We start from the raw sequence: 230,686 nt of genomic DNA on the forward strand, positions 1-230,686 counted from the left end.
GGAAGGCGGGCCCGTAGTCGTAGCCGAGGGCGGCCAGACGGTCGTAGGCGTCCTCGGCCGGTACGGGCTCGGCGCCCGGGGGCGGCCAGGCCGTGAGGTCGAAGGCGGGCACACCGGTCTGGGGGGCGAGCAGGCCGGTGGCGTGCCGGGTCCAGGCGTCGTCGTCGGCACCCTCGGGGCGGGAGTGGACGGTCAGCGCGCGGTGCCCGGTGTCGTCGGCGGCGGCCACGTGCAGCTGGAGCTGGACGGCGCCCCGCTCGGGCAGGGTCAGCGGTGCCTGGAGGGTGAGTTCGGCCAGGTGTGCGCAGCCGAGCCGGTGGCCCGCGCCGAGGGCGAGTTCGGCCAGGGCGGTACCGGGCAGCAGGGGGGTGCCGGAGACGGCGTGGTCGGCCAGCCAGGGCGTGGTCGCGGTGGCGAGCCGGCCGGTGAACACGGTGCCGCCCCCGGCGACCGGTACGGCGGCGCCCAGCAGGGGGTGGCCGGTGGCCTGGAGTCCGGCCGCGGTGACGTCGCCGCCGCCGGCGGACCGGCCGAGCCAGTACCGCTCGCGCTGGAAGGCGTAGGTCGGCAGGTCGGCGGGGCGGACCGGCAGGCCGTCGAAGACGGGCGTCCAGTCCACCGGGATTCCGGCGACGAAGGCCTCGCCGAGGGCGGTCAGCAGGCGCTCGGCGCCGCCGTCGTCGCGGTGCAGGGAGCCGAGGGCGGTGATGCGGGCGTCGGCGGTGTCGGCGGTCTCCTCGACGCTGTGCAGCAGCACGGGGTGCGGGCTGCACTCGACGAAGACCCCGTACCCGGCGTCGAGCAGGGTCCGGGTGGCGGGCTCGAACAGCACGGTCTGCCGCAGGTTGGTGTACCAGTAGCCGGCGTCCAGGCCGGTGGTGTCGAGGCGGGCGCCGGTGACGGTGGAGTAGAACGGCACCTCGGCGGGCCGGGGCCGGATGTCCGCGAGGTCGCTGAGCAGCCGCTGTCGGATCGATTCGACGTGCGCGGAGTGGGAGGCGTAGTCCACGGGGAGCCGTTTGGCGCGGTGGCCGTCGGCCACGATGGTCTCGCGGAGTGCGTCCAGGGCGTCGGCGTCGCCGGACAGCACCACGGAGGAGGCGCCGTTGACGGCGGCCACCGAGACCCGGCCGTCGTAGGGGGCGAGGAGGTCGCGCACCCGGGGCTCGGGCAGGGCCACCGACATCATGCCGCCGCGGCCGGAGAGTTCCCGGGCGATGGCCTGGCTGCGCAGGGCCACGACGCGGGCGCCGTCGGCGAGGGAGAGCGCGCCGGCCACACAGGCGGCGGCGATCTCGCCCTGGGAGTGGCCGACGACGGCGGCGGGCCGGACCCCGTGGGCGCGCCACACCTCGGCCAGGGACACCATGATCGCCCACAGCACGGGCTGGACGACGTCCACGCGGTCGAGGGGCTGCCGGGACCGTACGGTCTCGATGAGGTCCCAGTCGGTGACGGGGGCGAGGGCCGTGGCGCAGTCGGCCATGCGCGCGGCGAACACCGGTGAGGCGTCGAGGAGGTCGGCGGCCATGCCGGCCCACTGGGAGCCCTGGCCGGGGAAGACGAAGGCGATGCGGGACTCCGCCGCGGGCCGGCCGCGCACCACGTTCGGCGCGGTGTCGTCGCCCTCGGCGAGGGCGGTCAGCCCGGCGGCGAGGGCGGAGGGGCCGGCGGCGGTGACGACGGCCCGTTCGTCCAGCGCGGCGCGCCCGGTGGCGAGGGTGTGCGCGATGTCGGGGACGGGGTCGGTGGCGGTGGCGAGGTGGTCGAGGAGGCGGCGGGCCTGGGCGGCCAGGCCATGGGGGCCGTTGCCGGAGAGCACCAGCGGGAGCGGGCCGGTCCAGGCGGGGTCCGCGGCGCGGGGCTCGGTCTCGGGGGCGGCCTCGACGATGACGTGGGCGTTGGTGCCGCTGATGCCGAAGGAGGAGACGGCGGCGCGGCGGGGCTCGCCGTCGGCGGGCCAGTCCCGGGCCTCGCGGAGCAGTTCGACGGCGCCCGCCTCCCAGTCGACCTGGGTGGTGGGCCGGTCGGCGTGCAGGGTCCTGGGGAGCCGGCCGTGCCGCATGGCCATCACCATCTTGATGACGCCGGCGACCCCGGCGGCGGCCTGGGTGTGCCCGATGTTGGACTTGACGGAGCCCAGCCAGAGCGGCTCGGCGCGGTCCTGGCCGTAGGTGGCGAGCAGGGCCTGGGCCTCGATGGGGTCGCCGAGCGGGGTGCCGGTGCCGTGCGCCTCGACGGCGTGCACCTGGCGGGGTTCCAGGCGGGCGTTGGCGAGAGCCGCGCGGATGACACGCTGCTGGGAGGGGCCGTTGGGGGCGGTGAGGCCGTTGGAGGCGCCGTCCTGGTTGACGGCGGAGCCGCGCACGACGGCCAGGACGCGGTGGCCGTTGCGGCGGGCGTCGGAGAGCCGTTCCAGCAGGAGCAGTCCGGCGCCCTCGCCCCAGCCGGTGCCGTCGGCGCCGTCGGCGAAGGACTTGCAGCGGCCGTCGAGGGCGAGGCCGCGCTGGCGGGAGAAGTCGATGAAGGTGTCCGGGGTGGACATCACGGTGACGCCGCCGGCCAGGGCGAGGGTGCACTCGCCGGTGCGCAGGGCCTGTACGGCGAGGTGGAGGGCGACCAGGGAGGAGGAGCAGGCGGTGTCGACGGTGACGGCGGGCCCTTCCAGGCCGAGGAGGTAGGAGACGCGGCCGGAGGCGACGCTGCCGAGGTTGCCGTTGCCGAGGTAGCCCTCGACGCCCTCCGGGACCTCGGTGAGCCAGCTGCCGTAGTCGTGGTACATGACGCCCGCGTAGATGCCGGTGCGGCTGCCCTTGAGGGTGTGCGGGTCGATGCCGGCGCGTTCGAATGCCTCCCAGGCGGTCTCCAGCAGCAGCCGCTGCTGCGGGTCCATGGCGAGGGCCTCGCGGGGGCTGATGCCGAAGAAGCCGGGGTCGAACCGGGCCGCGTCGTACAGGAACCCGCCTTCGCGGACGTGGGTGCGGCCGGGGGCGTCCGGGTCGGGGTCGTAGATCGCCTCGGTGTCCCAGCCCCGGTCGTCGGGGAAGTCTCCGACGGCGTCCGTGCCCGTGTCGACCAGCTGCCACAGCTGCTCGGGGGTCTGGACGCCGCCGGGGTAGCGGCAGCTCATGGCGACGATCGCCACGGGCTCGTGCGCCGCTTCGGTGATCTGGTCGTTGTGCCGGCGCAGCCGCTCGTTCTCTAGCAACGACTCGCGCAGCGCCTCGACGATCTGCTCGACGGATGTGTCCACGGTCGGTGTCGCTCCCTGCTGGCTCGGCGGCGCTGGTGACGCGGTGAGGGTGCGCCGGTGCGGGTGGCCCGGTGCCGGACGCGGCGCGTCGTCCGGCACGGGGGTGGTCACTGGGGGGCGGTGCGGTCGAGTGCGGCGCGCACCAGGTCGGCCACGGCCATGGTCCTGATGTCCCCCACCGGTTCGGCGGGGGCGGGTTCCGCGGCGGGTTCGGACAGCTTCAGCAGGCTGTCGAGCAGACCGGCGGCGCGCAGACGGGCGACGGGGATGCGGGAGATCAGGGCGCGCACCTCGTCGTCGCCGCCGGGCGCGGCCGGCTCCGGCTGGGGCCGCAGCCGCTCGAGGAGGTGAGCGGCGAGGGCGGCCGGGGTGGGGTGGTCGAAGATGAGGGTGGAGGGCAGGCGCAGTCCGCCGGCCGTGTTCAGGCGGTTGCGCAGTTCCACGGCGGCGAGCGAGTCGAAGCCCAGTTCGGTGAAGGCGCGGCGGGGTTCGACGGCGGCGGGCCCGGGGTGGCCGAGGACGGCGGCCACCTCGGTGCGGACCGCTTCCAGCACGGTGTGTTCGTGGTCGGCGGCGGGCAGTTCGGCCAGGCGTTCGCTAAGGGTGCGGGCGTGCTCGGCGCGCTCCGGGCGGGCGGTGACGCCGGCCAGGGTGCGCAGCACGGCCGGGACGTCATCGGCGCGGCGGCGCAGGACGGCGGTGTCCAGCCGTACCGGGACCAGGGCGGGGGCGCCCGCGGCCACGGCGGCGTCGAACAGCTCCAGTGCCTCGTCCGGGTCGAGCGCGCCGATGCCGGTGCGTTCGATGCGCTGGACGTCGGCCCGGTCCAGGGCGGCGCCCATGCCGCCGCCGGACCACAGGCCCCAGGCGAGGGAGGTGGCGGGCAGGCCGAGGGCGGCGCGGTGGGCGGCGAGGGCGTCCAGGAACGCGTTGGCGGCGGCGTAGTTGCCCTGGCCGGAGCCGTCGAGGGTGCCGGCGGCCGAGGAGAACAGCACGAAGTGGGCGAGATCCCGCTCCCGGGTCAGTTCGTGCAGGTGCCAGGCGGCGTCCGCCTTGGGCCGCAGGACGGTGTCCAGCCGGGCCGGGGTCAGCGAGCCGATCAGGGCGTCGTCCAGGACGCCGGCGGTGTGCACGACGCTGTCGACGGGGTGCGCGGCGAGCAGGGCGGCGAGCGCGGTGCGGTCGGCCGCGTCGCAGGCGACGATGTCGGCTTCGGCGCCCAGGCCGGCGAGGTCGGCGCGCAGTGCGGCGGCGCCGGGCGCCCCGGGTCCGCGGCGGCTGGTCAGCACCAGGCGGGTGACGCCGTGCCGGGCGGCCAGGTGGCGGGCGACCAGGGCGCCGAGGCCGCCGGTGCCGCCGGTGACGAGGACGGTGCCCCACGGCCGGCCGGTGCCCTCGGTGTCGCCGGTGTCGTCGGCGCGGACCAGCCGGGGCGCGTGCGCCGTGCCGCCGCGCCAGTGGACCTCGGGTTCCCCGGAGTCGAGGAGGGCGGCGAGCGCGGCCCGGTCGGGTACGGGTGCGTCCGGCGCGGCCCGGGTGACGAGCAGGATCCGGCCGGGGTCCTCGGCCTGTGCGGCCCGCACCAGCCCGTGCACGGCCGCGTCGGCGAGCGAGCCGCCGGTGAGGACCACGAGCACCGAGCCGGCGTACCGGTCGTCACCCGTCCACGCCCGGAGGACTTCCAGGGTGCGGCCGAGCGCGCCGCGCACGGCGCCGGGCAGGTCGTCGGTGCCGGGTGCGGTGACGGGCAGGATCACCACGTCGGGGACGGTGGCGCCGAGTGCGTCCAGGCCGGGGTGGACCGGGGCGCCGAGGCCGAGGCCGTCGTCGCCGAGGACCGCCCAGCTACGGCGGTCGGGGCGTCCGGCGGCCTCGGGCAGGGGGGATGCGGTGACGGCGTAGAGGTGGCGGTGGCGCCGGGTGAGCCGGTCGGCGGCGTAGGGCCGGGTGACGTAGGAGGCGACGGTGGCCAGGGGCCGGCCGTCGGTGTCCGTCAGCTCGATGCGGGTGCCGTCGGGGCCGGGGGTGATCCGGACCCGGGCGGTGAGGGACGCCTGGGCGTGCGCGGTGACCGAGGTCCAGGCGAAGGGCAGGGCGATGCCGTCGGCCGGCCCGTCGGGTGCCGGCTCGCCGTCGAGCAGGGAGGTGACGTGCAGGGCGGAGTCCAGCAGCGCGGGGTGCAGGACGTGCCGGGCGGCGTCCTGGGCCGCCTGGGCGGGCAGTTCGAGGTCGGCGAGCAGGGTGTCCCCGTCCCGCCAGGCGGCCCTCACGCCCTGGAAGACGGGGCCGTAGTCGTAGCCCTCGGTGTGCAGGCGCGGGTAGAGGCCGTCGACGTCGAGCGGGGTGGCCCCGGGCGGCGGCCAGGCACCGGACGCGGGCGTGGGTGCGGGGGCGGTGCCGGAGCCGGTGAGGGTGCCGGTGGCGTGGTGGGTCCAGCCCTCGTCGGCGGGGGCCCGCTCGGCGCGGGAGTGGATGTCCACGGTGCCGTCGGGGCGGGCGGCGACCTGGAGGCGTACGGCGGTGTCCCCGGGCAGCGCCAGCGGGGCGTGCAGGGTGAGCTCCTCCAGGACGGGACGGCCGGTCAGGCGTCCGGCGTGCAGGGCGAGGTCGACCAGGGCGGCGCCGGGCACCAGGACCGTGCCCAGCACGGCGTGGTCGGCGAGGACCGGGTGGGTGGCGGTGGAGATCCGGCCGGTGAGCAGCACCCCTGCGTCGCCGGGCAGGTCCAGGCGGGCGCTGACCAGCGGGTGCCCGGCGGCGGCGAGCCCGTGCCCGGCGGCGTCGCCGGCGGTGACGGCGGGCGTGGGCAGCCAGTACGGGCGGTGCTCGAAGGCGTACGTGGGCAGGTCGGCCGGGCGGCCCGGGTAACCCTCGTACAGCACGCCCCAGTCGACGTCGAAGCCCCGGGTGTGGACGGCGGCCAGGGCGGCGAGCAGTCCGGGCAGGGGGGCGGTGTCCTTGCGGGCGGCGGGGACGAAGGCGGTGTCCTCGGCGTCCGGCAGGCAGTCGGGGCCCAGGGCGGTGAGCACGGGCGCGGCGCCGAGTTCGAGGAAGGTGCCGGTGCCCTGCGCGGCCAGGGTGGCGACCGCGTCGGCGAACCGTACGGTCTCCCGCACGTGCCGTGTCCAGTACTCGGCGGAGCCGAGGTCGGCGGCGGTGGCGGGGGCGCCGGTGAGGGTGGAGACGATCGGCAGGGCCGGTTCGGCGGCCCGCAGCCCGGCCATGACCTCCCGGAACTCCTCCAGCATGGGTGCCATGCGGGGCGAGTGGAAGGCGTGCGAGACGCGCAGCCGGCGGGCGCCGGGGAAGTGCGCGGCGACCTCGGCGACGGCGTCCTCGTCGCCGGAGACGACCACGGCCCGGGGGCCGTTGACGGCGGCGATCGCGCACCGCTCGCCGTCCACCAGCGCGGCCACCTCCTCCTCGGACGCCTGGACGGCGGCCATCGCGCCGCCCGCGGGCAGCGCCTGCATGAGCCGGCCGCGGGCGGCGACGGCGGTGACGGCGTCCGGCAGCGACCACACGCCCGCGACGTGCGCGGCGGCGAACTCGCCGACGGAGTGCCCGGCCAGCCGGTCGGGGCGCAGCCCGAAGGACTCCAGCAGCCGGTGGAGGGCGACTTGGGTGGTGAACAGGGCGGCCTGGGTGTAGGCGGTCTGTTCCAGGGTGCCGGCGTCGTCGCCGAGGACGACCTCGGCGAGGGGCCGTTCGAGGTGCTTGTCGAAGAGCGCGGCGATGCGGTCGAAGTGCTCGGCGTAGACGGGGAAGGCGTCGTACCAGTCGCGGCCCATGCCGGGGCGCTGGGCGCCCTGGCCGGAGAACAGGTAGGCCAGGCCGCCGTCGGTGGCGGAGCCGGTGACGAGCAGTCCGGGTGCCTCGGTGCCGTCGGCGAGGGCGCGCAGGGCGGTGGTGGCCTGGTCGTCGCCGGTGGCGAGGAGGACGGCGCGGTGGGGGTGGGTGGCGCGGGTGGTGGCCAGGGCCCGGCCGAGGTCGGCGGGGGCGGTGCCGGTCAGCTCCAGCAGCCGCCAGGCCTGGCCGCGCAGGGCCTCGGGTGAGCGGGCGGAGACCGGGAGGGCGAGCACCGGCGGGGCGGTGGCGGGGTCCGGCTCGGCGGGTTCGGGCTCGGTGGACTCCTCCAGGATCACATGGGCGTTGGTGCCGCTGATCCCGAAGGAGGAGACGCCCGCGCGGCGGGCCCGGCCGGTGGCGGGCCACGGGCGTGGCTCGGTGAGCAGTTCCACGGCGCCCGCGCTCCAGTCGACCTGGGTCGAGGGCTGGTCCACGTGCAGGGTCTTGGGCAGGACGCCGTGGCGCATCGCCATGACCATCTTGATGACTCCGGCGACGCCGGCGGCGGCCTGGGTGTGGCCCATGTTCGACTTGACGGAGCCCAGCCACAGCGGCTGTTCGCGGTCCTGGCCGTAGGTGGCGAGCAGGGCCTGTGCCTCGATCGGGTCGCCCAGGGTGGTCCCCGTGCCGTGGGCCTCCACGGCGTCCACGTCGGCCGGGGTGAGCCCGGCGGCGGTGAGCGCGGCCCGGATGACGCGTTGCTGGGAGGGGCCGTTGGGGGCGGTCAGGCCGTTGGAGGCGCCGTCGGAGTTGACGGCGGAGCCGCGCACCAGGGCGAGGACCCGGTGCCCGTGGCGGCGGGCGTCGGAGAGGCGTTCCACGACGAGGACGCCGGCGCCCTCGCCCCAGCCGGTGCCGTCGGCGCCGTCGGCGAAGGACTTGCAGCGGCCGTCGGCGGCCAGTCCGCGCTGCCGGGCGAAGTCCACGAAGGTGTCCGGTGTCGACATGACGGTGACGCCGCCGACCAGGGCGAGGTCGCATTCGCCCTGGCGCAGCGCCTGGGCCGCCAGGTGCAGGGTGACCAGCGAGGAGGAGCAGGCGGTGTCGACGGTGACGGCCGGGCCCTCCAGGCCGAGGGCGTAGGCGACCCGGCCGGAGACGACGCTGCCGAGGCTGCCGTTGCCCAGGTAGGCGGCGAGGTCCTCGGGGACCTCGGCGAGCCGGGTGCCGTAGTCGTGGTACATGACGCCGGCGAACACGCCGGTGCGGGAGCCGCGCAGCCGGTGCGGGTCGATGGCGGCGCGCTCCAGGGCCTCCCAGGACACCTCCAGCAGGAGCCGCTGCTGGGGGTCCATGGCGGTGGCCTCGCGCGGGCCGATGCCGAAGAAGGCGGCGTCGAACTCGGCCGCGTCGTACAGGAAGGCGCCCTCGCGGGTGTAGGTGCGGCCGGGGGTGCCGGGCTCGGGGTCGTAGAGCGCCTCGGTGTCCCAGCCGCGGTCCGTGGGGAAGCCGCCGACCGCGTCGGTGCCGTCGGCGACGAGCCGCCACAGGTCCTCCGGGGAGCGGACGTCGCCGGGGTAGCGGCAGCTCATGCCGACGATGACGATCGGGTCGTCGTCGGTCGCGGTGCGGACGGGGGCGCCGGGGTCCTCCTGCGGGCCGGTGCCGAAGAGGCGGTCGCCGATGTGGCCGGCCAGGGCGCGGGAGGTGGGGTGGTCGAAGACGAGGGTGGCGGGCAGTCGCAGCCCGGTGGCGGTGTTCAGCCGGTTGCGCAGTTCGACGGCGGCGAGCGAGTCGAAGCCGAGGTCGGTGAAGGCCCGGCCGGGGTCGACGGCGGCCGGCCCGTCGTGCCGCAGGACGGCCGCGACCTCGGTGCGCACCAGGTCGAGCAGGGCGCGGTCGCGGTCGGCGGCGGGCAGCGCGGCGAGCCGTCCGATCTCGTGGCCGGTGCGGGGGCGGTGCGCGCCGTGGCCCGGCGGGTGACCGGGCGGACGAGGCCGGTCAGCAGCGGCGGTACGCCGTCGGGGCGGCGGCGGACGGCGGCGGTGTCGATCTCCACGGGCACCAGGTGCGGGGCGCGGGAGCGCACGGCGGCGTCGAACAGTTCCAGGGAGCGGGCGGCGGTCAGTCCGGGCACGCCGTAGGCGGCGATGCGGTCCCGGGCGGCCTGGTCCAGGGCGGCGCCCATGCCTTGGTCGGTGGCCCACAGGCCCCAGCCGAGGGAGGTGGCGGGCAGGCCGAGCGCGGCGCGGTGGGCGGCGAGGGCGTCCAGGTAGGCGTTGGCGGCGGCGTAGTTGCCCTGGCCGGCTCCGTCGAGGACGGCGGCGAGGGAGGAGAACAGCACGAAGCGCGAGAGTGCGCGGTCGCGGGTCAGTTCGTGCAGGTGCCAGGCGCCCAGGGCCTTGGCGTGGAAGACCTCGTCCACCATCGCGTCGGTGAGGGTGTCCACGGTGCCGTCGTGGACGGTGCCCGCCGCGTGCACGACGGAGTCCACCGGGTGCCGCTCCAGCAGGCGGCGCAGGGCCTCGCGGTCGCCGGTGTCGCAGGCGGCCACGGTCACCTCGGCGCCCAGCTCGGTCAGTTCGGCGCGCAGGTCCGGGGCGGTGCCGCGGCGGCCGGCGAGGACCAGGCGGCGTACTCCGTGGGCGGTCACCAGGTGGCGGGCGAGGAGCGCGCCGAGGCCGCCGGTGCCGCCGGTGACGAGCACGGTGCCCCAGTCCGCGGCGGGGGCGTCGCCGACCGGCTGCGCGACCAGCCGGGGCACGCTGAACGTGCCGTCGGCGAGGGAGAGTTCGGGTTCGCCGGTGGCGAGGGCGCGGCGCAGGCCGGCCTCGTCGGGCAGCGCCTCGTGCTCGATCAGGACGTAGCGGCCGGGGTTCTCGGCCTGGGCGGAGCGGACCAGGCCGCGGACGGCCGCGTGGGCGGGGCTTCCGGGCGGGGTGACGACGACCAGCCGGGTGCCGGCGAGGCGCTCGTCCGTCTGCCAGGTGCGCAACAGCCCGAGGACGTCGCGGACATGGGCGCGGGCCCGGGTGGCGTCGGCGTCCGCCGGTCCGGGGACGCGGTGCACGACGGCGTCCGGGGCGGGCCCGTCCCCCAGCGGCTCGGTGACGTCCGTGAGGACGGCGGTCCGCAGCGGTTCGGTGGCCGTGGGCCGGGGGTACGGCTGCCATCGCACGGTGTACAGGAGGTCCTGGTCCGGTACGGGCCGGGAGGTCAGGGCCTCGACGGCGGCCACCGGGGCGCCGGTCGGGTCGGCGAGGTGTACGGCGATGGTGTCGCCGCCCCGGCGGGTGATCCGTATGCGCAGGGCGGTGGCGCCGGTGGCGTGCAGGGTGACGCCGGTCCAGGCGAACGGCACCAGCACCTCGGGCCGCGGCGGGGTGCCGAGGTCGGCGGCGTGCAGGGCGGCGTCGAGCAGCGCCGGGTGCAGGCCGAAGGCGCCGGCGTCGGCGGTGGCGTCCTCGGGCAGGGCGACCTCGGCGTAGACGTCGTCACCGTGCCGCCAGGCGGCGCGCAGCCCCTGGAAGGCGGGCCCGTAGTCGTAGCCCTGGCCGGCGAGTTCCGCGTAGACGCCGGTGGTGTCCAGCGGCCGGGCGTCCGGCGGCGGCCACTCGGCGGGGGCGGCCGGGGCGGGCGGGGCGGTGGTGGTGAGGACGCCGGTGGCGTGCTGGGTCCAGGGCGCGTCCCGGTCCGCGCGGCTGTGCACGGTGACGGTGCGCCGGCCGGTGGCGTCGGGTTCGCCGACGGCGACCTGTACGGCGACGTCCTCCTCGGCACGCAGCACCAGGGGGGCGCCGAGGGTCAGTTCCTCCAGGGTGCCGGCGCCGGCGTGGTCGCCCGCGCGCAGGGCGAGTTCGACGAAGGCGGTGCCGGGGAAGAGGATCCGGCCGGCGATGACGTGGTCGGCGAGCCAGGGCTGGGCGCGGGTGGAGACGCGGCCGGTGAGGACGACGCCCTCGGCGCCGACGGCGACCACGGCGGCCAGCAGCGGATGCCCGGCGGGGAGCTGGCCGAGGCCGGTGGCGTCGGTGCCGGTGCGCTGTTCCAGCCAGAAGCGGCGGCGCTGGAAGGGGTAGCCGGGCAGGTCGATCCGGCGCCCGCCGAGGCCGGCGAAGTGCCGCCGCCAGTCGACGGGGACGCCCCGGGCGTGGGCGGCGGCGAGCGCGGTGAGGGCCTCGCGCGGCTCGGGCCGCTCGCGCCGCAGCACCGGCAGGAACGCGGTGCCGGGTGCATCGGTGCAGTCCGGGCCCAGGGCGGACAGCACGGCGTCCGGGCCGACCTCGAGGAAGGTGCGGGTGCCGGCGTCGGCGTCGGCGAGGGAGCGGACGGCGTCGTGGAAGCGGACCTTGGCGCGGACGTGCTCCACCCAGTACTCGGGGTCGCGCAGTTCGGCGGTGACGGGTCCGCCGGTGACGGTGGAGACGACCGGCAGCCGCGGTTCGGCGTAGTCCAGGACGTGTGCGATCCGGCGGAACTCGGCCAGCATCGGTTCCATCAGCGGCGAGTGGAAGGCGTGGCCGACCCGCAGCCGCTTGCTGTCGTGGCCTCGCGCGGCGAGTTCGGCGGCGATCAGCTCCACGTCGGCCGCGTCCCCGGAGACGACGACGGCGCCGGGCCCGTTGACGGCGGCGATGCCGGTGCGCGCGGTGAGCAGGGGTGTCACCTGGTCCTCGGCGGCCCGTACGGCGAGCATGGCGCCGCCTTCGGGCAGGGCCTGCATGAGCCGGCCGCGGGCGGCGACCAGGATCGTGGCGTCCTGGAGGGTGAGGACGCCGGCGACATGGGCGGCGGCGATCTCGCCGACGGAGTGCCCGGCGAGCTGGTCGGGCGTGAGGCCCCAGCTCTCCAGCAGCCGGTACAGGGCGACTTCCAGGGCGAACAGGGCGGGCTGCGCGTACTCGGTGCGGTGCAGCAGTGCGGCCTCGGGGGTGCCGGGTGCGGCGAACAGGATCTCCTTCAGCGGCCGGGCGAGCTGGAGATCGAAGTGGGCGCAGATGTCGTCCAGGGCGTCCGCGAACAGCGGCTGGGCGGCGGCGAGTTCGCGGCCCATGCCGGGGCGCTGGCTGCCCTGCCCGGTGAACAGGAAGGCGAGTTCGCCGTCGGCGCGGGCGGTGGGCGGGGTGGTGCCGGCGGCCAGGTCGCGCAGGGCGGCGCGCAGTTCGGCGCGGTCGGCGGCGACGAGGACGGCCCGGTCGGGCAGTGCGGCCCGGGTGGTGGCCAGCGAGTGGGCGAGGTCCGGGAGAGGGGCCTCGTCCGCGAGGGGCAGCAGGTCGGCGGCGCGGGCCCGCAGGGCGGCCTCGCCCCGGGCGGACACGACGAACGGCAGCGGTGTCCCGGCGGGCGGGGCCGGGCGGACGTCCGGGGCGGTCGCCTCGGGCTCCGGCTCGGGCTCGGGGTGTTCGAGGATGACGTGCGCGTTGGTGCCGCTGACGCCGAACGAGGACACCCCGGCCCGCCGGGCCCGGCCGGTCTCGGGCCAGGGGCGCTCGGCGGTGACGAGTTCCACGGCCCCCGACGACCAGTCGACGTGCGGGGTGGGCGCGTCGACGTGGAGCGTGGCCGGTACCCGCCCGTGCCGCATGGCGAGGACGGTCTTGATCAGTCCGGCGGCGCCGGCGGCGGCCTGGGTGTGCCCGAGGTTGGATTTCACGGAGCCGAGCAGCAGGGGCGCGCCGGCGGGGCGGTCCTGGCCGTAGGTGGCGAGCAGCGCGGTGGCCTCGATGGGGTCGCCGAGCCGGGTGCCGGTGCCGTGGGCCTCGACCACGTCGACGTCGGCGGCGGTCAGGCCGGCGTCGGCGAGCGCCCGGCGGATCAGCCGCTGCTGGGCGGTGCCGCTGGGCGCGGTCAGGCCGTTGGAGGCACCGTCCTGGTTCACGGCCGAGCCGCGTATCAGGGCGAGCACCCGGTGCCCGTTGCGGCGGGCGTCGGACAGCCGTTCCAGGACGAGCACGCCGACGCCCTCGGCGAATCCGGTGCCGTCGGCGGCGGCGGAGAACGCCTTGCAGCGTCCGTCGGGGGCGAGGCCCCGCTGCCGGCTGAAGGCGGTGAACACCCCGGGGCCGCCCATCACGGCCACGCCTCCGGCGAGCGCGAGCGAGGACTCGCCCTGCCTGAGCGAGCGGCACGCCAGGTGCACGGCGACCAGGGCGGCGGAGCAGGCGGTGTCGACGGTGACCGCGGGGCCCTCGGTGCCCAGCACATAGGCGACGCGGCCGGAGATGACGCTGTTGGCGTTCCCGGCGAGCAGATAGGCGTCCAGGCCGTCCGGGGCGTCGTGCAGGCGCGGGCCGTACTCCTGGATCTCGGCGCCGAGGAACATCCCGGCCGGGGTGCCGCGCAGCGCCGTGGGGTCGATGCCGGCGTCCTCCAGGGCCTGCCAGGAGGTCTCCAGGACGAGCCGCTGCTGGGGGTCCATGCCGAGCGCCTCGCGCGGGCTGATGCCGAAGAAGTCGGCGTCGAACTCGGCGGCGGTGTCGAGGAATCCGCCGCTGCGCACGTAGGTGCTGCCGGGTACCTCGGGGTCCTCGTGGTAGAGGGCGTCCAGGTCCCAGCCGCGGTCCCGGGGGAAGCCGGTCAGTACCTCGCCGCCGTCGGTGAGCAGCCGCCACAGGTCGGCGGGCGAGGCGATGCCGCCGGGGAAGCGGCAGCCCATGCCGACGACGGCGACCGGTTCGCCGGGGTCCGGGTCACCGGCCGGCTCGTCGGGGGTGTCCGGGGTGCCGTGGACCTCGGCGAGCAGCCGGGCCGTGAGGTCCTGGACGGTCGGGCAGTCGTAGGCGAGGCCGACCGGCAGGTCCAGGCCGGTGCGTGCGGTCAGCCGCCGGTGCAGGTCGACCGCGGCGAGCGAATCGAGTCCCTGCGCGGCGAGGGGGGCGGCCACATCGAGGGGGGCCGCCGTGCCCGGCCGGGCCGCCTCGATCGCCTCGGCCACGGCCGTGCGCACCAGGTCGGTCACCAGCGCGCGGTGCCGGGACGGTACGGCCGTGGCGAGCCGTCGTGCCAGAGCTGAGTCGGATCCGGGCCCGTTCATCCACGCATCTCCACTTTCGGCCGACACCGGTTTTCCTCACCTTTTTCCACACCGTAGTGACGGCCCCGGAAAGGCCACACCCTTAACCACCCCTAGGGGCGGGCGGATTCGACGCCCCGGGTGTTCCGGGGGTCGGGTCCGTCGAACGAACGGCGTACGTAGGACAGGGAATCGAGCAGTTCCGCGGCGGTGACGGCGTGGGCCGGGCGTACGTCGGCGATGCCGTTCAGCGGCATCCTGCCGATGTCGGCCCAGGCCAGCCGGCCGTCCGCGGCGATATAACTCCGGCTGGATCCGGCGTTGTCCGGATGCAGACAGTAGGGCACGTCGAGGCGTCCCTCGGCGAACGCCGTCAGCAGGGCCTTACCGGGGTCGTCGTCCAGCTCCAGTACCGCGTCGACCAGGGCGGACGCCTCGGCGTAGGTCTGGGTGCCGGTGGCGTCCAGCGGGGCCCGCGGGGTGCGGGCGGCGACCTCGGCCGCGTATTCCAGGGCGGCGACGTTCTCGGCCACCGTGGGAATGCGGCGGGATTCCGCGACGGTTTTCACGATGAGCCTCTCCGAGCCGCTGGCGACGGCGAGTTCGGCCGCTTTCCCGAGCAGCCGGTAGGCTCCTTGTTCCGTTTCCGGGTACAGCCCCATGTAGGCGTAGACGACGACATGCCATTCGGCGTCCGGCAGATGGTGTGCGCACAGGCGGCGCAACGCGGCCACCGCTTCGGCGTCCTGGCCGGGATGGGTCTGCTGGGCGTAACTGACGGAAATGCTGCGGATGCCGTGCCGGTGGAAGAACAGCGCCTCCAGCACGCTGACGGCGACGAGCAGGCTCGGCGGGCACAACTGGCCGAGGACACAGCCCCCGAAGGTCTCCAGGTGCGGTTCGCCGCCCGACCCACGGCGGGCGGCGAGCAGTTCGCAGGCGTCGGCCCAGTGGGCGACGGACGCGCGCAGCGGGACCCGGCCGTAGGGCAGGCAGTAGGAGACCGGGCCGCCCTCGGAGGCGTCGAGCCCTACGGCGGTCAGCGCCCGGAAGATGTCCTGGGGCGCGGCGGAGCCGTGCCGGACCTGGACGGGGAAGCCGGGGCCGTGGATCCCGTCGAGGACGCCCGCGGTGGTGGCCGCGTCGTGGCTCACGATCGGGTAGCCGTTGAGGGGCACGTCCTCCAGGACGGCCAGGCGTGCCGACTCCAGGTCGCCGACCCGGGTGTAGCTGTCCAGGGTGATCGTGCCGACGGTGGTCGCCCCGGCGTCCCGGGTGGCGAGCAGCCCGGCCCGCATCCGCTCCGGGCTGCTCATCCCCATCCGGGGCTGTACCACCAGGCGGCCGGCGTCGTGAGCCCGGCGGACGAACGCGCCGAACCCGCCGCCGGTCACACCAGGGCCCGCTGCGGCAGCGCGCCGAGCATCCGCCGGAAGGCGGCGACGCCCTCGGCGCTGTCGTCGAACACCGCGTCGTACCCGGCGGCGCGCAGCGCGGCCGTCTCCTCGGCACCGCAGGCCCCGGCGATGCCGAGCTTGCCGCCGATGACGACGGGCACCGCGGCGAGGGCGGGGTGTTCGCGCAGCCGGGTGACGGTCCGCATGCCGTCGTGGTAGCCGTGGCCGTTGACGCTGCTGACCACGATGAGCGCGGGGTGGTGCGCGAGGGCCTCGGCGATGAGCAGGTCCTCGGGGACGCAGGGGCCGAGGTTGACCACGCGGTGGCCGTGCTCCTCCAGCAGGAGCTGGAGGTAGACGAGGTTCCAGGTGTGGGAGTCGGAGATGCCGCCGGCCACCAGCACGGGCCGGTCGCCGGGTCGGGGGGCGTTCGGGAAGGGGCTCATCACAGGGCCTGTCCGTGGTCGTAGATACGGGTGTGCTCGATGCGGGAGGCGGACACGAGGTCGTCGCCGCGGACGACGATCTCGGCGGGCGCGGGCCGGCCGAGGAACATCAGCAGGCTGGCGGTGGGGCCGTACGCGCCGGCGTTGGGGACGGTGAGCAGGTCGCCCGGGGCGAGCGCGGGCAGCGGGACGCCCCGGCCGAGCAGGTCGCCCGGGGTGCACAGCGGCCCGGCCAGGCTCGCCGGGGTGCCGTCGGCGCCCACGGACTCGTGGGGTTCGACGGACACGGGCAGGATGCGGCCGAGCCCGGACATGCCGCCGAAGGTGTTGATGCCGGCGTCGAGGACGAGGTAGCGGTGGTCGCGGCTGTCCTTGACGTTGACGACGGAGGTGAGCAGGGTGCCGCTGTCGGCGACCAGGTAGCGGCCCGACTCGCAGGCGACCTGGGGGGCGCCCGAGCGCCAGCCGGGGAAGTGCTCGTCCAGCGTCCGGGCGAGGGCGTCGCGCAGTTCCCGGTAGACGGGCCGGGTGCCCTGCACGGCGTAGGGCGCGGCGAATCCGCCGCCGATGTCGAGGAAGCGGAAGGTGACGCCGAGTTCCTCCTGGAGGGCGGCGGCGGTGGCGACGGTGTGCCGGAACTCCGCGATCAGGCTGGCCTCGTCCTTGGCGTTGCTCAACGGGAAGAAGTGCAGTCCGGCGACGCGGGTGCCCGGGATCTCGCGCAGTTCGGCGGCGAGGCCGGGCAGGGTCTCGCTGTCGAAGCCGAACTGCGAGGGCACGCCGGTCATGCGGATGCCGGTGGCCGCCGCGCCGGTGGCGTTGTTGACGCGGAGCAGGCAGTCGGCGGTGAGGCCGAGCCGCAGCGCGGTCTCGCCGACGCGGCGCAGGTCGCCGGGGGACTCGGTGGAGAACAGGCGGACGCCCCGGGTCAGCGCCTCGGCCAGTTCGGCGGTGGTCTTGCCGGGTCCGGTGTACAGGATCCGGTCGCCGGGGAAGCCGGCCCGCAAGGCGGCGTCGAGTTCGCCGACGGAGCTGATCTCGGCGCGGCAGCCGCCGGTGCGCAGCTCGCGCAGCAGCTCGGGGTGGGGGTTGGCCTTGGCGGCGTAGAACACCTCGACCTCGTCGGGCAGCGCGGCGAACAGGTCGTCGCGGGCCGCCGCGACCCGGTCCAGGTCGTAGACGTAGGCCGGGGTGCCGAAACGCCCGGCGAGCTCGGCGGCCCTTGCGTGACGGTCGCGGCCGGCCGGCTCGGTGGTCGTCCGGTGGTCGCGCCGGACCGGATCCGTGGCGGTCACGCGGTGGCTCCTTCCAGGAGGCGGGCGAGCGCCTTGCGGTCGTGCTTGCCGTGCGGGGTGAGCGGCAGTTCGTCCACGACCCGGCTCACGGTGGGCACCTTGGCGGGTTCCAGCCGCAGCGACAGCTCCTTGAGCAGGGTGTGCGGGTCGATGTCGCCCTCGGCGAACACCGCGAGGGGGCGGTCCTCGGCGGGCGGCAGGACGGCGGCGGCACGGACACCGGCGATGTCGGTGGCGGCGGCCTCGATCTCGGTGGTGCTCATGCGGACGCCCTTGTGTTTGAACATGTCGTCGCGGCGGCCCTCGTAGTAGAGGAAGCCGTCCTCGTCCACATGGCCGAAGTCACCGGTGTGCAGCCGCAGTCCGCCGCCGGGAGCGGGCCGGAAGGCGCGGGCGGTCTGCTCCGGGGCCCGCCAGTAGCCGGGCATGACGTGCGGTCCCTCGACCACGATCTCGCCGGTCTGCCAGGGCGGCAGCGGCCGGCCCTCGTCGTCCACGGCGAAGGCGCGGGTGCCGGGCAGCGGGCGGCCGACCGAGTGCGGCTTGGCGTCCTGGAAGGCGGGCGGCAGCACGGAGACGCGTTTGCACTCGGTCTGCCCGAACTGGACGACCACCTCGGCGCCGGGGAACGCGGTGCGCAGGGCGTCGGCGGTGGACTTCGGCAGCGCGGCACCGGTGTTGGTGAACAGGCGCACCCGGGACTCGCGGGCGGGTTCGCGGGCGGCGAGGGCGCAGATCATGGCGGCCAGGGAGGGCACGATCGGGACGACGGTGGCGCCGGTCTCCCGGATGCGGCGCAGCAGCACCAGGTCGGACTCGCCGTCGGCGAGGACGAGTTCGCTGCGGCCGGCGGCGGTGAGCAGCACCTTGTACAGGCCGTAGTCCCAGGAGATCGGGAAGCGGCAGAACACCACGTCGTCGGGGCGGTAGCCGAGTTCCAGGCCGATGGCCTCGGTGGCGAAGACCATCCGGCCGTGCGGGCAGATCACCGCCTTGGGCGCGGCGGTGGAGCCGGAGGTGTAGACGAGGACGGCGATGTCGTCGGCGCCGACCGGGGCCTCGGCCGGGCGGACCTCGCGCTCGCGCAGCGCGGTGATCTCCTCCCAGGCCGGGCCGAGTCCGCGCACCGGCACCTCGCCGGCCAGGGCGCCGATCCGGTCCACGGCCGGGTCGGTGACGACGATCAGCGCGGGCTCGGCGTTCTCCACGACCGCCCGCAGGTGGTAGTCCTTCATGCCGGTGTTGACGGGGACGAGGACCGCGCCCCGGCGCGCGGTGCCGTACAGCAGCGCCACCAGTTCCCGGGTGCTGGGCAGCTGGACCAGGACCCGGTCGCCGTGGCCGACACCGGCGGCCCGCAGCCAGGCGTCGACGGCGTGGCTGTGGGCGGCCAGTTCCCGGTACGTCCAGCGGCCTGTGGCGTCGGAGACCGCCCAGGCGTCGGGGTGCTCGGCGGTGGCCTCGTCGAGCAGGTCGTGCACCCGGGCGTCGGTGCGGGCCGGCACTGTCGGTTGACCGTTCACTGCGACTCCTGCCGCCTTTCGTGTGTGCCTCCGGCCGGCTGCCGCATGGCCGCGGCCCGGGAGGCGAGCTTCCTGCGGTCGGTCTTGCGGTTGGCGTTGAGCGGGAGGGTGTCCAGGTGGTGGTAGGCGCGCGGGACGACGGCGGCCGGCAGCAGCGCGCGCAGATGGCGGGCGAACCGGGCGGGCGGCACGGGCTCGCCGGTGTGGAAGACGGCGAGTTCCACGGTGCCGTCCACGGGTACGGCCACGGTCACGGCGTCCTCGACGCCGGGGCAGGTGCGGGCGGCGGCGTCCACCTCGGCCAGTTCCACCCGGATGCCGTGCACCTGGACCTGTGCGTCCTTGCGGCCCAGGTAGTGCCAGCCGCCGTCGTCGGCGCGCCGGACCCGGTCTCCGGTGCGGTAGTAGCGCCGGCCGTCGTGTTCCAGGAACCTCCCGGCGTCGTCGGCCGGGTCGAGGTAGCCGGGTGTCAACTGCGGTCCGGCGATGCACAGCTCGCCCTCGTCACCCGTGCCGGGCGCGCCGGAGGGGTCGAGCAGCAGGGTGTCGTGGCCGGGGTGGACGGCGCCGATGGGCACCATGTCGTTCGGCTGGCGTCCCGGTGTCCAGCGGTGCGCGGTGATGGTGATGGTCAGCTCGGTGGGGCCGTAGAGGTTCTCCAGCGCGGCGCCCGGCGCGGCGGCGGCCCAGTCCCCGGCGTCCTTGCAGCCGAGCGCCTCCCCGGCGAAGAAGCTCCAGCGCAGCGAGCCCAGCGCGCCGGGGGCGAGCCCGCCGGTGCGGCGTACGAGGGTGATCGCGCTGGGCGTGGAGAACCACACGGTCATGCCCCGTTCGGCCACGAACTCCGGCAGGCGCGCGTACGCCCGGGCGGGTACGGGGACGACGGCGGCCCCGGCGCCCCAGGCGCAGAACAGGTCGAACATCGCGCAGTCGAAGTTGAGGTCGAAGGTCTGCGAGAAGACGTCGTGCGGCCCGAAGTCGTAACGCTGGTCGAGCAGTTGGAAGTAGTGGGCGGTGTTCGCGTGGGTGACCGGGACGCCCTTGGGCCGGCCGGTGGAGCCGGAGGTGAACAGCACGTAGGCGATGTCCGAGGGCCGGGTGGGCTGGGGTGCCTTCAGGGCGCTGTCCGGGTCGAGGGCGAGCGCCGGCATGGGCTGCCCGCCGGGCGCGAACAGCGTCGGCAGCCGTACCCCGTCCTCGTGCAGCGCGGTCAGGGCGGGCAGGGCGTCGTCGTCGGCGAGCAGCGCGCCGACCCCGGCGGCCTCGATCATCCGCCGGGTGCGGGCGGCGGGGAAGGCCGGCTGGAGGGGGACGACGGTGACGCCGCTGTACAGGCCGGCCAGCAGGCTGGCGTACGCCGTGGGTCCCTTGCCGGCCAGCACCCCCACGGCGGGCGGGCGGCCGGGGAGCCCGGCGAGCAGTGAGCCGGCCCGGACGAGGGCGAGTTCGTGCAGTTCGCGGTAGGTGAGGTCGACGCCGTCGGCGTGCAGCGCGGGCCGGTCGGGGGCGAGGGCCAGGCCGCGCGCGAACCGGCCGGACAGCGTGCCGTCCACGGTGGGGTCCACGGTGACCGCCCCGTCAGCCCGCGGTGCTCTGCAGCATGCCCCGCAGGGTGTCCCACAGCACGCCGGCGGTGCGGAAGGTGTCCATGGTGAGCGCGCTGTCGCGGAAGCGGACCTGGTAGTCCTCCTCCAGGGTGCCGAGGAGCTGGACGGTGCCGAGCGAGTCCAGGCCGAGGTCCTTCAGGTCGGACTCCGGCGTCAGCTCCTCCTGCGGCGGCAGGAACGGCAGGAAGGGGCGGAGTATGTGTTCGAACCGGTCGTCCCACATGGGGGCCTCCAACGAGTCGGGCGGGGGTTCAGGCGGCGCGGGTACGGCGCCGGGGTCAGGCGGCGGCGCGGGTACGGCGCCGGGGGTCAGGCGGCGGCGCGGGTGCGGCGCCGGGGGGTCATCGCCAGCCGTGGCTGGGCCGCGACGACGTCGAACTGGCGGATGGTGCGGGGCACCCGGCCGAACAGGCTGTCGGGTCCGGCGACGCACAGCCGGCGGACGCCGGCGTCCTTCAGGGCCGTGGTGACGCTCGGCCAGTCCATCGGGTGGTCGAAGCCGTCGAGGAGCATGGTGCGCAGTTCCTCGCCGGTGCGCAGCACCCGGCCGTCCTGGTCGGCGACGACGGGGAGTGAGGGGTCGGCGAAGGTGTAGCGGGACACCACCTCGCGGGCGGCCTTCTCGCGCAGCGGCCGGAACGCCGAGGCGTGCATGGGGGGCCGCATGGTGTACAGGGGGAGGCTGCCGATGGCGCGCAGCCGCTCCTCCATCCAGCTCACCCGGTGTTCGGAGAGGGAGAGCATGAAGAAGCCGTCGTCGATGCGGCAGGAGATCTCGTGCCACTCCCCCTCCTCGTCCAGTTCGGCGAGGATCGCGTCGAGGCCGTCGTGCGGGGCGCGGACGAAGGACAGGGTGACGATGTCCCGGTGCTCGGTGGCGAAGTACTCCTCCAGGCAGCGGGCGATCTCGGCGGTGAGGCGGACGGCGTCGGGCAGGTCCAGCGCGCCGGTGTAGGCGAGGGCCGCCTTCTCGCCGAAGCTGGGGCCGGCGACGATGCCGGGTTTCACCCCGAGGTGTTCCCCGGCCCAGTGGGCGCAGGCCAGGCAGTTGACGAAGAACGCGACCTGGGCGGCCTCCGAGTAGTCGCCCGGGGAGGTGCGGAAGGCGTCCACGAGGGAGTAGCCGAGGGCGTCGTCGGCCACGGCGACCAGGTCCCGGGCGATGGGGTTGGCCACCATGAACCTGCCCACCTCGGCGAACGGTACGGGGCCCATGCCGGGGAAGACGAGGGCGGTGTCGGATGCCATGGCGATGTCCCCTTTCGGGCCCTTACGGGTCACAGGTTTCAGGCCCTTACTGGTCACAGGCTCTTGAGGAAGTCGGTCAGCACCGCGCGGAACCGTTCGGGCTCCTCCAGGTGCGGAAGGTGGCTGGACTCCTCGAAGATCTCCCAGCGGGCTCCGGGGATCCCGTCGTGGTACGGCTGGACGACGGCCGGGGTGGCCTCGTCGTGGCGTCCGCTGATCAGCAGGGTCGGGGTGCGGATGCGGTGCAGGTCGCCGACGATCGACCAGTCCTTCAGGGAGCCGATGACATGGAACTCGTTGGGGCCGTTCATCGCGTAGTAGACCGTGGGGTCGTTGTAGATCTCCATGAAGGAGGACAGGAAGTCCCGGGGCCAGGGAGTCACCCGGCACACATGGCGGTCGTAGAAGACCCGCATCGCGGCGAGGTACTCCTCGCTGTCGTAGGTGCCGGCCGCCTCGTGCCGCCGCAGGGTGGCGTCCACCTCCGGCGGGAGCGCGGCGCGCAGCCGGGCCATCTCCTCCAGCCACAGCGGGTACGAGGCGGGCGCGTTGGCGACGACCAGGCCGCGCAGGCCGGGCGGGGCGGTCATGGCGTGCCGGGCGCACAGCGGGCCGCCCCAGCTCTGCCCGAACAGCACGTAATCGTCGGCGACGCCCAACCGCTCGACCAGGTTGGCCAGTTCGTCCTCGAACAGCTCGACGGTCCAGAACTCCGGTTCCTTGTCCGGGAGATGGGTCGATCCGCCGTTGCCGAGCTGGTCGTAGTGGACGACGGGCCAGCCGTCCTCGGCGAGCCGGGCGAGCGGCAGCAGGTAGTCGTGGGTGCTGCCGGGTCCGCCGTGCACGACGACGACCGCCGGCCGTCCCGCGCCGAGTTCACCGGTCACCCGGTACCAGGTCCGGTACTCCCCGAAGGGGACGGTGCCCTTCGCGCTGGCTTCCGGGGACACGCTGATCACCTCTGCTCGCTGCGGGACGGAACGGCGGCCGGGCGCGGACACCGGCCGGGACCGGAAGAACCGGGGCGCGGTGCCTCCACCGTCTCCCCCGAGTTCCGCAGCCGACGCTAACGGCCCCCGCCCCGCCACCAGACCCCTAACCGCCCCTAGGCGGTGTGCGGGGGCAGGGGGGCATACGGGGGGTGGGGTACGGGGTGACCTGCGGGCGGGGTGACGCGGCGGGCGGGGGCGAGACCTTCGGCAGTCGTGACCGACGCGGCGGCGGGGCCTTTCAGCAGTCGTGCCCACACGGCAGTGAGGCGAGGTGAGTGAGCGAGGGCAAGCCCTGTCGACAGCCGCACCGCAGCGGCGGTGGGGTGACAGGGGCGGACGGGCGCGGCGCCGTTCCCCCCGAGCCGCAGCCCGACGCGGCGGCGGGGGCACGTGGACAAGCGGGGCCAGGCCGTGCCAGGCCGTTTCGGCACTCGCGCTCGGCACGGCGGCGGGACGACGTGGCGAGCGGGTGCGGGCCGTGCCGGCAGTCGCGTCCCACGCGGCGGCAAGGTCGCGCAGGCGGGAGGGGGCGGGCCCCTCGGCACTCGTGTCCGACACGGTGGCAAGGCCACCTGGGTGAACGAGGGCGGGGCCCTGCGGCACCCACACCCGGCGCAGCAGCAGGACGAGTTGACGGGCGGGCGCCGACCCCTCCGACACTCGCATCCAACGCGGCGGCAAGATGACGCAGACCAGCGGGGAGGGACCCTTCGGCAGCCGCGTCCGGCGCGGCAGCGAGGTCATCTGGGCGAGCCGCGTCCGATACGAGTACCGAAGGCAGGGGAACCACGTGGGCCGGCGTGGGTCCGCCGACACGCTGATGGCGCAGCCCGGCCGGCGGCCACGCTGTCGGCCGGGTCTGCTGTGAGGTGGCGGCCTCCCCCACCACCGGAGACGACCCGTGACCCGCGCCCGCTGTGTCCACCGGGCCTGCCCGCGACAGGCGGCGGATCAGGGTGTGCCGGTGCGGACGGCGGTGGTCGCCAGGGTGGTGTAGCGCATGGTGAAGCGGCCGCCGAGGGCGTCGATGGCGTCCCCGACCGCGCCCAGTATCCCGGCCAGACGACCGGAGTCGAGTCGGGTGAGGCCGCCGGTGGTGGGGAGCAGGGCGAGCCACTGGTCGCGGGTGTAGGACCGTTCCCAGTCGAAGCGCCACTGTTCCGGTTCACCGAACCACCCGGTCTCGCGGAGCGTGTCGGCGATCTTCGCGTACCCCGCTTGGTACGTCTCCAGCGGACGTCGCGCCGGCCCGCCGGCGAACGGGGAGTCGGGCGCCACCCGGCGGTAGGCGGCCGCGAACGGCTCGGCCACCTCGGCCGGCGGCTCGTAGACGTGCCCGAAGACCGCCAGACGCCCGCGCGGACGAAGCACCTCGGCCGCCTTCACGGCCCCGGCGACCGGGTCGACCCAGTGCCACGACTGGGCGGCGATCACCGCGTCGAACGTCCGGCCGGCCGGCTCCCAGGCTTCGAAGGCCGCCACCTCGACCTCCAGGCCGCGCGCCCGTGCGAAGCCGGCCATCCGCGCGTCCGGCTCGACGCCGAGCACGGCGCAGCCGGCGGCCTGGAACTGGCGGGCGGCGATGCCGGTGCCGCAGCCGACGTCGAGCACGTCGGGCCCCGGGCTGCCGGCGACGATCCGTGCCACCAGGTCTTCGGGATAGCCCGGGCGGGCCTGGTCGTAGCGTTGCGCGTCCGTGCCGAACGACTCGGCCACCTGCCGGACTTGGTGCGGCCGCACCGGCTCCGGCCGCTCACCCTCAGCTTGCTCTCGCGGTAAAGTGGGCATGCGTTCACTCTAGTGGGCAAGCGCCCACCCAGCAATGGACGCCCAGGACCGGGCCGACGAGAGGATCCGCGAGTGCCGACCGGGGTGCACCTTCGCGACGCGCGGCGGCAGCTGTTCGACGCCGCCGAACGGGTACTGCTGCGCACCGGCCCGAACGGGCTGACCAGCCGGTCCGTCACCGACGAGGCGGGCTGTGCCAAGGGTGTCCTGCACCGGCACTTCCCCGACTTCGACGCCTTCCTCGCCGAGCTGGTGCTCGACCGGGCCGCGCAGCTCGCACGGCAGGCGGAGGCGCTGCGCGCGGCCGTGGGCACCGGCACGGTGGCCGGCAACCTCACCGATGCGCTGACCACCCTCTTCGGACCGGTCCCGGTGGCGATCATCCCGCTCATCACCTTCCGGGACGAGCTGCGCGCCCGGCTGCGGCAGGCCAGGCCGGGAGGCGGCCTGGCGATCCTGACCGAGGTCACGACCGCGGTCTCCGCCTATCTGGCCGAGGAGCGCGACAGGGGCCGCATCGCGGCCGGCGCCGACATCGACTCGCTCACCCTCTCCCTGGTCGGCGGAGGGCATCTGCTGTTCGCGGACCGCGACCCGGGACCGCCGACGACGGCCACCGTGCACAAGCTGGTGACCACGGTGCTCGCCGGTGCCTTGCCAGGCAGGCCCGACGCGCACTGACACGACGTCAGCGCGGGATCTCGGCGAGCTGCGTCCCTACGACGGCGAGCAGCTCCAGCTTGCCGGCGCTGTCCGTGCCCGGCGCCGGAGTGAACCACAGCAGCCGCTGCCGGCCGTCCTCGCTGAGCAGGCTGAGGCAGTTCACCTCCAGCGTGCCGAGCGCCGGGTGATTGACGCGCTTGCGGTCGTCCCGGCGGACTCCGACCTCGTGCCGGGCCCACAGGGCGGCGAATTCGGGTGAGCGGGCGTTCAGGTCGGCGATCAGGGTGCGGGCCTCGCGGACGGCGGCTGGAGTCTCGGCGGAACCATCCTCACCGCCGAGATCCTCGGCCGCGGCTGAGCCGGCAAGGCCGCCAGCCCACGTCATCGGTACAGGTCGATGCCCCCGGAACAAGGTCACTGGTCGTCCTCCTCGTGGCAACGGGTCCGTACGACGCGCCCCGGGAACCAACGCCCCCGCCCCCTAGGGGCGGCTAGGGGTTGGGCCCCGCACCGGTGGGTGCCTAGCGTGCGAGGGACGGCCGACAGCGCCGCCGCGCCCGGAGCATCCGTCGCCGGCGCGTCCCGCTCCCTCCCGTGCGAAGAGGACCTGATGACTGCACCTGCCGAACCGGCCGACCAGGCCGCGCCGCCGGACTTCCCGATGCGGCGGGCCTGTCCCTTCAGCCCGCCGGCCGCCTACGCCGAGCTGCGCGAGACCGCTCCCGTCTCCCGGGCCCGGCTGAAGGTCAACGGCAAGCCCGCCTGGCTGGTCACCCGGCACGACCTGTACAAGAAGCTGCTGGGCGACGAGCGGGTCAGCGCGAACCTGAAGCTGCCCGGTTACCCCCTCCAGGTGCCCGTGCCGGAGGAGATCCTCCAGTCGGTGCCGCTGACCTTCCTGTCCATGGACCCGCCGGACCACACCGTGCAACGGCGCATGCTGGCCCCGGAGTTCAGTGTGCGGCGGATGCGCGAGCTGCGCGGCCGGGTGCGGCAGATCGTGAACCAGCAGATCGACCACATGCTGGAGAAGGGCGCGGACGGCCCGGTGGACCTGGTCACCGCCCTCGCCCTGCCGGTGCCCTCCCTGGTGATCTGCGAACTGCTCGGCGTCCCCTACGAGGACCACGGCCGGTTCGAGGAGTGGGCGTGGGCCATCATGAACCACGACATCAGCGAGGAGGACCGCGGCCGCGCCCACTACGAGCTGGACCGGTACGTGGACGGGCTGGTCACCGCCAAGGAGAGCGAGCCGGGCGACGACATGATCAGCCGGCTGATCGAGTTCAACCGGCAGACACCGGCCGTGGAACACTCCGACATCGTCAGCATGTCCAAGCTGATGCTGGTCACCGGGCACGAGACGACCGCCAACATGATCGCGCTCGGCGTGCTGGCCCTGCTGGAGCACCCGGACCAGCTGGCCGCGGTCCGTGCGGAGCCGGAGCTGATGCCGCGCGCGGTGGAGGAGCTGCTGCGCTTCTTCTCCATCTCCGACGCGGGCACCGCGCGGGTCGCCCTGGAGGACATCGAGCTGGGCGGGGTCACCATCCGGGCCGGCGAGGGGATCCTGCCGCTGAACAACGCGGCCAACCACGACGCCCGCGTCTTCCCCGACCCGGACCGCCTGGACGTGCGCCGCGAGGCCCGCAGCCAGCTGGCGTTCGGCTACGGCGTCCACCAGTGCATCGGCCAGAACCTGGCCCGCATGGAGCTGGAGGTCGTCTACTCGGCGCTGCTCGAACGGATCCCGACGCTGCGCCTGGCCACCCCGGTGGAGGAGCTGCGGTTCAAGGACGACGCGATCGTCTACGGCCTGTACGAGCTGCCCGTCACCTGGTGACGCTCCCCCGCCCCGCCCTCCTCCCGTCGTCACCGATGTCCGAAAGGCAGCCATGACCCAGTCCGCCGACGCCGTAGCCGGGACGGAAGCGCCGCCGGTGCAGTTCCCCCTGCGGCGCACCTGCCCGTTCGCCGAGCCGCCCGAGTACGCCGGGCTGCGCGCCGACGCCCCCGTCTCCCGTGCCGCCCTGAAAGTGAACGGCAAGCCGGCCTGGCTGGTCACCCGGCACGAGCACGTCCGGCAGGTGCTGGGCGACAGCCGGGTGAGCTCCAACCTCAAACTGCCCGGCTATCCGCACCAGTTCCACATCCCCGAGGAACTGCTGGCGCAGGTCCGGCTGATGATGCTGAACATGGACGCGCCGGAGCACACCGCCCACCGGCGCATGCTGATACCGGAGTTCACGGCCCGGCGGGTGCGGGAGCTGCGGCCGCGGATCCAGCAGATCGTGGACGAGCACGTGGACGCGATGCTGGCCGCGGGCGGCCCGGTGGACCTGGTCACCGCCCTCGCGCTGCCGGTGCCCTCGCTGGTGATCTGCGAACTGCTCGGCGTGCCCTACGAGGACCACGCCCGGTTCGAGGAGTGGTCGGCGGCGCTGATGAACCACGACCTGAGCCCGCAGGAGTACGGGGCGGCGGTGCAGGCCCTGGACACGTACCTCGACCAGCTCGTCACCCTGAAGGAGAACGAGCCGGGCGACGACCTCATCAGCCGCTTCCTGGAGAAGAACCGCACCGAGCGGGTCGCCGACCACACCGATGTGGTGACGATGGCCCGGCTGATGCTGGTCGGCGGCCACGAGACCACCGCCAACATGATCGCCCTCGGGGTGCTGGCGCTGCTGGAGCACCCGGAGCAGATGGCCGAGCTGCGGGCCGATCCGGCGCTGCTGCCGAACGCCGTGGAGGAGTTGCTGCGCGTCTTCTCCATCTCCGACTCCGGCACCGCCCGGGTCGCGGTGGCGGACATCGAGGTCGGTGACGTCACCATCCGCGCGGGCGAGGGCATCCTCGCCCTGAACAACGCGGCCGACCACGACGAGTCGGTGTTCCCGGACCCGGACACCCTCGACATCCGCCGCAAGGAGGCCCGTTCGCACCTGGCGTTCGGCTACGGCGTCCACCAGTGCATCGGCGCCAACCTCGCCCGGGCGGAACTGGAGGCGGTCTACGGCACGCTGCTGCGCCGCGTCCCCGGCCTGCGGCTGGCCGCTCCGGTGGAGGAGCTGCGGTTCAAGGACGACGCCATGGTCTACGGCGTCTACGAACTTCCCGTCACCTGGTGACGGCCGACGCGAACGGACTGTCCCTGATGCGTGTTTCCGCCGAACGCGACCGGTGCGTGGGCTCCGGCCAGTGCGCGCTGCTGAGCCCCGAGGTGTTCGACCAGGACGCCGACGGCCTAGTCACCCTGCTGAGCGAGGAGCCGGCCGAGGAGCTGCGCGAGCAGGTCGCCCAGGCCGTGGACCTGTGCCCGTCCCGCTCGATCCGCGTGCACGACTGAGGCCCCGCGCGTCGGCGGCGGGACCGGGTGGCCGGTCCCGCCGCCGACGTCGTTCTACCGGGGGCCGGCGGGCCGGGGGCCCGCCAGCGACCGGGCCTGCTCCAGGAAGCGGGGCAGCCACTGCTCGTAGGAGACCCCGTCGAGGAACTCCAGTGCCGCCCGCGCGTCGTCGCCGACCACGGTGTGCAGGGGGGTCGTGGGGTCGTCGGCGGCGGCGAGCACCGCGCGGGCCGCCTCGGCGCTGTCGGCGGCGCCCTCCGCGACCCGGGCGAGGAACCGGTCCAGCCAGGCGTGGTCCGCCGCGTACGGGCCGGACCCGGGCGGCTGCCCGTCGGCCGCGCCGGCCCGGGAGGCGCGCTGGATGGCGGTGGCGAAGCTGCCCGGTTCCAGGCACACCACGCGGATGCCGAACGGCTGGACCTCCGCGTACAGGGCTTCGCTGAGGGCGCCCAGGGCGGCCTTGCTCGCCGCGTAGAACCCGCCGTGCGGCACGGCGAAGGTGCGGGCGGCCAGCGAGGAGACGTTGACGATGACGCCGGAGCCCCGGGCGCGCATCCCGGGCAGCACGGCGCGGGCCACCCGCAGCGGACCCCAGAAGTTGGTCTCGAACACGGTGCGGGCGTGGTCCGGGGGCATGGTCTCGGCCGGTCCGGTGCGGTCGACACCGGCGTTGTTCACCAGGACGTCCAGGGGCCCGTACCGGTCCTGCACCGCGGTGACGGCGGCGGTCACGGAGGCGTCGTCGGTGACGTCCAGCCGCGGGACGTCCAGGGTGAGTTGCTCCGCGTCGGCGCGCCGCAGCAGTTCCCCGGCGGTGGCGGGATCGCGCACACAGGCGTGGACCCGGTCGCCGCGCCGGGCGAAGGCCAGCGCCGTCTCCAGCCCGATGCCGCTGCCGCATCCGGTGACGAGGACCGACCTCATGCCGCTGCCGCCTTCTCCGCCAGCAGGCCGAGCACCTGCTTCTGATGGGCCGTCAGATAGAAGTGGCCGCCGGGGAACACGCGGTGTTCGAAGGGCGCGTCGGTGTGCCGGGACCAGGCGCGCGCCTCCTCCACGGTGACCTTGGGGTCGTCGTCGCCGACCAGGGCGACGACGGGGCAGCGCAGGTTCGGTCCGGGCTCGTAGACGTAGGTCTCGGCGGCCCGGTAGTCGGCGCGGATGGCGGGCAGGGCCATGCGGATCAGTTCGACGTCGTCCAGGATGGCCGAGTCCGTGCCGCTGAGCAGCCGCATCTCCTCGATGAGCCCGTCGTCGTCGCGCAGGTGGACGGACTCGTCGCGCGGGCAGGAGGGGGCGCGGCGGGCGGAGACGACCAGCGCCCGCGCCACCACGCCGTGGTCGCGTTCCAGCCGGCGGGCGACCTCGAAGCCGAGGGTGGCGCCCATGCTGTGGCCGAACAGGACCAGGGGACGGTCGGCCCACGGCAGCAGCACGGGGGTGAGGCGGTCGGCCAGTTCCTGGATGCTGTCCGCGCAGGGCTCCTGGCGGCGGTCCTGGCGGCCGGGGTACTGCACGGCGAGCACGTCCACGGACTCCGGCATGCTCGCCGAAACGGGGTGGTAGAAGGTCGCCGAGCCGCCCGCGTGCGGCAGGCACACCAGCCTGGCCGCCGCGTCCGGGCGGGGATGGTAGCGGCGTATCCAGAGGCGGTCGTGCTCGGCGAGCGTGGTCATGGGGCGGGCGTTCCCTTCCTGGAGACGGCTGCGCCGCGCGGGGCGCGGACGGGCTCCAGCAGTCTCACGCGGGCGAGGGCCCCTGGCCACCCCTACCCGCCCCACCTCCCCCGGTTCCGCTCAGGCGTTGAGGTAGGCGAGCACCGCGAGGACCCGGCGGTTGCTGTCGCTGGACGGCGGGAGCATCAGCTTGGTGAAGATGTTGGAGATGTGTTTCGCCGCCGCGCCCTCGGTGACGGTGAGCCGCTGGGCGATCGCGGTGTTGGAGCAGCCCTCGGCCATGAGTTCCAGCACCTCGCGTTCGCGGGCGGTGAGGGCGGCCAGCGGTTCGTCCCGGGAGTGGCTGGTCATCAACTGGGCGACGACGGCGGGGTCCATGGCCGTGCCGCCGGCCGCGACCCGGCGTACGGCGTCGATGAACTGCTCGTCGTCGAGGACGCTGTCCTTGAGCAGATAGCCGATGCCGCCGGTGCCGTCGGCCAGCAGTTCGCGGGCGTACATCTGCTCCACGTGCTGGGACAGCACGAGGATCGGCAGGCCGGGGCGTTCGCGCCGGGCCCGCAGGGCGGCCTGGAGGCCCTCGGTGGTGAAGGTGGGCGGCAGGCGTACGTCCACGATGGCCACGTCGGGCCGGTGGTCGGCGATCGCGGCGGCGAGGTCCGTGCCGTTGTCGACGGCGGCGGCGACCTCGAAGCCGTACGCCTCCAGTAATTGGATGATTCCCTGCCTCAGGAGGAAGAGGTCTTCGGCGAGGACAACGCGCACGGCAGCTCCAGCTTGATCACGGTCGGTCCGCCCGGAGGGCTGTTGATCTCCAGGACGCCGTCAAAGGATGCCAGCCGTCTGCGGATGCCCTCCAGACCGCTCCCGGCCGAGGCGTCGGCGCCGCCGCGGCCGTCGTCGGTGATCCGGGCGTGCAGGGTGTCGTCCGCGCGCCAGGCGACGATCTCCACCCGCTGGGCGTCGGCGTGTTTGAGGGCGTTGGTGAGCAGTTCGGACACGGCGAAGTAGACGGCGGACTCGACCGGGTCGGGCAGCCGGCCGGGCAGGTCCACCACGACGGTCACCTCCAGCGGGCTGGCCAGGCCCAGGGCGCGCAGGGCGTCGGCCAGGCCGCGTTCGGCGAGGACCGGCGGGTGGATGCCGTGGACGAGGTCGCGCAGTTCGCGCAGGGCCTGCACGGAGGAGCTGCGGGCCTGCCGCAGCAGCCGGCGGGCCTCCTCCGGGTCCTGGCCCAGCTTCCGGTCGACGGCGCCGAGTTGGAGCCCGAGGCTGACGAGCCGGGCCTGGGCGCCGTCGTGCAGATCGCGTTCGATGCGGCGCAGTTCGGCGGCCTGGATGTCCAGCGCGCCCGACCGGGTCTCCGACAAGTGCTGAACGCGCGAGGCCAGTTGGGACCCACGGGTCGGACCGAGCAGGAACCGGACGAAGTAGGCGTGCCCCTTGAGCGCCAGCGGGGAGAGCAGCAACCAGCCGGTGAGCACGACGAGCGCGAGCAGTCCGGCGGCGAGCGCGGCCGGCCAGCTGCCGACGGTGACGCCGGCGTACCAGCGGCCCGCTCCCCCGTCCGCGACCGGCCGCCACAGCCCGCAGGCCAGGAACAGCCCCTCCCCCGCGTAGTACAGCAGGGCGGCCGGTACGAAACCGACGAGCCCGGCGACGGTGTTGAGCAGCAGCCACAGCAGGTCCCGCCAGGTCGCGGGGTCGGCGAGGATCCACTTGCAGCGGCGCGTCCAGCCGACGATGTCCCGCTCGATCTCCTGCGGTTCGGGCCGGTAGGGCCGCTCGACGGGGACGCCGGAGCGGGCGGCGGCACGCCGGTTGAGGTCGCACAGCCACCGCACGGCCCGGGTGAGGTAGGGCAGCGCGAGGAAGCCGATGCCGATCAGGCAGAGGATGACGAAGTAGGTGGTGGTGACGAAGAGGACGACCGACAGCAGGGCTCCGGTGGCGGTGGCCACGCCGACCAGGGTGTCCAGGGCGGCGCGCCTGAGTCGGCCGCGCCACTCGACCGGCACAGTCTTCATGCGCTCATGTTCCCATCCCCCGCCGCCCGTTGCGCCGGGGCCGCCCCCGCCCGGGGGAAGCGGGGACGGCCCGGCAGGGGCGACGCGGCTCACGCGGCCTTCACCGTGTCCACGGCGGGGCTGCGCATGCCGCGCCAGGAGGGCAGCAGCGTGGCGCCGAACACCAGCAGCAGGGACCCGCCGACGATGGCGAGGTAGATGCCGAGGGATCCGGAGGGCAGGTACGAACCGCTCTTGACGAGGCTGTAGGGGACGATGGTCGTCGCCGAGGCGAGGGTGCCGAGGACGGTGGCGACGACGCCGATCAGTGCGCCTTCCACGGTCAGCATGCCGATCACCTGGGCGCGGGTGGCGCCGGTGAGCCGCTGGAGACCGAACTCCGCGCGCCGTTTGCGGGTGACGGACACCAGGGTGTTGACGACGGTGATGGCCGCGTATCCGACGATCATGGCGACGATGGTGTAGTTCGCGGACACCAGGATCTGCTGGATCTGGTTGTTCCGGCCGGCCAGGGAGGAGCTGTCGTCCAGCTCGGTGCCGGGCACCCGGGCGGCCAGCGCGGCCAGCCGGTCGTGGACCTCGGTGCCGGTGCCGTGCGCGGCACGGACCAGGATCTGGTGCGGCAGGCCGTCGCCGGTGTGCGGGGCGAGGGTGGCCGCGGGCAGGGTGAGGTACTGCTGCTTGGGGTTGTCGGTGTAGAGGGCCACGACGGTGGGCCGTAGCGGAGTGCCGTCGCCGAGGTGCAGCGGCAGCCGGTCGCCGACCCGTACCCCGTACTCCCGGGCCTTCTTCTCGGACAGGGCCACGGTGTCGCCCCGCAAGTCCTCCAGGGAGCCGGCGACCACGGGCAGGTCGAGGCTCTGGCGCACCCCTTCCGCGGAGACTCCGCGCAGATCGGTGTCGGCCGGGCCGCCCGGGCGGTCCACGAAGCCCCGGCTGGTGACGAACTCGGAGGCCGCGGCCACCCCGGGCGTGGCCCGCACCGTGGCGACGACGCCGGGCGCGAATCCGCCCGTGGTGGAGTCGAGGACGTAGTCGGCGAGGATGTTCTCGTCGTAGGAGGTCCGCGAGACGTGGTTCTCGGTGGACTGCATGTACAGGGTGCCCGTGGCGATGCCGATGAGCAGGACGATCGGTGCGACGGCGCCCGCCATGCGGACGTGGGCGGTGGCGGCGTTGCGCAGCGCCAGCTGCCCGGAGAGCCCGGACAGGGCCCGTACGGGCGGTCGCAGCAGCGCCACCATGGCCTTGGTGAGGCCGGGCGCGAGCAGGGCGAGGCCGACGCAGAACAGCACGGAGGCGGGTCCGGCGGTGCTGGCGAGGGTGGGGCCGTCCTCCATCACGGTGGCGGTGGCGATGGCCAGGCCGATGCCGTTGGCGAGGAAGAACAGCGCGAGCAGCAGCCGGGGCAGGCTGAACCAGCGGCTGCCGGCGGTGGATTCGGCCAGCGCGGCGACCGGTTCGGTGCGTGCCGCGCGCCGTCCGGCGAACCGGGTGGCGCCGGCCGCGGCGAGCACGGTGACGGCGGCGCCGGTGGCCATCGGCAGCGGGCCGGCGTGGTATGTGATGGCGGGTGCCACCACGCCGCTGGAGGTCAGCACCTTGAACAGCAGCCGTCCGATGGCGTAGCCGGGCGCCAGGGCGAGCAGCACGGAGGCCACCGACAGCACGGCCGTCTCGGTGAGGATCATGCGGCGCAGTTGCTTCGGGGTGGAGCCGACGGCACGCAGCAGGGCCATCTCGCGGGCGCGCTGCTGGAGGGAGAGGCCGAGGGTGGAGGCGACGCCGAACATGACGATCAGGACGACCGAGGAGCCGAAGACCGCCGAGAGGATGACGACGGTGCGCCGGCTGGAGAGGGTGCCGGGCAGCTCGGCCAGTCCGCGGCGCTCGCCGGTGAGGACCTCGGCGCGGTCGCCGACCTCGGCGCGCACCGCGTCGGCGACGGCGGCGGCGCTCGTGCCGGGCTCGGGCAGCACGGCGACGGAGTCGATCCGGCCGCCGGCGAGGGCGCGGGCCCGGTCGTCCGTGAAGAACACGGCCGCGTCGGGGTTGTGGTCGCCGCGCTGTTCGGCGATGCCGCTGACCCGGAACCGGTGGGCGGTGCCCCGGACGACGATGTCGACCGAGGAACCGGGGCGGGCACCGGCCCGCCGGGCCAGCCCGGCGTCGAGCACGGCCTCGCCGCCGGTGACGGGGGTTTTCCCGGCGGCGAGGGTATAGGGGGTGAGCCGGGCGCTCGCCCAGCCGTGGCCGTACGACGCGGACTTCTCCGTCAGCGGCTTGCCGTCCTTGAGGACGGTGGCCGGGAACGACACGTCGGGCACGGCCGTGCGCACTCCCTCGGCCCGGGCCACCTCGCCGGCCAGGCCGGCGTCGATGCGGTGCCGTTCGGTCAGCGCGCTGGAGTCGTAGGTCTGTTCACCGGTGACGACGACCGGGGCCTCGCCCAGGCGCTGTGGTGCGGCGGCCATGCGGACTCCGGTCTCCATCAGGCCGCCGCAGCCGATGACGATCGCGGCGCCGAGGAACATGGCGAGGAAGGTCGCGACGAAGCTCGTCCGGCGGAACTTCAGGGTGCGCAGTGCCAGGCGCCACATCAGTACCGCCCTCCCGAGTGCTGCGGGGCGCTCTGCCGGCGGGTGTCGTCCTCCCAGGCGCCGAGCCTGGTCATCCGGGCGGCGACCGCGTCGGCCGTGGGCCGGTGCAGTTCGCCGGCGAAGGCGCCGTCGGCGAGGAAGACCACGCGGTCGGCGTAGGAGGCGGCGACCGGGTCGTGGGTGACCATGACCAGGGTCTGGCGGGCGGTGTCGACGGATTCGCGCAGCAGTCCGAGCACGGCCGCGGCGGTACGGGTGTCCAGGGCGCCGGTGGGCTCGTCGGCGAAGACGACGGCGGGGCGGGTCACCAGGGCGCGGGCGATGGCGACGCGCTGCTGCTGGCCGCCGGACAGCTCGGCCGGCAGGTGGCCGAGCCGCTCGGCGAGGCCGACGCGCTGGACGACGGTGCGGATCAGGGCCTTGTCGGGCCGCTGTCCGGCCAGTTGCAGCGGCAGCGTGATGTTCTGCATGACCGTCAGCGCGGGCAGCAGGTTGAAGGACTGGAAGATGAAGCCGATCCGGTCGCGGCGCAGCTTGGTCAGATGGGTGTCGTCCAGTCCGGCGAGGTCGGTGCCGCCGACGGTGACCGTGCCGGAGCTGGGCTGGACCAGTCCCGCGGCGCAGTGCAGGAAGGTGGACTTGCCGGATCCGGAGGGGCCCATCACGGCGGTGAAGGTGCCGTCGGCGAAGCTCATGGTGAGCTCGCGCAGCGCGGCCACCTGGCCGTCTCCCCGGCCGTAGATCTTCGACACGGCGTCCAGCCGTACCGCCTCCGTCCGGCGGAGGTCGTGTGAAGTGTGCACTGGGGCTCCCTCGGGGCTGACGCGTCTCTCACGCGATGTCTGGGGACCAGATTAGGAACGGCACGCCCGCGGCACATTGGCATTGTCCGCCCGGTTCGAGGTAGAGGTTTCTCTACCTTCCCGGTCCAGGTTTCGGCAGTATTCCGGTGACATGTGTACGGCGATGTCTCCATCTTTGTGCAGGGGTGACGCCATTTTTGTGCAGAGGTGTCACCACCTCGACCGCATATCTGGCTCCCCCCGGAAAGGGCCGATTGCCACCCGTGTCCCGGGGCGTGACTGCGGGTACGGTCGAAACCGACCGGATAAATCCACGATAGATGGGAAGTCCCATGGCCAGGAGGCCTGATCACGAGCTGACCGCGAGCGTCCGGCCCGATGGTTATCTGGAGCTGTTCTCCCGGCGCACCGGGAAGCGCCACCGGTGCGGTCCGCGCGGTACGACGATGTGGCTGGCGCTTCAGCGCGGCGACTGGCAGCCGGAATCGGCGGCGGACGAAATCGCCGCGCGATTAGGAGTCGACCCCGACAGTATCCGATGTGATATCGAGGCATGGGTGTCGCATTTCCGCGAGGTCGCCGAATAAGGGAGATATGCGGGCGCGGGCGGCCTTTCGGCCGCCCGCGCGGGACGATGTCCGCACCTCGTCCGCTGTCCGCCGCTTTTCCGGCGGCGCCGGCTCAGCACGGCCCGGCGGCCAGCCATGCCTCGACCGCCTCGGCGGTGGTCTCCGCGTGGTCCTCCAGCAGCGTGAAGTGGGTGCCGGGCACGTCGGCCGGCCGGTGCTCGGCGGGCCAGAGTGCCCGCCAGTCCCCGGTGCCGGGCCCGGTGGCGAAGGACTCGGTGGGCCGTACGAACAGCACCGGCGCCGTCAGCACGCCCGGCGGGCAGTGCTGGATGAGGTCGCTGTAGCGGCTCATCGCGGCGAGGCGGGCGGTGCCGAAACCGCCGAGGGCGGACTCGCGGGCCAGCATGCCGTCGAACATCTGCCGCCACAGCTCGTCCTTGCCGTCGTCCCCGGGCAGGTAGGTGTCCAGCAGCACCACGCCCGCGGCCGGCCGGCCGGCCTTCTCCATGATCTCGGCCGCCGCGTGGGCGAACTGGCCGCCGGAGGAGTAGCCGACGAGCACGTACGGCCGTTCGTCCGGGCAGGCCCGGCGGATGCCCTCGACGACCGCCTCCAGCACCGCGTCCACCGAGCGCGGCAGCGGTTCACCGGGGCCGAAGCCGGGCATCGTGGGCACCAGCAGGTCCCGGCGGCCCTCGAAGTGCCGGGCGAGGCGGGCGTACTGGTGGGCGCCGCCCAGGGCCATCGGCGAGGGCAGGCAGACCAGCCGGTGCTCGGCGGGGCCGGTGGCCAGCCGCACCGGGTCGGTGAGGTCGCCGAGTTCGGCCAGGCGGGAGAAGCCGGGGAGGATCCCGGCGACGGTGCGCAGCAGTTCGATGGCCTGGTCCATGTGTCCGTCGGCCGCCGCGCGCCGCACCAGGCCGCCGACCGATTCGAGGTCGCCGCTGCCGTCCGGGGCCGCCGGTCCGCCGGCCAGGTGGGCGCGCAGGGCGGCGGCGAGGGCGGCCGGGGTGCGGTGGTCGAAGACGGCACCGGCGGGCACGGTGGTGTCCAGGGCGGCGCCCAGGGCGGCGCGGAGTTCGGCGGCGGTGACGGAGTCCAGGCCGATCTCCAGGAAGACGGCGTCGGGCTCGACGGCCTCCGGTCCGGTGTGGCCGAGGACGGCGGCGGTCTGCAACCGGACCAGGTCCGTGAGCAGGGCCTCCTGTTCGGCCGGCCCGGCACCGGCCAGCCGTCGCCGCAACGGCCCGGTGTCCCCGGGGGCGGTGGGCCGGGCGGGCGGGACGGGCTCGGCCAGGGGGCCGGCGGTGAGGGGCACGTCGGCGTTCAGCCAGTAGCGCGTGTGCCGGAAGGCGTAGGTGGGCAGTTCGGCGCGGGCCGTGCCGGGGAACAGGGCGGCCCAGTCGGGGGCGAGGCCGTCGGTGTGCAGGCGGGCCAGGCCGGACGCCAGCGCGGCGGGTTCACCGCCGTGGCGGCGGCCGAGTGCGACGAGGACGGCGCCTGTCGGCCGCCGGGCAGGCGCGGGCGAGGCCGGTGAGGTGGGCGTCGGGGCCGAGTTCCACGAAGCGGCCGGCGCCGGCGTCGGCGAGGGCGGTGACGGCGTCGGCGAACCGGACGGTCTCCCGGGCGTGTCGCACCCAGTAGCCGGGGTCGCTCAGGAGCCCGTCCCCGGCGAGGCGGCCGGTGAGGGTGGACACCAGCGGGATGCGCGCGGGGCGGAAGGCCAGCTTCTCGGCCACGGCCCGGAACTCGTCGAGCATGCCGTCCATCAGGGGCGAGTGGAAGGCGTGCGAGACGGTGAGCCGCCTGGCCCTGGGGAAGCCCTCGGCGGCGGCGAGCACCGCCTCCTCCTCGCCGGAGAGGACCACGGAGTCCGGGCCGTTGACCGCGGCGAGGGCGACCCGGTCGTCCAGCAGGGGCCGCACCTCCTGCTCGGTGGCCTTCACGGCGACCATCGCCCCGCCCTCCGGCAGCGCCTGCATCAGCCGGCCGCGCGCGGCGACCAGGGCGCAGGCGTCGTCCAGGTCGAGGACGCCGGCCACATGGGCGGCGGCGATCTCCCCGACGGAGTGCCCGGCGAGCAGGTCGGGCCGCACGCCGAAGGACTCCAGCAGCCGGAACAGGGCGACCTCGAAGGCGAACAGCGCGGGCTGCGCGTACTCGGTGCGGTGGACGGCGTCGGGGTCGTCGCCCGCGAGCACCCCGGTCAGGTCCAGGCCGAGCCGGGTCTCGATCGCGTCGAAGGCGTCGGCGAACACCGGGTAGTGGGCGCGTAGTTCCAGGCCCATGCCGGGGCGCTGGGCGCCCTGCCCGGTGAACAGGAACGCGGTACGGATGCCGGAGCGCGCCCGGCCGGTGACGGCGCCGGACGCGGGCGTTCCGGTGGCGAGGGCGCGCAGCCCGGCCAGCAGTTCCTCCCGGCCGGTGCCGGTGACGGCCGCCCGGTGGCCGAAGGCGGTGCGCCGGGTGCCGAGGGCGCGGGCGACGGCCGCCGGGTGGAGTCCGGGCCGGCCGGCGAGGAAGGCGTGCAGCCGTTCGGCCTGGGCGGGCAGGTCGGGTGCGGAGCGGGCGGACAGCGGCCAGACGACGACGGGGGCGTCCGGTTCGCCGTCCGCCGGGTCCTCTGCGGGTGCCTCCTCGATGATGACGTGCGCGTTGGTGCCGCTGATGCCGAAGGAGGACACCCCGGCCCGGCGCGGCCGGTCGGTGGCCGGCCAGTCCCGTTCCTCCGTCAGCAGCCGTACGTTCCCCGCCTCCCAGTCGACCTTCGTGGACGGCTCGTCCACGTGCAGCGTCCTGGGCAGGACGCCGTGCCGCATCGCCATCACCATCTTGATGACACCGGCGACACCCGCGGCGGCCTGCGTGTGCCCGATGTTCGACTTCACCGAACCCAGCCACAACGGCTGTTCACGGTCCTGGCCGTAGGTGGCCAGCAGCGCCTGCGCCTCGATCGGGTCGCCCAGCGTCGTCCCCGTGCCGTGCGCCTCCACCACGTCCACGTCGGCGGTGGTCAGCCGGGCCGAGGCCAGCGCCTGCCGGATCACCCGCTGCTGCGACGGACCGTTCGGCGCGGTCAGCCCGTTGGAGGCACCGTCCTGGTTCACGGCCGAACCCCGCAGCACGGCCAGCACCTCGTGGCCGTTGCGCCGGGCGTCCGACAGCCGTTCCAGCACCAGGACGCCCAGCCCCTCGGAGAACCCGGTGCCGGCCGCGTCGTCGGCGAAGGAGCGGCACCGCCCGTCCGGGGAGAGCGCGCCCTGCCGGCTGAACTCCACATAGGTGCCCGGCGAGGCCATCACCGTCACTCCCCCGGCCAGCGCCAGCGCGCACTCCTCCTGCCGCAGCGCCTGCGCGGCCAGGTGCAGCGTGACCAGGGACGAGGAGCAGGCGGTGTCGACGCTGAGGGTGGGCCCCTCCAGGCCGAGGGTGTAGGCGACCCGGCCGGAGACGATGCTGCCGGAGCCGAAGCTGCCGAAGTAGTCGTGGTACATGACGCCCGCGAACACGCCGGTGCGGGAGCCGCGCAGGGTCGCGGGGTCGATCCCCGCGTTCTCCAGGGCCTCCCAGGAACCTTCGAGCAGCAGCCGCTGCTGGGGGTCCATCACGAGGGCCTCGTTCGGGGCGATGCCGAAGAAGGCGGCGTCGAAGTCTCCCGCGTCGTGCAGGAATCCGCCCTGCCGGGTGTACGAGCGGCCCGGTGTGCCCGGGGCCGGGTCGTACAGGCCGGGGTCCCAGCCCCGGTCGTCGGGGAAGGCGGTGATGCCCTCGCCGCCGTCCGCGACCAGCTTCCACAGGTCCTGCGGGGAGCGGACACCGCCGGGGTAGCGGCAGGCCATGCCGACGATCGCGACCGGTTCCCGGGCCGCCGCGGTCAGCGCGCGGTTGCGTTCCCGCAGCCGCTCGATCTCCTTCAGCGAGGCGCGCAGCGCCTCGACCATCCTGGTGTCCGGCATCTCGGACTCGGCCATGGTCCTCTTCCTTGTCGCGGGCGTCGTCACAGGGCGTCGTCGTCCCCGCCGAGGCCGTCGAGCGCCATGCTGATCAGGCTCTCGGCGTCCATCGCGTCGATCGGGGCGGGGCCGGCCTGGCCGTCGCCGGCCGGGTCCGGCGCGGGCCGCAGTCCGGCCAGTTCGAGCAGGCCGTCCAGCAGACCGGCCTCCCGCAGCCGGGCCACCGGGATCGCGGCGAGCGCGGCCCGTACCGTGTCCTCCTCGGCACGCGGGCCGTCCTGGACGGCCGGAGCCAGTTCGGCGCCCAGGTGGGTGGCGAGCGCGGCCGGGGTGGGGTGGTCGAAGACGAGGGTGGCGGTCAGCCTGAGGCCGGTGGCCTCGTTGAGCCGGTTGCGGAACTCCACGGCGGTCAGCGAGTCGAACCCCAGGTCCTTGAAGGGCAGTCCGTCCTCGAACTCCTCGGTGCCGAGGACCGTACGGGCCTCGTCCCGGACCAGCCGCAGCAGCCGTTCGGCGCGGTCCTCGGGCGCGAGGCCGGCCAGTTCGCGGCGCAGTGCCGTCGCGGCGGGCGGGGCGGCCGGGCCGGCCGGGCGCGGCGCCCGCACCAGGGTGCGCAGCAGCGGGGCGACGCGGGCCGGGTCGCGCGGGGCGAGGTCCAGGCGGGCCGGCAGCAGCACCGGTTCCGGGCGGCCGGTCGCCGTGTCGAACAGGGCGAGCCCGGCCTCCGCGTCCAGGGCGAGCACCCCGCCGGCGGCGACGCGCCGGGCGTCGGTGCCGGTGAGCCGGTCGGCCATGCCGCCGCTGCCCGCCCAGGCGCCCCAGGCGAGCGAGACGGCGGGCAGGCCGAGCGCCCTGCGGTGGGCGGCGAGGGCGTCGAGGAAGGCGTTGCCGGCGGCGTAACCGGACTGGCCGGGGCTGCCGAGCAGACCGGCCGCCGAGGAGAACAGCACGAACGCCGTCAGGGGCCGCTCGCGGGTCAGTTCGTGCAGGTGCCAGGCGGCGTCCAGCTTGGGCCGCAGCACCGTGTCCAGCCGTTCGGGGGTGAGCGAGGTCAGCACGGCGTCGGCGAGGACGCCCGCGGTGTGCACGACCGCGGTGACCGGGTGCTCGTCCAGGACCCGGGCGAGGGCGGCGCGGTCGGCGGCGTCGCAGGCGACGAGCGTCACCTCGGCGCCGAGCGCGGTCAGTTCCCGGTGCAGCCCGGCCGCGCCGGGTGCCTCGGGCCCGCTCCGGCTGAGCAGCACCAGCCGGTCGGCGCCGTGCGCGGTGACCAGGTGCCGGGCGACCAGCCCGCCCAAGGCGCCGGTGCCGCCGGTGACCAGGACGCCGCCGGAGAAGTCCGCCGGGGCGGGCTCGGGCAGGCGCGGGGCGCGCACCAGCCGGGGGACGTGCACCGCGCCGTCGCGCAGGGCGAGCTGGGGTTCGCCGGAGGCGACGGCGGCGGGCAGCAGCCGGCGGGATGCCTCGGTGCCGTCCAGGTCGGCGAGGACGAGGCGGCCGGGGTGCTCGGACTGGGCGGAGCGGATCAGGCCCCACGCGCCGCCGGCACCGGGATCGGTGACGTCCCCGGGGCCGGTCGCCCCGTGCGTCGCCACCACCAGGGTGGAGTCGGCGGACCGGGGGTCGGCCAGCCAGTCGCGCACCTGGGTGAGCAGGCTTCGCAGGCCGGCCCGGACCGCGTCCGGGTCCGCGCCGCCGGGGTGGACGACGACCAGGGTGTCGGGGCCGTGGGCGGCGGCCTCGGCCGGATCGGCGGCGACGGTGACCTCGGCGACCTCGCCCGCCAGGGCGGCGGCCAGGTCCCCGCGGCCGGGGCCGCAGACGGTCCACCGCCCGGCCTGCGGGGCCGCGGGCACGGCGACGGGCACCCAGTCCGGGGCGAACAGGTCGTCGTGGCCGCCCGCGGCGGCCGCCGCGATCCGCTCCGGGTCCACCGCCCGCAGCGCCAGCGACGCCACCCGCAGCACCGGCCGCCCGGCGGCGTCGGCGGCCTCGACGCGTACCGCGCCCGCGCCGGCCGGGGCGATCCGCACCCGCAGGGCGGTCGCACCCGGCGCGTACAGCTCCACGCCGCTCCAGGCGAACGGCAGTGTCATGCGCTCCTCGGTCCCGGCGCGCAGCGCGATGGCGTGCAGGGCGGCGTCGGACAGCGCCGGGTGCAGGGCGAACCCCTCGGTGCCGCCGGGGACGGCGACCTCGGCGCAGACCTCCTCGCCGTGCCGCCAGGCCGCCTTCAGGCCCTGGAAGCCGGGCCCGTACTCGGCGCCCAGCTCGGCCAGCCGCTCGTAGACGCCGTCCAGGGCGACCGGTTCGGCGCCGGGCGGCGGCCAGGCGGCCGTGCCGGGTGCGGACGGTTCCCCGGCGGGCCGCAGCACACCGGTGGCGTGGGTGGTCCAGGGGTCGCCGTCGCCGTGGGCGGCGTACACCCGGAAGGCGCGGGCGCCGGTGGCGTCGGGTGCGCCGACCGTGCACTGGAGGCGGACGGCGCCGTCCTCGGGCAGGAGCAGCGGTTCGGCGAGGGTCAGCTCCTCCACCGCGGGGCAGCCGGCGCGGGCCCCGGCGGCCAGGGCCATCTCCACGAAGGCGGTGCCCGGCAGCAGCGCCGCCCCGCCGACGCGGTGGCCGGCCAGCCACGGCTGTCCGGTCAGGGACAGGTGCCCGGTGTACAGGACGCCGTCGGTGCCGGCGAGTTCGACGGCGGTGCCGAGCAGCGGGTGCCCGTCGGCCGGGTGCGCCGGGGCCGGGTCGCCGGTCATCCAGTAGCGGGTGCGCTGGAAGGCGTAGGTGGGCAGGTCGAAGCCGTCGCGGTGGGGCAGCAGGCCCGTCCAGTCGATGTCCGTGCCGCGCACGTGCAGCGCGGCGAGCCCGGCGAGCAGCGCGTCGGTCTCCTCGCGGTCCTTGCGCAGCAGCGGTACGACGGCGGTCTGGTCGGGCAGGCACTCGCCGGCCGCGGCGGTCAGCGCGCCGCCGGGGCCGACCTCGGCGAAGTGCCGTACTCCGGCGTCGTGCAGGGCGGTGACGGCGTCGGCGAAGCGGACGGCCTCGCGGGCGTGCCGCACCCAGTACTCGGGGCGGGACAGCTCGTCGGGGGCGGCCGGGGCGCCGGTGAGGGTGGACACCAGCGGGATGCGCGCGGTCCCGTACGACACGGCGGCGGCGATCTCGCCGAACTCGGCCAGCATGGGCTCCATCAGGGCCGAGTGGAAGGCGTGGCTGACGGCGAGTTCCCTGGTGCGGTCGAAGCGGGCGGCCAGCGCGCGGGCCGGTCCGGCGGGGCCGGAGACGACGAGGGACGCGGGCCCGTTGACGGCGGCGATGCCGACGCCGTCGCCGAGCAGCGGCACGACCTCCTCCTCGGTGGCGCGTACGGCGATCATCGCGCCGCCTTCGGGCAGGGCCTGCATCAGGCGGCCCCGGGCGGCGACGAGCGCGCAGGCGTCCTTCAGGCCGAGCACGCCGGCGGCGTGGGCGGCGGCGAACTCGCCGACGGAGTGCCCGGCGAGCAGGTCGGGCCGTACGCCGAAGGACTCCAGCAGCCGGTACAGGGCCACTTCGACGGCGAACAGCGCGGGCTGGGTGTACTCGGTGCGCTCCAGCAGCTCGGCGGAGTCCAGCACCTCGGCGAGGGGGCGCTCCAGCAGCGGATCGAGGTGGGCGCGGACCTCGTCGAAGGCGGTGGCGAAGGCGGGGAAGGCCGCCGCGAGGCGGGTGCCCATGCCGGGCAGCTGCGAGCCCTGGCCGGAGAAGAGGAAGGCGAGCCGGCCGTCGGCGGCGGTGCCGAGGGCCCCGGCCGGGGGCGTGCGGCCCTCGGCCACGGCCCGCAGTCCGGCGGTCAGTTCGTCCCGGGTGCGGCCGAGGACGGCGGCCCGGTGGCCGAGCCGGGTCCGGGCGTGGGCGAGCGCTCCGGCGAGCCGGTGCGGGTCGGTGTCCGGGGCGGCGGACAGGTGGTCCAGCAGCCGGGCGGCCTGGGCGCGCAGGGCGTCGGGGGTGTGCCCGGACAGCAGCCACGGCACGGTGCCGCCGGCCGGTGCGGCGGGCTCTCCGGCGGGCTCTTCGGCCGGTGCCCCGGCGGGCGCTGCCTCGATGATGACGTGGGCGTTGGTGCCGGAGATGCCGAAGGAGGAGACGCCCGCGCGGCGCGGGCGGCCCGGGTCCGGCCAGGGGCGGTTCTCGGTCAGCAGCCGGACGTTGCTGCCCTCCCACTCCACGTGCCGGGTGGGCCGGTCCACGCCGAGGCTGGCGGGCAGCGTCTCGTGGCGCAGCGCCTCGATCATCTTGATGACGCCGGCGACTCCGGCGGCGGCCTGGGTGTGGCCCAGGTTGGACTTGACCGAGCCGAGCCACAGCGGGCGGTCGTCGGTGTGCTCGCTGCCGTAGGTGGCGATCAGCGCCTGGGCCTCGATGGGGTCGCCGAGGGTGGTGCCGGTGCCGTGCGCCTCGACCACGTCGACGTCGGCGGCGGCGACACCGGCCGCTTCGAGGGCGCGGCGGATGACGCGCTGCTGCGCGGGCCCGTTGGGTGCGCTGATGCCGTTGGAGGCGCCGTCCTGGTTGACGGCGGTGCCGCGCAGCACCGCGAGGACGCGGCGCCCGTTGCGGCGGGCGTCGGAGAGCCGCTCCAGCAGCAGCACGCCGGCGCCCTCGCCGAAGCCGGTGCCGTCGGCGGCGTCCGCGAACGGCTTGCAGCGGCCGTCCCGGGACAGGCCCCGGTGCCGGCTGAACTCCACGAAGGTGCCCGGGGTGGCCATGACGGTCACTCCCCCGGCCAGCGCCAGCGAGCAGTCGCCCTGCCGCAGCGCCTGCGCGGCCAGGTGCAGCGCGACCAGCGAGGAGGAGCAGGCGGTGTCGACGCTGAGGGTGGGCCCCTCCAGGCCGAGGGTGTAGGCGACCCGGCCGGAGACCACGCTGCCGGAGCCGTAGCTGCCGAAGTAGTCGTGGTACATGACGCCCGCGAACACGCCGGTGTCGGAGCCGCGCAGGGTCGCGGGGTCGATGGAGGCGCGCTCCAGCGCCTCCCAGGAGGTCTCCAGCAGCAGCCGCTGCTGGGGGTCGGTGACCAGGGCCTCCTCGTCGTCCATGGCGAAGAACGCGGGGTCGAAGCCGGCCGCGTCGTACAGGAAGGCGCCGTGCCGGGTGTAGCTGGTGCCGGGGCGGTCCAGGGTGGGGTCGTAGAGGCGGTCGAGGTCCCAGCCGCGGTCGGTGGGGAACTCGCCGATGGCGTCCCGGCCTTCGGCGACCAGCCGCCACAGGTCCTCCGGGGAGGCGATGCCGCCGGGGAAGCGGCAGGCCATGCCGACGACGGCGATCGGCTCGTCGTCGGCGGCGGCTCGCGGGGCGGTGCGGGCGGGTGCCGCGGCGAGGGTGCCGGTGAGCTCGCCCAGCAGGTGGCGGGCGAGGACGGCGGGTGTGGGGTGGTCGAAGACGAGGGTGGCGGGCAGCTTCAGGCCGGTCGCCGTGGTGAGCCGGTTGCGCAGTTCGACGGCGGCCAGGGAGTCGAAGCCGAGTTCCCGGAAGGCCAGGGTGCGGTCGACGTCCTGGCCGGAGCGGTAGCCGAGGATGGTGGCGACCTGGCCGCGCACGAGGTCGGTGAGGAACGGCTCGCGTTCGGCTGCCGGCAGTCCGGCGAGCCGCTCGCGCAGCGCGTCGGCGCCGCCGGCCGCGCCGCGCGCACCGGCCGCTCCGGCCCTGCGTACGGGCACCAGGGTACGGAACAGCGGGGCCGCGTCGGTGCCCTGGGCGCGCAGCGCGGCCAGGTCCAGCCGCACCGGCAGCACGGCGGGGTCGGCGCCGCGCACGGCGGCGTCGAACAGGGCGACGCCCTCCTCCGTCTCCAGCGGGGCGACGCCGCCGCGGGCGATCCGGCCGAGGTCGCTGTCGCCGAGGGCGCCGGTCATCCCGCCGGCCCGCGCCCACAGACCCCAGGCCAGGGAGTGCGCGGGCAGTCCGAGCGCCCTGCGGTGTACGGCGAGGGCGTCGAGGTAGGCGTTGGCGGCGGCGTAGTTGGCCTGGCCGGGCGAGCCGAGCGTGGCGGCGGAGGAGGAGAACAGCACGAACGCCGACAGGTCCAGGCCGGCGGTGAGTTCGTGCAGGTTCCAGGCGGCGTCGACCTTGGGCCGGAACACGGTGTCGAGCCGCTCCGGGGTGAGCGAGGAGAGCACCCCGTCGGCGAGGACACCGGCCGCGTGGATCACGGCGGTCAGCGGCCGGCCGGCGGGTACGGCGTCCAGTACGGCGGCGAGCGCGGCGCGGTCGGCGACATCGCAGGCGACGCTCGTCACCTCGGCGCCCAGCGCGGTGAGTTCACCGACCAGGTCGTCGGCGCCGCCGCTCCGGCTCACCAGCAGCAGACTCCGCACCCCCCGCTCGGCGACCAGGTGCCGGGCCACGATCCGCCCGAGGGCACCGGTGGCACCGGTGACCAGGACGGTACCGGTGCCGAAGCCGCCGCCCGGGACGGTGGTCTCTGCTTCGGGTGGGGTGGGGGTGGTGTCGGCGGTGTCGCCTTCGGCCGGCACGGGGGCGGTGACAGCGGGGTCACCGGCGTCCATCGCGGCGGCCTTGCCGGAGACCGGCACTGGTGCGGGGTCCGTCTCGGCCGGGCCGGCTGTTCCGGCGGCCGGAACGGGCCCGGCGGAAGCCGGGGAAAGAGCGTCGGCACCCTCGGCGGCCGAGGCGGACCCGGCGGCCGGAGCCGCGTGTGCCCCGTCAGCGACCGTGGCTCCGGCGGCAGCTCGTACGGACCCGGTGTCAGTCGCCGCCGAACCGTCGGCGGCCGGGGTTTCCGTGGTGACGCGGGTCAGACGCGGCAGTTTCCAGGTGTCCTCGTGGAACGCCACGTGGGGTTCGCCGAGGGACGCCGCCTCGGGGAGGCGTTCGGGGGCCGGGGGCGTGTCGGACTCGACGAGGACGATCCGGCCGGGGTTCTCCGACTGGGCCGAGCGGACCAGGCCGGCGGCGGCCGCGCCCGCCGGGTCGGTGCCGGTGACGACGACGAGGGGAGTGTCGGCGAGGCGGTCGTCGGCCAGCCCGGCGCGCAGCCCGTCCAGGACCGCGTCGACGGCCGCCCGGGTCTCGGCGGCGCTCACCCCGGCCGGGGCGCGCACCACGTCCACCGGACCGGCGGCCTCCGTGACCGGCGGGGCCGGGACCCACTCGACCCGGTACAGCGCGCCCGCGCGGGGCGTTCGGGCCGCGGCGGCCAGTGCCTCGGTGCGCAGGGGCCGCAGGGTGAGGGCGTCGACGGTGGCGACGGGGGCGCCCGTGGGGTCGGCGAGCGTGAGGGCGACGGTGCCCTCTCCGGTGGGCCGGACGCGGACGCGCAGCGCGGTCGCCCCGGTGGCGTGCAGCCGTACCCCGGACCAGGCGAACGGCAGCAGGGCCTCCTCGCCGGCCGCGTCGGTGAGGCCGACGGTGTGCAGCGCGGCGTCCGAGAGCGCCGGGTGCAGGGCGAACCCGTCGGGCGCGGCGTCGGTGGCGACCTCGGCGTACAGGCCGTCGGCGGTGCGCCAGGCTGCGCGCAGGCCCTGGAACAGCGGCCCGTAGCCGAGGCCGAGGCCGGCCAGGTCGTCGTACAGGCCGTCGAGCGGGACGGGTTCGGCGTCCCGGGGCGGCCAGTCGGTGAGCGGGTCGGCGGGGACGGGCAGGGTGCCGGTGGGGGCGAGCAGGCCGTCGGCGTGCCGGGTCCACGGCAGTTCCCCGTCCGGGCTCTCCGGGCGCGACCAGATGGCGACCGGTCGGGTGTCTCCCTCGGGCGCGCCGACGGTGACCTGGAGCTGGACGGCGCCGTGGTCGGGCAGGACGAGCGGCGCGTGCAGGGTGAGTTCGGCGAGGTCCCCGCAGCCGACCTGGTCGCCGGCGCGCAGCGCGAGTTCCAGGTGTCCGGTGCCGGGGAAGAGCAGCCGGCCGCCCACCCGGTGGTCCGCCAGCCAGGGCTGGGTGGCCGCGGACAGCCGGCCGGTGAGCACGGCGCCCTCGGTGTCGGCGCGGACCATGGCGGCGCCGAGCAGGGCGTGGTCGGTGGGGGCGAGGCCGGCGGAGGTGACGTCGGCGCCGCCGGCGGTGCTGTCGAGCCAGTACCGTTCGCGCTGGAAGGCGTAGCCGGGCAGCGGCACCCGGCGGGGCCGGCGGCCCTCGGCGACGGCGGCCCAGTCGACGGCGGCGCCGTGGGTGAACGCCTCGCCCAGCGCGGTCAGCAGCCGGTCCCGGCCGCCCTCGTCGCGGCGCAGGGAGCCGACGGCGGCCACGGCGTCGTCGGTCTCCTGGATGCCGACGGTGAGCACCGGGTGCGGGCTGGCCTCGATGAACAGCTGGTGTCCGGCGGCGACGGCGGCCCGTACCGCCTGTTCGAACAGCACGGTTCCGCGCAGGTTGGTGTACCAGTACTCGGCGCCGAGGGCGGTGGTGTCGAGGGGGCCGCCGGTGACGGTGGAGTAGAACGGTACCCGGGTGGCGCGCGGCTCGATGCCGTCGAGGACCTCGGCGAGGCGGACGCGCAGGGTCTCGACGTGGGCGCTGTGCGAGGCGTAGTCCACGGGCAGGCGCTTGGCGCGGACCTTCTCGGCGCGCAGCAGGGCGAGGAGTTCGTCGAGGGCTCCGGCGTCGCCGGAGACCACGGTGGAGGCGGCGCCGTTGACGGCGGCGACCGACAGCCGGCCGCCGAAGGCGGCGAGCCGGGCGCGGACCGCGTCGGCGCCCTCGCCGACCGACATCATGCCGCCGGTGCCGGACAGCAGCTCGGCGATGGCCTGGGAGCGCAGGGCGACGACGCGGGCGCCGTCGGCGAGGGAGAGCGCGCCGGTCGCGCAGGCGGCGGCGATCTCGCCCTGGGAGTGGCCGATGACGGCGGCCGGGGTGACGCCGTAGGCGCTCCAGGTGTGCGCGAGGGACACCATCACGGCCCACAGCAGCGGCTGGACGACGTCCACCCGGTCCAGGGTGCCGCGCAGCTCGGTGGCGAAGTCCCAGTCCGTGTAGGGGGCCAGGGCGGCGGCGCACTCGGCCATGCGGGCGGCGAACACCGGTGACTGTTCGAGGAGTTCGGTGGCCATGCCGGACCACTGGGAGCCCTGGCCGGGGAAGACGAACACGGGGCGGGCGCGGCCGGGGGTGGTGCCCTGGACGAGGGTGCGGGCGGTGGTGCCGTCGGCCAGCGCGGCCAGGGCGCCGCGCAGTGCGGCCGGGTCGGCGCCGGTGATCGAGGCGCGGTGCGGGAAGCGGGCGCGGGTGGTGGCGAGGGACCAGCCGACGTCGGACAGGTCGAGGCCGGGGTGGGTGTCGAGGTGGCCGAGGAGGGCGGCGGCCTGACCGGCGAGCGCGGCGGGTGTCCTGGCGGTGAGCAGCCACGGCACGGCGAGGCCCTCGGGTGCGGGGGCTGCGGGCTCGGCGGGGGCGGGCGGGGCCTGTTCGAGGATGACGTGGGCGTTGGTGCCGCTGATACCGAAGGAGGACACCCCGGCGCGGCGGGCGCGGCCGGTGGCGGGCCACTGCCGTTCCTCGGTGAGCAGCCGTACGTTCCCGGCGTCCCAGTCGACCTTCGTGGACGGCTTGTCCACGTGCAGGGTCCTGGGCAGGACGCCGTGCCGCATCGCCATGACCATCTTGATGACACCGGCGACACCGGCGGCGGCCTGGGTGTGCCCGATGTTCGACTTCACCGAGCCCAGCCACAACGGCTGTTCGCGGTCCTGGCCGTAGGTGGCCAGCAGCGCCTGCGCCTCGATCGGATCGCCCAGCGTCGTCCCCGTACCGTGCGCCTCGACCACGTCGACGTCGGCGGTGGTGAGGCGGGCGTTGTCCAGGGCCTCGCGGATGACGCGTTCCTGGGCGGGGCCGTTGGGGGCGGTGAGGCCGTTGGAGGCGCCGTCCTGGTTGACGGCGGTGCCGCGGACCAGGGCCAGTACCGGATGGCCGTTGCGGCGGGCGTCGGAGAGGCGTTCCACGACGAGGACGCCGACGCCCTCGCCCCACACCGTGCCGCCCGCCGCGTCGGCGAAGGCGCGGGTACGGGCGTCGGGGGCGAGCGCGCCCTGCCGGCTGAACTCGATGAACGTCTCCGGGGTGGCCATGACGGCGACACCGCCGACCAGCGCCAGGCTGGACTCCCCCTGCCGGAGCGACTGGGCGGCCAGGTGCAGCGCCACCAGGGACGAGGAGCACGCGGTGTCGACGGACAGGGAGGGGCCCTCCAGGCCCAGGGTGTACGCGACGCGGCCGGAGATGATGCTGCCGGAGCCGAAGCTGCCGAAGTAGTCGTGGTACTGGACGCCGGCGAACACGCCGGTGCGGCTGCCCTTGAGGGTGTGCGGGTCGATGCCGGCGCTCTCCAGCGCCTCCCAGGACGTCTCCAGCAGCAGCCGCTGCTGGGGGTCCATGACGAGGGCCTCCTTGGGGCTGATGCCGAAGAAGGAGGCGTCGAAGTCGCCCGCGTCGTGCAGGAAGCCGCCCTCGCCGACGTAGGAGGTGTCGGGGCGGCTGCGGGTGGGGTCGACGATCCGGTCCACGTCCCAGCCGCGGTCGGCGGGGAAGGCGGTGATGGCGTCGGTGCCGTCGGCGACGAGACGCCACAGGTCCTCAGGGGTGCGTACGTCGCCCGGGTAGCGGCAGGCGAGGCCGACGATCGCCAGCGGCTCGCCGGCGTGGGCGGCGCGGTTGCGCCGGGCGCCGCGGGCCGCGGCCGGGGCGTCGCCGACCAGGGTGCCGAGGTGGGCGGCGAGCGCGTCGGGCGAGGGGTGGTCGAAGACCAGGGTGGCGCTCAGCCGCCGGCCCAGTTCGGCGGAGAGGGAGTTGCGCAGTTCGATGGCGGCGAGCGAGTCGAAGCCGAGGTCCTTGAAGGCCCGGTCGGTCTCCACCCCGCCCGGGTCGGCGTGCCCGAGGACGGCGGCGACATGGGCGCGGACCGTGTGCAGCAGCGCCTCGGCGCGCTCCTCGGCGCCCAGGGCGGCCAGCCAGATCGGCGAGGCCGGCGCCGGTGCCCTCGGCGGCGGCTTCCCGGCGCACCGGGCGGCCCGCGAGGGCGCGGAAGACGGGCACGAGGCCGGGGCCCTGGGCGCGCAGCGCGGGCAGGGAGAGCCGTACCGGTGCCAGGGCGGGGCGGCCCGCGCGCAGGGCGCGGTCGAACAGCGCGGTGCCTTCCCCGGCGGACAGGGCGGTCATGCCGCCGCGGGTCATCCGGGCCCGGTCGGCCTCGTCGAGGGTGCCGGTCATGCCGCCGGCCGGTGCCCAGGGGCCCCAGGCCAGCGACAGGGCCGGGGCGCCGTGGGCGTGGCGGTGCGCGGCGAGGGCGTCCAGGAGGGCGTTGGCGGCGGCGTAGTTGCCCTGGCCGGGGGCGCCGACGGTGCCGGCGACGGAGGAGAACAGCACCAACTGGACGTTGTCGCCGGTCAGTTCGTGGAGGTGGAGGGCGCCGAGGGCCTTCGGTGCGAGGACGGTGTCGAGGCGTTCGGGGGTGAGGGCGGAGACCACGCCGTCGTCCAGGACGCCGGCGGCGTGCACGACCGCGGTGAGGGGGTGGTCGGCGGGCAGGCCGGCCAGGACGGCGGCGAGCCGGTCCCGGTCGGCGACGTCGCAGGCGTGGGCGGTCGCGGTGGCGCCGAGGGCGGCCAGTTCGGCGATCAGGTCGTCGGCGGTGCCGGAGCGGCTGAGCAGCGCGAGGTGCCGTACGCCGTGCGCGGTGACCAGATGGCGGGCGAGGACCCGGCCGAGGCCGCCGGTGGCGCCGGTCAGCAGGACGGTGCCCTCGGGGTCGAAGGTGAAGTCGGCTGCGCCGGCGGGGAGTTCGGCGCGGGTCAGACGGGCGGCGCGGGCGGTGTCCGCGCGCACGGCGAGCTGGGGTTCGCCGGTGGCGAGGGCGCCGGGCAGGACGGCGGCGGCGTCCGCGCCGGGTTCGAGGTCGAGCAGGGTGAACCGGTCGGGGTGCTCGGACTGCGCGGACCGCACCAGGCCCCATACGGCGGCGCCGGCCAGGTCGGGCACGTCCTCGCCGGCGACGCTCACCGCGCCCCGGGTGACCACGGCGAGCGGGCGGGCGTCGTCGTCCTGGAGGGCGGCGAGCGCGGTGCGCAGGGCCTGGCGGACGGCGTCGGGGGTGGACCCGGGGGCGCTGTGCAGCACCCGGTGGCCGGGGTCGGGGGCGTCGGTGTCCAGGGGCAGCGGCTGCCAGTCGAGGGTGAACAGGGCGTCGGCGGCGGGGTCGTGATCGGCGAGGTGGGTGAGCGGGCGGGAGGTCAGCGAGGCGACCGTGGCGACGGGGGCGCCGTCGGCGTCGGCCAGGTCGACGGCGAAGGCGTGGTCGCCGACGGGCGTGAGCCGGGCGCGCAGCACCGAGGCGCCGGTGGCGTGCAGGGTGACGCCCGCGAACGCGAACGGCAGCCGGGCGGTGTCGTCGGCGGTTCCGTCGCCGAGCAGGGCGAGGGAGTGCAGGGCGGCGTCGAACGCGGCCGGGTGCAGGCCGAAGCGGGGCGCGTCGGCGGCGGGCCGCTCGGGCAGCCGTACCTCGGCGAACACTTCCCCGTCGCGCCGCCAGGCGGCCGTCAGCGCCCGGAAGACGGGCCCGTACTCCAGTCCGGCGGCGGCGTGCCGCTCGTACAGGCCGCCGGTGTCGAGCGCTTCGGCGTCCTCGGGGGGCCAGTCGTCCAGGCGGGCGCCCGGGGCGGCGGGGCCGGCGGTGAGGAGGCCGGAGGCGTGCGCGGTCCACGGGGCGTCGGCGGGCAGGCTCTCGGCGCGGGCGTACACGTGCACCGTACGGGCGCCGGAGGCGTCGGGCGCGCCGACGGCGACCTGGACCCGTACCCCGTCGTCCGGGGGCAGCACCAGCGGGGTCTCCAGGGCGAGTTCGTCCAGGTGGGCGCAGCCGACCTGGTCGCCGGCGCGGACGGCGAGCTCGACCATGGCGGTGCCGGGGACGACGATCCGGCCGGCGACGACGTGGTCGGCGAGCCAGGAATGGGTGCGCGCCGACAGCCGGCCGGTGAGCACGGCGCCGTCGGTGTCGGCGAGGACGGTGGCGGCGCCGAGCAGCGGGTGGTCGGCGGAGTCGAGTCCGGCGGAGCCGACGTCGCCGGCGGTGGCGGTGGTCTCGGGCCAGAACCGTTCGCGCTGGAAGGCGGTGGTGGGCAGGTCGACGGTGCGGGCGCCGGTGAACAGCGCGGTCCAGTCCACGGCGGCGCCGCCGGTGTACAGCCGCGCGACGGCGGTGAGCAGGGTCTCGGTCTCGTCGCGGTCGCGGCGGGAAGCGGCGGCCAGGACGGCGTCGGCACCGGCGTCGGTACCGGTACCGGTCTCGTCGGCGGTCAGGCAGTCGCGGGCCATGGCGGTCAGCACGGCGTCCGGGCCGACTTCGAGGTAGCGGGTGACGCCCTCGGCGGCGAGGGCGCGGATGCCGTCGTGGAAGCGGACCGCCTCGCGCACGTGCCGTACCCAGTAGTCGGGGGAGGCGATGTCCTGGGTGGCGAGCGCGCCGGTGACGTTGGAGACGACGGGGAGGGTGGCCCGGTGGTAGGTCAGGGACTCGGCGACCGTCCGGAAGCCGTCCAGCATCGGTTCCATCAGGGGCGAGTGGAAGGCGTGCGAGACCGTCAGCCGGCGGCTCTTGCCGAAGCGGGCGGCCACCGCCTCGGCCTCGGCGGCGTCGCCGGAGATCACCACGGAGCGGGGGCCGTTGACGGCGGCGATGCCGACCCGGCCGGTGAGCAGCGGGCGGACCTCCTCCTCGGTGGCGCGTACGGCGATCATCGCGCCGCCCTCGGGCAGCGCCTGCATGAGCCGGCCGCGCGCGGCCACCAGCGTGGTCGCGTCCCTCAGGTCCAGGACGCCCGCCACGTGGGCGGCGGCGATCTCGCCGACGGAGTGCCCGGCCAGGTAGTCGGGGGTGATCCCCCAGGACTCCAGCAGCCGGTACAGGGCGACTTCGAAGGCGAACAGCGCGGTCTGGGTGCGGGCGGTACGGTGCAGCGGCCCGGGGTCGTCGCCGAGGACGAGGTCGCGCAGCTCGTCGTCGCCGGTGAGCGCGCAGATCTCGTCGAAGGCGCGGGCGAAGACCGGGAACCGCGCGTGCAGTTCGCGGCCCATGCCGGCGCGCTGGGCGCCCTGGCCGGTGAACAGGAAGGCGGTCTGCCCCTTGCGGACCCGGCCCGAGGCGGCGCCCCGGCCGCCCTCGGCCACGCCGGTCAGGGCGGCCAGCAACTCGTCGCGGCCGGCGCCGAGGACCACGGCCCGGTACGGGTGGGCGGTGCGGGTGGCGGCCAGGGAGTGCGCCACGTCCACCGGGTCCAGGTAGCCGACGGCGGCGGCGAGCCGGGCGGCCTGTTCGCGCAGGGCGCGTTCGGTGCGGCCGGAGACCACCCAGGGCACCAGCGGCGGCGCCGTACGCGCCTCCGCCTGCCCCGGTCCCCCAGCGGTCCCGGCTTCCCCGGCTTCCTCGGCGGGGGCCTCCTCCAGGATGGTGTGCGCGTTGGTGCCGCTGGCGCCGAAGGAGGACACGGCGGCCCGGCGGGGGCGGCCGGGGTCGGTCCAGGGCCGGTTGTCGGTCAGCAGCCGGATGTCGCCCTGTGCCCAGTCGACCTTGGTGGAGGGCTGCTCGGCGTGCAGCGTCCGGGGCAGGACCCGGTGCCGCATCGCCATGACCGCCTTGATGATGCCGGCGACGCCGGCCGCGGCCTGGGTGTGCCCGATGTTGGACTTCACCGAGCCCAGCCACAGCGGCTGTTCGCGGCCCTGTCCGTAGGTGGCGAGCAGTGCCTGGGCCTCGATGGGGTCGCCGAGGGTGGTGCCGGTGCCGTGCGCCTCCAGCAGGTCCACGTCGGCCGGGCCGAGGTCCGCGGAGGCCAGGGCGGCACGGATGACGCGCTGCTGGGACGGGCCGTTGGGGGCGGTCAGGCCGTTGGAGGCGCCGTCCTGGTTGACGGCGGAGCCGCGGACCACGGCCAGTACCTCGTGACCGTTGCGACGGGCGTCGGAGAGCCGCTCCAGCACCAGCATGCCGGCGCCCTCGCTCCAGCCGGTGCCGTCGGCGGTGTCCGCGAAGGACTTGCAGCGGCCGTCGGCGGCGAGGCCGCGCTGCCGGCTGAAGGCGATGAAGTTGCCCGGGGTGGACATCACGGTGGCGCCGCCCGCCAGGGCGAGGGTGCACTCCTTGTTGCGCAGCGCCTGCACGGCGAGGTGCACCGCGACGAGCGCCGAGGAGCAGGCGGTGTCGATGGTGACGGCCGGGCCCTCCAGGCCGAGGGTGTAGGAGATGCGGCCGGAGATGACGGCGGCCAGCACGCCGGTGCCGAGCGCGGCCTCGCTGTCGTCGGGCATCCGGGCCAGCAGGTCCTTGTAGTCCTGGCCGTTGGTGCCGGCGAACACCCCGACGCGGGCGCCGTGCACCGCGTCGGGGGCGATCCGGGCGCGTTCCAGGGCCTCCCAGGACACCTCCAGCAGCAGCCGCTGCTGGGGGTCCATGGCGAGCGCCTCGCGGGGGCTGATGCCGAAGAAGTCCGGCTCGAACCCGGCCGCGTCGGTGAGGAACCCGCCGCGGGTGACGTAGCTCTTGCCGGTGGCGTCCGGGTCGGGGTCGTACAGCGCGTCGAGGTCCCAGCCCCGGTCGTCGGGGAAGTCGCCGATGGCGTCGGTGCCGTCGTGGACGAGTCGCCAGAACTCCTCCGGGGTGGTCACGCCGCCGGGGAAGCGGCAGCTCATCCCGACGATGGCGATGGGTTCCCGGTCCTGGGTCTCCGCCTCGCGCAGCCGCCGGCGGGTCTGGGCCAGGTCGGCGGAGACCCGCTTGAGGTAGGAGAGCAGCTTTTCGTCGTTGGTCATCGGGTGTCGCCACTCCTGTGCGAAGAGGGGGACCGCGGTGCGGCCGGGGTGTCGTGGGAGGGTCGCCTCAGGCCGAGCCGAGTTCGTTGTCGATGAACGCGAAGACGTCGTCGGCGGTGGCGTCCTCGAGCCGTCCGGCGACGGCGACGGCCTCCTCCTGGCCGAGGGCCTGGTCCAGGTCGCCGAGCAGCGACCGCAGGCGGCCGGCGATCCGGCCCTGTTCGATGTCCTCGGCGCTCAGGCCGCCGAGCCGGGCGGCGATCCGGTCGAGGTCGGCGAGGACGGAGTCCACGGAGGAGGTGCCCGCGCCGGCGAGTTCGGTGCCCAGGTGCTGGGCGAGGGCGGCGGGCGTGGCGTAGTCGAAGATGAGCGTGGCGGGCAGCGGCACCCCGGCGGCGGCGCTGATCCGGTTGCGCAGGTCGACGGAGGTGAGGGAGTCGAAGCCGAGGTCGCGGAAGGCGGTGCTCGGCTCGACGGCGCCGGCGTCGCCGTAGCCGAGGACGGCGGCGGCCTGGCCGCAGACCAGCTCCCGCAGGGCGCGGTCGCGTTCGCCGCCGGTGAGGCCGGCGAGTTTCGCCGCGAAGTCGTCGGCGGCGCCCGCCTGTTCGGGTCCGCCGGTGGCGGGGCGGGCCCCGGGCAGCGTGGACAGCAGGGGGCTGGGCCGGGTCGCGGTGAAGGCGGGCGCGAACACCGCCCAGTCGACGTCGGCGACGGTGACGGTGGTGTCGCCGCCGGCCAGGGCGCGGTGCAGCGCGGTGAGCGCGCGGGCGGGGTCGAGGAGGGACATGCCCATGGCGCGGGCGGCGGAGCGGACGGTGCCGTGGGCGGCCATGCCGTCGCCGCCCCACGGTCCCCAGGCGATCGAGGTGGCGGGCAGTCCGGCGGCGCGGCGGTGTTCGGCGAGGGCGTCGAGGTAGGCGTTGGCGGCGGCGTAGTTGGCCTGGCCTGCGCCGCCGACGGTGGCGGTCAGGGAGGAGAACAGCACGAATGCCGACAGGTCCCGGTCCGCGGTGAGTTCGTGCAGGTGGCGGGCGGCGTCGGCCTTCGGGGCGAGGACCCTGTCGAAGCGCTCGGGGGTGAGGGCGTCCAGGACGCCGTCGTCGAGGACGCCGGCCAGGTGCAGCACGGCGGTGAGGGGGTGTTCGGCCGGTACGGAGTCCAGCAGGGCGGCCACGGCCCGGCGGTCGGTGAGGTCGCAGGCGGTGAGGGTGACCCGGGTGCCGGCGTCGGTGAGTTCGCGGACCAGGTCGGCGGCGCCGGGGGCGTCCATGCCGCGGCGGGAGGTCAGCAGCAGGTGGTCGGCGCCGTCGGCGGCGAGCCGGCGGGCGACGGCGCTGCCGACGGCGCCGGTGGCCCCGGTGACCAGCACGGTGCCGGACGGGGTCCAGGGGGCGCCCGTACGGGCGGGGGCGGGCTCCAGGCGCCGGCCGTAGGCGCCGGTCTCCCGCAGCACGACCTGGTCCTCGCCGCGGGGGTCGCCGAGCAGGGCGGCCAGCCGGGCGAGGGTGTCCGGGCCGGGTTCGGCGGGCAGGTCGGCCAGTCCGCCCCAGCGTTCGGGGTGTTCCAGGGCGGCGACCCGGCCGAGGCCCCACACCGGGGCCTGGTCGAGGCCGGTGACGGCGGCGGCCGGGCCGTGCGCGACGGCGTCGCGGGTGACGCACCACAGCGGGGCGGTGACGTCCGCGTCCCCGAGGGCCTGGACGAGGGCGGCGGTGGCGGCCGGCGCGGACGCGGGCGCCAGCAGGGACAGCACCCCGTCGGCGCCGTCCCGCCCGTGGAGCAGCGCGGCGAGTTCGGTGCGGCCGGCCGTGGCGGGCACGGTGAGGGTGTCGAGGGCGAGGCCCCGTTCGGTGAGCCCGGTCAGGACGGTGGTGGTCCACGGGTCGTCGGCGGCGGGCACGACGGCGAGCCAGCGGCCGCCGCGCGCCGGGGTGGCGGCGGGGGCCAGCGGCTCCCAGGCGACGCGGTACCGCCAGCCGTCGGCCGCGGCGTCGGTCTGCCGCCGCTCGTGCCAGGCGGCGAGGGCCGGTACGACGGCGGCGACGGAGGTCTCGTCGGCGACGCCGAGGGTGGCGGCCACGGCGGTGACGTCCTGGTCGCGGACCAGGTCCCAGAACGGGTCGGCGGCGTCGCCCGCGCGGGCCGCCGCCGAGCGTTCGGCCTGGAGGATGGGGGCGTCCTCCCAGTGCCGGTCGCGGCGGAAGGGGTAGGTGGGCAGGTCGACCTTGCGGCCCCCGGGGAACAGCGCCGTCCAGTCGGGGCCGGTGCCGGTCACGTGCAGCCGGCAGACGGCGTCGAGGAGGGCGGCGTCCTCGGCGCGGTCGCGGCGCTGGGCGGCGATGACGACGGGCGCGGTGTCCTGGGCCAGGTTGCTGAGGACCGCGTCGGGGCCGACCTCCAGGAAACGGGTGGCGCCCTCGGCGGCCAGGGTGGTGACCCCGTCGTGGAAGCGGACGGCCTCACGGACGTGCCGGACCCAGTACTCGGGCGAGGTCAGTCGGTCGGCGAGGCGGCCGGTGACGTTGGAGACGACCGGCAGGGCGGGCTCCCGGAAGGTCAGCTGCGCCAGGACCTCGCGGAACTCCTCCAGCATGGGGTCCATGCGGTGGGAGTGGAAGGCGTGCGACACCTTCAGCCGGGTGGACTTCTCCACCCGGGCGGCGACGGCGAGTACGGCGTCCTCGTCGCCGGAGACCACCACCGCGCGCGGGCCGTTGACGGCGGCGATGCCGACGCCGTCGGTGAGCAGCGCGGCGACCTCGGCCTCGGTGGCGAGCAGGGACACCATCGCGCCGCCGGCGGGCAGTTGCTGCATGAGCCGGCCGCGGGCGGCGACCAGGGCGACGGCGTCCTTCAGGTCCAGCACGCCGGCGACGTGCGCGGCGACGACCTCGCCGACGGAGTGCCCGGCGAGCAGGTCCGGGCGGATGCCCCAGTGCTCCAGCAGCCGGTACAGGGCGGTTTCGAAGGCGAACAGGGCGGCCTGGGTGTACACGGTCCGGTGCAGCGGCGCGGGGTCGGTGTCCTGGTCCCACATCACCTCGCGCAGCGGCCGGTCCAGGTGGGTGTCGAACGCGGCGCAGATCTCGTCGAGGGCGGCGGCGAACACCGGGAACCCGGCGTACAGGGTGCGGCCCATGCCGGGCCGCTGGGAGCCCTGCCCGGAGAACAGCACGGCGAGCCGGCCGGGTTCGGGGGCCGCCTCGGCGGGCCGGCTGCCGTCGGCGACGGCGCGCAGGCCGGCCAGCAGCTCGTCCCGGTCGCGGCCGGTGACGGCGGCCCGGTGGGTGAACACGGTGCGGGTGGTGGCCAGCGAGTGGCCGACGTCGTACGGGTCGAGGCCGCCGGCCGCGGCGAGCAGCCGCTCCGCCTGCCGGCGCACGGCGTCGGGGCCCTTGCCGGACAGCACCCAGGGGATCACGGGCAGCGCGGTCCGCTCGGGGGCGTCCTGTTCGGTGGCGGCGGGCGGCGCCTCCTCCAGGATGGTGTGGGCGTTGGTGCCGGAGATGCCGAAGGAGGACACGCCGGCCCGGCGCGGGCGGCCGTCGGGGGTGTCCCAGGGGCGGGCCTCGGTGAGCAGCCGGACGTCTCCGGCGCTCCAGTCGACGGCGGTGGAGGGCTTCTCGACGTGCAGGGTGCGGGGCAGGGTGCCGTGGCGCATCGCCATGACCATCTTGATGACGGCCCCGACCCCGGCCGCGGCCTGCGGGTGGCCCATGTTGGACTTCAGGGAGCCGAGCCACACCGGCCGGTTGTCCGGCCGGTCCTGCCCGTAGGCGGCGATGACGGCCTGAGCCTCGATGGGGTCGCCGAGGGTGGTGCCGGTGCCGTGCGCCTCGACCGCGTCGATGTGGTGCGGGGCGAGCCGGGCGTCGGCGAGGGCCTGCCGGATGACGCGGATCTGCGCCGGGCCGCTGGGCGCGGTCAGGCCGTTGGAGGCGCCGTCCTGGTTGACGGCCGAGCCGCGCACGACGGCGAGCACCTCGTGGCCGTTGCGCAGCGCGTCGGACAGCCGCTCCACCAGCAGCATGCCGGCGCCCTCGGCCCAGGCGGCGCCGGCGGCGTCGTCGGAGAAGGAGTGGCAGCGGCCGTCGGGGGAGAGCGCGCGGCGCTCGCTGAACTCGATGAACATCTCGGGGCTGGCCATGACGGCGGCGCCGCCCGCCAGCGCCAGGGAGCACTCGCCCTTGCGCAGCGACTGGATGGCCTGGTGCAGCGCCACCAGGGAGGAGGAGCAGGCGGTGTCCATGGTGACCGCCGGGCCCTCCAGGCCCAGGGTGTAGGCGATGCGGCCGGAGACGATGCTGCCGGAGATGGTGCCGCCGAGGTAGTCGTGGTGCATCAGGCCGACGAAGACGCCGGTCGGGGTGCCCTTGACGGTGGTGGGGTCGATGCCGGCCCGTTCGAACGCCTCCCAGGTGACCTCCAGCAGCAGCCGCTGCTGCGGGTCGGTGCCGGGCGCGTCCTTGGGGCTGATGCCGAAGAAGGCGGGGTCGCACTCGGCGGCGTCGTGCAGGAAGCCGCCGTGGCGGACGTAGGTCTTGCCGGGGGCGCCGGGTTCGGGGTCGTAGATCGCCTCGGTGTCCCAGCCCCGGTCGGTGGGGAAGTCGGTGACGACGTCGATGCCCTCGTCGACGATCCGCCACAGGTCCTCGGGGGTGCGCACACCGCCCGGGTAGCGGCAGCCCATGCCGATGATGGCGACGGGCTCGCGCTCGCGGTCCTCCAGCTCCCGTACGCGGCGGCGGCTGCGCTCCAGCTCGGTCGTGGCCCGCTTGAGGTAGTCGCGGAGCTTGCCGGCCGTGGCCGAGTCTTCCATCACAGGGCTCCCAGTTCGTTGTCGATCCTGGCGAAGAGTTCCTCGTCGCTGGCGTCGCCGACGTCGGCCGGCGTCCCGGGCGCGGCAGGCCGGCCGTGGGTGTCCTGCCAGTCGCGCAGCAGCGCTTCGAGGCGGGCGGTGACCCGGGCGTGGCTGCCGTCCTGGTCGGGCAGGGCGTGCAACGTGGCTTCCAGGCGGTCCAGTTCGGCCAGCGCGGACCGGGCCCGGTCGGCGGGGCCGGGCACCAGCGCGGTCTTGAGGTGGGCGGCGAGGGTGGTGGGTGTGGGCTGGTCGAAGACGAGCGTGGCGGGCAGGGTGAGCCCGGTGGCGCCCGCGAGGAGGTTGCGCAGTTCGACGGCGGCGAGCGAGTCGAAGCCCATCTCCTGGAAGGCGCGCCCCGGTTCCACCGACTCGGGCGAGGGGTGCCCGAGCACGGCGGCGACATGGGTGCGCACCAGCTCCAGCAGGGCGCGGTCGCGGTCGGGGTCGGCCAGCGGGGCCAGCCGGTCGCGCCAGGAGCCCGCCGGGGTGGCGCCTTCGGTGCCGCGTCGCCGGGCGGGCCGGACCAGGCCGCGCAGCAGCGCGGGCACGCCGTCGGTCCGGGCGCGCAGCGCGGCGGCGTCCAGGCGTACGGGCACCAGTACGGCGTCCTCGCCGCCGGGGCCCGTGTCGAGGGCGCGCAGGCCCTGGGCGGGGGTCAGGGGCGGCAGGCCGAGCCGGCGCAGCCGTTCCAGGTCGGCGGCGTCGATGCCGGAGCTCATGCCGTCGGTGCCGGACCACAGGCCGTAGGCGAGGGAGACGGCGGGCAGGCCGAGCGAGCGGCGGTGGGCGGCGAGACCGTCGAGGAAGGTGTTGGCGGCCGCGTAGTTGGCCTGGCCGCCGCCGACCAGCAGTCCGGCGGCGGAGGACAGCAGCACGAACGCGGACAGGTCCTTCTCGCGGGTCAGTTCGTGCAGGTTCCAGGCGGCGTCCACCTTGGGCCGCAGCACCCGGTCCACCTGGCGGTCGTCCAGGCCGGCCAGGACGCCGTTGTCGACGACGCCGGCGGCGTGCACCACGGCCCGTACGTCGTGCTCGGCGAGCAGCGCGGCCAGTTGGTCCCGGTCGGCGGCGTCGCACCGGACGACGGTCACCTCGGCGCCCGAGTCGTGCAGCGCCTCGGCGAGTCCGGCGGCCCCGGGGGCGTCCAGGCCGCGCCGCCCGGCCAGCAGCAGGTGCCGTACGCCGTGCGCGGTGACCAGGTGACGGGCGATCAGCGCGCCGAGGCCGCCGGTGCCTCCGGTGATCAGAACGGTGCCGTCGGGGTCCCAGGCGGGCGGGCCACCGGGCTTGGCGCGGGCCAGCCGGGGCAGCCGCACCTCGCCGTCCCGCACCGCGATCTCCGGTTCCCCGGCGGCGAGCGCGCCGGCGAGGGCCGGTGCGGGGTCGGCGCTGCCGTCGCTGTCGACCAGCAGGAACCGCCCGGGGTGCTCGGCCTGTGCGGCGCGGACCAGCCCGTACAGGGCGGCGTGACCGAGGTCGCCGGCGCGCAGCAGCACGGCGAGCCGGCGCCCGGCGTACCGCTCGTCGGCGGGCCAGGAGCGCAGTACGTCCAGGACCTCGTGCACCCGCGCGCGCACCAGGGCGGGCAGGTCGGGTACGGCGTCGGGGGCGGGCGGTACGGCCAGCAGGACCAGGTCGGGGACGGGACCGGCGGCGGTGAGGGCGGCCAGATCGGGGTGGTGGGGGACGTCGGCGCCGATCAGGGGAGCACTGCCCGGACCGGCGCTCCCAGGGCCGGTGTCGTTGTCGCCGAGGCCGCACACGGCCGTCGCGGGCAGGGCCGGGGCCGTCGCGGCGGGCGCCGGGACGAGGTCCACCCGGTACAGCGGGTCGTCGCCGTCCCCGGCGAGCTGGTCGGCGGTGACGGGGCGGGCCACGAGGCCGCGCACGGTGGCGACGGGCGCGCCGGCGGCGTCGGCCAGGGTGAGGGCGACGGAGTCGGGGCCGGACGGGGTCAGGCGCAGGCGCAGGGTGTCGGTGCCCGGCGCGTGGAGGGTGACACCGGCCCAGGCGAACGGCAGGACCGCCTGGCCGTCGGGCAGGTCCAGCAGGTTGACGTGCAGGACGGCGTCCAGCAGGGCCGGGTGGATCCCGTATCCGGCGGCGGTGGCGCGGGCGCTGTCGGGCAGGGCCGCCTCGGCGAACAGCTCGTCCCCGCGCCGCCACATGGCGCGCAGGCCCTGGAAGACCTCGCCGTAGCCGTAGCCGGTGCGGGCCAGCGCGGGGTAGAGGCCGGCCAGGTCGACGGGTTCGGCGTCCGGGGGCGGCCAGTCGGTGAGCCGGGCCGGGTCCGTGCCGTCGGCGGAGGTGAGGACTCCGGCGGCGTGGCGGGTCCAGGGGGCGTCGGGGGTGTCGGCACGGCGGGACCAGATGGTCAGCTCCCGCTGTCCGTCCCGGTCGGGGCCGACGGCGGCCTGGACGGCGAGGGCGCCCTGCTCGGGCAGGATCAGCGGGGCGTGCAGGGTGAGTACGCCGACGGTGTCGCAGCCGGTGCGCTCCGCGGCCTGGAGCGCCAGTTCCACGAAGGCGGTGCCGGGCAGCAGCACGGTGCCGTGCACGGCGTGGTCGGCGAGCCATGGGTGCGTGGCGCGGGAGAGCCGTCCGGTCAGGACCGCTCCCCCGCTGTCGGGCAGGTCGGTCGCGGCGGTCAGCAGGGGGTGGCCGGTGGCGCTCTGCCCGAGGCCGCCGGCGTCGCCGCTGCCGCCGGTGCCGGCGTCCAGCCAGAGGCGGCTGCGCTGGAAGGCGTAGGTGGGCAGGGTGGTGGGCCGGGCGTGGTGCGGGGCGAAGAAGGCCGCCCAGTCGACGTCGGTGCCGGCCGCGTGCAGCCGGGCCACGGCCGTGACCAGGTCGTGTTCCTCGTCGCCGGCCCGGCGCAGGGCGGCGATGGTCACGCTGTCCTCGGGGACGCAGTCGGCGGCGAGCGCGGTGAGGGCGGCGTCCGGGCCGACTTCGAGGAACGTCCGCACGCCCAGGTCGTGCAGGGTGGTCAGGGCGGGGGCGAAGCGGACGGTGCGGCGGACGTGGTCGACCCAGTAGCCGGGGGTGGCAAGGTGCGCGGGGTCGGCGAGGGCGCCGGTGAGCGTGGACACGAGGGGGATGCGGGGCTCGGCGTAGGAGCAGCGGGCGGCGGCCTCGGCGAAGCCGGCGAGCATCGGCTCCATCAGCGGCGAGTGGAAGGCGTGCGAGACGGTCAGCCGCTTTCCGCCGCCGAAGCGGGCGGCGAGGGCGGTCACGGCGTCCTCGGCGCCGGAGATCACCACCGAGCGCGGGCCGTTGACGGCGGCGAGGCCCACCGTCGCGTCCAGGTGGGGGGTGATCTCCTCCTCGGTGGCGCGCAGCGCGGCCATGGCGCCGCCCTCGGGCAGGGCCGCCATCAGGGTGCCGCGGGCGAGGACGAGCCGCACGGCGTCGGGCAGGGAGAGCACCCCGGCGGCGTGGGCGGCGGCGATCTCGCCGACGGAGTGCCCGGCCAGGTAGTCGGGGGTGACGCCCCAGGACTCCAGGAGGCGGTAGAGGGCCACTTCGGTGGCGAAGAGGGCGAGTTGGGCGTAGTCGGTGCGGTTCAGCGGGCCGGTGTCGTCGTCGAGCACGTCGGCGAGCGGCCGGTCCAGGTGCGGGTCGGCGAGGGCGCACACCGCGTCGAAGGTCTCGGCGTACACCGGGAAGGCGCGGTGCAGGGCGCGGCCCATGCCGGTGCGCTGGGCCCCCTGCCCGGTGAACAGGAACGCGGTCCGGCCGCCGGTCCGGGTGAGCGGTGTGGCGGCGGTGAGCGCGGCGAGCAGTTCGGCGGTGTCCCGGCCGACGGCGACGGCACCGTGTTCGTGGCGGGCGCGGGTGGTGGCGAGCGACAGTCCGAGGTCGGCCGGGCGGGCGCCGGGGTGGGTGCCGAGGTGGTCGCGCAGCCGGGCGATCTGCGCGGTGAGGGCCTGGGGGGTGCGGCCGGAGACGATCCAGGGCACGCAACCGCCCTCCCGGGCGGGCGAGTCGGGTGTGTCCTGGTCCGGTTCGGGGTCGGCGGGTGCCTCTTCCAGGACGACGTGGGCGTTGGTGCCGCTGATGCCGAAGGAGGAGACGGCGGCGCGGCGGGGCCGTCCGGTGGCGGGCCAGGGGCGCCGTCCCAGGGCCAGTTCGACGGCTCCGGCGCTCCAGTCCACCTGATCGGTGGGCGCGTCGACGTGGAGGGTGGGCGGGACCTCGCCGTACCGCATGGCCAGCACCATCTTGATGACGCCCGCGACGCCCGCGGCGGCCTGGGTGTGCCCGAGGTTGGACTTGACCGAGCCGAGCAGCAGCGGCCGGTCGCGGTCCTGGCCGTAGGTGGCGAGCAGCGCCTGGGCCTCGATGGGGTCGCCGAGGGCGGTGCCGGTCCCGTGTGCCTCGACCACGTCGACGTCGGCGGGGGTGAGCCCGGCGCCGGCCAGGGCCTGCCGGATGACCCGCTGCTGGGAGGGGCCGTTGGGCGCGGTCAGCCGGCTGCTGGCGCCGTCGGAGTTGACCGCGCTGCCCCGGATGACGGCGAGCACCGGGTGGCCGTTGCGGCGGGCGTCGGCGAGCCGTTCCAGCAGCAGCATGCCCGCGCCCTCGCCCCAGCCGGTGCCGTCGGCCGCGGCGGCGAACGCCTTGCAGCGGCCGTCGGGGGCGAGCCCGCGCTGCCGGCTGAAGTCGACGAAGGTCTCCGGGGTGGACATCACGGTGACCCCGCCGGCCAGGGCGAGGGAGCACTCGTCGGACTGCAGCGCCCGTACCGCCCAGTGCAGGGCGACCAGGGAGGAGGAGCAGGCGGTGTCGACGGTGACGACGGGCCCTTCGAGTCCGAAGGTGTAGGCGACGCGGCCGGAGGCGATGCTGGCGGCGCTGCCGTTGGCCAGGTAGCCGTCGAGGTCGTCGGGGACGGAATCGAGGCGGGTGGCGTAGTCGTTGTACATGACGCCGGCGAACACACCGGTGCGGCTGCCGCGCAGGGACGCGGGGACGATGCCGGCCCGTTCGAAGGCCTCGTGGGAGGTCTCCAGCAGCAGCCGCTGCTGCGGGTCCATGGCGAGGGCCTCGCGGGGGCTGATGCCGAAGAAGCCGGGGTCGAAGTCGGCGGCGTCGTGCAGGAATCCGCCGGTGCGGGCGTAGGTCTTGCCGGGCCGGGCCGGGTCGGGGTCGTACAGGGCGTCGACGTCCCAGCCGCGGTCGGTGGGGAAGCCGGTCACCGCGTCGGTGCCGGTCGCGACGAGGTCCCACAGTTCCTCGGGGGTGGTGACGCCGCCGGGGTAACGGCAGCCGATGCCGACGACGGCGACCGGGCCGTGTGCGCGTCGCTCGTTCTCGCGCAGCCGTCGCCGCGCCTCGCGCAGGTCCGCCGTCGTCCGCCTGAGGTAGTCGAGCAGTTGCTCTTCGTTGTTCACCAGCGCGCCATCCGATCGGGATCGAAGTGAGGGCCTGGGCCGTGCGGATCGCCTCCGGACGGTTGCCGGTCCGCTTCCCCTTTCGATTTCGGAGGCTAGGCAGGGGGTGGTGACGCACGACACCCCTAGGGCCCCCAGGGGCCCCTGCGACGGCTAAGGGGTCCCCCGGTGACGACGGCCGGCGAGGGGCCGTGACGGGGTCATCCGCCGGCCGTGGTCACGGTGGACAGCCGGTAGCTGCCGGCCAGTTCCCTGACCTCCACCGAGACGACCGCCTCGGGCACCCCGGCCGCGCGCAGGTGTCCGTCGGCCAGGTCCAGTACGCGCTCGGACAGGCGGGCCCGCTGGTGTGCGGGGCGGCCGGCCAGGAGGCCCACCTCGATGTGCAGGAAAGCGGTCTCCCCGCTCGACATGTCACCGATGTACGTGTCCACCGGCCGGACCAGCGTCTTGCACACACCCGTCGATCCGGATTCCTCCAGGACCAGCGGATGCAGCTCCTTCACGAGGACGCCCGCGTCGAGGACTCCGGCCAGACGGGAGGAGTAGTCGATGGTGAGGTGCGGCATGCGGGACCTTTCATCACACTTCCTAGTTTCTCAAGGCAACTATTTTCTCTCACGGTGTCCGGGCCCCCGCGCCCGCCCCGGCATCGCGGCCCCCTCCCCTGGCTCACATAGGTTGTGCGCATGATCGAGGACGCGAAGACGAGGCCACGGGGTGTGCCGGCACAGCGCCGGCCCCGGGGCAGGCACGCCGCCCCGGCGGGCCGGGCGGACCGCCGTACGCGAGGCCGTCGCCGGAAGAGACCGGCCCCTCCCGGGCCGGCCCGGGCCTCGATACTGATGGCGGCCGGCACCGTGGTGTCCCGGGCGACGGGACTCATCCGCACGGTGCTCCAGGCCGCCGCACTGGGCACGGGCCTGCTGGCGAGCACCTACAACACGGCCAACACGGTGCCGACCAGTCTGTACACGCTCCTGATCGGCGGCGCCCTCAACGCCGTCCTCGTACCGCAGCTGGTGCGCGCCCGCGCCACACACCCCGACCAGGGCCGGGCCTACGAGCAGCGGCTGGTGACCCTCGTGGTGTGCGTCCTCGGCGTCGGGACGGCGCTGGCGGTGTGGGCGGCACCCCAGATCGTCGGCGTCTACATGCGGGACACCGCCGACAACCACGAGGCGTACGAACTGACGGTCACCTTCGCCCGGTACCTGCTGCCGCAGATCTTCTTCTACGGACTGACCGGCATCTACGGCCAGGTCCTCAACGCCCGCGAGAAGTTCGGGGCGGCGATGTGGACGCCGGTGCTGAACAACGTCGTCCTGATCGCCATGTTCGCCGCCTACCTGGGCCTGATGACGGTCCCCGACCGGGTGGCGGACATCACGGCCGGCCAGGTCCGGCTGCTCGGCATCGGCACGACCGCCGGCATCGCCGTACAGGCCCTCGCCCTGATCCCGTTCGCCCGCGCCGCCGGCTTCCGGTTCCGGCCGCGCTTCGACTGGCGCGGCACGGGCCTCGGCTCCAGCGTCCACGCGGCCAAGTGGACCCTGCTGTTCGTGCTGGCCAACCAGGTGGCCCTGGCGGTGGTCACCAACTACGCCAACGCCGCCGACCAGGAACTCCCGGACGCGGGCGCGGGCTACTCGGCGTACACCTACGCGCAGACCATCTGGATGCTGCCCCAGTCCATCGTCACGGTCTCCCTGGTGACCGCGCTGCTGCCGCGCATGAGCCGGGCCGCCGCGGAAGGGCGGGTGGCCGACCTGCGGGCGGACCTGTCCCGCGCCCTGCGGGTCAGCGGCGCCGTCATCGTGCCCGCCGCGTTCTTCTTCCTCGCCCTGGGCCCGCTGCTGGCGGTGCTGCTGTTCGCCCACGGTGCCGCCGACGCGGCCACCGCCCGGCCGCTCGGCCACATGCTCCAGGCGTTCGGCCCCGGCCTCGTCCCGTTCTCCGCCCAGTACCTGCTGCTGCGCGGCTTCTACGCCTTCGAGGACACCCGTACGCCGTTCTTCATGGCCGCGTGGGTCGCCGTGGTCAACATCGCCCTCGTCACCGCCTGCCATGTGCTGCTGCCCGCGCGCTGGGCGGTGACGGCGATGGCCGGTGCGTACACGCTGTCGTACGCGATCGGGCTCCTGGTGACCGCGCGGCTGCTGCGGCGCCGGGTCGGCGGACGCCTCGACGACGGGGCCCTGCGCCGCACCTACGCCAAGCTGCTGGTCGCCGCCGGCCTGGGCGCGGCCCTGGGCTGGACGGTGGCACGGCTGTGCGGCACCAGCCTCGGCACGGGCACCGCACCCACGGCCCTCTCCCTGGCCGCGGGCACGCTGACACTGGCGGTGGTCTACCTGACGACGGCCCGCCTGCTACGCGTCCCGGAACTGAGCCGACTGCCTGGGCTGCGCTGACGCGGCCGGGGGGCCGCCGGAACCGTGCGCGTCAGGGGCTGCCGGAGTGGTCGGCCGCCGCCCGCTTCAGCAGGGAGTTCAGCAGGTGTATGTCGGGCCTGCGGGCGGTGCCCGAGCGGCTGACGGTGAAGACCGTCCGGCTGACCGGCCTGGTCAGCGGGTGCAGGCTGACCCCGGCGGCGTCGTCCGGGACGGCGAGCCGGGGGGCCAGCGCGACGCCCGCACCGGCGGCGACCAGGGAGGTCAGGACGGCGAAGTCGCTGCTGCGGACCCGGATGTCCGGGACGAACCCGGCGGCGCCGCAGGTCCGCTGGATCATCTCGTAGCAGGAGGTGTCCGGCGCGGGTGTCAGCCAGGGCGCCTGGGCGAGCGCGGAGAGGTCCGCGGGCGCCCCGGGGGCCAGCCCCAGCCGGTCCGCGTGGTCGAGGCGCAGCACGGCCACCACGGGGTCCTCCATGAGGGCCTCCTGCTCGCTGCCCGAGGGGAAGTCGCGGGGCAGTACGGTGTAGCCGTGGACGACGGCGACGTCGATCTCCCGCTTGTGCAGGGCCTGGAGCGCGTCACCGGGTTCCAGGACGGTGAGGTGCAGGGCGAGCCGGCGCGACCACGCGTCGTCCTCCTCGGCGAGCGCCCGGTACACGGCCGGGAACAGGGTGCGGGCGGCCGAGGCGAACGCGGCCACCCGGACCTGTCCGCGCCGGCCGCCGCGCAGCGCCGCGAGGTCGGACTCCGCGGCGGCGAGGTCGCCGAGGACCACCTCCGCGTGCGCGACCAGCAGCTCGCCGGCGGTGGTCAGCCGCAGCGTGCGTCCGTGTTTCTCCACGACGGGCAGGCCGGCCTCCCGTTCGAGGACGGCCAGCTGCTGGGAGACCGCCGGCGCGGTCAGATGCAGGGCCTCGGCCGCCGCCGCGACGGTGCCGTGGATGGCCAGGTGGTGCAGGATCCTGAGCCGGCGAACATCAAGCATCATCACTTCTTACGCTTTACATAAAGAAAGCTAACTGGACCTTCTTGTTTCCGTCTCGGCATCGTAGAGGAATGCGCACACGGTTCGCCTCCCCCCGCTTCCTCGCCCTGGCCGGCACCGTCGTGCTGTGGGCGTCCGCGTTCCCGGCGATCCGCGTGGGGGTCGGCGGACTCGGCCTGGCGGCGCTCTCGCTGCTGCGGCTGGCCATCGCCGCCGTCGTCCTGGCCGCCATCGCCCCGTTCGCCGGGGTCCGGGTGCCCCGGCGCAGGGACCTGCCGCAGATCGCGCTGTGCGGGCTCACCGGCATGACCGCCTACCAGGTGCTGCTGAACTGGGGCGAGATCCATGTCGAGGCGGGCACCGCGAGCCTGCTGATCGCCGTCGCCCCCGTGTTCAGCGTCCTGCTGGGCAGCGCCTTCCTGGCCGAACACATCAGCCGCAACGTGGCCCTCGGCAGCGTCATCGCCCTCGCGGGCACCGCCGTCGTCACGCTGAGCGACGGGGTGTCCGGGTTCACCGCCGCGTCCCTGGTGGTGCTGGCCGCGGCCGTCGTCCAGGGCGTCTACCACTTCGCCAGCAAACCGCTGCTGCGGCACTACACCGGGCTGGAGGTGGCCACGTACGCCATGATCGCCGGCACGGTGTTCGCGCTGCCGCTCGTCCCCGCGACGGCCCGGGCGATGACCCACGCCCCCCTGGACGCGCTGCTGGCCGTCGCCTTCCTCGGGCTGCTGCCGTCCGCCCTCGGCTTCGTGATCTGGGGCTACGCCGTCGCCCGTCTGCCGCTCGCCGCGTCCACGGCCGCGCTGTACCTGGTCCCGCCCGTCGCCCTGCTGGTGTCCTTCGTCTGGCTCGGCGAGATCCCGCACCCGGTGGAACTGCTCGGCGGCGCCGTCGTCGTGGCCGGCGTCGTCCTGATCAACCGCCGCTCCGGCCCGGCACCGCGCTCCCGGGCCGTCGCCGGACACACGGCCCGCACGAAGCACACGCACGAACACACCGACGAGCCCTCCATACACCGCTGACCCACCCGGCCCCGGCGGCGCGACACCGAGCCGAGGGCGTCACACCCTCACACCACGCGCGATTCGGTACAGCACGTTCGGACGCAGTGGCCCTTCGGGCACGGTGGGGTCGTCGAAATCGTCAGCCGGGTCGCGGGTCATGCCGATCCGGCGCATCACTGCCCGGGAACGGAGGTTGGCAGCAGTCGTCACCGCGAGGATCTCGGGGAGTTCGAGCGTCTCGAAGCCGAAGGCCAGACAGGCCCGGGCGGCCTCGGTGGCGTAACCCCGGCCCCAGGCCGAGCGAGCGAGCCGCCAACCGATCTCCACCCCCGTGAACGGCATGCCGTCATCCACCCGGTCCAGGCCCGCGAAGCCGATGAACTCGCCCGTGGCCTGCAACTGAACGGCCCACCATCCGTATCCCCGCCGATCGAACTCGGCTTGGTACCGCGCCACGGAGGCATCGCTCTGTTCGCGGGTGAGCAGGCCGCCCAAGTGCTGCCGAACCTCGGGATCAGCGTTCATCGCCGCCCATGGTTCAAGGTCGGAGTCCTGCCATCGACGGAGCAGGAGGCGTTCGGTACGCAGTTCAGCCATGCTGCCCAGCCAACGTGAGCGCCGCCCCCGAGGCAATCCGTTTCGGCCGGGCCCCCTGTCGCCTCGGCCATCGCCGGTTGGCTGTGACACGGCGCGGTGGGCGGGCCGGGCCGGTGTGCCGGGATGATCCGGCGGTTGATGCCCGGCAGCGCGTGGTGAAGTGTGGGCCTCTGACAACCTCGACTTCGACGGCAAGGAGCGTTTCCTCGCGATGACCGTACAGCCCGCACGCCCTGAGCGCGGTGGTCCCGGGACCGCCGCGGGCATGGATGTCCCGCCGTTCAAGCCTTCTCTCGTCAGAGCGGTGTTCAGGGACGTGACTCCGCTGCACGTCTCCCGGCCGGCCGCGTGGGCCGCCGCGTCGGTGACGCGGACGGTGCTGACGGAGATCATCGACGGCGCGAGGCGAGCGGCGGCGGCGGAGGCCCGGAAGAAGCTGGTCCCCGGGGACCTCCTGTCGGCGATCGACCGGAACGTCGAAGTCGAGGTGGGGACCAAGTGGTACGACCACAGCCCGACGTTCCGGGGTCTGACCGGTGTCCTGTACGACGCCGAGGGCGCCGTCGTGCCTTCTCGTCAGCGCCGCGGGCCGCGCAGACCGAGTGCTGTGGCCGGCGCCCACCGGTTCGAGGCCGGGGTGAGGAAGCTGCTGCGCAGCCGGGGGGCGAGGGCCGTTCCGGCGATGGTCCGCGACCTGGACGGAATCGCGAGCATGTTCCTGACGGACCTCGCACGGGACGCGGCCATGGTCGTCCGCGAGGGCGGGGTCAAGCGTTTCGGTTCGGTCCACCTGGTGACGCCGGGCGAACCGGCCCCTCCCCCGCTCCTCAAGGATCCCCTCCTGGCCCTGTCCACCCGCAGGGGGGACGGGCGGACCATCGGCAGGGACGACGTCCTGGCCGCCACCACGATCCAGTTGTTCGGCGGCAGCCTCAGGCAGCGGGCCCTCACCGAAGCACGCGAGGCGACACGGAACGCTTCGGCCGGCTGAGCGGGTGCGGGCGACATCGCCGCCCGCGCCCCCCTCCTCGATCCAGGACCGCTAGGACGGCTGTGACAGGTCGATCGCGCGGTCCACGTCCGCGGGGCGGAGCACCCGCAGGATGCCTTCGAGGAGGTAGTAGTCGGCGTAGGGCAGCGAGATCTCGATGCCGTCCTCGCCGGGACGGTTGCGGGTGCAGCGGGCCACGACCGCCTCCGCGCGGGCCGAGTTCCTGGTCAGGCACGTCTCCGCGAGGGCGGTGAGGATCCGCAGCGCCACGTCCCGGTAGGCCCGCCGGCCGGTCGCCGCGTGCAGGTCCAGCAGTCCGCACGCCATGATCGCCCCGGCGGAGGCGTCCTTGATGTCGTACGGCTGCTGCGGCGCCCGGTAGTCCCAGACGGGCACGTGGTCCGGGGTCAGCGCCTCGATGGCGTAGTCGGCGAGTCTGCGCGCGGTGTCCCGGAACCCGGTGTCGCCGGTCCTGCGGTACATGGTGGTGAACCCGTAGATGCCCCACGCCTGCCCGCGCGACCAGCAGGAGGAGGCATCGTAACCCTGCACCGTGGCGGGGCCGAGGGGTGCGCCGGTGTCCGGGTCGAAGTCGAACACGTGCGGGGTCGAACCGTCCGGTCGGGGGAAGACGCGCTGGGCGGTCCTCGCGTGCGCCACCGCGATGTCCAGGTAGGCGGGGTCACCGGTCTGCCGGCTCGCGAACGCCAGCAGGTCCAGGTTCATCATCGTGTCGATGATGACGCGGCCGGCGTTGGCGGTGTCGTTCAGCGCGCCCCATGCCCGGATGAACCCGCCGCCCGGGTTGTACCGCCGTATCAGGGAGTCGGCCGCGCGTATCGCGCCGGTGCGCCACTCGTCGTCGCCGGTCAGGCGCCAGGCGGTGACCCAGGAGGGGTAGAAGAGGAAACCCAGGTCGTGGGTGGTGGTGTCGGTCTGGCGGGGGGCCAGGTTCCGGGCCGACTCGACCGCCCGGGCACGGAAGGTGTCGTCCCCGCTGTAGAGGTACGTCATCCACAGCGTCCCGGGCCAGAAGCCGCCCACCCAGTCCCCGCCGCGCGAGTACGTCCACTTCTCGAACCTGGTGCCGACCGGGAAGCCGGTCACGCGGGGCGCCACGGCGCGGACCTTCGCCACGGCGTAGTCCGCCGCCGCGCTCAGCGTCCGCAGGGTCGCGCCCGTCTCCACCCGTCCACCCGTCTCCGCCCGTCCGGCCGCCGCCACGGGTGCCGCCGACGCCTCCGTGACCGGCCCCACGGCCGCCGCACCCGCCGCCGTGACCAGCAGCGCACGCCGGGAAACGCTCATGCTCGCCCTCCCACTCCGCCGTGTTCGAAGGAAGTCGGCTGAGCTTGGCACACCCCCATATGACATGTACACCCACGTGTGTGAAGTTCATGCACGTGAACGCCCCTTGCCTATGCCCGTCCCGGTGCCAGGATGAGGCGAGCATCGCGCCGACGGGGGAGGGACAGCATGGCCGGCCACTGGGTGAAGCTCGAACCGGACGTCGCCGCGTTCGACGGGCCCCGCTTCCAGCCGTACGTGGAGCGCTGCCGTGCGGCGGCCATCCGCTTCGCCACCCTCGCCGAGCTGGGCGACACACCGGAACACCGGCGCGATCGCCGTGAACCGCGAACCGGGTTTCGAGGACGCGATGTTCTGAGCCGGACACCGCCGCGCTGCGTGCCCGCGCGACCGGCGGGCGTGGGAGCACGGCCGCCGGGCATTCGACGGGCGGCAGGCTCCCCGGGATGCGGGGCGGCCGCCCCGCGCGCAGCTCGCCGTGCCGGTTACGCGGTATCGGTCTTTCGGTGATCGGTCATGACCGCCGGCATGCCTGATCCGACGGGGCCCCGCGTCGTCAACGGGCCGACCGATGCCGAGGGGACCCACGTCGGCAGTCGACCGGCCGGTGCCGAGGGAGGCCCGGGTAAATGGGTCGAAGCGCCCCACCGCGCGCTGCTAGCTTGCGGGGGTGGACCTCTTCCCGCACTCCTGGACCGCCTTGCGCACCGCCGTGGCCCGGCTCGCCGACGAGGACTTCGCGCGGCCGTCCGGCTGCGCCGGCTGGCTCGTCCGGGACCTGGTGTGTCATCTCGTCATCGACGCCCAGGACGTACTGATCACCCTCGTGACACCCGCGGCGGGCGAACCGACGCACGACGCGGTGACCTACTGGCACGTCACGGACACACCGCCGGCCGGCGACGACCCGCTGGACGCGCTGACGGTCCGGCTGGCCGCCGCCTACGAGGATCCCGGACTGCTCAAGTTCCATCTGGACGATGTCGGTTCGGCCGCCGGACGCGCAGCGGAGCTGGCCGATCCCGGACTGCGGGTGAGCACCCAGGACATGGTCCTCACCGCCGGCGACTACCTCTCGGCGTACGTCCTGGAGTGGACCCTGCACCACCTGGACCTGATCGCGCACCTCCCCGACGCCGAACGACCGCCCGCCGAGAGCCTCGCCCGGGCGCGCGGGATGCTGGAGGAGATCGCCGGGGCGCCCTTCCCCGCGTCCTGGTCCGACGAGGACGCGCTGCGGATCGGTACGGGCCGCCGGGCCCCGACCGACGCCGAACGGACCGAACTCGGCGACCGGCCGGCCGCGAGACTCCCGCTCGTCCTCGGGTGAGTTCCCGCTGAGTTCCCGGTGGTTCCAGGCAGGTCACCTCGCCCCGCACCCCGGGTAGAACGGCGTGAGGCCGGCGTGCGGGAGGCGGGCCGGCGGGCGGTGGCCGGTGGCCCCCGCGTCCGTGGTGTACGCGCGGGTGCCGGCCCTCAGTCCGGTGCGCGGGTCGCCGAGCCTGGCCTCGAACACATACACCCCGTCGCCCGCGTAGGTGTAGGCCGCCAGGTCGGGATACCGGTCGTGGTCGTGGTCGGCCACCGCGATGTCCTGCGTGGCACCCAGGTCGAGCCGTACGGTGCGCCGGCTGCGGCCGGTGCCGGAGAAGGGTCCCAGCCGCAGTTCGGCCACGCGGGGCGGGACCGGGTCGTCGCCGCCCTGGGCCTGCCCGGCGACCACGACCAGGTCGCTCCAGCCGTCCTGGTCGAAGTCCGCCACGGCGGCGCGGACATACTGCTGCCGGTTCCCCGGGCGGTCGGCCAGTCCCCGCGCCGGTACGGTCCGTTCGCGGCGCGAGCCGGTGCCGAAGGTGATGGTCAGGCGGGCGCCGTGGTGGGAGGGGTCGGTGATCCGGTCCGGGCGGCCGTCGTTGTCGACGTCGGCGATCAGGCCCCCGGAGCCGGTCAGGCACGCGGCGACGGCGGATGGCCCGGCCGGTCGCGGCGGGGGCTGCCCCAGGGAGTCCTCGCACCCGGAACACATCAGCAGGCCGACCAGGACCAGAGCCGCGCGGGTACGGCGCCCCAGCCGGGGGGTACCGGTGTGTCCGCGCGTCGCCATGAGCAGGAATCCTAGCCACGGAGCGTACGGGACACGGAAGTTGGGGGCGCGATCTGCCGTCCCGGCGCCATTGGCATCACGTCCTGCTCGCCGGAACACGGGTGTCAAGTGCACGACTTCCGGGTCCACGGCCGGACACTCACCCCCGCCGAGGTCGCGGCCCTGGCCCAGGGTCGACCGCCGTGTCTGTGTGTCACGAAAGGTGAGAACGGGTTAACTCACCCGTATCATCCAGGTGTCGCACCACAAGCGGAGGTAGATATGCCGGAAACCGCTGGGCCCGTCACCGAATTGGCCTCTCAGTACGTCAGCCAGGTGACCAAGGACCTAGAACAGAACGTCAAGGAACAGGAGCGCGTCACCGCGGAAATCGCCGCGTTGCAAGAGCGGTTGGCCGCACTCCAGCACGACCACGCCATTCTGCTGAACATGCAGCAGGCTCTCGGCATCGCGGCCCCGGCCCCGGTCGTGCCCGCTCCGCGCGGGAAGAGCGGCGGCGCCCGACGCCCCGACACCAAGAAGCCGGGGCCGAAGAAGCCGGCCGCCAAGAAGCCCACGGCCCGGAAGCCGGCGGCCAAGAAGGCCCCCGCGAAGCCCGCACAGCCCGAGCCTGCGCAGCCCGCACAGCAACAGCCCGCGCAGCCGTCGCAGCCCGCGCAGCCGACGCTCGTCGAGCTGGTCCGCCGGTATCTGACCGAGCAGAACGAGCCGCGCTCGGCCGCGGAGGTCGCCGAGGCGCTGGGCCGGACGTACCCCGAGCGGGCGGTGCAGACGAAGGTCGTGCGGACCACTCTGGAGAACCTCGTGGCCCGCAACGGCGCGCACCGCAGCAAGCAGGGCTCGTCCGTCTTCTACACCGTGGCCGCCGAACCGGCGCCGGAGACGGCCGAGAAGGCGGAAGGCGCCGACACCGCCGAGTGAAGCCGGCCGCCTCGCGCAGGGCCCCGCACTCAGGCGGACGGCGCCCCGGCTTCGCCGAAGCTGGCGAAGTAGGCGGCGGCCATGTCCTCGTCGGCGTGGCCCTGCGCGGCGGCGCGCTCCAGGCGTGCGGCGCTCGCGGCGGCCACGTCCAGACGCACACCGTGTTCCTCGCCCGCCCGGACGATGAGCCGGGCGTCCTTGACGGCGGTGGCCACCGCGAACTGAGCGGGCGTCAGTTCGTCGTCCAGGATGAGCCGGGCCTTGGCTCGCAGATAGCCCATGTCGAGCGGGCCGCCGGCGATGGCGTCGAAGAAGTGCCGCGGGTCCACGCCGAGCGCCTTGGCCAGGGCCAGCGTCTCGCCGGTGGCGGCGGTGGCCGCGACGACCCAGCTGTTGGCGACCAGCTTCAGCCGGGTCGCGGTGCCGGCGGTGCCGTCCTCGCCGGTCCACACCGTACGACTGCCGATCGCGTCGAACACCGGGGCGACCACGGGCCGGTGACCGGCCGGGCCCGCGGCGAGGACGAGGAGTTGTCCGGCCTCGGCCGGCTGACGGGTGCCCAGCACCGGCGCGTCGAAGAACACCAGTCCGTGTTCACCGGCGAAGGCCGCCAGGTCGCCGAGGGACTCGGTACCGGCGGTGCTGCACTGCGCCCAGGCGGTGCCGGGGCGCAGTGCGGGGGCGGCCTCCCGCATGGCGTCCAGGGCGGCCGGGCCGTCGTAGAGCATGGTCAGCACCACGTCGGCGCCCTCGACGGCCTCGGCGGGCGTGCCGGCGACCAGCACCCCGTCGGCGGTGAGCGGTTCGGCCTTGGCGCGGGTCCGGTTCCAGGCGCGCACGGTGTGTCCGGCGCGCGCCAGGTTGCGGGCCATCGCGGCTCCCATGATGCCGGTGCCCAGGACGGCCACGGCGCGGGTGTCGGTCATGACGTCAACTTCCTTTGCATGTAGGGCTTTTACGGGTCGACGGACGTACCTTCCGGGAGAGGACACGGCTCCGCCCACGGAACCGATCTTCCACCAGCCGACCGCACACCCTCGCACACCACCGCACCGCTCGGCGTCATGTCTGCCGACGGGCCGCGCACGGTGGCCCCGTGCTCCATCGGCGCCGAGTCCCCGAAGTGCGGGCCGTCACCGCCTCCCAGGGCCGTCGCCGCCTCCGTGGGCTCATGTGCGGACCCGCCGGTGCGCCGCTCACCCGGTGCCCGGGGTGTCCTCCCCGGTGCCCCCCGGCCCGGCCGGACGGTCCGTGCCCGGCCAGGGCGCGGCAGCCCCCGGGTGGGCGGTCCCGGACGGTGACACGGGGGCACCGGTCGACGGGTGACCGGGCCACTGTCCGGGCACCACACCCTGTCCGGGCACCACACCCTGTCCGGGCACCACACCCTGTCCGGGCACCACACCCTGTCCGGGCATCACACCCTGCCCGGGCATCACACCTTGTCCGGGCATCACACCGTACGGGTGAACCGGCCACTGCCCGGGCACCGAACCGTACGGGTGCACCGGCCATTGTCCGGGCAGCGGCGCGGGGGCGGTGCGGTCCAGTCGGCGGCGGCGCAGCCACCACGTCACGGCCGCCGTGTACAGCACGATGCCCGCGACGTCGAGCACGACCGTCTGCCAGCCCGCGTCGGCCGCGGTCTCGTCACTGGCGAGCCCGTCCACCACGGCGGCCGACACACCGAAGGCGAGGAGGTTGTTGACGGTGTGCAGGGCGATGGACGCCTCCAGTCCCCCCGTCCGCCAGGTCAGCCACCCCGCGCACATCCCGAACACCAGCAGGTCGGCGAAGCCCCACACCGTGCCCCAGCCGTGGGCGGCGGCGAACAGCACGGCCTGGGGCACCAGCGCGGCCCACGGCGAACGCAGGAACGCCCCCGCCGTCTGTGTCAGCCAGCCACGGAAGACGTACTCCTCCGCCGCCGCCTGCAACGGCACCAGCACGACCAGCATGGCCAGGGCCCGCCCGAAGGCCGGCCAGCCCACCCACTGGCTCTCCGCCTCGCCGCCGTCCGAGGGCAGCAGGAACATGGCGCCCATCGCCAGGGCGAGGACCGGCACGGCCGTCAGCACGCACAGCCCGAGCCAGCGCCACCGCAGCCGCCCGGTGACCGAGGAGACCGTGCCGGCCGGGCGCCGGCCGATCCAGCGCACGGTCAGCAGCAGCACGGGTATGCCCACCGCGATCGACAGCAGGTCCAGCGCGGTGCCCGAGACGGGGCCGAACTCCGGCCAGCCGTCGGCGTCCTCGGGGTACCCGAGGGCCACGCCCAGGACCAGGAAGCAGAGCATGAGGACGAGCACGGCGAGGACATAGCCCACGGCCACGACCAGGGTTCCGAGCAGCGGGCGCCACCACCGGTGGCGCGGCGCGAGACGGGCCAGACGGTGGTACGGGAGCTGCTCGGCGAGCGGTGGCTGTGTCATGCCGTCAGCCTGCCAAAGTTCCGGAGCCGTGCCATCGGCCCACGGCAGGAGCGGTGTCTCTACCCGTGGTTGGGGACGCACCTCCACCCCGGGGCCGGTGCCCGCCGCACGGAGCGGCCCTTACGCTCGTCGGCGACATGGAGACGATACGCAACTGGCTGCTGCCCCTGCTGCTGGCGGCCGGGCAGGGCGTCCTGCTGTGGCCCGGGGTGTACCCGGACGGCACCCCCGGTCCGCTCGCCCTGGCCGCCGTGGTGGCCGCGCTGGCCGTGGAGACCGCCGCGCTGGGGTGGCGCCGTACCGCACCGGTGCGGTCGCTGGCCGGCACCCTGGCCGCCGGGGTGCTCGGCGGGCTCGCCTGGCCGGACGGCTATGTGGGCCCCGGCTCGCTGATCGCCCTGTACTCCGTCGCCGTGCGCTGCCCGGTGCCGGTCCTGGTGCGCGCGCTGGCCGCCGTGGTGGGCGTCGACTGGGTGGGGGCCGCGGTGACGGAGGGCCTGCGGGCCCCGCTGCTGTCCACGATGGCCATCTCGCTGGGCACCTGTGTGCTGTGCGCGGGGCTCGGCGAGGCCCGGCACCGGTGGCTGGCCGGCCGGCTGTCCGCCGCCCGGCGGCTGGCCGGGGCGGAGCAGGCCCGCCGCCTCGCGGGCGACCAGGAGCGCCGGCGACTGGCCAGGGAACTGCACGATGTGAGCGCCCATCACCTCACCTCCGTCGTGGTGACCGTGGACGCGGCACTGCGGCTGCGCGACGACCGGCCCGAGCTGTCCGCCGAGGCGCTGGCGTTCGCCGAGCGCACCGGCACGGAGACCCTCACCGCGCTGCAACGGCTCGTGGGGCTGCTGCGGGACTCCGGCCGGCCGGACCACCGGCCGATGAGCGGGCGGATCGAGGAACTCGTCGCCGGTTTCGGCCGGCTGGGCCGTCCGGTCACCGCGCGGGTCCCGGACGACCTCGCGGGCCCGGCGGCCGAGGCGGTGCACGGCATCGTCCGCGAGGCCCTGACCAACGCGCTGCGGTACGCGCCCGGCGCCGCCGCCCGGGTGGACGTCCGGCGGGTGGACGGGCTGCTGGAGCTGACGGTGGAGAACGCGCCGCCGCGCGTCACCGCGCAGGGTGCCGGAGGGCTCGGCGCGGGGCGCGGCGTGGCCGGGATGCGCGAGCGGGCCGCCTCAGATCGGCGGCGAGCTGACCGCCGGGCCCACACCGGAGGGCGGCTGGCGGGTGCGCGCGACGCTGCCCGACGCCGCCGCCGCGCGGCGGCCGGAGGAGACCGGCTGGCGGCGTGACGTCCTGCGGGAGCAGCGGTTCGCCGATCCCGCGCTGGTGCTGGCCGCGGTGCTGCTGCCGGTGGCGGGCGTGCTGGCGGTCACGGAGGACTGGCCGGGCGCCGCGCGCCGGGCCGTGCTGCCGGAGCTGCTGCTGGTGTGCGGGCTGCTGGTGGTGCGCGCGTTGCCGCTGCTGTGGCGCAGGCGGGCCCCGTGGGCGGTGTTCGGCGCGGTGCTGGCGACGGCCTGGCCGGGACCGTTGGCCGTCGTCGCGGTGCCCCTGCCGTCCCACGTCGCGCAGCTCCTGGTCGCCGGCACGTTCGCGGAGACGCTGGCCGTGTACGCGGTCGCCGCCTACGGTCCGGGAGCCGGGCACACCTGGCCCGCGCCGGCCGTGACCACGCTCGGGGCGGCCGGTGCCGTGACGGCGCTCGCGTGCGCCGACGGCATGGTGGCGGGCGAGCCGGCGGGCCCGGCCGACGCCGTGCTGCTGTCGTTCCTCCTGTCCGTGATGCTGGCACCGGTGTTCACCGCCGTGTGGGGTGCCGGTCTGCTGGTGCGCCGCCGCCGGGTACGGGCGATGGCGTACGACGACTTCGCGTTCGCCGGCTCGATGTGGCAGGCGGACCGGGCGGCCGAGGCCGAACGGCAGCGGCTGGCGGCCACATTGCGGGAGGCGGTGCTGTCGCACACCCGGGCGCTGGTGGGCGCGGCCCGCCGGGGCGAGTTGACGGAGGTCGCGGACACGGCCCGGGCGGCCCTGGCCGCGATGCGGGAGATGCTGCGCGGTCTGGCGGACGACGGCGACGGCGGTCCCGGCGGGCCGCTGGCCCCGTCGCCGTCCGCCGCCGACCTCGACGCGCTGGGCCGGGCCTGCGCTCGGCCGGCCGCGAGGTACGGCTGCGGGGGCTGCCCGAGGCCGCCCGGGGGCTGCCGCCGTCCACGCAGGTGTCGGTGTACCGGATCGTCGAGGCCGCGCTCGGCGCGGGCGACCCGGGCCCGGCGCGGGTGACCCTGCGACGCCGCCGCGGCACGCTGCGGATCACGGTGACCGGGGTCCGGCTGGCCGTCGCGGGCCCGGTCGCCGAACGCCTGCGGGTGCGGGTCGCCGCCGGTGAGGGACGAATGGTGTGCGAACCGGCCGGTACGCTACGGGTGTCGTTGCCGGCCGGGGCTCCTGGGGCCCCCGTCCAGGAGGTGTCCCCGTCGCCATACGCGTGATCGTCGTCGACGACCAGGCCGTGGTCCGCGCCGGATTCGCGGCCATCGTGGACGCCGAACCCGATCTGACCGTGGTGGCCGAGGCCGGTGACGGGGCGACGGCCGTGTCGCTCGCCGCGGCGCGGGAGGCCGATGTCGTCCTGATGGACATCCGGATGCCGGGCATGGACGGGCTCACCGCCACCCGGCTGATCACCACGCAGCCCGGCGGGCCGCGGGTGCTGGTGCTCACCACGTTCGACCTGGACGAGTACGTGTACGAGGCGCTGCGGGCCGGGGCGTCCGGGTTCCTGCTGAAGGACGCCCGGCCCGACGAGCTGCTGTCCGCGATCCGGGTGGTCGCGGCCGGCGACGGCATCCTGGCGCCCGCCGTGACCGGCCGGCTCATCCGCACCTTCGCCCGCGGTGCCCCTCCCCCGCCCGTGGCCGGCGGGCCGCTGGGCAAGCTCACCCAGCGGGAGCGCGAGGTCCTGCTGAAGATCGCGTCCGGGCTGACCAACGCCGAGATCGGCGCGGAACTCGGCGTCACCACCGGCACGGTCAAGAGCCATGTGAACGCGCTGCTGTCCAAGCTCGGGCTGCGCGACCGGGTCCAGGTCACCATCCTCGCCTACGAGACCGGCCTGATCAGCCCGCGCGGCCCCCTGACGGGCTGACCGCGCCCATCGCCGGGCAGGTCGGTCTCCGACCCCGTCAGACCGACGTGCGGCCACCCCCGGTCGGGTCGACGTGCGGCCCCCCGCCGGGCAGGCCGATGTCCGGCCCACCCCGGTCAGGTCGACGTCCGTTCCCCGCCGGTGCTCCCGCGCCCGGGGCGGTGGGATGGGCACATGACTTCACGAGAGCTTCTGAACGGCAGGACGGCCCTGGTCACCGGCGGCAGCCGGGGCATCGGCGCGGCGACGGCCCGGCGGCTGGCCCGGGAGGGCGCGGACGTGGCCCTGACGTATGTGCACGACAAGGACGCGGCCGACGCGGTCGTACGGGACATCGAGGCACTGGGGCGGCGGGCGGTGGCCCTGCGCGCCGACGCGGCGGACACGGTGGAGGCGGCGGACGCGGTACGGCGGGCCGCCGGGGAACTGGGCGGGCTGGACGTCCTGGTGGGCAACGCGGCCGTCGGGGTGATGGAACCGCTGGAGAACCTGTCCCTCGCCCACATCGACCGGGTCCTCGCGGTGAACGTGCGCGGTGTGTTCCTCGCGGCCCGGTCCGCCGCCGCGCTGATGGGATCCGGTGGACGGATCATCACCGTCGGCAGCTGTGTCACCGCGCGCGTGCCGGGGCCCGGGGCCACGCTGTACGCGATGAGCAAGTCCGCGGTGGTCGGGCTGACGAGGGCGCTGGCGCGGGAGCTGGCCGGGCGCGGCATCACCGCGAACGTGGTGCATCCGGGCCCGACCGACACCGACATGAACCCGGCGGACGGCCCCTACGCCTCCGGTCAGGCGGCCATGACCGCCCTGGGCCGGTTCGGCACGGCCGAGGAGGTGGCGTCCATGGTGACGTTCCTCGCCGGGCCGGAGGCGGCCTATGTGACGGGCGCGGAGTTCTCGGTGGACGGCGGCTACGCGGCCTGAGCCGGCCGGGCCGGGGAGGACGTACGCGTCATGGCCGGTCCAGGCGGCGTACGTCCTCCTCGTCCCACTTCCGGGTGTCGCGGGGCCGCACATAGGGCTCGGCGTGGGGCGGGTGGCCGCCGGCGATGGCCCGCTGCCGCAGGGTCTCCGCGTCGAACTCCAGGCCCAGCAGGATGGCCAGGTTGGTGATCCACAGCCAGACCAGGAAGACGATGACGCCGGCCATCGCGCCGTAGGTCTTGTTGTACGAGGCGAAACCGGCGACGTAGAACGCGAAGCCGGCGGACGCCACCAGCCAGATCAGCAGGGCGAGGACACTGCCCGGGGTGATCCACCTGAAGCCCCTGACCTTGGCGTTGGGGGCCGCCCAGTACAGGATCGCGATCATGAGGGTGACCAGCAGGACGAGTACCGGCCACTTCGCGATCGACCAGGCCGTCAGGGCCGTGTCGCCGAGGCCGAGCGCCTGTCCGGCGCGCTTGGCCAGGCCGCCGGTGAAGACCACGATGAGCGCGCCGGCCACGGAGAGCACCATCAGGACGACCGTGACGCCCACCCGCACCGGGAGGATCTTCCACACCGGACGGCCCTCGGGCATGTCGTAGACGGCGTTGGCGGCGCGGATGAAGGCGGCCACGTAGCCGGACGCCGACCACACGGCCAGCACGATGCCGACCAGCGCCATCACCGAGCCGATACCGGCCTTGTCCTGTAGTTGTCCCACGGTCCGCTCGAGGATGTCCCGGGCGGGGCCGGGGGCGAGACCACGGACGTTGGCCAGCACCCGGTCCGTGACCGACCGGCCGACGACGGACAGCAGGGAGACCAGCACCAGCAGGGCGGGGAACACGGACAGGACGCCGTAGTAGGTGAGCGCCGCGGCCCGGTCGGTCAGCTGGTCGTCCCGGAACTCGCGCAGCGCGCCCCGGAACACCGCGCCCCAGGCCCGCCGGGGCAGCCGCACCGGACTGTCCGGCGCGGCCCGTTCCGTCTCGGGCGCGGGCCCGGCCTCCTGCGGGGTGGGCGGCCGGTCATGGTCCGACTGCCGCTGTTCGTCACGGTCCGGCACGCGCTCCGGCTCCGCCGCGGGTGTCCGGGACTCCCGCTCTTCGTAACGGTCCGGCACGTGCCCCGGCTCCGGCGCGGCCCCGGCCTCCTGCCGCGTCGGTGTCCGGGGCTCCGGGTTGTCGTCGGCGGCCCGCCGGTGCAGCCGCCGTGGAACGTGCAGCTTGGTCATGGGTGCCGGGTAACCAGTCGGGCCGCCCTCACGCGCGCGGGGCCGGGGCCTGTACCCGGGACCGGATCGTCGCCCTCACGCGCGCGGGGCCGGGCCGGGCGACGGGTGTCCGTACCCGCCCCCGGGTCAGCCGACGCCACCGCTGAGGTTCCCCCACCGGGGTCCGATCTGCTTCCACTCCTCGTCCCACTCGGCCATGCGCCGCCGGATGAGCGAGCCGCGGATCAGCCGTACGCCGCCCCAGACCAGCGCGCCGGCCGCCGGGGCGACGAGGGCGCCGGTGAGGGCCGCCTGGACGTCGGCGGCCGTGCCGGTGACGGGCGCGGGCACGACCCGGCCGGCCTGGTCCGTCCACACCGTGACCCGGCTTCCGGCGGGGGCGCCGGGGGCGACCTTGACCTGGTCGGTGCGCACCGATCCGGCCGCGTCCGTCCAGCGCACGGTCGCCCACACCCGCCCGTCGTCGTAGCCGCCGCCCGCGGCCGGGGTGCGGGCCGCGCCGTCGGTGAGCACGGCGGAGACGGGGTGCAGCCGGGCCAGCCGTTCCGTGAACGCGGACTCGGAGGTCTGGGCCGCCGCCACGCCCGCGACGATCCCGACGAGTACGGCCAGCAGCCAGCCGGCGAGCACGATCCACGCCTCGACGACGTCGCTGTGCCGCTTGAGCGGGTTGCGCCGCCAGCGCCACAGCCGCACCCGGGTGACCGCCGTGGGGGGTGTCCGTGTCATCGTCACCGCCTCCTTCCGCGCAGCGGCGGCCCGCGACCGGGGCGGTCCTGACGCGGTGACCGGGTTCCGGCCGCGGAGCGAGCGTCACGACACCATCCTGCACCCGTCCCGGCCGGTCGTAGGCCCTGCTTCCGGAACCCGTCTCAGGAGGACGGGGTCAGCGGGAGGTCGTCGGTGTAGGCGTTCACCGGCGGGGCGATGGGCCGGGCGTCCCGGACGTCGAGTGCGGCCTGGGCGGTGGGCGTGCCCAGGGTGCCGTGCGGGTGCCAGGTACCGGTCACCGCCAGCCAGGTGTCGGCGGGCGGCGCCGGTCTGCCGTACACGCGCACCCGGACCGTCTGGGAGTCCGCGGCGCAGCAGGAGAAGACGATCCGGGTCAGGTACCAGCCGCCGTCCCGCCCGGCCGGGGTGACGAAGCCGGTCAGCCGGACGGTGCGGCCCTCGATGGCCAGGCTGCGGTCCTGCCGCACCCGCTCGGTGAACTCCGTGAGGGTCAGCGGCAGGGGCGAGGTCGCGGGCAGCGGGGCGAATCCGCGCTGTACGGTCACCGGTTTGTCGTTGGCGCGGGCCGCGGTGTACGCGCCGAGCGCGGGCGGGGCGAAGCAGAGCATGCTGAGCGCGGGCAGGAGCAGCAGCCAGGCGACGCGGGGGGTGCCGGTGTGGTCGTGACCGTGGTGGTCGTCGGCGTGCCCGTGGCCGTGGTCGTCGGCGTGCCCGGCGGGGCGTCGGCCGGCGGGGGTGACGGCCGTCGTCAGGGCGAGCAGCAGCAGGATCGCCCCGGACCCGATCAGCAGGGGGCGCAGTCCGGCCTTGACGTAGCGCAGGTAGAGGTCGGTGAAGAGGGCCGTGTGCAGCAGGCCGGCCCCAATCAAGGCCGGCAGCAGGTTCTGGACCGCTCGTTTCACCACAGTGCTCCCCCGATCAGGACGCTGGCGGCGACCGCCACGACGGTGGTCGCCGTGCAGAACCGCCAGGCGAAGGCGCGGCCGAAGGTGCCGGCTTGCAGCGCGATGAGCTTCAGGTCGACCATCGGCCCGACCACCAGGAACGCGAGCCGGGCGGTCGGCGGGAACCCGGTGAGGGAGGCGGCGACGAACGCGTCCGCCTCCGAGCAGACGGCCAGCAGCACGGCGAGGCCCGCCAGGAACAGCACCGACAGCCACGGCGAGCCGGAGAAGGCGTCGAGGACGGCGCCCGGCACGGTGACGTTGAAGGTGGCGGCGGCCATCGCGCCCAGCACCAGGAAGCCGCCGGCGTGCAGGAAGTCGTGCCGGAAGCCGAGCCGGAACTCGGTCCAGCGGCTGTGTCCGGGCCGGTGCCCGGTGTGCCGGTGGCGCAGCAGGGGGCGCAGCCATTCCTCCTTGCCGAGCCAGAGCCACAGCCAACCCATCACGGCCGCCGTGGTGAGGGAGGCGAGCAGCCGGGCGGCGACCATCGCGGGGTTGCCGGGGAAGGCGACGGCAGTGGCCGTGAGCACCACGGGGTTGACGGCCGGCGCGGAGAGCAGGAAGGCGAAGGCGGCGGCCGGTGGCACGCCCCGGCGGATCAGGCTGCTCGCGACGGGCACGGAGGCGCACTCACAGCCGGGCAGCACGGCACCGGCGGCCCCGGCGACCGGTACCGCGAGGGCGGGCCGCTTGGGCAGCACCCTGGCGAACAGACCGGCCGGCACGAAAGCGTTGATGGCGCCGGACAGCGCGGTGCCGAGGAGCAGGAACGGCAGCGCCTGCACGGTGATGGCCAGGCAGACGGTCCGCCATGCCTGGACGGCCGGATGCCCCAGCCACGAGGTGCCGGCCGGCCCGAGCACGACCGCGGCAGCGGCAGCGGCCAAGAGAGCGGCACCGAGCCACCCCGACCGGACGCGTGACGGCCACAGCCGGACGCCAAACGGCCGGGACCGGCCGTTTGGCGTCACGGTCGGACCGGCGGGTACGACGGTCACGCCCCGCGCCACACCCGCCGAATCATCCGTTTTACCCATATTCACTCCGGATGTCGGTGTCGGGGCGACCATAAGACGAGGAGTCCGGCCCGGCCGCGTGTACACGCCGCCGGGGAGGCGAGCCGGGCGGCACGATGCGTCCCATCGGTGGCTCTTGTCACAATCCGCGGGAACAGGGCCCGAACGTGACGGCGGCCATGCCGCCGGACGCGCCGGTTGTCTACGTTCGTGACCCATGCCGATCCGCCCCTCCCGCACCGCACGGACCACCGCCGGCGCCCTCGTGACCGCGGCCGTCGCCCTGTCCGCCGCCGCCCTTCCGCACCCGGCGGCGGCCGCGGCCCCGCCCGCCCCGTCCGGGAAAGCCCGGGCGCACGCCACGGCGGCGGTGCTCGACCTGGACGGCACCGGCCGCACCGCCGTACTGCGCGGCGCGGACCGGGCGTACGACACCGCCAGCATCGTCAAGGTCGACATCCTCGCGGCGCTGCTGCTCCGGGCGCAGGACGCGGGCCGCCCGCTGAGCGAAGCCGAACGGGACCTCGCCGAGCCGATGATCCGGCGCAGCGACAACGCGGCGGCGAACGCCCTGTGGCGGCGGATCGGCCGCGCCTCCGGACTGGCGGCGGCCAACGAGCGGCTGGGGCTGACCTCGACCACGGGCGGGCCCGGCGGCAAGTGGGGGCTGACCCGGACCACGGCGAGCGACCAGATACGGCTGCTGCGGGCCGTGTTCGACTCCAACGGCACGGTGCGCCGGGGCTCCGGCGGGCTCGACGCCGGTTCCCGGGCCTACGTCCGTACGCTGATGAGCCGGGTGGAGTCCGGGCAGTCCTGGGGCGTCTCGGCGGCCGGGAGCCCTGGGGCCCGGCCGGCGCTGAAGAACGGCTGGCTCCAGCGGAGCACCACGGGCCGCTGGGACGTCAACAGCGTCGGCGAGATCGCCGTGCGGGGGCACCGGTACCTGGTGGCGGTGCTGTCCGACGGCAACGCGTCCATGGGCGACGGCGTGTCCTTGGTGGAGCGGACGGCACGCGCGGCGGTCTGAGCCCTTCGGTTTCCCACGTTCGGCGGCCGGGGCTTTTCGGCGGCCGTGGAAGGGGCACGCGGTCGGGGTACGACTTCCGACCGGAAGGGGCGCTCCCACGATGTCCGAGTACGAACGTTCCCGCACGATGCCCGCGCAGCCCGAGCACGTCTTCGACCAGGCGGCCAACGTCGCCCAGCTCGACGCCTGGCTCCCGGACGCCCTGCACGTGCGCGTCGAGGACCCGCCCGCCGTGACCGTGCACGAGGACCTGTCCGGCCAGGACATGCCCGCCCTGCTGCGGGCCGCGCCGGACCAGATGCGCCTGGAGTGGGGCACCCGCGAGCAGGGCGCCTACACCGGCTGGCTCCAGGTGGCGGGCATCGGCAGCGGCGCCAGCGAGGTGACCGTGCACCTGTCGTTCTTCGACGAGAGCCACGACCCGGGCGAGCGGGCGGTGGGCGAGGCCCTGGACGGCAGCCTGCGGCGGCTGGAGGAGCAGGTGCGCATGCGGGTCGACAACGCGGCCGGCTGACCCGCGCACCGGGACCTCGGGGGCGTTTGCCGCCGGAAGGCGCGGGGGGATCCGGGTGCCGGAGGTGATCGTCGTGCCCGAACCCGGCAGGAAGAAGTACGACACCCGCAGGGCCCGGCTGCGCAAGGAGGCCGAGCGCTCGGGAATCTCCGACCAGGACGCCGACGCCGCCGCCAAGCCGACCCTGCGGCAGGAACCGGCAGGGCGGCGCGGCGGCCCGAAGACGGAACACGGACGCGGCCCGAAGGGCGAACGCCCGGAGAACGACTGACCGAACCCCGCGTCCCGCCGCGCCGAACACATTCCTGGTGAAACCGTGACCGAGGCGCCGGTCCTGCCGGACGGCGAAGTCGTCGCGCAAGCTGTGGTAACCGTCAAGGTACGCCTATCTGATGGAACCGCTCAGCAAGCGGCCGATTACGCTGAACGGACGCGGCCCTGCGCGAGCCGGACCTCACCCACGAGGAGTGGTGCGCGCTGCGGGTCGATCGACGGCCAGTGCGGATATCGAGATACTCGTCGACGTCTGGCAGCGCCTCCTTCTCACCGAGCCACGGAAGGACGGCGGCACGGCGAGTTCTGTGTCAGACCCGTGATGAAACCGCAGATCGGTTGTGAATATCCGGGCCCTTTTCCGTGCCCTTCTCCACAGCATTGCCGCAAAGCAACGAATCGAGCTGTGGCGATATGGTCGGCCGATGTACCGATATGCGGCCTCGCACCCGCCCCAAGCAGGTTGAGCAGCTCCGACACCGGCTCGAGTGACCTGCTGGCGGAGCGCTTTATGATCGTCGGCGAACTACTGGCTTTGCGTCCGTCCTCCCGTCGTCGACGTTTCTCGGCGACCGGGAATGCAAGAACTCCGAACGAGTCGCGTGACCGAGGCGCAGGGGAAGAAGGGTGAACTCCATGGCTCTCGGGCTGCTCCGTCGTCGGCGTTCCCGTGGTGCCTCCGGTGCCGCGTCGAGCATCTCGGTCCCGCTGCCGCCCGGCGCCGGGGCGTGCGGCTTCGAGGTGCTCGACCCCATGGGGCAGCCCATGGGCGGAGCCGAGGTCACCGTGACCGCGCTGGACAGCCACCGGATCGCGACGCGTGGCGCCACGGACCCCCACGGCTACTTCATAGCCACGCTGCCGCCCGGCTCCTACAGCGTGATGATCGTGGCCGAGGGCCTGTCACCCGCCCGCGAGAACCTCGACATCGTGGCCGGGGTGGCTCGGCCCACCGCACAAGTCACGCTCCAGCCCGCCCGCCAGCTGGAACTTCCGACAGCCGGTACCTGGCTGTTCGACCCTCCGCACACCGCGATCCGGTTCATCGCCAAGCACGTCGGCATGGCCCATGTCCACGGCCGGTTCACCCGCTTCCAGGGCAGCATCCGCATCGCTCCGAACATGGCCGACTCACAGGTGGCGGTGCGCATCGACGCCTCCAGTATCACCACGGGCAACAACACCCGCGACAACCACCTGCGTTCGGCCGACTTCCTGGACGTCGAACGCTACCCGTACATCGACTTCACCAGCACCCGGTTCGCCCACCTCGGCGGCTCCAAGTGGACCCTGCACGGCACCCTCAGCATGCACGGCACCAGCCGCTCCGTCGGCCTCGACACCACCTACCTCGGGTCGATCAACGGGGGCTACGAACAGGAACTGCGCTGCGCGGCCCTCGCGAAGGCCGAACTCCATCGGGAGGACTTCACCCTCAACTGGCGCTCCATGCTCGCCCGCGGCATCGCCGTCGTCGGGCCGACCGTCCAATTGGAGTTGGACGTACAGGCGATGTACCGCACCCACGACACGCCCACGCCACCGCAGTAACGCCGCGTAGCGGGTTCACCGTCGACCGCCTCCCTCTCGGGCGGGATCGCCGATCGGGGCAGCGCCCCGGCGACACCTTGGCAGCACAGAGCACTCAGATGGGAAAGGGCTCACGATCATGGGTATCTTCGGCCGGCGCCAGACCGCCGTCAGCGAGCCGGCCCCGGCTCTCGCGGGGGCCACGTCCCGGGGTGTCGCACTCGACCCGGCACTTCAGGCCCTGACCGGACGATGGACGATCGACCGCCCGCACAGCCACATCGGATTCTCCGTACGGCACGCCATGGTCACGACGGTCCGGGGGGCTTTCACCGATTACGACAGCACGTTGTACTTCGACGGAGCCCAGCCCTCCGAGTCGCGGGCCGACCTCGTCATCCGGGTCGCCAGCGTCGACACGGGCGTGGAGCAAAGAGACGCGCACATCATCGGCGCCGACTTCTTCGACGCGCGCCAGTACCCGGAAATGACCTTCCACAGCACCTCCACCGTCCACGAAGGCGGAGAGACCTTCCGCATGACCGGGGACCTGACCATCCGCGACGTCACCCGGCCCGTCGACCTGCAACTCGACTACCTCGGCTCGGTAGTGGACCCATTCGGCTTCGAGCGGGCCGGCTTCGACGGCACCACCACCATCGACCGCACCGAGTGGGGCCTGGTCTACAACCAGCGCCTCAAGGCAGGGGGCACCATGGTGAGCGAGAAGGTCCGGCTGCAGTTCGACATCTCCGCGATCCGGTCGACGTCGTAGGCGGCGTCGGGAGCGCCCGGAGCCGACCGATGTGAATGAAGAACGGCTCCCCCGGCCAGCATCGTCACGCTCGCGCCGCCGCGCGGACCTGGGTGCACCGCGGGCGCAGGATAGCCCCGTCCGGGAGACCGCGTTTCGAACAGGGCGCAGACCGGTGCGGTGGCCCGCTGGCACGGGTCAGGCCGCGAGCGGGTGGTTCGGGGTGAGGCGGGCCAGGAGCTGGTCGTGGTGCAGTGCGGCCACGGGGGCCAGCAGGTCGGGGTGGCGGAGCAGGGCGGCGGCGCGGCGGTCGCGGTCGTCGGGGGCGAGCAGCCGGCGGTACTCGGCCGGCGCGTGGGCGGTGTGCCCGCCGTCGGCGAGCGCGGTGACGGCGAGGGCGGCCAGCTCAGGGTCGGTGAGCAGCGCGGCGGCCCAGCTGGCGACGACCTCGTCCACCCAGGTGCGCCAGGCCCACTCCTCGGCGGGATGCTCGCCGGCCGCTTCGGCGCCGGTGACCCAGTCGAGGCGGGCTGTGCCGCCGGGGCCGGCCAGGGTGACCAGGCCCGCGTCGATCTCGGTGGGGTAGCGCAGCCGGGCGGCGACCGTCGCCGCCTGCCGGGCCTGCGCCTCGCACAGCGCGGCGGCGAGCGCGCCGCCGCTGGGCGGATAGGCGACCGTGAGCCAGCGCGCCGTGGCGGCGATCAGGGGGGACAGGTCAGTGAGCACAGCCGGGCCGTCCGAGGTGAGGGGTACAGGGGCTCCACGCCACGGTAGCCGGGCGCCCGGTACGCCCGGGAGGGGGTGCGAACCAGGTCATATGTGAGGTGACGCACGCCCCGCGCCGGGCCGCGGTGTCAGGGGGTGCTGCTCGGGATGACGCAGTTCCTCGGCTGGGGAGTGCCGGTGGGCCAGCCCAGGCCGACGTACTTGAGCGTGCCCTCGCCCTCGCGGCCCGGGTCCAGTTCGACCACCGCCACCGGCTTGTCGTACGGGTTGCCGCCACCGGTCAGGCAGATCAGGCCGCTGGTGCCCGGCACCCGGTGCTGGGCCTTCAGCTGGCGCCACTCCCCGCCGACGTCCTCCAGGCTGGGCACCTTGTCGGCGGGGCCGCTCTGCACCAGGTGCAGCGCGGTGTCGATGGTGACCATGCCGTCGTACACGAGCATCGTGCGGGAGTCGTCCAGGCTGGGCGGGGCTCCGAGGTCGGTCCCGCGGCGCCGGACGGTTTCGATCAGGTCCGTCAGGGTGTCCAGGGCCTCCTTGGGCTCCTCGAGGTACTGGGGCAGGTCGTCCTTGGTGGGCTCCCGGCCGTGGCTCTTGCGCCATTGCTTCCGCCAGGCGCTCAGCTCGGTCTCCCATGCCTTGGGGTGCGCGGGGGCCGCGTACTGCACCGTCACCTTGGCCTCGCCGTCCGTGCCGCGCAGCTTGTCCCAGTCGTCCGGGCTCATGTACTGCCGCAGCGAGGCGGCGTCGGAGCCGCTGATGATGGTGTAGTGCCGTTTCTCGCAGCCGACCTCGGCGAGTTTGAGCGCGAAGAGCCGCAGGTGCAGGGTGCGCCCCGCGAAGTAGACGGTGTCGGCCTCGGAGCTGCAGATGTTGTTGGCGATCTGGGTGAACTGGTTGCCGGTGGAGCCCGCCTCGTCGATCGCCGGGGAGGTGAAGGACATCTCGGCGGGGCCGGCCGGGCCCTTCTCCTCGATGCTGTCGAACGCCTTGGCCAGCGACTCGTTGTAACTGTCCTGGCGGGTGTCGTGGACCAGCACCGTCCTGCGGTCCTCCCGGTCCTGTCCCCCGGTGAAGGCGGCCAGCGCCCGGGCCACCTCGAGGTTGGTGGGGATGATCCGGGCCAGGCCGGGGAACTTCGGCTTCGCCACCGCGTCCAGGCCCTCCTCGTTCGCGATCCCGTCGCCGGTGATCCGGGAGGCGAGCACGGGGACCTTGTGTGCGGTCAGGCGTCGGACGGCCTGGGTCGTGGCGTCGAGGCTGAGGTTGAAGCCGGTGACGGCGCGCAGCCGGTCCTCGGGCGAGCGGGCCATGCGCAGCAGGGTGTCCACGACCGCCGCCTGGTGCGCGTACTCGCGGCCGGGATTGGCCAGCACCAGCCGTATCCTCGGCGGCTCGCCCTCGCCCTCGTTGGCCTGGAGCTGTCCCACGTACGCCCCCTGGAGGTCGCTGCGTATCTGCCGGCGCAGCGCCTCGCTGCCGGACTGGAGGGGCAGCATCATCGCCACCGTCACATGGGGGTCCTTCTCGATCCTCTTGTTCTCCTGTGCGATGGCCCGGGCGACGCCGCCGATCTCCGGGGTGCCGAAGTCGTAGCCCTCGCCGTTGACGCCGACGCATTCGTCGCCGATGCGTTCGACGCCGTCCGCGCAGGTGTCCGGCCGGTGGAGGAAGGTCCAGCCGAACAGGCCCCCCGCCACCAGGACGGCCGTGCCCAGCAGGGCGTAGAGGATCTTCTTCCACCTGGGCATCCGCGTTATCTCCTTCGCCCCAGCTGATCGGTGCAGGTGCAGCGGAGCAACGGCTGGTCGTTCTCCGCCAGCCCGCTCCACTCGGTGGCGGTCCGGCCCAGCTGTCCGGCGCCCTCGAACTCCATGATCGACAGGAGGTCCAGCAGTTGGGCCAGTGTGCGGGCGGTCTCCCGACCGGTGGGCCTGGTCCGCTCCTCGCACAGCCACACCGCGTGCAGCAGTTGGTCGACCTTGCGGCGCAACGCCGGTCCGTCCACCGCGACCAGTCCCCGGGCGCGCTCCCGGCGGGTGTCCGCGCCCGACGGGTACGGCGCCTGGGCGATCTCCAGCAGCTCCGCGCACCATTCCCGGGGCCGGCCGGGCAGTGTGCCGGCCAGGTGGCGGACCACGTCGTCGACTCCGCCGGAGACCAGGTGGTGGTTCATCCGGTGGGCCGTGACCGAGTGGAAGGCGGCCCCGCTCGGCGCCGCCTCGTCCGCCGCGCGTCCGGTGTAGTGGTCGCGCAGCAGGTGGTGGTCGGCGTACCAGGCGGCGCCGTCGGGCTGTAACGCGTACAGCCGGTGCACCAGCAGCTGGCGCAGACCGAAGTCCCCGATGAAGTGCCGTTCGCAGGCGGGCCATCCGGTGTCGGTGAGCAGCTGCTCCACGTGATGGGCCGTCAGCCGGTGGACGCGGCCCCGCTGATGGTGACGGAGCAGGACGTCCGCGCACTCCGTGTCGTGCGCCACCGACAGATGGGTGAGCAGGTCGAGCCAGTGGTCGTGGTGCTCGGCCGGCAGCCGCACCGGGAGCTGGTCCAGCACGAGTTCGCGCAGCAGCACCTCGGCCACGGGCCGCTCGGCGGTGCCGTCGCCGGGGGCGTTCAGCGGGGCGTCCAGGATGGCCCGGTCGTTGGCGTCCGCCGGCATGCGGAAGGCGGCGGCGGCCTCGGCCAGCCGGATCACCGTGTGCGGGCGTCCGCCGCTCAGCCGTGCCACGGCGGCGTCGATACGGCGGCGGTTGGTGCCGCCCTCCGGCTCGGCGCGCCGCTGTCTGCGCTCGGTCTCCCGGCGCAGCTGGTCGCCGGTGAGCAGGGGCATCCGCAGCAGCAGGACCCCGTCGGCCAGTGGTGCCCGGCCCGCCGTGGCGTCGGTGCGCCGGGACCATGCGGGCGGGGCGCCGTCGGCCGGCCGGAACTCCACCGGGGCCGGTACCCCCTGGGGCGGCAGGCCCTCGTACAGGAAGGCGCCGCCGTCCGCACGGCGCGCGGTGCCGACGATCACCACCCGGTCGCGCTGCCCGTCGCGGCGGTCGATCAGCACGGCGCGCAGCAGTTGCTCACCCAGCGGCGACTCGGCGCGGTCCAGCAGCACGGCGGGGCGGCCGACCCTGCGCAGCCAGCCGACCGCGCCCGTGTAGGCGGCCTCGAGGTCCTCGCGCAGCGCCTGGAAAAGGAAGCGCTCGGCCACCTCCCGCCCCTCGCCGCCGGCCTTGAAGTCGGCGGCGAGGTCGCGCAGGCCGTGCTCGGGCTGGCCGGCCGCGCCGGGGTAGGCGCCGTAGACGCGGGCCATCTCGGCCTTGCCGCGGGGTGCCAGACCGGAGACGAGGGCGTCCACGAGCGCGGTGCTCACCGCGGCGGAGTACGGGTCGAGGGCCTGTCCGGACAGGGTGGCCAGCAGGTTACGGATGGCGCCGAGGAGGGCGCCGCGCCAGAAGTCGCCGGCGCCGAGGCCGCGGAAGCGCTGCCGCTGGGGTAACTCCGCGTACCGTTCGACCTCCGCGGCGACCGCCTCGGGGGTGCCGTCCGTGACACCGGTGGCGATCATCGCGAGGCCCGCGAAGAGCCGGGGGAAGGTGAAGGAGCCGCCCGTGCCCTGCCAGGTGGACAGCCGGCGGGCGGCCTCGACCAGGACCTCGGTGGCGGCCGAGCGGGCGCCGGGCTCCGGCTCGGCCCGGTCGGCGTAGACCGGTGAGCCGCAGTCCAGATAGATCACCGGCAGCTTGGTGGCGAAACGGTCCCGTACGGCGCGCAGCAGCCGCCCCTTGCCCATGCCGGGGCCGCCGGTGAGCAGCACGACCGGGATATCGGGACCGTACAGCGGTTCACGGCCGGCACCCGAGGGTGACCGCCCGAGCATGCGCGCGAAGAAGCCTTCCTCGCCGAGGAGCCTCTCGAACCCCAGGTCATCACACACGGATCCCTCTGGATGGCTCTCCCGCCCGGGAGCGGGTGATCGTTGTGACGGAAGGAGATTAGTGGAACACGGAGCCTTCTGTTCCGACAACGGTGCTTACACGAAAGAAAGATGGTGATGTTCCGGGCCGAACCGGCGGGCGCCGGCGGGCGGGTGGGCCGGGGTGGGCGGGGTGTGGCCGCTTGATGCTGATGAGGCGTCAGGCACCTGGCCGGGCAGACCGTCCTGGTGACCGTAGGGTGGGCTACTAGGGGCTGGCGGGGTGGTCGGCGGCCGGCGGCCGGCGGCGGGTCGCCGGGGCCGGCGGGCGTTCGCAGCGGGCGCCGTAGGCGAGGAAGTACGCGGGGAGGCGGCGCAGCCAGGGTGCCGCGGTGACCAGGGCCGCGACGCGCCGGGCACGCTCCGGGCCGCCCAGGGGCGGGGCGCCCCGCAGGACCGGTGCGATGAAGCGGGCGTGGGCAGCGCGTTGGAGCGCCTGCGTGGCGACCGTGGTGGGGCGGCGACGGCGCTGCACGGCGCGTACGTCGCGCAGCCGCACGCTCCCCTGCCGCAGCGGCCCGGCCAGGTGGCGGGCGGCGGCGACGGCGTCCTGCACGGCGAGGTTGATGCCGATGCCGAACACCGGGGACATGGCGTGCGCCGCGTCGCCGATGCACAGCAGGCCGGGCCGGTGCCAGCGGCGCAGGCGGTCCAGGTGGACGTCGAGCAGCTTGACGTCGTCCCACGACCCGAGGGCCTGCATGCGGTCGGCGAGCCAGGGGACGGCGGCGGTGTAGTCGGCCCGGAAGCGGTCGAGGCCGGCGGCGCGGCGCTCGGCGTCGCTGCCTTTGGGGATGAGCGCCGCGCACTGCCAGTAGTCGCCGCGGTCGATCATCGCGGACAGCAGGCCGTCGCCGGCGCTGCCGACGAGCCCGGACGGGTCGCCGTCGCGTCGCGGCAGCCGGAACCACCAGGCGTCCATCGGGCAGGCGAAGCGGCGCAGCCGCAGTTCCGGCCGGGCGCGCGCCAGCGATCCGCGGCCGTCGCAGGCCACGGTGAGGACGGCGCGCAAGCTGCCGGTGCGGCCGTCGGCGGTGCGGTAGCGCACCCCGGTGACCCGCCCGGACTCGACGAGGAACCCGGTCGCCTCGGTGTTCATCCGCAGTTCGAAGGACGGTTCGCGCCGGGCCTCCTCGGCCAGCAGGTCCAGCAGGTCCCACTGGGGCACCATCGCCACGTAGTCGTAGGGGCCGCGCAGGACCGAGAGGTCGGCGACCGTGACCGGTGCGCGGCCGGCCCCCACCGGCAGCTGGACGGTGCGGACCCTGCGCTGCGGCAGCCGGGCGAAGCGCTCGGCCAGGCCCAGCTCGTCCAGCAGGGCCAGGGTCGACGGGTGGACCGTGTCGCCGCGGAAGTCGCGCAGGAAGTCGGCGTGTTTCTCCAGCACCGTCACCCGGACCCCGGCGCGGGCCAGCAGCAGCCCGAGGACCATGCCCGCCGGGCCGCCGCCCACGACACAGCACGTGGTCTTGTCGTCCATCACCGCGCCGCCCTTCTCAGAAGCAGTTATTCATCACGTGATGAATAATATGCCCTTCCGGTCGCCTGCACAAGGCGGAGTGTCGCCATCGGCCAGGGGGGCACTCGTTCCGCACCCGGCACGGGGACGCAGGACACCGGTGGGATCTGGGAGGTCTCATGACGACGGACGCCGAACCATACGACGACGAGGACGGCCTGCCGCTCGGCGGCTACGCCACCCTTGCCTCCGTGTTCGCGGCGGGCATCGGCTCCTTCGCCCTGCTGGCCCGGCGCCGGGGTGTACGGCTGCCACCGGACGTGCCGCCCTGGGACGTGCTGCTCATGGGCACGGCGGCTTACAAGGCGTCCCGGGTGGTGACCAAGGACAAGATCACCAGCTTCCTCCGGGTGCCGTTCACCCGCCGCGCCGACGAGGGCAAGGCCAGCGAGATCATGGACGAGCCCAAGGGCTCCGGGCTCCGGCGGGCCGTCGGCGACCTGGTCTCCTGCCCGTTCTGCACCGCGGCCTGGGCCGCCGGCGCCCTGGCGTGCTCCTACGCCGCGTCACCCCGGCTCACCCGGCTGGTGTGCGCCGGTTTCGGCGCGCTGACCGTGTCGGACTGGCTCCAGTACGCCTGGACCGCGACCCAGCAGACGGTCGAGGACTGAGTCGAGGGGGCCCGGCCCGGGTCGAGGGCGTCAAGGGCCGGCCGAGGGCCGAGCGGCGGAGCCTCCACGGTCCACGACGGGCGCGTATCCCGCCGTGTCCACTACGGGTGCGCGTTCCGCGGGGGCCTGTCCGGCCGGCGCGGGGTCACTCTTCCTCGGCCGCGGCGGACAGTTCCACGTCCAGCACGCCGTCGTCCCGGAACAGCTCCGACGCCAGCCCGGAGGGCTCCGCGGTGCCCTCCAGTTGCAGCAGCACCCGTGCGGCGTCGTCGGTGCGGCCGGGCAGCCGCTCCACCTTGACCTGCACGATGCGGAAACCGCGCCGGGTGCATATCTGCAACAGGCGGGGCAGCAGCGCCGTCCCGGTCCGGTAGGTCAGGCGCGCCTCGAACGCGGTGACGGCCCGGCCGGGGACCAGCCGCGACGACAGCAGCGGGAAGCCCCGGACCACCAGGAAGTGCAGGGCCGTCACCGCCAGCGCGAGCACGGGCAGCCCGCCACCGCAGGCCATGCCGACCGCGCAGGTCAGCCAGATGGTGGCGGCCGTGGTCAGACCCCGTACGGCATCCCGTCGTACGAAGATCAGGCCGCCGCCGATGAAGCCGATCCCGGAGACGATCTGCGCCGCGACCCGTGAGGGGTCGAAGGACACGTTGGGCAGGCCGAGCACCGCGTTGAAGCCGTGCTGGGAGACCTCCATCATCAGGGCGCTCGCGATGCCGACCAGGGTGTGGGTGCGCAGCCCCGCGCTCTTCTGCTGGGCCTCGCGCTCCCAGCCGATCAGGCTCGACAGCAGCAGCGCGAGCCCCAGTTCGGCCAGTTGCCGCGGCCCCTGCCCGCTGTGGAGGTCCCACAACGGTGCCGCCAGTCCCGCAGCCGTCACACGCACCTCCTGTCTCCGCTGTCACCGATGCCCCGCTGCCGACGCGTACCCCGCGACGGGCGGCCGACGCAACCGGGACGGCGGCCCGGTCGCCGGTGACCCGGGGCGGGCGCGGGGTACCCGGGCGCATGGGCGCCACGCCCGCGGGACGGGCGTACGGGGCGCATCGTGCGGAAGGGACCGGTCTCATGCGGCACGACGAGATGATCGGAAAGGTGCAGGCACTGGCCCAGCTGCCGGACCGGGGTACGGCCGAGCGGGCCACGCACGCGGTCGTCAGCACCCTGGCGGAACGGCTGCCGTCCGGGCTCGCCCGGCATGTGGCCGCCCAGCTGCCGCCGGACATGGCGGCGGCCATGCGGGAGGCGGCCGACGCCTCCGCCGGGCGGGACTCCGGGGCCGCGGGCGAGCGGTTCGGGCTGACCACCTTCACCGGACGGGTCGCGGTCCGGGCGGGCACCGACGAGGACAGGGCGCTGCGGGACGCCGCCGCGGTGCTGGAGGTGCTGGACGCCGCGCTCGCCCCGGAGCTGACCGAGCGGATGGCACACGCGCTGCCCGCGGACATCCGGGAGCTGCTGCCGGTGGGCCGCGCGACCCAGGACATGGGGCGGTACGGCTGACACCGACGGCCGTGCGGGGAAGCGGACGGTGACGGCCGCCCCGGGACGCGGACGATCACGGGGACGCTGAGGCGGACGCACGTGGATCACGGGGACGCTGACGCGGACGCACGTGGACGCGGACGCGCACGCGCTGCCGCCGACGGGCGCCCGGCACGGGCGCGCGCTCCCGCCGCAGCTCACGCCGTGCTCCCGACGTACTGCCTCCGCGCCTCGCGGACCGCCGTCACCCGGTGCGCCGCACTCCGTGGCCCGCTCCCACGTGACGGCGGTCCGCGAGGCTGATTCAATTCGTGTGCAGGCGCCCGCTGGGGGCAGGCGTAGGCCGTGACGCCCCCCACCCCGAAAAGGTGCTCCATGGCCTTCTTCGCCCTCTCCCGGATCCAGCCCCTGGCCCTGCTCTCGGCGACCGACCTGGCGGCGGGGTACGACCGGCTGCTGGAGGAGAACCGGCACCTGCGGCGCGCCGTGACCTCGCACGCGGTGATCGACCAGGCCATCGGCGCCGTCGTGGCCCTGGGGCAGATCGCCCCGGAGGAGGCCTGGCGGGCGCTGCGGGATGTCTCCCAGCGCACGAACGTCAAGCTGCGCACGGTCGCCGAGCACGTCCTCGGCTACATCCAGGGCGGCACCCTTCCCGAGCCCGAGCGGATCGAGCTGGCGAAGGCCATCGTCCGCTACCGCCGGTGCGGCGGTCGGCCCGCGCCGCTCGGTGACGGCGTGCCCGCGCCCGCCACCAGGGGCGGAGCCACCGCGGGCGACGATGCGGAAAACGGTACGGGAGGCGACGCCGGGGAACGCGGCGGTGCCGGGAGCACCGCGCCCCGGAGGGCCACGGCCCCCGCCGGCCCCCGCCCCGGTCCGGCCCGGCCGGCATCGGACGGAGAACGGGGACCAGCGGAACCGAAGCGGTGACCGGCGAAGGCTCTCCGGCCCCACCGGGTGTCCCGGTCCCCGTACGCCCCCCTGTACGACCCACCCCCGTACAGCCCGCCCCCGGGCGGTAACAGCCTCCCCCGGCGGGGGGTACGGCCACCTGCGCGCCCGGCGCGCCGCCCGGCGCCCGGTGTGCTTACGGTGCTGTGGAGGTGACCGGCCGTCAGGCGGAGAGGAGGCGGCAGCGGTGGTGGGCGACGCGCGCCGGCCCAGGGGCGGGCGACCGGGCCGGGCCCGGGACACGGTCCTGGGCAGCCGGCCGGCGTACTCCGTGCGGCTGCCGGTCCCGCCCCGCGCGGAGCCCGGGGCGGCCCCGGTAGGGGCGGCGGAGCGGACGGTGCCCTGGCTGCGGGTGGCCGCGGCGTACGCCTGGCGGCTGATCCTGGTCGGAGTCGCCGTCTATGGCGTCTTCAGCGTCCTCGGCAGCTTCCAGCTGGTCGCCGTGGCGATGTTCGTCGCGCTGGTGGTGACGTCCGTGCTGCGCCCGCCGACCGATCTGCTCGCCCGGTTCCTGCCCCGGCCGCTGTGCGTGGCCGTGACGCTGGTGGGCAGTGTGGTGCTGCTGCTGGGCCTGTTCGCGCTGGTGGGCAGCGCGGTGGCGGACGAGTCGGGGCGGCTGGCGAGCGAGTTCCGCGGTGGAGTGAACCGCATCGAGGAGTGGCTGCGCCGGCCGCCGTTCCGGCTGGGCCCGGGCGCGCTGTCCCGGCTGCAGCAGCAGGTGACGCACTACGTGGCCACGCACCGGTCGGCGCTGATCAGCAGCGCGGTCGGCGAGCTGGGCCGGGTGGTGGAGCTGGTCACCGGCGCCGCGCTGGCGCTGTTCGCGTCGGTGTTCTTCCTGCACTCCGGGGAGCGCCTGTGGGCCTGGGCGCGGGACCGGCTGCTGCCGAGCGGGGCCCGTCCGGTGTGGGACCGGGCGGGCGGGGCGGCCTGGCGGACCTTCGCGGGGTACACGCGCGGCATCATCATCGTGGCCGCCACCAACGCCGTGCTGGTGGGTGTGGTGCTGCTGGTGCTGGAGGTGCCGCTGGCGCTGCCGCTGACGCTGCTGGAGTTCTTCGCCGCGTTCGTGCCGCTGGTGGGATCCCCGGTGGCGCTCGGGGTGGCCACGGTGGTCGCCCTGGCCGGGCGGGGGCCGCTGACGGCGGCGGGGGTGCTGGTGCTGATCGTGGTGATCGGCCAGTTGGAGGGGCATGTGCTGCACCCGCTGGTGATGAGCTGGGCGGTGCGGCTGCATCCGCTGGTCGTGGCCGTGTCGGTGATCGCGGGCAGCATCGTCGCGGGGGTGATCGGCGCGGTGGTGGCGGTGCCGCTGGTGTCGGTGGTGTGGGCGGTGCTGAACGCGCTGCGGTCGGTGCCGCCCTGAGCCCCAGGCGAGCCGTCGGCCGATCCGAACAAGGGATCAGTTGTTCCCTGGAACAGGTGATCGTCGCTCGTGTGACCACCGTGACCGGTGTGCCGGGACGACACTCGTGATGTGCGAACGGACGGGCTGCAGACCGCAGTTCACACATGTCCCACTAGGAAACACCGCAAGGAGCAGCACGACATGAACCTTCTCACCGACATCCTCGCCGGCCTCGCCCACTTCCTCGGGTGGCTGATCTGACGCCGCGAGGCGTGTGAGGAAGGCGGCGCCGTCTCCCCGTCCCAGGGAGGCGGCGCCGCCGTCGTGTGCGCATGGAAGGGCGCGGGAGGTGGCACCCGAGGCCGCGTGCGTGGAATACGTGGGATACGACTGACCTGGCAGGCACTGCGGCGCGATCTGTCGGCCGCGGCGGGCGCGGCACGGCGGGCCTGGGCGGGGCCCGGACGGGAGCGGGACCTGGCCGTGCAGGCCATGAAGGCGGCGCTGGCCGCGTGGGTGGCCTGGGCGGTGGCGGGCTGGTGGCTGAAGGCACCGGTGGCGTTCGTCGCGCCGTGGGTCGCGGTGGTGCTGGTCGAGTCGACCGTGTACCGGTCGATCGCGCACGGGCTGCAACAGCTCGCGGCGATCGCGGCCGGCACGATCGCGGCCACGGCGGTCGGGCTGCTGCTGTCCAGCCCGGTGGCCGCGATGGCGGTGGTCCTGCCGCTGGCGATGCTGCTGGGCCAGTGGCGGCGCCTGGGCAGCCAGGGGGTGTACGCGGCCACCGGTGCCCTGTTCGTGCTGACAGGCGGACCGGTGTCCGTGTCCACCTCCGCGGCCCGGCTCGCCGAGGCCCTGTTCGGGGCGGTGGTCGGCATCGCGGTCAACGCGCTGGTCCGGCCGCCGCTGTATCTGCGGAACACCCGGGCGGCACTGCGGGACGCGGTGGCGGAGGCGCACGGCATCCTGCGGGACGTGGCGGACGGGCTGGCCGCGGGCCGCTGGGACGCCGCGGAGGCCGGCGCCTGGCACGACCGCGCCCTGCGGCTGCCCCGGCTGGTGGAGCAGGCCCGCTCGTCGGTGGAGTGGGGCCGGGAGAGCCTGCGCGTCAACCCGCGCCGCCGCACGGGGGCCGCACCGCCGCCCGGCAAGGGGTACGAGGACGCGCTGATGGTCCTGGACTACGCGGCCGTGCACACCGCCGAGGTGACCCGCACGGTGCTGGAGGCCGCCGCCGAGGACCGCTCGGCGCCCCGGCCGGACCCCGCGCTCGCCCGGCGGTACGGGCAGTTCCTGTGCCGCACCGCCGACGCGCTGCGGCTCTACAGCCACAGCCGGTTCGGCGACGACCACGAGGGCGAGCTGCGCGAGGCCGTGGCGGACCTGCGCGAGGCCCTCACCGTGCTCCGCCGGGACCTGGCCCGCGCCACGACGGACGATCCCGACGAGGTCGCCACCTACGGCGTGCTGCTGGCCCAGGCCCACCGACTGGCCGACCAGCTGCTCGCCTCGGGCACCTAGGGCCCGTCCGGTGACGGATGGCCCACGAGGGCAACTCCTCCCCGCAGCTGCCCGATCGGGTGATTGACTGTGTCCAGACGAGTCCGGCTGAGTCCGTGTCACGAGGATCACCATGAGCATGCGCGATTTCCCTGAGGTCACGACCACGGCGGGCGCGGTCCGCGGCCGGCGCGAGGCAGGACTCGCGGTCTTCCGCGGCATCCCTTACGCCCAGCCGCCGGTCGGGGCCGCGCGGTTCGGCGCACCACGCCCGGTGGACCGCTGGGACGGCGTCCGGGATGCCCTGGCGTTCGGGCCGCCCCCTCCGCAGGAGCCGATCGGCCCCGAGGCGGCTCCTGCCGGGAACACACCGGCCGGCGACGACTGGCTGACCGTCAACGTATGGACACCGGACCCGGATCCGGCCGCGCGGCGCCCGGTCATGGTGTGGATATACGGCGGCGCCTACAAGCTCGGTTCCGCCGACGATCCCGCCTATGACGGGAGCCGCCTCGCCCGGGAGAACGAGGTGGTCCTGGTCACCTTCAACTACCGTGTCGGGGTCGAGGGTTTCCTGCGGATCGAGGGCGCGCCCGCCAACCGCGGTCTGCTCGACCAGGTTGCCGCCCTGGAGTGGGTGCGGGAGAACATCACCGCCTTCGGGGGCGATCCGCACCAGGTCACCGTCTTCGGCGAGTCGGCCGGCGCCGGATCCGTCACCGCTCTCCTGGCCATGCCCCGGGCCCGGTCGCTGTTCCGCCGGGCCATCGCCCAGAGCGTGCCGGGACCACTCTTCTCGGACGCGCTGGCCGGGGACATCGCCGAGGCCCTCGTCGGCGGGATCGGGCTGCGCCCGACGACGGCCGACCTGTCGGATGTGGATCCGGGCGAACTGGCCGAGGCGGGGGCCGCACTCTGCTCCCGGATGCGCGAGTACGCCCACCGCTGGGGCCCGGTCGCCCACACACCGACCGCCTTCGCCCCCGTCGTCGACGGTGACGTGCTGGCGGCGACACCCTGGGAGGCGCTGGCGCGGGGTGCCGCGCGGGACGTGGAACTCGTCGTCGGCCACACCCGGGACGAATACCGTTTCTTCCTCCACCTGGACGGAACGCTGGGCCGCCGCGTGGACGAGGACCTCGCCTCGCTGCTCCTCGGCCTGTTCGGTCCGGCGCCGGACGCCGAGCGGGCCTACCGCGCGGCGTTCCCGGACGCCTCCGCGGAGTACCTGTGCGAACTCGTCCGGTCCGACTGGCTGTTCCGCATGCCCTCCCTGCACCTGGCCGAGGCCCACACGTCCGGCGGCGGCCGGGCGTACCTGTACGAACTCACCTTCCCCGCCCCGGCCGACGGCGGTGCGCTCGGCGCCTGCCACGCCCTGGACGTGCCGCTCACGTTCGGGGTCTACGGCGGCATCGGGGAGATGCTGATCGGTCCGGAGCCCTCCCCTCGGACCGAGGCGTTGTCCGCCCGTTTCCGCTCCGCCTGGACCGCCTTCGCCGCCACGGGAGACCCGGGCTGGCCCGCTTACGACACCGGCCGGCGCCTCGTCCGGCTCTTCGACGCCGCTCCGGCGGTCGCCGCCTATCCGGAGGAGGCCTCGCGTCGGCTGTGGCAGCGGCACGTCTTCGCCCCGCTTCCCTTGGTGACCCCCTGACGGCCCTCGGGCGAGGGCCGGCGGGCGCGGTTGCCCGCCACCGGACCGTGATCGCCGGTCCCTGCCGCGTCTAACCGATGAGGCCGGCTCCCGGCAGCGGGCCGCTCGGCTGCCACTCGAACATCAGGATCGTGGCGTCGTCGCGGAGCCGGCTGTCCTGGGAGTCCAGCAGCGAGTGGATGAGGCGGCGGAGCGTCTCGGGCGCGATCTCGCCGGTGGCGCTGGCCCGGATGACGTAGTCCGCGAACCGTTCCAGGCCGAGCAGTCTGCCGTCGGCCGTCCGCGCCTCGGTGACGCCGTCGGTGTAGAGCAGCACACGGTCCCCGGGCTGGAGCCGGGACTCGTGCACCTGCCGGTCCCGCGCGCGCAGCAGGGACCGCAGGCCCATGGGCGGGTCGGCTTCGCGGGAGAGCGCGTCGACGATCAGCCGGTGGTCGCGGATCAGCAGCGGCGCGGGGTGGCCGCAGTTGACCCATTGCAGGACGCCGCCGCGGAAGTCGAGGCGGGCGAGGATCCCGGTGCAGAACTGGTCCGGCAGCCACTGGCTGAGCGCCTCGTCGACGCCGTCCACCAAGGAGAGCAGATCGGCGTCGACGCGCCGGGCGTTGCGGCAGGCGGCCAGGGCGACGGCGCTGGTCAGTCCGGAGAGCAGGTTGTGCCCCATGGCGTCCAGCACGACGGCGTGCAGGGTGTCGGTGGTCAGGGCGTGGTCGAAGGCGTCGCCGCCGAGATCGTAGGCGGGTTCCAGGACGGCCGTGGAGACGACGTGCGGGTTGCCGATGGTGCGCGGGGGCAGGAAGGCGCGCAGCATCTCGGCGGGCAGGTGCATCGCCCGGGTGCGGGTCCGGCGTACGAAGGTCTCCTTGTACGCCCGCTTGGAGGTGGTCATCATGGCGAGCAGCGCGGCCATCGCGCGGCCCTGGCGCAGGGACTCGGCGGTGAGCGTGTGGGTGTGGACGGCGAGGACGCCGAGCCGTTCGGCGCCGTCGAGCAGCGGGAACCACACGGTCATGCCGTCCCGCTCGGACTCCTCCACCCGCAGCGACTGGGTGCGGTAGCACCAGCCGGCGAGCGTTTCGTCGATGGGCAGGGACGCGGTGACGTCGGTGAGCGGCACGAGGTGCCGCTGCTGGATGTCGGCGAGGTAGACCACGGCGTGCCGCAGGCCCAGCGCCTTGGCGCAGCGGGTGACGACGCTGGCCATGTCCAGGGTGCAGCTGGCGGGGTCGGCGAGGAAGTCCTCCAGCGGGGACCCGCCCGGTTCTGCGGTCACCTCTGCATCACCACCCAGGCACGGTCGTCTTCCCAGCAGTCTCCCCTCGGGGCACGCGCCCCGCAGCGCCGGTACGCCCGCCCGGGTCGGGCCGCTCCACCCCCGGGTACCCCACCGGAGCGGGCCGGGCACGTCCGCCCGGGTACGGCCGCCTCGGGTGACCGGCCCGCACCCCCGTGGCAGGCCGGCTCCCCCGCGGGGGGCTTACGGCAGCCGTTCCAGGAAGGCGGAGAGTTCGGCGTTGTAGGCGTCCGGGTTCTCCATGTTCGGGTAGTGGGCGGCGCCCGGGACGGTGACGCCGCGGCCGTCCGGGACGAGGTGCGCGAGCCGGGCGGCCATGGCGAGGTGGTCCGGGGACTCCAGGGCGCCGTTGATGGTGATCAGCGGCACCCGGATGTCCGGCACGCGCTCCCAGGTCCGGGTGACCGGGACGCGGTGGTCGGGTTCGCCGGGCGTGTGCTTGCGCAGCGTGGCCAGCCCCATCTCCCGTATCAGGCGCACCACTTCGGGGTCGACCTCGGACAGGTCCCGGTCCGGGCCCGCGGCCCACAGCGCGAACGCGTCCGCCCAGCCCTCCAGGTCGCCCGCGGCCAGGCTCGCCTGCTGGTCGGCGATGACCTCGAGCACCCAGGGGTGCTCGAAGACGGGCTCGCTGGTGCCGGCCCCGCTGACGACGAGCGCGCGGACCAGCTCCGGGTGCTCCAGCGCGCAGTCGGTCGCGATGCCGCCGCCCATGGACAGCCCGACGAGCACGGCGGGGGCGGCGTCGAGTCCGCGGAGCAGCGCGGCGAGGTCGTCGGCCTGCCGGAACGGGCGGGTGGCGTTGTCGGAGGCGCCGTGGCCGCGGGCGTCCCAGGCGATGACCCGGTGGGTCGGTGCGAAGGCCCTCAGCTGCGCCTCCCACATGCGGTGGTCGGTGAAGCCGCCGTGCAGCAGGACGAGGGGCGTACCGGAGCCGGTCTCGCGGTAGGCGAGGCGGCCGTCGGAGGTCGTCAGGTGGCGGACGGGAAGGGATGCCGTATCGACAGTCATGACAACCAAGGTGTCATTTTTCCGGCTGGTTGGCAACCAAGGTGTCATCCTGTACGCATGAACGACGACCGCACCGCCCCCGCCCGGTCCCCCCGCACCGCCCAGGACGAACTGGCCGAGCGCCTCACCGAGGTCTTCGACCTGGTCGGCCCGCTCTACCGGCGGGTGCACCGCAAGGTGGAGCAGGCGGCACCGGTCGAAGGGCTCTCCGTCGGCGTCCGCGCCGTCCTCGATCTGCTGCGCGCCCGGGGGCCGATGACGGTCCCGCAGATGGGCCGGGCGCAGGCGCTCAGCCGCCAGTTCGTGCAGCGCATGGTGAACGACGCGACACGGCAGGAGCTGGTGGAGAGCGTGCCCAACCCCGCGCACCGCCGGTCCTCGCTGATCCGGCTCACCGAGCGCGGCCGGGCGGCGATCGGCGCCGTACGGGCCCGCGAGCACGAGCTGCTGCGCCGGGTCGACGGCGACCTGACCACCGCCGACGTCGACGCCTGTCTGCGGGTGCTGGGCGCGATGCACGCCCTGTTCGACGACGTGGACGTGGACTGAACGCCGTACCGGGGGCTCAGCCGGTGGCGAACTCCCGCAGCTTGTCCTCGGAGCCGTTGAAGCGGTCGTGGTCGCCGACCGACGGGCCCGAGGAGGTGTACTGCCACATGGTGTACGCCGACCAGCCGGCCGGCAGCGTCCCCACCGTGGAGGCGTAGCGCGCGATCCACAGCGGGTTGACCGGTCCGAAACCGGCGTAGTTCCCGGTGCACTCGGACCACCAGCTGGTGGCCGTGTAGAGGACCGCCGCCCGGCCGGTGCGGGACTTGTAGCGGTCGAGGAAGTCGCGGATCCAGTCGACCATGGCGCTCGCCGACTTGCCGTAGCAGGCGTCGCCGTATGGGTTCCACTCGATGTCGAGGACGCCGGGGAGGGTCTTGCCGTCGGCCGACCAGCCGCCGCCGTGCGCCAGGAAGTAGTCGGCCTGCGCGGCACCGCCGGCCGTGTCCGGGGTGGCGAAGTGGTAGGCGCCGCGGACCATTCCGGCGTCGAAGGAGCCGTCGTACTGCTGGGTGAAGTAGGGGTTGGTGTAGTACGTCCCCTCGGTGGCCTTGGTGTACGCCCACCGGACGCCGCTGCCCCACAGGGACCGCCAGTCGACCTCGCCCTGGTGGCTGGAGACGTCCACGCCCTCGGTCTGGGTGGCGCGGGCGTCCGGGGGCGGGGCGTCCGAGGCGCCGTCGTGGGCGAGGACGCCGATGCCCATGTAGGCGTTGCCGCGGGTGATCGGGTCCCCGGTCGGGTCGGGTGTGGCCGGGGCGGCCGGGGTGCTGGACAGGAACAGGACGAGGACGGTCAGGGCGCCGGTGAGGCAGAGCCGGGACCGGCCGCGGAGAGGGTGTATGGGGGTTCGCACGATTCCATCTGACCCGGCGCGGGCACCCGCCGCACGCCGGGCTGGGCCGGGCGAAGCCGTCCACGGCCGGGGGTTGGGCCGTGCGGGTGGCCGGCCTCCCCCGGCCCGGTGCCGTCCGGACGGAGCCGGCGGAGCGCCGTGGACGCGGGGTTCAGGCCCGGCTCAGCGTCATGAAGACGGCCCACAGCCGGTTGTCGTCCGGGCCCGGCCAGCCGGCGGCGACGTGGCCGAGCGCGTCCTGGGGCGCCGGCGGGCGCTGTCCGGCGACGGGTTCGAGGACGCGGTGCACCCGGAGCACGGTGCCGTTCGGCGCGGGCAGCCGCGTGCCGTCGGCGTCGTCGGCCGGCTCGGGTGTGAACCCGTCCAGCGGCAGCGGGGCAGCGGTGCAGGAGCGGATCACCTCGCGGTCGGGGGTGTCGCTGACGCTCTGGGCCATCGCCTGGGCCCGGCCCTCGATCAGCGCCAGCGTCTCGGTGACCAGCACCGGGTCGTGGCAGCCGTCGTAGACCCAGCGCGTGCCCAGCACCCCGTGCTCCATGGTGCCGACCAGGGCGTGCTCGGCGCCCTCCAGCGGCGCCCCGCGGTAGGTGAGCGGCGCCAGGTACGCGGTCCGCTCGGGGCTCGCGGTGTCGGTGGCGACGATGAACTCGATGCCGACCTCGCCCTCGGGGTCGTCCAGCCGGAAGCCGCCGGACCTCTCCAGCACCGGGGCGGGGCCGCCGCGGTACCACGGGCGGCCGGGCAGCCAGCCGGCGAGCAGTTCGGTCTTGGTCGGCTTGAGGGTGGTGTGGTGGATGACGGCCATGCCGTTCGCTGCCTCCCGGGTGCGGATGCTGGTCCGCTCAGCCTTGCACACCGCTGCCGCCGGTCAGCGCCGGGGTCAACGCCGCCCAGGGGTTCGGGGGTTCGCCGGTCACCGGCCCGCACACCCCCGCGCCCCGCTCGTGCGCGGTGCGGACCGCGAGCGGGACCAGGACCTCGGGGACGCCGTAGACCAGGTGGCACAGCCGCTCGGGCGGCTGCCGGGCGGTCCACGCCGGGCGGCTGAACGACGACACATAGGTGCTCCAGTGCCCCTCGAAGGTGACCGTGAGGTCGGCGAGGCGGACATAGCCGGGCGCCGGATGGACGCCCGGATTGAGGACGACGGTCCCGGCGCCCGACCGCCTGAGGTCGCGCACCAGCCGGCGGCAGGCGGGCAGGCCGTCCGGGCCGGCCGTCACCCGGTCCAGGAAGCAGCCGTCGGTCGCGTACCACTCCCGGTGCCGACGCACCTCCTCGGTGATCCGGGCCCGCTCCCGCACGCCGTAGTCGGTGTCGACGTAGCCGAGCAGACGGGCCCCGGCGGCGCGCAGCGCCCGGGCCGCCGCCGTGAACGCGGGGTCGGGGGCGGCGCCGGGCCCGCTCGCCGGGTTGAGGACGACCGCGTAGGTACGGTCGGCCGCCCCGACCAGCCGGTGCCAGGCGCCCGGATCGTCGGCCGGATGCACGTACAGCGGCACCAGCAGGCTCACGGCACCCGCTCCCCGGTGGCCGCCCACAGCGTGGCGAGGGCGTCGTCCAGGCTGTGCGCGGGCCGCCAGTCGAGGGCCCGGGCGGCGGCGGAGATGTCCGAGCACTGCCAGGACACCCGCGCCGAGCGCGCCGAGCCGCCCGCGCTCTCCTCCAGCCGGCCCCGGAACCCGGCGTGCCGGGCCAGGCCGTGAGCCAGCTCCCGGACCGGTACCGCCGTGCCGCCGCCGATGTTGAGCACCCTCGGCAGCGGGGCGGGGGCCGTGACGGCGCGCTCCACCGCCCGGGCCACATCGCGTACGTCGACGAAGTCCCGGTGGGCGGAGAGGTCCCCGAGGCGCAGTACGGCCTCCGGGTCCCGGCCGGCCGGGCGGAGCAGGGCGGCGAGCCGGCCGGGCAGGCTCGCCGCGGGTGCTCCCGGGCCGACCGGGTTGCCGATGCGCAGCACCACCGCGTCCAGGGGGGCGGAGGTCACCGCGAGGGTGCCCGCCAGCTTGGTGGCGCCGTACGGCGCGACCGGGCAGGCGGGTGCCGACTCGGTGACCTTCACCCCCGGGGTGCCCGGCCCGTACTCGGCGGCCGAGCCCAGGTGCACCAGGCGGGCCGTGGGGGCCGCCGCGCACAGGGCCGCGCAGAGGGCGGCGGGGCCGCGGGCGTTGACCTCGGCCAGGGTCACGGGGTCGCCGCCGGTGGCGCCCGCGCAGTTGACCACGGCGTCGGGGGCGGCCGCCGCCAGGGTCTCGGCGAGGCGTTCGGGACGGTCGCGGGCGAGGTCGGCGCCGAGTCCGGCACCGGCCGGGCGGCCGGCGGCGAGGACCTGCGCGCCCGGCAGGGCGCGCAGCCGCTCGGCCACGTGGCGGCCCAGATATCCGGTGCCGCCGAGGACGAGAATGCGCATGTGGTACTCAGGCTCCCTTGAGCAGCAGGGACTTGCGGGTGGTGAACTCGGCGTTGGCGCGGTCGTAGTCGTCGGGGCGGCCGATGTCCAGCCAGTATCCGTCGAACTCGTAGGCGTGCGGCGGGTTTCCGGCCTTCAGCAGGTCGAGGACGAGTTCGTCGAAGCCGAGCGGCAGGCCGGGCGTGTAGCCGTCCAGGGTGGCGCGGCTGAGGCCGTAGACGCCCATGGAGACCCGGTAGTCCATGCTGGGCTTCTCGGTGAACGCGACGACCTTGCTGGCGTCGGTGGTGAGCACGCCGAAGTCGATGTGCACCTTGCGGGCGTAGGTGGCGATGGTGAGCGGCGCGCCGGAGTCCCGGTGGCGGCGCAGCACGTCGGCGTAGTCGAGGTCGGTGAGGACGTCGCCGTTCATCACCAGGAAGGTCTCGGGCAGCCGGTCTCTGAGGCCCAGCAGCGGGCCCATGGTGCCGAGCGGGCTGTCCTCGGTGGCGTAGTCGACGGTCATGCCCCACTGGGAGCCGTCGCCGACGTAGGCGCGGATGATCTCGCCGAGGTGGCCGATCGCGAGGGTGCAGCGGGTGAAGCCCGCGGCCGACAGCTGGCGCAGCACGATCTCCAGGATGGCGTGCTGGTCGCCGATCGGGACGAGCGGCTTGGGCAGCGCGGTGGTGTAGGGCCGTAGCCGGACGCCCTTGCCTCCGGCCAGGATCACTGCGTGCATGGGGCTCCTCCTTGGTGGGGCGATGCGTGCCGGACGGGGTCAGATGTTGTAGATGCCGGTCTTGTAGCGGGCCAGGTTGGCCGGGTCGCGGAAGAACTCCACGGTGTGGGCGAGCCCTTGCTCCAGGGTGTGCGCGGGCTGCCAGCCGGTGGCCCGGGTGAGCCGGGTGGCGTCGCAGACCAGCCGCATCACCTCGGAGCCGGCGGGCCGGATGCGGGCGGGGTCGGCGCGGACGTCGAGGGCGGTGTCCATCACCTTGCCGATCAGCGCGACCAGGTCGCCGACGGAGATCTCGCCGCCGGTGCCGGCGTTGAAGGTGCGGCCGACGACCTGTTCGGCGGGGGCGGTGCCGACGGCGAGGAACGCCCGGGCGGTGTCCTTGACGAAGGTGAAGTCCCGGGTGGGCCTGAGGTCGCCGAGGGTGATGGTGCGTTCGCCGGCCGCGACCTGGCCGATGACGGTGGGGATGACCGCGCGCATGGACTGCCGGGGCCCGAAGGTGTTGAACGGCCGCAGGGTGACGACGGGGGTGGCGAAGCTGGCGTGGTAGCTGTCGGCGAGCCGGTCCCCGCCGGCCTTCGAAGCGGCGTACGGGGACTGGGTGTTGATGGGGTGGTCCTCGGTGATGGGCACGGTCTGCGCGGTGCCGTAGGTCTCGCTGGTGGAGGTGTGCACCAGCCGGGGGGTGCCGAGGGCGCGGACGGCCTCCAGCACGTTGAGGGTGCCGGTGACGTTGGTGTCCACGTAACTGTGCGGTGCCCGGTAGGAGTACGGGATCGCGATGAGCGCGGCCAGGTGGTAGGCGACGTCGGCGCCGTCGAGCAGGGCACGCACCGAGCCGGGGTCGCGGACGTCGCCGAGGACGATCTCCACCTGGTCCAGCACATCGGGCGCGAGGGTCTCCAGCCAGCCGTAGGAGGAGAAGGAGTTGTACTGGGCCATGGCTCTGACCCGGTGTCCGGAGGCGACCAGGGCCTCGGTGAGGTGGGAGCCGATGAAGCCCTCGGCTCCGGTGACGGCGGCGAGCGGTGCGGAGGTCAACTGAGGTGTCCTTCCGGTGGGTTGGCAGGGCGGGGACGGGGTCAGACGTGCCGGGCGGGCCGGCCGAGCAGCAGCAGCGCGTAGGTCACCAGGGCCAGGACGGCAGCGGCGCAGCACAGCGGCAGGAGGGCGGGGCCGGACGGTGGGCGGAGCGTCGGGGCGAGCCCGGCCACCGCGGCGGCGGCCAGGCAGATGACGGCCGGCGGCCAGGCGGTGCCGAACGCCTGGAGGAGCAGCGCGGTCCACAGGGTGGCCGCGAGGAGCAGCAGGGGGGCCGGTGCGGCTCCGGTCAGCCAGGCGGCGGGCAGCAGCGGCAGCAGGTAGGCGCCCAGACAGCCGGCCAGGACGGCGGCGGAGCGCAGCAGGAAGCCTGCCGGGGTGGCGGTGGCGCGCAGCGCGGCCACGGACAGGCCCCGGTAGCGGTACAGCAGCCATTCGGCGGGGCCCATGCTGACCGTCAGCACGATCACCGCGTACGGCTCGTGCCTCCCCTCCAGCAGCACCAGCACCCCGGCGGCCAGGCCGAACAACCCGTACGGCAGGGACCACAGCGGCCGGGGCCGGGTGCCGCCCGCGGTGGCGGCCGGGGTGGCGAGGGCGCCGCGCAGGACGTGGCCGGTGGCGGCCAGGGTGGCGACGAGGGCCAGCAGCGGCAGTCCGGCACGCACGGCGGTGCCGGGTTCCCACCAGGGCAGGACGGCAGCGCCCGCGATCAGCGGGGTCAGCGCGGCGAGCAGCAGCCGCTCGCGGGCCAGGACGAGCAGTACGCCGGCCGCCGCGAGGTACAGCGACTGGGCCGCCGCCGCGAGCAGCACGGGGCCGGGACCGGCGAGCGGGGCCGCGGCGGCGGTGGCGAGGGCCGCGCCGAGCGGGGCGCCGGTCAGCAGGGTGCGGGCGGCTTCCCGGCGGCCGGTGGCCAGCCGCAGATGGGCGCGGTGGCCGAGGGCCTGGCCCCAGGCCCAGGAGACCAGGCCGGCGACGATCGGCGCGGTGGCGTGCCGGCCGGGGTGCCACAGCGGCGCGGTGAGCAGGTAGGCGAGTCCGGGCAGGGCGAACAGTACTCCGCGCAGCAGGCAGCGCACGGTGTCCGGGCGCCAGGGGTCGGCGGCGGGCGGGGGCTCCGGGTAGCTGCGGGGCACCTGTTCGTAGAGGGCGGTGGCGAGGGAGAAGAGGTTCGGGTGGCCGTAGCGCTGCTTGATCTGTTCGGCGGTCAGGCCCTCGGCCTCCAGCAGGGCGGCGACCTCGTAGGGGTGGACGGCGGGGCCGATGCGGTCGGCGAGGGCGGCGGCCAGCCGGCTCACCGCCTCCGGGTCGGGGACGTGGCCGGGCAGTCGCAGGGCAAGGGTGCGGTCGTCGCCGCGTGCGGGTGCCTGGGCGAGCCGCAGGGCGAGGGTGTCCTGTTCGGTGCCGCCCGGTTCGAGCGCCATGGGCCCGCTCATCCGGCCAGGCTCCCCGCGGCGGCCCGCAGGCGCTGCCCGCGTGCGACGGGTTCGGGCAACGACCGGGCGTGGTGGGGCAGTTCCAGGTAGATGGAGCGGAAGGTGTCGATGGTCTGGCGCAGCGTGAACTGTTCGATCACGCGCAGCCGGGCGGCCTCGCCCATCGCCCGGCGGCGCCCGGCGTCGCCGAGCAGCTGAAGTGCCGCCGCCGCCATGCGGTCCGGGTCGCGCGGCGGGACGACGAGGCCGGTGTCGCCGACGGCCTCGCGGACCCCGCCGACGTCGGTGGAGACGGTGGCCCGGCCGCAGGACATGGCCTCGATCAGGGTGAACGGGAAGCCCTCGCTGATGCTGGAGAGCATCACCACGTTCCCGGCCGCGTAGGCGTCCTTGATGTCCTCGACCCGGCCCTCGAAGGTGACGGCGTCGGCGTGGCCGAGGTCGGCGGCGAGCGCCTCGCAGCGTATCCGATACGCCTCCCCGCCGCGGGGGGTGCCGCCGAAGAGGCGCAGCCGCGCCTCGGGTATCTCCTTGCGGACCAGGGCGAAGGCGCGGATGAGGGTCTCCAGGTCCTTGATGGGGTCGACCCGGCCGGCCCAGCTGAGGGTGGGTGTCTCCGGTTCGGGGCCGGCGGGCGGGAAGGCGGCCGGGTCCACGCCGTTGTAGACGGTGCGGATGGACCGGGGGTCGGCGCCGCCCTGTTCCTCCCACAGCCGGTTGTAGCGGTTGCCGGGGGTGATCAGCGCGGCGCGCCGGTAGCTCTCCTCGGCCAGCAGCCGGAAGAAGCCGAGGACGACGGCCTTCACCGGCCAGCGGTAGGGGGCGGTGCGGTAGCCGAGGTAACGTTCCCGCAGGTAGACGCCGTGCTCGGTGAGCAGCAGCGGCACCTGGTGGCGCTCCAGGCCGGCCAGGCCGGGCAGGACGGCCACCCCGCCGCTGACCGCGTGGGCCACACCGTGCCGGGGCGGGGGCGCGGCGAGCGGGCGCAGGGCGTGTTCCAGCAGGGTGGTGGCGGTGACCGCGTCGTGCAGGGTGGGCCGGGCCTCCCGCACGGGGAGGCCGGGGCGGTTCCACACCCCGGCGAGCAGGGAGACGGCCCGGTCGCCGCGCAGGAAGGCGCTCAGGGTGCCCTCGGCCGCGGCCTGCGCCAGGGCGTACAGCGCGGCCGGGAACCGGTCCTCGGCCCCCGGGTCGAGCAGCGCGGTCAGGAAGCGTTCGTAGGCGTCGGTGAGCCTGGCCAGGGCCCGTCCCCGGGGCGGGCGGCCCTCGGGCGGGGCGCCCCACATGGGCACGGACAGCACGCCATGGACATGGCCGGGCAGTTCCCATACGACGGGTTCGCGTCCGGTGCCGGTGACGGCGATGACGTCGAAGTCGAGGTCGGGCATGCCCTGGACGAGCTGGTCGCACCAGACGCTGACGCCGCCGTGGCTGTGCGGATAGGTGCCTTCGGTGAGCAGGGTGACGTGCGCCGCGCCGGGGCGGCGCGCGCCGTGCTGAACGTGCATCGATGGGGCTCCACGGCCGAGGTGTGGGGTGGTCGTGCGGTTCCGGCCCGCCGGTGGGCGGGGGCGGAGCGGGGCCCGTCCGCCCCGTGCGGGAGCGGACGGGCCCTGGGGTCCGGTGCGCGTTCAGCTGTCCGGGGTGGCGGAGACCCGCTCGGTGACGCCCGCCGGGACCTCGGTGCGCGGGGCCGGGGAGGCGGTGGCGCCGGTGCCGTCCGGGTGCGCGGCGGGAGCGGCGGCGGTGGACGGCAGGGTGAAGGTCAGCGGGGTGCCCGAGGAGGCGGTCCAGCCGGAGACCGCGCCCGCGTACGCGGTGCCGTAGGCGGAGTTGCCGAGGGTGGTGCCGGTGGGGAGGGTCGCCGGGACGGCGGTGCCGGCCGGCCCCTGCACGGTGACGGTGGTGCCGATGCGGTAGGCGGTGACCCGGCCGGCCTGTACGGCGCTCTTCCAGGCGGCCCGGCGCTGGAGTTCGGCGCCGATGGCCTTCATCCGCAGGTTGACGACCGGGGTGTTGTCGGCGAACAGGGCGTCGTAGCCGTCGAGCACACCGTTCAGGACCGGGTAGGCGATGCGGTCCTCGGCGAGATTGGACTGGTGGATGAAGTGCGGCTTGGGGTCGTTGGACAGCACATGGCCGAGAGCGATCCGGGTCTCCAGCGGCACGATGTGGTCGGTGTAGCCGGTGGCGGGGTCCAGCGGGGCCGGCAGGCAGGTGGTGGTGGCCGGGTTGTCCTCGCAGATGCCGCTGCCGCCCTGGGCCCGGCTGGTGTAGAGCCAGTTGTACTCGTCGACCTGCTCGGCCGCCCGGCCCGCGTTGTAGAAGACGTTCATCGGGTAGCGGGAGACGGTGGTGGCCGGGCCGACCTTGCGCTGTTCGGGGTCGCGGGAGTTGTCGGAGGCGAGCCACTTGACGCCCTCGACGGTGAGCGCGAGGCCCAGGTTGGGGTTGTCCTGCGGTTGCTGCGGCAGGATCTTCAGGCCGGAGTGCTCGCCGGTGACCAGCTCCTCGGTGTCCAGCGGGAGCCCGGCGACCTGGCCCCAGGCGCGGTTGGTGGCGATCTCGTAGTCGATCGTGGCGAGGCCGACCCACTTGGTGCTGCCGTCGAAGTCGGTGGCGCAGGTCCAGGGCACGACGGTGACGTTCTGCTCGCAGCCGAGGAAGGCGTGCGTGTAGGTGTGGTTGATCCAGCGGAACTTGTCCCGGTCGGCGATCAGCTTGTCGGCGAGCTGGTCGACGCCGTTGTTGTCCTCGCGCTGGTCGACGCTGCCGGCGCCGTTGTAGGCCAGGTCGAGGGTGAAGCGGTGGCTGTTCTGCCAGGCGATGGCCTGGTCGACGTCCGCCGGGGTCATCCGGATCGGGTTGGGGGTGCCCCCGCCGTTGGCGCAGTCGACGTCGCCGGGCGTGCAGTTCAGCTGGGTGTCCCAGCGGTCGTCGGCGGCGAACACGTCGTCCACGTGGACGGCGAAGTAGTTGCGGGAGGCGCCGAGGTGCACCCCGCCGGTCATCCACTCCACGATCCCGCGGGCCAGCAGCCGGAACTGCTGCTGGTACCGGTTGTAGACGAAGGTGACGACCAGTTCGCGCCGGCCGTCGTGCCGGTACTCGCCGACCAGCGAGCCCTGTTTCGTGCTGCCCGGCACGGGTGCCTGCACGTACGGGGTGAAGTCGGCGCCGGCGGCGGGGGTCGACAGGTAGGCGTAACTCTCGCCCACCGTGGGCGAGTTGTCCTCGAACGGGACCGCACCGTCGAGGTAGCCGAAGGGGCCGGCCTGTCCGGCGGGGGTGACCTGGGCGCGGACGCCGTCGACGCTGCCCGAGTAACCGCCGAAGGTGGGTACCTGGAGGCCGACCTGGGGGCGGGCGTAGGTGTAGGCGTCGACCTGGGGGATCGCGTACGTCTGTTCGTAGGCGGCGAGGGCGCTCATCTCGGCACTGCCGGCCGCGAACGGGTTGTCGTTGGGCAGGACGACGGCCTGGTACTTGGCGCGCGGGCGGCCGTCGACGGTGTCGGCGAGGAAGGCCGCGTCGATGGTGGGCCGGTCGGCGCGGGTGAGATCGACCTTGGTGTACGGCGTCCCGGCGGTGTCGAGTTCGGCGGCTATGGCGTCGGTGGCCGGGCCCCCGTCGCTCACCACCAGGACTCTGAGGTCGATGCGGGCTGTGGTGGTGTCGGCCTGGGCCCAACCGGCCGGCAGGGCGAGCGCGCCGACGAGCGCGCCCACCGTCAGGGCGGTGGTGCGTATGGTCCGCTTCATTGCGGTGAAGTCCCCTCCCCGGACAGGGGTGAGCACGGCTCCCATGGAGCGGACGCACCCCCTCGCGCGACGCCGGCGTCCCCCTCAGAAGCCGGTCGTCGGCGCATCCGTCGCGTCACATGGTGATGTCTCTGTGGAGCTTTTGTGGTCGAGTTAAGAAAGATGACGGAAAAGCAACACATGTTGGTCGCCGACCGGGGCAACCGAGGGGGGCTTTTTCCCGCCAAGGCCGTGCGGTGGTACAGGACGCGGGGCGGGTCCGGCTGGCTGGTCCGGCCGCCGTACGACGCACCGGCGGACCATGCGGTCCGCCGGGCGATGTGTCGCGGCGCGCCCCGTGACGGGCTCGCGGCCGGGGCTGTTTCCGGTCACCGGCCCGCGGCCGCCACCGTGCCCGTCAGGCGCAGAGCACCCGGGTCTCGGGGGTGTAGACGGGTCCGCCGTTGGTGTTGCTGCTGTCGCTGAACTCGGCGTAGTAGTACGAGTAGAAGCCGATGTTGCCGTTGCAGCCGGAGTCGGCGGCGACCTGGAGGGTCAGCGTGACGGTCCGGCTCTGGCCGGGCGGGATGGTGGAGCCGTAGTTCGCGCCGAGGTTGTTCGGGCCGGTGCCGGAGCACGGGGTGCTGCCGGCCGCGGTGGCCAGGCTGCAGCCGGTGAAGCTGTACTTCAGGTCCGGGCGCTGGGTGGTCAGCCAGGTCGGGTCGATGGTCTGGTACACGAACCAGACGTCGTAGGTCTTGTTGTTGGTGAGCGTCATCGACAGCTTCACCGTGCCGCCGGGGGTGGTGGTGGCGGAGTCGGTGGCGAAGGTCAGGGTGGTCGGCGCGGGGTCGGCGGCGCTCGCGCTGGGGGCCAGGCCGAAGACGGCGAGGAGGAAGGCGAGGACGGCGGTGAGTCCGAGGCGTCTCGGCAGAGGTGATCGCATGGCCCGGGAGGCTAGGCACGGGCCGGGCGCGGCGTCTGCACCCGTGCACGGATCCGGAGTCGGATCGGCCGAAAGTGATCGCCGTGTGAAGAAGTTGCGATGACGCCGTGCCGACGTGTCCCCTTTCGCATCCGCGCACGCCGGGGGTGGTGCACACGGAAGGAGAGCGGGCCGTGGCGGTGCGGTGACACACCGTACGCCGTTGGCGCGTACGCGCCGCCCGGCCGGCGACGGAACGGCGGCCGCCGCTTGTAAAGCGGACCCTTTCCGGCCACAGGGCGGTTTCCGGCCGTCGTACGCGGCGCCGGGCGGGGCATGTACGCGTGCCGTGGGGGTATCCGGCCTGCGAATTCGATCGTCCGGCGGATCATCAGGAGGCGAAACGCATGCTCATGGCACACCCCGCGGTACTGAAGGACCTCATCGCCCAGTACGAGACCCTGTCCCTGCTCGGGGCCGAGGAGAGCACCCCCGAGGCCCGGCAGCGGCTCGCGGACATCTCCTACACGCTGTGCGTGGCCACCGGCACCCGGGATGTCGACATGGCTCTGATCGCCGCCCGCCACCGCCTGTCCGGGGCCCGCCCGGAGGACGACTCCCTGCTCCAGGCGTCCGGGGCCTGATCCGCCCCTCCCCCGAACCCGCCGCCTCCCGCTTCTGGTCGGCGGGACGCACCGGACGGTATACAGATCCGGTCGGACCGCGAGGGTGAGCACAGGGGGAGGGCGCATGGCGCGCGAGAGGCGACCGGCGGGGCGGCGCGCCGCCGTCGTGGCGGCGGTACTGGGCGCATCCGTCCTGGCCACGGCCGGCACGGCACCACCGGCCGGCGCGCACCCCGGCGGGCACGGCCGCGCGGCCGCCTACGTGGCGCTCGGCGACTCCTACACCTCCGGCCCCGGGATCCCGGCGCAGGTGGACGCCGGCTGCGCCCGCTCGGACCACAACTACCCCTCGATCGTGGCCGCCGAGCGGCGCACGCGCGCGTTCACGGACGTCAGCTGCGGCGGGGCCACGACCGCCGAGATGTGGCGGGCGCAGGGCGGCAACCCGCCCCAGCTCGACGCGCTGGACCGGCACACCGGCCTGGTGACCGTGCAGATCGGCGGCAACGACGTCGGTTTCGGCTCCATCATCGGCACCTGCGCCCGGCTCGCCGCGCAGGACCCGGCGGGCAACCCCTGCGAGCGTGCCTACCGGGCGTCCGGGCACGACGAACTCGCCCTCGCCGTGCTGCGCACCGCGCCGAAGGTCGACCGGGTGCTGCGCGCCGTGCGCGCCCGCGCCCCGCACGCCCGGGTGCTCGTCGTCGGCTATCCCGCCCTGCTGCCCGACGACGGCAGCGGCTGCTTCCCCCAGGTCCCGTTCGCGGCCAAGGACTTCCCCTACCTGCGGGACACCGAGAAGCGGCTGAACCGGATGCTCCGGCTGGTGGCCGGGGTGAACCGGGCCGAGTACGTGGACACCTACGGCCCCACGGCCGGCCACGACATGTGCCGGGCGCCCGCGGACCGGTGGATCGAGCCGCTCCAGCCGGCCGCGCCCGCGGCGCCCGCGCACCCCAACGCCCAGGGTGAGGCGGCCATGGCGCAGGCCGTCCTCGGCCGGCTGGAGCGGGGACGCGGGCACGGCTGAGCCGGGGCGGCCCCCGCCGGAACCGCCCCTGGCCCCGGTCGGCCGCCCTGGATCCGGTCGGCCGCCCCGTGGGCCCGGTCAGCCGCCGAGCGCGCCCAGCACCACGGCCTGGGCCTCCTCCTGCACCCGGGCGAGGTGGTCCGGGCCGAGGAAGGACTCGGCGTACACCTTGTAGACGTCCTCGGTGCCCGAGGGCCGGGCGGCGAACCAGGCGTTCTCGGTGGTGACCTTGATGCCGCCGATCGCGGCGCCGTTGCCGGGCGCCTCGGTGAGCACGGCCGTGACCGGCTCCCCGGCCAGCGTGTCCGCGGTGACCTGGGCCGGTGACAACTTGCCGAGCAGCGCCTTCTGTTCGCGGGTGGCGGGCGCGTCGATGCGGGCGTAGGCGGGGGCGCCGAAGCGGTCGGTCAGGCCGGCGTAGTGCTCCGACGGCGTCTTGTCGGTGACCGCCGTGATCTCGGCGGCGAGCAGCGCCAGGATGATGCCGTCCTTGTCGGTGGTCCACACCGAGCCGTCCCGGCGCAGGAAGGAGGCGCCGGCCGACTCCTCGCCGCCGAACCCGAGGTCGCCGCCGACGAGTCCGTCCACGAACCACTTGAACCCGACCGGCACCTCCACCAGGCGGCGGCCGAGGTCGGCGGCGACCCGGTCGATCATGGTGGAGGAGACCAGGGTCTTGCCGATGCCCGCGGCGGCCGGCCACTGCTCGCGGTGCCGGTAGAGGTAGGAGATGGCGACCGCGAGGTAGTGGTTGGGGTTCATCAGTCCCGCGTCCGGCGTGACGATGCCGTGCCGGTCGGCGTCGGCGTCGTTGCCGGTGGCGATGCGGAAGCGGTCGCGCTGCTCGATGAGGGAGGCCATCGCGTACGGCGAGGAACAGTCCATGCGGATCTGGCCGTCCCAGTCCAGGGTCATGAACCGCCAGGTGGGGTCGGTGTGCGGGTTGACCACCGTCAGGTCGATGCCGTGCTGTTCGGCGATCCGGCCCCAGTAGGCGACGGAGGCGCCGCCGAGCGGGTCGGCGCCGATGCGCACCCCGGCCGCGCGGACGGCGTCCAGGTCCAGCACGCTGGGCAGATCGCCGACGTAGGTGCCGAGGAAGTCGTAGCGGCCGGTGGTGTCCGCGGCGAGGGCGCGGGCGTACGGCAGCCGGCGTACGTCCTTCAGGCCGCCCGCGATGATCTGGTTGGCGCGGTCCTGGATCCAGGAGGTGGCGTCGGAGGCGGCCGGGCCGCCGCTCGGCGGGTTGTACTTGAAGCCGCCGTCGGCGGGCGGATTGTGCGAGGGGGTGACCACCACGCCGTCGGCCAGGCCCGAGGTGCGGCCCCGGTTGTACGTCAGGATCGCGTGCGAGACGGCGGGGGTGGGCGTGTAGCCGTCCGCGTCGTCGATGAGCACGCTCACCTCGTTGGCGGCGAAGACCTCCAGCGCGGTGGTCTTGGCCGGCTCGGACAGGGCGTGCGTGTCGGCGCCCAGGAAGAGCGGGCCGTCCGTGCCCTGGGCGGCACGGTATTCGCAGATGGCCTGGCTGGTGGCGGCGATGTGGTCCTCGTTGAAGGCGCTCGCCAGGGACGAGCCTCGGTGCCCCGAGGTGCCGAACGCCACCCGCTGTGCCGGGTCTGCCGGGTCGGGGTGCAGCGTGTAGTACGCCGTGACCAGACGGGCCACGTCGACAAGGTCCTCGGGACGGGCCGGCCGGCCGGCTCGTTCGTGCGGCATGAGTACCGTTCCTCCGCATCGGTGGGTCGTTCGCTCACCGCACATCTTTCCTCGTGGGGGGCGCGCCGGGCGAGTGCGCCCCACCAGGAGGGATGCCGTGCCGGGCGGGCGGCCCGGCCCCGACGGCCTCAGGCCCCGGCGCGGACGCGGGCCGCGGCACGTTCGGCCTCCCGCACCACCTCGGCCGTGTCGACGTCCACCAGTTTCCCGCGCACCTTCCGTGCCCGCCCGTCGACGTACACATGACTCACGTTGCCGGGCTGGCCGTTGAGCACGATCTGACCGAGCCGGTCGAAGCGGGGCGCGAAGTTGAGGGTGCCCGGGTCGAGCACGAGCACGTCGGCGCGCTTGCCGGGGGTGAGCGAGCCCACCTGGTCGGCCATGTGGAGGCATTCGGCCCCGCCCAGCGTCGCCATCCGCAGCACGGCCGGGATCGTCGGGTGCGTCTCGACACTCTGGTGCAGGGCGCGCTGCAGTCCGACGGCCGCCTTCATCACGCCGAACATGTCCGAGGTGTCGTTGGTGCCGCCGTCGTGGCCGAGTCCGGTCCGCACCCCGCGCCGCCCGAGCTCGGGGAGCCGGATGATGCCGGAGCCCAGCCGCATGTTGCTCAGCGGGCAGTGCGCCACCCGCACATCGGCCTCGGCCGTCTGTGCGATCTCGTCGTCGGTGAGGTGGATCGCGTGGTTCATCAGCAGGTCCGGTCCGAACGCGTCCGCGGCGCGCAGGGAGCGGATCGGCTCCTGCGCGCGGTCGCCGCGGTGCTCCAGCACATGCGAGTTGATCATCAGTCCCAGATCGCGGGCGACCTCGCGGGATCGGCGCAGCGGGTCGAGCCGGTCCATGCCGGCGTGCACGGCGACCTGGGCGGAGGCCAGCGGCAGCGGGTCGAGGAGTTCCTGCTTCACCCGCGGTACGAGGTCGAGGTCCGCGGTGTTGTGCGCCATCGCGTACACGAAACGCAGTCCCGTGTGGTCCAGCGCGCGGATGTACTGCTCGCTGGTGTCGAACGGGATGGGGTGCACCCAGTCGACGACGGTGGTCACCCCGGCCTGGAGGGCGTCGAGCGCGGCGAGCCGTACGAACCGGTACATGTCCTGCGGGCCGATCTTCGGCAGGGTGGCGCGGTTGCAGTCGGCCAGCCAGCCGTACAGGTCCTGGGTGTGACAGCCGCCGCGGATGCTGGACTGCCACAGGTGGTTGTGGAGGTCCACGAAGCCCGGCAGCACCAGCATGCCCGAGACGTCCACCACGCGGGCGCCGGCCGGTGCGGGCAGCCGCCGCCCCACCCCGGCGATCCGTCCGTCGCGCATCAGGACATCGGCGCGCTCCAGCGTGCCGAGGTCGCCCGCGCCGAGGGCGGGGTCCATGGTGAGGACGAGTTCGGCCCCCTGGAGCAGGGTGGTGGGCGCGGGCCCGGCGGCCGGGTCGGGGCGGGGGGCCGCGGTGGTCACGGGGGTCGCGCCCGCCGCCAGGGGGACGGCGCCGATGCCGGCCAGGACCGTCCGGCGGCGCGGTGGCCGGGGAGTCGTGGGGGAGCTCGTGGTGGGGGTCATTGCGGTGTTGTACCGCGGGTAACAGGGACACCGCACGACCAATTCCAGTCAACGGAACCACTTTTCCGTATAGCGGATATACGAGCCCGCGCGGGCCCGTCAGCTCCGGCGCGCCTTCTCCTGTTCCCGCGCGAAGGCGTACAGCTCCTTGGAGGTGGCGATGAGTTCGCGCCGCTCCTCCCGCGAACCGACCATCGGCTGCGAGCCCTTGAGCGGTACCTGGGCGCTCTCCGGCAGGAACCGCACGGTGAGCAGGCCGATGGCGCCGGCCAGCATCAGGTAGTAGGCGGGCATGAGGTCGTCGCCGCTCAGCTCGACCAGCGCGGCGGTGACCAGCGGGGTGGTGCCGCCGAACGCGGCGACCGCGAAGTTGAAGCCGATACCCATGGCCGCGTAGCGCACGGCGGTCGGGAACAGCGCGGGCAGGGTGGCGGCGCTGGGCGCGGCGAAGCAGGCCAGCAGCGTGGCCAGGATCAGCACCCCGGCGATCGGCGGCCAGGTGCCGTCCGCCTTGATCAGCAGGAAGGACGGCACGGCGAGCACGATCATCGCGGCGGCGCCGACGGCGTAGAGCGGCCGCCGGCCCACCCGGTCGCTGAGCCGGCCGAGGAAGGTGATCAGGATGACGATCCACACCATACCGACGAGCACCAGCAGGTCGGCGGAGCCGCTGGAACGGTGCAGGGTCTCGGTCTGATAGGTCGGCAGATAGCCGGTGACCATGTAGTTGGTGACGTTGTAGAGCAGCACCAGGCCCATGCAGACGAGCAGGGCCCGCCAGTGATTGCGGACGATGTCCTTGAACTCGCTGCCGGCCGACTCCTGCGCCAGGGCCTTCTCGTGTTCGTCCAGCTGCTGCTGGAAGGCCGGGGACTCCTCCAGTTTCATCCGCATGTAGAGACCGATCACCCCGAGCGGTCCGGCGACGAGGAACGGCACGCGCCAGCCCCAGGACAGCATCTGGTCGTCGGTCAGGGCCAGGTTCAGCGCGGTGACCAGGGCCGAGCCGAGGGCGTACCCGGCGAAGGTGCCGAAGTCGAGCCAGCTGGAGAGGAAGCCGCGCCGGCGGTCAGGGGAGTACTCGGCGACGAAGGTGGTGGCCCCGCCGTACTCGCCGCCGGTGGAGAAGCCCTGGACCATGCGGGCCAGCAGGAGCAGCACGGGCGCGGCGATGCCGAGGGTGGCGTAACCGGGGATGAGGCCGATGGCGAAGGTGCCCGCGGCCATCATGATCATGGTGGTGGCGAGCACCTTCTGGCGGCCGATCCGGTCACCGAGCGGCCCGAAGACCAGTCCGCCGAGGGGGCGTACGACGAAGGCGGCGGCGAAGGTCGCGAACGAGGAGATGACCTGCGCGGCCGGGGAGGCGCCAGGGAAGAACACCTTGCCGATGGTGGCGGCGAGGTAGCTGTAGACGCCGAAGTCGAACCACTCCATGCAGTTGCCGAGCGCGGAGGCGCCGACCGCGCGCCGCAGCAGCGGCGGCTCGACCACCTGGACGTCGTCGGCGCGGAAGGCCCGCCGGTTGCGGCGCAGCCTGCGGCTCAGCTCCTCGCGGACCTGGTGCGGCAGCCGGGCCACGGCCCTCGGCACCCGCGCCCCGCTCCGCGCGCTCCCCTCCCCGCCAAGCGTGGACTCCCCGCCGGACCTCTCACCGCTCATCAGCGCCTCCTTCCGCTCGCCGTCTTGATCACCGCCTGCCCCTCTCGCCGGGCCGGAAACGGAAGCGTTCCCCCCGGTCCCGGCGGCGGGGAATATGAGGCACGCCACAGACGTAAGGAAAAAGTAGGACATAATGGAGGTCACCGGACGACGTTGTCAGCCCGACCTTCGCGCGACCCGCGACCCCAAGGAGCCGTTCACCGCATGGCGCACGGAGCCCACCGCACCCCCCTTCTGCCGCCCCGCCCCGACCTGGCCCTCGCCCGTGACTGCGAGCAGTGCCTCGGCTGGGGCACCGTCGTCACCCGCGACGGACACCACGAGCTGTGCCACACCTGCCAGCCGGGCCCCGCCGAGGGAGCGGCCCGCACCCCCTGCTCCTAGCCTCGCCCCAGCCCCCCTCGCCCTGCCCGGAAGGATCACCTTCCGGATAGGCTCGGGTAACGGTTTCCCCAAGAAACATTCAAGGCCGAGGCAGGGGGGCTGCCATGAGCACCGCACGCACCAGCAGGACACCGTTGCCGGGCATCGGCGTCCGGTACGACCTGACGACCCGCGACCACCGCCATCTGTCGGTGGTCGCCCACCGGGACGGTTCGCGCACCCTGAGCGCCTACCGGAACGACGACCCCGACGCCTGCGCGCTGTCGGTCCGGCTCACCGGGCAGGAGGCGGAGGCTCTGGTGGACGTCCTGAAGCCGACCCACCACAGCCCCACCCTGCTGTCCACCACGGAACTGGGCCTGGTGGCCGAACGGATCGAGCTGTCCGGGACCTCCCACTGGAACGGACGGCTGCTCGGCGACACCCGGATGCGCACGGAGACCGGCGTGTCGATCGTGGCAGTCCTGCGCCGCGCCGAGGCGATCCCCTCCCCCGGCCCCGGCTTCCGGCTGGCCGGCGGAGACACGCTGATCGTCATCGGCACCCGCGAGGGCGTGGACGCCGCCGCCGCGATACTCGGCCGGGAGTGAGCGCCGATGCATTCCTCCGCGGTCTTCCTGATCGAGTTCGGCGCGATCATCCTCGGCCTCGGGCTGCTCGGCCGGCTCGCCGCCCGCCTGCGGTTCTCGCCCATCCCGCTGTATCTGCTGGCCGGGCTGGCCTTCGGCGAGGGCGGGCTGCTGCCGCTCGGCACCAGCGAGGAGTTCGTGGCCATCGGCGCCGAGATCGGTGTCGTCCTGCTGCTGCTGATGCTCGGCCTCGAATACACGGCAGGCGACCTGGTCTCCAACCTGAAGACCCAGTACCCGGCCGGAATCGTCGACGCCACCCTCAACGCCCTGCCCGGCGCCGCCATGGCCCTGCTGCTGGGCTGGGGCCCGATCGCCGCCGTCGTCCTGGCCGGCATCACCTGGATCTCCTCCTCCGGCGTCATCGCCAAGGTCCTCGGCGACCTGGGCCGGATCGGCAACCGGGAGACCCCGGTGATCCTCAGCATCCTGGTGCTGGAGGACCTGTCCATGGCGGTCTATCTGCCCGTCGTCACCGCCCTGCTGGCCGGGACCGGCATCGCCGCGGGCAGCGTCACGCTGGCCATCGCGCTCGGTGTGGCGAGCGTGGTGCTGCTGGTGGCCGTGCGCTACGGCCGGCACATCTCCCGCTTCGTCTCCACCGACGACCCCGAGAAGCTGCTGCTGGTGGTGCTCGGCCTGACCCTGGTGGTGGCCGGGGTCGCCCAGCAGCTCCAGGTCTCGGCGGCGGTCGGCGCGTTCCTGGTGGGCATCGCCCTGTCCGGCGAGGTCGCCGAGGGCGCGCACAACCTGCTGGCACCGCTGCGGGACCTGTTCGCGGCGGTGTTCTTCGTCTTCTTCGGCCTGCACACCGATCCGGCGAGCATTCCGCCGGTGCTGCTGCCCGCGCTCGCCCTGGCCGCCGTCACCACCCTCACCAAGATCGCCACCGGCTGGTGGGCGGCCCGCCGCGCGGGCATCTCCGGGCGGGGCCGCTGGCGGGCCGGCGGCACCCTGGTGGCCCGCGGCGAGTTCTCCATCGTCATCGCGGGACTCGCCGTCACCTCCGGCATCGACTCCGACCTCGGCCCGCTGGCCACCGCCTATGTGCTGATCCTGGTCGTCCTCGGCCCGCTCACCGCCCGGTACACCGAGCCGCTCGCCCTCCGGCTGACCGGCAGCCGGGGCCGCACGCACCCGGCACGGGAGCCGGAGGCCGGGCCCGGAGCCCAGCCCGGGGCCGAGGCAGGGGCCGGGACAGGGTCCGAGGACAAGGCCGAGCCCGGGACGGACGCCCAGGCCGGGGGCGGCCCGGAGCCCGTCGCCCCGGACCAGGAGACACCGGTGAGCCGGCCCTGAGCACCACCGGTCAGCCGGTCCTGAGCGCCGTCGCGGCGCCGACGTACGGTGGAAAGCATGTCGTCACCTCCCCTCCCGGGACCGCTGGCCCACCTCGAACCGCTGCTCGGCCACTACGGCTACTGGGCCGTCGGGGCCGTGGTCTTCGTGGAGGACTTCGGGGTCCCCGCGCCCGGCGAGACGATCCTCCTCGCGGCGGGCGTGTACGCGGGCGCGGGGCGGCTGAACGTGGTGGCCGTGGCACTCATCGCGTTCGCCGCGGCCGTCGCCGGGGACAACGTCGGCTACCTGATCGGCCGGGCCGGCGGACGGGCCTTCGTACACCGGTGGGGCCGGTACGTCTTCCTCACCCCGAAGCGGTTCGAGGCCGCCGAGGGATTCTTCACCCGGCACGGCGGCAAGATCGTGACCGTGGCCCGGTTCGTGGAGGGTCTGCGCCAGGCCAACGGCATCATCGCGGGCACGACCGGCATGCACTGGCGCCGCTTCCTCGCCTTCAACGCCCTCGGCGCCGCCCTGTGGGTCGGCCTGTGGACCACCCTGGCGTATCTGGCCGGCGGCCACATCACCGCGATCTACGACGAGATCCGGCGCTACCAGCTGTACGTCGTCCTCGCCGTCGCCGTCGTGATCGCGGGGTTCGTCGTACGCCACCTCGTGCGGCGGCGCCGCGCCCGCTGATCCGCCGGCGGGTTTGGACGTCCGCGCAGCGGCAATCCGGAGGGGGACCACAGACCGCGTCCGACGTTGGGAAGTGACACACGATGGCCGGCAACCAGAAGGCGAAGGCCAAGGCGGAGCAGGCCAAGGGCAAGGCCAAGGAGGCCCTGGGCCGCGCCGTGGGCAACGAGCGCATGGAGGCCGAGGGCCGCGCACAGGGCGCCAAGGGAGACGCCCGGCAGACCAAGGAGAAGGCGAAGGACGTCTTCAAGCACTGAGAAGACGGCTCCGACCAGCGAGGTGTGTGCCGGTCCGGCACCGAACGGGCCCGGGAGTTCCAGCGCGAGCGGAAATCCCGGGCCCGTTCACGCGCACCGGACCGGAGCGTTCCTGTCCATCCGGGGGATTCCTCGCAAACGTCCCCTTGACCCGCCGCCCAGCGGGTAGCCGAGCAGGGACGGCACGGCACCCCTGTGCACAGGAAGAGCCCCTGACCCCAGAGGAAAAGGGCAACGAGGTATGGACATCCCGCTCAGGACCCACGCGACGACCACGCGGGACCGCCCGGCGGTCCTGCGGTACAGCCGCACCTGGGACGCCGGCGTCTCCAGCATCGCCGAGGCCAGAGACGCCGTCGCCGACCTGCTCGCGCAGGCGCGGCCGGCCCTCGAACGGCGTTCGGTGCAGGATGCCCAGCTGGTCGTCAGCGAACTCGTCACCAACGCGGCCAAGCACGCGCCCGGCCCCTGCGCGCTGGGCCTGGAGCTGCTGCCGGGCGCGCGGGCGCTGCGCGTCATCGTCACGGACACCTCCCGGGAGCCGCCACGCAGGCGTCCCCCCGACCCTCGCCGGGTCGGCGGCCACGGCCTCCACTTGGTGGCCATGCTCGCCGGCGACCTGGAGGTGACCTGGCCGGCCCACGGCAAGCGGGTCACGGTGACCGTACCGCTGATACCGCGAGCGACCGGCTGACCGACGGCGCCCGGCGACCGCGGTCACCGCCCCCACGCGCGGCAGCCGCCCCGGCCCGCGGAGGACCCGGCGTACACGGTCGTCCCGCGGCGGGAACGCCTGTGGAGACGCTCGCGTCGCACCCTTGACGGGGCTGAGCCGGTGCTGGCGGAATTCCGTGACTGTCTGTCACTTTCGCCGCTGTCGGCCCGGACCGGCCGTTCCTAGGCTCACGGTGACCAGTCGCCCGTGAGAGGAACGCGCAGATGACCGAGGCACACACCGACGAACGTGACGTCACCCGGCGCACGCTGCTCCAGCGGGGGGCCGGTGCCGCCGCGGCCGGCGCGGCGCTCGCGTTCGCCGGTCCGCCCGCCGCCGCCCACGCCCGGCCGGGCCCGGCCGCGGACCCGCTGCCCGCGACGGTGGCCGGGGTCCGCATCCCCGACAGCGCGGTGGCCCGGCACACGGTGGCCTTCGCACGCGAGGTCAGCTCCCCGTCGCTCTTCAACCACGTGCTGCGCAGCTATGTCTTCGGTGCGCTGGTGCTCGACCGGCAGGGGGCGCGGTACGACCGGGAGCTGGCGTTCGTCGCCGCCGTGCTGCACGACCTCGGGCTGGTGGAGGCGTTCCAGACCCCGGCCGAGCGCTTCGAGGTCGACGGCGCCGACGCCGCGCGCCGCTTCCTGCACCGGCTGCGCGTGCCCGCCGGGCGGCTGGACGTGGTCTGGGACGCGATCGCCCTGCACACCAGCGCGGGCATCGCCGCCCGCAAGAGGCCGGAGATCGCCCTGGTCTCCGTGGGCTCCGCGCTCGACTTCACCGGGAACGGACTGGAGAACATCCCGTCCGACGCGCTGACGGAGGTGCTCGGCGCTTTCCCCCGGCTGGAATTCAAGAAGGTCGCGCTGGAGACGATCCTGTCGCTGTGCCGCACCAAGCCCATGGGCGAGCTGATGCACCCCTTCGCCGAGGTCGGCCGCCGTCACCTCCCCGGTTTCGCGGTGCCCACCGTGGAGGACCTGCTGGTGAACGCGCCGTTCGCGCAATGAGCGTCCCCGGGGCCCGGCTCCGCGGCCAGGGCCTCGCGTTCCTCCCGGTTGACCCACGCCCAGGTGACCGCCGCCGCGGTGACGCCGACCGGCAGCATGCCGGTGATCATGGCGAGGCCCGCCGCCGGCCGCCCCGCGGCGACCACGCCGACGGCGGGCAGGTCCGGCAGCGGTGCCGCGAGGAACAGGTACAGGCACCGGCCGGCGTCGTCCAGCCGGTGCCGGGTGCGGGCCAGCACCGGCAGCCAGAACGGCACGGCCGCCGCGAGCAGCGGGGGCTGGGTGACCAGGGCCCCGCCCGGCGGCCGCAGGGTGCCGAGGTCGCCGAGGACCGCCCAGGCGTGCGTGAGCACCAGCAGGGTCGTTGGCCGCCTGGCCGGTGGCGAACATGTGGGCGAACGGCGTCATGACCAGGTAGGTCGTCCCGGAGCCGTGGAGGGTGAAGACCTGGTCGCACAGGTGCGGGCCGAGGAAGGCCTCCTCGGGCGGGCGAGCCGGCCGCGCATCAGCAGCGCGAGGAGCCGTTCGGAACGCTCGGCGGCGGCCGGGGGCGGGTGCCCCGGTGGCGCGGGAGCGTTCAGGCGAGCAGGCCGAGGACGGCGAGGAACACGGCGCCGGCGATGGCCGCCTCCACCGTGAACACCGTTCCGAAGATATGACGCTGCCTCACGGCGCCACCCTCTTCGCCCCGCCGCCCCTGACCGTCATCCGATCGCTCCCGTCACTCACCCGGGACCGTGACCAACCGGACATTACGGGCAGCTCGTCCGGTCCGGGTGCCGACACACCGGGAGCGGCCCGGCCCCCGCGACCGGGATGCCGTACGCGCGGGGCGGCGGGACAATCGAGGCATCCGAGCGGGAGGAGCAGCCGTGGGCGTACGCGCCCAGATCGCCTCCTGGCCGGTCTACCGCCGGCTCACCGGCACCGATCCGCTGGGCCGGGGGCCGGGGCCGAAAGCGCGGCGAGCGCCCGGCTGACGTCCCGGTGGCCACGGCCGACCGGGTGGTGAAGTCCGTCCGCCCGTACCGCTCGGTGGGCTGCGGCCAGAACGTGTACGTCGAGGACGGCCGGGTCACCCAGATCGAGGGCGACCCCGACTCCCCCGGCCGGCTGTGCCCCACGGGCGCGGCCAGCCTCCAGCTGACCACCGGGGACGCCCGCGAGCGGCACGTCCGCTACCGGACATGGCGCCCTGTCCCTCCCGGTCCGGCCCGGTGCCCGTGCGGGTCCGGCCCATCGTCCCCCGCCGCCCGCGCGGCACCGTCCGGCACCCCGGGACGCACGTTGGCGGTGGCCGCCGCCCGGGTACTCGGCGCCGCATGAACGCACGCGAACACGAGCACGAGCACCAGAACGACCGCGACCGGCGGAGCGAGGACGCGACGGCGGCCGCGCGGCGGCGGCGCGAGGAGGAACGGGAGCGGGCCGGTGCCGAGCCGTTCGACTACCCGTACCCGGAGCGCCGGGCCGGGGTCCGGGCGCGGCGCCACATCAGCGAGGCGCAGGCCGCCGCGGACACCCCGCCGGGCATCCCCGGGGGCTACGGCACGACGGGCGGCGGTCAGGCAGGCGCGACCGGCGCCGCCCATCCGCCGGTCCCCGAGCGCCGTACCGCCTCGGACCGGACCCCGGCCGCCGAGCCCGGCAGCGACGACGAGGGACCGACGAACCGCTCGGAGCGCTGAGTCCTCGGCGCGGGCGGACCGGCCCGGGGGTCAGCCGTCGTCGTGGCCGGGCCCGGACGGGCCGGTCATGGGATGCGCTGGAGCGGTCGCCGGTGTCATGGGATGCCGGACGCACCGGAGCGGTCGCCAGGGTCGTCGGGGGCGCCGGGGTGCGGGCGGGGCCGGGGTGGCGGGGCCTCGCCCGCGGTGAGATGTTCGAGGACCTCGACCAGCTCCTGGCATGCCTTCTCCACCGAGTCGCGAGTGTTGCGCTGCTCGATGATCACGGCGGACAGCAGCAGCGCGGTCAGGGCGGTGGCGCCGTTGAACGCCTGGAGTTTCAGCATCACCTCGATCCGGTCGAGCCCGGCGAACGCGCCGACGCCGTCGGTCGCGGCGGCGGTGGCCACCACGGAGGTCAGCAGCGCGCAGAGCACGCTTCCCACCAGCTGGAAGCGCAGCGCGGCCCAGATGACGACCGGGTAGACGAGGAAGAGCGTGCTGATGGGGCTGTAGGCGGCCAGCGGCACCAGCAGGCAGGCGACGACGGCCAGCGCGGTCGCCTCCCGCCAGCGGTCAAGGGGCAGTGGCAGGCGCGCGCGGTGCAGCGCCAGCAGCAGCGGGGTGACGATGAGGACGCCCATCGCGTCACCCACCCACCAGGCGAGCCAGACGGGCCAGAAGCTGTGGCCGGGCAGGCCGTCCGTGAGGACGAGGAAGCCGGCTCCGACGGTCGCGCTGATCAGCATGGCCGCCAGCGCGGCCAGGAACACCAGGGCGAGGCCGTCGCGCAACCGGCTGAGGTCGGTGCGGAAGCCGGCCCGGCGCAGCAGGAGCGCCGCGCACAGGGGCGCCGCGGTGTTGCCGGACAGGACCCCGAGGACCTCGACGCCGGGCGTGGTCAGGGACAGCACGGCGAGGAAGGCACCGAGCGTGATGCCGGGCCAGCAGCGCAGGCCGAAGATCAGCAGGGCGGCGACGGCGACGCCGGTGGGCGGCCAGATGGGGGTGACGACGGCACCCTCGACGGTCAGCTCGCGCAGCAGGCCGAGCCGGGCCGCGGCGTAGTAGCAGACGGCGACGGCGACCACCCGGACGACAAGGCCGCCCGGACGGCGCAGCTCCTCGATACCCACCACAGCAGCCATCTCACACCGGCGGACGCGGGTCGGCGAGGCGAGCCACGCTCTCGTCCGGCCCTATGGCTGAACACCGGCCACCACGGTCCCCGGCCGACCGGACGCCGGGCCGCCGAGCGGACGGGCCACTGCACACACCGGCCACACCGGAGCCCGCCGCCGCGAAACCCGGCCGTCCCGACGTCCGGCCGCCGAAGAAGCCGGCCACCGGACACCGGCCACGCCGGGCACCCCGCTGCTGGACACCGGCCGCGACCGACGTCCCGCCGCCGCGAAGCCGGTCGGCTGACGCCCGGCCGCCAAGGGACCCGGCCACCTGGACACCGGCCACGCCGAAATCCCGTCGTCCGGTCGCCCCACCACCACCGGCACCCGCCCGGCTCTTCCGGCCGCCACGGGAGCGGGCCGGGGGCGGTCAGGCCAGGGTGGAGGGGCCGTCGAGGCCCACGACCAGGACGGCGGCGTCGTCCTCGTGTCCGACGCTCTCCGCGCCCTTGATCACGGCCGCCGCGAGCGCGTGGGCCTCCAGACCGGCGACGGCGGCGATGCCCGCGAGCCGGACCACCTGGTCCAGGCCGTCCTCGATGTTCAGCGAGGGCCCCTCCACGACACCGTCGGTGAGCAGCACGAACACTCCGCCGGTGGTGAGCCGGTGCCGGGTGACCGGGAACTCGACGCCCCGCTCGATGCCGAGCGGTGGTCCGCCCTCGTCGTCGACCACCCCGGACTTCCCGTCGGCCGTGGCCCACACGAACGGGATGTGTCCGGCCCGTGCGCTCTCCAGCACCCCGGTGGCCGGGTCGAGCCGCATGAAGGTGCAGGTCGCGAACAGTTCGCTGCCGAGGGAGAGCAGCAGGTCGTTGGTGCGGGCCAGCAGCTCGCCCGGCTCCCCGGTGACCGACGCGAGCGCCCGCAGTCCGGCCCTGACCTGGCCCATGAAGGCCGCGGCCTCGATGTTGTGCCCCTGTACGTCGCCGATGGACAGCCCTATCCGGCCGTCGGGCATGGTGAAGGCGTCGTACCAGTCGCCGCCCACGTTGAGGCCCAGGTTGGCGGGGGTGTACCGCACCGCGACATGGACGCCGGGGGCGTCGGGCAGGTCCCGGGGGAGCATGCCCCGCTGGAGGGCGACGGCCAGCTCGACCTGGGTCCGCTGGAGCTGAGCGCGGCGGCGCGCCTGGGCGGTGAGCGAACCGAGTCGGGCGAGCAACTCGTCGCCTTCGTCCGTGGAGCGCTTGCGGGGCATCGATCACTTCCGGCGGGGCGGTGACTCTCGACGGGCCGGTAACCCGAATTTTCAGCAAACGCCTAGATTTTACCTATTTAGGATGATCAGCGGATCTCCGAGTCGATGCCGGTGACCACGGCGGGGCCGAGCGGTGCGCTGCGCTCGTCGAGTCCCGCGTCCCGCAGCGCGTCGCCGGCGAGCCTGCGGGCCGCCTCCTCGGCGTGCGGGCGGGTGTCCGCGTCGACGGTCAGGCGCAGGGTGAAGGTGTTGTCGTCGTTGACGCTGAGCACGTCCAGGTCCTCCGCGCTGCCCATGCGGGTGCCGTGCGGATCGGCGGGCCGGAGCGCCCTGGCCAGCCGGGTACGGGTGTCGGCCTCGATCCCGGCGGTGAAGGTGCCGGGGACGCTGATCACGTAGGTCGTCATGAGACGGTCCTTTCCTCGGGCGTCCCCCCGTCTACCCCGTTTCCGGGGCTTCGCACGGCCCCGGCGGGGCAACGCACCCGACCGGTCTGCGGGCCGTTGTCCCCGCGGGCCGCCCGCCGTCACTCGAACGGTGGACCTGCCCGTGTCGGCTCCGGGGGCGGCCCGGGCCGGGGTGGGAGATTACGGAGGCGGCCCGGTCCGCGCTCCCCGCCTCCCGGTCGCGCTCGCCGTCTTCCGTTGTCGTCTGCCGTCTTCCCGTCGTCTTCCGTCGTCTTCAGCCGTCTCCCGATTTCAGCCGTCTCCCGATCCCGAAGTACCCGAAGGACATCCCATGCGTCTGTATCGTCGTCCGCTCGCCGCCGTGCTCGGCGGTCTCGTCCTCGCCCTGACCGCCACGGGCTCCGCGCTCGCCGTCGGCGGCACGTTCGCCTGGACCGGTCCCGAGGGCAAGACGTACAGCATCCAGAACCCGCCGGACAACAAGTGCTTCGACATGGCCCAGGAGGCGCGCGGGGCCCGCAACGCGACGAAGAAGACGCTCGTCGTCTACACCCAGAAGCGGTGCAAGGGAACGGCGACGCGGCTCGCCGCCGGCAAGTCGGCACCCAGCGGCGCCCGCTTCGCCAGCGTCATCTTCAATCCGCGCTGACCCGCACCACCCCGCACCGGGGTCGTACGTAGCTCCGCACACCCAGGCGCGCCGCCGTGGAAAACCCGGTGGCGCGCGCCCGGGTCCGCGCGTTAGCCTGCGGGACATGTCCAGCCCCGAGGCATCCAGACACTAGCCACCGGCCGTCCGGTGGCTTTTCGTCGTTCGCAGGCCACCACCGGGCTGCCGTCCTTTGGGTTCCGGACCGGCACGCACCTCTTTTTTCTTCTTGTGCCTCCTCACTCGTCCGTGTGACGCGTCGCCCCCGCGCGGGCGGCGGTGCCGGCCGGGACCGCACGCGATGCCCCGCGCGCTCGGCCTTTCCCCCGCTGTCCGTTCCAGGACCGCACCGACCGGTCGTGACCGTCGCGGGTCCGCGTGCTCGCTTCCCGTACGCGACACGGTGTGTGGAGTCCTGATGCCTTTCGCTCTCTATCTGCTCGGACTGGCGGTCTTCGCCCAGGGCACGTCCGAGTTCATGCTGGCCGGCCTGGTGCCGGACATCGCCCGCGACCTCGGGGTCTCGGTGCCCACGGCGGGCACGCTCACGTCCGCCTTCGCCGTCGGCATGGTCGTGGGCGCGCCGGCCGCGGCGCTGCTCGGCCGGCGCCGGCCGAGCCGGCAGTCGCTGCTGGTGTTCCTCGGGGTTTTCCTGGCCGCCCATGTCGTAGGGGCGCTCACCTCCGACTTCTCCGTCCTGCTCGCGACCCGGGTGGTCGCGGCCCTGGCCAACGCCGGTTTCCTCGCCGTCGGTCTGACGGCGGCGACCGGCATGGTCGCGCCGGACGCCAAGGGCCGGGCCACCGCCGTCCTGCTCGGCGGCACCACGCTCGCCTGTGTGGCGGGGGTGCCCGCCGGCGCCGCCCTGGGCCAACTTCTGGGCTGGCGCTCGGCGTTCTGGGCCGTTGCCCTGGTGTCCGCCCCGGCGCTGGTGGCGATCGCCCGGTCGGTGCCGCGCGGCCCGGCGGCCGGCGGACCCGTCCCGGGCGCGGGGACGGAGCTGCGGGCGCTGCGCCGTCCCCGGCTGCTGTGGGTGCTCGGCCTCGCCGCGCTCGTCAACGGCGCCACGTTCTGCACGTTCACCTACCTGGCGCCGCTGGTGACGGAGGTGTGCGGACTCGGGGCCGGCTGGGTGCCGGGGGTGCTGGCGCTGTTCGGCGCGGGGGCGTTCGCCGGGGTGACGGCGGCGGGCCGGCTGGCGGACCGGGGCGTCCGGCCGGTACTGCCCCTCGCCGGCGTCGCCCTGCTCGCCGGGTGGGCCGCGCTCGCGCTGGCCGCCGGGCGGCCCGGCGTGGCCGTCGCCCTGGTGCCGGTCCTCGGCCTGCTGGCCTTCGGGGTCGGCTCCACGCTGGTCACACGGGTGCTGTACGAGGCGGCCGACGCGCCTTTTCTGGGTGGCGCGTTCGCGACGTCGGCGCTGAACGTGGGCGCCGCGCTCGGCCCGGTCCTCGGCGGTTTCGCGCTCGACGGCGGGCTCGGTCACCGCTCCCCGGTGTGGGTCAGCGCGCTGCTGGTCTCCGTCGCGGGCCTGGTCGCCCGCTGCCGGCCTCGGCGGCCGGAACAGCGCGTCTGACGCCGGGTGCCGGCGCCCGGCGTCAGACGGGCCGCGACGCGGGCGCCGGCACCCGGCGCGGTGACCTGCGGGGGGCTATAAACCCGCCACAGCCATGTGGTTATCATATGAGCGCTGCCTAGCTCGAAAGATGGATCTGTGACTGTCAACGACGACTCGTTCACCAACTGGAAGATCCGCGAAGAGATCGCGGAGTCGATGATCCCGCTCATCGGGAAGCTGCACCGCGAGCGGGACGTGACCGTCCTGCTGCACAGCCGCTCCCTGGTGAACAAGTCGGTGGTCAGCATCCTGAAGACCCACCGCTTCGCCCGGCAGATCGCCGGCGCCGAGCTGTCGGTCACCGAGACCATGCCGTTCCTGCAGGCCCTCACCGCCCTCGACCTCGGGCCGTCCCAGATCGACCTCGGCATGCTGGCCACCATGTACAAGGCCGACGAACGCGGCCTGAGCGTCGAGGAGTTCACCGCCGAGGCGGTGGCCGGCGCCACCGGCGCCAACAAGATCGAGCGCCGCGAGCCGCGCGATGTCGTCCTCTACGGCTTCGGCCGCATCGGCCGCCTCGTCGCCCGGCTGCTGATCGAGAAGGCCGGCTCGGGCAACGGCCTCAGGCTGCGCGCCATCGTCGTGCGCGGCGGCGGCGCCCAGGACATCGTCAAGCGCGCCTCGCTGCTGCGCCGCGACTCCATCCACGGCCAGTTCCAGGGCACGATCACCGTGGACGAGGAGAACGGCACGATCGTCGCCAACGGCAACGCCATCAAGGTGATCTACGCCGACGACCCGACGTCCGTGGACTACACCGAGTACGGCATCCGGGACGCCATCCTCATCGACAACACCGGCAAGTGGCGCGACCGCGAGGGCCTGTCCCGGCATCTGCGCCCCGGCATCGAGAAGGTCGTGCTGACCGCCCCGGGCAAGGGCGATGTGCCGAACATCGTGCACGGCGTCAACCACGACACGGTCAAGCCGGAGGAGCGGATCCTGTCCTGCGCCTCCTGCACCACCAACGCCATCGTGCCGCCACTGAAGGCCATGGACGACGAGTACGGGGTGCTGCGCGGCCATGTGGAGACCGTCCACTCGTTCACCAACGACCAGAACCTGCTGGACAATTACCACAAGTCCGACCGCCGTGGCCGCTCCGCGGCGCTGAACATGGTCATCACCGAGACCGGTGCCGCCTCCGCCGTCGCCAAGGCCCTGCCCGACCTGAAGGCGAAGATCAGCGGCAGCTCGATCCGTGTCCCGGTGCCGGACGTCTCGATCGCGATCCTCAACCTCCAGCTGGCCCGCGAGACCACCCGCGAGGAGGTCCACGACTACCTGCGCGAGGTGTCGCTGACCTCGCCACTCAAGCGCCAGATCGACTTCATCACGGCTCCCGACGCGGTCTCCAGCGACTTCATCGGCTCCCGCCACGCCTCCATCGTGGACGCCGGTGCCCTCAAGGTCGACGGTGACAACGCGATCCTCTACCTGTGGTACGACAACGAGTTCGGCTACTCCTGCCAGGTCGTCCGTGTCGTCCAGCACGTCTCGGGCGTGGAGTACCCGACGTACCCGGCGACGGCGGTCTGATCCGCCCGGCCTTGCACAGGTGTGCGGCCGCCGACCGGGCTCTGCGGTCGGCGGCCGTTCCTTGTGGGCGGGTGTGCGGTCAGGCCGGGGCCGGCTTGCCGCACGCGCCCGCGGCGCACGCCGTCAGCCACCGGTCGAAGTCGGCGTCGTATCGGGTGCCGATGCCGTCGTGGTAGACGGCGTACCCGCCGGCGTAGTCACCGGTGCGGAAGCGGGCGAGCATGCGCCGGACGTCGTCGGGGTGCCGCTCGACCATGTAGCGCGCGGCGAGGTGGCCCCACGCGTAGGTGCGGGTCACATCGCTGTTGTCGTAGGTGCTTTCGAACAGCGTGCTCAGCCGGTACGTGTGCCGGCCGGCCTCCTGGACCGCCTGGTCGTCGGTGCGGCCGCGGTAGCCGTAGGAGACGTACTCGGCGATGCCCTCGATCCACCACACGTCCGGCACCGACACCTGCCGGGCGAAGTCGCCCTTCATGTCGTCGCGGGCGTCCAGGAAGTGCGTGTACTCGTGGTTCAGGTTCCAGATCCGGGCCGGGAAACCGTCGTCGGAGGCCTTCTGGTACATGATCGACACGGGCTGATTGGCGGGGTCCGACGGATCGCCGCCCAGGGTCATGCCGCCGTTGTCGGTGCTGATGCCGTACATGGCGCCGGCGTAGGTCTGGTAGTCGGACCGGCCGGCGAACACCACCAGGCGCAGGGTGGAGGCGTACTGGCCGGGGATCGGCCCGTCGGACCCCACGGCCGAGCGGAAGTAGGCGTCCTGGCCGAGCACGCTCGCGCAGGCGGCGTCGAGGTCGGCGGCCGTCATCGCCTGGGCGCGGACGGTGATGTTCGCGTCGCAGTGGTGGGTGACCGGCAGGACGGCCTTGTCGAGCTTCCCCGGCAGGTCGCAGACGCCGTAGTACCCGCAGTGCGCGCCGTCGTAGGCGGCGGCCTGGGTGGCGACGGCCACCCACAGCGCGGCCGTCGGCCCGGTCATCGCGGTCCGGTTCAGCAGGTCGCCGGCCAAGGGCTGTACGACACCGCGCAGTTCGGGGTGTTCGACGTAACGGGCCAGGTTCATCCCGGCGTTGGAGTCCAGGAAGGCCAGGGCGGTGCCGAGCCGGTCGGTGTGGGCCAGCGCGAAGTCGTAGAGGGTGTCGACGATGCGCGGGTCGGCCTGCACCGCCCGCACATAGGCCGGGTTCCAGTTGCCGCGCCACAGCGGGGTGTGGACGTCGTTGACGGCCCTGACCATGCTGTCGACGGCGTCGTAGGAGCTGTCGTAGTCGGTCAGCAGCCGCCGGTAGACATACAGATAGCGGTCCTGCTGGTCGGCGCTGTCGGTGAGGGTCACGGCCTCGCCCAGGATGCCGCCGTTGGCCTCCGTGACGTCCCGCGAGTGGGGTCGGGCGAAGAAGGCGTCCAGGCCACCGGTGACGGCGGCGGTGAGCCGGGAGGTGTACGTGCCCACGTCCTGTGCGTGGTTGAACTGCACGTAGTAACCGGCGCGCAGGAAGAGGACCAGTTGCAGCAGGCCGCCGGAGTTGTCGCCCTGGTACTGCCCGGCCGTGCCGGTGAACGCGTTCGCCACGGTCAGCATCTGGGCCTGCCGGAAGACGGCGCGCGCGTCGCCGCCGGAGAGGGCGAAGAGGCTGTTGACGCAGTCCGGGGTCGCGGCCTTCACCTGCGCGACGAGGGCGGAACCGGTACGGCTCCCGAAGTCGGCCGGGGCGCAGGAGCCGGCCTTCGCCGTGCGCGGGGCCGACCGGGTGGACGTCGGCTGCCGCGGCGGGAGTTGGGCCGGGTCGAGCCGGCTGGGCCGGACCGCGGGCCGTTCGGTGGCGGCGGTGGACGCGGCGGCCGGCGACGGCGCGGGAAGGTGCGTGCGGGGGGCGGCGACCGGCCGGTGTGCCGCCTGCGCGGGCGCGGCCGGCACACCGGCGAGGGCGACGCAGACGGCGACGGCACCGGCGATGCGGCCCGCGGCGCCTCTGGGCACGCGGGCGGGCAGCGCGAAGCGATGGCGCATCGGGGTTTCCTCCACGAAGTGGCGTGCCTCTGTGGGGTGTCGAGGCGTGTGAGGCACTGTCTCAGCGCGCACCGGGACCAACAATGGCGTGTGACATAGCACATGACACCGTCTGCCCATAACACCGCTGTAGGCGCGGCGAGTCGAGGGGGGCGTGTGTCCCGCGTGCCGGACCGGGGGTGTGCGCCCTCCGCCCGGCCCGGCACGATCGGGCCCTCAGCCGCCCGTTCTCACCACGGGCCGGTCACGGCGAACGTGGTGCCGGGGGTGTAGCAGTTGACGTACATCGTCGCTCCGTCGGGGGCGAAGGTGACCCCGGCGAACTCGCCCCACTCCGGCTGCCGGTCCGTCCCGATGTTCTGCCGGCCCCGGGCCAGCGCGTACACCTCGCCCCGGCGGGTCAGCCCGAAGACGTGCTGGGCGCCGTTGCCGTCCTCGCAGACCATCAGGCCGCCGCCGGGCGCGAGGCAGATGTTGTCCGGGGACTCGCCGGGCAGCCGTATGTCGGTGTCCGGGCCGAACACGACGGCCAGGGTCAGCCGGCGGTGCGCCGGGTCGTAGCGCCAGACCTGGCCGTAGTGGTCGGCCGCGGAACCGTCGGCGCCGCGCGCGAAGGACGACACGAAGTACACGCTGCCGCCGCCCCAGTAGCAGCCCTCCAGCTTCTGCGCGTGGGTGATGCCGCCGGGGCCGTAGTCCTGGAACCTGGTCGGCGTGGCGGCGGCCAGCGGGTCGGGTACGTCCACCCACTCGATGCCGTCGAAGCGCGCCCCGGTCTCCCGGATCTCCGACAGGTCCGCCACGCCGGGCACCCGCATCGCCTGGAGCCGGCCGCCGGCGCGCAGTGAACCGACGCCGCCCAGCGGCCGGTTCGGCAGGAAGCGGTAGAACAGGCCGAACGGCTTCTGGAAGGCGTCCTCCGTCTCGTAGAGGACGCCGTCGCGCGGGTCGATCGCCACCGCCTCGTGCTGGAAACGGCCGAGCGCGGTCAGCGGCACGGCGCCGGTGCGGTGCGGGTCGGTGGGGTGCACCTCGAAGACGAAGCCGTGGTCCTTGGTGTAGCCGTTGGTGCCGGCTTTGTCCTCGGTTTCCTCGCAGGTCAGCCAGGTGCCCCAGGGGGTCCGGCCGCCCGCGCAGTTGACGGCGGTACCGGCGATGGCGACCCGCTCGGAGAGCACCCGCCGGTGCCGGTCGAGCGTCAGGGCCGTACAGCCGCCCTTGCCCGCCGGGTCGTAGGTGAGGCCGCCGACGGTCGGTACCGGGATCTGCGCGGTCGCCCGGTTCTCGTGGTTGCGGACGAGGTGCGTACGGCCCGCTCTGCCGGCGAAGGCGGCCATGCCGTCGTGGTGGGAGGGCACCGGGCCCTCTCCGGAGCGGAGCGGGTCGCCCTCGCGGGACAGCACGGTGTAGCGGAAACCTTTCGGCAGATCGAGCAGGCCGTTCGGATCGGGGATGAGCGGGCCATAGCCGGTGTGGCCCAGGCCCTGCGCGGCGGCCGTACCCGCGAAGACCTCGGACAGGGCCCCGGTGAAGGCGATGCCCGCTCCCAGGGCGCTCGCTGCGGACAGGACCTGACGGCGTGTTGCAGACATACGGCGGTGACCTTCCTGCTGGCGGACAGGAACCGTGACCCCGCCGTGTCTACCACCTGGTGCGGGCCACGTGAACCACGCGCGGCGCATGGGTCCCGCCGTTCGGGGGACCGCCGGTTCTCCCGCGGCCGGGACAAAAGCGCGTCCGGGATTCCGGTGGCCGGGCGCGGCAGGGTGACCGGTGCGGGGTTCCGGTGGCCGGGTGCGCCGGCGTGGGGTGCCTACGTCCCGGCGGCGCTCCAGGTGCGGGAGGCCCAGGTGCGCAGGTGCGGGGCCTGGGCGACGAGATCGCGGTAGGCGTCCGTGGCGGAGCCGACCATGGTCTCCACTACGTCGTCGAGGACGGTGTCCGGCCGCCAGGCCAGCACATAGCGGCACCACAGCGGCGAGCCCACCAGCGGCTTGACCACGACGTGCGGGATCGGCCGCAGCGTCGGCTGCACCATGGACACCCCGAGACCGTCGGCGATCATGCTCTGCAGCTGCGTCTGGTCGCCGAGCCACTCGTGCACGGTCCGCGGGGTGAACCCGGCCGCCGCGCAGGCGTCGTAGAACACCCCCGGCCACCCGGCGCCGTCGTCCGGGGTCACGAACCAGGCGTCCTCGGCGAGGTCGGCGAGCTGCACCTGGGGGCTCTGCCGCAGCCGGTGCCGGGCGGGCAGGGCGACGAAGGTGGGCTCGGTGACGATCCCGCGGTGCCGTACGGCGGCCGAGTGCCGTAGCTCCATGCCCGGGTAGTCGGCGGCGATGGCGGCGTCCACCGCGCCGTCCTCCAGCAGCTCCACGATCCGCGAGGACGCGTAGACGCTGGTGACGGCCAGGGTCAGTTCGGGCAGCCGGGCGCGGACCCGGGAGACCGTACCGGACAGCATCGGCGAGTTGGTCGCGGCCACCCGCAGGGTGCGGCGGGGGCGGGCGGCGGCCGGGCGGTGCCCGATCGCGGCGGCCCGCGCGAGCACGTCCCGGGCCTGCTCGACGACCTCGGCGCCGTACCGGGTCGGCCGGACCCCGCCCGGCCCGCGCTCGAACAGCGGCTCGCCCAGGTGCCGTTCGATGCGCCGGAGCTGGGTGCTCACGGCGGGCTGCGAGTAGCCCAGCTGGGCGGCGGCCCGGCCCACGCTGCCCGCGTCGGCGATCGCGCACAGCACCCGCAGGTGCCGCAGCTCCAGCTCCATCGGTCCACTCCCCCGTTCGTCCCTGCGGCCGGCCCGGCGGTGGGGTCCCGTGCGCGCCCGGCGCCGAGACCGGCGTACCGCCCGGTGGCCCGGCCCGCGCGTCCCTGGGCCCGTGCCCGCTCCCGGCCGCGCGCACGGCCCGTTCCGCACCGCCGGGACCGGCTCCCGCGACGACCCACGACGACCCGCGGCGACCGGCGGACCGAAGCGTTCCACGCTCTCCCGCGCGGCACAAGTCGCGCGTCCGCCGAGGTGGGGACGGTATCGAGCGGGCACCGCCCTGCCGGTGGGGCGGAGGCCGGACGGGGCGCCGAATCCCGGCGGACGGAGGTATCGGCGGCCGTGGTCCCGGACTTCGGCCGGACCCGGCCGGGGCGGGTGCGCAGGGGCCCCGGCCGGGGACCGGCCCCCGGACCACGACCGGCGGCGTGCCTGCCGTCCGCCTCGCGCGAAGCGTCACCCGCGCGGACCGAGCGGTCACGGGCGCGGCCTGTTCGTCACCGCTCTCCGCCGTCCCCCGGCACGCGTGCGCACGGTGCGACCGCGCGGCCGGCCGGCGGACCATCCGTCCACGGCAGGAAGCAACCGCCGGTGCCCTCGGGGCCGCCCGCCGGGGCGGGGTGGGCCGCCCGGCCCGGTCACCGGGCGAGGTGGGCCAGACTGCGCCACTGGTCCAGCGGGAGCGCGGCCGGGTCCACGGGCAGTGCCTGGAGGCACACATGGTCGGCACCCGCGGCCAGGTGGGCGTGCACCCGCTGGATGATCTCCTGCTCGCCGATCGCGACCAGCGCGTCGACCAGGCGGTCGCTGCCGCCGCCGGCGAAGTCCGCGTCCTCGAACCCCAGCCGCCGCCAGGAGGCCCGGTACGGTGCCGCGGGCAGATAGCCGGCGATGTGGGCGCGCGCCCTGTCCCGTGCCTCGTCGGTGCGCAGCCCCGTGACCACGGCTTGTTCGACGATCAGCACCCGGTCCGGGCCGAGTACCGCGCGGGCGTCGGCCGTGTGTTCCGGCGTGACGAGGTAGGAGAACGCGCCTGCCGACCGGTCCCGGGCGAGCGCGAGGGCGCGCGGGCCCAGTGCGGCGAGCACCCTGGGCGCCCGGGGTGCCGGGCCGTCCGGGATTCCCGCCAGTCGCAGGACGGGGTCGGGTTCGTCGAGGCGGTCGAGGTGTTCGCGCAGCGCGGCGAGGGGCCGTTCATAGCGAAGGCCCAGCACGCCCTCGACCATCCGCGCGTGGGAGGTCCCCAGACCGAGCACGAACCGGCCCGGATGGGCATCGAGCAGCGCCCGGGCCTGCGACCTGATCACGCGCGGGTGACGCCCCCAGATCACCGCGATGCCCGTGCCCACGACCAGGGAACGGGTCGCGCCGAGCAGTGTGGCCGCCTCCATGAACGGGTCGCGGACCAGCCCCTCGCTGAGCCACAGCGCGCCGTATCCGAGCGCCTCGGCCTCGGCGGCCGCCCGGGCGGACTCGGCCGGCGGCCGCAGATCCATGCCGGGTACCCACAGTCCTACCGTGCCGATGGACGGCAGAGCCGACTCCATGCGCCACCTCCCCCTTAGAATCCGGAGTGCCACTCCGGATAGTACCGGAGTGGCACTCCGGTACAAGCAGAGGAGGACGACCCGATGACGGCCCAGCCCAGGCGCAGCGACGCCCGCCGCAACCGGGCCCGCCTGGTCGAGGCGGCGACCGCGCTCTTCGACGAGGTGGGAACCGACGCGGCGTCGATGAACGACATCGCCCGGCGGGCGGGAGTGGGCCCGGGGACCCTGTGGCGCCACTTCCCCGACAAAGACGCGCTGACGGCCGAGGTCGTCGGCCGGAGTCTGGACGGGCTCGCGGCCCTGGCCGCCGAGCTGCCCGGGAGCCCGGACGACCCGGACTTCCTGCGGCAGTGGGTGTCCGCGCTCGTACGTCACATCACCCGGTACCGCGGACTCGCCGTCCGTTACGCCGAGGCCGCGCGGAGCGCCGACGGCCCCCTGGGCGCGCGCTGCCGGGCCGTCGAGGAAGCCGCCGCCGGACTGCTGGAACGGGCGCGGGAACGCGGACAGGTGCGGGCCGACCTGACCGCGCCCGAGCTGATCCGGCTGGCCACGGCCGTCGCCTGGGTCAGTGAGACGGCCGCCCCTTCGGACACCACCGCACGCCTGCTCGACCTCGTCTTCGAGGGTGTGCGGCCGCACTGAGCCGGGACGCGGCCGTGCCGGGGGCCCGGCCCCCCGGGCATCCCCCGCTCCGGCCGGGCCCGCCCGCCCTGGATCAGTGCCGTCCCAGCATCTCCGCCACCCGCATGAACCCGTCCCCGCCGTGGCCCAGCCCGATGACGCGGCGGGCCAGTCCCTCCACGGAGCGCATCACGCCCGCGTCGATGCCGTGGGACTCGGAGACGGCGACGACGTGGGACATGGTCGAGGCCGCCGAGGTGATGGGGTTGATCTCACCGGAGTAGGTGCCGTCGTCGGCGTCCCGCGCGAACTCCTCGAACAGAGGCGGCAGGATCGTGGCGATGCCCTGGGCGAACGGGGCCAGTTCCCCGGCGGTGACGCCCTCCGCCCGGGCGATCGCCACGGCGTGTGCGTAACCCGCCATCGCGGTCCAGAAGATGTCGAGCAGCGCGATGTCGAAGGTGGCCGCGCGCCCGGTCTCCTCCCCCAGGTGGGTGTGCGTCCCGCCGAGCGCCTCCAGCGCCGGCAGGTACCGCGCGTACAGGTCGCGCGGTCCGCTGTGCAGGAAGACGGCCTCCGGGGTGCCGATGCTGGGGGCCGGCGTCATGATCGCGCCGTCCAGGTAGCCGATGCCATGGGCCGCCGCCCACTCGGCGGTGTCCCGGGCCCGGGCCGGGGTGTCGGCGGTCAGGCTGACCACGGTACGGCCCTTCAGCGCGCGGGTGACCTCCTCGCGGCGCAGGATCCCGTCCGAGGCGTCATAGTTGACCACACAGATGACGATCAACTCCGAGGCGGCCACCGCCTCTTCGGCCGTCGCCGCGACGACGGCGCCCCGCTCGGCCAGGTCCCCCTCCCTGCCGGGCGTGCGGTTCCAGACCGTGGTCCGCAGGCCGGCCTTGACGAACGCGCCCGCCAGCGAGCGGCCCATCGGGCCGAGGCCGAGCACGGTGACGGCAGGAAGATTCACGGCTGTTGACATGTTGCGACTCCCGTATGTGCTGATCGTGAACAGTGGAGAAGAGCGGCCGGAGGGCCGCGGGGAAGACGAAGAGGACGACGATGACGCGCAGCCGTGCCCAGGACCCGAACGTCTGCGGAGTGACCGCCGCGATCGCCGTGATCGACGGCAAGTGGAAGACGTCGCTGCTGTGGCTGCTGGAGTCCGGCCCGCACCGGCCCGCCGAACTGCGCCGCCGGCTGGCCGGGTTGAGTGAGAAGGTGCTGACCCAGGCGCTGCGCGAGATGGAACAGGACGGCCTGGTGCACCGGGAGGTGCACGATGTGCTGCCGCCGAAGACCGTGTACTCGCTGACCGCGTTCGGCCGCGACCTCGCCAAGGCACTGGACCCGCTGGCCGAGTGGGGCCACCGTCGTCTGGACCTGCTCCGCGCGAGCGAGGCGGCGTCCTGACGGGCCGCCGGCTGTCACCTCCTTGTCCGTCTTCCGGCAGCCCCTGACCTCGGGAAACAGCTTCTCCCGGGCGGCCGGGTCTGCCAAGTACCCACAAAAAAGTGGGTGTCAGGCACCTCCACCGCGCTCCTTCGTCACCGTCCGGACCCCCTTGGGCGGCCGGACCGAGAGGACACCACCGTGGACCGACCCCTCCCCGCACGCCGGCTGCGGCCGCCGATGGGCTGGAACAGCTGGGACTGCTACGGACCCACCGTCACCGAGCAGGAGGTGCTGGCCAACGCGGAGTTCATGGCCCGCCGGCTGCTGCCGTACGGCTGGGACACCGTGGTCGTGGACATCCAGTGGTACGAGCCGACGGCCCGCGCACACGGCTACAACCCGGACGCCCCGCTGGTCCTGGACGCGTACGGCCGGCAGCTCCCGGCGCCGAACCGGTTCCCGTCCGCCGCCGGCGGGGCGGGTTTCGCACCGCTGGCCCGCCGGGTGCACGAGCTGGGGCTGCGCTTCGGCCTGCACGTCATGCGGGGCATCCCGCGCCGCGCCGTGGCCGCCCGCCTGCCCGTGTACGGCACGGAGTTCACCGCCGACGAGATCGCCGACACCGCCTCCGTGTGCCCGTGGAACACCGACAACTACGGCCTGGACCACAACCATCCGGGCGCCCAGGCGTACTACGACTCCCAGGTGGCGCAGTTCGCCGCGTGGGGCGTGGACTTCGTCAAGGCCGACGACATGCTGTTCCCGTACCACGAACGGGAGATCGCCGCGTACGCGCGGGCCGTCGAGCGCTGCGGACGGCCGGTCGAGCTGAGCCTCTCCCCCGGCACCGACGTCTCCCTCGCCCGTCTGGAGCACCTGCGGGAGCACGCCACCATGTGGCGCGTCTGCGACGACCTGTGGGACCGCTGGGCGGACGTGGAGGCCCAGTTCGCCCGGATGGCCCGATGGGCCCCCTGGCAGGGCGAGGCGGGCTGGGCGGACGCCGACATGCTGCCCCTCGGCCGGATCGGGATCCGCGCCGAACGCGGCACGGACCGGCTGTGTTCCCTGACCCGCCCCGAGCAGATCAGCCTGCTCACCCTGTGGCTGATCGCCCGGTCGCCGCTGATGATGGGCGGCGACCTGCCCACCAGCCCGCCCGAGACCATCGAACTGCTCACCAACGACGAGGCGTTGGCCGTGCTGTGGCACAGCACCGGCAACCGCGAGGTGCTCCGCGAGAACGGCCTGGTGCTGTGGACCGCCCGGGACACCGACGGCCGCACCCGGTACGCCGCCGTCTTCTCCCTGGCCGGCGAACCCCGCCGGTACGAGGTGCCGCTCGGCTCGGCCGGGGCCCGCCCCGCCGACCGGATCCGCCAGCTGTGGACCCACGCCGACGTCCCGCACGACGGCCGGCACCTCACCGTGGACCTGCCCGCCCACGGCGCCGCCCTCTTTCGCCTCGCCCCCTAAACGTTGATCGCGTTTGCCTAAACCCTTTAGGAAGTTCCATACTCCTCTCCGACAGACGGGAGAGAAGATGATGGCGCGTGCGGGCCTGACCACGCAGCGGCTGGTCCGGGCCGGGGCGGAACTCGCCGACGAGGTCGGCTTCGACCAGGTGACGGTCTCGGCGCTGGCCCGGCGGTTCGACGTGAAGGTCGCGAGCCTGTACTCGCACCTGCGCAACTCCCAGGACCTGAAGACGCGGATCGCGCTGCTCGCCCTGGAGGAGATGGCCGACCGCGCCGCCGAGGCACTGGCCGGCCGGTCCGGCAAGGACGCCCTCGCCGCCTTCGCGAACGTCTGCCGGGACTACGCCCGCGCCCACCCCGGCCGCTACACGGCGGCCCGCCACCCGCTGGACGACGCGACGGCGGCCGGCAGCGCGGGTGTCCGCATCGCCCAGCTGAACCGCGCCGTCCTGCGCGGCTACGACCTCGCCGAACCGGACCAGACGCACGCCGTACGCCTCCTCGGCAGCGTCTTCCACGGCTACGTCAGCCTGGAGACGGCCGGCGGCTTCGCCCACAGCGCGCCCGACTCCGAGGAGTCCTGGGCCCGGATCCTGGACGCCCTCGACTCCCTGCTGCGCAACTGGCCCGCCCGCCCCTGAAGACCCCTTGGCAGACACGATGCACACCATCTCCCTCACCGCCGGCCTGATCCGCGGCGCCCTCGAACTGGAGCGCACCGCACGCGGGCTGCTGCCGCACCGGCTGCCCGCCCGGGCCCGCGCCCAGTGCGCCGACCCGCAGCTGGCCCTGGCCGAGTCCCAGCCCTCCGGCGTACGGCTGGTCTTCCGCACCCGCGCCACCGCCGTCGAGCTGGACACCCTGCCGACCAAACGGGTCTACACCGGCGCTCCGCCCCGCCCGGACGGCGTCTACGAGCTGCTGGTGGACGGCCGCCCGGCCGGCCGCGCCTCCCTCACCGAGGGCGACACCCTCACCGTCGACCTGGCCACCGGCTCCGCCGAGCACCGGCCCGGCCCCGTGGGCACCGTGCGCTTCGCCGGTCTGCCGGACACCGTCAAGGACGTGGAGATCTGGCTGCCGCACAACGAGACCACCGAACTCGTCGCGCTGCGCGCCGACGCCCCCGTGGAACCCGTACCGGACCGCGGCCGCCGGGTGTGGCTGCACCACGGCAGCTCGATCAGCCACGGTTCCGACGCGGCGAGCCCCACCACCACCTGGCCGGCGCTCGCCGCGTCCCTGGGCGGAGTCGAGCTGGTCAACCTCGGGCTGGGCGGCAGCGCGCTGCTCGACCCGTTCACGGCCCGCGCCCTGCGCGACACGCCCGCCGACCTGATCAGCGTCAAGCTCGGCATCAACGTGGTCAACGCCGACGTGATGCGGCTGCGCGCCTTCGGCCCCGCCGTACACGGTTTCCTCGACACCGTCCGCGAGGGCCACCCGGACACGCCGCTGCTCGTGGTCTCGCCGGTCCTGTGCCCGATGCACGAGGACACGCCCGGCCCCACCGCCATGGACCTGGCGGCCCTGGGCGCGGGACGGCTGCGGTACCGGGCCACCGGGGATCCCGCCGAGCGGGCGGCCGGGAAGCTCACCCTGGGGGTCGTCCGGGAGGAGCTGGCCCGGATCGTGCGCGAACGGGCCGCCGAGGACACCCGGCTGCACTACCTGGACGGCCGGGAGCTGTACGGCGAGGCCGACTTCGCCGAGCTGCCGCTGCCCGACGGCCTCCACCCGGACACCGCCGGCCACCGCCGGATCGGCGAACGGTTCGCGGCGCTGGCGTTCGCCCCGGACGGGCCGTTCGCGGCCGGGCCGGCCGCCTGACCGTGGCCCGGCCACCCGTGACCGCGGCGGCTCAGACCAGGTGCGCGAAGACGACCAGGTTGTCGGTGTAGTCGCGCACCGTACGGTCGTAGTCCCCGGCGCAGGTGATGAGGCGGGCCTCGGGGCGGTCGGCGTCGGCGTACACCCGCTCGCTGGGGAAGTCGTCCTTGGCGAAGGTCTCGGCGCTGTCGACGACGAACTCCGCCGTACGCCCGTCGGCCCGCTCCACGGAGAACCGGTCCCCGGCCTCGAGCCGGTCCAGGTTGGCGAAGACGGCCGCCGAGGTCACCGTGTCGACGTGCCCGGCGATGATCGCGGTGCCCCGCTCACCGGGCGAGACACCGTCGGCGTACCAGCCGACGAGGTTGGTGTCGCCCGCGGGCGGCGGCTCCAGCTGGCCCGAGGAACCGAGGGCCAGGGTCGTGAAGGGGGCATCCACGGAGATCGCCGGGATGCGCAGCCGGGTCGGCGTGGACCGGGGCAGTGCCTCGCCCGCCTGCCGGGGGCCGGCCGAGGCGGCGGCGCCGGAACCGGCACCGGCGCTCGACGCCCGGGGCGGCCCGGGCTCACCGGCCGGCTGGTGACCGCCGAACAGGCTGAAGGCGAGGAGGACCGCCGCCACCCCCCACAGTGTCAGCCGCCCACCGGAGCCGGAGCGCCGGTCGTCCGCCGACGCCGGGGAGGTCGCGGAAGGATCTGCTGCCATCGGACACCACCTCACTCGGGCACGGCAGCACGGGGATCGGAGCAGGAAGCACACCGGCAGAGCACCGTCGCACACCTGGGCGGTGCGGGCGCGGTGCGCGGGCCGCCGATGGGGCACCGTCCCGGGCGGGGGCGGGGCGATGGCGGTCCCGGCACGCTGCGGGGGCGCGAGCCTCCGACGGGAGCCCAGCGAGCGCCAGGGCGAACGGTGGCGGCGCGGGCAAGGCTGCCGACGGAGCACCGACGCGCGGAGGGGGCGACGGCCGTCCCGGCACCGCACGGAGCGTGGGCCGCCGGCGGAGCACCAACGCGCGCGGAGCCGAACGATGGCGGTCCGGCGCCCTGCGGGCAGCACAGGCCACCAACGGGACACCCCGCGCGGAGACGGGCAGTGGCCATCCCAGCGCACGGGCCACCGGCGGGGTACCGCCGCACGTGGCGACGGGGTGGTGGCGGTCCCGGCGCGGTGTGGAGGCGCGGGCCGTCGGCGCGGTCGGCGTGGCGACGGTGTCCGCACCCCCTGACGCACGGCGGTGTCCGCGGCCCTTGACGCACCGCTGACCGCGCCCCTGGCACACGGCGGGCCCGCAACCCTGGCGCACGGCGGCGGCCCGTCAGGACGCCGGGCCGGTGGCCTTCTTGCGGCGCAGCGTGTACGCGCCGGTGGCGGCCACGGCCAGCACCGCCAGACCGCCCGCGGTGACCCCGGGCGTGGCGAGCGCGCCGCCGCCGGTGTGCATGCCGCCGCGCGGCTTCTCGCGCTCGTCGTCCTCGCCCCACTCGCTCTTGCCGCTCCGGCCGCCCTTGCCCTTGCCGCCGCCCTTTTCCTCCTTGTCGCCCTTCTCCTCGCCGTCGTCCTCCTCGCCCTTGTCGCGGTAGCTCTCGGGGTCGAACCTGCTGTCGTCGTCCTCCGACCCCCAGCTGCCGCTGCGCACCGCGGCGAGCGCTCCGCCACCCGTGTGCATTCCGCCGCGTGGTCCGTCGTGTTCCCCTCCGCTGTCGCGCTTGTTGCCGTAGTCGTTGTCGTCGTCGCTGTCGGATCCCTTGTCACGGCCGGAGTCGCTGTCGTGCTCCCTGCTGTACGAGGAGTCGTCACGACCGCTGTCGTGTTCGCTGGGAACGGCGAACGCGGCTCCGGGCGTCGCGAAGGCGAGGGCGGCCGTGGTGGCCGCCGTCGCCAGGAGCATGCGGGCAGAGCGCATAGTGATGTCCTTCCGCCGTGACCGGGCAGCGGATACCTCATCAGCTGGATGGACCCGGTCCTGACATGAACCACCGTCAGTGAGGCCCCCGGCGCCCACCATCCGAGCCGCCCAGCCGGGTCACCATGCCACCCGTCTGCCCCAGCGCGCCCGCTTGGCGACCCCTCGTCCGGGTCAATGGCCGACGCGTCCGTACGCCTGCCGGAGTGAGCGCACAAGGCCCGCCCGTGAACGCCGGCGCCCGCGTCCGGACCGGCTCCGGATGACGGCGGGCCCCTTGTTATGACCGGCGTCATAAAGCAGGCTGGTGCCGACAGCACGGCAGGCCGACGCGGCGGGAGGAACCGGTGGCGGACGGAAGGGCGCGCGCCCTGTGGGAGCGGTACGAGCCGGTGCACGACCTCGTGTACTTCGCGCCGGAGGCGCACCGGGCGGCGGACGCCCTCGGGCTGCGCGGGTTCTGGATGGGGTATTTCGCGCTGCGCGCCGCCCCGCTCGGCGCGGTGTCCCCGTCGGTGGTGACGAGCTGTTTCTACGTCTTCCACCCCTCGCGGGTGACCCGGGCGCTGCCGGACGCCTGGGCGTACGCGGCTCCCGAGGAGGTGCTGGCGGCCCGCCTGGACGCGATGGACGCGGCGATGTCCCGTCTGTTCGGCGCGGACGTGGTCGGCGGTGCCGCCTTCGCGGAGGCCGCGGACCTCGCGTGGGAGGCGGCCGCGGCGGCGGACACCACGGGCAGGGTGCTGGGCGCCGCCAACCAGGCCCTCGAGCGTCCGGAGCGGCCCGCCGCCCGGCTGTGGCAGGCCCTGACGACCCTGCGCGAGCACCGGGGCGACTCCCATGTGGCGGTGCTGGTCGGCCTGGGGCTCGGACCCGTGGAGGCCATGGTGCTCAAGGCGGCGGCCGGCGAGTCCGACGGGGACTTGCTGCGCGAGACGCGGAAGTGGCCGCGGGAGGAGTGGGCGGCGGCCGAGGCGCGGCTGCGCGCGGACGGCCGGCTCGCGGCGGACGGCTCGCTCACCCCCTCGGGCGCGGCCCTGCGCGCGGAGACCGAGGCGCTGACCGACGCGGCGGCCGAGCGGCCGTGGACCGTGCTGGGTGCCGAGCGGACCGAGCGGCTGGCCGCGCTGCTGGAGCCGATGGCCGGCGCGGTGGCGGAGTCGGGGCTGTTGCCGGCCGGGAATCCGACGGGGGTGACCCGGGGGACGCGGCCCCTCGGCCGCTGAGGTCCGGCGGTCTTCGGCAGCGGCTCGGATCCTTCGCCGCCGACCTCATCCGTTTGTCCGACACCAGTCGTATCAATGGTTGAACTGCCTGCCGAGGCACCCTTGTTGGGGGCCGTACCCTGGGGCCGTGGTCAACCGTGAAGAGGATCCAGGACAGGTGGCGTCCCGGCTCACCGGGCGCACCGCCACCGGGACCCGGCCGCCGTCCGGCACGCCCGCCGAGGTGCTGCTGGACGACGGGACACCGGTGATGGTCAAGCGGGGCGACGGCCCCGGGGCGGTGCGCGCCGAGGTGGCGGGGCTGCGCTGGCTGGGCGCCGCGGGCGCGGTCCGGGTGCCGGCGGTACTGGGGCACGACGAACACTGGATGGTGACCGAGCGGGTGCCGACCGGCTCCCCCGGCCCCGGCGCGGCGCTGCGTTTCGGTCAGGACCTCGCCGCCCTGCACAAGGCGGGCGCGCCGCACTTCGGGGCGGCGCCGCCCGGCGGGCCCGAGGACGCCTGGATCGGCCTGGCCCCCATGCGCAACGCGCCGGGCACCGAATGGCCGTCCTGGTACGCCGAGCACCGTGTGCTGCCCTATGTGCGCGAAGCGGTCGACCGCGGCACGCTCCGCCCGGCCGAGGCGGGCGTGTTCGAGCGGGTCTGCGCGCGGCTGCCGGAGGTGGCGGGTCCGGCCGAGCCGCCCGCCCGGCTGCACGGCGACCTGTGGAACGGCAATGTGCTGTGGGGCGCCGACGGCGAGGTCCGGCTCATCGACCCGGCCGCGCACGGCGGACACCGGGAGACGGACCTGGCGATGCTCCACTTGTTCGGCTGCCCGCACCTGGACCGGGTGCTGGCCGGCTACCAGGAGGCGGCCCCCCTGGCCGACGGCTGGCGGGACCGGGTACCCCTGCACCAGCTGTTCCCGCTGCTGGTGCACGCGGTGCTGTTCGGGCGCGGGTACGCCGAACAGGCCCTGACGGCGGCGCGGGAGACACTCGCGCGGTAGGAGTCCACGGCGCTCCGCGCCGTGGTCACGGAGAGTGAGGAAACCAATCACTCGTTCGATTCGTATAAGGACGTGAAAGCCTAATCAGGGAGAGACCATGCAACCGTTCACGCTCAACTACGCGCGCCCCGCTGTGCAGTTGGACGTCACCACGCCGTACGCGTACGACTCCGGACTGCAACTGAACGTCCTCCCGGACGGGCGGATCGCCGCGACCGACCACGCGACGTTGCGAGCACTGGGGACCACGACCTCGACCGCCGGTTCCAAGACACACTTCGACGACTGAGCCGCGGATCCCCACAGATGACCGTACTCATCCTGACCAGTGAGGAAGACGTGACGGCGGACATGGTGGTCCTCCGGCTGGGCGAGGCCGGCGTGCCCGTCGTCCGGCTCGACCCCGCCGATCTGACCAACGGGGTGGCGCTGTCGGGCGAGTACGTACGGGGCGCTTGCCGGGGGCATCTGTCCGTCGGCGGGCGCCTGGTGAGCATGGACGGTCTGCGCTCCGTCTGGGTGCGCAGACCGGGCACCCCGGCCGCCCGGGCCGCCCAGCCCTCCGCCTGGCTGACGGAGGAGTCGTCGCAGGCGCTGTACGGCATGCTGCGGTGCGGCGACGCCCGCTGGATGAACCATCCGGACGCCGCCCGCCGTGCCCGGCACAAGCCCTGGCAGCTGGGTCTGGCCCAGCGCAGCGGCCTCGCGGTGCCGGCCACCCTCATCACGACGTTCCCGCAGGCGGCGCGGGAGTTCGCGGAACGCTTCCCGGATCTGGTGGTCAAGCCGGTCTCCGGGGCGCATCCGCAGGAGCCGCCCCGGTCCGTGCCGACCAGCCGGGTCGCGCCGGACACCGACTTCACCGCGGTGGCCTACGGCCCGACCCTGCTGCAACGGCGGATCGCCAAACGGGCCGACATCCGGCTCACCGTCGTCGGCGACACGCTGCTGGCCGCCCGCAAACCCGCCGACCCGGACGCCCACCCGGACGACGTGGACGTCCGGTTCGCCCCTTCGGTCTCTCCCTGGCAGCCCGCGGAGGTGCCACCGCGCGTCGCCGAGGGCGTGCTGCGGTACATGGCGGGCGCGGAACTGGCGTACGGCGCCTTCGACTTCGCGGAGGACGCGGACGGCGTCTGGTGGTTCCTGGAGTGCAACCAGTCCGGCCAGTTCGGCTTCGTGGAGATGGACACCGGCCAGCCGATCGCCGCCACCATCGCCAAGTGGCTCGCGGGGGAAGGGCCTACGGGTGACGGGTGTGCGCGGGGCGAGCGCGGCGCACCCTCCTGAAGAGGCGGGAAACGGCTGTGAGAGGGGAACGCGAGATGCGCATCGGACTGCTGGGGACGGGCCCGTGGGCGCGGGCGACGTACGCTCCCGCCCTCGCCGGACATCCCGGGCTCCGGTTCGCCGGGGTCTGGGGCCGCCGGCCGGAGGCGGCCACGGAGCTGGCGGAGCGGTACGGGGTCACCGCGTACGCCGACGTGGACGCGCTGCTGGCCGACGTGGACGCGGTGGCGGTGGCCCTGCCGCCGTCCGTGCAGGCGGAGTTGGCGGTGCGGGCGGCCCGCGCGGGCCGTCATCTGCTGCTGGACAAGCCGCTGGCGGTGTCGGCCGCCGGGGCACGGGCCGTGGTGGAGGCGGTGGAGCGGGCCGGGGTGGCGTCGGTGGTGTTCTTCACCGTGCGCTTCCAGAAGGAGCCGGATGCCTGGGTCGAGGAACAGGCCGCCGTCGCGGGCTGGTTCACCGCGCGGGCGCACTGGCTGGGCGCGGTCTTCACGAGCGACAGCCCGTTCGCCGCCTCGCCGTGGCGGCGGGAGAAGGGCGCACTGTGGGACGTCGGCCCGCACGCCCTGTCGGTGCTGCTGCCGGTCCTCGGTGACGTACGGCAGGTCGTGGCGGCGGCGCACGGTCCCGGGGACACCGTCCACCTGGTGCTCGACCACGCCACCGGCGCGTCCAGCTCCCTCACGCTGAGCCTGACGGCCCCGGCGGCGGCGGCCGGGGCCGAGGTGGAGCTGCGGGGCGAGGCGGGCGTGTCGGTCATGCCCGGCAGCTCGGAAGGAGCGGTCGCCGCGCTCTCCCGTGCCGCCGACGCGCTGGTGCGGGCCGCCGGCACGGGCCGCCCGCACCCCTGCGACGCCGCGTTCGGTCTCCGGGTCACCGAGATCCTGGCCACGGCCGAGGCCCGGCTCACGGCCGGAGAGTAGGCGGCCGCTCTCTACCGGGCGCCGGGCGTGGTCCAGTAGTTCACGCGTTCACGTACGACGGGGTAGCCGGCCGTGGTGAAGTGCGCGGCCATCGGGAGGTTGCCCTGGTCGGTGGCGGCGGCGATGAACCGGGCGCCCTGTCCGGCCAGGAAGTGGGTGCAGTCGGCGAGCAGGTCGTAGGCGTAGCCGTGGCCGCGCTGTTCCGGCACCACCCCGATGAAGCCGACGCAGGGTCCGGAGGGGTTGCGGGCCGGGATGTGGATGCCGACCGGCTCGCCCGCCGGGGTGCGGGCGAGCCGCCACCAGTCGCGGGGCGAGGGGAACCAGTGGAAGACGTCCAGGTCCTCCTGGGCCGCCCGGTCCACGCCGTCCCGCTCGACGGCCCGGCGGGCGTGGGCGTCGAGGGTGCCGCGGTGGATGCGGCGCAACAGGTCGTAGAAGACGGTGTCGTCCGGTTCGGCGGTGAACACGAGCCGTCCGGGCCGTTCGGGCAGGCCCCGGTCGGGGGTCCAGCGGTAGACGAAGCGCTCCACCAGGGGGGCGTAGCCGGCCTGGTGCGCGGCGGCGGCGCGGGTGTCGGCCGCCGCCCGCATGCTGGGGTCGTCCCGCCAGCCGGCGGGCAGGTCGAGTTCGAGTTCGGGGGTCCGCCAGGGCGCCGACCGCAGCAGTGCGGCGCCCGCCTCCTGCTCGCCCTCGGCGACGTCGAACCAGTTGATCACCAGGGGCTCGGGGTCCTCCGGCCGGGCCCACCAGGCGGCGCGGGCCACGGTGCGGCCGTCGCGCAGGGCGACGCGCTGCCAGTCGGGGCGGTAGCGGGTGCGGCGGTGCCGGTCGCCCAGGGCGAGCGGGTCGGGCATGGTGTGGAACAGGTGCGCGCTGCTGTCGTCGAGCGCGCGGATGACCAGGCCGGTCATGGATTCCTCCGGGATGCGTGGGATGGGCGACGCTCCCGGTCGGATCAGCGGATCCTCGTCATTCAGACGTGACACGCCCGGGGCACGGGGAGGGGGGAGCGCCGACTGCTGCTGTCCTGCATGACACTCGCCTCCTTCTTCCGTCCGGTTCGGGCGTGGCGGGCCCAGGCTAGGCGGTCGGCCGGGCGGCCGTCCACCGGTTTTCCGCGCGGGCGCCCGGAGCCCGCGGCGGCGTAGCTTGGGGATGTGGAGTCGGTGCGCGGCCGGTGGCCGCGCGGGAACCGGGAGGAGCGCGGCTGGCTGCGCGGCGCGCCACCGCCGTGGTGGGTCCGTGTGCTGCCCGTCCTGCTGCTCGCCGCCGTCGGCTCGGCCACGCTGATCACGCCCCACGCGCGCGACCTCGGCTTCCTGCTGGGCGCGATCCCGCCGCTGGCGGTCCTGTCGTACGGCCCGCTGACCACCGGGGTCCTCGGCGTGGGCGTGGTCACGGTGCTCACCCTGCCGGTCACCCATCTGAACCGCCCCGGCGACACCGATCTGCTGACCGTCGTGTTCGTGGCCGCGCTGAGCGTGTTCGTCTCCTACGTGCGCAGCCGCCGGGACGCCCAGCTGGACACCGAGCGGGCGATCGGCGAGGCGGTGCAGCGGGCCGTGCTGCCGCCGCTGCCGGACCGGGTCGGGCGGGTCGGGTGCGCGTCCCACTACCGGGCGGCGCAGGACGGGACGCTGGTGGGCGGGGACTTCTTCGACGTACGCGCGGGGCCGTACGGGGTGCGGGCGGTGCTGGGCGACGTACAAGGGCACGGGCTGACGGCGGTGGCCACGGTGGTGTCGCTGCTGGGGGCGTTCCGGGAGGCCGCGCTGGACCAGCCCGACCTGGAATCGGTGGCGGCGCGGCTGGACCGCCGGCTGGCGGTGGACTCGGCGGACGAGGGGCACGCGGAGCTGTTCGCGACGGCCCTGCTGCTGGAGTTCACCGACGGCGCGGCCGTACGGGTGATCGCCTGCGGGCATCCGCCGCCGGTGCTGGTGCGCCCGGGAGCGGCGCGGGAGGTGGGCGTCGTGCCCGCACCGCCGCTGGGCATCGGGCTGGTCGGCGTCGACCCGCCGAAGGAGGTCACCGTGCCGCTCCGTGCGGGTGACCGGCTGTTCCTGGCCTCCGACGGCGTGTGGGAGGCCCGGGACGCCGCCGGTGCCTTCTATCCGCTGCCCGAGCGGCTGACCGCCCTGGCCGGCACCCCGTCCGCCGAGCTGCCCGGCGCGGTGTGGGCGGACCTGGTACGACGCCACTACCGCGTCCGCGACGACGCGACCATGCTGGTGCTGACGCCGGGGGCCACCGGGGCGCGGGGGGCCGGTGGGGAGCCGAACTCGGCCTGATTCCTGGCCTGATGACACCGAAGCGGTGTGCACACGGCCGGTGACGCGATGTACTGGACCGGAACCGCCCCAGGCAAGGCCGACCAGTCTGGAGACCGTCGTGACCGTCACCGACCGTATCGCCCTCGACCCCTTCGGCTCCGACATCGCCGCGGAGAGCGCCCGGCTGCGCGCCCTCGGGCCCGTCGTACCCGTGGAGCTGCCCGGCGGCATCCCCGCCTGGGCACCCACCGGCTACGACACCCTCAAAACCCTCATCCTCGATCCCCGGGTCAGCAAGGACGCCCGCCGGCACTGGCGGCTGTGGCCGGAGCTGGACCGGCACCCGTCCTGGGGCTGGATGGCCAACTGGGTGGGCGTGGTCAACATGCTGACCACCTACGGCACCGACCACACCCGGCTGCGCAGGCTGGTGGCACCGAGCTTCACCCACCGGCGCACCGAGGCGATGCGGCCCCGGGTGGCCGCGCTGACGGCCGAGCTGCTGGACGCGCTCGAGGCCGCGGGCGCCGACGGCGGCGTGGTCGACCTGCGCGACGCGCTCGCGCAGCCCCTGCCGATGCGGATGATCTCCGACCTCCTCGGCGTGCCCGAGGAGTTGCGGCCGGAGGCGGCGCGTCTCATCGCCGACTTCATGGACACCTCCGACCCGAGCCCCGAGTTCGCGGCCTCCGTACACGAACGGGTCGGCTCGGTGCTCGGCGCGCTGATCGCGCACCGGCGGGCCCGCCCGGGCGACGACATCACCACCGAGCTGATCCGGGTACGGGACGAGGACGGCGACCGGCTCTCGGACGAGGAGCTGCTGCACACGCTGCTGCTGGTGGTCGGCGCCGGATTCGAGACCACCGTCAATCTCCTCGGCAACGCGGTGGTCGCCCTGCTGACCGATCCGCGGCAGCTGGCCGCGGTGCGCGCCGGGGAGATCGGCTGGGGCGCGGTGGTCGACGAGACGCTGCGGGTGCATCCGTCCGTCTCCGCGCTGCCGTTGCGGTTCGCGGTGGAGGAGCTGACGGTCGCGGGCGTGACGATTTCGGCCGGGGACGCGATCATCACGACGTACGCCGCCTCGGGCCTGGATCCGGCGCACTACGGCCCGGACGCGGCCGTCTTCGACGCGGCGCGGGGGGCCGAGGACCATCTGGCGTTCGGCATCGGCGTGCACCGGTGCGTCGGGGCGCCGCTGGCCCGGCTGGAGGCGCTCACCGCGCTGCCCGCCCTGTTCTCCCGCTTCCCCGCCCTGCGCCTGGCCTGCCCGGTGGACGACCTGCGCCGCGTGCCGTCGTGCATCTCCCACGGCTGGCAGGAGATCCCGGTGCGGCTGGGAGGTTGAGGCGCGGCGGAGCCGTCGGCTCCCTCGGACGGGGACCCGCGAGTCGGGCGGTTTCTTCCACTCCGCTCGTCCAGGTCCGCCTGTGCGTACGGCGGGTGGCGCCGGACACGGCTCCGCCGGCGGCCCGGGGGGACGGGAGCCGCCGGCGGAGACGCCGCGCCCGGGGTGGGGGGGGATCCCCGGGCGACCTAGGGCTCGGATGCCCAGGATCGCGGGATGTACGCAGTCGAATTCCGGCCGATCCGAGAAACTTCCGGCGCCCTTCTCACCCCTCCTCGGCCTCGGCCCGCGCCCCGCCCCGCATCCCCGCCGCCGCGAGGGCCGCGCCCAGCAGGCAGAGGACGCCGGTGACCACCGCGGAGGCGTGCACGCCGTTCATGAACGCCCGGCCGCTGCCCTCGACGACCGCCGCGCGGAGGGTGTCCGGCATGTCCGGGGAGACGGGGGCGACCCCCATGGCCACCGCGTCCTTCGCCTCGGCCAGCTTCCCGGCCAGGCCGCCCGGCACGCCGGCGCCGGTCAGTTCGGTGCGCAGGGTTGAGCCGACGCGGGCGCTGATGACGGAGACCAGCACGGATGTGCCGAGGGCGCCGCCGATCTGCAGCGTGGTGGCCTGGAGGCCGCCGGCCACGCCGCCGTCCCGCACGGGCGCGTTGCCCACGATCGCGTCCGACGAGGCGGACAGCACCATGCCGACGCCGAGCCCGAGCGCGACGAACGGCGGCCACATGGTGGCGTACGGGGAGTCACCGGACCAGGTGAGCAGGGTGAAGCAGGCCGCGGCCTGGAGCAGCATGCCGAGCGGCATGCAGAAGCGGGCGCCGAACCGCGCGGTCAGGGCGGCGCCGAGCGGGGAGGCGACGAGCGAGGCCAGGCTCAACGGGAGGGTGCGCACGCCCGCCTGAACGGGCGTCAGCCCCCGTACGTTCTGCAGATAGAGCATGACGAAGAAGATCACGCCCAGCATGACGAAGAAGTTGAGCGCGGTGATGACCGCGCCGACGGTCAGGGCGCGGCTGCGGAAGAGCCGCATCGGCAGCAGCGGGTGCTGGACGCGGGTCTCGTGCCGGCCGAAGAGGAGGAGCAGGAGCAGGCCGGCGCCGATCGCGGCCCAGGTGCCGGCGGACGTCCAGCCCCAGGTCTCGCCCTTGACGACGCCGAAGACGACGCTCAGCAGGCCGAGCGCGAGCAGCACGACACCGGTGACGTCGAAGCGGTCGTGCCCGGTGGCGTTCTTCGACTGCGGCAGCACGAACGCGCTGAAGGCGCAGGCGAGTACGCCGATGGGCAGGTTGATGTAGAAGACGGACTCCCAGCTGACGTGCTCCACCAGCAGACCGCCGACGATGGGGCCGAGGGCGGTGGACACGGCCGAGACCATCGCCCAGATGCCGACGGCCATGCCGAACTTGCGGGGCGGGAACACGGCCCGCAGCAGGCCGAGGGTGTTGGGCATCAGCAGCCCGCCGAAGACTCCCTGGAGGGCGCGGAAGGCGACGACGCCCGTGATGGAGCCGGACAGGCCGATGGCGACGGAGGACAGCGTGAATCCGGCGACGCCGGCGAGGTAGAAGGTGCGCCGGCCGAACCGGTCGCCGAGCTTGCCGCCGAGGATCAGGGTGGCGGCCAGGGCCAGCAGATAGGCGTTGGTGACCCACTGCAACTGGGCGGTGGACGCGTGCAGTTTGCGGCCGATCTCGGGGTTGGCGATCGCGACCACGGATCCGTCGAGCTGGACCATGAACAGGCCGAACGCGACGGCGCACAGGGTGAGCCAGGGGTTGGCACGCCGCCGGGCGGCGGCGGTGGCCGGTGCCGCGGGAGCGGCGGGCACGGCGGAGTGATCCACGGGAGTGGACGGCATGGCTGAGCCTCGTCTGATACGGGGTGGAAAAGGGGTACGGAAGGGGTGGAGCCGACGCCGGAGCACGCACACGCCCACCGGCGTCCCGGGCGGCGAGGCGCGGGGGACGCGGGGCGCACTGGAGCGCGCACGCACGGGTGTGCGTACGGACGTAAGGGCGTGCGGACGTACCGGTCAGTGCGCGGCGGAGCGCAGTCCGTGCGTCAGGGATTCGAGCGCGCCGAGGGCGGAACCGAGCGCGTCGAGCTCGCCGTCGGTCATGGCGCGCAGGGCTCCGGTGAGATGACCGACCTGGAGTGCGTGCGCCTCGGCCACGCGCCGCCGGGCGACCGGCGTGAGGCGCAGCCGTACGACCCGCTTGTCCGCGCTGTCCTGCCCGCGCTCCAGCAGGCCCTGCTCGGTGAGCTGGGAGACCAGCGCGCTGACGTTGTTGGGCTTCATCAGCAGGGCCTCGGCGGCCTCACGTACCGTGGCGCCCTCGTGCTCGGCGACGTGCCGCAGCAGGTTGAGGTGTCCCTCGGGCGGCTTGGGGTGGGGGAAGTCGCGGGCGACGCGCCGGTCCAGGGCCCGGTACAGCGCGGGCAGGGCGTCGGCGAGCGCCGAGGCGACGCTGGCGACGTCCCGCTGGGGAGCGCTGGATCCGGACATGCCTCCGAGAATAGGTATGGGCACATACCCATGTCAAACAGGTATGTGCCCATAGGTATCTCCGTAGGCGTCATCGCGGGCGCCCCGCGTCCGGCGTGAGGGACGCCGGGGCGGATGGCCGCCCCTGAGGCGCGTGCGGTGTCCGGGACGGCATAAGCTCGACGGGTGGCGAAGTACTTCGACGTGCACCCCGACAACCCGCAGCCGCGCAGCATCGCCCAGATCGCCGACGCGGTCCGCTCGGAAGCGCTCATCGCGTATCCGACCGACTCCTGTTACGCGCTCGGCTGCCGGCTGGGCAGCCGGGACGGCATGGACCGGATCCGTGCCATCCGCCGGCTGGACGACCGGCACCACTTCACGCTGATGTGCCGGGACTTCGCGCAGCTCGGCCAGTTCGTCCGGGTGGACAACGACGTCTTCCGGGCGGTGAAGGCGTCCACCCCCGGCAGCTACACCTTCATCCTCCCGGCCACCCGCGAGGTGCCGCGCAAGCTGCTGCACCCGCGGAAGAAGACCGTGGGCGTGCGCATCCCGGACCACGTGGTCACCCAGGCGCTGCTGGCGGAGCTGGGCGAGCCGCTGCTGTCCAGCACGCTGCTGCTGCCCGACGAGGCGGAGCCGCTGACCCAGGGCTGGGAGATCAAGGACCGGCTGGACCACGCGGTGGACGCGGTGGTCGACTCGGGCGAGTGCGGCACCGAGCCGACGACGGTGGTCGACTTCTCCGGCGGCGAGGCGGAGATCGTCCGGCGGGGCGCGGGCGACCCCAGCCGCTTCGAGTGAGCGCCGGGCACGGACCCCGCACGCCGTTCACCACACCCGGCGCCGGTCGACGCGTCGACGATCTTGCGTGACAGCATGGTCGTAGCCATGGCGCCGGGAGCGACCGCCGCCCGCCGCCCGTTGTCCCGAGGGAGGGCCTGTCCACCATGACCGATGTCCAGCGAGACGATGTCGACATCCCGACCGAGGACGGCGTCGCCGACGCCTACCTCGTCCGCCCCGCCGACGACCGCCCCCATCCGGGCGTGCTGTTCTACCAGGACGCCTACGGCCCGCGACCGCACCTGAAGTCGATGGCCGACCGGCTGGCCGCGGCCGGCTACACCGTGCTGCTGCCGAACGTGTTCTACCGGCTCGGCCGGGCGCCGGTCGTGGACCTGCCCGAGTTCATCGACCCGGGTGCCGACCCGAGCATCTGGGAGCGGCTCGGCCCGATGCTGGCCGACCTGACGTCCGACCTGGTCAAGCGGGACGCGGGCGCCTATCTGCGCTGGCTGGCCGACAGCCCGCTGGTGGCGGACGGCCCGGTCGCGCTGACCGGCTACTGCATGGGGTCCCGGCTCGCGCTGTGGACGGCGGGCGCCCACCCGGACCGGGTCGCGGCGGCGGCCGGTTTCCACGGCGGGGGCCTGGCCACCGACGATCCGGACAGCCCGCACCTGGAGGCCCCGCGGATCACCGCCGAGCTGTACTTCGGGCACGCCGACGAGGACGCGTCACTGCCCCCGGCGCAGATCGCGCGCTTCGAGGAGGCGCTGACCGCCGCCGGTGTGCGCCACACCTGCGAGGTCTACACCGGCGCCCACCACGGATTCACCCAGGCGGACACCCCCGCCTACCACCAGGAGGCCGACGAGCGGCACTGGGCGGCCCTGCTGGACCTGCTCAAGCGCACGTTCTGACGGAGTGGCCCGGCGCCCGCTGGCGAGTGGGCGCCGGGCCGAATCCGGTCCCGGACATTGACATGAACTCGTCGTGGCTGGAATCTGAGAGCGCTCTCAGAACTGGTACGGACCATATCCGTACGACCCCGACCCCACACGGAGGTGGAGAGTGCCGCACACACTCACCCGGGGCGCGCTGCCCCTGGCCGCCGCGACGGCGCTGCTCGGCGGACTGCTGACGCTCGGCTCCCCCGGCCGCGCCGACGCGGCCGTCCCCGACACCATCCCCCTGAAGATCACCAACAACTCGGGCCGTTCCGAACCGGTCTACGTCTACGACCTCGGCACCCAGCTGTCCTCGGGACGGCAGGGCTGGGCCGACGCGGACGGCGTCTTCCACGCCTGGCCGGCCGGCGGCAACCCGCCGACTCCCGCGCCGGACGCGGCGATACCCGGACCGGCCGCCGGCCAGTCCAAGACCATCCGCATCCCGAAGTTCTCCGGCCGGATCTACTTCTCCTACGGCCGCAAGCTGGACTTCCGGCTGACCACCGGCGGTCTGGTCCAGCCGGCCGTGCAGAACCCGTCCGACCCCAACCGCGACATCCTCTTCAACTGGTCGGAGTACACGCTCAACGACGCCGGGCTGTGGCTCAACAGCACCCAGGTGGACATGTTCTCGGCGCCGTACGCCGTCGGGGTGCAGCGCGCCGACGGCGGAGTGTCCACCACCGGGCACCTCAAGTCCGGTGGTTACAGCGGCTTCTTCGCCGCACTGCGCGCCCAGCCGGGCGGCTGGGGGAACCTCATCCAGACCCGTTCCGACGGCACGGTGCTGCGCGCGTTGTCCCCGCTGTACGGGGTGGAGACCGGGGCGCTGCCGGCGAACGTGATGGACGACTACGTGAACCGGGTCTGGCAGAAGTACACGACGTCGACGCTGACCGTCACACCGTTCGCGGACCAGCCGAACACCAAGTACTACGGCCGGGTCTCGGGCAACGTCATGAACTTCACCAACTCCGCCGGCACGGTCGTCACCAGTTTCCAGAAGCCCGACGCGTCCAGCGTCTTCGGCTGCCACAAGCTGCTGGACGCGCCGAACGACAATGTGCGCGGGCCCATCTCCCGTACGCTGTGCGCCGGTTTCAACCGGTCCACCCTGCTGGTCAACCCCAGTCAGCCGGATGCCACGACGGCCGACTTCTACCGGGACGCGGTGACCAACCAGTACGCGCGCGCGATCCACGCGCAGATGGCCGACGGCAAGGCCTACGCGTTCGCCTTCGACGACGTCGGCCACCAGGAGTCGCTGGTGCACGACGGCAGCCCGCAGCAGGCGTATCTCACGCTGGACCCGCTCACCTGACACGGCGCGGTCCCGCACCCGGTGCGCCGGGTGCGGGACCGCGAGCGGTGTCACATGTTCAGCCGGTCGTCAGGGCGGTGTCGTCCACGACGAAGCTGGTCTGGAGGCCGGAGTCCTCCACGCCGTTGAACTTCAGCGTGACCGTGGAGCCCGCCAGCGAGGACAGGTCGAAGGTCTTCTGGCTGTAGCCGGAGGCCGCGTTGAGGTTCGAGTAGGTGGCCAGAGTCTTCGAACCGGCGGTCACCGTCAGCTTGTCGTACTGGGTGCTGGTGGTGGTCTCGTCGGTGTCGATGTGCAGGTAGAAGGTCAGGGTCGCCTTGCAGCCCGCCGGGATGGCCACCGACTGCGACAGCGTGTCGGTGTGCGTGGAGCCGTAGCCGTTCAGCCACGCCTTGTAGGAGCCGCCGTGGGCCGGCTGGCCGCTGTCGGTGGTGATGACGCCGCTGGTCGAGGACCAGCCGGTGCTGCCGGACTCGAAGCCGGGGTTGCCCAGCAACTGCTTGGCGGAGCAGCCGCCGCCGGTCGCGCTGACCGTCCAGGCGAAGGTGGCGGTGCCGGTCGCGCCGGTGGAGTCGGTCACCGTCACGGTGGTGTTGTAGCTGCCCGCCGTGGTGGGCGTGCCGGAGATCAGGCCGGTGGAGGCGTTGACCGACAGGCCGGCGGGCAGACCGGAGGCGCTGTAGGTCAGCGCGCCCGCGTTGGTGCTGCTCGCCTGGATCTGGAGGTTCACGGCGGTGCCGACGGTGGCGGACTGGCTGCCGGGGTTGGTCACCGTCACCCCGCTGGTGGGCGGGTTGATGTGGCTGCCGACGTTGATGCCGGCGAAGGCGTTGCCCACCGCGGCGTACTGGGCGGAGTTGGTGCCGTACAGCGCGGCGGCGGCGTTGAGCGCGGCGGTGCGGGCGCCGGCGTAGTTGGTGCTGGACGTCATGTACGTCGTCAGCGCCTTGTACCAGATCTTCAGCGCGGCGTCGCGGCCGATGCCGGTGACGGCGACGCCGTCGGACGTCGGGCTGTTGTAGGTCACGCCGTTGATGACCTTGGTGCCGCTGCCCTCGGACAGCAGGTAGAACATGTGGTTCGCCGGGCCGGAGGAGTAGTGGACGTCCAGGCCGCCGAGCCCGGAGTACCAACTGTCCTTGGAACCGCCGTCCTTGCTCGGCTTGTCCATGTAACGCAGCGGCGAGCCGTCGCCGTTGATGTCGATCTTCTCGCCGATGAGGTAGTCGCCGACATCCTTGGAGTTGTTCGCGTAGAACTCCACGCCGGTGCCGAAGATGTCGGAGGTGGCCTCGTTCAGGCCGCCCGACTCCCCGCTGTACTCCAGGCCGGCGGTGTTGGAGGTGACGCCGTGGGTCATCTCGTGACCGGCCACGTCCAGCGAGGTCAGGGCGTGGGTGTTGCCGGAACCGTCGCCGTAGGTCATGCAGAAGCAGCTGTCGTCCCAGAAGGCGTTGACGTAGCCGCTGCTGTAGTGGACGCGGCTGTAGGCGGCGACGCCGTCGTTGCGGATGCCGCTGCGGCCGAAGGTGTTCTTGTAGAAGTCCCAGGTCTCCTGGGCGCCGTAGGCGGCGTCGGCGCCCGCGGTCTGGGTGTGGGAGCCGGTGCCGTCGCCCCAGACGTCGTCGGCGTCGGTCATCAGGGTGCCGGTGCCGGAGGTGCCCCGGTTGAGGCTGTAGGTCTTGTGACCGCCGCGCGTGGTGTCGTACAGCTGGTACGTCGAGCCCGACAGCGTGGTGTTCAGGGTGACGGTGCCGCTGTACTGGGTGTTGCCGGTACCGTTCTTGACCGCCTGGTAGCGGTACAGCTCCTTGCCGGTGGTGGCGTCGGTGATGACGTGCAGCCGGCTCGGGGTGCCGTCGTCCTGGAGGCCGCCGATCACCGTCTCCCAGGCGAGCGTCGGGGTGCCGGCGCCGGCCCAGATCACCTTGCGGGCGCTGTCCGTGGTGGGCTTGTCCGCGGCCAGCGCCTTCGCGGCCTTCAGCGCCTTGGTCTCGGCGGTGGCCTTGGTGACGGTGGCGGTGGTGGAGGGCACCTTGATCGTGCGCTTGGTGTTGAAGGTGGTGCTCACGGTCCCCTTGGCCAGCGAGGCGGGCGGGGTGTGCACGACGAGGTCGCCGCCGAGGACGGGCAGTCCGTCGTAGGTGCGCTCGTAACGGGTGTGCAGGGTGCCGTCGTTGTCCTTGACGACGTCCTTGACGACCAGCTTCTCCCGCGTGCCGAGGCCGAGGGTGCGGGCGGTGTCGGCGGTCTTCGCCTGGGCGCTCCTGACGAGGGCCTGGTGCTGGGCCGGGCTGAGTTCGGCCACCAGTCCGCCGGTGCGCAGCGGGCTGGGGTGGGGGGTGGCCGGGGCCGCGGTCGCCGGGAGGGCCTGGAGGCCGACGGCGAGGAACGCCGCGGTGGACAGCAGGGCGGCGGCCGCCGTGGCGCGCTTGTGGGGAAGGGGTCTGTGGGGTCTCACTCGTACTCCTCCTGCTGCGGTCGCCGGTCGGCGGCCGGTGAGGTGATCGACGGGCAGCGGGTTCTGCCGCCCGGGTGAGCTGAGCCGTGCGGTGCCGTGATCCGTTGAACCGGTGGGGTGGATCGGCGTGCGCAGGGAGAATGACAGCATTGACCGAGCCATGTCACCTCTGGCCGGATCAATCGAGGGTTTTCCCTATCGGCCGGCGACGGCGAACCGGGAGGTGAGCGGCCGGTGCCGGGGCGTAAATTGGGCACGGGCCAGTCAAGGCCCCTGGGGGAACGCCGTGGCCGGAACCAGGCCCCGGAGGAGAGAAGGACACCGCTGATGACCCGTCCCGCGTCGCACCCGGCGATCGACACCTCGGTGCCGCACTCGGCCCGCATCTGGAACTACTGGCTCGGCGGGAAGGACAACTACCCGGTCGACGAGGCGGCCGGCGACGCGTACACCGCCGTCTTCCCCGGCATCGTCACCATCGCCCGCGGCAGCCGTGCCTTCCTGCGCCGCGCCATCACCCATCTCGTCACCGAGGCGGGCATCCGGCAGTTCCTGGACATCGGCACCGGCCTGCCGACCGCCGAGAACACCCACGAGGTCGCCCAGCGGCTCGCCCCCGAGGCGCGGATCGTCTACGTCGACAACGACCCGATGGTGCTCGCTCACGCCCGGGCGCTGCTGTACTCCTCCCCCGAGGGCGCGACCGCCTACATCGACGCCGATGTGACGGACCCGGACCGCATCCTCGCGATCGCCGCCGAGACGCTGGACCTCACCCGGCCCACCGGTCTCATCCTCAGCAACATCCTGGGTCACGTCGCCGACGACGACCAGGCCCGCTCCATCGTGGACCGGCTGATGGGCGCGCTGCCGTCGGGCAGTCACCTCTGTGTCAACGACGGGTCACTCGGCATCGACCCGGTCTTCGAGCAGGCCCAGGACGCCTACAACAACAGCGGCGCGGTCCCGTACAACCTGCGTACCGTCGAGGCGATCACCTCGTTCTTCGACGGCTTGGAGCTGGTCGAGCCCGGCGTCGTGCCGGTCACCCGGTGGCGCCCCGAGCCCGGCGCGCCCGCCCCGGAGACCGTCGCCGAACACGGCGGCCTCGCCCGCAAGCCGTGACCGCCGCGCGGGCGGCGACGCACTCCCCCGAGCTCTTCGAGCAGGGCCTCACTCGCCGCCCGACTGGAGCGCCGCGCCGCCGGTGTTGCGGATCATCTGCTGGAGGACCTTCACGGTGGTGACGTAGTCGGCGTCGGAGATGCCCCGGTGGATGCGGTCGCGGATCGCGGGGGCGTGCCGTTTGAGGGTGGCGCGGGCCTCGTCCCCGGCCGGGGTGATCCACAGCCGCCCGTCGCCGTCGCGGGTGAGCCGGCCGCGCTCCAGCAGGGTCTCGGCCTCGGCCGCCAGGTCGTCCTCGGGCCTGAGGTAGGCGCTCATGGCCTGCCGGAGTTCGGCGAGGGTCATCCCGTGGCCGTCGGGCGAGAGGTCGTGCTCCGACAGGTTGCGCAGCAGCCAGTACGCGGGCTGGGTGAAGCCCAGTTCGGCCTGCCGGGCACGGGTGAAGGCGATGAGGGCCTCGTGGGCGACCCCGGTCCAGTACGCGGCCGGCTCGGCGGCGAGTCCGGCGTCGGTGCGGGGCGGCTGAGCGGTCATGGCGGTACCTCCTGCGTATGTTCGCCGACCCCGGCACCGTAGAACCTCGACCACGCTTGAGATCAAGGCCGAACGGCGACAAGCCGAACGGGGCGCGGTCGTGCGGGTGTTGGGCGGGACCCCGGCATCCATGCCTTGACCGGCGCGTTGTTACCGTGCACCGCGTGTCTGACTCCTCACGCGATACCGCACAGGGCGCCGGCTGGGGCGCGGCCCGGCCCGGCACCTACCGGCGGCTGATGCCGGACCACGTCGAGCAGCTGTCGTGGCTGAACCCCAGGATCCTGTGGGCGGCCCGCAACGGCGTGCTCGCGTCCTGGTTCGGCGACCCGACCGGCCGTACCCGCAGCCGCTGGGTGGCCCGGCGGGCGGAGGCCGGGGCGCCGGCCGACAAGGTGATCCGGCGGGACGTGCCGGAGTCGTTCTCCTTCATGGTCATCGGGGACACCGGCGAGGGAGGCGAATCCCAGTACGCCGTCGTGCCGGGCTTCCTGACGGTAAGTCAGGGCACCGACTTCGCGGTGATCGCCAGCGATGTCATCTACCCCGTCGGCAGCGCCGACGACTACGGCGACAAGTTCTTCCGGCCCTACCAGGACTACCCGGGGCCGATCTACGCGATACCCGGCAACCACGACTGGTACGAGGATCTCGGCGCCTTCATGCGGGTCTTCTGCGCCGACACCCCGCCGCCGGCCCCCGAGCCCCGGCCCCGCCCGCTGACCCGCGCCTGGCTGCGCTCCCTGCTGTGGCACCGGGCGCGCCCCGCCGACGGGCAACGGCTCGCCGCCGCACGGGCGTTGCGGTCGGCGCCGGGCCAGCGGGCCGAACAGCCGGGCCCGTACTGGGCGATCGACGCGGGGCCGGTACGGATCGTCGGCATCGACACCGGCCTGCTGGGCACGGTCGACGCCGAACAGGGCGCCTGGCTGCGGGAGATGTCCCGGGGCCCCAGGCCGAAGATCCTCGTCACCGGCTCGCCGCTGTACGTCGACGGCGAGCACCACCCGTGCCCCATCGAGGGCGGCGGCACGGTGGACGACATCGTCCGGGACCCGGAGCACCACTATGTGGCCGCGATCGGCGGCGACATCCACAACTACCAGCGCTACCCGGTGACGGTGGGCGACCGCACCGTCCAGTACGTCGTGGCGGGCGGCGGCGGGGCGTTCACGCACGCCACGCACACCATCCCCCGGGTGTCGGTCGGCGGCGTCACCGAACGCGACTTCCGCTGCTACCCGCTGCGCGGCGACTCGCTCGCCTTCTACAGCCGCCTGTACGGCCACCGGCTGCGGCTGCGCCGCTTCTTCCGGCTGACCGAGGCGGAGGCGGCGGCCGTCGTCGCCGAACGGCTCGGCATCGAACCGGCCCGCGCCCCGGGCCCCGGCGTCCGGGTCACCCGCCGCACCCGGCTGGTCGCGAGCCTGCTCGGCACCGGCCGCCGCCCCGACCGTCCCGCCCGGTTCCGGCTGCCCGTGCGCAAGATCTACACCCAGTTGTTCTCGCCGTCCTCCGTCACCTACAGCCCGCCGTTCTTCAAGTGCTTCCTGCGGCTGGACGTCACGGCGGACGCCGTGCGGCTGCGCTGCTTCGCCGCGACGGGCAACCTCGCGCAGGAACTCGATCCGCCCGTCGAGGACGAGGTCGTGATCCCGCTGCCGATGGCCCGGGCGGATTGATCACACGGTTGTCACACTCGCCTGCCAGAATCGGGTCGGAGCCGACACACGACCGCTGGAGGAGCCGTGCCGCCCACCTCTCGCCCGCTGCGCAAGCTGGGCTTCCTGACCATCGGCCTGTTCGACGCGGCGGACCCCGGGCGGGGCCACGAGTCCACGCTGCGCATCATCGAGCTGGGCGAACAGCTGGGCTTCGACAGCGCCTGGGTCCGCCACCGGCATCTGCAGTACGGCATCTCGTCCCCGGTCGCGGTCCTGGCCGCCGCCTCGCAGCGCACCCGGCGGATCCAGCTGGGCACCGCGGTGACACCGCTCGGCTGGGAGAACCCGCTGCGGCTCGCCGAGGACCTGGCGACGGTCGACGTGCTGTCCGGCGGCCGGCTCAACCCGGGCGTCAGCGTGGGCCCGCCGACGCACTACGACCAGGTCAAGGGCGCCCTCTACCCGGACACCGCCGACGCGGAGGACTTCGGTTACGAGCGGGTGCGGCGGCTGCTGGACCTGGTGCGCGGCAAGCCCGTCACCGACTTCAGCGGGACGGAGGGGTTCGAGGTCTTCTCCGACATCGTCCAGCCCCACTCCCCCGGGCTGGGGCGGCGGATGTGGTACGGCGGCGGCAGCCTGCGCTCGGCGCGCTGGGCGGCCGAGCACGGCATGAACTTCCTGACCAGCAGCGTGGTGAAGGTGGAGGACACCGAGGGCCCCGGAGGCACGGACGGGCCGCCCGACTTCGCCGCGATCCAGGCGTCCCTCATCCGGGAGTTCCGGGCCCACCACCCCGACGGCGAGGCGGCCCGGGTCTCCCACGGGCTGGTGGTGATCCCGACCGACTCCGCGAGCCCCGCGCAGCGCGCCAAGTACGCGGAGTACGCGGCCCGGCGGCTGCCCCGCACGGCCTCCCCGCAGGGCCCGGCACGGCACCTGTTCGCGCCGGACCTGGTCGGCACCTCGGCGGAGCTGGCCGAGCGGCTGTACGCGCACGCCGCCTTCCGCGAGGCCGACGAGGTGGCGTTCGCCCTGCCGTTCACCTTCGAGTACGAGGACTACGTACAGATCCTGACGGACATGGCGACGAAGCTCGGACCGGCCCTGGGGTGGCGGCCCGCCGACTGACCCTGGCATCGGCGGCGGCCGCCGGGGGTACCCGGGCGCCTGGGCCGGACGCGGGGAAGGAGCCATGGGTGGCGGAGGACCGGCTGCGGACGTACCGCGGCAAGCGCGACTTCGGGCGGACCGGCGAGCCGTCGGGGCGGGCGACGGCGGACGGGGGCGGCAGACCCCGTTTCGTGGTGCAGATCCACGACGCGCGCCGGATGCACTTCGACTTCCGGCTCCAGGTCGGCGACGTCCTGAAGTCCTGGTCCGTCCCCAAGGGCCCGTCCGCCGACCCGGCCGACAAGCGGCTGGCGGTGCCCACCGAGGACCATCCGCTGGAGTACGAGGACTTCGAGGGCGTCATCCCGAAGGGCGAGTACGGCGGCGGCACGGTGATCGTGTGGGACCACGGGACGTACGAACCGCTCAGCCACGACCGCCGGGGGCGCCCGGTGGACTTCGCGGACTCCCTGGAACGCGGGCACGCCACCTTCCGGCTGCACGGCGCCAAGCTGCACGGCGAGTACGCCCTCACCCGGTTCCGCGAGGGCGGCGCGGACGGGGAGGAGGCCTGGCTGCTGGTGCGCAAGGGCCCGGCCCGGCCGGGGCACGGCACGCCCGATCCCCGGCGGGCGCGCTCGGTGCGCACCGGCCGCACGCTGGCCCAGGTGGCCGCCGGCACCGGCGGGGACGGAGCCCCGTAGCACGGCAGGGGTCCCGGTGGCGACCATCCGGACGCGAGGATTCCGCCCGAGATGCCGGTTTGAGGTACGTTTGCGGCGGTATCCGCCCGTGCCCCGGAGGCTCGCATGCGCACCGCACTCCGTACCGCCGTGACCGGCGTCGTCACCGTGGCCGCCCTCATGACCTGCGGCTTCGCCGGGGCCACCCCGCCGGGGCCGGGCATCACGTCCCGGCTCCTCGCCCAGACCACCATCGACGGCACCGACTACATCCTGCGGGAGGCCACGATCCCGCCCGGTCAGACCACCGGCTGGCACTACCACGACGGCCCGGTGTACGGCGTGGTGCGGCAGGGCACCCTCAGCCACTTCGATGCCACGTGCCGGTCGGACGGCGTGTACGGCCCCGGCGGGACGTTCCGGGAACAGGCCGGCCCCGGCTACGTCCACATCGGCCGCAACCTGGGCGACACCCCGGTGGTCCTGGAGCTGCTGTACGTGCTGCCGCACGGCTCCCCGCTCTTCGAGGACGCCCCGAACCCGGGCTGCCCGTTCCAGTGACCCCCGCTCAGCCCTGACGGGCGCGGAGGACGGCGAGGGCCCGGTCGGCGTGGGTGCTCATGCGCAGCTCGCTGCGGACCACCTCCAGTACGGTACGGTCCTCGGCGATCACGAAGGTGACGCGCTTGGTCGGGGCCAGGGAGAAGCCGCGCCGGACGCCGAACCGCTCGCGGACCGTGCCGTCGGCGTCGGAGAGCAGCGGCATGCCGAGCCGGTGCCGGTCGGTGAACTCCCGCTGCCTGTCGACGGCGTCCCCGCTGATGCCGACGGGCCGGGCGCCGACGGCCGCGAACTCGGCGGCCAGGTCCCGGAAGTGGCACGCCTCGGCGGTGCAGCCGGGGGTGAGGGCGGCGGGATAGAAGAAGAGCACGACGGGCCCGTCGGCCAGCAGTCCGGTGAGCCGGCGGGTGGTCCCGGTCTCGTCGGGCAGAGCGAAGTCCTCCGCCGTGTCCCCGACCGCGAGGGGCCTGGTCACGACCGCCCCTTTCCGTCGCGGGCGACGCCGCGCGCCCACAGCACCAGGGGCACCTGGAGGGGCAGCCGGGCCAGGGCAGCCGCCCGCAGCGGGGCCGGGCGGTGGCGCCAGTCCACGGCCATCCGCACGTTGGCGGGGAACACGCCGACGAAGAAGGCGGCCGCCGCCTTCGCGGCCGTCGCACGGGTGCGGGGCGCGGCAATCCCGGCCGCGAGGGCCAGTTCGACGGCCCCGCTGCCGTAGGTCCAGGCCCGGGGCGGACCCGGCAGCGACCGCGGGATGATCGCGTCGAACTGCCGGGGTACGGCGAAGTGGGCGGCTCCCGCGGCGGCCAGCAGGCCGGCGAGCAGCAGGGGTGAGCGTTCGGACCGGGGCACGGTTCCTCCTGTGGTGGCCTGCCGCCGGATATTACTGGAGCGTAGGCCGGCTCGGGGTCCCGGTGCCGGACGGACCGGCGGGGACCAGGCGGACCGGGGCTCGCCGGGCCGGGTCGGCGGGCGGTGCGCAGCCCTCGCGGCCGATCAGGCACGGGCGGGAGGGCGTGCACTGTCCGCCGGCCGGCGGCGTCGGCCGCCCCGGGCGCGGGGAACCGGCGCGGACGCTCGATGCGCACCGTAAGGAGCCGCCGGCGCGCGCGGGCGGCCGGCGAGTGCGGGCGACCGGCGCGTGGGGGGCGGCCGACACGTACGGACGACCGGCGCGTGGGAGGCAGCCGACACGTACGGGCGACCAGCCGCCCCGGTCGGGCGCCGCGTGCCGCCGCTCCGCCGGAGGCCGTCCGGCCGTCGTGGCGGCCGTGCCCGGCGCCCGACCGGAGCCGTACCCCAGACCGAAACCGGAGCCCGACCGGAGCCGTACCCCAGACCGAAACCGGAGCCCGACCGGAGCCGTGCCTCAGGACGCGACGAGCTCGGCCCAGCGGGTGACCCGCCCGGGGCTGACCCGTATGCCGTGGCGGGTCGCCAGGGCGTGGACGATCGCCTCGCCCCGGCCGTGCTCGTCCGGGTCGATCCCGGCGCGGGTCGCGCCCACGGCGGGGTCGGGTCCGGCGTCGGTGACCTCGACGCGCAGGGTGGCGGGGTGATCGCCGCGCACCCAGGACAGCCGGAGTTCGGCCGGCGGCCGGGCGTGCACGATGGCGTTGGTGACCAGCTCCGACACCACGAGCAGCGAGTCCTCGACGATCTCCGGACACACGTTCCACTCGGCGAGGAGCGCCGCTGCCCGCCGGCGTACGGCGGATACGGCACCGGCGACGGGCGGCACCGGGCACACGTGTTCATGTGCCGCCCGAAGCAGGGTATTGAGCTGGGCCACCATGTTCTCTCCCGATGTGCTGCCGGTCTCACGCGCTGTCTCGGCGTATTCCGGGCCTCAGAGCACCGTAGGGAGACAAATCGGGCGGGTCAATGAATGGAGGTCGGCATTACCGAACGCCCCTCGTCCCGCCCTTGCCGGGCCGCTCACCGCAGGACGGTGGGCCCGGTGTGACGGCGGTGCCAGAAGGGCTGGTCGGGCCACCACTGTTCACAGCGGTAGAAGGTGTGGCGGTTGCGCAGGTAGGCGGCGCGGACGGCGTCGACGGCGCTGGTGTAGCGGGTCATCGCCGCCGGGTCTCCGACCAGGTGGGCGTGGACGGCTTCGCCGGCGCGCATGCCGGTGTACAGGGCCGTGAGGATGTCCCTGCGAGGACAGGGGGTCGAAGGCTGCGGCGACGTCGCCGGCGGCGATCCAGCCGTCGCCGTGGACGGTGTCGAGGTGGGTGGTGTGCGCGGGGGCCCGCGGGGGACGGCCGGGGCCGGGAACGTGTGGGCGGCCGTACGGGCCGGGAGCCCGGCGGGTTGGGCGGGGCCACGACCACCCAGGCGGGCTCGACGGGGACGGCGCGGCCCTCGAGGGTGAGGGTGGCGGTGACCGGGCCGTCGGAGATGTCGTCGCACCAGCCGTCGTTGTTGCCGAAGGAGAGCGGTGGTTCACCGAACGGCGCGGCGGAGTGGCCCTTGCCGCCGAGGACGACCAGGCGGCCCTCGTCGTCGGTGTGCATGGAGCCGAGGGGCACGTCGAGCGTGTCGAGGAAGCGGCCGCCGGTGAAGGGGACGGTGCCGCTGGTGGCGGCGTCCAGCACCTTGCGGCCCGGGTCGATGACCAGCCGGCCGCGGTCGGTGACGCCCTTGTTGCGCCGGGGCACGCTCTTTCCGGCCATGTCGGGGATGTCCAGCGCGAGGCGGAACTCGTACCACGCGGCCTTCTTGTCGGCCACGTGCACCGCCCACTCGATGCTCACCCGCGGGTCGGCCACGGTCAGTTCCCGTACGACCGTCCCGTCCGCGGTGTAGCCGTAGAGGCGGAACCGGGCCGCCTGCCGCTTGACGGCCCCGGTGTCGTCCTTGCGGGAGCCCACCGGGGCGGGTTCCGGCGCGGGGGTCTCGGGGCCGAGGAACCAGCCGTCCCGCTGTTCGCTGTTGCCCGGCAAGGGCGCCGGAGCCGCGCACGATGTGCCCGCGCATACGCCCCCGCGGTTCCCAAGGTCACCGCCCGGGTCCCGCGCTGCCACCCGGAAACGCCGTACGAGGGATGGCGCGGGGCCGGGTCCCGCCGTCCCGCGGGGCGAAGCCTCCCCGGCGGTAATAGGCTCGCCTCATGGCCGGACCGGTCCAGTCGATCGAGCGGGCGGCGGCGATTCTGCGGCTGCTCGCCGGAGGGCCCCGCCGACTCGGGCTCGGCGAGGTCGCGGCCTCGCTCGGGCTGGCGAAGGGCACCGCCCACGGCATCCTGCGCACGCTCCAGCACGTGGACTTCGTGGAGCAGGACACGACGACCGGGAAGTACCAGCTGGGGGCCGCCCTGCTGCACCTGGGCACCAGCTACCTGGACGTCAACGAACTGCGCTCACGCTCGCTGAACTGGGCCGACGCCCTGGCCGCCCGCAGCGGGGAGGCGGTGCGTCTGGGCACCCCGCTGGAGGGCAGGGTCCTCGTCGTCCACCATGTGTTCCGGCCGGACGACAGTTTCCAGACCCTGGACGTGGGCACGCTGCTGCCGCTGCACGCCTCCTCGCTCGGCAAGGTGCTGCTGGCCTTCGGCACGGCGACGGCCGAACCGGACCGGGAGCCGGGGCTGGAGGCGTACACCCGGCACACCCTGGTCGATCCCGAGCGGCTAGCCCGGGCGCTCACCGCGGTCCGGGAGGCCGGCTGGGCGGCCGAGATCCAGGAGATGAGCATGGGTGACGCGGGGATCGCCGCGCCGATCCGGGGGCACGGCGGGCTGGTCGTGGGCGCCATCGGGCTGTCCGGGCCGGTGGAGCGGATCTGCGACGGCCAGGGCCGGCCCCGCCCCGCGCTGGTCAGCCTGCTCCGCGAGGCCGCCCGGGCGATCTCCAGAGACCTGGGAGCCGCCCGCTGGTAGGCCGGGACGGCCGCCCGCGGATCCGTCGGAAGGCAGACCCGATCATGGGTGAACGGTATGTGATGTCGGTCGATCAGGGCACCAACTCGACCCGCTGCATCCTCTTCGACCACCGGGGGCGGCTGGTGTCGGTCGCGCAGCGGGAGCACCGGCAGCACTTCCCGCGGCCCGGCTGGGTGGAACACGACGCCGTCGAGATCTGGCAGAACCTGCGCCGGGTGGTGCCCGAGGCCCTGTCCGCCGCCGGCATCGACCAGGCGCGGGTCGCCGCGATCGGACTGGCCAACCAGCGGGAGACGACGGTGCTCTGGGACCGGCGGACCGGCGCCCCGCTGGGCCGGGCGATCGTCTGGCAGGACACCCGTACCGCGCCGCTGGTCGAGGACCTGCTGCGCGACCCCGGCGAGACGTTCTTCCTCGAGCGGTGCGCCCTGCCGCCCTCCACCTATTTCTCGGCGCTGCGGATCCGCTGGCTGTTCGACCACGTCAAGGGCGTCGAGCAGCGCGCCCGGGACGGCGAAGTGCTGTTCGGGACGATGGAGAGCTGGCTGCTGTGGAACCTCACCGGGGGCGCCGACGGCGGCCTGCACCTCACCGACGTCACCAACGCCGGCCGCACGATGCTGATGAACATCCGCACGCTCGCCTGGGACGACGAACTGCTGGACTTCTTCGGCGTGCCCCGTGCGATGCTGCCCGAGATCCGCCCCTGCGCCGAGCGGTACGGCGAGACGCGCGCGCTGCTGCCCGGCATCCCCCTCACCGCCGCCCTCGGCGACCAGCAGGCCGCGTTGTTCGGCCAGACCTGCTTCTCCCCCGGCGAGGCCAAGTGCACCTACGGCACCGGCGGCTTCCTGCTGCTCAACACCGGCGACGAGGTCGTACGGTCCCGGCACGGGCTGCTCACGACCGTCGCCTACAAGATCGGGGACCAGCCCCCGGCCTACGCCCTGGAGGGGTCGATCGCGGTCACCGGCGCGCTCGTCCAGTGGTTCCGCGACCGCCTCGGCCTGATCGGCAGCGCCCCCGAGATCGAGACCCTCGCGCGCACGGTCGAGGACAACGGCGGCTGCTACATCGTCCCCGCCTTCTCGGGCCTGTTCGCACCGCACTGGCGCAGCGACGCGCGCGGGGTCATCGTCGGCCTCACCTCGTACATCACCAAGGGGCATCTGGCGCGGGCGGTGCTGGAGGCCACGGGGTGGCAGACCCGGGAGGTCGTGGACGCGATGAACGCCGACTTCCCGGTCCCCCTGCCGCAGCTCAGGGTGGACGGCGGCATGACCTCGGACAACCTGCTCATGCAGTTCGTGGCCGATGTGCTCGGCGTGCCCGTGGTACGGCCCATGGTCGCCGAGACGGTCTCCCTCGGCGCCGCCTACGCGGCCGGCCTCGCCGCGGGCTACTGGCCCGGCCTGGAGGTGCTGCGCCGCAACTGGCACCGGGCCGCGCAGTGGCTGCCCGGCATGGACCCCGGGCGGCGGGAGGCGGAGTACGACAACTGGAAACGGGCCGTCGAACGGTCCCTGGGCTGGGCCGGACCACCGCGCACCCGCTGACCCCCGGCGTCACGCGTCACTCCGGGCGGAACGCGAGCCGGTCGGCCGGCGCCCCGAGCCATGGCGGGAGCCGGACCGCCCGCACCCGGAAGCCGTGGCGCGAGTCGGACCGTCGGCGCCCGGAGCCTCGGCGTCAGCCGGTCGGTGATGCCCGGATGGCTCGGCGTGTGCCGGTTCGTCGGTGGCCGGGGCGCGGTGCGGGCCCGTTCAGGGGAACCGTGGGGGAAAGGGGCGTGAGCGCGCCGGGGGCGGTCGAGATGTTCTGCCGTGACCGCCGTGCCGCTGCCGTTCATCGCGCCGATGCTCGCCACCCCCGGCAGCCTGCCGCCCGCCGCCCAGGACCGGCGGTGGGCGTACGAGACGAAGCAGGACGGCCAGCGGGTGATGGTCTACCTGCCCGGCGACGGCAGCGTGCAGCTGCGCGCCCGCTCCGGCGAGGACATCACCGCGGCCTACCCCGAGCTCCGGCCGCTGGGAGCCGCCCTGGGCCCCACGCCCGCCGTGCTGGACGGCGAGGTGCTGGCCCTGGACGAGCGGGGGCGGGCCGACTTCCAGCTGCTGCAGAGCCGGATGGGCCTCGCGCACGCCCCCGCGCGGGCGGCGCGCCGGGCCGCGCAGGTGCCGGTGCACCTGGTGCTGTTCGACGTGCCGTATCTGACCGAGCCGCTGCTCCGGCTGCCGTACGCGCGGCGGCGGGCCCGGCTGGAGGAGCTGGAGCTGGCCGGGCCGTACTGGTCGACCCCGGGCGCGGTGACGGGGCACGGCGCCGAGGCGCTGCGCGCCACCCGGGAGCACGGGCTGGAGGGCCTGGTCTGCAAGCGGCTGGACTCGGTGTACGAGCCCGGCGTCCGCTCCCGTGCCTGGATCAAGATCCGGAACATGCGCGCCGAGGACGTGATCATCGGCGGCTGGCTGCCCGGGAAGGGCCGGCTGACCGGACTGCCCGGGGCGGTGCTGGCCGGGCAGCGCGACGCGGAGGGCCGGCTGCGCTACGTCGGCGGGGTGGGCACCGGCTGGAGCGAGGCGGAACGCGTCCGGCTGGCGGAGCTGCTGCGGGAGGCGGCGAGCGACCGGTGCCCGTTCGACCCGGTGCCGAGGATCCCCCAAGCGCGCTGGGTGGTGCCCAGACTGGTGGGCGAGGTCAGTTACAGCACCCGTACCCGGCACGGCATGCTCCGCCAGCCGTCCTGGCTGCGCTCGCGCCCGGACCTCACTCCGGAGGAGTCGGCGGCGGACCTGCCGCAGGCGCCGGGGTAGAGGGGCCGTGGGGCGCGGCCGGCGGGCCGACCTCCGTGGTGCGGGGGGCCGTACGGGCGACCGCGACCGGAGCCGGACCGGCCCCAGGGTCTATCGTGTCCTCATGTCTGCACCGGAATTGATCCGTATCGTCTCCCGCGACTCCCCCATGGCGCTGGCCCAGGTGGAGCGGGTCCGTGCCGAGCTGGCCGTGCTGCACCCGGGGGTGCGGACGGAGGTCGTCCCGGTGAAGACGACCGGCGACAAGTGGCTGGGCGATCTCTCCCAGGTCGAGGGCAAGGGGGCGTTCACCAAGGAGGTGGACGCGGCCCTCCTCGCCGGGGAGGCGGACCTCGCGGTGCACTGCGTGAAGGACGTGCCCGCCGACCGGCCGCTGCCCGCCGGCACGGTGTTCGCCGCGTTCCTGAAGCGGGACGACATCCGCGACGCGCTGGTGCACCCGGGCGGGCTGACCCTGGACGAGCTGCCGGCCGGCACCCGGATCGGTACCTCCTCGGTCCGCCGGATCGCCCAACTGGCCGCGACCCACCCGCATCTGGAGTGCGTGCCGTTCCGCGGCAACGCCAACCGCCGGCTGGAGAAGCTGGCCGCGGGCGAGGCGGACGCGCTGCTGCTCGCGGTGTCCGGGCTGGAGCGGATCGGCCGGACCGACGTGATCAGCGAGGTGCTGTCGACGGAGACGATGATGCCGCCGATCGGCGCGGGCATCCTGGCCCTGCAGTGCCGGGAGGACGACACCGCGCTGATCGACGCGGTCAGCGGGCTCGGCGACCCGGACACCCACCGGGAGGCCACGGCCGAGCGGATGTTCCTGCATGTGCTGCAAGGGCACTGCAACAGCCCGATCGCCGGGTACGCGCGCGTGGACCGCGGCGGCGAACTCTCGCTGCGCGCCTGCGTGTTCACCGCCGACGGCAAGACGCGGCTGAACGCCCACGAGTGGGCGGGGCGGCTGGATCCGGCGACCCTCGGCACCTCGGTCGCGGTCGCGCTGCTTAGGCAGGGCGCGCGGGAGATCATCGACGGCATCCCGCACTGAACCGCGTACGGACGTCCCGGCACCGAACCGCGCGGGACGTCCCACGCTGAACCGCGCACGACGTCCCGCGCGGGTGCCCGTCAGGCGGAGCCCGGCTCCGCCTGGTCCCGCAGGAAGGCGGAGACCTGGTGGGCCAGGCCGCCCTGCCCGGCGGCCGAGGGGGTGGCCGTCGGGGCCGGCTCCAGGACGCCGATGCCGCCCGCCCACAGCCGGCGGCCGGTCCACTCGTCGTCCACCCGCAGCTGCACCTGTACGTCCACGTGGCTGAGGGCGGCCTCGGGCGCGGCGGCGTAGATCACGGCGGTGGCCCGGCGCAGCGGGTAGACGTCGAAGCCCTCGACGAACTGGGAGTTGCGCCAGTCGATGAAGGCGCCCTCGCCGTCCGGGCCCACGCGCACGTCGATCTGGCCGTCCTCCAGGTGGATGCCGTAGGGCCGGGCGCCGCGGTTCTCCACGGTGACCCGGACACTGAAATACGTCAGCCCGGCGGCGGCGTCGTCCCGGCCGCGGGGCGGCTCGGCCGCCTCCAGGCGGTGGACGCGGACCCGCAGACCGGCATGCTCGTCGTACTCCTGCCAGTCACCGACCACGTTCGGCTCGTACACAGTGCCCCTCTCGACCCTCGAGAGCTGCTGTCTATCTGTGCGCCGAGCGCACTGTCAAATGCCGGGAACGCAGCGTGGTCAGGGGAATTGACCTCTGCCGACCGGTGATCAAGCGCTGCCCAGGAAGAACTCGTCCGCGGCGGGTTCCGGCCGCCGGGCCGGGCGTGCCGCACATCACGTCCACGGCAAGATCGGCGATCTCCGGCTCCCCTCAGCCCGTTTCGCCACATTTATTATTATTTGTTTGGAGGTGTCCCTCGGCGGGAAAAGGGCTCAGGAGTGCTTCGGACAGGAGGCACGTCCGTGGGAGACGGCATGGCCCGCCCCCGGTGTCCCACTCCATGTCCGAGCGCACCTCCCACGGTGTCTGTCCCATCAGCACCTGCCGAGAGAGGTGCGCGCGATGCGTGTCACTGGCAGCACGAAATCCCATCCCCACGACGACGCCCCGGACACGGGCGCCGCTTTCGAGCAGCTCGCCCTGCTGCCCGACGGCCCCGAGCGCCAGGCGCTCCGGGACGAGCTGGTCCGGTTGTGGCTGCCCATGGCCGAGCGGATCGCGGTGCGGTTCCGCGGCCGGGGCGAGGCCCTGGAGGATCTGTACCAGGTGGCCGCGCTGGGCCTGGTCAAGTCCGTCGACCACTACGATCCGGCCCGTGGCCGCGCCTTCGAGGCGTACGCGGTGCCCACCATCACCGGAGAGATCAAGCGGCACTTCCGGGACCACATGTGGACCCTGCACGTGCCCCGCCGGGTGCAGGACCTGCGCAACCGGGTGCGTGCCGCCGTGAAGGAGCTGGCGCAGACCAGCACGGGCCGGGCGCCCACCGTCGCGGAGATCGCCGCGTACGCCCGGCTCAGCGAGGACGAGGTGCGCACCGGCATGGAGGCGCTGGAGTGCTTCTCCGCGCTGTCCCTGGACGCCGAGGTCTCCGGCACGGACGGCTACGCGCTCGGGGACTCCCTGGGCGGGCCGGACCCCGGGTACGACCTCGTGGTGGACCGGGCCGCGGTCAGGCCGTGCCTGGAGGCGCTGCCCGAACGCGAGCGCACCATTCTCTACCTGCGGTTCTTCCAGGGCATGACGCAGAGCTGCATCGCCTCGCAGCTCGGTATCTCGCAGATGCACGTCTCGCGGCTGCTGAGCGGCTGCTTCGACCGGCTCCGCGAGGAGCTGCTCGCGGAGATCCGCTGACCCCCGCGGCCGTGGGCCCGGCACCCCTGCCGGCCCCGCTCCCCTACTGCCCCTCGGTCCCCGGCACCTGCGCGGGCCCGTACCGGTCCAGGGCGTCCTCCAGCTCGGCCCGGACGGGGTCCGGGAGGTCGCCGCGCCGCCCCCACACCAGGATCAGCTCGGCGACGCGGCGCAGCTTGATGTTGGTGTGCTGGGAGACCTCCTTGAGGACCTCCCAGCCCTGGTCCGGGGAGACCCGGGCGAGGGCCACCACCATCCCAATCGCCTGGTCCACGACCGCGTGCGAGGCCATGGCCTCCTTCATCTGGTCGACCTCCGCCTGCAACGCGGCGATCCGGTCCGGCTCGCTCTCTGCCATCCCTCCATCGTGCGCAGGGGCCTGCACCCCTGCCACCCGGGGTACCCGGGAGGCATTTCGACCCCGTCCGGCCGGACACTGGTGTCGTACCGGTGGCCGCCCGGGCCCCGAGAGCAGGACGCGACTGCCATGAACCACGAAAGCCCCGCCGGCGGCGCGCCGCGCGACAAAGAGGTCGTCTCCACCCACTCCGTCTTCGGCGCGCCCTGCTGGGTGAGCCTGACCAGCCGTGATCTCCAGGCCACCCAGGAGTTCTACACGGCCGTGCTGGGCTGGCGCTGGCGCACCGCCAAGCTCGGCGAACACTTCCGGATCGCCCTGGCCAACGGGGTCCCGGTCGCCGGGATCGCCGCCGTGGCCTCCATGTGGCAGATGGCGGTGGCGTGGACGCCGTACTTCGCGGTGCGGGACGCGGACGTGGCCGTGGCCCGGGTCCGGGAGCGCGGCGGTACGGCGGCGGTCGGGCCGCTGTCCTTCCCGCCGGGCCGGGCGGCGCTGCTCGCCGACCGGGACGGCGCCACGTTCGGGATCTGGCAGGGCGACCTGGTCACCAACTGGGAGGCGTGGCGGCAGGCGGCCCCCACCTTCGTGCGGCTGCACACCCGGGACGCCTTCGACGCCGCGATGTTCTACGGCGAGATCCTGGACTGGGCGACCGGCGAGCCGGGCTGCTGCGAGGTGGAGTACGACGGCGGCGAGGTGCTGCTGCGCAGCGAGGGCGATGTGGTGGCGCGCATCGACTCGGGCGCGGTGGAGGCCGCTCCGGACCCCTCGGTGCGCCCGCACTGGCAGATCCACTTCGCGGTGACCGACGTGCCGGCCTGCGCCCGCGCGGCGGAGAAGCACGGCGGCAGCGTGCTGCGCGAGGACGGCGAGCGGGAGGCGATCCTGCGGGACGCCGACGGGGCGCAGTTCACTGTGACGGCCCGCGGCGTCTGCTGCTGAGCCCCGGCCGCCCCCGGCTCAGCCCGTGGCGCGGGACGGGCGCGACAGCAGGACCAGGCTGCGGGCCTCCAGGCGGAGCCGGGTGCCCGCCTTGCGTTCGCGTTCGTCGGGGATGCCGTCGGGGTCCGCGGTGTCGGTCAGGGTGGTCCAGCGCTCGCCGAAGGAGTCGTCGGGCAGGCGGAAGACGACCGGCTCCCAGTAGCCGTTGACCAGCAGCAGGAAGGAGTCGTCGACCATGCGGCGGCCGTAGGGGTCGCGTTCGGCGATGGCGTCGCCGTTGAGGAACACGCCGACCGAGTGCGCGTCAGCGCGCTGCCAGTCCCGGTCGGTCATCTCGCGGGCGTCGGGCCGCAGCCACACCAGGTCGGGCAGCGGCTGGCGGGCGTTGGTCGCGGTCTCGCCACGGAAGAAGCGGCGCCGGCGCAGCACGGGGTGCGCGGCGCGCAGGGCGATCAGGCGCCGGGTGAACGCGGTCAGGGCGCGCTGCTCCTCGGTGAGGTCCCAGTCCACCCAGGAGGTCTCGTTGTCCTGGCAGTAGGCGTTGTTGTTGCCGCGTTGGGTGCGGCCGAGTTCGTCGCCGTGGCAGAGCATCGGGATGCCCTGCGACAGCAGCAGCGTGGCCAGCAGGTTGCGCTGCTGGCGGGCGCGCAGTTCGAGGACGGCCGGGTCGTCGGTGTCGCCCTCCGCGCCGCAGTTCCAGGACCGGTTGTGGCTCTCGCCGTCCCGGTTGTCCTCGCCGTTGGCCTCGTTGTGCTTGTCGTTGTACGACACCAGGTCGCGCAGCGTGAAACCGTCGTGGGCGGTGACGAAGTTGACGCTCGCGCGCGGCCGGCGCCGGCTGTGCTGGTAGATGTCGGAGGAGCCGGTGAGCCGGGAGGCGAACTCGCCGAGCGAGCCGGGCTCGGCCCGCCAGAAATCCCGTACGGCGTCCCGGTACTTGCCGTTCCACTCCGACCACAGCGGCGGGAAGTTGCCCACCTGGTAGCCGCCCTCGCCCACGTCCCACGGCTCGGCGATCAGCTTGACCCGGCTGATCACCGGGTCCTGCTGGATCAGGTCGAAGAACGCCGAGAGCCGGTCCACCTCGTGGAACTGCCGGGCGAGGGTGGCCGCGAGGTCGAAGCGGAAGCCGTCGACATGCATCTCGGTGACCCAGTACCGCAGCGAGTCCATGATCAGCTGGAGCACGTAGGGGTGCCGCATCAGCAGGCTGTTGCCGGTGCCGGTGGTGTCGTAGTAGTGCGCCCAGTCGCCGTCGACCAGGCGGTAGTAGGAGGCGTTGTCGATGCCCCGGAAGGACAGCGTGGGGCCGAGTTCGTTGCCCTCGGCGGTGTGGTTGTAGACCACGTCGAGGATGACTTCGAGGCCGGCCGCGTGCAGCGCCTTCACCATCGCCTTGAACTCGTTGACCTGCTGGCCGCGGGAGCCGAAGGCGGCGTAGGCGTTGTGCGGGGCGAAGAAGCCGATGGTGTTGTAGCCCCAGTAGTTGGACAGGCCCCGGTCCTGCAGGATGCCGTCCTGGACGAACTGGTGCACCGGCATCAGCTCCACCGCCGTCACCCCGAGCGAGGTGAGGTGCTCGGTCACGGCCGGGTGCGCGAGCCCGGCGTAGGTGCCGCGCAGCCGCTCGGGGATGTCCGGGTGGGTGCGGGTCAGCCCGCGGACATGGGCCTCGTAGATGACCGAGTCCGCGTACGGCGTCCGGGGCGGGCGGTCGTCGCCCCAGTCGAAGAACGGGTCGGTGACCACGCCCAGCATGGAGTGGCCGGCGCTGTCGGCCGGGGCCGGCCCGTCCGGGGCGCGCTCGTAGAGCGAGGGGTGGTTGTCGATCTGGCCGTCCACGGCGCGGGCGTACGGGTCGAGCAGCAGCTTCGCCGGGTTGCAGCGGTGGCCGAGCGCGGGCTGCCAGGGGCCGTGCACCCGGTAGCCGTAGCGCTGTCCGGGGCCGACGCCGGGCAGATGGGCGTGCCAGACGAAACCGTCGACCTCGTGCAGCCGGACGGGGGTCTCGGTGCCGGCGTCGTCGACGAGGATCAGGTCCACGCGCTCGGCGACCTCGCTGAACAGGGCGAAGTTGGTGCCCTGTCCGTCGAAGGAGGCGCCCAACGGGTAGGGGTGCCCGCTCCAGACGGGCACCCCTGTGCGTCGCGTACGGGCGGTCACCGGCTGCCCTCCAGGGTGGCGCGGTGGGCGGGGGCGGGACCGGCCAGCACGGTCACCGGCTGGTCGCGGGGCACCTTCAGGCCGGTGCGCAGCGCGGGGTCGGGGGCGAGCGGGACCAGCGGGACGCGCTGGCCGGCCCGGGCGCGCTGCGAGAACCAGATGATCGTGCTGCCGGTGGCCGTGGCGCAGCAGCCCCAGCCGTCGCTCATGGCGGCGATGTCGGCCAGGCAGGACCGCAGGTCCGCCTCCGGGCGCAGCTCGGGATCCTCGCCGCCGAGGGCGGTGATGAGGTGCTGGCCGTTCCACCACATCTCGATGGACGTGTGCTTGTTCCTCGCGTGCGCGTCGATCGCCCGCAGCAGCAGTTCGGCGCCGCGGCGGACGGGCTCCACGAGGTTGTCGAGGTCCCAGTGGCGCAGATGGGCGGCCAGGATGCGGCCGACCTGTCCCACCCGCTCCGGGCCGACCTCCACGTCGAGGTGGTAGTAGCAGGGCACTGCGGTCTTCATCGTCGCTTGCTCCTCACCGGCGAAGCTCTCGCTCCCCTCGCCCGCCCGGAGGGATTTCCGGACACCCAGCGTGAGCGTTGATCGCTTCAGAGTCACTTCCACGGTGCGGGCACTACGCCATTCGTGCAACACGAGCCGCCGACGGTCCCACTCGTTGAAGATCCAACAAGACGCTGCGTCGTCGCGCGTGCACCATGAGTGAAAGCCTCGATCGCCGTAACGGTGCCGTGCCCTCCCCTGCGCGGACACCACCCGACCGTCGGGAACGCGCCCAGTCGAGAGCGTGGAGGGTGAAGAGGGCCATGCTGCTACCCGCCAAGGCCGAAGTGGCCCGGCAGTTGCGGCGTTACCGGGCGTGGGAGCGCGTGATGCTCGCCGCGCCGCACGACCGCACGGTCCGGGCCACCTTCGAGGACTCCGGGTACACCCTGTGCGTGCTGATGGGCAAGCGCTGCGCCCGCGAGGCCGTGGACGCCGCCGAGCGCTATCTCCGCACGAACCTGGTCACCTACCTGCGGGAGCAGGACGGGCGGCCGCAGCCGCGCCGGACGGCGAGAAGAGGGCCGCCGTCGGAGCGGCGTTCCACGGCGCCAAGCCCCTGACCTGGCACCGTACAAGGCGTTCCCTGCGGGTCCGGCGAGAGACCGGCCCGACTTATCGGATCGCGGAGCCGGGCCGGGCGCCCGGCTCCGCGCACGGCGGAGGTGAGATATATGCGCAGGACCCCGGCCATCGGCCGTGTACCGGTACGTGACGTCCGGCCGGCCGTGGAGTGCGGCAGGCGCCCGGCGAAAGCGGTGGCCGGGGAGACGTTCGAGGTCACGGCCACCGTGTTCCGCGAAGGGCATGACGCCGTGGGCGCGAACGTGGTCCTGCGCGATCCGACGGGCCGGCGCGGCCCCTGGACCCCGATGCGGGAACTGGCCCCGGGCAGCGACCGCTGGGGGGCGGAGATCACCCCGGACGTGACGGGGCGCTGGTCCTTCCGCGTGGAGGCGTGGAGCCATCCGCTGGCGACCTGGCGGCACACCGCGTCGGTGAAGGTGCCGGCCGGGATCGACACCGGCCTGGTGCTGGAGGAGGGCGCGGAGCTGTACGAGCGGGCCGCCGCCGGGGTGCCCAGGGGCCCCGGCCGGGACCTGGTGCTGGCCGCGGCACGCGCCCTCGGCGACGACACCCTGTCGGTCCACCACCGGCTGAAGGCGGCGCTCTCCCCCGAGGTGGAGGACGTACTCGCCCGGTATCCGCTGCGGGAGCTGGTCACCGCGTCCGACGCGATGCCGTTGCTGGTGGAGCGCGAGCGCGCCCTGTACGGCTCCTGGTACGAGTTCTTCCCCCGCTCCGAGGGCACCGCCGAACAGCCTCACGGCACCTTCCGGACCGCCGCGCGCCGGCTGAAGGCGATCGCGGACATGGGCTTCGACGTCGTCTACCTGCCCCCGATCCACCCCATCGGCACCACCCACCGCAAAGGCCCCAACAACTCCCTGACCGCCGGCCCCGACGACGTCGGCGTGCCCTGGGCCATCGGCTCCCCCGAGGGCGGCCACGACGCCGTCCACCCCGCCCTGGGCACCCTGGAGGACTTCGACCACTTCGTCGCCGAGGCCGGCCGGCTCGGCCTGGAGGTCGCCCTCGACCTCGCCCTCCAGTGCTCCCCGGACCACCCCTGGGTGGAGAAGCACCCCGAGTGGTTCCACCACCGCCCCGACGGCTCGATCGCCTACGCGGAGAACCCCCCGAAGAAGTACCAGGACATCTACCCCCTCGCCTTCGACGCCGACATGGACGGCCTGGTCGCCGAGACCCTGCGGATCCTGCGGCACTGGATGGCCCACGGCGTGCGCATCTTCCGCGTGGACAACCCCCACACCAAACCCGTCGTCTTCTGGGAGCGGGTCATCGCCGGGATCAACCGCACCGACCCGGACGTGATCTTCCTGGCGGAGGCGTTCACCCGCCCGGCGATGATGCACACCCTGGCCCAGATCGGCTTCCAGCAGTCGTACACGTACTTCACCTGGCGCAACACCAAGCAGGAGCTGACGGAGTACCTGAGCGAGCTGACCGGTGAGGCGGCGGCCTACATGCGGCCGAACCTCTTCGCCAACACCCCCGACATCCTGCACGCCTACCTCCAGCACGGCGGGCGGCCCGCGTTCGAGGTGCGGGCCGTACTCGCCGCCACCCTCTCCCCCGCCTGGGGCATCTACTCCGGCTACGAACTGTGCGAGAACACCCCGCTGCGGGAAGGCGCCGAGGAATACCTGGACTCGGAGAAGTACCAGCTCAGGCCCCGCGACTGGGAGGCCGCCGAACGCGAGGGCCGGACCATCGCCCCGCTCATCACCCGCCTGAACACCATCCGCCGCCGCCATCCCGCACTCCAGCGGCTGCGCAACCTCCACTTCCACCACACCGACAACGACGCCGTGCTCGCCTACAGCAAACGCACGGGGACGGACACGGTCGTCGTGGTCGTCAACCTCGACCCGCACCACACCCAGGAGGCCACGGTCTCGTTGGACATGCCGCGACTCGGCCTGGACCGGCACGCGTCCGTTCCGGTGCACGACGAACTGTCGGGCGAGACCTACCACTGGGGCGGCACCAACTACGTGCGGCTCACGCCCGGCCGGGCGCCCGCGCACGTGCTCCACGTCGGGCGCTCGACGCCCCGGATCGGAGGGCCCGCAGCGTCATGACCGTCAACGAGCCCGTACCGGACACCTTCGAGGACACGCCCGCCAAGGACCGGGACCCGCAGTGGTTCAAACGCGCCGTCTTCTACGAGGTCCTGGTCCGCTCCTTCCAGGACAGCGACGGCGACGGCGTCGGCGACCTGAAGGGCCTGACCGCCAAACTGGACTACCTCCAGTGGCTCGGCGTGGACTGCCTGTGGCTGCCGCCGTTCTTCAAGTCACCCCTCAGGGACGGCGGTTACGACGTCTCCGACTACACCGCCGTGCTGCCGGAGTTCGGTGACCTCGCCGACTTCGTGGAGTTCGTGGACGCCGCCCACCAGCGCGGCATGCGGGTGATCATCGACTTCGTCATGAACCACACCAGCGACCAGCACCCGTGGTTCCAGGAGTCCCGCAAGAACCCCGACGGCCCCTACGGCGACTACTACATGTGGGCCGACGACGACAAGCGGTACGAGGACGCGCGGATCATCTTCGTCGACACCGAGGTCTCCAACTGGACCTTCGACCCGGTGCGCGGCCAGTACTACTTCCACCGCTTCTTCTCGCACCAGCCGGACCTCAACTACGAGAACCCGGCCGTCCAGGAGGAGATCCTGGCCGCCCTGCGGTTCTGGCTGGACCTCGGCATCGACGGCTACCGCCTGGACGCGGTGCCCTACCTGTACGCGGAAGAGGGCACCAACTGCGAGAACCTGCCCGCCACGCACCAGTTCCTGAAGCGGGTGCGCCGCGAGATCGACACGCTCTACCCGGACACCGTCCTGCTGGCGGAGGCCAATCAGTGGCCGGAGGACGTGGTCGACTACTTCGGCGACTACTCCGCCGGCGGGGACGAGTGCCACATGGCCTTCCACTTCCCCGTCATGCCCCGCATCTTCATGGCCGTGCGACGCGAGTCCCGCTACCCGGTCTCCGAGATCCTCGCCAAGACCCCCGCCATCCCCTCCGGCTGCCAGTGGGGCATCTTCCTGCGCAACCACGACGAGCTGACCCTGGAGATGGTCACCGACGAGGAACGCGACTACATGTGGGCCGAGTACGCCAAAGACCCCCGCATGCGCGCCAACATCGGCATCCGCCGCCGCCTCGCCCCCCTGCTCGACAACGACCGCAACCAGATCGAGCTGTTCACCGCCCTGCTGCTGTCCCTGCCCGGCTCGCCGATCCTCTACTACGGCGACGAGATCGGCATGGGCGACAACATCTGGCTCGGCGACCGCGACGCCGTGCGCACCCCCATGCAGTGGACCCCCGACCGCAACGCCGGCTTCTCGACGTGCGATCCCGGACGGCTGTTCCTGCCCACGATCATGGACCCGGTCTACGGCTACCAGGTCACCAACGTCGAGGCGTCCATGTCCTCCCCCTCGTCGCTGCTGCACTGGACCCGCCGGATGATCGAGATCCGCAAACAGAACCCCGCCTTCGGCCTGGGGTCGTTCACGGAACTGACGTCCTCCAACCCGGCGGTGCTGGCGTTCCTGCGCGAACACGGCGACGACCTGGTGCTGTGTGTGAACAACTTCTCCCGCTTCGCCCAGCCCACCGAACTCGACCTGCGGGCCTACGACGGACGGCACCCCGTCGAGCTGATCGGCGGGGTGCGCTTCCCCGCCATCGGCGAACTGCCCTACCTGCTCACCTTGCAGGGCCACGGTTTCTACTGGTTCCGGCTCACCCGAGTCGCATCCCGCATCGGCCGCCGCCGCTGACCCGTCCGGCGCCGAGGAAAGGACGCGTCACCATGCCGAAGACCATCACCGCCCGACCGCGTACCGCGACCGTGCTCGACGGGCCGCTGGACTCGCTCGGCGGGCTGCTGCGCGAATGGCTGCCGAGGCAACGCTGGTTCGCGGGCAAGGACCGGCCCGTCACCGAGCTGTCGGTGCTGTCCGTGACCGAGCTGTTCCCGGGCTGTCTGCACCTGCTGGTGCACGCCTCCCACGTGCCGGTGCCCACCCCCGGCGGCACACCCCCGCCGGGGGACTGCTACCAGCTGCTGCTGGGGCTGCGCCCGCACCTCGCGCCACGCCTGGAGCGGGCGTTCATCGGGCGGGCCGTGGACGGACCGCTGGCCGGCCTCGCGGTGTACGACGCGCTGCACGACCCGCGCTCGGCCCATCTGCTGCTGGAGCGGCTGCGGCACCCCGGCACGGCGGGCCCGCTGCGGTTCGAGGCGGACCCGGCCGCCCGGGTGCCCGGCGGACTGCCGCCGCGGCTGCTGGACGCCGAGCAGTCCAACTCCTCGATCGTGTACGGCGACGCGTACATCCTGAAGCTGTTCCGCCGGATCCAGCCGGGCGTCAATCCGGACCTGGAGGTGCCGGCGGCGCTGGCCGCCCTCGGCTGCGCCCGGGTACCGGCGCCGGTGGCCTGGTTCACCACGGCCGACCCGCGCCCGGCCACCCTCGGGGTGCTCCAGCCGTTCCTGCCGGACGCCACCGACGGCTGGTCGCTGGCACTGGGCGCGCTCGCGGCGGGCGACGACTTCACCGCCGAGGCCCGCGCGCTGGGCCGGGCCATGGCCGAGGTGCACCTGGCGCTGGCCGAGGCATTCCCGCCGGCCGGGCCGGGCGAGAACGGCCGTACGGCCGAGGCGATGCGCGCGCGGCTGGACGCCGCCGCGCACGCCGTGCCCGGGCTGCTGCCCTTCGTGCCCGGTCTGCGGGCCGCGTTCGCGGCGCTGGCCACCTGCGACACCGGGCCGCCCGCCCAGCGGGTCCACGGCGACCTGCACCTGGGACAGGTGCTGCGGGCCGGCCGCGACTGGTTCGTCATCGACTTCGAGGGCGAGCCGTCCCGTCCGCTCGCCGAACGGCGCACCCCGCAGTCCCCGGTGCGGGACGTCGCCGGGATGCTGCGCTCCTTCGACTACGTGGCCCGGCAGCGCCGCCCCTGGCGACCCGAGTGGGCGCGCCGCTGCCGGGAGGCGTTCTGCGCGGGCTACGCGGCCCGCGCGGGCTGGGATCCACGCAAGAAGCACGCGCTGCTGCGCGCGCACGAGACGGACAGGGCGGTGTACGAGGTGCTGTACGAGGCGAGACACCGGCCGGACTGGCTGCCGGTACCGATGGCGGCGATCAAGCGGCTCGCCGTGTGGGGAGGCTGACGCATGGCACTGCGCGACACCACGCGTCCCGAGGCCGCGGGCCCGGTGCCGCCCGTGGCCGCCCCCCTGGACCCGGCCGACCGCGGCCGGCTGCTGGCCGGGACGCACCACGATCCGCACGCCCTGCTGGGCGCGCACCCGGTGCCGGGCGGCACGCTGGTGCGGGCGCTGCGCCCGAACGCCCGCGCGGTGAGCGTCCTGGCCGACGGTGACCGTACCGAGCTGCGCTCGGAGGGCGACGGGCTGTTCGCCGGCGTGCTGCCCTGCCCGGACATCCCGTCGTACACCCTGCTGGTGGCGTACGACGACGGGGAGCGGGAGGTGCACGACCCGTACCGCTTCCTGCCCGCGCTGGGCGAGCTGGACCTGCATCTGATCCGGGAGGGCCGGCACGAGCAGCTGTGGCGGGCGCTCGGGGCGGAGCCGATGGTCCACCAGGGCGTGGCCGGCACCCGGTTCACGGTGTGGGCGCCTAACGCCCAGGGGGTGCGGGTGGCCGGGGACTTCACGTACTGGGACGGCACGCAGTACCCGATGCGCTCGCTCGGCGCGTCCGGTGTGTGGGAGCTGTTCCTGCCGGGGATCGGCGAGGGCACCCGGTACAAGTTCGAGATCACCTCCCGGTACGGCCACCGGTTCCTGAAGGCCGACCCGATGGCGCGGTGCACGGAGGTCCCGCCGGACACCGCGTCGGTGGTGACGGCCTCGCACTACACCTGGGGCGACGCCGAGTGGATGGCGCACCGCGGTGACACCCCCGTGCACCAGGCGCCGTTCTCCGTGTACGAGGTGCATCTGCCGTCCTGGCGACCCGGTGCCGGCTACCGGCAGCTCGCGGAGGAACTGCCCGCCTACGCGCGGGAGATGGGTTTCACGCACATCGAGCTGATGCCGGTGGCCGGGCATCCGTTCAGCGGCTCGTGGGGGTACCAGGTCACCTCGTACTACGCGCCGACGCCCCGGCTGGGTTCACCGGACGACTTCCGGTACTTCGTGGACGCCTGTCACCGGGCCGGGCTCGGTGTGATCATGGACTGGGTGCCGGCGCACTTCCCGAAGGACGACTGGGCGCTGGCCCGGTTCGACGGGGACCCGCTGTACGAGCCCGGGAACGCCTCCCGGGCCGAGCACCCGGACTGGGGGACGTACGAGTTCGACTACGGCCGGACCGAGGTGCGCAACTTCCTGGTGGCGAACGCCGTCTACTGGTGCGAGGAGTTCCACATCGACGGGCTGCGGGTGGACGCCGTGGCCTCCATGCTCTACCTGGACTACTCACGGGACTCCGGGCAGTGGGAGCCGAACGTGTTCGGCGGCCGGGAGGACCTGGACGCGGTGGCCTTCCTCCAGGAGATGAACGCCACCGTCTACCGGCGCTGTCCCGGGGTGGTGACCATCGCCGAGGAGTCCACCGCCTGGGACGGGGTGACCCGGCCGACCGACGGCGGCGGGCTGGGGTTCGGGCTGAAGTGGAACATGGGCTGGATGCACGACTCGCTGGAGTACATCCAGAAGGAGCCGGTGCACCGCAAGTACCACCACAACGAGATCACCTTCTCGATGGTGTACGCCTACAGCGAGAACTACGTCCTGCCGATCTCCCACGACGAGGTGGTGCACGGCAAGCGGGCGCTGGTGTCGAAGATGCCCGGCGACTGGTGGCAGCGGCGCGCCGACCACCGTGCCTATCTGGGGTTCATGTGGGCCCACCCCGGCAAACAGCTGTTGTTCATGGGGCAGGAGTTCGCGCAGGGGGCGGAGTGGTCGGAGGCGCACGGGCCGGAGTGGTGGCTGCTCGGTGACGACTACCACTCGGCGGGCGATCACCGGGGCGTGCAGTCGCTGGTCCGGGACCTGAACGCGGTGTACCGGGCGACGCCGGCGCTGTGGCAGCGGGACACCGACCCGGGCGGCTTCCGGTGGGTGCTGTGCGACGCGGCGGACGACAACGTGCTGGCGTTCCTGCGGTTCGCCGCGGACGGCGGTCCGCTGCTGGCGGTGTCGAACTTCTCCCCCGTCGTCCGGCCCGGCTACCGCCTGTGGGTGCCCGACGGCGGCGCGGTCTGGCGGGAGGAGCTGAACACCGACGAGGTGCGCTACGGCGGCAGCGGTGTCGGCGCCGGGGGGCCGGTCAAGGCCGAGGACGGGTTCCTCACCCTGACGCTGCCACCGCTGGCCACGGTGTGGCTGGTGCCGGAGGGCTGAGGCGCCGCGCAGGTGTCGGCGGCCGTTCGAGGGGCATTCGGGGTCGTACAGAACCCGACTGCCCCTCGCGGCACGACATGGAAGGGCGGCACCACGTGCGCACCGTTGGAGTGGAGGAGGAACTCCTCCTGGTCGATCCGGACAGCGGCGACCCGAAGGCGCTGGCGGCGGCCGTCCTCGCCCGCGCCGCCCAGGACGATCCCGGACAGCAGGTCTTCGAGAAGGAGCTGTTCGGGCAGATGCTGGAGTTCGCCACGCATCCGCAGTCGGACATGGCCCTGCTCGGTGACGAGATCGTCCGCTGCCGCAAGGAGGCGGGCCGGCACGCCGGGGAGATCGGCTGCGGGGTCGCCGCGCTGGCCACCTCGCCACTGCCGGTCAGCCCCTCGCTCAGTGTCAACGGGCGCTATCAGTGGCTGGCGGAGCGGTACGGGATACCGACCTGGGACCAGCTCACCTGCGGCTGCCACGTGCATGTTTCGGTGGCGTCGGACGAGGAGGGCGTCGCCGTCCTGGACCGGCTCCGTCCATGGCTGCCGGTGCTGCGGGCGATGAGCGCCAACTCGCCCTTCTGGCAGGGCCGCAACACCGACTACGCCAGCTATCGCAGCCGGGTGTGGAACCGCTGGCCGTCGGCCGGGCCGACCGAGCCGTTCGGCACCCCCGAGCGGTACCACCGGCGGGTGACCGACATGGTGGACACGGGGGTCGTGCTGGACGAGGGCATGGTCTACTTCGACGCGCGGCTGTCCGCCCGCTACCCGACGGTGGAGGTCCGGGTGGCGGACGTGTGCCTGGGCGCGGAGACCGCCGTCCTGATCGCGACGCTGGTCCGCGCCCTGGTGGACACGGCCGCGGCCGAGTGGCGGGCGGGCCGGCCGGCACCCGACACCGGGGTGAGCCTGCTCCGGCTGGCCGACTGGCAGGCCGCCCGGTTCGGCCTGGAGGAGAACCTGCTCGACCCCGTCACCCTGCGGCCCCGGCCCGCCGCACGGGTGCTGGAGTCCCTGCTGGAGCACACCGGCGACGCGCTCAAGGCCAACGGCGACGCCGACCGCGCCGCGCGGGGCATGGAGGAACTGCTGCGCCACGGCAACGGCGCGCGGGAACAGCGCAGGCTGCTGGAGCGCACCGGCAGCCTGCGGGACGTCGTCACCGAGTGCGTGCGGCGCACCCAGGGCTGAGCGTCCCGCCCGGCGGCGGTCACAGGATCAGGGTCAGCGCGTAGGCCAGGAAGAACGCCGCGATCAGGATCACGAGGACCAGGATCACGGTCAGCGGCGCCTTCCCCCAGCCCTTCGGCGGATTGTGCGTCTCCTGGGGCCCGGCCTCGGGCATGCTGCTCTCGGCGGGCGGGGTCTCGCCGGGCGGGACCGAGCCGCCGGGTTCCAGCCCGGTGCTGCGCTCGGGCTCAGGATCGGGGTTCACATGACTCATGTCCCCCGAGTCCCCCGGACACGCCCACATCATCAGCCGATCACGACTTCTCCGATCCGGTCACCGAACGCTGTCCCCTGAGCTACATTCGAGCACCGCCGACACCGAGCCGTTCGGCGGAGTGACCCTCCGTACCCCGGGAGCAGCGCATGCGGAACGTCGCCCCCGCCCCGGCCGCCGCCCCGCCGCTCACCGGCGGCCTCGCCGACAGCGTCTTCGCCGCGGCGGAACGCGATCCCGCGCTGCCGGTGCTGGCGCACCGCGCGGAAACCGCCGACGGCTGGCTCACGGTGACGGCGGCCGAGCTGCGCGACGAGGTGGTGGCCGTGGCCAGGGGCCTGGTCGCCGCCGGGATCTCCCCCGGCCACCGGGTGGCGCTGATGGCCCGGACCCGGCACGAGTGGACGGTGCTCGCCCACGCCCTGTGGGCCGTCGGCGCCGAGCTGGTGCCCGTCCACCCGGCCTCCTCGCGCGACCAGGTCGAGTGGATCCTGCGGGAGGCGGACTGTGTCGCCGTGATCGTGGAGGACGAGCAGGGCGTCATGACCGTCGGCACGGTGTGCGCCCGGCTGCCCCGGCTGCGGTACGTCTGGCAGCTGGACGCGGGCGCCCTCGCCGATCTGGTCGCGGACGGCGCGGCGGTGCCGTACACCACCGTGGAGTCGCTGCGCCGGCTCGTGCTGCCGGACGCCACGGCGGCCGTCGTGCACACCTCCGGCACCTCCGGCCGGCCGATGGGCTGCGCACTCAGCCACCGTGGCCTGGCCTACCCGTGCGACACCCTGCTGGCCGGCTGGGCGCACACCGCCGCGCCCCCGGGGCAGCGGCCGTCCGTGCTGGCCTTCCTGCCGTTCTCCCATGTGTACGGCCTGATGATCATGCTGACCTGTGTGCGCGGCGGGGTGCTGCTGGCACACGAGCCGGAGGTGACCGGGGCGGCGCTGGCGTCGGCGCTGCGCACGTTCCGGCCGACGTACCTGTACGGCGTGCCGTCGGTGTTCGAGCGGCTCTACAAGACCTTCCTGCGCACCGCCCGGCAGGCGGGCCGGGGCGCGCTGTTCGAGCGGGCCGCGCGCACGGCGCGGGAGTTCGCCGCGGCCGAGGAGCGCCGGCGGCTCGGCGCCGGGCCGGGTCCGGGGCTGGAGCTGAGACTGCAACACGCCCTGTACGAGCGGACGGTGTACCGGGGGCTGCGGGCGGCGCTCGGCGGCCGGGTGGTGCGCGGTGCCTCCGGCGGTTCCCCGCTCGGCCGCGAACTGGGCCTGTTCTACGAGGGCATCGGCGTGTTCGTGCACGACGGTTACGGACTCACCGAGACCGCCGGCGCGATCACCATGCAGCCGCTGGGCCGGGAGAAGGCGGGGACGGTGGGCACCGCGCTGCCGGGCACCGGGATCCGGGTGGCCGACGACGGGGAGATCCTGGTCCGCGGGCCCTCGGTGTTCCAGGGCTACACCGGCGACGAGCAGGCGACCCGGGCGGCGCTGCGGGACGGCTGGCTGGCCACCGGGGACCTCGGCCGGCTGGACGCCGACGGCTACCTGACGATCACCGGGCGCAAGAAGGACGTCATCGTCACCAGCGGGGGAAAGACCGTGGCGCCGGCCCTGCTGGAGGAGCGGCTGCGCGCCCATCCCCTCGTGCACGAGGCGGTGGTGATCGGCGACGGCCGGCCCTGCGTCGGCGCCCTGATCACCCTGGACCCGGACTTCCTGGCGCACTGGCGGACCGCGCTCGCGCTGCCCGGGGACGCCCGGGCCCGGGAGGCCCGCGAGGAGAACGCGCTGCGGGAGGAGATCGCGCGGGCGGTGGCCGCCGCCAACAGTGCGGTGTCCCGCGCGGAGTCCATCAGGGTCTACCGTGTCCTACCGGAACCGTTCGCGGCGGTCGCCGGGTTGCTCACGCCGTCCCTGAAGCCGCGCCGGGACGCCGTGGTACGGCACTACGCCGCCGAGATCGAGGCGATGTACGCGGCCCGGTCCCGGCCGCGGCCGGTGGTGCGGGAGCCGGCCGAGTGGGACGAGCCGGACGACGTGTTCCGCTGAGGAGGCCGCGCTCCCGGGGCGGGGAGTGCGGACGGATAGTCCGCGCGGCAGGGGGAACCCGCAGCGCAGCGAAGAGATCAGTTGACGACGACCGCCCGGACCGGCGGGGCCGGTCGGGGCCGGGGAAGCGAGATGGCGACGGAGCCGCGTTGGGACGACACACCACCGTCGGAGGAGAGGTACGAGCGTACGTTCTCCTTTCCCGGTGAACTGCGCAACGTCACGGGGGCGCGGCTCGCCGCGGAGGAGTTCCTGCGCGCCCTCTCCCGTCAGGCGCCACCGGGCGCCCAGGAGTACTGGGACGACATCCTGCTGGTGGTGACCGAACTGGCCGCGAACGCCATCCAGTACGCGCCGGGCCCGTTCGACCTGCGGATGCGCCGCACCTTCGACGGGGTGCACGTGACGATGCGGGACACCAACCCGGCCCGCCCGGAGCCGCGGCCCTTCCATCCGCGCACCGGTGGCGGCGGGATCGGCTGGCACCTGGTGCACACGCTGTGTAGCCAGGTCAGCGTCGTCGTGCACGACACCGGCAAGGACATCCACGCGTTCCTGCCCTGGTGACGCCGGGGACGGCGGACGGCCGTACGACGTGTAGGCGGGCCCGCACCGGTTACTCCACCGGGCAGCGGGGGCGAGGCCGCCCCCCACGCGTTCGTCTGCCTGCCGCACCCGGCTGGCGGGGTGCCCGCGGGCGCGGTGGGATCGGAATTGGCGCACGGCGATCCCGGGCATGCGAACAGCGTCGAGCCGGACCGCCCGGAGCCGCAGAAAGGGATGAACACCGTGACACGACCCAGGATCCTGGTGGTGGGCGCAGGCTTCGCCGGAGTCGAGTGCGTCCGCCGCCTGGAGCGGAAACTCGCCCCCGACGAAGCCGACGTCACACTGGTGACGCCGTTCTCCTACCAGCTGTACCTGCCTCTGCTGCCCCAGGTCGCCTCCGGCGTGCTCACGCCGCAGTCGATCGCCCTGTCGCTGCGCCGCAGCAAGAAGTACCGCACCCGGATCATCCCGGGCGGCGCGATCGGGGTGGACCTGAAATCCAAGGTGTGCGTCGTGCGCACCATCACCGACAAGATCGTCAACGAGCCCTACGACTACATCGTGCTCGCCCCCGGCAGTGTGACCCGCACCTTCGACATCCCGGGCCTGACCGAGCACGCCTTCGGGATGAAGACGCTCGCCGAGGCCGCCTACATCCGCGACCACGTCATCTCCCAGCTGGATCTGGCGGACGCCAGCGACAACCCGGCCGAACGGGCCGCGCGGCTGCAGTTCGTGGTGGTCGGTGGCGGCTACGCGGGCACGGAGACCGCGGCCTGCCTCCAGCGCCTCACCCACGCCGCCGTGCAGCGCTACCCGCGCCTGGACCCGGGTCTGATCCGCTGGCACCTGATCGACATCGCGCCCAAGCTGATGCCGGAGCTGGGCGAGAAGCTGGGCCGCAGCGCGCAGGAGATCCTCGGGCGGCGCGGTATCGAGGTCTCGCTGGGGGTGTCGATCGACAAGGCCGGCGCCGAGGAGGTCACCTTCACCGACGGCCGGGTGGTGCCGACGCACACCCTGATCTGGACGGCCGGGGTGGTCGCCAGCCCGCTGATCGCCACGCTCGGCGCGGAGACGGTCAAGGGGCGGCTGGCGGTGACCGCCGAGATGTGCCTGCCGGGCCACGACGGGGTGTTCGCGCTCGGCGACTCGGCGGCCGTGCCGGACCTGGCCAAGGGCGAGGAGGGCGCGATCTGCCCGCCCACCGCCCAGCACGCCATGCGGCAGGGCAAGGTGGTCGCCGACAACGTCATCGCGACGCTGCGCGGACAGCCGATGCGGCCCTACGAGCACAAGGACCTCGGTCTGGTCGTCGACCTCGGCGGCAAGGACGCGGTGTCCAAGCCGCTCGGTGTGGAGCTGCGCGGGGTGCCCGCCCAGGCGGTGGCCCGCGGCTACCACTGGTCGGCGCTGCGCACCAACGTCGCCAAGACCCGGGTGATGACCAACTGGCTGCTGAACGCGGTCGCGGGCGACGACTTCGTGCGCACCGGCTTCCAGGCCCGCAAGCCCGCCCGGCTGAAGGACTTCGAGTTCACCGACGCCTATCTGACACCGGAACAGGTGCGGTCCCGGGTGGAGGGCGCGGCCGTCGAACCGTCCTGATGTGACCGTGATCACCGGTGGCCGCCGATGAGTCCGCCCGGGCCCGGCCGTCCACCAGGTGATCACGAACACTCCACGGAGGGACGCACCACCATGACCGAGAAGACCGTCAAGGGCCCGGCGAGCTACTTCCCCTCGATCGAGAAGAAGTACGGCCGCCCGGTCGGCGAGTGGCAGGAGCTGATCCGTACCTCGCCGCTGACCCGGCACACGGAGCTCGTAGGCTGGCTGAAGTCGGCCCACGGGCTCGGCCACGGGCACGCGAACGCCCTGGTGGCCGCCACCCTGGCCGAGGGCAGGTAGCCCGGGCGCGCGTGCGATGCTGGATCATGGAATCGATGGCTGGCACGGGAGAGAGCGCGGCTAAGTGAGGGCAGCGGGACGGTCGGGACGGGTACGGCTGTGGGACCGGCTCGCGGCGTCGGACCCCGGACTGCTCCGGCTGACGGCGGGACTGCGCACGGTCACCGCCATCGCCCTGACCCTCGCCGTCCTGGCCGCGATCGGCGTCCCGGTGCCCCGTCTGGTCGCCGGGGCCATGGCCGCGATGGTCGCCACCTTCGCCATCCGGGAGAAGCAGCCCGTCCGGCAGGCCGGCACGCTCGCGCTCGGTCTGCCGGTGGCGCTGGCCTCGGTGTCGCTGGGCGCGCTGCTCAACCAGCACGTCGTCGCCGGCGACCTGTTCTTCGTCGCCCTGATCTTCAGCGCCGTCTACGGCCGCCGGTTCGGCGACCGCGGCACGGCGCTCGGGCTGATCGGGTTCCAGATCTACTTCCTGTCGCTGTTCGTGCAGGCCACGCCAGGTGTGCTGCCCGCGCTGTACGGCGTCATCGGCGTGGCGTTCGCGTGCAGCGCCACCGCCCGGTTCGTGCTGTTGCCGCAGACCCCGGCGGGCACCCTGGACCGGCTGCGGCGGGCCTTCCGCGCCCGGCTCGCCCAGTTGATCGCCAGTCAGGCGAAGCTGCCGGACGCCGGGCCGGAGGAGGTGGAGAAGGTGCTGGAGGAGCTGCGCACCCGCACCGCCCGGCTGCACGAGACGGCGCTGATGATCCAGGGCCGGCTGGAGGACGGCACCTCGGACCCGGCGGTGGCCCGGCTGCTCCAGCGCCGGGTCGCGGACGCCGAGATCGCGGCCGAGCGGCTGGGACTGTTGCTGCTCACCGCGCGCAGCGCCGAGCGGACCGACACCCTCACCCTGCATCTGCCGGGCGCCCCGGTGCCCTCGGGGGTCGAGTCGCCGGTGCGGGACGGGGCGGCTTCCGCGCTGCGCCGGGATCTGCGGGCGCTGCGGGTGCTGATGCTGCGGCCGGCCGGGGAGGCGTCCGGGACCGCGCTCGCCCAGGTGCGCAACCGGCTGCTGGGCTATCGCGAGGAGGAGAACCTGCCCGAGGCGTCCCCGGCCGTGCAGGACGTCTTCCGGGGGCTCGGCGAGGCGGCCCGCGCCTCGCTCGGTCTGCGCATGGCCCTGGACGGCCCGCAGGACGAGTCCGCCGACACCCCGGCGACCACCCGCTCGCGCGAGGAGCTGGACGCGGAGGACGCCGCGATCGAGATCAGCGAGGAACAGGAGCCGGAGGCGGAGCCGACCGGGCTGCGCCGGCCCACCACCCGGGCCGCCCTCCAGGTGGCCGTCGGCTCCTCGCTGGCCATCGCCGGCGGTGAGCTGCTGTCCAGTCAGCGCTGGTACTGGGCGGTGCTGACCTGCTGGATCGTCTTCCTGAACACCGCCTCCACCGGCGAGATCCTGGTGAAGGGCTACCGGCGGCTGCTGGGCACGGTGCTCGGCGTGGTGGCGGGCATCGGGCTCGCCGGGCTGGTCGGGCACCACACCTGGACGGCGTTCGCCCTAGTGCTGGTGTTCATCTTCGCGATGTTCTACAGCGCGCCGCTGTCGTACACCCTGATGTCGTTCTTCGTCACCGCGATGCTGGGGCTGCTGTACACCCTGCTGAACACCTACAGCGCGGAAGTGCTGGTGCTGCGGATCGAGGAGACGGCGCTCGGCGCGGCCTGCGGGGTGTTCGCCGCGGCGGTGGTGCTGCCGGTGCACACCGACCGCCGTACCAACGAGCTGCTGGTGGCGGTCCTGGACCGGCTCGCCGATGTCACGCGGGGCGCCGTCGACCAGCTGAGCGGCGGGACGGGCGGCGATCTGGTGGAGCGGGCGCGGGAGCTGGACCAGGCGCTGGCGGACCTGCGGGCGGCCACCCAGCCGCTGACCCACCCGATCACGCCGCTGCGCTCGCGCCGGGACTCGGTGCGGTACGTGGTGGCGCTGCTGGAGACCTGCGCGTACCACGGGCGGTCCCTCGCGGCGACGGCGGAGCTGCTGCCGACGCACCCCTCGATCGCGGCCGATCCTCGGCTGCGCGGGGCGTGCGGGCGGATCGTGCACAACATCGAGGCGATCGCGGCGCATGTGGCGGACCCGCGGGCCGCCGTGGAGATCGAGAGCGGCCCCAGCATCGCGTCGATGCTGGAGCCGGGAACCCTGCGCACCCCGCGCTACGGCCGGGTGACCGACCGGGTCCTGCGCCATCTGCAGCGGCTGGACGAGGCGGTCTCCGGTCTGGCGCGTCCGCTCGGCGTGACCGGCGGGCCGGCCCGCTGAGCGGCTACCGCTGCCGTCCGGCCGAACCGGGCCGGCGGGTGCCGAGCGCCTCCTCGCGGATGCGGGCGCAGCTGCGGCTGATCAGCCGGGAGACGTGCATCTGCGAGATGCCGAGCCGGTCGGCGATACGGCTCTGTGTCATGTCCTCGAAGAAGCGCATGTAGAGGATGGCCCGCTCGCGCTCGGGGAGCCGGCGCAGCCCCTCCTTCGCGGCCTCCCGGTCCACGACGACGTCGTAGGAGGTGTCCGTCTCGCCGAGGGTGTCGGCGAGGCTGTAGCCGTCGTCACCGGCGGACAGCTCGGCGTCCAGGGAGAGGGTGCTGAAGCTCTCCAGCGCCTCCATGCCGGCGGCGACCTCCTCCTCGGTGAGGCCGGTGTGGGCGGCGATGTCGGCGGCGGTGGGTTCGGGGCTGCCGGGGTTCTGGGTGAGTTCCCGTCGGGCCACGCGGACCCGGTTGCGCAGCTCCTGGACCCGGCGGGGCACCCGCAGGGCCCACATCCGGTCGCGGAAGTGCCGCTTGACCTCTCCGGTGATCGTCGGCACGGCGTAGCTCTCGAAGGCGCCGCGGGACGGGTCGAACCGGTCGATGGCCTTCACCAGTCCGAGCGCGGCCACCTGGCGCAGGTCCTCCACGGATTCGCCGCGGTCGCGGAACCGCCCGGCGATCCGGTGGGCCATGGGCAGCCAGGCGGTGACGAGTTCGTCGCGTACGGCGTCCCGCTCGGGGCCGTCCTCCAGCTCCGCCAGCCGGGCGAACAGCGCCGCGGTGTCGGGGGCGTCGTCGTGGTTGCGGCGGGCGGACGTCCCGCCGGCGGCGGGGGTGGTCGTGCCGGGACGGCTTGTCGACATGTCGGTCAGCATGCGGAATCGCTCCTGAACGTGTTGCAGGGCACCTCCGGAAACAGGGGTTCCGGGTTCTGGCCCGAACGGTGGTGTCAGGGTTTCGCCGCGGGTTCGCCGCCGGGCCCGGCGGGAGGGGCCCAGGCAGCGGGTCTCTTCCCCGCTGGGCGCGCGCCTCCGGTCCGAAGCACGAGATTCCGCCTGCCCCCTCGCCCAGCGGGCAAACACCGCCATGAGCGGAACTTCGCCGGCCGCTTCGCGCAAGCGGAACGCGGGCCGGGGCTCATTCCGGACCGGGCACGCTCGGTACGGGTGTCATCACCCGGCAGCGCGCGGGTACCCGCCGTACATGACGGATGTCGTGGACGCGGATGAGTTGTTGCGCCGCATCCGGCGCGGCCGGGAGCACGCGGCGGCGCAGGAGGAGGCATGGCGGGAGCGGGCCCGGAGCCTGGCGGCGACGGATCCGGAGGGCGCCGCGGAGGCGGCCGACCGGGCGCGGGCCTTCGAAGCGGTGCTGCGGGTGCTGGAGGAGATCGTCAGCCCGGGCGGGGAGCCCGTACGGGCGGACGGAGTGAAACAGGTCACCTGACCCGATATGGGCTATGGGGAGGCCCGGTAAATGGTTTATCGTTCATCCATACGTGATGCGGGAGCCGCGCGGGACCGCGCTGTGCCCCTCCATGCGTCACCACATACGGCCCTGGCTGGTTTCCCCCGTCCAGCCAGGGCTTTTTCCTGCCCTCGCACGGCCGGGGGACGGCGGGCGTCCCGCCTCGAGGTGCCCGGGGCGGCGGCAGCGGCTGAAATGGGCTTAAGACGCCGTTCGTCCCAGCACAGCACCCGCACCGCAACCGCCGCCGGCGAGGAGCCCCGCGCCATGACCAAAGCGATCAAACTGCTCACCGCCCTCCCCCAGGCGCAGCGCGAGCGCCTGATGGAGGTGGCCGAGGAGGTCTCCTTCCCGGAGGACAGCCGCATCTTCGAGGCGGGCGGCACGGCCGACCGGTTCTGGGTGATCCGCTCGGGCGCGGTCCACCTGGACACCCAGGTCACCCCCCGGCAGCGGGTGACCGTGGCCACACTCGGCGCGGGCGACCTGCTCGGCTGGTCCTGGCTGTTCCCGCCGTACGAGTGGGACTTCGGCGCGGTGGCCTTCACCGACGTGCGCGCCTACCAGTTCGACGGGCCGTCGGTGCTCGCGCTGTGCGTGGAGGACCCGCTGCTCGGGCTGTCGGTGGTGCGGACGGTGGCCGAGATCCTCGCCCACCGGCTGGAGACGACCCGCGGAAAGCTGATGGAGCAGTACACGATGCGACGGCGGGTCGGCCCCCTCTAGGTCCTGTCGTCAGACGCGGTAGCGGCGCAGTGCCGGGACGGTGCCGACCAGGGTCAGCATCGCCACCACGACCAGGGCGCCGCCGCCCGCGACGGCGGCGCGCGGGCCGAAGGCGGCTCCGGCGGTGCCGTGCAGGACGTCGGCCAGCCTCGGCCCGCCGGCGACGACCACCGTGAACACCCCCTGCATCCGGCCGCGCATCTCGTCGGTCGCGGCCGACAGCAGGATGGCGCCGCGGAACACCATCGAGACCATGTCGGCGACCCCTGCCAGGGCGAGGAAGACCACCGCGACCCAGAGGTTGCCGCTCAGTCCGAACCCGGCGATGGCCACGCCCCAGCCGACGACCGCCCCGGCTACCATCCAGCCGTGCCGGCGGGCCCGCGAGAACGCGCCGGAGAACAGACCGCCGAGCACCGCGCCGACCGGGATGCCGGCGAACAGCACACCGAGCGCCAGACCCTCGCCGTAGGAGCCGTAGGTCTCCGCGGCCAGCTGCGGGAACAGGGCGCGGGGCATGCCGAACACCATGGCGACGATGTCGGCGAGGAAGGACAGCAGCAGCACCTTGTGCCGGGAGATGTACCGGAACCCGTCGGCGATCTCGCGCAGCCCGGCCCGGCGGGTGCCGCTCCCGCCGAGCGGCGGCAGGGCGGGCAGCCGGAAGACGGCCCACACGGTCACGCACAGCGCGAGCGCGTCGATCAGATACAGCTCCGGCAGCCCGAGCACCGGTATCAGCGCGCCGGCGAGCAGCGGGCCGGCCACCAGCGCGGTCTGCATCACCGTCGAGCCGAGCGCGTTCGCGGCCGGCAGCTGCTCGGCCGGGACCAGCCGGGCTATGGAGGCGCTGCGGGCGGGCGCGTTGAGCCCGAAGAACGCCTGTTGCAGCGCGAGCAGCACCATGAGCACGAGGACCGAGTCCAGGCCGGTGACGGCCTGCGCCCAGAACAGCAGCGAGGTCACCGCGATGCCGGTGTTGGTCACCAGCAGCAGCTTGCGCCGGTCGACGGCGTCGGCGACCGCCCCGCCCCACAGCGCGAAGGCGACCATGGGCACCAGTCCGGCCAGGCTCGCGTAGCCGACCCAGGCCGAGGAGTGGGTGATGTCGTAGATCTGCTTGGGTACGGCGACGGCGGTCAGCTGGCTGCCGACGGAGGTGACGATGGTCGACGACCACAGCCGCCGGTAGGCGGGGATGCGCAGGGGGCGGGTGTCCATCGCCCAGCGGCGCCAGCCGCGCCGGGGCGGTTCCCCGGCCGCCGGCGCGCCGGTCGTGGTCTCGGTGCTGCTGCTCTCACTGGTGTCCACGGGTGTCCTGGTTGCTCGTTACATCTTTTCGCTTCGAGAGGCTAACTATCTCAGCGGCAGCCGGTGGACATCGAACGGGTTCCGGTGTGGACATCGAACGGATTGCGGTCAGGCCCCGGCGACCAGGCTCACCCCGAGCACCAGCATGGTGGCGGCGACCAGGCCGTCGAGCACCCGCCAGGCGCCGGGCCGGGCCAGGTACCGGCCGAGCAGCCGGGCGCCGAAGCCGAGGGCGGTGAACCAGCACAGGCTGGCGAACGCGGCGCCGAGCCCGAACGTCCAGCGCAGCGGGCCCCGGTCGGCGGCCAGCGAGCCGAGCAGGAACACGGTGTCCAGATAGACGTGCGGGTTCAGCCAGGTCATCGCCAGGCAGGTGAGCACGGCCCGGCGCCGGGAGCCGGCCGCCTCGCCCTCCGCGGTGAGCCCGGTGCCCGGCCTGAGCACCCGGCGGGCGGCGAGGACGCCGTAGCCCAGCAGGAACAGGCCGCCGACGACGCCGACCGCGCGCAGCGCGCCGGGCCAGGCCACGACGACCGCGCCGACCCCGCCGACGCCGAGCGCGATGAGCGCCGCGTCGGACAGGGCGCAGATGCCGACCACGGTGAGGACGGCGTGCCGGCGCACCCCCTGCCGCAGGACGAAGGCGTTCTGGGCGCCGATGGCGACGATCAGGGAGAGTCCGGTGCCGAATCCGGCGGCAGCGGCGGTCAGGGCGTGGTTCATACCGAAGACGCTAGGGACAGCGCGGTCTCAAGTACAGCTAATGATTTTTACGTACCATTAGTACGCGTGATGACAGAGCTTCCCCTGGAACAGGTGCGCACCCTGCTGGCCGTGGTGGACGAGGGCACCTTCGACGCGGCCGCCGCCGCGCTGCATGTGACACCGTCGGCGGTCAGTCAGCGGGTCAAGGCGCTGGAACAGCGCACCGGCCGGGTGCTGCTCCAGCGCACCAGACCGGTGCGGCCCACGGAGTCCGGCGCGGTGCTGGTGCGGTTCGCCCGGCAGCTCGCCCGGCTGGAGCGGGACGCCTGGGGCGAGCTGGGGCTGGACGGCACCGGGGAGCCGACCCGGGTGTCGGTCGCGGTGAACGCGGACTCGCTGGCGACCTGGTTCCTGCCGGTCCTGACCCGGGTCCCGGACGTCTGCTTCGAACTGCACCGGGAGGACGAGGACCACACGGCGGCGCTGCTGCGCGAGGGCCTGGTGATGGCGGCGGTGACCTCCTTGCCCGACCCGGTCCCCGGCTGCGCGGTCCGCCCGCTGGGCCGGATGCGGTATCTGCCGGTGGCCGCGCCGGAGTTCGTCGCGGACCGGCTGGCGGGACGGCCGCCGGCACAGGCGCTGGACCGGGCGCCCGTGGTGGTCTTCGACCGCAAGGACGACTTCCAGGACGGCTTCGCCCGCCGGCTCGGCCATGCCTCGGCCGGCCCGTTCCGGCACCAGGTGCCCACCTCGGAGGGGTTCCTCGACGCGGTCGCCGCGGGGCTGGGCTGGGGCATGCTGCCGGAGGCCCAGGCCGGGCCGCTGCTGGAGCGCGGACGGCTGACCGTGCTCGTCCCGGGCGAGCACGTGGACATCGCCCTCTACTGGCAGCAGTGGAAACTCGACTCCCCCGCGCTGGCGGCCCTGGCCGACGCGGTGACGGCCGCGGCGGCGCGGGCGCTGCGCCACTGAGAGGCGCCGCGGGGGCCGCCCGACTGCCCGGCGGGGCGGCCGGCCAGGTCCGCCCGGGGCCGTGGGAACCGCCTGACGGGGGCGCCCCGTCGCGCCCGCCGGCGGCCACCCGAACTTGCCGACAGGGGGCGCCCCGTCACACCCGCCGGCGGCCACCCGAACTTGCCGACAGGGGGCGCCCCGTCACACCCGCCGGGGGCCGACCGAACCACCCGACAGCAGACGCCCCGTCACACCCGCCACGGCCCACGCGAACCACCCGACGGGAGGCGGCCCCTCGCACGCGCCAAGCCCCGCCCGCCCCCGCTGCCCTGCCGGTCGGCCGTCAACGGCCGGACGCATGGCCGGTGTCCGGATCCCGGGAGGCCATCTTCCCCGGATCGCCAGGCGGTTGTGCCGTTTCACGTTCTCCCGACCGGTGACCCGGACGCGAGAACGCTTACGACAGGCACGGACGACTTCGACCGATCCAGGAGATTTCCGATGGACAACTGGCGCGAACATGCCGCGTGCCGCCACGAGGATCCCGATCTTTTCTTCCCCGTCGGGACCACCGGCCCGGCGCAGGTCCAGACCGAGCGGGCGAAGGCGGTGTGCGGGCGCTGCCCGGTCCGCGAGCAGTGCCTGGACTGGGCGCTGGACACCAGCCAGACCATCGGCGTCTGGGGCGGCACCACGGAGCTGGAGCGCCGGGCGCTGCACCGGCGCCGGGCCCGCTCCCGGCCCCGCTCCGGCTGACCGCCGGCCCGGCCGGACCCGGCGGTGTCCGGGGGCGTCGGCGGTCTTCCCGCCGCGGGGACCCCCGCCGCGCGGCTCAGCCGCCCTTGCGGCGCAGGGTCCCCCACTCCCGCTCCTGACGGGTCACCTCGTCCCGGGCCGCCTCGATCACGTTCTCGGCGATCCAGCACAGCGGCTCGACGTCGGCAACGAGCGGCTCGTTGTCGGGGCCCCGGCCGGTCTCCCGGCCTCTGAGCACCCAGGGCCGCACACCGGGCCCCTTGTCGTGCGGCAGGTGCGCGTAGTCGTAGAGCCGACGGGCCACCCACAGCTCGACCGACCGGCCGTTCCACCACTCCTCCACGTCGAGCGGGTTGGCGGACAGCCCGGGCATGGGCACGCCGGTCAGCTCGTCGATGCTGGACACCTTGTGGAGATCGGTGCCGGGCCCCTTGGACCACCGCACGTACAGGCCCCGGTGGCGTCGCACCAGACCCGCCGCGTCGGCGAGCGTGGTCACGACCGGCAGGTCGTCCGGTGCGCTCATGGCTTGACCTCCCTGTGCTGCGCTTACGCGACGCGACCGGAGTACCCCGGCCGCGCCCCGGAAATCGGACGTCGGCGTTCCGCCCGGCTCCCGGTGCCGGTCCGCCCCTGTGCCGGTCCCGGTTCTCAGGCGCGGTCCGGCTTGCCCGGCGCGTACAGCCAGGTCTGGAACAGCCCCTTCAGCCGCTTGCCCGAGATCCGCTCGGCCAGCGTGACGAACCGGGCGGTGGTGCCGTGTCCGCCGCGGTGCCCGTCCGCCCAGGCGCGCAGGACGCGGAAGAAGTCCCGGTCGCCGACGGCCCGCCGCAGCGCGTGCAGGGCCATGGCGCCGCGCTCGTAGACGGGTGTGCCGAAGAGGCGCTTGCCGCTGCCCGGGTCGCCGGGCGGGTAGGCCCACAGGGCGTCGCCGCCGGGGCGGGCGTAGAGCGTGTCGAAGGTCCGCTGGGCGCTCGGGCCGCCGTGCTGCTCGGAGTAGAGCCACTCGGCGTAGGTGGCGAAGCCCTCGTTGAGCCAGATGTCCTGCCAGGCGGTGAGCGAGACGGAGTCGCCGAACCACTGGTGGGCACTCTCGTGGACGAGGGTGCCGAGGCCGGGCGCGAAGGCGTAGACCGGGCGGGTCTGGGTCTCCAGGGCGTAGCCGACGTCCGGGGCGTGGTCGACGAGGGAGCCGGCCGCGCGGAACGGGTACGGCCCGAAGAGCCGGCTCCCCCACTCCAGCACGTCCGGCAGCTTCTTCAGCACGGGCGCGGCGGCGCGCGCCTCGCGGGGGTCCACGGCGTTGTACACCTGGATGCCGTCGCGGGTGGTGTACCGCTCGGTGCGGAACCTGCCGATGGTGGCGGTGGCCAGGTAGGCGGCCATCGGCTCGGTCTGACGCCAGCGGAAGGTGGTCCTGCCGTGGGCGGTGCGCTGTCCGAGGAGGACGCCGTTGGCGACGGCGGTGTGGCCCCGCGGCACGGTGAGCGTGAAGTCGTACGACGCCTTGTCCTTGGGGTGGCCGTTCGCCGGGAACCAGGTCATGGCGCCCTGGGGTTGGCCGGCGACGAAGGCGCCGTCGTCGGTGGGGATCCAGCCGTCCGGTGAGCCGTCGGGGTCGGTGACCGGCCCGGGGGTGCCGTGGTAGGCGACGGCGACGCGGAAGTCCCGGCCCTTGGTCCGCGCGGTGGGCGGGGTGACGACGAGTTCCCGTCCGTCGCGGGCGAAGCGGGCGGCCCGGCCGTCGACCGTGACCCGGGTGACGGTCAGCCCGGACAGGTCGAGGTCGAAGCGGGTCAGGCGCTGGGTGGCGCGGGCGGTGAGGACCGCGGTGCCGTCGAGGCGCCGGGCGGCGGGGTCGTGACGGAGCGTCAGGTCGTAGTGGCGCACGTCGTAGCCGCCGTTGCCGCTGAGCGGGAAGTACGGGTCGCCCGCACCCGCCGCGCCGGTGGTGCCGGGTGCCGTGGGTCCGGCACCGCCCGGGACCGCGGCCCCGGTGGTGGCGAGGAGCGCGGCCAGGGCGACGGGGACGGTGGCGAAGACGGCGGTACGGCGGCGGACGGGCTGTCTGCGCGGTGGCGTCACATGCGCTCCTCGGGGAGTGGCCGGTGATCGACTGGCCGTCAGCGTAGGCGGGCCGGCGCCCCGGATTCGCCCTCCTTCCGTTCAGGTCGTGCCGCGTCGCCGCCCGGTGGGCGGTGCGGTGCGCAGTACGCTCGCGGCACCGTCCCCGCCCCGGAAGGAGCCCCGTGCCGTGAGCGTGCGCCTGCGCCGGATCTACGAACCGCCCGAGCCCGACGACGGTCTGCGCGTGCTGGTGGACCGGCTGTGGCCGCGCGGCCTCGCCAAGGACGAGGCGCACGTGGACGAGTGGCCGAAGGGGCTGACGCCGTCGGCGGAGCTGCGCAAGTGGTACCACGCGGGCGAGGGGTCGTACGAGGAGTTCCGCCGCCGCTACGAGGCGGAGCTGGACGCGCCGGAGGCCGCCGGTCTGCTCGACGGCCTGCGCGCGTCGGCCCGTGAGGGGCGCGTGACCCTGCTGACGGCGTCGAAGCGACCGGAGGAGAGCCACGCGCGGGTCCTGCTGGAGCTGCTCCAGGGCTGACGGGCGGCCCGGGTACGAGGCCGGGGGCCGGGCGGCCCTGGTGCGAGGCCGGGGGTCAGCCCGTGGGCCGGGCGGCCCTGGAGCGGCCGGGTTCAGCCCGTGTGCCGGGCCGCGTGCCGGCCCGCCGCCCGGCCGGAGAACAGGCAGCCGCCGAGGAAGGTGCCCTCCAGGGCGTTGTAGCCGTGCACCCCGCCGCCGCCGAAGCCGGCGACCTCGCCCGCCGCGTACAGTCCCTCGATGGGGGTGCCGTCGGTGCCGAGGGCCCGGGAGTCCAGGTCGGTCTGGATGCCACCGAGGGTCTTGCGGGTCAGCACGTGCAGCCGGACGCCGATGAGGGGGCCCGCGGCCGGATCGAGGATGCGGTGCGGGGCGGCGACCCGGCCGAGCCGGTCGCCGATGTAGCGGCGGGCGTTGCGGATGCCCTGGACCTGGGCGTCCTTGCTGTAGGGGTTGGCGATCTGCGCGTCCCGGGCCTCGATCTGGCGGCGCACCTCTGCGGCGTCCAGCAGCCGCTCGCCGGTCAGGCCGTTCATCTTCTCCACCAGCCGTTCCAGGCCGTCCGCGGTGACGAAGTCCTCGCCCTTGTCCAGGAAGGCGCGCACGGGCGCCGGGGCGCCCTTGCCGAGCAGCCGGTCGCGCAGCACGGCCTTGCGGTCCCTGGCGGTGATGTCGGGGTTCTGCTCGGAGCCGGAGAGCGCGAACTCCTTCTCGATGATCTTCCGGGTGAGGATGAACCAGGAGTGGTCGTAGCCGGCGATGTCCTCGGTGGTGCGCAGGTACTTCAGGGTGCCGAGCGTGTCGTAACCGGGCAGACAGGGGTCGGGCAGGCGGCGGCCGAGGGCGTCGAGCCAGATGGACGACGGTCCGGGCAGGATGCGGATGCCGTGGCCGGGCCAGATCGGGTCCCAGTTGCGCAGGCCCTCGGTGTAGTGCCACATGCGGTCGCGGTTGACGAGCCGTACGCCGGCCTCGGCGCTGATGTCGAGCATGCGGCCGTCGACGTAGGCCGGGACGCCGGTGACCATCCGGGCGGGGGGCGTGCCGAGCCGCTCGGGCCAGTACCGGCGGACGATGGCGTGGTCGGCTCCGATGCCGCCGGTGGTCACGACGACGGCCTGGGCGGTCAGTTCGAAGTCGCCTGCGCGGTCGCGGCCGGAGGCGACGCCGCGCGGGGAGTCGTCGGGGGTGAGCAGAGTGCCGCGCACCCCGCGTGCCGTGCCGCCCTCGACGATCAGTTCGTCCACCCGGTGCCGGTGGTGGAAGGTCAGCAGTCCGTCCCGGGCGGCCTGCCGGGCGGAGCGGACGAAGGGCTCGACCACGCCGGTGCCGGTGCCCCAGGCGATGTGGAAGCGGGGCACGGAGTTGCCGTGCCCGTCGGCCCGCAGGTCGCCGCGCTCGGCCCAGCCGACGGTGGGCAGCAGCTCGATGCCGTGCCCGGCGAGCCAGGACCGCTTCTCCCCCGCCGCCCACTCGACGTACGCGCGGGCCCAGCGCACCGCCCACGAGTCCTCGTCCGCGAGCCGGTCGAAGCGCGCGCTGCCCTGCCAGTCGCTCCAGGCGAGGCCGAAGGAGTCCTTGATGCCGAGGCGGCGCTGCTCGGGCGAGTCGACGAGGAAGAGCCCGCCGAGGGACCAGAATGCCTGGCCGCCGAGGTTGGCGGCGTTCTCCTGGTCGACCAGGGCCACCCGGCGGCCCCGGCTGGTGAGTTCGTGCGCGGCGACGAGCCCGGCGAGGCCCGCTCCGACGACGATGACGTCCGCGTCCATGGTGTGTGTCCTTTCCTCGGGGGTGCTCGTCGGGGACCTGCTCGTCGGGGACCTGGGGGCGCTCTTCGGCGGGGCTCCTTGGAGCTTCCTGGCGGGCCTCGGGGGCTCGCGGGGCTCGGGAGGTCGGCGGACCTCCGGGGGCTCCGGCGGCCCTCGGCGGTGTTCGTCGGCGGGCTCGTTCCGGGGTTACGACGGGACGCGGCTGCCGTCCGTCAGCAGCGCGGTGAGCAGCCGTGCCAGCCAGGCCCGGGCGGCCTCGACGTCCCGGTCCAGCAGCAGCTGGGTGGTGACGCCGTCGTAGGCGGCGACCACGGCGCGCGCGGCGGCGTCCGCGTCGCCGAGGACCGCGGGCAGCGCGGTGTGCCCCCGGGCCCGGGCGAGCCGGTCGGCGATGGCCGCGCGGAGCCGGTCCCGGTGGTCGAGCAGGGCGCGGGCGACGGCCGGGTCCCGGGCGGCGTGCACCAGGAAGTCGGTCTTCACCAGCAGCCAGTCCACGTCGAGCAGCAGCACCTCGGTGACCCGGTCCACGGAGGCGGGCACGTCCAGGTCCGGCCCGTCCTGGGCGAGCGCGTCGGCGACCTGGCCGGCGATCAGGTCCGCGCGCTCCCGGTAGAGGGCGAAGAACAGCTCGTCCAGGGTGGCGAAGTTGGAGTAGAAGGCGCCCCGGCTGAATCCGGCCGCCTCGCAGACCTCCTCGATGGTGACCCGCCCGAACCCCTTCGCCGCGAACACGGCGAACGCGGCGTCGAGCAGCCGGGCCCGGGTGTGCGCCCGGCGCCGGGTGACGCGCGCGGGTGACCGTTCCGCCGGTTCCATCCGACCGTCCTCTCGTTCGATACGCGAATGTATCGAATACATCCATGTATCGAAAGGGCTCGGAGTATCGAAAGGCTCGAACGTCACCGGTGATCAAATGGAACAGAGTTTCGATTAACGGAGTAGGCTGGCGCCATGGCCACGCACCTCCAGGGCTCCCTGTTCGACCAGACCGACGAGCTGCGGCTCGGCCCGCTGGACGGGCTGCGCCGGACCGAGCTCGGTGCGGGGGCCTGGATCGACGTCCTCCCGGGCTGGCTGAGCGGGGCCGACGCGCTGTTCGAACGGCTCGCGGCCGAGGTGCCGTGGCGGGCGGAGCGCCGGAAGATGTACGACAACGTGGTCGCCGTACCCCGGCTGCTGGCCCACTACGGCGAGGGGGACCCGCTCCCCCACCCCGTCCTGGACGAGGCCCGCGCCGCGCTCTCCCGGCACTACGCCGAGGAGCTGGGCGAGCCGTTCACGACCGCCGGGCTGTGCTTCTACCGGGACGGCCGGGACAGCGTGGCCTGGCACGGGGACCGCATCGGACGGGGCGCCCGCGAGGACACCATGGTCGCGATCCTCTCCGTCGGCGCGCCCCGCGACCTGCTGCTGCGCCCGGCGGGCGGCGGCGGCCCGACGGTGCGCCGGCCGCTCGGGCACGGCGACCTGATCGTGATGGGCGGCTCCTGCCAGCGCACCTGGGAACACTGCGTCCCCAAGACCGCCCGGGCCGCCGGACCGCGCATCAGCGTCCAGTTCCGGCCGCACGGCGTACGGTGACCGGCCGGTGCCGCCCTTGCGCGGGGAGGCGGCCCGTCTGATTGGCTGTCCTTCCACCAACGATCACAGGGGCTCGGGGAGAACATGCGGGCAGAGGTACGCCAAGTCGCCGACGGCACTTACCTGGTGCACGGCAACAACGTCAACTGGGTGATCCTCAAGGAGGGCGACGCCGTCACCCTCGTGGACACCGGCTATCCGGGGGACCGCCCGGCCCTGCTGGAATCGCTCGCGGAGGTGGGCGCCTCCCCGGAGGCGGTCGCCGCCGTGCTGATCACCCACGCGCACAACGACCATCTGGGCTCGGCCGAGTACCTGCGCGCGGCCCACGGCACGCCGGTGTACCTGCACCCGGCGGAAGTACCGCACGCGCGGCGGGACTTCCTCCAGCAGGCCACCATCGGCGACGTCATACGCAACGCCTGGCGGCCCGGGGTCGTGCCCTGGGCGGTGCACGTCATCAAGGCCGGCGGCACCGAGCAGCACCCGGTCACCGCGCCCGAGCCGTTCCCGGCGGCCGACGGAGCCCCGCTGGACCTGCCCGGCCGCCCCGTGCCCGTGCACACGCCCGGCCACACCGACGGCCACTGCGTCTACCACCTGCCCGCGGCGGGCATCGTCATCTCCGGGGACGCGCTGGTCAGCGGGCACGCCACCTCGCGGATCAAGGGCCCGCAGATCCTGCCCGACTTCTTCCACCACGAACGCGCCCGGGTCGTGGCCTCCTTGGACCTGATCGGCGCGCTCGACGGGGACGTCCTGCTGCCGGGCCACGGCCCGGTGCACCGGGGCCCGGTGCGCGCGGCGGCCGAGCGGGCCCGGGAGCGGGCCTCGTAGAGCCGCGCGAGCGGCGCCCCGGAACGCCGGCGGGAGGGCGCCCCGGGTACGGCCTCCTGGAACACCCGTGCGGGGCCTTAGGGTTCGTGTCATGTCCTTGCAGATCAGCGCCACGAACCCGGAGCACCCCGCGCTCCTGCTCGCCCTGCCCTGGGACACCCCGCTGGAGGAGTGGCCCGAGGAGTACCTCGTGCCGCTCCCGCGCGGCATCTCCCGGCACGTGGTGCGCTACGCGCACGCCGGTGACGAGGTGATCGCCGTCAAGGAGCTGGCCGAGCGGCCCGCGGTGCGCGAGTACGGGCTGCTGCGCGACCTGGACCGGCTCGGCATCCCCGCCGTCGACGCGCTCGCCGTGGTCACCGGCCGCACCGACCGCTCGGGCGCCCCGCTGGAGCCGGTCCTGATCACCCGGCATCTGCGCGGCTCGATGCCGTACCGGTCGATGTTCGAGACGACCATGCGCCCGGCGACCATGCACCGGCTGATGGACGCCCTCGCCGTGCTGCTGGTCCGCCTCCACCTGGCCGGGTTCGCCTGGGGCGACTGTTCGCTGTCCAACACCCTGTTCCGGCGCGACGCGGGCGCCTTCGCGGCCTATCTGGTCGACGCCGAGACCGGCGAGCTGCACCCGCGGCTCAGCCCCGGGCAGCGGGACTACGACCTCGACCTCGCCCGCGTGAACATCAGCGGCGAGCTGCTGGACCTGGAGGCGTCCGGTGCGCTGCACCCGTCGGTGGACCCGGTCGAGTTCGGCCACGAGATCTGCACCCGCTACCAGGGGCTGTGGCGGGAACTGACCCGCACCTCGGTGTATCCGGCGGGCAAGTACCACTACATCGAGCGCCGGATCCGCCGGCTGAACGACCTCGGTTTCGACGTGGCCGAGATGCAGATCGAGCACTCCTCCAACGGCGACACGGTCACCTTCGTGCCGAAGGTCGTGGACGCCGGCCACCACCAGCGGCAGCTGCTGCGGCTGACCGGCCTGGACACCGAGGAGAACCAGGCGCGGCGGCTGCTGAGCGACCTGGAGAGCTGGATGGCCACCCAGGACGACTACGCCCCGGACGACCCCCTCGCGGCCCGGCCGGAAGTGCTGGCCCACCGCTGGGTCCGGGACGTGTTCCGGCCCACCGTGCGCGCCGTGCCCCCGGAGCTGCGCGGCACGATGGACCCCGCGGAGATCTACCACCAGCTGCTCGAACACCGCTGGTACCTGTCCGAGCGCGCCCAGCACGACATCGGACTGGACACCGCCGTGCAGGACTACATCGAGAACGTCCTGCCCCGGGCCCGCGCCACGCTGGAGCCGGCCGAGCCCGAGTAGGTCAGGTCAGTCGTGCGGGACCACGGCCACCGGGCAGCCGGCGTGGTGCAGCACCCCGTGCGCCACCGAGCCGATCCGGGCGCCGACGGCCGTACGGTGCGCCCGGCGGCCGACGACCATCAGCTGGGCCCGGTCCGCCGCCGCCAGCAGCACCTGCCCGGCGCTGCCCATCTCGACGTGCTCGGCGACGGGCACCTCGGGGTACCGCTCCCGCCAGGGCCGCACGGCATCGGCCAGCGCCTGCTTCTCGTACGGTTCGAGCCCGCCCGCCTCGTCCAGCAGCCGCAGCGAACCCGGGCTGTAGGCGAAGACCGGCGGCAGGGTCCAGGCCCGGACGACCCGTACGGCGGCGCCCCGGGCCGCCGCCGTGGCGAACGCGAACCGCAGCGCCGCCGCGCTGTCCTCGGGGCCGCCCTGCTGGCCGACCACCACGTCCCGGCCGGCCGCCTCCGCCGCCGGTTCGTCCCCGGCCCGCACCAGCACCACCGGCCGGGCGGCCTCGGCGATCACCTGCTGACCCACCGAGCCGAGCAGGAACCCGACGACGGGCCCGTGCCCGCGTGAGCCGAGCACCAGCATCTCGGCCCCGGCCGCGGCCCCGGCCAGCGCGTCCGCGGCCCCGCCCTCCACCACGTCGGTGGTCACCGTGAGCCCCGGGTGCCGCTCCGCGACGGAGCGCACGGCGTCCTCCACGCCCTGCGCGACCCACCCGTGCTGGGTGTCCCGGTCGGCCGCGGCCAGCGCCTCGGCGTACCGCCAGGCGTGCACCACGCGCAGCGGCAGGCCCCGGCGAACGGCCTCCCTGGCCGCCCAGTCCAGCGCGGCCACACTCTCCTGCGTACCGTCCACCCCTGCCGTGATCGGGCGTGTCATCCGTGGGCCTCCTCGTCGTCCCGCGCGCACGAGCCTGTCGTCGTGTGCACATGATCATGGTGCCCGCTCCCGGCCCCGGTTACCGGAGCGGCCCGGTGCGATCGAACATACGATGGCCTGGTACCGGTGACATGGGTGGGGAGTCGTATGGCACAGGCCGCCGAGACCGCGCGGACCGTCATCCTGACCGTGGACGACGACCCGGGGGTCTCCCGTGCCGTCGCCCGCGACCTCAGGCGGCGCTACGGCGGGTCGTACCGCGTCGTGCGCGCCGAGTCCGGCGAGTCCGCGCTCGCCGCGCTGCGCGAGCTGAAGCTGCGCGGGGACCTGGTGGCGGTGATCCTGGCCGACTACCGCATGCCCCGGATGAACGGCATCGAGTTCCTGGAACAGGCCTTGGACGTGTACCCGGGCGCGCGCCGGGTGCTGCTGACCGCGTACGCGGACACGCACGCGGCGATCGACGCCATCAACGTCGTCGACCTCGACCACTATCTCCTCAAGCCCTGGGACCCGCCCGAGGAGAAGCTCTACCCGGTCCTCGACGACCTCCTCCAGGCGTGGCGCTCCAGCGCGTACAAGCCGGTGCCCAGCACCAAGGTCGTCGGGCACCGCTGGTCGGCGCGGTCCTCGGCGGTGCGCGAGTTCCTGGCCCGCAACCAGGTGCCGTACCGCTGGTACTCGGTGGAGGAGCCGGAGGGGCGGCGGCTGCTGGCCGCCGCCGGACAGGACGGGCAGCGGCTGCCGCTGGTGGTGACCCCGGACGGCACGGCCCTGGTGGCGCCCGAGGCGCCCGAGCTGGCGGCGCGGGTGGGGCTGGCGACGACACCGGCGGCCGACTTCTACGACCTGGTGGTGATCGGCGGCGGCCCGGCCGGGCTCGGTGCGGCCGTGTACGGAGCCTCCGAGGGCCTGAGGACGGTGCTGGTGGAGCGGTCGGCGACCGGCGGGCAGGCCGGGCAGAGTTCACGGATCGAGAACTATCTCGGCTTCCCCGACGGGGTCTCCGGCGCCCAGCTCACCGACCGGGCGCGGCGGCAGGCGGCCAAGTTCGGCGCCGAACTGCTGACCGCCCGCGAGGTCACAGGACTCGAGGCGGGCGGCGCCGCCCGGATCGTACGGTTCGCGGACGGCTCGGCGATCGCCGCGCACAGCGTGATCCTGGCGACCGGGGTGCAGTACCGGCAGCTGCCGGCCGCGGGCTGCGCGGACCTGACCGGGTGCGGGGTGTTCTACGGCTCGGCGCTGACCGAGGCCGCCTCCTGCGAGGGGCAGGACGTGTACATCGTCGGCGGTGCCAACTCGGCGGGCCAGGCGGCGATGTACCTGTCCCGGTTCGCCAAGTCGGTGACGCTGCTGGTGCGCGGCCCCGATCTGTCGGCGTCGATGTCGCACTACCTGATCCAGCAGATCGAGGACGCTCCCAACATCTCGGTGCGCTGCCACACGGTGGTCGACGAGGCGCACGGCACCGGGCGGCTGGAAGAGCTGACGCTGCGTCACACGGTGACCGGCGAGCGCGAACGGGTCGGCGCCCGCTGGATGTTCGTGTTCATCGGCGCCGCCCCGCTGACCGACTGGCTGGGCGAGACGGTGCTGCGCGACGAGCGCGGATTCATCCTGGCCGGGCCCGACCTGACCGCCGACGGACGGCCGCCGGCCGGCTGGGAGCTGGACCGGCCGCCGTACCACCTGGAGACCAGCGTGCCCGGCGTGTTCGTCGCCGGGGACGCGCGGGCCGAGTCCGCCAAGCGGGTCGCGTCCGCCGTCGGAGAGGGAGCCATGGCCGTGATGCTCGTCCACCGGTATCTGGAGCAGTCGTGAGCGGGCGGGCCCTGCCGTGCAGCCCCGGGGAGATCGGCTCCCTGTTCCTCTTCGAGAAGCTGAGCCCCGAGCAGCTCGGCCGGCTGTGCGCGGCGGGCCGGGTGGAGCTGTTCGAGCCCGGCCCGGTGTACACCGAGGGCGACCCGGCCACCTGCTTCTTCGTGATGATCGAGGGCACGGTGGTGCTGTCCCGGCGGGTCGGCGCCGACGAGGTGGAGGTCACCCGGACCTCGCAGCGCGGGGTGTACGCGGGCGCGATGCAGGCCTACCTCGGCGACCGGGTGCGGCAGGTCTACCGCAACTCGATGCGGGTCACCGAGCCGACGCGGTTCTTCGTGCTGCCGGCGGACACCTTCGCGGACGTGATGCGCGAGTGGTTCCCGATGGCCGTGCACCTGCTGGAGGGCCTGTTCTTCGGCTCGAAGAACCTCCAGGCGGTGATCGGGCAGCGGGAACGGCTGCTGGCGCTGGGCTCGTTGTCGGCCGGGCTCACGCACGAGCTGAACAACCCGGCGGCGGCAGCGGTCCGGGCGACGGCCACGCTGCGCGAGCGGGTCGCGAAGATGCGGCACAAACTCGGCCTGATCGCCGAGGGCCCCTTCTCCCGGGAGGCGCTGGCGAGCCTGGTGGAGATCCAGGAACGGACCGCGGAGCGGGTGGCGAAGGCGCCGGCGCTCAGCCCGCTGGAGGCGTCCGACCGGGAGGACGCGCTCACCGACTGGCTGGAGGAGCACGGCATCGGCCACGGCTGGCAGCTGGCGCCCGCCTTCGTGCAGGCCGGACTCGACGTGGACTGGCTGGAGCGGGTCGCGGCGGCGGTGGGTGAGGAGATCCTGCCGAACGCGGTGGGCTGGCTCAACTACACCGTCGAGACCGAGCTGTTGATGAACGAGATCGAGGACTCCACCGCCCGCATCTCGCACCTGGTCGACGCGGCCAAGCAGTACGCGCAACTGGACCGGGCGCCGTACCGGGTGGTGGACGTGCACGAACTCCTCGACAGCACGCTGCTGATGCTGTCCGGGAAGCTGGGGCCGGGCATCGAGGTCGTCAAGGACTACGACCGGGCGCTGCCGCCGGTGCCCGCCTATCCGGCGGAGCTGAACCAGGTGTGGACCAACCTCGTCGACAACGCCGTGTCCGCGATGAACGGCGCGGGCGGGCAGGGCACCCTGACCGTGCGGACGGCACGCGACCACGAGCGGCTGCTGGTGGAGTTCCGGGACACCGGGCCCGGGATCCCTCCGGAGATCAAGGACCGGATCTTCGACCCCTTCTTCACCACCAAGCCGGTCGGCGAGGGCACCGGGCTGGGCCTGGACATCTCCTGGCGGATCGTCGTCAACAAGCACCACGGCAGCCTGCGGGCGGAGTCGGTGCCCGGCGACACCCGCTTCCAGGTGCTGCTGCCACTGACCGCCGAACCGCCCGAGGAGGAGCCGGTATGAACGACACCGAGGGAGTCGGGGGAATCGATCCGGCCGTGCCGCCGAGCGGGCCGGGCTGCGTGGAGTGCGAGGAGGCGGGCGGCTGGTGGTTCCATCTGCGCCGCTGCGCGCGGTGCGGGCACATCGGCTGCTGCGACGACTCCCCCTCCCGGCACGCCACCGCCCACTTCCGGGCGACCGGGCACCCGGTGATCCGCAGTTTCGAGCCGGGCGAGAGCTGGTTCTGGAACTACGCCACCGAGGAGCTGTACACCTCCGGACCCGAGCTCGCTCCCCCGGCGAGCCGTCCCGCCGGCCAGCCGGTGCCGGGTCCGGCGGGGCGGGTGCCCGACGACTGGGCGCGGAACCTGCGCTGACGCGGGAGCGGACGGGCGGATGCCCCGCGCGGGGCGGGGCATCCGGTGGTGCTGGGGTTCCCGTGCCGTCCGTCAGTGGCGGGCGCGCGGGGTGTTGGCGGCGGTGACGTTCACCGCCGCCCAGGACTTGTCGACCGTCTTGTACTCGGTGCTGTTCGCGCCGTACAGGTCCTTGGCCGCCTTCAGCGTCGCGGTGCGCGCCTGGTGGAAGTCGGTGCTGGAGACCATGTAGCGGGTGAGCGCCCGGTAGTAGATGGCGGTCGCCTTGGCCCGGCCGATGCCCTTGACCTGGAGGTTGCGGTAGGTCGGCGAGTTGTATTCGACACCGCCGATCTTCTTCTTGCCGCTGCCCTCGGCGAGCAGGTAGTAGGCGTGCGAGGAGACACCGGAACCCGCGTGCACCTCCATGTCGTAGAGCTTCGGCGACCAGTAGTCGACGGTGCCCTCGAGCTTGTCCAGCGACGGGCGGTCCAGGCGGCGCAGGAACTTCTGCGCGAGGCCCAGCTTCTCGCCGACCAGGTAGTCCGGGGTGTCCTTCGCGTTCTTGGCGTAGAACTCGACGTTCGAGCCGAAGATGTCCGCGAGCGACTCGTTCAGCGAGCCGGGCTCGCCGTACTGGTTGCCGTCGGCGTCGACGAAGGTCGGCTGGAGGTTGGCGGTCGCCTCCACCACGCCGTGGGTCAGCTCGTGACCCGTGACGTCGAGGACGACGAGCGGCTTCTTGAACATCTGGCCGTCGCCGTCGCCGTACAGCATGCAGTTGCAGGTGGGGTCCCAGAAGGCGTTGGCGACCTTCTTGCCCCAGTGGACCATCGCCTGGGCGGCCTTGCTGTTGTTGCGGATGCCCTTGCGCTGGAACGTGGACTTGTAGAAGTCCAGCGTCTTGGTGACGCCGTACTGGGCGTCGGCGGCGACCGTGACCCGGCTGCTGGTCGCGCCGTTGCCCCACACGTTGGTCGTGTTGGTGAACTTCGCGCCGGAGCCGAACTTCTCGGTGTACGAGCCCTTGGCATCCCGGGTCTCGGTGCCGTACCGGTTCGGGTCCTTGAGCTGGTAGTGACCGCGCGAGGTCTGCGTCGTGGTGAGGCCGACGTTGCCCACGAAGAGGGTCTTGCCGGTGCCCTTGGCGGCCGACGGGTAACGCGTGGCGCCGGTGGCGCCCGAGCCGGCCAGGCCGGAGGCGGCCGCGGCGGAAGCGGTGCCGGTGGCCGGGTCGAGGGTCTCGCCGCGCTCGCGCAGGGCGTCGAGCAGCTTCGGCGACAGGAACTCGTCCCGGGTGGGCGTGTTGCTGCGCACCTTGCCGCTGACCGCGTCGACGACGACCGTGCGGGCGGTGTCCCGGTCGGTGACGGTGACCTGGTAGGCGAGCGCGGAGGCGCCGCCCCGGGCGTCCACCACGAGCCGGGCGCCGCTCGCGTCGCCCTTCGCGGCCCGGGCGGCCGTGGCGGCGGCCTGGGCGGCCGTCAGCTTCGCCTTGGCGGCGGCGGGCTTGACCGTGTGACCGGCCGCGCGGGTCGCACCGGCGTAGCCGAGCTTGCCGTCGAGGTGGACGACGAGGTCGCCGCCGAGCACCGGCAGGCCGTTGTGGGTGCGGACGAAGCGGACGTGCCGCGCGCCCTCGGGGTCGAGCATGACGTCCTGGGCGTGCAGTTCGTCGCCCTGGGAGACGCCGGTCGCCGAGGCGTGCGCGAAGGCCGCGGTGCGCGCGGCCTCCACCACCACCGCGGCGTTCGAGGAGGCCGAGGCGGTGGCGTGCCGCTCCCCCGTGCCGGGACCCGCGAAGGCCGTACCGGCCAGGCCGGTGGCAGCCGTCGCCACCGCGACGGCCACCGCCACGGTGCGTATGTGCGGTCTACGCAATCTGATCAGGGTTCCTTCGTACGCAGGCGGCCGAGGTCGTCAACCGCCTTGAGACATGGCGCGGTTGGGCGCCACGGGGGCTGGTCTGGCCCCGGGGACAACCCTTGCCGATCAGTCATGGGCACGTAAAGCCGGAATGATCCATTTCGTGAACCTCTATGGCAATCCTTTACACATGAGAGCCACAGAGTGATCACAACATGACCCCTCGTGTGTCGACTGGGGAGACGGGGTTCTTGTCGCCTAGGTTCCCAGGGCGGAGTGTGACCGATATCGCATCAGTAACCGACCGGACGGAAGTGGGTAGGGATGGTCTCGGCAACTATGGGACGGGCAGGGGTACTCGGCGCGGTCGCGCTGTCGCTGCTCGCGGTCCCGGCACGGGCGGCGACGGGGACACCGGACACCCAGGCGGCGGCACGGCAAGCAGCGGCAACTCCCGCGGCGGTGGGACGGCAGGCAGCGGCGACGGCGGCACGCCAGGCGGCGACGGCGGCGGCACGGCTGGCAGCGACGGCGCCGCGCGGCCCGGCCGCGGCGGCGCTGCCGGCACCCGACACCGCGGGCCTCGCCGCGGTGTTGCGCTCGGCGGTGGCCCAGGGGGCGCCGGGGGCGCTGGCCCGGATCGACGACCACGGCCGGACCTACCGGGTCACCCGCGGTGTCGCCGACCGCGGCACCGGACGGGCCATCAGCACCGCTGACCGGTTCCGGATCGGCAGCGTCACCAAGACCTTCACGACGGTGGTGCTGCTCCAACTCGTCGACGAACACCGGCTCGCCCTGGACGCGCCGGTCAACCGCTATCTGCCGGGCCTGCTGCCGGACGACCGGATCACCGTGCGCCATCTGCTGAGCCACCGCAGCGGGCTGTACGACTACAGCGACGACATGTTCGCCGCGAGCGTCTCCGGCTTCGAGGCCGTCCGCAAAAAGGTCTTCACCTACCGGCAGTTGGTCGCCCTCTCCCTGAAGAAGCCCCGCACCAACGCGCCCGGCGCCGCATACTCCTACTCCAACACCAACTTCGTCGTCGCCGGGCTGCTCGTCGAGAAGCTCACCGGGCAGCCGGTGCGAACCGCCTACCAGAACCGGATCGTCAAGCCGCTGAAGCTGACCGACACCTTCTACGTCCACCCGGACACCGCGATCCCGGGCCGGCACACCCGCGGATACCTGACCCCGGACCGCGCGGGCGCCCCGCTGGTCGACGCGACCGCCCAGACCGTCTCCTGGGCGCAGAGCGCCGGGGCGGTCATCTCCAGCGCCCGGGACCTCGACGTCTTCTACGGCGCGCTGCTCAAGGGCAGGCTGCTGTCCGCCGCGCGGCTCGCCGACATGGAGCGGTTCACCAAGGTGAACAGCACGACGGCGTACGGCCTCGGGCTGCGGCGGCGCGATCTGTCCTGCGGGGTGTCGGTGTACGGGCACACGGGCGCGGTGCAGGGCTACTACACCTACGCCTTCGGCACGAAGGACGGCGGGCGGACCCTCACGGCCATGGCGAACACCTCGAACAACGCCAAGGTGCTCAACACCCTGGCCGGGGCGCTGGAGTCGGCGTTCTGCGGGAAGTGACCGGCGGGTGGCCCGGCCGACACGCTCGGTGATCTTGGCGGAATCAGACCGTCCGGGACACCATGCCCTGCATGAAGGGTGATCTCTTTTCCAGTCAGCACGTGGTGCAGCCGGCCGTGACGCCGGGAATGTCCGTCGAGAACGCCAAGTGCGTCAAGTACGCGGTGAACGGCGAGATGTACGCCCGGCAGGGCGCGATGGTCGCCTACCGCGGCGACTTGGTGTTCGAGCGCAAGGGGCAGGGCGTCGGCGGCATGCTCAAGCGTGCGGTGACCGGTGAGGGACTGCCCCTGATGGCGGTGCGCGGACAAGGCGAGGCCTGGTTCGCGCACGAGGCGCAGAACTGCTTCATCGTCGACGTCGAGCCCGGTGACCAGTTCACCGTCAACGGCCGCAACGTGCTGTGTTTCGACGCGTCGCTGTCGTACGAGATCAAGACGGTGAAGGGGTCGGGCATCACCGGCGGCGGCCTGTTCAACAGCGTGTTCACCGGACAGGGCCGGCTCGGTCTGGTCTGCGAGGGCAACCCGCTGGTCATCCCCGTGTCCGAACAGGCGCCGGTGTACGTCGACACGGACGCGGTGGTGGGCTGGACCACGCATCTGCGGACCTCGCTGCACCGCTCGCAGTCCCTCGGCTCGATGCTGCGCGGCGGTTCCGGCGAGGCCGTGCAGCTGATGTTCCAGGGCGAGGGGTTCGTGGTGGTGCGCCCGAGCGAGCTGACGCCCCAGAAGAGCCAGCAGCACTGAGTCCGCCGGCACCGGGGCGCCGGAGGCGGCCATGATCCGGAACGCCGTTGACCGCCGCCCTCCCGGCGGGTCAAGGTGCGAGCGGTACGGCTCCCGACCCGTGCCGGAAGGATGAAGCGTCTTGAACGACATCTCGGACAGCGCCCTGATCGGCCTGGCGGACATCGAAGCCGCCGCCCGGCACATCGCCGGCCACGTCGTCCGCACACCGACGGTGCCGAGCCCCGGGCTCACCGCCCTGCTCGGCGTCCCCGTCACCGCCAAGCTCGAACTGCTCCAGCGCACCGGCTCGTTCAAGGCGCGCGGGGCCACGGCGAAGCTGCTGTCGCTGAGCGCGGCCGAGCGGGCGGCGGGCGTGGTCGCGGTGAGCGGCGGCAACCACGGGATCGCGCTCGCGGTGATGGCGGCGGCCCTCGACGTGAAGGCGACCGTCGTCATGCCGCGCACCGCCCCCGCCCGCTCCCTCGCGCTCGTCGAGGAGGCCGGGGCGTCGGTGCGCGTGACCGACGGCATGGACAGCGCCTTCGAACTGGTGACGCGGTTGCGGGACGAGGGGCTGACCCTGGTCCACCCGTTCGACGACCCGGCCCTGATCGCCGGGCAGGGCACCGTGGGACTGGAGCTGGCCGAGGACGCCGGGGAGCTGACCGATGTCGTCGTCAGCGTGGGCGGCGGCGGTCTGATCGCCGGGGTCGCGGCGGCCCTGCGCGCGCGGCGGCCGGGGGTACGGGTGTGGGGCGTGGAGACCGAGGGCGCGGAGGCGATGTCCGGCGCGCTCCAGGCGGGCGGCCCGGTGCGGGTGCCGTTGTCGTCCCTGGTCACCACGTTGAGCGCGCCCTCGGTGTCACGGCTGACGTACGACCATGTGTCGGCCCTCGTCGAGGAGGTCCTGGTGGTGCCGGACCGGGACGCGGTACGGGGCTGTCTGGATCTCGCCGACCACGCCAAGGTGTGGGCCGAGCCGGCGGCGGGCTGTCTGCTGCCCGCGGCCCGGCAGGTGGTGGAGCGGGTCGGTGACGGCGCCCGGATCGGGCTCGTGCTGTGCGGCGGCAACACCACCCCGCCGGAAATCATGGGCTGGGCCAACCGGTTCGGGCTGCTGTGAGGGCCCGCCGGAGATCCACGCCGGCCGCCTCCGCCTCCCCCACCCCGCGCTGCCGGTCGGCTACCGCCCGTACGCGAACGCGCGCTCCCTGACCCGTTCCGGGTGTCGCGGGGACGACCCGCGCCGTGGGCCGTTTTCCGGGCGCCGAGCCGGGGACTCGCTGGATATGGTGCAAATCGGATACACGATGATGACCGAGCAGGCAGGTCCCCGGGACCTGGTGGAGCACGTGGTGGGCGCCGAGGAGGCGGGGTTCGACTTCTCGGTGATCTCGGACCACTACTTCCCGTGGTTGCGCGCGCAGGGGCACTCCTCGTACGCGTGGAGCGTGCTGGGCGCCGCCGCCCAGGCCACCTCGCGGATCCCCCTGATGACGTACGTCACCTGTCCCATCCTGCGCTACCACCCGGCGGTCGTGGCGCAGAAGGCGGCGACCGTGCAGTTGCTGTCGGAGGGCAGGTTCCGGCTCGGCCTCGGCGCCGGTGAGAACCTGAACGAGCATGTCGTGGGCGGCGGCTGGCCCCCGGTGGACGTCCGCCACGAGATGCTGGAGGAGGCGGTGCGGATCATCCGCGCGCTGTTCGAGGGCGGCCATGTCACCCACCACGGGCAGCACTACGACGTGGAGTCGGCCCGGCTGTGGGATCTTCCGGAGCAGGCGCCGCCGATCGGCATCGCCGTCTCCGGCGACCAGTCCTGCGAACTGGCCGGGCGCCTGGCCGATCTGGTGATCGCGACCGAGCCGAAGGCGGGCCTGCTGGAGGCCTTCGACCGGCACGGCGGCAGCGGCAAGCCCCGGGTGGGCCAGCTGCCGGTGAGCTACGACCCCGACCGGGACACGGCGGTCAAGCGCGCCCACTCCCAGTTCCGCTGGTTCGGCCTGGGCTGGAAGGTGAACGCCGAACTGCCGCACCCCGACTCGTTCGAGGCGGCGACGCAGTTCGTCACCGAGGACGACGTGGCCTCCTCCATCCCGTGCGGTGACGATCCGGAGGCCTTCGTGGAGGCCGTACGGCCCTACGCGGAGGCCGGGTTCGGGGAGATCGCGCTGGTGCAGATCGGCGGTGACGCGCAGCGGGAGTTCCTGGACTGGTCGGCGAAGACCCTGCTGCCGGCGCTGCGGGAGGCGTTCGGCTGACGGGCCGTCCAGCGGTGTGGCGCGGGAATCAGCCACACGGGTGAGCATTCCGGGCGGAGCCGGGGTACTAGGTGTCTCTACGCCGATCGTCTGCCGGAGGCCCCGCGTGAACCCGTTCGTCCACAAGACCCTCGTGGTGCAGCTTCTCGCGCCCGGCACCGGGCGGTGTCCGGTGCTGGCCCATCTCGGCTACGCCGCCGACGACCCGTTCGCCGTCACCGCCGCCTTCGCCCACGACGGCCGGGTGCTGGCCTGCTGGCGGCTGGACCGGGAGATGCTGTCCGCGGGCCTGGCCGGTCCGGTCGGCATGGGCGACGTACGGCTGCGGCCGCAGGGCAGCGGGCCGTGCCACGAGCTGCGGATGGAGTTTTTCGGCGACAGCCGGCCGGACGGCAGCCGGCACCGGGCGGTGGTGCTGGCGTGGGCGCCCGCGGTGGCGGCCTTTCTGCGCGAGACACACCAGGTCGTACCGCCGGGCCATGAGCGCGTCGACGTGGACGAGCTGCTGGCGGAGATCCTCTCCGGGGCTGAGTAGCCGTACTCATGCCCACGGGCCCGGCCCGGCACCACCATGGGGGCTCCACGACGCCTCAGGCAAGGAGCCCCCGCCGTGACCGCAGTGCACCCCGCCCCGCTCCGGGCGCCGCGCCGTGTGCCGCCCGCCGTCTTCGCCGGCGTGGCGGCCACGGCGCTGGCCGTGTCGGCGATCGGCGCGCACGACCGCACCACCTGGTTCCTGGAGACGGTGTGGGTGCTCGTGGGGCTGCCGCTGGTGGTGCTGGCCTGGCGCCGCTTCCCGCTGACCGGGCTGCTGTGCGGGCTGCTCACCGCGCACGCGCTGGTCCTCGCGGTCGGCGGGCACTACACGTACGCGCAGGTGCCGCTGGGCGACTGGATGCGCGACACCTTCGGCCTGGACCGCAACCCGTACGACCGTTTCGGGCACCTCGTGCAGGGCTTCGTCCCCGCCCTACTGGTCCGCGAACTGCTGTCCCGCACCTCACCGTTGCGCGGCAGCCGCTGGCTGGCACCGCTCACCGTGTGCGCCTGTATGGCCTTCAGCGCCTGCTTCGAGCTGCTGGAGTGGCTGGCGGCCGAGATCGGCGGCCACGACGCGGACGCCTTCCTCGCGACCCAGGGCGACGTCTGGGACACCCAGTGGGACATGTTCTGCGCCCTGACCGGCGCCCTGCTGTCCCTCGCCCTGCTCAGCCGCCTCCACGACCGCCAACTACGCACCTTGCGCACACCCGCGACCGTCCGCGGTTAGTCCTCCGACCCGTCCGTGTTGCGTCGGCGGGCCCAGAGGGGCAGGGCGTACCAGCACAGGACGTACCAGGCCACGACGGCCGTCACCAGGTAGGGCACGTAGCCGTCGTGGGTGGCCACGCGGAGGATCAGCAGGAGGGAGGAGGTCATCGTGGCGAGCAGGAGGGCGAGGCCGACCAGGGTCATCCGGGAGGCCAGCCGTACCGCCCGCGGTTTGACGCGGTGGCCGGAGACCAGGCGGTGCAGGGACACCGGTCCTATGAGGGCGCCGGTGGCGCAGGCGCCCATGACGACGGTCACGATGTAGATCACCTGGTCGGTGTCGGCCAGGCGGCCGTACTTCGGCTGGAAGACCACGGTCAGCAGGAAGCCGAACAGGATCTGTACGCCCGTCTGTGCGACGCGGACCTCCTGGATGAGTTCCACCCACATCCGGTCGGCCCGCTCCTCCTCGGTCTCGTCGCGCCCTCTGCGCCGCCCATCACGCGTCATGCGGTGCCGTGTAACCGTCCGTCCGTTCGCCAAACGGACGAAGCCGCTACCAGCGGTGTTCGACCTGGTCCTTGATCCGGCGGTCGTACAGCTCGCGGATCGCGGTGAAGGTCTGCGGCGGCAGCGGCGGCAGCTTGGCCGCGGCGGCGTTGGCGCGGGCCTGCTCCGGGTTGCGGGCGCCGGGGATCACGGTGGTGACACCCTCCTGCTCGATGATCCAGCGCAGCGCGAGCTGGGCCGGGGTGTAGCCCTCGGGGGCCAGCGCGGCGAACTCGGCGGCGGCCTCCACACCGGTGGCGTAGTCGACCCCGGAGAAGGTCTCGCCCTGGTCGAACGCCTCGCCGTGCCGGTTGTAGGTCCGGTGGTCGTCGGCCGCGAACACCGTGTCCTTGGTGTACTTCCCGGACAGCA

182 protein-coding genes and 5 pseudogenes (2 of these 187 cut by a window edge) are annotated in these 230,686 nt (G+C 74.2%); 95 read left to right on the forward strand and 92 right to left on the reverse strand.

Annotation, left to right across the window (positions count from 1 at the left end):
* From HB370_RS04330 to HB370_RS04380, 11 genes and pseudogenes are all read right to left on the reverse strand, one after another.
* On the reverse strand, positions 1–3,253 hold the 5' end (the start) of the coding sequence (locus HB370_RS04330; RefSeq protein WP_167512941.1) for a type I polyketide synthase. Its footprint begins 7,331 nt before the window's first position; only the first 3,253 of its 10,584 coding nucleotides appear in the window; it begins with the start codon at positions 3,251–3,253; its stop codon lies off the left edge, out of view.
* A 107-nt stretch (positions 3,254–3,360) separates the two neighbouring features.
* Positions 3,361–14,075: pseudogene (locus HB370_RS04335) on the reverse strand (type I polyketide synthase).
* 92 nt (positions 14,076–14,167) lie between these two features.
* The gene (locus HB370_RS04340) at positions 14,168–15,448 is read right to left on the reverse strand and encodes a methylaspartate mutase (RefSeq protein WP_030793714.1); all 1,281 of its coding nucleotides are present in this window, start codon (positions 15,446–15,448) and stop codon (positions 14,168–14,170) included.
* Positions 15,445–15,897 carry a cobalamin-dependent protein gene (locus tag HB370_RS04345; RefSeq protein WP_030793711.1) on the reverse strand — a complete coding sequence of 151 codons (453 nt, stop codon included), beginning with the start codon at positions 15,895–15,897 and terminating at the stop codon, positions 15,445–15,447. The genes HB370_RS04340 and HB370_RS04345 overlap by 4 nt, the downstream gene beginning before the upstream one ends.
* Positions 15,897–17,069, reverse strand: a complete 1,173-nt coding sequence (locus HB370_RS04350; RefSeq protein WP_051816188.1) for a decarboxylase — start codon at positions 17,067–17,069, stop codon at positions 15,897–15,899. Before HB370_RS04350 ends, HB370_RS04345 begins: the two co-directional genes overlap by 1 nt.
* 119 nt (positions 17,070–17,188) lie before the next feature.
* A complete protein-coding gene (locus tag HB370_RS04355) occupies positions 17,189–18,715 on the reverse strand; it encodes an AMP-binding protein (RefSeq protein ID WP_030793704.1) in 1,527 nt (508 codons plus the stop codon).
* Positions 18,712–20,268, reverse strand: coding sequence for an AMP-binding protein (locus HB370_RS04360; protein ID WP_030793701.1), 1,557 nt, complete (start codon positions 20,266–20,268; stop codon positions 18,712–18,714). Before HB370_RS04360 ends, HB370_RS04355 begins: the two co-directional genes overlap by 4 nt.
* Before the next feature lie 25 nt (positions 20,269–20,293).
* Positions 20,294–20,545: a phosphopantetheine-binding protein gene (locus tag HB370_RS04365; RefSeq protein WP_030793698.1), complete on the reverse strand. Its 252-nt coding sequence runs from the start codon at positions 20,543–20,545 to the stop codon at positions 20,294–20,296.
* An 86-nt stretch (positions 20,546–20,631) separates the two neighbouring features.
* The gene (locus HB370_RS04370; protein ID WP_030793695.1) at positions 20,632–21,570 is read right to left on the reverse strand and encodes an acyltransferase domain-containing protein; all 939 of its coding nucleotides are present in this window, start codon (positions 21,568–21,570) and stop codon (positions 20,632–20,634) included.
* Between the two features lie 53 nt (positions 21,571–21,623).
* On the reverse strand, positions 21,624–22,520 hold the full coding sequence (locus tag HB370_RS04375; RefSeq protein WP_030793692.1) for a proline iminopeptidase-family hydrolase: 897 nt from the start codon (positions 22,518–22,520) through the stop codon (positions 21,624–21,626).
* Between the two features lie 993 nt (positions 22,521–23,513).
* A complete protein-coding gene (locus tag HB370_RS04380) occupies positions 23,514–24,350 on the reverse strand; it encodes a class I SAM-dependent methyltransferase (RefSeq protein ID WP_030793689.1) in 837 nt (278 codons plus the stop codon).
* Positions 24,351–24,422: 72 nt separating this feature from the next.
* On the opposite strand from HB370_RS04380, the gene HB370_RS04385 reads away from it, so the two are divergent.
* The gene (locus HB370_RS04385) at positions 24,423–25,031 is read left to right on the forward strand and encodes a TetR/AcrR family transcriptional regulator (protein ID WP_030793686.1); all 609 of its coding nucleotides are present in this window, start codon (positions 24,423–24,425) and stop codon (positions 25,029–25,031) included.
* Positions 25,032–25,038: 7 nt separating this feature from the next.
* Here HB370_RS04385 and HB370_RS04390 read toward each other — a convergent pair.
* Positions 25,039–25,308, reverse strand: a pseudogene (locus HB370_RS04390) (transcriptional regulator); the annotation flags it as partial.
* Between the two features lie 315 nt (positions 25,309–25,623).
* Between HB370_RS04390 and HB370_RS04395 the strand changes: the two are divergent.
* Genes HB370_RS04395 through HB370_RS04405 form a run of 3 tightly spaced genes read left to right on the forward strand, consistent with a single transcriptional unit; the run spans position 25,624 to position 28,362 of the window.
* Positions 25,624–26,856, forward strand: coding sequence for a cytochrome P450 (locus HB370_RS04395; protein ID WP_030793680.1), 1,233 nt, complete (start codon positions 25,624–25,626; stop codon positions 26,854–26,856).
* 52 nt (positions 26,857–26,908) lie between these two features.
* Complete coding sequence (locus HB370_RS04400) at positions 26,909–28,144, forward strand: cytochrome P450 (RefSeq protein WP_030793678.1); 1,236 nt, start codon at positions 26,909–26,911, stop codon at positions 28,142–28,144.
* Positions 28,145–28,170: 26 nt separating this feature from the next.
* A complete protein-coding gene (locus tag HB370_RS04405) occupies positions 28,171–28,362 on the forward strand; it encodes a ferredoxin (protein WP_030793674.1) in 192 nt (63 codons plus the stop codon).
* Between the two features lie 54 nt (positions 28,363–28,416).
* Here HB370_RS04405 and HB370_RS04410 read toward each other — a convergent pair whose 3' ends face one another.
* From HB370_RS04410 to HB370_RS04435, 6 genes are all read right to left on the reverse strand, one after another.
* Positions 28,417–29,286 carry an SDR family oxidoreductase gene (locus tag HB370_RS04410; protein WP_030793670.1) on the reverse strand — a complete coding sequence of 290 codons (870 nt, stop codon included), beginning with the start codon at positions 29,284–29,286 and terminating at the stop codon, positions 28,417–28,419.
* A complete protein-coding gene (locus HB370_RS04415; protein ID WP_030793667.1) occupies positions 29,283–30,038 on the reverse strand; it encodes an alpha/beta fold hydrolase in 756 nt (251 codons plus the stop codon). The genes HB370_RS04410 and HB370_RS04415 overlap by 4 nt, the downstream gene beginning before the upstream one ends.
* A gap of 120 nt (positions 30,039–30,158) precedes the next feature.
* Positions 30,159–30,803 carry a response regulator transcription factor gene (locus HB370_RS04420; RefSeq protein WP_030793664.1) on the reverse strand — a complete coding sequence of 215 codons (645 nt, stop codon included), beginning with the start codon at positions 30,801–30,803 and terminating at the stop codon, positions 30,159–30,161.
* The gene (locus HB370_RS04425; protein ID WP_030793659.1) at positions 30,767–32,065 is read right to left on the reverse strand and encodes a sensor histidine kinase; all 1,299 of its coding nucleotides are present in this window, start codon (positions 32,063–32,065) and stop codon (positions 30,767–30,769) included. Before HB370_RS04425 ends, HB370_RS04420 begins: the two co-directional genes overlap by 37 nt.
* Before the next feature lie 89 nt (positions 32,066–32,154).
* Entirely contained in the window at positions 32,155–34,665 is a 2,511-nt protein-coding gene (locus HB370_RS42435; protein ID WP_030793656.1) for an ABC transporter permease, read from the reverse strand.
* Complete coding sequence (locus tag HB370_RS04435; RefSeq protein WP_030793653.1) at positions 34,665–35,468, reverse strand: ABC transporter ATP-binding protein; 804 nt, start codon at positions 35,466–35,468, stop codon at positions 34,665–34,667. The genes HB370_RS42435 and HB370_RS04435 overlap by 1 nt, the downstream gene beginning before the upstream one ends.
* A gap of 332 nt (positions 35,469–35,800) precedes the next feature.
* Between HB370_RS04435 and HB370_RS04440 the strand changes: the two genes are divergently transcribed.
* A complete protein-coding gene (locus HB370_RS04440; protein WP_030793650.1) occupies positions 35,801–36,055 on the forward strand; it encodes a hypothetical protein in 255 nt (84 codons plus the stop codon).
* Between the two features lie 94 nt (positions 36,056–36,149).
* Here HB370_RS04440 and HB370_RS04445 read toward each other — a convergent pair.
* The 7 genes and pseudogenes from HB370_RS04445 to HB370_RS04465 all read right to left on the reverse strand — a co-directional run bounded on the left by HB370_RS04445 (position 36,150) and on the right by HB370_RS04465 (position 66,608).
* Positions 36,150–40,008: pseudogene (locus tag HB370_RS04445) on the reverse strand (alpha/beta fold hydrolase).
* Positions 40,009–40,034: 26 nt separating this feature from the next.
* Positions 40,035–49,586: an SDR family NAD(P)-dependent oxidoreductase gene (locus HB370_RS04450; protein WP_348273525.1), complete on the reverse strand. Its 9,552-nt coding sequence runs from the start codon at positions 49,584–49,586 to the stop codon at positions 40,035–40,037.
* Between the two features lie 12 nt (positions 49,587–49,598).
* Positions 49,599–50,558, reverse strand: a pseudogene (locus tag HB370_RS41710) (polyketide synthase); the annotation flags it as partial.
* Position 50,559: 1 nt separating this feature from the next.
* Positions 50,560–55,785 carry a type I polyketide synthase gene (locus HB370_RS41335; protein ID WP_244405417.1) on the reverse strand — a complete coding sequence of 1,742 codons (5,226 nt, stop codon included), beginning with the start codon at positions 55,783–55,785 and terminating at the stop codon, positions 50,560–50,562.
* Positions 55,786–55,852: 67 nt separating this feature from the next.
* Complete coding sequence (locus tag HB370_RS04455) at positions 55,853–60,604, reverse strand: type I polyketide synthase (protein ID WP_167512942.1); 4,752 nt, start codon at positions 60,602–60,604, stop codon at positions 55,853–55,855.
* Positions 60,604–66,039 (reverse strand): type I polyketide synthase, encoded by a 5,436-nt coding sequence (locus HB370_RS04460; protein WP_030784755.1) that lies wholly within the window; start codon positions 66,037–66,039, stop codon positions 60,604–60,606. The genes HB370_RS04455 and HB370_RS04460 overlap by 1 nt, the downstream gene beginning before the upstream one ends.
* Positions 66,040–66,239: 200 nt before the next feature.
* Positions 66,240–66,608 carry an isomerase gene (locus tag HB370_RS04465; RefSeq protein WP_030784752.1) on the reverse strand — a complete coding sequence of 123 codons (369 nt, stop codon included), beginning with the start codon at positions 66,606–66,608 and terminating at the stop codon, positions 66,240–66,242.
* A 120-nt stretch (positions 66,609–66,728) separates the two neighbouring features.
* On the opposite strand from HB370_RS04465, the gene murJ reads away from it, so the two are divergent.
* On the forward strand, positions 66,729–68,453 hold the full coding sequence (gene murJ, locus HB370_RS04470; protein ID WP_030784749.1) for a murein biosynthesis integral membrane protein MurJ: 1,725 nt from the start codon (positions 66,729–66,731) through the stop codon (positions 68,451–68,453).
* Positions 68,454–68,484: 31 nt separating this feature from the next.
* Here murJ and HB370_RS04475 read toward each other — a convergent pair whose 3' ends face one another.
* Positions 68,485–69,423: a LysR family transcriptional regulator gene (locus tag HB370_RS04475; RefSeq protein WP_244405421.1), complete on the reverse strand. Its 939-nt coding sequence runs from the start codon at positions 69,421–69,423 to the stop codon at positions 68,485–68,487.
* Between the two features lie 68 nt (positions 69,424–69,491).
* Between HB370_RS04475 and HB370_RS04480 the strand changes: the two genes are divergently transcribed.
* Positions 69,492–70,445, forward strand: coding sequence for a DMT family transporter (locus HB370_RS04480; RefSeq protein WP_051815767.1), 954 nt, complete (start codon positions 69,492–69,494; stop codon positions 70,443–70,445).
* A gap of 39 nt (positions 70,446–70,484) precedes the next feature.
* Here HB370_RS04480 and HB370_RS04485 read toward each other — a convergent pair whose 3' ends face one another.
* Positions 70,485–71,024: a GNAT family N-acetyltransferase gene (locus HB370_RS04485; protein WP_030784744.1), complete on the reverse strand. Its 540-nt coding sequence runs from the start codon at positions 71,022–71,024 to the stop codon at positions 70,485–70,487.
* Between the two features lie 211 nt (positions 71,025–71,235).
* Between HB370_RS04485 and HB370_RS04490 the strand changes: the two genes are divergently transcribed.
* On the forward strand, positions 71,236–72,015 hold the full coding sequence (locus HB370_RS04490) for a hypothetical protein (protein ID WP_030784742.1): 780 nt from the start codon (positions 71,236–71,238) through the stop codon (positions 72,013–72,015).
* Between the two features lie 51 nt (positions 72,016–72,066).
* On the opposite strand, the gene HB370_RS04495 is transcribed toward HB370_RS04490, so the two are convergent.
* The gene (locus HB370_RS04495; RefSeq protein ID WP_030784738.1) at positions 72,067–73,323 is read right to left on the reverse strand and encodes a glycoside hydrolase family 88 protein; all 1,257 of its coding nucleotides are present in this window, start codon (positions 73,321–73,323) and stop codon (positions 72,067–72,069) included.
* A 670-nt stretch (positions 73,324–73,993) separates the two neighbouring features.
* On the opposite strand from HB370_RS04495, the gene HB370_RS04500 reads away from it, so the two are divergent.
* Positions 73,994–74,653 carry a maleylpyruvate isomerase N-terminal domain-containing protein gene (locus HB370_RS04500; protein WP_030784735.1) on the forward strand — a complete coding sequence of 220 codons (660 nt, stop codon included), beginning with the start codon at positions 73,994–73,996 and terminating at the stop codon, positions 74,651–74,653.
* A 33-nt stretch (positions 74,654–74,686) separates the two neighbouring features.
* Here the strand turns inward: HB370_RS04500 and HB370_RS04505 are convergent, their stop codons facing one another.
* Positions 74,687–75,427 (reverse strand): VCBS repeat-containing protein, encoded by a 741-nt coding sequence (locus HB370_RS04505; RefSeq protein WP_030784732.1) that lies wholly within the window; start codon positions 75,425–75,427, stop codon positions 74,687–74,689.
* Between the two features lie 261 nt (positions 75,428–75,688).
* Here HB370_RS04505 and HB370_RS04510 point away from each other — a divergent pair, with 261 nt between their 5' ends.
* Positions 75,689–76,348 carry a hypothetical protein gene (locus HB370_RS04510; RefSeq protein ID WP_030784729.1) on the forward strand — a complete coding sequence of 220 codons (660 nt, stop codon included), beginning with the start codon at positions 75,689–75,691 and terminating at the stop codon, positions 76,346–76,348.
* Positions 76,349–76,377: 29 nt separating this feature from the next.
* Here HB370_RS04510 and HB370_RS04515 read toward each other — a convergent pair whose 3' ends face one another.
* Positions 76,378–77,274: an NAD(P)-dependent oxidoreductase gene (locus HB370_RS04515; protein ID WP_030784724.1), complete on the reverse strand. Its 897-nt coding sequence runs from the start codon at positions 77,272–77,274 to the stop codon at positions 76,378–76,380.
* 270 nt (positions 77,275–77,544) lie between these two features.
* The gene (locus HB370_RS04520) at positions 77,545–78,780 is read right to left on the reverse strand and encodes a type II CAAX endopeptidase family protein (RefSeq protein WP_030784721.1); all 1,236 of its coding nucleotides are present in this window, start codon (positions 78,778–78,780) and stop codon (positions 77,545–77,547) included.
* Between the two features lie 137 nt (positions 78,781–78,917).
* Here HB370_RS04520 and HB370_RS04525 point away from each other — a divergent pair, with 137 nt between their 5' ends.
* The 4 genes from HB370_RS04525 to HB370_RS04540 all read left to right on the forward strand — a co-directional run bounded on the left by HB370_RS04525 (position 78,918) and on the right by HB370_RS04540 (position 82,849).
* Positions 78,918–80,069 (forward strand): histidine kinase, encoded by a 1,152-nt coding sequence (locus HB370_RS04525; RefSeq protein ID WP_167512943.1) that lies wholly within the window; start codon positions 78,918–78,920, stop codon positions 80,067–80,069.
* Positions 80,005–81,060 carry a hypothetical protein gene (locus HB370_RS04530; RefSeq protein ID WP_167512944.1) on the forward strand — a complete coding sequence of 352 codons (1,056 nt, stop codon included), beginning with the start codon at positions 80,005–80,007 and terminating at the stop codon, positions 81,058–81,060. The genes HB370_RS04525 and HB370_RS04530 overlap by 65 nt, the downstream gene beginning before the upstream one ends.
* Positions 81,061–81,265: 205 nt before the next feature.
* Entirely contained in the window at positions 81,266–81,925 is a 660-nt protein-coding gene (locus HB370_RS04535) for a response regulator transcription factor (protein WP_030784716.1), read from the forward strand.
* A 174-nt stretch (positions 81,926–82,099) separates the two neighbouring features.
* Positions 82,100–82,849, forward strand: a complete 750-nt coding sequence (locus HB370_RS04540; RefSeq protein WP_030784712.1) for an SDR family oxidoreductase — start codon at positions 82,100–82,102, stop codon at positions 82,847–82,849.
* Between the two features lie 28 nt (positions 82,850–82,877).
* Here HB370_RS04540 and HB370_RS04545 read toward each other — a convergent pair whose 3' ends face one another.
* The 4 genes from HB370_RS04545 to HB370_RS04560 form a co-directional block, all read right to left on the reverse strand.
* A complete protein-coding gene (locus HB370_RS04545; protein ID WP_037701917.1) occupies positions 82,878–84,086 on the reverse strand; it encodes a YhjD/YihY/BrkB family envelope integrity protein in 1,209 nt (402 codons plus the stop codon).
* A gap of 126 nt (positions 84,087–84,212) precedes the next feature.
* Positions 84,213–84,815, reverse strand: a complete 603-nt coding sequence (locus tag HB370_RS04550; protein WP_167512945.1) for a hypothetical protein — start codon at positions 84,813–84,815, stop codon at positions 84,213–84,215.
* Positions 84,816–84,958: 143 nt separating this feature from the next.
* A complete protein-coding gene (locus HB370_RS04555; RefSeq protein ID WP_030784703.1) occupies positions 84,959–85,720 on the reverse strand; it encodes a TIGR03943 family protein in 762 nt (253 codons plus the stop codon).
* The gene (locus tag HB370_RS04560) at positions 85,717–86,625 is read right to left on the reverse strand and encodes a permease (protein WP_030784700.1); all 909 of its coding nucleotides are present in this window, start codon (positions 86,623–86,625) and stop codon (positions 85,717–85,719) included. The genes HB370_RS04555 and HB370_RS04560 overlap by 4 nt, the downstream gene beginning before the upstream one ends.
* A gap of 370 nt (positions 86,626–86,995) precedes the next feature.
* On the opposite strand from HB370_RS04560, the gene HB370_RS04565 reads away from it, so the two are divergent.
* From HB370_RS04565 to HB370_RS04585, 5 genes are all read left to right on the forward strand, one after another.
* Positions 86,996–87,808, forward strand: a complete 813-nt coding sequence (locus HB370_RS04565; protein ID WP_030784695.1) for a serine hydrolase — start codon at positions 86,996–86,998, stop codon at positions 87,806–87,808.
* 100 nt (positions 87,809–87,908) lie between these two features.
* Entirely contained in the window at positions 87,909–88,322 is a 414-nt protein-coding gene (locus HB370_RS04570) for an SRPBCC family protein (RefSeq protein WP_030784691.1), read from the forward strand.
* 73 nt (positions 88,323–88,395) lie between these two features.
* Positions 88,396–88,593 carry a hypothetical protein gene (locus HB370_RS04575; protein WP_030784689.1) on the forward strand — a complete coding sequence of 66 codons (198 nt, stop codon included), beginning with the start codon at positions 88,396–88,398 and terminating at the stop codon, positions 88,591–88,593.
* Positions 88,594–89,231: 638 nt separating this feature from the next.
* The gene (locus tag HB370_RS04580) at positions 89,232–90,146 is read left to right on the forward strand and encodes a YceI family protein (RefSeq protein ID WP_030784687.1); all 915 of its coding nucleotides are present in this window, start codon (positions 89,232–89,234) and stop codon (positions 90,144–90,146) included.
* A 118-nt stretch (positions 90,147–90,264) separates the two neighbouring features.
* On the forward strand, positions 90,265–90,900 hold the full coding sequence (locus HB370_RS04585; protein WP_030784684.1) for a YceI family protein: 636 nt from the start codon (positions 90,265–90,267) through the stop codon (positions 90,898–90,900).
* Positions 90,901–91,077: 177 nt separating this feature from the next.
* Here HB370_RS04585 and HB370_RS04590 read toward each other — a convergent pair whose 3' ends face one another.
* The 4 genes from HB370_RS04590 to HB370_RS04605 form a co-directional block, all read right to left on the reverse strand.
* Positions 91,078–91,605 (reverse strand): hypothetical protein, encoded by a 528-nt coding sequence (locus tag HB370_RS04590; RefSeq protein ID WP_030784682.1) that lies wholly within the window; start codon positions 91,603–91,605, stop codon positions 91,078–91,080.
* A gap of 128 nt (positions 91,606–91,733) precedes the next feature.
* Positions 91,734–93,353, reverse strand: coding sequence for a hypothetical protein (locus HB370_RS04595; RefSeq protein WP_030784680.1), 1,620 nt, complete (start codon positions 93,351–93,353; stop codon positions 91,734–91,736).
* 5 nt (positions 93,354–93,358) lie between these two features.
* On the reverse strand, positions 93,359–95,527 hold the full coding sequence (locus HB370_RS04600; protein ID WP_030784678.1) for a hypothetical protein: 2,169 nt from the start codon (positions 95,525–95,527) through the stop codon (positions 93,359–93,361).
* A gap of 247 nt (positions 95,528–95,774) precedes the next feature.
* Complete coding sequence (locus HB370_RS04605) at positions 95,775–97,046, reverse strand: FAD-dependent oxidoreductase (protein WP_167512946.1); 1,272 nt, start codon at positions 97,044–97,046, stop codon at positions 95,775–95,777.
* Between the two features lie 158 nt (positions 97,047–97,204).
* Between HB370_RS04605 and HB370_RS04610 the strand changes: the two genes are divergently transcribed.
* Positions 97,205–97,696 carry a DUF1360 domain-containing protein gene (locus tag HB370_RS04610; RefSeq protein WP_030784675.1) on the forward strand — a complete coding sequence of 164 codons (492 nt, stop codon included), beginning with the start codon at positions 97,205–97,207 and terminating at the stop codon, positions 97,694–97,696.
* Between the two features lie 145 nt (positions 97,697–97,841).
* Here the strand turns inward: HB370_RS04610 and HB370_RS04615 are convergent, their stop codons facing one another.
* The gene (locus HB370_RS04615; protein WP_030784672.1) at positions 97,842–98,579 is read right to left on the reverse strand and encodes an MgtC/SapB family protein; all 738 of its coding nucleotides are present in this window, start codon (positions 98,577–98,579) and stop codon (positions 97,842–97,844) included.
* Between the two features lie 188 nt (positions 98,580–98,767).
* Here HB370_RS04615 and HB370_RS04620 point away from each other — a divergent pair, with 188 nt between their 5' ends.
* The 6 genes from HB370_RS04620 (at position 98,768) to HB370_RS04640 (ending at position 104,643) form a co-directional block, all read left to right on the forward strand.
* The gene (locus HB370_RS04620) at positions 98,768–99,202 is read left to right on the forward strand and encodes a DUF2267 domain-containing protein (RefSeq protein WP_030784670.1); all 435 of its coding nucleotides are present in this window, start codon (positions 98,768–98,770) and stop codon (positions 99,200–99,202) included.
* A gap of 357 nt (positions 99,203–99,559) precedes the next feature.
* Positions 99,560–100,117: an ANTAR domain-containing protein gene (locus tag HB370_RS04625; protein ID WP_078637561.1), complete on the forward strand. Its 558-nt coding sequence runs from the start codon at positions 99,560–99,562 to the stop codon at positions 100,115–100,117.
* Between the two features lie 208 nt (positions 100,118–100,325).
* On the forward strand, positions 100,326–101,504 hold the full coding sequence (locus tag HB370_RS04630) for an AI-2E family transporter (protein ID WP_030784665.1): 1,179 nt from the start codon (positions 100,326–100,328) through the stop codon (positions 101,502–101,504).
* A gap of 111 nt (positions 101,505–101,615) precedes the next feature.
* Positions 101,616–101,747 carry a hypothetical protein gene (locus HB370_RS42440; RefSeq protein ID WP_280117732.1) on the forward strand — a complete coding sequence of 44 codons (132 nt, stop codon included), beginning with the start codon at positions 101,616–101,618 and terminating at the stop codon, positions 101,745–101,747.
* 156 nt (positions 101,748–101,903) lie between these two features.
* Positions 101,904–103,007, forward strand: coding sequence for an aromatic acid exporter family protein (locus HB370_RS04635; RefSeq protein WP_030784662.1), 1,104 nt, complete (start codon positions 101,904–101,906; stop codon positions 103,005–103,007).
* A 112-nt stretch (positions 103,008–103,119) separates the two neighbouring features.
* A complete protein-coding gene (locus tag HB370_RS04640; protein WP_030784660.1) occupies positions 103,120–104,643 on the forward strand; it encodes a carboxylesterase family protein in 1,524 nt (507 codons plus the stop codon).
* A 70-nt stretch (positions 104,644–104,713) separates the two neighbouring features.
* Here HB370_RS04640 and HB370_RS04645 read toward each other — a convergent pair whose 3' ends face one another.
* Positions 104,714–105,916 carry a SpoIIE family protein phosphatase gene (locus HB370_RS04645; protein WP_244405423.1) on the reverse strand — a complete coding sequence of 401 codons (1,203 nt, stop codon included), beginning with the start codon at positions 105,914–105,916 and terminating at the stop codon, positions 104,714–104,716.
* Positions 105,917–106,120: 204 nt separating this feature from the next.
* A complete protein-coding gene (locus HB370_RS04650; protein ID WP_030784651.1) occupies positions 106,121–106,948 on the reverse strand; it encodes an alpha/beta fold hydrolase in 828 nt (275 codons plus the stop codon).
* Between the two features lie 57 nt (positions 106,949–107,005).
* Here HB370_RS04650 and HB370_RS04655 point away from each other — a divergent pair, with 57 nt between their 5' ends.
* A complete protein-coding gene (locus HB370_RS04655) occupies positions 107,006–107,497 on the forward strand; it encodes a MarR family transcriptional regulator (protein ID WP_030784649.1) in 492 nt (163 codons plus the stop codon).
* A 16-nt stretch (positions 107,498–107,513) separates the two neighbouring features.
* Here the strand turns inward: HB370_RS04655 and HB370_RS04660 are convergent, their stop codons facing one another.
* The 10 genes from HB370_RS04660 to HB370_RS04705 all read right to left on the reverse strand — a co-directional run bounded on the left by HB370_RS04660 (position 107,514) and on the right by HB370_RS04705 (position 118,650).
* Entirely contained in the window at positions 107,514–108,353 is an 840-nt protein-coding gene (locus tag HB370_RS04660) for a lysozyme (RefSeq protein WP_030784647.1), read from the reverse strand.
* 151 nt (positions 108,354–108,504) lie between these two features.
* A complete protein-coding gene (locus HB370_RS04665) occupies positions 108,505–109,158 on the reverse strand; it encodes a hypothetical protein (protein WP_030784644.1) in 654 nt (217 codons plus the stop codon).
* Positions 109,159–109,195: 37 nt separating this feature from the next.
* Entirely contained in the window at positions 109,196–109,867 is a 672-nt protein-coding gene (locus HB370_RS04670; protein WP_030784642.1) for a spherulation-specific family 4 protein, read from the reverse strand.
* On the reverse strand, positions 109,864–110,763 hold the full coding sequence (locus tag HB370_RS04675) for an NAD-dependent epimerase/dehydratase (protein ID WP_030784639.1): 900 nt from the start codon (positions 110,761–110,763) through the stop codon (positions 109,864–109,866). The genes HB370_RS04670 and HB370_RS04675 overlap by 4 nt, the downstream gene beginning before the upstream one ends.
* Before the next feature lie 7 nt (positions 110,764–110,770).
* Positions 110,771–111,484 (reverse strand): sugar phosphate nucleotidyltransferase, encoded by a 714-nt coding sequence (locus tag HB370_RS04680; protein ID WP_030784636.1) that lies wholly within the window; start codon positions 111,482–111,484, stop codon positions 110,771–110,773.
* A gap of 39 nt (positions 111,485–111,523) precedes the next feature.
* On the reverse strand, positions 111,524–112,525 hold the full coding sequence (locus HB370_RS04685) for a GDP-mannose 4,6-dehydratase (protein ID WP_030784632.1): 1,002 nt from the start codon (positions 112,523–112,525) through the stop codon (positions 111,524–111,526).
* 41 nt (positions 112,526–112,566) lie between these two features.
* Positions 112,567–113,964 (reverse strand): hypothetical protein, encoded by a 1,398-nt coding sequence (locus tag HB370_RS04690; protein WP_030784630.1) that lies wholly within the window; start codon positions 113,962–113,964, stop codon positions 112,567–112,569.
* Entirely contained in the window at positions 113,961–115,472 is a 1,512-nt protein-coding gene (gene pelF / locus HB370_RS04695; RefSeq protein ID WP_037701911.1) for a GT4 family glycosyltransferase PelF, read from the reverse strand. Before pelF ends, HB370_RS04690 begins: the two co-directional genes overlap by 4 nt.
* Positions 115,473–115,595: 123 nt before the next feature.
* Positions 115,596–117,725: a hypothetical protein gene (locus HB370_RS04700; RefSeq protein ID WP_030784625.1), complete on the reverse strand. Its 2,130-nt coding sequence runs from the start codon at positions 117,723–117,725 to the stop codon at positions 115,596–115,598.
* Positions 117,726–118,122: 397 nt separating this feature from the next.
* Complete coding sequence (locus tag HB370_RS04705; RefSeq protein ID WP_030784623.1) at positions 118,123–118,650, reverse strand: hypothetical protein; 528 nt, start codon at positions 118,648–118,650, stop codon at positions 118,123–118,125.
* 386 nt (positions 118,651–119,036) lie between these two features.
* On the opposite strand from HB370_RS04705, the gene HB370_RS04710 reads away from it, so the two are divergent.
* The gene (locus HB370_RS04710; protein WP_030784620.1) at positions 119,037–119,273 is read left to right on the forward strand and encodes a DUF5133 domain-containing protein; all 237 of its coding nucleotides are present in this window, start codon (positions 119,037–119,039) and stop codon (positions 119,271–119,273) included.
* A gap of 106 nt (positions 119,274–119,379) precedes the next feature.
* Complete coding sequence (locus tag HB370_RS04715; RefSeq protein WP_030784617.1) at positions 119,380–120,285, forward strand: SGNH/GDSL hydrolase family protein; 906 nt, start codon at positions 119,380–119,382, stop codon at positions 120,283–120,285.
* 78 nt (positions 120,286–120,363) lie between these two features.
* Here the strand turns inward: HB370_RS04715 and pgm are convergent, their stop codons facing one another.
* From pgm to proP, 3 genes are all read right to left on the reverse strand, one after another.
* On the reverse strand, positions 120,364–122,004 hold the full coding sequence (pgm, locus tag HB370_RS04720; protein WP_030784613.1) for a phosphoglucomutase (alpha-D-glucose-1,6-bisphosphate-dependent): 1,641 nt from the start codon (positions 122,002–122,004) through the stop codon (positions 120,364–120,366).
* Between the two features lie 128 nt (positions 122,005–122,132).
* The gene (locus HB370_RS04725; RefSeq protein WP_030784609.1) at positions 122,133–123,560 is read right to left on the reverse strand and encodes an amidohydrolase family protein; all 1,428 of its coding nucleotides are present in this window, start codon (positions 123,558–123,560) and stop codon (positions 122,133–122,135) included.
* 99 nt (positions 123,561–123,659) lie between these two features.
* A complete protein-coding gene (gene proP, locus HB370_RS04730) occupies positions 123,660–125,222 on the reverse strand; it encodes a glycine betaine/L-proline transporter ProP (RefSeq protein WP_030784606.1) in 1,563 nt (520 codons plus the stop codon).
* 204 nt (positions 125,223–125,426) lie between these two features.
* On the opposite strand from proP, the gene HB370_RS04735 reads away from it, so the two are divergent.
* The 7 genes from HB370_RS04735 to HB370_RS04765 all read left to right on the forward strand — a co-directional run bounded on the left by HB370_RS04735 (position 125,427) and on the right by HB370_RS04765 (position 130,197).
* Positions 125,427–125,606, forward strand: a complete 180-nt coding sequence (locus tag HB370_RS04735; RefSeq protein WP_030784603.1) for a hypothetical protein — start codon at positions 125,427–125,429, stop codon at positions 125,604–125,606.
* 104 nt (positions 125,607–125,710) lie between these two features.
* On the forward strand, positions 125,711–126,196 hold the full coding sequence (locus tag HB370_RS04740; RefSeq protein ID WP_030784600.1) for a TrkA C-terminal domain-containing protein: 486 nt from the start codon (positions 125,711–125,713) through the stop codon (positions 126,194–126,196).
* 6 nt (positions 126,197–126,202) lie between these two features.
* The gene (locus HB370_RS04745; RefSeq protein ID WP_078637560.1) at positions 126,203–127,534 is read left to right on the forward strand and encodes a cation:proton antiporter; all 1,332 of its coding nucleotides are present in this window, start codon (positions 126,203–126,205) and stop codon (positions 127,532–127,534) included.
* A gap of 57 nt (positions 127,535–127,591) precedes the next feature.
* On the forward strand, positions 127,592–128,215 hold the full coding sequence (locus HB370_RS04750; protein WP_030784594.1) for a DedA family protein: 624 nt from the start codon (positions 127,592–127,594) through the stop codon (positions 128,213–128,215).
* Positions 128,216–128,298: 83 nt separating this feature from the next.
* Entirely contained in the window at positions 128,299–128,472 is a 174-nt protein-coding gene (locus HB370_RS04755) for a CsbD family protein (protein WP_078637559.1), read from the forward strand.
* Between the two features lie 241 nt (positions 128,473–128,713).
* A complete protein-coding gene (locus HB370_RS04760; RefSeq protein WP_030784591.1) occupies positions 128,714–129,166 on the forward strand; it encodes an ATP-binding protein in 453 nt (150 codons plus the stop codon).
* Between the two features lie 245 nt (positions 129,167–129,411).
* Positions 129,412–130,197, forward strand: a complete 786-nt coding sequence (locus HB370_RS04765) for an HD domain-containing protein (protein WP_030784587.1) — start codon at positions 129,412–129,414, stop codon at positions 130,195–130,197.
* Here the strand turns inward: HB370_RS04765 and HB370_RS04770 are convergent.
* Positions 130,131–130,550, reverse strand: a complete 420-nt coding sequence (locus HB370_RS04770; protein WP_244405425.1) for a hypothetical protein — start codon at positions 130,548–130,550, stop codon at positions 130,131–130,133. The two genes, HB370_RS04765 and HB370_RS04770, sit on opposite strands and share 67 nt — an antisense overlap.
* A 519-nt stretch (positions 130,551–131,069) precedes the next feature.
* Here HB370_RS04770 and HB370_RS41720 point away from each other — a divergent pair.
* Together HB370_RS41720 and HB370_RS04780 are read left to right on the forward strand one after the other, a co-directional pair.
* Positions 131,070–131,361 (forward strand): annotated as a pseudogene (locus HB370_RS41720) (hypothetical protein); the annotation flags it as partial.
* A 158-nt stretch (positions 131,362–131,519) separates the two neighbouring features.
* Positions 131,520–131,885: a hypothetical protein gene (locus HB370_RS04780; RefSeq protein WP_030784582.1), complete on the forward strand. Its 366-nt coding sequence runs from the start codon at positions 131,520–131,522 to the stop codon at positions 131,883–131,885.
* Between the two features lie 95 nt (positions 131,886–131,980).
* Here the strand turns inward: HB370_RS04780 and HB370_RS04785 are convergent, their stop codons facing one another.
* From HB370_RS04785 to HB370_RS04795, 3 genes are all read right to left on the reverse strand, one after another.
* Positions 131,981–133,012: an MASE1 domain-containing protein gene (locus HB370_RS04785; protein WP_208974372.1), complete on the reverse strand. Its 1,032-nt coding sequence runs from the start codon at positions 133,010–133,012 to the stop codon at positions 131,981–131,983.
* Positions 133,013–133,418: 406 nt separating this feature from the next.
* Positions 133,419–134,249 (reverse strand): PP2C family protein-serine/threonine phosphatase, encoded by an 831-nt coding sequence (locus tag HB370_RS04790; protein WP_030784576.1) that lies wholly within the window; start codon positions 134,247–134,249, stop codon positions 133,419–133,421.
* A gap of 86 nt (positions 134,250–134,335) precedes the next feature.
* The gene (locus HB370_RS04795; protein WP_030784573.1) at positions 134,336–134,656 is read right to left on the reverse strand and encodes a hypothetical protein; all 321 of its coding nucleotides are present in this window, start codon (positions 134,654–134,656) and stop codon (positions 134,336–134,338) included.
* A 331-nt stretch (positions 134,657–134,987) separates the two neighbouring features.
* Between HB370_RS04795 and HB370_RS04800 the strand changes: the two genes are divergently transcribed.
* The 3 genes from HB370_RS04800 (at position 134,988) to HB370_RS04810 (ending at position 138,462) form a co-directional block, all read left to right on the forward strand.
* The gene (locus HB370_RS04800; RefSeq protein WP_037701907.1) at positions 134,988–135,305 is read left to right on the forward strand and encodes a hypothetical protein; all 318 of its coding nucleotides are present in this window, start codon (positions 134,988–134,990) and stop codon (positions 135,303–135,305) included.
* Positions 135,306–135,723: 418 nt separating this feature from the next.
* Entirely contained in the window at positions 135,724–136,878 is a 1,155-nt protein-coding gene (locus HB370_RS04805; RefSeq protein WP_063766427.1) for a Cmx/CmrA family chloramphenicol efflux MFS transporter, read from the forward strand.
* A 138-nt stretch (positions 136,879–137,016) separates the two neighbouring features.
* Positions 137,017–138,462 carry a glyceraldehyde-3-phosphate dehydrogenase gene (locus HB370_RS04810; RefSeq protein ID WP_030784564.1) on the forward strand — a complete coding sequence of 482 codons (1,446 nt, stop codon included), beginning with the start codon at positions 137,017–137,019 and terminating at the stop codon, positions 138,460–138,462.
* Between the two features lie 79 nt (positions 138,463–138,541).
* On the opposite strand, the gene HB370_RS04815 is transcribed toward HB370_RS04810, so the two are convergent.
* The 4 genes from HB370_RS04815 to HB370_RS04830 form a co-directional block, all read right to left on the reverse strand.
* Complete coding sequence (locus HB370_RS04815; RefSeq protein ID WP_051815761.1) at positions 138,542–140,476, reverse strand: collagenase; 1,935 nt, start codon at positions 140,474–140,476, stop codon at positions 138,542–138,544.
* Between the two features lie 230 nt (positions 140,477–140,706).
* Positions 140,707–142,068, reverse strand: a complete 1,362-nt coding sequence (locus HB370_RS04820) for an alkaline phosphatase PhoX (protein WP_030784559.1) — start codon at positions 142,066–142,068, stop codon at positions 140,707–140,709.
* Between the two features lie 221 nt (positions 142,069–142,289).
* On the reverse strand, positions 142,290–143,243 hold the full coding sequence (locus HB370_RS04825; protein ID WP_030784556.1) for a LysR family transcriptional regulator: 954 nt from the start codon (positions 143,241–143,243) through the stop codon (positions 142,290–142,292).
* Positions 143,244–143,881: 638 nt separating this feature from the next.
* On the reverse strand, positions 143,882–144,790 hold the full coding sequence (locus tag HB370_RS04830) for a TIGR03620 family F420-dependent LLM class oxidoreductase (protein ID WP_030784552.1): 909 nt from the start codon (positions 144,788–144,790) through the stop codon (positions 143,882–143,884).
* 84 nt (positions 144,791–144,874) lie between these two features.
* Between HB370_RS04830 and HB370_RS04835 the strand changes: the two genes are divergently transcribed.
* Positions 144,875–145,438 carry a TetR/AcrR family transcriptional regulator gene (locus HB370_RS04835; RefSeq protein ID WP_030784549.1) on the forward strand — a complete coding sequence of 188 codons (564 nt, stop codon included), beginning with the start codon at positions 144,875–144,877 and terminating at the stop codon, positions 145,436–145,438.
* 73 nt (positions 145,439–145,511) lie between these two features.
* Here HB370_RS04835 and HB370_RS04840 read toward each other — a convergent pair whose 3' ends face one another.
* Positions 145,512–146,399, reverse strand: coding sequence for an NAD(P)-binding domain-containing protein (locus HB370_RS04840; RefSeq protein WP_030784546.1), 888 nt, complete (start codon positions 146,397–146,399; stop codon positions 145,512–145,514).
* A gap of 80 nt (positions 146,400–146,479) precedes the next feature.
* Between HB370_RS04840 and HB370_RS04845 the strand changes: the two genes are divergently transcribed.
* The 4 genes from HB370_RS04845 (at position 146,480) to HB370_RS04860 (ending at position 150,120) form a co-directional block, all read left to right on the forward strand.
* Positions 146,480–146,830 (forward strand): helix-turn-helix domain-containing protein, encoded by a 351-nt coding sequence (locus tag HB370_RS04845; protein ID WP_030784544.1) that lies wholly within the window; start codon positions 146,480–146,482, stop codon positions 146,828–146,830.
* Between the two features lie 180 nt (positions 146,831–147,010).
* Positions 147,011–148,288, forward strand: a complete 1,278-nt coding sequence (locus HB370_RS04850) for a glycoside hydrolase family 27 protein (protein WP_030784541.1) — start codon at positions 147,011–147,013, stop codon at positions 148,286–148,288.
* Between the two features lie 70 nt (positions 148,289–148,358).
* Positions 148,359–148,931, forward strand: a complete 573-nt coding sequence (locus tag HB370_RS04855; RefSeq protein WP_030784538.1) for a TetR/AcrR family transcriptional regulator — start codon at positions 148,359–148,361, stop codon at positions 148,929–148,931.
* A gap of 19 nt (positions 148,932–148,950) precedes the next feature.
* Complete coding sequence (locus HB370_RS04860) at positions 148,951–150,120, forward strand: GDSL-type esterase/lipase family protein (protein WP_030784535.1); 1,170 nt, start codon at positions 148,951–148,953, stop codon at positions 150,118–150,120.
* A gap of 31 nt (positions 150,121–150,151) precedes the next feature.
* Here HB370_RS04860 and HB370_RS04865 read toward each other — a convergent pair whose 3' ends face one another.
* Both HB370_RS04865 and HB370_RS04870 read right to left on the reverse strand, forming a co-directional pair.
* Complete coding sequence (locus HB370_RS04865) at positions 150,152–150,826, reverse strand: class F sortase (RefSeq protein ID WP_030784532.1); 675 nt, start codon at positions 150,824–150,826, stop codon at positions 150,152–150,154.
* Positions 150,827–151,439: 613 nt separating this feature from the next.
* Complete coding sequence (locus HB370_RS04870) at positions 151,440–152,027, reverse strand: hypothetical protein (protein WP_030784528.1); 588 nt, start codon at positions 152,025–152,027, stop codon at positions 151,440–151,442.
* A 347-nt stretch (positions 152,028–152,374) separates the two neighbouring features.
* Here HB370_RS04870 and HB370_RS04875 point away from each other — a divergent pair, with 347 nt between their 5' ends.
* From HB370_RS04875 to HB370_RS04895, 5 genes are all read left to right on the forward strand, one after another.
* On the forward strand, positions 152,375–153,253 hold the full coding sequence (locus HB370_RS04875) for a hypothetical protein (protein WP_030784525.1): 879 nt from the start codon (positions 152,375–152,377) through the stop codon (positions 153,251–153,253).
* Between the two features lie 157 nt (positions 153,254–153,410).
* Positions 153,411–154,247, forward strand: a complete 837-nt coding sequence (locus HB370_RS04880) for a fructosamine kinase family protein (RefSeq protein WP_037701901.1) — start codon at positions 153,411–153,413, stop codon at positions 154,245–154,247.
* A 97-nt stretch (positions 154,248–154,344) separates the two neighbouring features.
* Complete coding sequence (tgmA, locus tag HB370_RS04885) at positions 154,345–154,536, forward strand: putative ATP-grasp-modified RiPP (RefSeq protein WP_020938095.1); 192 nt, start codon at positions 154,345–154,347, stop codon at positions 154,534–154,536.
* Positions 154,537–154,553: 17 nt separating this feature from the next.
* A complete protein-coding gene (gene tgmB, locus HB370_RS04890; protein ID WP_030784517.1) occupies positions 154,554–155,537 on the forward strand; it encodes an ATP-grasp ribosomal peptide maturase in 984 nt (327 codons plus the stop codon).
* Positions 155,538–155,572: 35 nt separating this feature from the next.
* Entirely contained in the window at positions 155,573–156,457 is an 885-nt protein-coding gene (locus HB370_RS04895; RefSeq protein WP_030784514.1) for a Gfo/Idh/MocA family oxidoreductase, read from the forward strand.
* 11 nt (positions 156,458–156,468) lie between these two features.
* On the opposite strand, the gene HB370_RS04900 is transcribed toward HB370_RS04895, so the two are convergent.
* A complete protein-coding gene (locus HB370_RS04900) occupies positions 156,469–157,371 on the reverse strand; it encodes a GNAT family N-acetyltransferase (protein WP_030784511.1) in 903 nt (300 codons plus the stop codon).
* Between the two features lie 246 nt (positions 157,372–157,617).
* On the opposite strand from HB370_RS04900, the gene HB370_RS04905 reads away from it, so the two are divergent.
* Entirely contained in the window at positions 157,618–158,751 is a 1,134-nt protein-coding gene (locus tag HB370_RS04905) for a PP2C family protein-serine/threonine phosphatase (protein WP_051815758.1), read from the forward strand.
* A gap of 100 nt (positions 158,752–158,851) precedes the next feature.
* A complete protein-coding gene (locus HB370_RS04910; RefSeq protein ID WP_030784505.1) occupies positions 158,852–160,084 on the forward strand; it encodes a cytochrome P450 in 1,233 nt (410 codons plus the stop codon).
* Positions 160,085–160,349: 265 nt separating this feature from the next.
* Here HB370_RS04910 and HB370_RS04915 read toward each other — a convergent pair whose 3' ends face one another.
* Positions 160,350–161,948, reverse strand: a complete 1,599-nt coding sequence (locus tag HB370_RS04915) for an MFS transporter (RefSeq protein ID WP_030784503.1) — start codon at positions 161,946–161,948, stop codon at positions 160,350–160,352.
* 174 nt (positions 161,949–162,122) lie between these two features.
* Positions 162,123–162,596 carry a MarR family winged helix-turn-helix transcriptional regulator gene (locus HB370_RS04920; RefSeq protein ID WP_030784500.1) on the reverse strand — a complete coding sequence of 158 codons (474 nt, stop codon included), beginning with the start codon at positions 162,594–162,596 and terminating at the stop codon, positions 162,123–162,125.
* 165 nt (positions 162,597–162,761) lie between these two features.
* On the opposite strand from HB370_RS04920, the gene HB370_RS04925 reads away from it, so the two are divergent.
* From HB370_RS04925 to HB370_RS04935, 3 genes are all read left to right on the forward strand, one after another.
* Positions 162,762–163,382: an L-threonylcarbamoyladenylate synthase gene (locus tag HB370_RS04925; RefSeq protein ID WP_030784496.1), complete on the forward strand. Its 621-nt coding sequence runs from the start codon at positions 162,762–162,764 to the stop codon at positions 163,380–163,382.
* 146 nt (positions 163,383–163,528) lie between these two features.
* Positions 163,529–164,284 carry a dienelactone hydrolase family protein gene (locus HB370_RS04930; protein WP_030784491.1) on the forward strand — a complete coding sequence of 252 codons (756 nt, stop codon included), beginning with the start codon at positions 163,529–163,531 and terminating at the stop codon, positions 164,282–164,284.
* 151 nt (positions 164,285–164,435) lie between these two features.
* Complete coding sequence (locus HB370_RS04935; protein ID WP_037701896.1) at positions 164,436–165,635, forward strand: glycoside hydrolase family 64 protein; 1,200 nt, start codon at positions 164,436–164,438, stop codon at positions 165,633–165,635.
* 58 nt (positions 165,636–165,693) lie between these two features.
* Here the strand turns inward: HB370_RS04935 and HB370_RS04940 are convergent, their stop codons facing one another.
* Positions 165,694–168,096 carry a M4 family metallopeptidase gene (locus tag HB370_RS04940; protein ID WP_030784486.1) on the reverse strand — a complete coding sequence of 801 codons (2,403 nt, stop codon included), beginning with the start codon at positions 168,094–168,096 and terminating at the stop codon, positions 165,694–165,696.
* A gap of 327 nt (positions 168,097–168,423) precedes the next feature.
* Here HB370_RS04940 and HB370_RS04945 point away from each other — a divergent pair, with 327 nt between their 5' ends.
* Positions 168,424–169,221 carry an SAM-dependent methyltransferase gene (locus HB370_RS04945; protein ID WP_030784483.1) on the forward strand — a complete coding sequence of 266 codons (798 nt, stop codon included), beginning with the start codon at positions 168,424–168,426 and terminating at the stop codon, positions 169,219–169,221.
* A gap of 48 nt (positions 169,222–169,269) precedes the next feature.
* Here HB370_RS04945 and HB370_RS04950 read toward each other — a convergent pair whose 3' ends face one another.
* The gene (locus HB370_RS04950) at positions 169,270–169,755 is read right to left on the reverse strand and encodes a hypothetical protein (RefSeq protein ID WP_030784480.1); all 486 of its coding nucleotides are present in this window, start codon (positions 169,753–169,755) and stop codon (positions 169,270–169,272) included.
* 164 nt (positions 169,756–169,919) lie between these two features.
* Here HB370_RS04950 and HB370_RS04955 point away from each other — a divergent pair, with 164 nt between their 5' ends.
* The 4 genes from HB370_RS04955 to HB370_RS04970 all read left to right on the forward strand — a co-directional run bounded on the left by HB370_RS04955 (position 169,920) and on the right by HB370_RS04970 (position 173,776).
* Positions 169,920–171,437, forward strand: coding sequence for a metallophosphoesterase (locus tag HB370_RS04955; RefSeq protein WP_030784477.1), 1,518 nt, complete (start codon positions 169,920–169,922; stop codon positions 171,435–171,437).
* A gap of 66 nt (positions 171,438–171,503) precedes the next feature.
* Positions 171,504–172,550 (forward strand): LLM class flavin-dependent oxidoreductase, encoded by a 1,047-nt coding sequence (locus HB370_RS04960; RefSeq protein ID WP_030784474.1) that lies wholly within the window; start codon positions 171,504–171,506, stop codon positions 172,548–172,550.
* Positions 172,551–172,618: 68 nt separating this feature from the next.
* Positions 172,619–173,236, forward strand: coding sequence for a DNA polymerase ligase N-terminal domain-containing protein (locus tag HB370_RS04965; RefSeq protein WP_030784473.1), 618 nt, complete (start codon positions 172,619–172,621; stop codon positions 173,234–173,236).
* 105 nt (positions 173,237–173,341) lie between these two features.
* A complete protein-coding gene (locus HB370_RS04970; protein ID WP_030784470.1) occupies positions 173,342–173,776 on the forward strand; it encodes a cupin domain-containing protein in 435 nt (144 codons plus the stop codon).
* A gap of 7 nt (positions 173,777–173,783) precedes the next feature.
* Here HB370_RS04970 and HB370_RS04975 read toward each other — a convergent pair whose 3' ends face one another.
* From HB370_RS04975 to HB370_RS41730, 5 genes are all read right to left on the reverse strand, one after another.
* Positions 173,784–174,251: a peroxiredoxin gene (locus HB370_RS04975; protein ID WP_030784467.1), complete on the reverse strand. Its 468-nt coding sequence runs from the start codon at positions 174,249–174,251 to the stop codon at positions 173,784–173,786.
* Positions 174,248–174,628: a membrane protein gene (locus tag HB370_RS04980; RefSeq protein WP_030784464.1), complete on the reverse strand. Its 381-nt coding sequence runs from the start codon at positions 174,626–174,628 to the stop codon at positions 174,248–174,250. The genes HB370_RS04975 and HB370_RS04980 overlap by 4 nt, the downstream gene beginning before the upstream one ends.
* A gap of 517 nt (positions 174,629–175,145) precedes the next feature.
* Positions 175,146–175,571, reverse strand: coding sequence for an ATP-binding protein (locus tag HB370_RS04985; protein ID WP_030784461.1), 426 nt, complete (start codon positions 175,569–175,571; stop codon positions 175,146–175,148).
* 143 nt (positions 175,572–175,714) lie between these two features.
* On the reverse strand, positions 175,715–175,855 hold the full coding sequence (locus tag HB370_RS42635; RefSeq protein ID WP_157855582.1) for a hypothetical protein: 141 nt from the start codon (positions 175,853–175,855) through the stop codon (positions 175,715–175,717).
* The gene (locus tag HB370_RS41730; protein ID WP_030784455.1) at positions 175,852–176,724 is read right to left on the reverse strand and encodes a LodA/GoxA family CTQ-dependent oxidase; all 873 of its coding nucleotides are present in this window, start codon (positions 176,722–176,724) and stop codon (positions 175,852–175,854) included. The genes HB370_RS42635 and HB370_RS41730 overlap by 4 nt, the downstream gene beginning before the upstream one ends.
* A gap of 167 nt (positions 176,725–176,891) precedes the next feature.
* On the opposite strand from HB370_RS41730, the gene HB370_RS05000 reads away from it, so the two are divergent.
* The 4 genes from HB370_RS05000 (at position 176,892) to hemC (ending at position 181,514) form a co-directional block, all read left to right on the forward strand.
* The gene (locus HB370_RS05000; RefSeq protein WP_030784452.1) at positions 176,892–177,659 is read left to right on the forward strand and encodes an IclR family transcriptional regulator; all 768 of its coding nucleotides are present in this window, start codon (positions 176,892–176,894) and stop codon (positions 177,657–177,659) included.
* 44 nt (positions 177,660–177,703) lie between these two features.
* A complete protein-coding gene (glpK, locus tag HB370_RS05005) occupies positions 177,704–179,218 on the forward strand; it encodes a glycerol kinase GlpK (RefSeq protein WP_030784449.1) in 1,515 nt (504 codons plus the stop codon).
* Positions 179,219–179,494: 276 nt separating this feature from the next.
* Positions 179,495–180,475, forward strand: a complete 981-nt coding sequence (locus tag HB370_RS05010) for an ATP-dependent DNA ligase (RefSeq protein ID WP_030784446.1) — start codon at positions 179,495–179,497, stop codon at positions 180,473–180,475.
* 103 nt (positions 180,476–180,578) lie between these two features.
* Positions 180,579–181,514: a hydroxymethylbilane synthase gene (gene hemC / locus HB370_RS05015; RefSeq protein ID WP_030784443.1), complete on the forward strand. Its 936-nt coding sequence runs from the start codon at positions 180,579–180,581 to the stop codon at positions 181,512–181,514.
* 80 nt (positions 181,515–181,594) lie between these two features.
* On the opposite strand, the gene HB370_RS05020 is transcribed toward hemC, so the two are convergent.
* Positions 181,595–182,119 carry a hypothetical protein gene (locus tag HB370_RS05020; RefSeq protein WP_030784441.1) on the reverse strand — a complete coding sequence of 175 codons (525 nt, stop codon included), beginning with the start codon at positions 182,117–182,119 and terminating at the stop codon, positions 181,595–181,597.
* Between the two features lie 403 nt (positions 182,120–182,522).
* On the opposite strand from HB370_RS05020, the gene HB370_RS05025 reads away from it, so the two are divergent.
* Positions 182,523–183,314, forward strand: coding sequence for an RNA polymerase sigma factor SigF (locus tag HB370_RS05025; protein WP_030784438.1), 792 nt, complete (start codon positions 182,523–182,525; stop codon positions 183,312–183,314).
* A gap of 43 nt (positions 183,315–183,357) precedes the next feature.
* Here the strand turns inward: HB370_RS05025 and HB370_RS05030 are convergent, their stop codons facing one another.
* Positions 183,358–183,672 (reverse strand): ANTAR domain-containing protein, encoded by a 315-nt coding sequence (locus HB370_RS05030; RefSeq protein WP_030784435.1) that lies wholly within the window; start codon positions 183,670–183,672, stop codon positions 183,358–183,360.
* Positions 183,673–183,801: 129 nt separating this feature from the next.
* On the opposite strand from HB370_RS05030, the gene HB370_RS05035 reads away from it, so the two are divergent.
* Complete coding sequence (locus tag HB370_RS05035; RefSeq protein ID WP_030784432.1) at positions 183,802–184,617, forward strand: VOC family protein; 816 nt, start codon at positions 183,802–183,804, stop codon at positions 184,615–184,617.
* An 18-nt stretch (positions 184,618–184,635) separates the two neighbouring features.
* On the opposite strand, the gene glgX is transcribed toward HB370_RS05035, so the two are convergent.
* Together glgX and HB370_RS05045 are read right to left on the reverse strand one after the other, a co-directional pair.
* Positions 184,636–186,780: a glycogen debranching protein GlgX gene (gene glgX / locus HB370_RS05040; RefSeq protein WP_106980681.1), complete on the reverse strand. Its 2,145-nt coding sequence runs from the start codon at positions 186,778–186,780 to the stop codon at positions 184,636–184,638.
* Positions 186,777–187,289, reverse strand: coding sequence for a hypothetical protein (locus HB370_RS05045; protein WP_030784428.1), 513 nt, complete (start codon positions 187,287–187,289; stop codon positions 186,777–186,779). Before HB370_RS05045 ends, glgX begins: the two co-directional genes overlap by 4 nt.
* 302 nt (positions 187,290–187,591) lie before the next feature.
* On the opposite strand from HB370_RS05045, the gene HB370_RS05050 reads away from it, so the two are divergent.
* From HB370_RS05050 to HB370_RS05075, 6 genes are all read left to right on the forward strand, one after another.
* Positions 187,592–187,891, forward strand: coding sequence for a DUF5133 domain-containing protein (locus tag HB370_RS05050; protein WP_030784425.1), 300 nt, complete (start codon positions 187,592–187,594; stop codon positions 187,889–187,891).
* Positions 187,892–188,002: 111 nt separating this feature from the next.
* Positions 188,003–189,994, forward strand: coding sequence for an alpha-1,4-glucan--maltose-1-phosphate maltosyltransferase (locus HB370_RS05055; protein WP_167512947.1), 1,992 nt, complete (start codon positions 188,003–188,005; stop codon positions 189,992–189,994).
* Positions 189,991–191,709, forward strand: coding sequence for a maltose alpha-D-glucosyltransferase (gene treS / locus HB370_RS05060; RefSeq protein WP_167512948.1), 1,719 nt, complete (start codon positions 189,991–189,993; stop codon positions 191,707–191,709). Before HB370_RS05055 ends, treS begins: the two co-directional genes overlap by 4 nt.
* 32 nt (positions 191,710–191,741) lie before the next feature.
* Positions 191,742–193,106, forward strand: a complete 1,365-nt coding sequence (locus tag HB370_RS05065; RefSeq protein WP_030783690.1) for a hypothetical protein — start codon at positions 191,742–191,744, stop codon at positions 193,104–193,106.
* Between the two features lie 3 nt (positions 193,107–193,109).
* On the forward strand, positions 193,110–195,311 hold the full coding sequence (gene glgB, locus HB370_RS05070; RefSeq protein ID WP_030783692.1) for a 1,4-alpha-glucan branching enzyme: 2,202 nt from the start codon (positions 193,110–193,112) through the stop codon (positions 195,309–195,311).
* A gap of 95 nt (positions 195,312–195,406) precedes the next feature.
* Positions 195,407–196,495, forward strand: coding sequence for a glutamate--cysteine ligase (locus tag HB370_RS05075; protein ID WP_030783694.1), 1,089 nt, complete (start codon positions 195,407–195,409; stop codon positions 196,493–196,495).
* A gap of 19 nt (positions 196,496–196,514) precedes the next feature.
* Here HB370_RS05075 and HB370_RS05080 read toward each other — a convergent pair whose 3' ends face one another.
* Positions 196,515–196,748, reverse strand: coding sequence for a DUF6480 family protein (locus HB370_RS05080; protein WP_030783696.1), 234 nt, complete (start codon positions 196,746–196,748; stop codon positions 196,515–196,517).
* Between the two features lie 149 nt (positions 196,749–196,897).
* Here HB370_RS05080 and HB370_RS05085 point away from each other — a divergent pair, with 149 nt between their 5' ends.
* The 5 genes from HB370_RS05085 to HB370_RS05105 all read left to right on the forward strand — a co-directional run bounded on the left by HB370_RS05085 (position 196,898) and on the right by HB370_RS05105 (position 203,561).
* Complete coding sequence (locus HB370_RS05085) at positions 196,898–198,793, forward strand: AMP-dependent synthetase/ligase (RefSeq protein ID WP_030783698.1); 1,896 nt, start codon at positions 196,898–196,900, stop codon at positions 198,791–198,793.
* Positions 198,794–198,925: 132 nt separating this feature from the next.
* On the forward strand, positions 198,926–199,360 hold the full coding sequence (locus HB370_RS05090) for an ATP-binding protein (RefSeq protein WP_030783700.1): 435 nt from the start codon (positions 198,926–198,928) through the stop codon (positions 199,358–199,360).
* Between the two features lie 213 nt (positions 199,361–199,573).
* A complete protein-coding gene (locus HB370_RS05095; protein ID WP_030783703.1) occupies positions 199,574–200,950 on the forward strand; it encodes an NAD(P)/FAD-dependent oxidoreductase in 1,377 nt (458 codons plus the stop codon).
* A 93-nt stretch (positions 200,951–201,043) separates the two neighbouring features.
* A complete protein-coding gene (locus tag HB370_RS05100; protein ID WP_030783704.1) occupies positions 201,044–201,253 on the forward strand; it encodes a DUF4287 domain-containing protein in 210 nt (69 codons plus the stop codon).
* 64 nt (positions 201,254–201,317) lie between these two features.
* Positions 201,318–203,561, forward strand: coding sequence for an FUSC family protein (locus HB370_RS05105; RefSeq protein ID WP_030783706.1), 2,244 nt, complete (start codon positions 201,318–201,320; stop codon positions 203,559–203,561).
* 4 nt (positions 203,562–203,565) lie between these two features.
* Here HB370_RS05105 and HB370_RS05110 read toward each other — a convergent pair whose 3' ends face one another.
* The gene (locus HB370_RS05110) at positions 203,566–204,423 is read right to left on the reverse strand and encodes an RNA polymerase sigma factor SigF (protein ID WP_030783709.1); all 858 of its coding nucleotides are present in this window, start codon (positions 204,421–204,423) and stop codon (positions 203,566–203,568) included.
* Between the two features lie 328 nt (positions 204,424–204,751).
* Here HB370_RS05110 and HB370_RS05115 point away from each other — a divergent pair, with 328 nt between their 5' ends.
* Together HB370_RS05115 and HB370_RS05120 are read left to right on the forward strand one after the other, a co-directional pair.
* The gene (locus HB370_RS05115) at positions 204,752–204,994 is read left to right on the forward strand and encodes a hypothetical protein (RefSeq protein ID WP_030783712.1); all 243 of its coding nucleotides are present in this window, start codon (positions 204,752–204,754) and stop codon (positions 204,992–204,994) included.
* A 288-nt stretch (positions 204,995–205,282) separates the two neighbouring features.
* Entirely contained in the window at positions 205,283–205,741 is a 459-nt protein-coding gene (locus HB370_RS05120; protein ID WP_030783714.1) for a cyclic nucleotide-binding domain-containing protein, read from the forward strand.
* A 9-nt stretch (positions 205,742–205,750) separates the two neighbouring features.
* Here HB370_RS05120 and HB370_RS05125 read toward each other — a convergent pair whose 3' ends face one another.
* Both HB370_RS05125 and HB370_RS05130 read right to left on the reverse strand, forming a co-directional pair.
* Entirely contained in the window at positions 205,751–207,052 is a 1,302-nt protein-coding gene (locus HB370_RS05125) for an MFS transporter (protein WP_030783717.1), read from the reverse strand.
* Between the two features lie 108 nt (positions 207,053–207,160).
* A complete protein-coding gene (locus tag HB370_RS05130; RefSeq protein ID WP_030783721.1) occupies positions 207,161–207,775 on the reverse strand; it encodes a LysE/ArgO family amino acid transporter in 615 nt (204 codons plus the stop codon).
* Positions 207,776–207,841: 66 nt separating this feature from the next.
* On the opposite strand from HB370_RS05130, the gene HB370_RS05135 reads away from it, so the two are divergent.
* Both HB370_RS05135 and HB370_RS05140 read left to right on the forward strand, forming a co-directional pair.
* Positions 207,842–208,729, forward strand: a complete 888-nt coding sequence (locus tag HB370_RS05135; protein WP_030783724.1) for a LysR family transcriptional regulator ArgP — start codon at positions 207,842–207,844, stop codon at positions 208,727–208,729.
* A gap of 483 nt (positions 208,730–209,212) precedes the next feature.
* Entirely contained in the window at positions 209,213–209,467 is a 255-nt protein-coding gene (locus HB370_RS05140) for a WhiB family transcriptional regulator (RefSeq protein WP_030783727.1), read from the forward strand.
* 76 nt (positions 209,468–209,543) lie between these two features.
* Here the strand turns inward: HB370_RS05140 and HB370_RS05145 are convergent, their stop codons facing one another.
* A complete protein-coding gene (locus HB370_RS05145) occupies positions 209,544–209,993 on the reverse strand; it encodes a DUF6098 family protein (protein WP_030783729.1) in 450 nt (149 codons plus the stop codon).
* 125 nt (positions 209,994–210,118) lie between these two features.
* Entirely contained in the window at positions 210,119–211,552 is a 1,434-nt protein-coding gene (locus HB370_RS05150; RefSeq protein WP_030783733.1) for a M1 family metallopeptidase, read from the reverse strand.
* A gap of 169 nt (positions 211,553–211,721) precedes the next feature.
* On the opposite strand from HB370_RS05150, the gene HB370_RS05155 reads away from it, so the two are divergent.
* Positions 211,722–212,072, forward strand: a complete 351-nt coding sequence (locus tag HB370_RS05155; protein ID WP_030783736.1) for a DUF488 family protein — start codon at positions 211,722–211,724, stop codon at positions 212,070–212,072.
* A gap of 92 nt (positions 212,073–212,164) precedes the next feature.
* Here the strand turns inward: HB370_RS05155 and HB370_RS05160 are convergent, their stop codons facing one another.
* Positions 212,165–213,838: an FAD-binding dehydrogenase gene (locus tag HB370_RS05160; protein WP_030783739.1), complete on the reverse strand. Its 1,674-nt coding sequence runs from the start codon at positions 213,836–213,838 to the stop codon at positions 212,165–212,167.
* 186 nt (positions 213,839–214,024) lie between these two features.
* The gene (locus HB370_RS05165) at positions 214,025–214,654 is read right to left on the reverse strand and encodes a TetR/AcrR family transcriptional regulator (RefSeq protein ID WP_030783742.1); all 630 of its coding nucleotides are present in this window, start codon (positions 214,652–214,654) and stop codon (positions 214,025–214,027) included.
* 135 nt (positions 214,655–214,789) lie between these two features.
* On the opposite strand from HB370_RS05165, the gene HB370_RS05170 reads away from it, so the two are divergent.
* From HB370_RS05170 to HB370_RS05180, 3 genes are all read left to right on the forward strand, one after another.
* Complete coding sequence (locus tag HB370_RS05170; protein WP_030783745.1) at positions 214,790–215,419, forward strand: alpha-ketoglutarate-dependent dioxygenase AlkB; 630 nt, start codon at positions 214,790–214,792, stop codon at positions 215,417–215,419.
* Positions 215,420–215,503: 84 nt separating this feature from the next.
* Positions 215,504–216,256 (forward strand): MBL fold metallo-hydrolase, encoded by a 753-nt coding sequence (locus HB370_RS05175; protein ID WP_030783748.1) that lies wholly within the window; start codon positions 215,504–215,506, stop codon positions 216,254–216,256.
* A 91-nt stretch (positions 216,257–216,347) separates the two neighbouring features.
* A complete protein-coding gene (locus HB370_RS05180) occupies positions 216,348–217,583 on the forward strand; it encodes a DUF4032 domain-containing protein (protein ID WP_030783751.1) in 1,236 nt (411 codons plus the stop codon).
* A gap of 6 nt (positions 217,584–217,589) precedes the next feature.
* Here the strand turns inward: HB370_RS05180 and HB370_RS05185 are convergent, their stop codons facing one another.
* Positions 217,590–218,456 (reverse strand): universal stress protein, encoded by an 867-nt coding sequence (locus HB370_RS05185; protein ID WP_030783754.1) that lies wholly within the window; start codon positions 218,454–218,456, stop codon positions 217,590–217,592.
* A gap of 147 nt (positions 218,457–218,603) precedes the next feature.
* Here HB370_RS05185 and HB370_RS05190 point away from each other — a divergent pair, with 147 nt between their 5' ends.
* Genes HB370_RS05190 through HB370_RS05200 form a run of 3 tightly spaced genes read left to right on the forward strand, consistent with a single transcriptional unit; the run spans position 218,604 to position 222,084 of the window.
* On the forward strand, positions 218,604–220,280 hold the full coding sequence (locus HB370_RS05190) for an FAD-dependent oxidoreductase (RefSeq protein ID WP_030783757.1): 1,677 nt from the start codon (positions 218,604–218,606) through the stop codon (positions 220,278–220,280).
* Positions 220,277–221,728 carry an ATP-binding protein gene (locus tag HB370_RS05195; protein ID WP_030783761.1) on the forward strand — a complete coding sequence of 484 codons (1,452 nt, stop codon included), beginning with the start codon at positions 220,277–220,279 and terminating at the stop codon, positions 221,726–221,728. Before HB370_RS05190 ends, HB370_RS05195 begins: the two co-directional genes overlap by 4 nt.
* Positions 221,725–222,084, forward strand: a complete 360-nt coding sequence (locus HB370_RS05200) for a UBP-type zinc finger domain-containing protein (protein WP_030783764.1) — start codon at positions 221,725–221,727, stop codon at positions 222,082–222,084. The genes HB370_RS05195 and HB370_RS05200 overlap by 4 nt, the downstream gene beginning before the upstream one ends.
* Before the next feature lie 72 nt (positions 222,085–222,156).
* Here HB370_RS05200 and HB370_RS05205 read toward each other — a convergent pair whose 3' ends face one another.
* On the reverse strand, positions 222,157–223,944 hold the full coding sequence (locus tag HB370_RS05205) for a M4 family metallopeptidase (protein WP_030783767.1): 1,788 nt from the start codon (positions 223,942–223,944) through the stop codon (positions 222,157–222,159).
* Between the two features lie 324 nt (positions 223,945–224,268).
* On the opposite strand from HB370_RS05205, the gene HB370_RS05210 reads away from it, so the two are divergent.
* From HB370_RS05210 to HB370_RS05235, 6 genes are all read left to right on the forward strand, one after another.
* On the forward strand, positions 224,269–225,522 hold the full coding sequence (locus HB370_RS05210; RefSeq protein WP_244405427.1) for a serine hydrolase domain-containing protein: 1,254 nt from the start codon (positions 224,269–224,271) through the stop codon (positions 225,520–225,522).
* A 71-nt stretch (positions 225,523–225,593) separates the two neighbouring features.
* On the forward strand, positions 225,594–226,271 hold the full coding sequence (locus HB370_RS05215) for an AIM24 family protein (protein ID WP_030783771.1): 678 nt from the start codon (positions 225,594–225,596) through the stop codon (positions 226,269–226,271).
* A gap of 145 nt (positions 226,272–226,416) precedes the next feature.
* The gene (locus tag HB370_RS05220) at positions 226,417–227,376 is read left to right on the forward strand and encodes a threonine/serine dehydratase (RefSeq protein ID WP_030783773.1); all 960 of its coding nucleotides are present in this window, start codon (positions 226,417–226,419) and stop codon (positions 227,374–227,376) included.
* Between the two features lie 166 nt (positions 227,377–227,542).
* Positions 227,543–228,514, forward strand: coding sequence for an LLM class F420-dependent oxidoreductase (locus tag HB370_RS05225; protein ID WP_030783775.1), 972 nt, complete (start codon positions 227,543–227,545; stop codon positions 228,512–228,514).
* A gap of 106 nt (positions 228,515–228,620) precedes the next feature.
* Positions 228,621–229,049: an SsgA family sporulation/cell division regulator gene (locus HB370_RS05230; RefSeq protein WP_030783777.1), complete on the forward strand. Its 429-nt coding sequence runs from the start codon at positions 228,621–228,623 to the stop codon at positions 229,047–229,049.
* A gap of 117 nt (positions 229,050–229,166) precedes the next feature.
* Positions 229,167–229,784, forward strand: coding sequence for a DUF2238 domain-containing protein (locus HB370_RS05235; protein WP_030783779.1), 618 nt, complete (start codon positions 229,167–229,169; stop codon positions 229,782–229,784).
* On the opposite strand, the gene HB370_RS05240 is transcribed toward HB370_RS05235, so the two are convergent.
* Both HB370_RS05240 and HB370_RS05245 read right to left on the reverse strand, forming a co-directional pair.
* Positions 229,781–230,275, reverse strand: coding sequence for a DUF6328 family protein (locus HB370_RS05240; RefSeq protein ID WP_030783782.1), 495 nt, complete (start codon positions 230,273–230,275; stop codon positions 229,781–229,783). The two genes, HB370_RS05235 and HB370_RS05240, sit on opposite strands and share 4 nt — an antisense overlap.
* Positions 230,276–230,321: 46 nt before the next feature.
* Positions 230,322–230,686 carry the 3' portion of an aldo/keto reductase gene (locus tag HB370_RS05245; protein ID WP_030783785.1) on the reverse strand. Its footprint extends 619 nt past the window's final position, so the window shows 365 of its 984 coding nt (coding positions 620–984); the start codon falls outside the window, past its right edge; the stop codon is at positions 230,322–230,324.

Source organism: Streptomyces sp. DSM 40868 (assembly GCF_011820545.1).
Taxonomy (GTDB): Bacteria; Actinomycetota; Actinomycetes; order Streptomycetales; family Streptomycetaceae; genus Streptomyces; species Streptomyces eurythermus.

Coding starts and splice junctions, on each gene's coding strand:
- HB370_RS04550 (WP_167512945.1), bottom strand. CDS start 84,815: ATGACACGGACACCCCCCACGGCGGTCACCCGGGTGCGGCTGTGGCGC.
- HB370_RS04465 (WP_030784752.1), bottom strand. CDS start 66,608: ATGCCGCACCTCACCATCGACTACTCCTCCCGTCTGGCCGGAGTCCTC.
- HB370_RS42435 (WP_030793656.1), bottom strand. CDS start 34,665: ATGTGGCGCCTGGCACTGCGCACCCTGAAGTTCCGCCGGACGAGCTTC.
- HB370_RS05145 (WP_030783729.1), bottom strand. CDS start 209,993: ATGAGCGCACCGGACGACCTGCCGGTCGTGACCACGCTCGCCGACGCG.
- HB370_RS05045 (WP_030784428.1), bottom strand. CDS start 187,289: ATGAAGACCGCAGTGCCCTGCTACTACCACCTCGACGTGGAGGTCGGC.
- HB370_RS04900 (WP_030784511.1), bottom strand. CDS start 157,371: ATGACCGGCCTGGTCATCCGCGCGCTCGACGACAGCAGCGCGCACCTG.
- HB370_RS04505 (WP_030784732.1), bottom strand. CDS start 75,427: ATGGCGACGCGCGGACACACCGGTACCCCCCGGCTGGGGCGCCGTACC.
- pelF (WP_037701911.1), bottom strand. CDS start 115,472: ATGCACGTTCAGCACGGCGCGCGCCGCCCCGGCGCGGCGCACGTCACC.
- HB370_RS04755 (WP_078637559.1), top strand. CDS start 128,299: ATGGCCGGCAACCAGAAGGCGAAGGCCAAGGCGGAGCAGGCCAAGGGC.
- HB370_RS04625 (WP_078637561.1), top strand. CDS start 99,560: ATGGCCTTCTTCGCCCTCTCCCGGATCCAGCCCCTGGCCCTGCTCTCG.
- HB370_RS04565 (WP_030784695.1), top strand. CDS start 86,996: ATGCCGATCCGCCCCTCCCGCACCGCACGGACCACCGCCGGCGCCCTC.
- HB370_RS05170 (WP_030783745.1), top strand. CDS start 214,790: ATGGCCACGCACCTCCAGGGCTCCCTGTTCGACCAGACCGACGAGCTG.
- HB370_RS05120 (WP_030783714.1), top strand. CDS start 205,283: ATGACCAAAGCGATCAAACTGCTCACCGCCCTCCCCCAGGCGCAGCGC.
- HB370_RS05225 (WP_030783775.1), top strand. CDS start 227,543: ATGGTGCAAATCGGATACACGATGATGACCGAGCAGGCAGGTCCCCGG.
- HB370_RS05185 (WP_030783754.1), bottom strand. CDS start 218,456: ATGACACGCCCGATCACGGCAGGGGTGGACGGTACGCAGGAGAGTGTG.
- HB370_RS04620 (WP_030784670.1), top strand. CDS start 98,768: ATGCGGCACGACGAGATGATCGGAAAGGTGCAGGCACTGGCCCAGCTG.
- HB370_RS04655 (WP_030784649.1), top strand. CDS start 107,006: ATGAACGACGACCGCACCGCCCCCGCCCGGTCCCCCCGCACCGCCCAG.
- HB370_RS04485 (WP_030784744.1), bottom strand. CDS start 71,024: ATGGCTGAACTGCGTACCGAACGCCTCCTGCTCCGTCGATGGCAGGAC.
- HB370_RS05130 (WP_030783721.1), bottom strand. CDS start 207,775: ATGAACCACGCCCTGACCGCCGCTGCCGCCGGATTCGGCACCGGACTC.
- HB370_RS04785 (WP_208974372.1), bottom strand. CDS start 133,012: ATGGCTGCTGTGGTGGGTATCGAGGAGCTGCGCCGTCCGGGCGGCCTT.
- HB370_RS04700 (WP_030784625.1), bottom strand. CDS start 117,725: ATGAAGCGGACCATACGCACCACCGCCCTGACGGTGGGCGCGCTCGTC.
- HB370_RS05180 (WP_030783751.1), top strand. CDS start 216,348: ATGTCCTTGCAGATCAGCGCCACGAACCCGGAGCACCCCGCGCTCCTG.
- HB370_RS04870 (WP_030784528.1), bottom strand. CDS start 152,027: ATGCGCTCTGCCCGCATGCTCCTGGCGACGGCGGCCACCACGGCCGCC.
- HB370_RS04610 (WP_030784675.1), top strand. CDS start 97,205: ATGACGACGGACGCCGAACCATACGACGACGAGGACGGCCTGCCGCTC.
- HB370_RS05025 (WP_030784438.1), top strand. CDS start 182,523: ATGCGTGTCACTGGCAGCACGAAATCCCATCCCCACGACGACGCCCCG.
- HB370_RS04915 (WP_030784503.1), bottom strand. CDS start 161,948: ATGCCGTCCACTCCCGTGGATCACTCCGCCGTGCCCGCCGCTCCCGCG.
- HB370_RS04365 (WP_030793698.1), bottom strand. CDS start 20,545: ATGTGGGACGACCGGTTCGAACACATACTCCGCCCCTTCCTGCCGTTC.
- HB370_RS04750 (WP_030784594.1), top strand. CDS start 127,592: ATGTCGTCACCTCCCCTCCCGGGACCGCTGGCCCACCTCGAACCGCTG.
- HB370_RS04760 (WP_030784591.1), top strand. CDS start 128,714: ATGGACATCCCGCTCAGGACCCACGCGACGACCACGCGGGACCGCCCG.
- HB370_RS04790 (WP_030784576.1), bottom strand. CDS start 134,249: ATGCCCCGCAAGCGCTCCACGGACGAAGGCGACGAGTTGCTCGCCCGA.
- HB370_RS04835 (WP_030784549.1), top strand. CDS start 144,875: ATGACGGCCCAGCCCAGGCGCAGCGACGCCCGCCGCAACCGGGCCCGC.
- HB370_RS04780 (WP_030784582.1), top strand. CDS start 131,520: ATGAACGCACGCGAACACGAGCACGAGCACCAGAACGACCGCGACCGG.
- HB370_RS05140 (WP_030783727.1), top strand. CDS start 209,213: ATGGACAACTGGCGCGAACATGCCGCGTGCCGCCACGAGGATCCCGAT.
- HB370_RS04675 (WP_030784639.1), bottom strand. CDS start 110,763: ATGCGCATTCTCGTCCTCGGCGGCACCGGATATCTGGGCCGCCACGTG.
- HB370_RS04735 (WP_030784603.1), top strand. CDS start 125,427: ATGGCGCACGGAGCCCACCGCACCCCCCTTCTGCCGCCCCGCCCCGAC.
- HB370_RS04855 (WP_030784538.1), top strand. CDS start 148,359: ATGGCGCGTGCGGGCCTGACCACGCAGCGGCTGGTCCGGGCCGGGGCG.
- HB370_RS04650 (WP_030784651.1), bottom strand. CDS start 106,948: ATGACTGTCGATACGGCATCCCTTCCCGTCCGCCACCTGACGACCTCC.
- HB370_RS42635 (WP_157855582.1), bottom strand. CDS start 175,855: ATGACCCGCTACACCAGCGCCGTCGACGCCGTCCGCGCCGCCTACCTG.
- HB370_RS05095 (WP_030783703.1), top strand. CDS start 199,574: ATGAACACCGTGACACGACCCAGGATCCTGGTGGTGGGCGCAGGCTTC.
- HB370_RS04930 (WP_030784491.1), top strand. CDS start 163,529: ATGACCGATGTCCAGCGAGACGATGTCGACATCCCGACCGAGGACGGC.
- HB370_RS04820 (WP_030784559.1), bottom strand. CDS start 142,068: ATGTCTGCAACACGCCGTCAGGTCCTGTCCGCAGCGAGCGCCCTGGGA.
- HB370_RS04410 (WP_030793670.1), bottom strand. CDS start 29,286: ATGAGGTCGGTCCTCGTCACCGGATGCGGCAGCGGCATCGGGCTGGAG.
- HB370_RS05000 (WP_030784452.1), top strand. CDS start 176,892: ATGGCCGGACCGGTCCAGTCGATCGAGCGGGCGGCGGCGATTCTGCGG.
- HB370_RS04520 (WP_030784721.1), bottom strand. CDS start 78,780: ATGACACAGCCACCGCTCGCCGAGCAGCTCCCGTACCACCGTCTGGCC.
- HB370_RS04545 (WP_037701917.1), bottom strand. CDS start 84,086: ATGACCAAGCTGCACGTTCCACGGCGGCTGCACCGGCGGGCCGCCGAC.
- HB370_RS05100 (WP_030783704.1), top strand. CDS start 201,044: ATGACCGAGAAGACCGTCAAGGGCCCGGCGAGCTACTTCCCCTCGATC.
- HB370_RS04895 (WP_030784514.1), top strand. CDS start 155,573: ATGCGCATCGGACTGCTGGGGACGGGCCCGTGGGCGCGGGCGACGTAC.
- HB370_RS05050 (WP_030784425.1), top strand. CDS start 187,592: ATGCTGCTACCCGCCAAGGCCGAAGTGGCCCGGCAGTTGCGGCGTTAC.
- murJ (WP_030784749.1), top strand. CDS start 66,729: ATGATCGAGGACGCGAAGACGAGGCCACGGGGTGTGCCGGCACAGCGC.
- HB370_RS05090 (WP_030783700.1), top strand. CDS start 198,926: ATGGCGACGGAGCCGCGTTGGGACGACACACCACCGTCGGAGGAGAGG.
- HB370_RS04405 (WP_030793674.1), top strand. CDS start 28,171: ATGCGTGTTTCCGCCGAACGCGACCGGTGCGTGGGCTCCGGCCAGTGC.
- HB370_RS04845 (WP_030784544.1), top strand. CDS start 146,480: ATGACGCGCAGCCGTGCCCAGGACCCGAACGTCTGCGGAGTGACCGCC.
- HB370_RS04395 (WP_030793680.1), top strand. CDS start 25,624: ATGACTGCACCTGCCGAACCGGCCGACCAGGCCGCGCCGCCGGACTTC.
- treS (WP_167512948.1), top strand. CDS start 189,991: ATGACCGTCAACGAGCCCGTACCGGACACCTTCGAGGACACGCCCGCC.
- hemC (WP_030784443.1), top strand. CDS start 180,579: ATGTCTGCACCGGAATTGATCCGTATCGTCTCCCGCGACTCCCCCATG.
- HB370_RS04805 (WP_063766427.1), top strand. CDS start 135,724: ATGCCTTTCGCTCTCTATCTGCTCGGACTGGCGGTCTTCGCCCAGGGC.
- HB370_RS04690 (WP_030784630.1), bottom strand. CDS start 113,964: ATGAGCGGGCCCATGGCGCTCGAACCGGGCGGCACCGAACAGGACACC.
- HB370_RS04440 (WP_030793650.1), top strand. CDS start 35,801: ATGGCCAGGAGGCCTGATCACGAGCTGACCGCGAGCGTCCGGCCCGAT.
- HB370_RS05165 (WP_030783742.1), bottom strand. CDS start 214,654: ATGGAACCGGCGGAACGGTCACCCGCGCGCGTCACCCGGCGCCGGGCG.
- HB370_RS04425 (WP_030793659.1), bottom strand. CDS start 32,065: ATGAAGACTGTGCCGGTCGAGTGGCGCGGCCGACTCAGGCGCGCCGCC.
- HB370_RS05160 (WP_030783739.1), bottom strand. CDS start 213,838: ATGGACGCGGACGTCATCGTCGTCGGAGCGGGCCTCGCCGGGCTCGTC.
- HB370_RS04480 (WP_051815767.1), top strand. CDS start 69,492: ATGCGCACACGGTTCGCCTCCCCCCGCTTCCTCGCCCTGGCCGGCACC.
- HB370_RS05215 (WP_030783771.1), top strand. CDS start 225,594: ATGAAGGGTGATCTCTTTTCCAGTCAGCACGTGGTGCAGCCGGCCGTG.
- HB370_RS04800 (WP_037701907.1), top strand. CDS start 134,988: ATGCGTCTGTATCGTCGTCCGCTCGCCGCCGTGCTCGGCGGTCTCGTC.
- HB370_RS05175 (WP_030783748.1), top strand. CDS start 215,504: ATGCGGGCAGAGGTACGCCAAGTCGCCGACGGCACTTACCTGGTGCAC.
- HB370_RS04595 (WP_030784680.1), bottom strand. CDS start 93,353: ATGCCCAGGTGGAAGAAGATCCTCTACGCCCTGCTGGGCACGGCCGTC.
- HB370_RS04515 (WP_030784724.1), bottom strand. CDS start 77,274: ATGACCGACACCCGCGCCGTGGCCGTCCTGGGCACCGGCATCATGGGA.
- pgm (WP_030784613.1), bottom strand. CDS start 122,004: ATGCCGCACGAACGAGCCGGCCGGCCGGCCCGTCCCGAGGACCTTGTC.
- proP (WP_030784606.1), bottom strand. CDS start 125,222: ATGAGCGGTGAGAGGTCCGGCGGGGAGTCCACGCTTGGCGGGGAGGGG.
- HB370_RS05190 (WP_030783757.1), top strand. CDS start 218,604: ATGGCACAGGCCGCCGAGACCGCGCGGACCGTCATCCTGACCGTGGAC.
- HB370_RS04765 (WP_030784587.1), top strand. CDS start 129,412: ATGACCGAGGCACACACCGACGAACGTGACGTCACCCGGCGCACGCTG.
- HB370_RS04525 (WP_167512943.1), top strand. CDS start 78,918: ATGGAGACGATACGCAACTGGCTGCTGCCCCTGCTGCTGGCGGCCGGG.
- HB370_RS04640 (WP_030784660.1), top strand. CDS start 103,120: ATGAGCATGCGCGATTTCCCTGAGGTCACGACCACGGCGGGCGCGGTC.
- HB370_RS04920 (WP_030784500.1), bottom strand. CDS start 162,596: ATGTCCGGATCCAGCGCTCCCCAGCGGGACGTCGCCAGCGTCGCCTCG.
- tgmB (WP_030784517.1), top strand. CDS start 154,554: ATGACCGTACTCATCCTGACCAGTGAGGAAGACGTGACGGCGGACATG.
- HB370_RS05110 (WP_030783709.1), bottom strand. CDS start 204,423: ATGCTGACCGACATGTCGACAAGCCGTCCCGGCACGACCACCCCCGCC.
- HB370_RS05080 (WP_030783696.1), bottom strand. CDS start 196,748: ATGAGTCATGTGAACCCCGATCCTGAGCCCGAGCGCAGCACCGGGCTG.
- HB370_RS05055 (WP_167512947.1), top strand. CDS start 188,003: ATGCGCAGGACCCCGGCCATCGGCCGTGTACCGGTACGTGACGTCCGG.
- tgmA (WP_020938095.1), top strand. CDS start 154,345: ATGCAACCGTTCACGCTCAACTACGCGCGCCCCGCTGTGCAGTTGGAC.
- HB370_RS04580 (WP_030784687.1), top strand. CDS start 89,232: ATGGCTCTCGGGCTGCTCCGTCGTCGGCGTTCCCGTGGTGCCTCCGGT.
- HB370_RS04450 (WP_348273525.1), bottom strand. CDS start 49,586: ATGGTCATGGCGATGCGGCACGGCGTCCTGCCCAGGACCCTGCACGTG.
- HB370_RS04725 (WP_030784609.1), bottom strand. CDS start 123,560: ATGACCCCCACCACGAGCTCCCCCACGACTCCCCGGCCACCGCGCCGC.
- HB370_RS04345 (WP_030793711.1), bottom strand. CDS start 15,897: ATGAGCCCCTTCCCGAACGCCCCCCGACCCGGCGACCGGCCCGTGCTG.
- HB370_RS04490 (WP_030784742.1), top strand. CDS start 71,236: ATGACCGTACAGCCCGCACGCCCTGAGCGCGGTGGTCCCGGGACCGCC.
- HB370_RS05035 (WP_030784432.1), top strand. CDS start 183,802: ATGAACCACGAAAGCCCCGCCGGCGGCGCGCCGCGCGACAAAGAGGTC.
- HB370_RS04815 (WP_051815761.1), bottom strand. CDS start 140,476: ATGCGCCATCGCTTCGCGCTGCCCGCCCGCGTGCCCAGAGGCGCCGCG.
- HB370_RS04570 (WP_030784691.1), top strand. CDS start 87,909: ATGTCCGAGTACGAACGTTCCCGCACGATGCCCGCGCAGCCCGAGCAC.
- HB370_RS04475 (WP_244405421.1), bottom strand. CDS start 69,423: ATGATGCTTGATGTTCGCCGGCTCAGGATCCTGCACCACCTGGCCATC.
- HB370_RS04380 (WP_030793689.1), bottom strand. CDS start 24,350: ATGCCCACTTTACCGCGAGAGCAAGCTGAGGGTGAGCGGCCGGAGCCG.
- HB370_RS04860 (WP_030784535.1), top strand. CDS start 148,951: ATGCACACCATCTCCCTCACCGCCGGCCTGATCCGCGGCGCCCTCGAA.
- HB370_RS05210 (WP_244405427.1), top strand. CDS start 224,269: ATGGGACGGGCAGGGGTACTCGGCGCGGTCGCGCTGTCGCTGCTCGCG.
- HB370_RS04540 (WP_030784712.1), top strand. CDS start 82,100: ATGACTTCACGAGAGCTTCTGAACGGCAGGACGGCCCTGGTCACCGGC.
- glgB (WP_030783692.1), top strand. CDS start 193,110: ATGGCACTGCGCGACACCACGCGTCCCGAGGCCGCGGGCCCGGTGCCG.
- HB370_RS04795 (WP_030784573.1), bottom strand. CDS start 134,656: ATGACGACCTACGTGATCAGCGTCCCCGGCACCTTCACCGCCGGGATC.
- HB370_RS04740 (WP_030784600.1), top strand. CDS start 125,711: ATGAGCACCGCACGCACCAGCAGGACACCGTTGCCGGGCATCGGCGTC.
- HB370_RS05085 (WP_030783698.1), top strand. CDS start 196,898: ATGCGGAACGTCGCCCCCGCCCCGGCCGCCGCCCCGCCGCTCACCGGC.
- HB370_RS04665 (WP_030784644.1), bottom strand. CDS start 109,158: ATGGCCGTCATCCACCACACCACCCTCAAGCCGACCAAGACCGAACTG.
- HB370_RS04415 (WP_030793667.1), bottom strand. CDS start 30,038: ATGACCACGCTCGCCGAGCACGACCGCCTCTGGATACGCCGCTACCAT.
- HB370_RS04705 (WP_030784623.1), bottom strand. CDS start 118,650: ATGCGATCACCTCTGCCGAGACGCCTCGGACTCACCGCCGTCCTCGCC.
- HB370_RS41335 (WP_244405417.1), bottom strand. CDS start 55,785: ATGACCAACGACGAAAAGCTGCTCTCCTACCTCAAGCGGGTCTCCGCC.
- HB370_RS04825 (WP_030784556.1), bottom strand. CDS start 143,243: ATGGAGCTGGAGCTGCGGCACCTGCGGGTGCTGTGCGCGATCGCCGAC.
- HB370_RS05240 (WP_030783782.1), bottom strand. CDS start 230,275: ATGACGCGTGATGGGCGGCGCAGAGGGCGCGACGAGACCGAGGAGGAG.
- HB370_RS04370 (WP_030793695.1), bottom strand. CDS start 21,570: ATGGCATCCGACACCGCCCTCGTCTTCCCCGGCATGGGCCCCGTACCG.
- HB370_RS04585 (WP_030784684.1), top strand. CDS start 90,265: ATGGGTATCTTCGGCCGGCGCCAGACCGCCGTCAGCGAGCCGGCCCCG.
- HB370_RS04715 (WP_030784617.1), top strand. CDS start 119,380: ATGGCGCGCGAGAGGCGACCGGCGGGGCGGCGCGCCGCCGTCGTGGCG.
- HB370_RS04840 (WP_030784546.1), bottom strand. CDS start 146,399: ATGTCAACAGCCGTGAATCTTCCTGCCGTCACCGTGCTCGGCCTCGGC.
- HB370_RS04830 (WP_030784552.1), bottom strand. CDS start 144,790: ATGGAGTCGGCTCTGCCGTCCATCGGCACGGTAGGACTGTGGGTACCC.
- HB370_RS04400 (WP_030793678.1), top strand. CDS start 26,909: ATGACCCAGTCCGCCGACGCCGTAGCCGGGACGGAAGCGCCGCCGGTG.
- HB370_RS04865 (WP_030784532.1), bottom strand. CDS start 150,826: ATGGCAGCAGATCCTTCCGCGACCTCCCCGGCGTCGGCGGACGACCGG.
- HB370_RS04970 (WP_030784470.1), top strand. CDS start 173,342: ATGCGCACCGCACTCCGTACCGCCGTGACCGGCGTCGTCACCGTGGCC.
- HB370_RS04985 (WP_030784461.1), bottom strand. CDS start 175,571: ATGGTGGCCCAGCTCAATACCCTGCTTCGGGCGGCACATGAACACGTG.
- HB370_RS05200 (WP_030783764.1), top strand. CDS start 221,725: ATGAACGACACCGAGGGAGTCGGGGGAATCGATCCGGCCGTGCCGCCG.
- HB370_RS04495 (WP_030784738.1), bottom strand. CDS start 73,323: ATGAGCGTTTCCCGGCGTGCGCTGCTGGTCACGGCGGCGGGTGCGGCG.
- HB370_RS04510 (WP_030784729.1), top strand. CDS start 75,689: ATGCCGGAAACCGCTGGGCCCGTCACCGAATTGGCCTCTCAGTACGTC.
- HB370_RS04945 (WP_030784483.1), top strand. CDS start 168,424: ATGACCCGTCCCGCGTCGCACCCGGCGATCGACACCTCGGTGCCGCAC.
- HB370_RS04950 (WP_030784480.1), bottom strand. CDS start 169,755: ATGACCGCTCAGCCGCCCCGCACCGACGCCGGACTCGCCGCCGAGCCG.
- glpK (WP_030784449.1), top strand. CDS start 177,704: ATGGGTGAACGGTATGTGATGTCGGTCGATCAGGGCACCAACTCGACC.
- HB370_RS04745 (WP_078637560.1), top strand. CDS start 126,203: ATGCATTCCTCCGCGGTCTTCCTGATCGAGTTCGGCGCGATCATCCTC.
- HB370_RS05115 (WP_030783712.1), top strand. CDS start 204,752: ATGACGGATGTCGTGGACGCGGATGAGTTGTTGCGCCGCATCCGGCGC.
- HB370_RS04680 (WP_030784636.1), bottom strand. CDS start 111,484: ATGCACGCAGTGATCCTGGCCGGAGGCAAGGGCGTCCGGCTACGGCCC.
- HB370_RS04710 (WP_030784620.1), top strand. CDS start 119,037: ATGCTCATGGCACACCCCGCGGTACTGAAGGACCTCATCGCCCAGTAC.
- HB370_RS05065 (WP_030783690.1), top strand. CDS start 191,742: ATGCCGAAGACCATCACCGCCCGACCGCGTACCGCGACCGTGCTCGAC.
- HB370_RS05030 (WP_030784435.1), bottom strand. CDS start 183,672: ATGGCAGAGAGCGAGCCGGACCGGATCGCCGCGTTGCAGGCGGAGGTC.
- HB370_RS04455 (WP_167512942.1), bottom strand. CDS start 60,604: ATGGAAGACTCGGCCACGGCCGGCAAGCTCCGCGACTACCTCAAGCGG.
- HB370_RS04605 (WP_167512946.1), bottom strand. CDS start 97,046: ATGGACGACAAGACCACGTGCTGTGTCGTGGGCGGCGGCCCGGCGGGC.